Origin of the sequence: Streptomyces sp. NPDC058274 (genome assembly GCF_042881375.1) — a bacterium.
In the GTDB taxonomy this organism is placed as follows: domain Bacteria; phylum Actinomycetota; class Actinomycetes; order Streptomycetales; family Streptomycetaceae; genus Streptomyces.
The window spans coordinates 112606-276535 of record NZ_JBHVXW010000001.1; the positions used below are offsets into that span (position 1 = coordinate 112606).

Annotated in this window: 150 protein-coding genes and 4 pseudogenes (1 of these 154 cut by a window edge); 62 read left to right on the plus strand and 92 right to left on the minus strand. The window is 70.7% G+C overall.

Annotation, left to right across the window (positions count from 1 at the left end; genetic code table 11):
* The 5 genes from ACFVYF_RS00535 to ACFVYF_RS00555 all read left to right on the plus strand — a co-directional run.
* Positions 1-107: the end of a hypothetical protein gene (locus tag ACFVYF_RS00535; protein ID WP_389448575.1), read on the plus strand. The gene continues 274 nt to the left of window position 1, outside the view; 107 of the gene's 381 nt are visible here — the last part of the coding sequence; its start codon lies beyond the left edge, outside the window; the stop codon is at positions 105-107.
* Entirely contained in the window at positions 91-4392 is a 4302-nt protein-coding gene (locus ACFVYF_RS00540) for an RHS repeat-associated core domain-containing protein (RefSeq protein ID WP_389448577.1), read from the plus strand. The genes ACFVYF_RS00535 and ACFVYF_RS00540 overlap by 17 nt, the downstream gene beginning before the upstream one ends.
* Before the next feature lie 10 nt (positions 4393-4402).
* Positions 4403-5224, plus strand: a complete 822-nt coding sequence (locus ACFVYF_RS00545; protein ID WP_389448580.1) for a colicin immunity domain-containing protein — start codon at positions 4403-4405, stop codon at positions 5222-5224.
* A 104-nt stretch (positions 5225-5328) separates the two neighbouring features.
* Positions 5329-5631, plus strand: coding sequence for a hypothetical protein (locus ACFVYF_RS00550; protein WP_389448582.1), 303 nt, complete (start codon positions 5329-5331; stop codon positions 5629-5631).
* A gap of 242 nt (positions 5632-5873) precedes the next feature.
* A complete protein-coding gene (locus tag ACFVYF_RS00555) occupies positions 5874-6674 on the plus strand; it encodes a hypothetical protein (RefSeq protein WP_389448585.1) in 801 nt (266 codons plus the stop codon).
* Between the two features lie 141 nt (positions 6675-6815).
* On the opposite strand, the gene araD is transcribed toward ACFVYF_RS00555, so the two are convergent.
* The 4 genes and pseudogenes from araD to ACFVYF_RS00575 form a co-directional block, all read right to left on the minus strand.
* Complete coding sequence (gene araD / locus ACFVYF_RS00560; RefSeq protein ID WP_389448587.1) at positions 6816-8537, minus strand: L-arabinonate dehydratase; 1722 nt, start codon at positions 8535-8537, stop codon at positions 6816-6818.
* The gene (locus ACFVYF_RS00565) at positions 8534-9442 is read right to left on the minus strand and encodes a dihydrodipicolinate synthase family protein (protein ID WP_389448590.1); all 909 of its coding nucleotides are present in this window, start codon (positions 9440-9442) and stop codon (positions 8534-8536) included. Before ACFVYF_RS00565 ends, araD begins: the two co-directional genes overlap by 4 nt.
* A 188-nt stretch (positions 9443-9630) precedes the next feature.
* Positions 9631-10284 (minus strand): annotated as a pseudogene (locus ACFVYF_RS00570) (GntR family transcriptional regulator); the annotation flags it as partial.
* Positions 10285-10441: 157 nt separating this feature from the next.
* Entirely contained in the window at positions 10442-11029 is a 588-nt protein-coding gene (locus tag ACFVYF_RS00575) for a TIGR03086 family metal-binding protein (protein ID WP_389448593.1), read from the minus strand.
* A 232-nt stretch (positions 11030-11261) separates the two neighbouring features.
* On the opposite strand from ACFVYF_RS00575, the gene ACFVYF_RS00580 reads away from it, so the two are divergent.
* A complete protein-coding gene (locus ACFVYF_RS00580; protein WP_389448596.1) occupies positions 11262-12539 on the plus strand; it encodes an MFS transporter in 1278 nt (425 codons plus the stop codon).
* Here the strand turns inward: ACFVYF_RS00580 and ACFVYF_RS00585 are convergent.
* The gene (locus ACFVYF_RS00585) at positions 12473-13642 is read right to left on the minus strand and encodes a hypothetical protein (RefSeq protein ID WP_389448599.1); all 1170 of its coding nucleotides are present in this window, start codon (positions 13640-13642) and stop codon (positions 12473-12475) included. The genes ACFVYF_RS00580 and ACFVYF_RS00585 overlap by 67 nt on opposite strands.
* A gap of 191 nt (positions 13643-13833) precedes the next feature.
* Entirely contained in the window at positions 13834-14775 is a 942-nt protein-coding gene (locus tag ACFVYF_RS00590; protein WP_389448602.1) for a 5-dehydro-4-deoxyglucarate dehydratase, read from the minus strand.
* A 287-nt stretch (positions 14776-15062) separates the two neighbouring features.
* On the opposite strand from ACFVYF_RS00590, the gene ACFVYF_RS00595 reads away from it, so the two are divergent.
* The 8 genes from ACFVYF_RS00595 to ACFVYF_RS00630 all read left to right on the plus strand — a co-directional run bounded on the left by ACFVYF_RS00595 (position 15063) and on the right by ACFVYF_RS00630 (position 22704).
* Entirely contained in the window at positions 15063-15887 is an 825-nt protein-coding gene (locus ACFVYF_RS00595) for an NAD-dependent epimerase/dehydratase family protein (RefSeq protein WP_389448605.1), read from the plus strand.
* Between the two features lie 271 nt (positions 15888-16158).
* The gene (locus tag ACFVYF_RS00600; RefSeq protein WP_383280723.1) at positions 16159-16920 is read left to right on the plus strand and encodes a DeoR/GlpR family DNA-binding transcription regulator; all 762 of its coding nucleotides are present in this window, start codon (positions 16159-16161) and stop codon (positions 16918-16920) included.
* Positions 16921-17030: 110 nt separating this feature from the next.
* Positions 17031-18398, plus strand: a complete 1368-nt coding sequence (locus ACFVYF_RS00605; protein ID WP_389448608.1) for an ABC transporter substrate-binding protein — start codon at positions 17031-17033, stop codon at positions 18396-18398.
* Complete coding sequence (locus ACFVYF_RS00610; protein ID WP_389448611.1) at positions 18395-19333, plus strand: carbohydrate ABC transporter permease; 939 nt, start codon at positions 18395-18397, stop codon at positions 19331-19333. Before ACFVYF_RS00605 ends, ACFVYF_RS00610 begins: the two co-directional genes overlap by 4 nt.
* Positions 19330-20181, plus strand: a complete 852-nt coding sequence (locus ACFVYF_RS00615) for a carbohydrate ABC transporter permease (protein WP_389448614.1) — start codon at positions 19330-19332, stop codon at positions 20179-20181. The genes ACFVYF_RS00610 and ACFVYF_RS00615 overlap by 4 nt, the downstream gene beginning before the upstream one ends.
* Positions 20178-21167, plus strand: coding sequence for a zinc-dependent alcohol dehydrogenase family protein (locus ACFVYF_RS00620; RefSeq protein WP_389448617.1), 990 nt, complete (start codon positions 20178-20180; stop codon positions 21165-21167). Before ACFVYF_RS00615 ends, ACFVYF_RS00620 begins: the two co-directional genes overlap by 4 nt.
* A 42-nt stretch (positions 21168-21209) precedes the next feature.
* The gene (locus ACFVYF_RS00625; protein ID WP_389448620.1) at positions 21210-21431 is read left to right on the plus strand and encodes a hypothetical protein; all 222 of its coding nucleotides are present in this window, start codon (positions 21210-21212) and stop codon (positions 21429-21431) included.
* A gap of 64 nt (positions 21432-21495) precedes the next feature.
* Positions 21496-22704, plus strand: a complete 1209-nt coding sequence (locus ACFVYF_RS00630) for a TerD family protein (protein WP_389448622.1) — start codon at positions 21496-21498, stop codon at positions 22702-22704.
* Between the two features lie 950 nt (positions 22705-23654).
* On the opposite strand, the gene ACFVYF_RS00635 is transcribed toward ACFVYF_RS00630, so the two are convergent.
* Positions 23655-24260 carry a TetR/AcrR family transcriptional regulator gene (locus tag ACFVYF_RS00635; RefSeq protein WP_389448625.1) on the minus strand — a complete coding sequence of 202 codons (606 nt, stop codon included), beginning with the start codon at positions 24258-24260 and terminating at the stop codon, positions 23655-23657.
* Positions 24261-24600: 340 nt separating this feature from the next.
* Between ACFVYF_RS00635 and ACFVYF_RS00640 the strand changes: the two genes are divergently transcribed.
* A complete protein-coding gene (locus tag ACFVYF_RS00640; RefSeq protein ID WP_389448628.1) occupies positions 24601-25935 on the plus strand; it encodes an MFS transporter in 1335 nt (444 codons plus the stop codon).
* A 234-nt stretch (positions 25936-26169) separates the two neighbouring features.
* Here the strand turns inward: ACFVYF_RS00640 and ACFVYF_RS00645 are convergent, their stop codons facing one another.
* Positions 26170-27753 carry a TROVE domain-containing protein gene (locus tag ACFVYF_RS00645; protein WP_389448631.1) on the minus strand — a complete coding sequence of 528 codons (1584 nt, stop codon included), beginning with the start codon at positions 27751-27753 and terminating at the stop codon, positions 26170-26172.
* Here ACFVYF_RS00645 and ACFVYF_RS00650 point away from each other — a divergent pair.
* On the plus strand, positions 27752-27910 hold the full coding sequence (locus tag ACFVYF_RS00650) for a hypothetical protein (protein ID WP_389448634.1): 159 nt from the start codon (positions 27752-27754) through the stop codon (positions 27908-27910). The genes ACFVYF_RS00645 and ACFVYF_RS00650 overlap by 2 nt on opposite strands.
* A gap of 362 nt (positions 27911-28272) precedes the next feature.
* On the opposite strand, the gene ACFVYF_RS00655 is transcribed toward ACFVYF_RS00650, so the two are convergent.
* The gene (locus ACFVYF_RS00655; RefSeq protein ID WP_389448637.1) at positions 28273-29718 is read right to left on the minus strand and encodes an alkaline phosphatase PhoX; all 1446 of its coding nucleotides are present in this window, start codon (positions 29716-29718) and stop codon (positions 28273-28275) included.
* 258 nt (positions 29719-29976) lie between these two features.
* Complete coding sequence (locus ACFVYF_RS00660; RefSeq protein WP_389448638.1) at positions 29977-31407, minus strand: hypothetical protein; 1431 nt, start codon at positions 31405-31407, stop codon at positions 29977-29979.
* A 330-nt stretch (positions 31408-31737) separates the two neighbouring features.
* Here ACFVYF_RS00660 and ACFVYF_RS00665 point away from each other — a divergent pair, with 330 nt between their 5' ends.
* Positions 31738-33564 carry an endonuclease/exonuclease/phosphatase family protein gene (locus ACFVYF_RS00665; protein WP_389448641.1) on the plus strand — a complete coding sequence of 609 codons (1827 nt, stop codon included), beginning with the start codon at positions 31738-31740 and terminating at the stop codon, positions 33562-33564.
* Positions 33565-33624: 60 nt separating this feature from the next.
* On the opposite strand, the gene ACFVYF_RS00670 is transcribed toward ACFVYF_RS00665, so the two are convergent.
* Complete coding sequence (locus tag ACFVYF_RS00670) at positions 33625-34362, minus strand: SRPBCC domain-containing protein (RefSeq protein ID WP_389448644.1); 738 nt, start codon at positions 34360-34362, stop codon at positions 33625-33627.
* Positions 34363-34367: 5 nt separating this feature from the next.
* The gene (locus tag ACFVYF_RS00675; RefSeq protein WP_389448647.1) at positions 34368-34991 is read right to left on the minus strand and encodes an ArsR/SmtB family transcription factor; all 624 of its coding nucleotides are present in this window, start codon (positions 34989-34991) and stop codon (positions 34368-34370) included.
* Between the two features lie 185 nt (positions 34992-35176).
* On the opposite strand from ACFVYF_RS00675, the gene ACFVYF_RS00680 reads away from it, so the two are divergent.
* Positions 35177-36208, plus strand: coding sequence for a YihY/virulence factor BrkB family protein (locus ACFVYF_RS00680; protein ID WP_389448650.1), 1032 nt, complete (start codon positions 35177-35179; stop codon positions 36206-36208).
* A 285-nt stretch (positions 36209-36493) separates the two neighbouring features.
* Here the strand turns inward: ACFVYF_RS00680 and ACFVYF_RS00685 are convergent, their stop codons facing one another.
* From ACFVYF_RS00685 to ACFVYF_RS00700, 4 genes are read right to left on the minus strand one after another with little or no spacing between them, the layout of a single operon-like run.
* On the minus strand, positions 36494-36910 hold the full coding sequence (locus tag ACFVYF_RS00685; protein WP_389448653.1) for a DUF3618 domain-containing protein: 417 nt from the start codon (positions 36908-36910) through the stop codon (positions 36494-36496).
* A complete protein-coding gene (locus tag ACFVYF_RS00690; RefSeq protein WP_383280665.1) occupies positions 36907-37332 on the minus strand; it encodes a phage holin family protein in 426 nt (141 codons plus the stop codon). Before ACFVYF_RS00690 ends, ACFVYF_RS00685 begins: the two co-directional genes overlap by 4 nt.
* Before the next feature lie 53 nt (positions 37333-37385).
* Positions 37386-38048: a hypothetical protein gene (locus tag ACFVYF_RS00695; RefSeq protein ID WP_389448656.1), complete on the minus strand. Its 663-nt coding sequence runs from the start codon at positions 38046-38048 to the stop codon at positions 37386-37388.
* Entirely contained in the window at positions 38045-38185 is a 141-nt protein-coding gene (locus ACFVYF_RS00700; protein ID WP_389448659.1) for a hypothetical protein, read from the minus strand. Before ACFVYF_RS00700 ends, ACFVYF_RS00695 begins: the two co-directional genes overlap by 4 nt.
* Before the next feature lie 128 nt (positions 38186-38313).
* On the opposite strand from ACFVYF_RS00700, the gene dapA reads away from it, so the two are divergent.
* The gene (dapA, locus tag ACFVYF_RS00705; RefSeq protein ID WP_389448662.1) at positions 38314-39315 is read left to right on the plus strand and encodes a 4-hydroxy-tetrahydrodipicolinate synthase; all 1002 of its coding nucleotides are present in this window, start codon (positions 38314-38316) and stop codon (positions 39313-39315) included.
* 55 nt (positions 39316-39370) lie between these two features.
* On the opposite strand, the gene ACFVYF_RS00710 is transcribed toward dapA, so the two are convergent.
* A complete protein-coding gene (locus ACFVYF_RS00710; protein WP_389448665.1) occupies positions 39371-40585 on the minus strand; it encodes a YncE family protein in 1215 nt (404 codons plus the stop codon).
* Positions 40582-41139 carry a SigE family RNA polymerase sigma factor gene (locus ACFVYF_RS00715; protein WP_389448668.1) on the minus strand — a complete coding sequence of 186 codons (558 nt, stop codon included), beginning with the start codon at positions 41137-41139 and terminating at the stop codon, positions 40582-40584. Before ACFVYF_RS00715 ends, ACFVYF_RS00710 begins: the two co-directional genes overlap by 4 nt.
* 135 nt (positions 41140-41274) lie before the next feature.
* Here ACFVYF_RS00715 and ACFVYF_RS00720 point away from each other — a divergent pair, with 135 nt between their 5' ends.
* On the plus strand, positions 41275-41784 hold the full coding sequence (locus tag ACFVYF_RS00720) for a hypothetical protein (RefSeq protein ID WP_389448671.1): 510 nt from the start codon (positions 41275-41277) through the stop codon (positions 41782-41784).
* 60 nt (positions 41785-41844) lie between these two features.
* Here ACFVYF_RS00720 and dapD read toward each other — a convergent pair whose 3' ends face one another.
* The 11 genes from dapD to ACFVYF_RS00775 form a co-directional block, all read right to left on the minus strand.
* Positions 41845-42834 (minus strand): 2,3,4,5-tetrahydropyridine-2,6-dicarboxylate N-succinyltransferase, encoded by a 990-nt coding sequence (dapD, locus tag ACFVYF_RS00725; protein WP_389448674.1) that lies wholly within the window; start codon positions 42832-42834, stop codon positions 41845-41847.
* Positions 42835-42915: 81 nt separating this feature from the next.
* The gene (locus tag ACFVYF_RS00730; protein WP_389448677.1) at positions 42916-43452 is read right to left on the minus strand and encodes a TetR/AcrR family transcriptional regulator; all 537 of its coding nucleotides are present in this window, start codon (positions 43450-43452) and stop codon (positions 42916-42918) included.
* A gap of 31 nt (positions 43453-43483) precedes the next feature.
* Positions 43484-43804, minus strand: a complete 321-nt coding sequence (locus ACFVYF_RS00735) for a DMT family transporter (protein WP_383280641.1) — start codon at positions 43802-43804, stop codon at positions 43484-43486.
* Positions 43805-43915: 111 nt separating this feature from the next.
* Complete coding sequence (locus ACFVYF_RS00740) at positions 43916-44254, minus strand: metal-sulfur cluster assembly factor (protein WP_362030635.1); 339 nt, start codon at positions 44252-44254, stop codon at positions 43916-43918.
* On the minus strand, positions 44251-44724 hold the full coding sequence (sufU, locus tag ACFVYF_RS00745; RefSeq protein ID WP_389448680.1) for a Fe-S cluster assembly sulfur transfer protein SufU: 474 nt from the start codon (positions 44722-44724) through the stop codon (positions 44251-44253). Before sufU ends, ACFVYF_RS00740 begins: the two co-directional genes overlap by 4 nt.
* A 10-nt stretch (positions 44725-44734) precedes the next feature.
* Positions 44735-45991: a cysteine desulfurase gene (locus ACFVYF_RS00750; protein ID WP_389448683.1), complete on the minus strand. Its 1257-nt coding sequence runs from the start codon at positions 45989-45991 to the stop codon at positions 44735-44737.
* Complete coding sequence (gene sufC, locus ACFVYF_RS00755; protein ID WP_389448685.1) at positions 45988-46773, minus strand: Fe-S cluster assembly ATPase SufC; 786 nt, start codon at positions 46771-46773, stop codon at positions 45988-45990. The genes ACFVYF_RS00750 and sufC overlap by 4 nt, the downstream gene beginning before the upstream one ends.
* A gap of 7 nt (positions 46774-46780) precedes the next feature.
* A complete protein-coding gene (locus tag ACFVYF_RS00760) occupies positions 46781-47110 on the minus strand; it encodes a non-heme iron oxygenase ferredoxin subunit (protein ID WP_389448688.1) in 330 nt (109 codons plus the stop codon).
* Complete coding sequence (sufD, locus tag ACFVYF_RS00765; protein ID WP_389448691.1) at positions 47110-48291, minus strand: Fe-S cluster assembly protein SufD; 1182 nt, start codon at positions 48289-48291, stop codon at positions 47110-47112. Before sufD ends, ACFVYF_RS00760 begins: the two co-directional genes overlap by 1 nt.
* 60 nt (positions 48292-48351) lie before the next feature.
* Positions 48352-49773 carry a Fe-S cluster assembly protein SufB gene (sufB, locus tag ACFVYF_RS00770; protein ID WP_389448694.1) on the minus strand — a complete coding sequence of 474 codons (1422 nt, stop codon included), beginning with the start codon at positions 49771-49773 and terminating at the stop codon, positions 48352-48354.
* The gene (locus ACFVYF_RS00775) at positions 49770-50501 is read right to left on the minus strand and encodes a helix-turn-helix transcriptional regulator (RefSeq protein WP_389448697.1); all 732 of its coding nucleotides are present in this window, start codon (positions 50499-50501) and stop codon (positions 49770-49772) included. Before ACFVYF_RS00775 ends, sufB begins: the two co-directional genes overlap by 4 nt.
* A 160-nt stretch (positions 50502-50661) precedes the next feature.
* Here ACFVYF_RS00775 and ACFVYF_RS00780 point away from each other — a divergent pair, with 160 nt between their 5' ends.
* The 4 genes from ACFVYF_RS00780 to ACFVYF_RS00795 are packed head-to-tail and all read left to right on the plus strand — an operon-like array spanning position 50662 to position 54274.
* Entirely contained in the window at positions 50662-51522 is an 861-nt protein-coding gene (locus ACFVYF_RS00780; protein WP_389448700.1) for an aminoglycoside N(3)-acetyltransferase, read from the plus strand.
* A gap of 11 nt (positions 51523-51533) precedes the next feature.
* Positions 51534-52457, plus strand: a complete 924-nt coding sequence (locus tag ACFVYF_RS00785; protein WP_389448703.1) for an ABC transporter ATP-binding protein — start codon at positions 51534-51536, stop codon at positions 52455-52457.
* A gap of 50 nt (positions 52458-52507) precedes the next feature.
* Positions 52508-53224, plus strand: coding sequence for an ABC transporter permease (locus tag ACFVYF_RS00790; RefSeq protein WP_389450553.1), 717 nt, complete (start codon positions 52508-52510; stop codon positions 53222-53224).
* Between the two features lie 42 nt (positions 53225-53266).
* A complete protein-coding gene (locus ACFVYF_RS00795) occupies positions 53267-54274 on the plus strand; it encodes a heme A synthase (protein ID WP_389448706.1) in 1008 nt (335 codons plus the stop codon).
* 10 nt (positions 54275-54284) lie between these two features.
* Here ACFVYF_RS00795 and ACFVYF_RS00800 read toward each other — a convergent pair whose 3' ends face one another.
* From ACFVYF_RS00800 to ACFVYF_RS00815, 4 genes are all read right to left on the minus strand, one after another.
* Complete coding sequence (locus ACFVYF_RS00800) at positions 54285-55037, minus strand: nucleotidyltransferase (RefSeq protein WP_389448709.1); 753 nt, start codon at positions 55035-55037, stop codon at positions 54285-54287.
* 18 nt (positions 55038-55055) lie between these two features.
* The gene (locus ACFVYF_RS00805) at positions 55056-56162 is read right to left on the minus strand and encodes an amidohydrolase family protein (protein WP_389448712.1); all 1107 of its coding nucleotides are present in this window, start codon (positions 56160-56162) and stop codon (positions 55056-55058) included.
* A gap of 78 nt (positions 56163-56240) precedes the next feature.
* Positions 56241-56597, minus strand: a complete 357-nt coding sequence (locus tag ACFVYF_RS00810; protein ID WP_389448714.1) for a hypothetical protein — start codon at positions 56595-56597, stop codon at positions 56241-56243.
* Positions 56598-56701: 104 nt separating this feature from the next.
* Complete coding sequence (locus ACFVYF_RS00815) at positions 56702-57688, minus strand: heme o synthase (RefSeq protein ID WP_389450556.1); 987 nt, start codon at positions 57686-57688, stop codon at positions 56702-56704.
* Between the two features lie 356 nt (positions 57689-58044).
* Here ACFVYF_RS00815 and tkt point away from each other — a divergent pair, with 356 nt between their 5' ends.
* From tkt to pgl, 5 genes are read left to right on the plus strand one after another with little or no spacing between them, the layout of a single operon-like run.
* On the plus strand, positions 58045-60132 hold the full coding sequence (tkt, locus tag ACFVYF_RS00820) for a transketolase (RefSeq protein ID WP_389448717.1): 2088 nt from the start codon (positions 58045-58047) through the stop codon (positions 60130-60132).
* Positions 60133-60166: 34 nt separating this feature from the next.
* On the plus strand, positions 60167-61285 hold the full coding sequence (gene tal, locus ACFVYF_RS00825; RefSeq protein WP_389448720.1) for a transaldolase: 1119 nt from the start codon (positions 60167-60169) through the stop codon (positions 61283-61285).
* A gap of 1 nt (position 61286) precedes the next feature.
* On the plus strand, positions 61287-62813 hold the full coding sequence (gene zwf / locus ACFVYF_RS00830) for a glucose-6-phosphate dehydrogenase (protein WP_389450559.1): 1527 nt from the start codon (positions 61287-61289) through the stop codon (positions 62811-62813).
* Positions 62810-63853 carry a glucose-6-phosphate dehydrogenase assembly protein OpcA gene (gene opcA, locus ACFVYF_RS00835; protein ID WP_389448722.1) on the plus strand — a complete coding sequence of 348 codons (1044 nt, stop codon included), beginning with the start codon at positions 62810-62812 and terminating at the stop codon, positions 63851-63853. The genes zwf and opcA overlap by 4 nt, the downstream gene beginning before the upstream one ends.
* Positions 63850-64632: a 6-phosphogluconolactonase gene (gene pgl, locus ACFVYF_RS00840; RefSeq protein ID WP_389448724.1), complete on the plus strand. Its 783-nt coding sequence runs from the start codon at positions 63850-63852 to the stop codon at positions 64630-64632. The genes opcA and pgl overlap by 4 nt, the downstream gene beginning before the upstream one ends.
* A gap of 90 nt (positions 64633-64722) precedes the next feature.
* Here pgl and ACFVYF_RS00845 read toward each other — a convergent pair whose 3' ends face one another.
* The 5 genes from ACFVYF_RS00845 to ACFVYF_RS00865 form a co-directional block, all read right to left on the minus strand.
* Complete coding sequence (locus tag ACFVYF_RS00845) at positions 64723-65562, minus strand: carbohydrate ABC transporter permease (protein ID WP_389448726.1); 840 nt, start codon at positions 65560-65562, stop codon at positions 64723-64725.
* The gene (locus ACFVYF_RS00850; RefSeq protein ID WP_389448728.1) at positions 65559-66917 is read right to left on the minus strand and encodes a carbohydrate ABC transporter permease; all 1359 of its coding nucleotides are present in this window, start codon (positions 66915-66917) and stop codon (positions 65559-65561) included. Before ACFVYF_RS00850 ends, ACFVYF_RS00845 begins: the two co-directional genes overlap by 4 nt.
* A gap of 5 nt (positions 66918-66922) precedes the next feature.
* Positions 66923-68248, minus strand: a complete 1326-nt coding sequence (locus ACFVYF_RS00855) for an ABC transporter substrate-binding protein (protein ID WP_389448731.1) — start codon at positions 68246-68248, stop codon at positions 66923-66925.
* Positions 68249-68302: 54 nt separating this feature from the next.
* Positions 68303-69976: a glycoside hydrolase family 13 protein gene (locus ACFVYF_RS00860; RefSeq protein WP_389448734.1), complete on the minus strand. Its 1674-nt coding sequence runs from the start codon at positions 69974-69976 to the stop codon at positions 68303-68305.
* A gap of 137 nt (positions 69977-70113) precedes the next feature.
* Positions 70114-71385, minus strand: a complete 1272-nt coding sequence (locus tag ACFVYF_RS00865) for an ABC transporter substrate-binding protein (protein WP_389448737.1) — start codon at positions 71383-71385, stop codon at positions 70114-70116.
* Positions 71386-71558: 173 nt separating this feature from the next.
* Between ACFVYF_RS00865 and ACFVYF_RS00870 the strand changes: the two genes are divergently transcribed.
* The 3 genes from ACFVYF_RS00870 (at position 71559) to ACFVYF_RS00880 (ending at position 75327) form a co-directional block, all read left to right on the plus strand.
* Positions 71559-72074: a PadR family transcriptional regulator gene (locus tag ACFVYF_RS00870; protein ID WP_389448740.1), complete on the plus strand. Its 516-nt coding sequence runs from the start codon at positions 71559-71561 to the stop codon at positions 72072-72074.
* Positions 72071-72817: an ABC transporter ATP-binding protein gene (locus ACFVYF_RS00875; protein WP_389448743.1), complete on the plus strand. Its 747-nt coding sequence runs from the start codon at positions 72071-72073 to the stop codon at positions 72815-72817. Before ACFVYF_RS00870 ends, ACFVYF_RS00875 begins: the two co-directional genes overlap by 4 nt.
* Positions 72818-73035: 218 nt before the next feature.
* Positions 73036-75327, plus strand: a complete 2292-nt coding sequence (locus tag ACFVYF_RS00880) for an FtsX-like permease family protein (RefSeq protein ID WP_389448746.1) — start codon at positions 73036-73038, stop codon at positions 75325-75327.
* A 76-nt stretch (positions 75328-75403) separates the two neighbouring features.
* On the opposite strand, the gene ACFVYF_RS00885 is transcribed toward ACFVYF_RS00880, so the two are convergent.
* The 14 genes and pseudogenes from ACFVYF_RS00885 to ACFVYF_RS00950 form a co-directional block, all read right to left on the minus strand.
* A complete protein-coding gene (locus ACFVYF_RS00885) occupies positions 75404-76321 on the minus strand; it encodes a hypothetical protein (protein WP_389448748.1) in 918 nt (305 codons plus the stop codon).
* 191 nt (positions 76322-76512) lie between these two features.
* Positions 76513-78168: a glucose-6-phosphate isomerase gene (gene pgi / locus ACFVYF_RS00890; protein ID WP_389448751.1), complete on the minus strand. Its 1656-nt coding sequence runs from the start codon at positions 78166-78168 to the stop codon at positions 76513-76515.
* A gap of 72 nt (positions 78169-78240) precedes the next feature.
* Positions 78241-78781, minus strand: a pseudogene (locus tag ACFVYF_RS00895) (hypothetical protein).
* Positions 78782-78916: 135 nt separating this feature from the next.
* Positions 78917-79252 (minus strand): RNA polymerase-binding protein RbpA, encoded by a 336-nt coding sequence (locus tag ACFVYF_RS00900; protein WP_003957010.1) that lies wholly within the window; start codon positions 79250-79252, stop codon positions 78917-78919.
* A 236-nt stretch (positions 79253-79488) separates the two neighbouring features.
* Complete coding sequence (secG, locus tag ACFVYF_RS00905) at positions 79489-79725, minus strand: preprotein translocase subunit SecG (RefSeq protein WP_383280551.1); 237 nt, start codon at positions 79723-79725, stop codon at positions 79489-79491.
* Between the two features lie 126 nt (positions 79726-79851).
* A complete protein-coding gene (gene tpiA, locus ACFVYF_RS00910) occupies positions 79852-80607 on the minus strand; it encodes a triose-phosphate isomerase (RefSeq protein WP_389450562.1) in 756 nt (251 codons plus the stop codon).
* A 41-nt stretch (positions 80608-80648) separates the two neighbouring features.
* Positions 80649-81860, minus strand: a complete 1212-nt coding sequence (locus ACFVYF_RS00915) for a phosphoglycerate kinase (protein ID WP_389448754.1) — start codon at positions 81858-81860, stop codon at positions 80649-80651.
* A gap of 128 nt (positions 81861-81988) precedes the next feature.
* Entirely contained in the window at positions 81989-82999 is a 1011-nt protein-coding gene (gap, locus tag ACFVYF_RS00920) for a type I glyceraldehyde-3-phosphate dehydrogenase (protein WP_389448757.1), read from the minus strand.
* A 226-nt stretch (positions 83000-83225) separates the two neighbouring features.
* Positions 83226-86180 carry a M14 family zinc carboxypeptidase gene (locus tag ACFVYF_RS00925; RefSeq protein WP_389448760.1) on the minus strand — a complete coding sequence of 985 codons (2955 nt, stop codon included), beginning with the start codon at positions 86178-86180 and terminating at the stop codon, positions 83226-83228.
* Between the two features lie 176 nt (positions 86181-86356).
* On the minus strand, positions 86357-87346 hold the full coding sequence (whiA, locus tag ACFVYF_RS00930; protein WP_345655399.1) for a DNA-binding protein WhiA: 990 nt from the start codon (positions 87344-87346) through the stop codon (positions 86357-86359).
* On the minus strand, positions 87337-88401 hold the full coding sequence (gene yvcK, locus ACFVYF_RS00935) for a uridine diphosphate-N-acetylglucosamine-binding protein YvcK (RefSeq protein ID WP_389448763.1): 1065 nt from the start codon (positions 88399-88401) through the stop codon (positions 87337-87339). The genes whiA and yvcK overlap by 10 nt, the downstream gene beginning before the upstream one ends.
* Positions 88398-89435 carry an RNase adapter RapZ gene (gene rapZ, locus ACFVYF_RS00940; RefSeq protein WP_389448766.1) on the minus strand — a complete coding sequence of 346 codons (1038 nt, stop codon included), beginning with the start codon at positions 89433-89435 and terminating at the stop codon, positions 88398-88400. The genes yvcK and rapZ overlap by 4 nt, the downstream gene beginning before the upstream one ends.
* Positions 89432-91477 (minus strand): excinuclease ABC subunit UvrC, encoded by a 2046-nt coding sequence (gene uvrC, locus ACFVYF_RS00945; protein ID WP_389448769.1) that lies wholly within the window; start codon positions 91475-91477, stop codon positions 89432-89434. Before uvrC ends, rapZ begins: the two co-directional genes overlap by 4 nt.
* Before the next feature lie 112 nt (positions 91478-91589).
* Positions 91590-92261, minus strand: a complete 672-nt coding sequence (locus ACFVYF_RS00950; protein ID WP_389448772.1) for a response regulator — start codon at positions 92259-92261, stop codon at positions 91590-91592.
* Positions 92262-92493: 232 nt separating this feature from the next.
* On the opposite strand from ACFVYF_RS00950, the gene ACFVYF_RS00955 reads away from it, so the two are divergent.
* Positions 92494-92727, plus strand: coding sequence for a hypothetical protein (locus tag ACFVYF_RS00955; protein WP_389448775.1), 234 nt, complete (start codon positions 92494-92496; stop codon positions 92725-92727).
* A 130-nt stretch (positions 92728-92857) separates the two neighbouring features.
* Positions 92858-93229: a response regulator gene (locus tag ACFVYF_RS00960; RefSeq protein ID WP_389448778.1), complete on the plus strand. Its 372-nt coding sequence runs from the start codon at positions 92858-92860 to the stop codon at positions 93227-93229.
* A gap of 84 nt (positions 93230-93313) precedes the next feature.
* On the opposite strand, the gene ACFVYF_RS00965 is transcribed toward ACFVYF_RS00960, so the two are convergent.
* A complete protein-coding gene (locus ACFVYF_RS00965) occupies positions 93314-94210 on the minus strand; it encodes a hypothetical protein (RefSeq protein ID WP_389448781.1) in 897 nt (298 codons plus the stop codon).
* Between the two features lie 5 nt (positions 94211-94215).
* Complete coding sequence (locus tag ACFVYF_RS00970) at positions 94216-94815, minus strand: papain-like cysteine protease family protein (protein ID WP_389448784.1); 600 nt, start codon at positions 94813-94815, stop codon at positions 94216-94218.
* 228 nt (positions 94816-95043) lie between these two features.
* On the opposite strand from ACFVYF_RS00970, the gene ACFVYF_RS00975 reads away from it, so the two are divergent.
* From ACFVYF_RS00975 to ACFVYF_RS00985, 3 genes are all read left to right on the plus strand, one after another.
* Entirely contained in the window at positions 95044-95991 is a 948-nt protein-coding gene (locus ACFVYF_RS00975; RefSeq protein ID WP_389448787.1) for a hypothetical protein, read from the plus strand.
* 347 nt (positions 95992-96338) lie between these two features.
* A complete protein-coding gene (locus ACFVYF_RS00980) occupies positions 96339-97418 on the plus strand; it encodes a LacI family DNA-binding transcriptional regulator (RefSeq protein WP_389448789.1) in 1080 nt (359 codons plus the stop codon).
* A 40-nt stretch (positions 97419-97458) separates the two neighbouring features.
* Positions 97459-98367 (plus strand): carbohydrate kinase, encoded by a 909-nt coding sequence (locus tag ACFVYF_RS00985; protein WP_389448792.1) that lies wholly within the window; start codon positions 97459-97461, stop codon positions 98365-98367.
* Positions 98368-98548: 181 nt separating this feature from the next.
* On the opposite strand, the gene uvrA is transcribed toward ACFVYF_RS00985, so the two are convergent.
* Complete coding sequence (gene uvrA / locus ACFVYF_RS00990) at positions 98549-101602, minus strand: excinuclease ABC subunit UvrA (RefSeq protein ID WP_389448795.1); 3054 nt, start codon at positions 101600-101602, stop codon at positions 98549-98551.
* Positions 101603-101824: 222 nt separating this feature from the next.
* Between uvrA and ACFVYF_RS00995 the strand changes: the two genes are divergently transcribed.
* The 5 genes from ACFVYF_RS00995 to ACFVYF_RS01015 all read left to right on the plus strand — a co-directional run bounded on the left by ACFVYF_RS00995 (position 101825) and on the right by ACFVYF_RS01015 (position 106222).
* Entirely contained in the window at positions 101825-102514 is a 690-nt protein-coding gene (locus ACFVYF_RS00995) for a maleylpyruvate isomerase family mycothiol-dependent enzyme (protein ID WP_389448798.1), read from the plus strand.
* 9 nt (positions 102515-102523) lie between these two features.
* Complete coding sequence (locus ACFVYF_RS01000) at positions 102524-103180, plus strand: MBL fold metallo-hydrolase (protein ID WP_389448801.1); 657 nt, start codon at positions 102524-102526, stop codon at positions 103178-103180.
* A gap of 512 nt (positions 103181-103692) precedes the next feature.
* Positions 103693-104574, plus strand: a complete 882-nt coding sequence (locus ACFVYF_RS01005) for an ABC transporter substrate-binding protein (protein WP_389448803.1) — start codon at positions 103693-103695, stop codon at positions 104572-104574.
* Entirely contained in the window at positions 104571-105473 is a 903-nt protein-coding gene (locus ACFVYF_RS01010) for an amino acid ABC transporter permease (RefSeq protein ID WP_389448806.1), read from the plus strand. The genes ACFVYF_RS01005 and ACFVYF_RS01010 overlap by 4 nt, the downstream gene beginning before the upstream one ends.
* Complete coding sequence (locus ACFVYF_RS01015; protein WP_389448809.1) at positions 105470-106222, plus strand: amino acid ABC transporter ATP-binding protein; 753 nt, start codon at positions 105470-105472, stop codon at positions 106220-106222. Before ACFVYF_RS01010 ends, ACFVYF_RS01015 begins: the two co-directional genes overlap by 4 nt.
* 72 nt (positions 106223-106294) lie before the next feature.
* On the opposite strand, the gene aroQ is transcribed toward ACFVYF_RS01015, so the two are convergent.
* Entirely contained in the window at positions 106295-106768 is a 474-nt protein-coding gene (gene aroQ / locus ACFVYF_RS01020; protein ID WP_389448811.1) for a type II 3-dehydroquinate dehydratase, read from the minus strand.
* 102 nt (positions 106769-106870) lie between these two features.
* Here aroQ and ACFVYF_RS01025 point away from each other — a divergent pair, with 102 nt between their 5' ends.
* Together ACFVYF_RS01025 and ACFVYF_RS01030 are read left to right on the plus strand one after the other, a co-directional pair.
* Positions 106871-107917, plus strand: a complete 1047-nt coding sequence (locus ACFVYF_RS01025) for a S66 peptidase family protein (RefSeq protein ID WP_389448814.1) — start codon at positions 106871-106873, stop codon at positions 107915-107917.
* A 60-nt stretch (positions 107918-107977) separates the two neighbouring features.
* Positions 107978-109282, plus strand: coding sequence for an MFS transporter (locus ACFVYF_RS01030; RefSeq protein WP_389448817.1), 1305 nt, complete (start codon positions 107978-107980; stop codon positions 109280-109282).
* 98 nt (positions 109283-109380) lie between these two features.
* Here ACFVYF_RS01030 and ACFVYF_RS01035 read toward each other — a convergent pair whose 3' ends face one another.
* From ACFVYF_RS01035 to ACFVYF_RS01060, 6 genes are all read right to left on the minus strand, one after another.
* Entirely contained in the window at positions 109381-110481 is a 1101-nt protein-coding gene (locus tag ACFVYF_RS01035; protein ID WP_389448820.1) for a calcium:proton antiporter, read from the minus strand.
* Between the two features lie 226 nt (positions 110482-110707).
* Positions 110708-111703 (minus strand): TerC/Alx family metal homeostasis membrane protein, encoded by a 996-nt coding sequence (locus tag ACFVYF_RS01040; protein WP_389448823.1) that lies wholly within the window; start codon positions 111701-111703, stop codon positions 110708-110710.
* A 284-nt stretch (positions 111704-111987) separates the two neighbouring features.
* On the minus strand, positions 111988-114030 hold the full coding sequence (locus ACFVYF_RS01045; protein WP_389448826.1) for a TerD family protein: 2043 nt from the start codon (positions 114028-114030) through the stop codon (positions 111988-111990).
* 45 nt (positions 114031-114075) lie between these two features.
* Positions 114076-114654: a TerD family protein gene (locus ACFVYF_RS01050; protein ID WP_383280478.1), complete on the minus strand. Its 579-nt coding sequence runs from the start codon at positions 114652-114654 to the stop codon at positions 114076-114078.
* A gap of 173 nt (positions 114655-114827) precedes the next feature.
* Positions 114828-116963 (minus strand): excinuclease ABC subunit UvrB, encoded by a 2136-nt coding sequence (gene uvrB / locus ACFVYF_RS01055; RefSeq protein WP_389448829.1) that lies wholly within the window; start codon positions 116961-116963, stop codon positions 114828-114830.
* Between the two features lie 40 nt (positions 116964-117003).
* Positions 117004-117867 (minus strand): MHYT domain-containing protein, encoded by an 864-nt coding sequence (locus ACFVYF_RS01060; RefSeq protein ID WP_389448832.1) that lies wholly within the window; start codon positions 117865-117867, stop codon positions 117004-117006.
* Positions 117868-118146: 279 nt separating this feature from the next.
* On the opposite strand from ACFVYF_RS01060, the gene ACFVYF_RS01065 reads away from it, so the two are divergent.
* Both ACFVYF_RS01065 and ACFVYF_RS01070 read left to right on the plus strand, forming a co-directional pair.
* Positions 118147-119022, plus strand: a complete 876-nt coding sequence (locus ACFVYF_RS01065) for a glycerophosphodiester phosphodiesterase (protein ID WP_389448835.1) — start codon at positions 118147-118149, stop codon at positions 119020-119022.
* Between the two features lie 92 nt (positions 119023-119114).
* Positions 119115-119669 carry a methylated-DNA--[protein]-cysteine S-methyltransferase gene (locus ACFVYF_RS01070; protein WP_389448838.1) on the plus strand — a complete coding sequence of 185 codons (555 nt, stop codon included), beginning with the start codon at positions 119115-119117 and terminating at the stop codon, positions 119667-119669.
* A 145-nt stretch (positions 119670-119814) separates the two neighbouring features.
* On the opposite strand, the gene ACFVYF_RS01075 is transcribed toward ACFVYF_RS01070, so the two are convergent.
* The gene (locus tag ACFVYF_RS01075; RefSeq protein WP_389448841.1) at positions 119815-120177 is read right to left on the minus strand and encodes a cupin domain-containing protein; all 363 of its coding nucleotides are present in this window, start codon (positions 120175-120177) and stop codon (positions 119815-119817) included.
* Positions 120178-120276: 99 nt separating this feature from the next.
* A pseudogene (locus tag ACFVYF_RS01080) lies at positions 120277-120375 on the minus strand (VOC family protein); the annotation flags it as partial.
* Positions 120376-120440: 65 nt separating this feature from the next.
* Here ACFVYF_RS01080 and ACFVYF_RS01085 point away from each other — a divergent pair.
* Together ACFVYF_RS01085 and ACFVYF_RS01090 are read left to right on the plus strand one after the other, a co-directional pair.
* Entirely contained in the window at positions 120441-121379 is a 939-nt protein-coding gene (locus ACFVYF_RS01085; protein WP_389448844.1) for a pseudouridine-5'-phosphate glycosidase, read from the plus strand.
* A 92-nt stretch (positions 121380-121471) separates the two neighbouring features.
* Positions 121472-122374: a carbohydrate kinase family protein gene (locus tag ACFVYF_RS01090; RefSeq protein WP_389448847.1), complete on the plus strand. Its 903-nt coding sequence runs from the start codon at positions 121472-121474 to the stop codon at positions 122372-122374.
* 229 nt (positions 122375-122603) lie between these two features.
* Here ACFVYF_RS01090 and ACFVYF_RS01095 read toward each other — a convergent pair whose 3' ends face one another.
* Positions 122604-123398: a methyltransferase domain-containing protein gene (locus ACFVYF_RS01095; RefSeq protein WP_389448850.1), complete on the minus strand. Its 795-nt coding sequence runs from the start codon at positions 123396-123398 to the stop codon at positions 122604-122606.
* A gap of 385 nt (positions 123399-123783) precedes the next feature.
* Between ACFVYF_RS01095 and ACFVYF_RS01100 the strand changes: the two genes are divergently transcribed.
* A complete protein-coding gene (locus ACFVYF_RS01100; protein WP_389448852.1) occupies positions 123784-124911 on the plus strand; it encodes a magnesium and cobalt transport protein CorA in 1128 nt (375 codons plus the stop codon).
* A 70-nt stretch (positions 124912-124981) separates the two neighbouring features.
* Here ACFVYF_RS01100 and ACFVYF_RS01105 read toward each other — a convergent pair whose 3' ends face one another.
* The 4 genes from ACFVYF_RS01105 to ACFVYF_RS01120 all read right to left on the minus strand — a co-directional run bounded on the left by ACFVYF_RS01105 (position 124982) and on the right by ACFVYF_RS01120 (position 127136).
* The gene (locus ACFVYF_RS01105; protein ID WP_389448855.1) at positions 124982-125410 is read right to left on the minus strand and encodes a CBS domain-containing protein; all 429 of its coding nucleotides are present in this window, start codon (positions 125408-125410) and stop codon (positions 124982-124984) included.
* A gap of 277 nt (positions 125411-125687) precedes the next feature.
* Positions 125688-126101 (minus strand): PPOX class F420-dependent oxidoreductase, encoded by a 414-nt coding sequence (locus ACFVYF_RS01110; protein ID WP_389448858.1) that lies wholly within the window; start codon positions 126099-126101, stop codon positions 125688-125690.
* A gap of 59 nt (positions 126102-126160) precedes the next feature.
* Entirely contained in the window at positions 126161-126802 is a 642-nt protein-coding gene (locus tag ACFVYF_RS01115) for a uridine kinase (protein WP_389448861.1), read from the minus strand.
* Between the two features lie 10 nt (positions 126803-126812).
* Positions 126813-127136, minus strand: a complete 324-nt coding sequence (locus tag ACFVYF_RS01120) for a hypothetical protein (RefSeq protein WP_389448863.1) — start codon at positions 127134-127136, stop codon at positions 126813-126815.
* Positions 127137-127272: 136 nt separating this feature from the next.
* Between ACFVYF_RS01120 and ACFVYF_RS01125 the strand changes: the two genes are divergently transcribed.
* From ACFVYF_RS01125 to ACFVYF_RS01135, 3 genes are all read left to right on the plus strand, one after another.
* The gene (locus ACFVYF_RS01125) at positions 127273-127965 is read left to right on the plus strand and encodes a DUF2293 domain-containing protein (protein WP_389448866.1); all 693 of its coding nucleotides are present in this window, start codon (positions 127273-127275) and stop codon (positions 127963-127965) included.
* Between the two features lie 253 nt (positions 127966-128218).
* On the plus strand, positions 128219-128698 hold the full coding sequence (locus ACFVYF_RS01130) for a DUF1772 domain-containing protein (RefSeq protein WP_389448868.1): 480 nt from the start codon (positions 128219-128221) through the stop codon (positions 128696-128698).
* 397 nt (positions 128699-129095) lie between these two features.
* Positions 129096-130583, plus strand: coding sequence for a glutamate synthase subunit beta (locus tag ACFVYF_RS01135; protein ID WP_389448871.1), 1488 nt, complete (start codon positions 129096-129098; stop codon positions 130581-130583).
* A 242-nt stretch (positions 130584-130825) separates the two neighbouring features.
* On the opposite strand, the gene ACFVYF_RS01140 is transcribed toward ACFVYF_RS01135, so the two are convergent.
* On the minus strand, positions 130826-131395 hold the full coding sequence (locus tag ACFVYF_RS01140) for a carboxymuconolactone decarboxylase family protein (RefSeq protein WP_389450565.1): 570 nt from the start codon (positions 131393-131395) through the stop codon (positions 130826-130828).
* 140 nt (positions 131396-131535) lie between these two features.
* Here ACFVYF_RS01140 and ACFVYF_RS01145 point away from each other — a divergent pair, with 140 nt between their 5' ends.
* Positions 131536-132954, plus strand: a complete 1419-nt coding sequence (locus ACFVYF_RS01145) for a PLP-dependent aminotransferase family protein (RefSeq protein ID WP_389448874.1) — start codon at positions 131536-131538, stop codon at positions 132952-132954.
* 104 nt (positions 132955-133058) lie between these two features.
* Here the strand turns inward: ACFVYF_RS01145 and ACFVYF_RS01150 are convergent, their stop codons facing one another.
* The 3 genes from ACFVYF_RS01150 to ACFVYF_RS01160 form a co-directional block, all read right to left on the minus strand.
* The gene (locus ACFVYF_RS01150; RefSeq protein ID WP_389448877.1) at positions 133059-133862 is read right to left on the minus strand and encodes an SAM-dependent methyltransferase; all 804 of its coding nucleotides are present in this window, start codon (positions 133860-133862) and stop codon (positions 133059-133061) included.
* Between the two features lie 197 nt (positions 133863-134059).
* Complete coding sequence (locus tag ACFVYF_RS01155; RefSeq protein ID WP_389448879.1) at positions 134060-134323, minus strand: DUF397 domain-containing protein; 264 nt, start codon at positions 134321-134323, stop codon at positions 134060-134062.
* On the minus strand, positions 134324-135184 hold the full coding sequence (locus ACFVYF_RS01160; protein ID WP_389448882.1) for a helix-turn-helix transcriptional regulator: 861 nt from the start codon (positions 135182-135184) through the stop codon (positions 134324-134326). It lies immediately after the preceding gene.
* 179 nt (positions 135185-135363) lie between these two features.
* Here ACFVYF_RS01160 and ACFVYF_RS01165 point away from each other — a divergent pair, with 179 nt between their 5' ends.
* The 3 genes from ACFVYF_RS01165 (at position 135364) to ACFVYF_RS01175 (ending at position 138653) form a co-directional block, all read left to right on the plus strand.
* Positions 135364-136071, plus strand: a complete 708-nt coding sequence (locus ACFVYF_RS01165) for an ATP-binding protein (protein WP_389448884.1) — start codon at positions 135364-135366, stop codon at positions 136069-136071.
* 5 nt (positions 136072-136076) lie between these two features.
* Entirely contained in the window at positions 136077-136508 is a 432-nt protein-coding gene (locus ACFVYF_RS01170; protein ID WP_389448887.1) for a hypothetical protein, read from the plus strand.
* A gap of 333 nt (positions 136509-136841) precedes the next feature.
* Complete coding sequence (locus tag ACFVYF_RS01175) at positions 136842-138653, plus strand: ABC transporter ATP-binding protein (RefSeq protein ID WP_389450569.1); 1812 nt, start codon at positions 136842-136844, stop codon at positions 138651-138653.
* 22 nt (positions 138654-138675) lie between these two features.
* Here ACFVYF_RS01175 and ACFVYF_RS01180 read toward each other — a convergent pair whose 3' ends face one another.
* The 3 genes from ACFVYF_RS01180 to ACFVYF_RS01190 form a co-directional block, all read right to left on the minus strand.
* The gene (locus ACFVYF_RS01180; protein ID WP_383280407.1) at positions 138676-138849 is read right to left on the minus strand and encodes a hypothetical protein; all 174 of its coding nucleotides are present in this window, start codon (positions 138847-138849) and stop codon (positions 138676-138678) included.
* 281 nt (positions 138850-139130) lie between these two features.
* On the minus strand, positions 139131-139826 hold the full coding sequence (locus ACFVYF_RS01185; protein WP_389448891.1) for a DUF899 domain-containing protein: 696 nt from the start codon (positions 139824-139826) through the stop codon (positions 139131-139133).
* A gap of 314 nt (positions 139827-140140) precedes the next feature.
* Positions 140141-141499 carry an amidohydrolase gene (locus ACFVYF_RS01190; RefSeq protein ID WP_389448894.1) on the minus strand — a complete coding sequence of 453 codons (1359 nt, stop codon included), beginning with the start codon at positions 141497-141499 and terminating at the stop codon, positions 140141-140143.
* A gap of 128 nt (positions 141500-141627) precedes the next feature.
* Between ACFVYF_RS01190 and ACFVYF_RS01195 the strand changes: the two genes are divergently transcribed.
* Positions 141628-142584 (plus strand): endonuclease/exonuclease/phosphatase family protein, encoded by a 957-nt coding sequence (locus ACFVYF_RS01195; protein WP_389448897.1) that lies wholly within the window; start codon positions 141628-141630, stop codon positions 142582-142584.
* A gap of 126 nt (positions 142585-142710) precedes the next feature.
* Here ACFVYF_RS01195 and ACFVYF_RS01200 read toward each other — a convergent pair whose 3' ends face one another.
* The 4 genes from ACFVYF_RS01200 to ACFVYF_RS01215 form a co-directional block, all read right to left on the minus strand.
* Positions 142711-144609: an FUSC family protein gene (locus ACFVYF_RS01200; protein WP_389448900.1), complete on the minus strand. Its 1899-nt coding sequence runs from the start codon at positions 144607-144609 to the stop codon at positions 142711-142713.
* A gap of 661 nt (positions 144610-145270) precedes the next feature.
* Positions 145271-146002, minus strand: coding sequence for a hypothetical protein (locus ACFVYF_RS01205; RefSeq protein WP_389448902.1), 732 nt, complete (start codon positions 146000-146002; stop codon positions 145271-145273).
* 162 nt (positions 146003-146164) lie between these two features.
* Positions 146165-146368, minus strand: a complete 204-nt coding sequence (locus ACFVYF_RS01210; RefSeq protein ID WP_389448905.1) for a DUF397 domain-containing protein — start codon at positions 146366-146368, stop codon at positions 146165-146167.
* A complete protein-coding gene (locus ACFVYF_RS01215; protein ID WP_389448908.1) occupies positions 146365-147195 on the minus strand; it encodes a helix-turn-helix domain-containing protein in 831 nt (276 codons plus the stop codon). The genes ACFVYF_RS01210 and ACFVYF_RS01215 overlap by 4 nt, the downstream gene beginning before the upstream one ends.
* 228 nt (positions 147196-147423) lie before the next feature.
* Here ACFVYF_RS01215 and ACFVYF_RS01220 point away from each other — a divergent pair, with 228 nt between their 5' ends.
* On the plus strand, positions 147424-147861 hold the full coding sequence (locus tag ACFVYF_RS01220) for an ATP-binding protein (RefSeq protein ID WP_389448911.1): 438 nt from the start codon (positions 147424-147426) through the stop codon (positions 147859-147861).
* Between the two features lie 149 nt (positions 147862-148010).
* Here the strand turns inward: ACFVYF_RS01220 and ACFVYF_RS01225 are convergent, their stop codons facing one another.
* The gene (locus ACFVYF_RS01225) at positions 148011-148853 is read right to left on the minus strand and encodes a nucleotidyltransferase family protein (protein ID WP_389448914.1); all 843 of its coding nucleotides are present in this window, start codon (positions 148851-148853) and stop codon (positions 148011-148013) included.
* A 407-nt stretch (positions 148854-149260) separates the two neighbouring features.
* Here ACFVYF_RS01225 and ACFVYF_RS01230 point away from each other — a divergent pair, with 407 nt between their 5' ends.
* On the plus strand, positions 149261-149683 hold the full coding sequence (locus ACFVYF_RS01230; protein WP_389448917.1) for a RidA family protein: 423 nt from the start codon (positions 149261-149263) through the stop codon (positions 149681-149683).
* Positions 149684-149758: 75 nt separating this feature from the next.
* Here the strand turns inward: ACFVYF_RS01230 and ACFVYF_RS01235 are convergent, their stop codons facing one another.
* The 5 genes and pseudogenes from ACFVYF_RS01235 to ACFVYF_RS01255 form a co-directional block, all read right to left on the minus strand.
* Positions 149759-150781 (minus strand): glycoside hydrolase family 6 protein, encoded by a 1023-nt coding sequence (locus tag ACFVYF_RS01235; RefSeq protein WP_389450572.1) that lies wholly within the window; start codon positions 150779-150781, stop codon positions 149759-149761.
* A 484-nt stretch (positions 150782-151265) separates the two neighbouring features.
* A pseudogene (gene pip / locus ACFVYF_RS01240) lies at positions 151266-152229 on the minus strand (prolyl aminopeptidase).
* 9 nt (positions 152230-152238) lie between these two features.
* Complete coding sequence (locus tag ACFVYF_RS01245) at positions 152239-152958, minus strand: uracil-DNA glycosylase (protein WP_389448920.1); 720 nt, start codon at positions 152956-152958, stop codon at positions 152239-152241.
* 15 nt (positions 152959-152973) lie between these two features.
* Positions 152974-154503, minus strand: coding sequence for a YfcC family protein (locus tag ACFVYF_RS01250; RefSeq protein ID WP_389450575.1), 1530 nt, complete (start codon positions 154501-154503; stop codon positions 152974-152976).
* 188 nt (positions 154504-154691) lie between these two features.
* A complete protein-coding gene (locus ACFVYF_RS01255; RefSeq protein WP_389448923.1) occupies positions 154692-156044 on the minus strand; it encodes a M20/M25/M40 family metallo-hydrolase in 1353 nt (450 codons plus the stop codon).
* 516 nt (positions 156045-156560) lie between these two features.
* On the opposite strand from ACFVYF_RS01255, the gene ACFVYF_RS01260 reads away from it, so the two are divergent.
* On the plus strand, positions 156561-157010 hold the full coding sequence (locus ACFVYF_RS01260) for an RNA-binding S4 domain-containing protein (RefSeq protein WP_389450578.1): 450 nt from the start codon (positions 156561-156563) through the stop codon (positions 157008-157010).
* A 333-nt stretch (positions 157011-157343) separates the two neighbouring features.
* Here ACFVYF_RS01260 and ACFVYF_RS01265 read toward each other — a convergent pair whose 3' ends face one another.
* The 3 genes from ACFVYF_RS01265 to ACFVYF_RS01275 form a co-directional block, all read right to left on the minus strand.
* Positions 157344-157793 (minus strand): DoxX family protein, encoded by a 450-nt coding sequence (locus tag ACFVYF_RS01265; protein ID WP_389448925.1) that lies wholly within the window; start codon positions 157791-157793, stop codon positions 157344-157346.
* A gap of 172 nt (positions 157794-157965) precedes the next feature.
* Positions 157966-158673 (minus strand): class I SAM-dependent methyltransferase, encoded by a 708-nt coding sequence (locus tag ACFVYF_RS01270; protein ID WP_389448928.1) that lies wholly within the window; start codon positions 158671-158673, stop codon positions 157966-157968.
* A gap of 83 nt (positions 158674-158756) precedes the next feature.
* Entirely contained in the window at positions 158757-159752 is a 996-nt protein-coding gene (locus tag ACFVYF_RS01275; RefSeq protein WP_389448931.1) for an acyltransferase domain-containing protein, read from the minus strand.
* Positions 159753-159847: 95 nt separating this feature from the next.
* Between ACFVYF_RS01275 and ACFVYF_RS01280 the strand changes: the two genes are divergently transcribed.
* Positions 159848-160123 carry a DUF6343 family protein gene (locus ACFVYF_RS01280; RefSeq protein ID WP_389448934.1) on the plus strand — a complete coding sequence of 92 codons (276 nt, stop codon included), beginning with the start codon at positions 159848-159850 and terminating at the stop codon, positions 160121-160123.
* Positions 160124-160325: 202 nt separating this feature from the next.
* Here the strand turns inward: ACFVYF_RS01280 and ACFVYF_RS01285 are convergent, their stop codons facing one another.
* From ACFVYF_RS01285 to ACFVYF_RS01295, 3 genes are all read right to left on the minus strand, one after another.
* Entirely contained in the window at positions 160326-160706 is a 381-nt protein-coding gene (locus ACFVYF_RS01285; protein ID WP_389448936.1) for a tetratricopeptide repeat protein, read from the minus strand.
* Between the two features lie 50 nt (positions 160707-160756).
* Complete coding sequence (gene coaE / locus ACFVYF_RS01290; RefSeq protein ID WP_389448939.1) at positions 160757-161365, minus strand: dephospho-CoA kinase; 609 nt, start codon at positions 161363-161365, stop codon at positions 160757-160759.
* Between the two features lie 232 nt (positions 161366-161597).
* Positions 161598-162536 (minus strand): PAC2 family protein, encoded by a 939-nt coding sequence (locus tag ACFVYF_RS01295; RefSeq protein ID WP_389448941.1) that lies wholly within the window; start codon positions 162534-162536, stop codon positions 161598-161600.
* A gap of 247 nt (positions 162537-162783) precedes the next feature.
* On the opposite strand from ACFVYF_RS01295, the gene ACFVYF_RS01300 reads away from it, so the two are divergent.
* A complete protein-coding gene (locus ACFVYF_RS01300; protein WP_389448944.1) occupies positions 162784-163746 on the plus strand; it encodes a right-handed parallel beta-helix repeat-containing protein in 963 nt (320 codons plus the stop codon).
* Positions 163747-163930 lie beyond the last annotated feature (184 nt).

A 163930-nucleotide genomic window follows, 5' to 3' on the forward strand; every position in this document is an offset into this window, starting at 1 on the left:
CGGACGGGCACGTGGACAACGACCAGTTGATCGCCGGGATGTTCACCGAGGTGAAGGTCGACGGCAAGAGCGGCGACAAGCAGAGCGACGGTGCCGGTGAGCGTTGAGGACGAGGCCAAGAAGATCCTGCTGAAGCTGGGTCTGTGGTGGCCGGACGCCGACGCCGACAAACTGCGGGAAGCGGCGACAGCATGGCGGACCTTCGCCGGATCGGTCGATGACGTACGGGCTCCCGTGCACCGCACCGCCTCCTCCATCATTCACCACAACTCCGGTGAATCGATCGAGGCGTTCGAGAAATTCTGGAACCGCTACGCCAAGGGCAAGGACAGTGGCTGGCTGAGCGACCTCGCCGACTCGGCCCGCGAAATGGCCAAGGCGCTGGAGAAGTTCGCCGACGCGATCGACGACGCCGTTCACAAGCTCTGGACGCAGATAGCCATCGACGCCGCGGTGATCGCGGGCGGAGTGGCACTTGCCTTCTTCACGGCAGGCCTCGCCTCCGGCGCCGCCGTCGCGGCCGCCGACGTCATCATCGAACTCGGAGCCGGCCTGGGCGTCGCCGTCTCCACCACCGTCGCCGAGATAGCGGCCGGCACCCTCGTCGCCGCGGCCTTCGGCGGGGTCGAGTCGGTCACCGTCGACCTCGCGGTGGCCCAGCCTCTGAAGATGGTCACCGGCCTTCAGCAGGGCCTCAGCCTGGACGAGATCAACCAGGCGGCCAAGGACGGCATGATCTTCGGCGGCGCCCTCGGCGCAGGCAGCGGAGTGGTCAAGGCAGGCGTGGAAGGCGCCTTCAGCGACACGGTCCCGCTCATGCTGCGGCCGCCGTCGCTCCGCCCCGACCTGGTGGAAGTGGGCCCGGCGGCCCGCAATGCCGAGCGCACCCCGTGCGTGGGCGAGCCGATCGACGTGGCGACCGGCGCCATGCTGATGACGCAGACGGACCTGACCCTGCCGGCCTCCCTCCCGCTCCTCTTCCAGCGCACCCACCTGTCCTCGTACCGGGGCGGTGTCTGCTTCGGTCCCACCTGGATCTCGACGCTCGACGAGTGCGTGCAGATCGACGGCGAAGGCGTCGTGTTCGCCGCGGCGGACGGAATGCGACTGGTCTATCCGGTGCCGGAGCCGGACGTGGCCACTCTCCCCGTGAAGGGTGCGCGCTGGCCCCTGTACTGGGACGGCAAGCCCGACGGCGTCATGACGATCACCGACCCCGAGTCGGGTGTCGTACGCACTTTCAGCACACCCTTCTCCTCGGGCTCGTTCGGTGTCGTCCACCTCCCACTGGACTCCTGGAGCGACCGCAACGGCGTGCGAATCGACGTCGAACGCGACGACGAGGGCGTCCCGTTCGGGATCCGGCACTCGGGCGGCTACTACGTGGCCGTCGACACGCAAGGCCCGCGCATCACGGCCCTGCGCCTGCTCGACGAGGCTCCCTCCCGCTACGGCCCGCAGGGCCCGCTCGGAGAGGGCACGATCGTCATGCGCTACGCCTACGACACCTCCGGCAACCTCACCGAGGTCATCAACTCCTCTGACGAGCCACTGCGTTTCACGTACGACGGCCAGGGCCGGATGACCCGCTGGACGGACCGGAACGGGACGTGGTTCTCGTACGTCTACGACGAGCGCGGCCGGGTCGTACGCACCGAGGGCGTCGACGGCATCCTGTCGGGGACGCTGACGTACGACGACGCGGCGTCCACGACGACGTACACGGATTCACTCGGCCACGTCTCCAGCCACCGCTACAACTCCGAGGGCCTGGTCGTCGAGGAGACGGACCCGCTGGGACACACCACGAGCACCGAGTGGGACGAGTACGGGGCCAAACCCCTCGCCATCACCGATCCGCTGGACCGCACCACTCGTTACGCCTATGACGACGCCGGGAACCTGACGGAAGTCACTTTGCCGGACGGGTCGGTGGCGCGGGCGACGTACAACGGACTCGGGCTGCCGACCGAGGTGGCCGAGCCGGGGGGCGCCGTCTGGCGGCACTCCTATGACGAGCGCGGCAATCTGCTCACGACAGTCGACCCGACCGGCGCCGAAACCCGGTACGCCTATGACGAGTTGGGCCGTCCGACGTCTGTCACGGACGCGCTCGGCCACATCCGCACGACGGCGTTCGATGCGGCCGGGCTGCCCGTCGCCCTGACCGACGAACTGGGGCACACGACATCGGTACGCCGAGATGCATTCGGCCGCGTCGTAAAGGCCACCGACCCACTGGGCCACACGACCAGGATGGGCTGGACGACCGAGGGCAAGCCCGCCTGGCGCGAGCAGGCCGACGGCACGCGCGAGTCCTGGACCTGGGACGCCGAGGGCAACCTCCTCGCCCACACCGACCCGGCGGGCAACACCACGCACCACACCGCCGCCCCCTTCGATGTCACCGCCACCCGCACCGACCCGGACGGCTCGACCTACGCCTTCGCCTACGACACCGAGCTGCGCCTGACAGGCGTCACCAACCCACTGGGCCTGACCTGGTCGTATGACTATGACGAGGCCGGGCGGCTGGTCGCGGAGACGGACTTCAACGGCCGCACTCTGTCGTATACGCATGACGCGGCCGGGGGGTTGGTATCCCGGACCAACGGCGCGGGCGAGACGCTGCACTTCACGCGGGACACGCTGGGGCGGGTTGTGGAGCAGCGGAGTGACGCGGAAGAGGTGACCACCTACGCATACGACGCCGGCGGACGCCTGGCACGTGCCGTCTGTGCGCAAGCCGACCTGGTCCTCGAGCGGGACGTGCTGGGACGTATCCTCGCGGAGAGTCTCAACGGGCGCACCACCACCTACACGTACGACTCGCTCGGCCAGTGCACGCGGCGGACGACGCCCTCCGGGCTGACCTCACGTACGACGTACGACGCGCGGGGTCGAGCGACCGAACTCCGTTCCGACGCGGGATCGTTGGCCTTCTCCTACGACGCGGTGGGGCGCGAGATCCGGCGCCGTGTGAGTGACGGGGTCACCCTCGCCCAGAGCTGGGACGCGACCGACCGCCTCATCGTGCAGTCCCTGACCTCGACGTCCGCCGGAGCGGAAGGCGACCGCCTCCTCCAGCACCGCAGCTATGCCCATCGCGCCGACGGCTACGTCACCGAGATCCGCGAACTCACCTCGGGCACCCGGCGCTTCGACCTGGACGGCACGGGCCGCGTCACCGGCGTACGTGCCCACGGCTGGACCGAAACCTACGCCTACGACGCGTCGGGCAACCTCACGAACGCCTCCGCTCCGGCCCTTCGGACACCCGGTGATCGCGAGTTCGAGGGGACGCTCCTGCGCCGGGCCGGCCATACAACGTACGAGCACGACGCCGAGGGGCGCCTCGTCCGCCGGGCTCGCAAACTCCTCAACGGGAAGCGGCAGACGTGGACGTATGCCTGGAACGCCGATGACCGGCTGACGGAGGTTGTCACGCCGGACGGCCACCGCTGGCAATACACGTACGACCCCCTCGGCCGCCGCATGTCCAAGTACCGGCTGGCCGAGGACGGTTCGGCCGCTGACCGGACCGACTTCACCTGGGACGACACCCGCCTGGCCGAACAGGCCGGACCGGACGGCCGGGTCACCACCTGGGAGTACGCTCCCGGCAGCCACCGCCCCCTCACACAGACGGACCACAGGCCAGCGGTCCGCGCTGCGCGTACCTCCTTCCTCGCCCAACTGGCCGCGGAAACGGCCACGGAGTCCGATTCCCGCTTCCACGCGATCATCACCGATGCCGTGGGTACACCAGCCGAACTGGTTGACGCTGACGGGGATGTGGCCTGGCAGCGCCGGACCAGCCTCTGGGGCAACGACACCCCGGGCCCCGCGCACGACACGGAGTCCGTGTCCTGCCCACTCCGTTTTCCAGGCCAGTACGCCGACCACGAAACCGGGCTGCATTACAACTACTTCCGCTACTACGACCCGGAGACGGGCCGGTACCTGACCTCCGATCCCCTCGGCTTGGAGCCGGCACCCAATCCCGACTCGTATGTTGGCAACCCCCTGTCCTGGACGGACCCGCTGGGGCTCGCGCCCTGTGCCAAGGCGCAGTGGGAGCAGAAGGCCGACTTCAGCAGCCAGAAAGTGATGAGTAAGAAGTACGACAGCCACGCGGGTGACTTCGGCGTCACCGGAAACCGGAACAAACAGACGATGGGGCAGTTCCAGCAGAACATGCGAAACCACATACTCGCGCCTGACACCAAGGTCTACCGGTTCGACTACCGAGGTCAGGGGCCGGCTGTCGGGTTCATCGATCCTGCGACGAAGAAGATGGTCATGCTTCACAGCGACGGTAAGTTCTGGTCGGCCTGGAAACTGGGCGACAAACAGTTCCAGAGCATCATCGACAAGGGCTTCCTGACGTAAGGGTGCAATGGTGAGCAAGAAGAACCGTGATGTGACCGACGCGGTCCTGTCCCACTCCGGCGATTTCAGGAGTGACTGGCTGAGGTCGACCGGCGCGACGCACATGGCCCCCCTCCCCTCCCATACGGGGCTTAGTCGCACCATCGCCCAGCGTGCGGTAGCAGGCGCCCGGGAGTCCGGTGCGGAGGGTGTCCTCGTGGTCCCGATCGACCCGGGGCTCGGCGATACGACCGCTTCCGAGTCCCCCCTCAGTACGGAGGCGCTTCTCGATCTCGGCAGCCGGCAGGAGGACCGTTCCGGACTGCTGTTGGTCGCCGACAACTTTCGCGGGGCGTTGCTTCTCCGGCCCGGATACGCGCTGGTGGCAGGGACGCAGGAGTTTGTCAGGGGCGCCGTACCCGAAGGGACGGACCAGGCGAAAACAGAATTCCAGAGGTATGCGCGCAAAGCACGGTCCGGGGCAGGGACTACGGTCCTCACCGCCGTGGCCGGCGAGTTCCGTCCCCTCACCAAGACGTGGAAGACCCCGCGGGATGTTCCCGCCACCAGCCATCACGGTCACCAACTGGAGCTCATGCGACAACTGGCTGCCGGCGCGGTCGAAGGTCCCTCGTTCGCCAGACAGTGGCTGGACGAGCGACGGCGCGCGATGAACGCAGGTGAGCGGCTGGGAGACGCGCTCACCACGGCGCTGGACGAGGTCTTCTACGCACTGGAGGACTACAGCATCGACCCCTCGCTCCGGGACGAGGACGACCTGACGGACGAGGAGCTGCGGGATCAGGTGGCCCATGTCATGACGCGGCTGGACGACGCGGAACGGCGACCATGACGCCCACGAGGGACTACTGGTCGAGAACTTCGAAAGCGTCGACTGGTTCCGGACAACGGAAGCTGCGTCATCACCTTCTTCCCGATGGGAAGGAGCAGCGCCCCGTGATCACTGTGCAATTCGCCGTCCACCCCGGCCAAGGCGCCCCCAGCGGCTTCGACCTGGGAGACATATTCGTCACCGGGGATCTCGACACGGCCGATTCCTCCGGCCATGCTCCTGACCAAGGCATGATGATCTACCTCTCGGTGACGCAGCTGCTGGACGGTCTCGTGCATTTCTCCGCGGCAATGCCGAATCGCTCGCCTTCACTGGTGTCGACACCTCCTTCAACCTCGTCTTTCGACGCACCAAGGACGGAGTCATCGCCCGCACGGCACCTCAAGAACTCGCATCAGCGGTTCTGAGCGCGGCCGAATCCCTGCCCCACAGGCTCCCCTCCGAAGACCCGGCCGCATCCGACTACGAGGCCCTCCTTGGGGCTCGACATCCCGGAGAACCGCGAATCCGAGGCCGGGGCCCTCACTCTCGCGAAGGAGATCGCGACCTCGTGGCGCCGCAGCCTCAGCGAATCGTTCCCGGACCGTGCCTTCCGCGCCGCGGCACATGAGTCGGAGGACGGCCCCGTCGTGAGTTTCGTGACAGTCCGATGATCAGCAGAGCAGAACTAAGCTTGGCGGGTGCCCACCCCGTCGCCATCTCGGATGTCCCGCTGGATGCTATTCCGCGCTACTCCCTGGCGGGCCTATTCGTCACCGTCTCTCCCCACACAGACCGACAGACCCATGAGGAACTCCTGGCCGAAACCTTCGGAAGTGTCGACTGGTTATGGTCCGGTGACGACGAATTCCGGTTCGGAACTGACGACCAGGAATTGAAGGGATTCACACTGGCCGTGCCCGAGGTCGGCTCTCCGGAATCCTGGGATCCCTCGTCCTGGCTCACTACGGAGCCGATCCGAGGGAGTCTGCGTTCTCTGACGTCCGGCACCTTCGACGCCAAGCCCACCGACATGCGATGGGTGAGCGGAACCGGTGAGCAACTCATCTGCGCATCGAGTGATGCATCCCCCGAGCCACGCGATCTTCTGCGCCTTCGAGTGGCGCCCGACATGGACTTCGTGTTCACCGGCGGAACTTATGCGGGCTGGATTCTGAACCACCCCGCCGCCTATCTGGTACATGAGTGGGAGCCCGCACCCCCGTATGAGGAACCGGTAAATCTGCAGCATGCCCTGCGTGCCTATCTGAGTATGTTCGTCGAACCCAAGATCGGCATGATGCAAGACGGTGACGCGGGCCTCCTCAGCGAGTTGGACTCCCTCCTGGCTCAGCTCGAGACCCTCCCCAGTGACCCACGCGTCACCGTCATCAAGAACCAACTGACCGACTTCCGCCAGGACTGGTACGGCGTCGGAGACGGCGGAAGCGGAACCGGAGAAAGCACCTGATGCAGAAAATGGTGGTCGCCGGGCTCATCCTGCTCACCGCGACTTACGTCCTGTGGCATCTGGGCTGAAACCCCGTGGGCGGTGCAGTGTGCCCTCGTCTCTGGGGAGTTCGGGGAGCCGGAGGTCGTGCGGGGGGCGCCCTCAGCCCGCGTAAGGGTCCGGCACCCCGCCCGGTCGGGACAGGAACGCGAAGTCGCAGCCCGTGTCCGCCTGGGTGATCTGCTCGCTGTAGAGCGCCCCGTATCCGCGCTCGTACCGGGCGGGCGGGGGTGTCCACTCCCCTCTGCGGCGCGCCAACTCGGCGTCGTCCACGTTGAGTTGGAGCGAGCGTGCCTCGACGTCGAGGGTGATGGTGTCGCCGGTGCGCACCAGGGCGAGGGGGCCGCCGACGTACGACTCCGGCGCCACGTGCAGCACGCAGGTGCCGTAACTCGTGCCGCTCATCCGGGAGTCGGAGATCCGCACCATGTCCCGTACGCCCTGCTTGAGGAGATGATCGGGCAGGGGCAGCATCCCGTATTCGGGCATACCCGGCCCGCCCTTGGGGCCGGCGTTGCGCAGCACCAGCACGGTGTCGGCGGTGATGCCCAGGCCGGGGTCGTTGATGGTCCGTTGCAGGGTGCGGTAGTCGTCGAAGACGACCGCGGGACCGGTGTGCTTGAGCAGCCGCGGGTCGGCGGCGATGTGCTTGATGACCGCGCCGTCGGGGCAGAGGTTGCCCCGCAGGACGGCGACGCCGCCCTCGTCCGCGACCGGGTTCCCGCGGGGGCGGATGACGTCGTCGTCGTGCACCCGGGCGGTCGCCAGTTGCTCGCGCATGCTGTCGTACGAGGCCGTCGGCCGGTCCAGATGCAGCAGTTCGGGGATCCGCGACAGGAACCCGGGCAGCCCGCCGGCGAAGTGGAAGTCCTCCATCAGGTAGGTGCCGCCGCCGGGCCGGACGTTGGCGAGCACCGGCACGGTCCGCGCGATCCGGTCGAAGTCGTCGAGCGTGAGGGTGACGCCGGCGCGGCCGGCCATGGCGATCAGATGGATCACGGCATTGGTCGAGCCGCCCAGGCCGAGGACGGTCGTGACGGCGTCCTCGAAGGCCTCCGCGGTGAGGATGTCGGACAACTTCCGGTCCCTGCGGACGAGTTCGACGATCCGCAGGCCGGAGGCCGCGGCCATCCGGTCGTGTCCGGAGTCGACGGCGGGGATGCTGGACGCACCGGGCACGGTGACGCCGAGCGCCTCGGCGGCGGCGGTGAGCGTGGACGCCGTACCCATGGTCATACAGTGTCCGGGCGACCGGGCGAGCCCGCTCTCCAGCTCGGACATCTCGCAGTCCCCGATGAGGCCGGCCCGCTTGTCGTCCCAGTACTTCCACATGTCGGTGCCGGAGCCGAGGACCTCGTTGCGCCAGTGGCCCGGCAGCATGGGGCCGGCGGGCACGAAGACGGCCGGCAGGTCGACGGAGGCCGCCCCCATCAGCAGGGCGGGCGTGGACTTGTCGCAGCCGCCCAGCAGCACCGCGCCGTCCACGGGGTACGAGCGCAGCAGCTCCTCGGTCTCCATCGCGAGCAGGTTGCGGTAGAGCATCGGGGTCGGCTTCTGGAAGGTCTCGCTCAGCGTGGAGACCGGGAACTCGAGCGGGAAGCCCCCCGCCTGCCAGACGCCCCGCTTCACGGCCTGCGCGCGCTCCCGCAGGTGCACATGGCAGGGGTTGATGTCGCTCCAGGTGTTGAGGATCGCGATGACGGGCTTGCCGAGGTGCTCCTCGGGCAGATAGCCCAGTTGCCGTGTCCGGGCCCGGTGGCTGAAGGAGCGGAGTCCGTCGGTGCCGTACCACTGGTGGCTTCTGAGGTCCTCCGGGCGCTTCATGTCGGCCACCTCGCCACGATGGCGGCGACATCCGCCCGTGCGGCCTCGGGCAGCGGACTGCTGGGCGGCCGTACGTCACGACGGCACAGCCCGAGGGAGGCGAGGGCCTCCTTGACCACGGTCACGTTGTTCGCGGAACCGTCGGCCGCGCGGAGTTCCTCGAAGCGGCGGATCCGCTCCCAGACCTTCATGGCGGCCGGATAGTCACCGGTTCGCAGCGCCTCGATCATGTGCAGCGAGACGGACGGCGCCACGTTCACCAGCCCCGAGGTGAAACCGGTGGCGCCCGCGGAGAAGTACGAGGGAGCGTACGACTCCGCGAGTCCGGCGACCCACACGAACCGTTCGAGCCCCGCGTCCCGGGCGAAGGCGGCGAACCGCGCGGCGTCCGGCACGGCGTACTTCACGCCGATGACGTTCGGACAGGCGTCGGCCAGCTCCGCGAGCCGAGCGCCCGGGAGCAGCGGATTGCGGACGTAGGGGACGACCCCGAGCTCGGGCACGGACGCCGCGATCTCGCGGTGGTAGTCGACCCAACCGCCGTCCGACACATACGGATGCACGGGCTGATGGACCATCACCATCCGCGCCCCGTGCTGCCGGGCGTGCCGCGCCGCGGCCACGGCGGTCGGCACGTCGTGTCCGACGCCGACCATGACGACCGCCCGGTCGCCCGCCTCTTGCAGCGTCAACTCCGTTACCAGTAGGCGCTCTTCGGGGGTCAGGGTGTAGAACTCGCCGGTGTTGCCGTTCGGCGTGAGGGTGCGGACGCCGGCGTCGAGCAGCCGGCGCAGCAGGACCCGGTGGGCGGCGCGGTCGACCGTGCCGTCCCCGGCGAACGGCGTCACGGGGATCGCGACGACCTCCGCGAGCGCCGCCCGCTGGGTGTCGTGGGTCGCGATCATCGCCGCCCCTCCGCTCGCCGGCCCGCAGGGAAGCCACGCCCCTCCCGGCTCTCGGGGAAGCCCTGCTCCTCCCGACTCTCGGGGAAGCCCTGCCCCTCCCGACTTTCGGGGGAGCCCTGCCCCTCCCGGCTTTCGGGGAAAGCCCGCGCCTCGCGATCCTCGGGGAAAGCCCGTCCCGCCAGGCCCTCGGAGAATCTCCGCTCCTCCCCGCCCTCGGGGAAAGCCCGCTCCACGAACGAGGCGATGTGCGCGTGCAGCGCCGCAGCCGCCCCGTCGGCGTCCCCGTCCAGGGCGAGTCGCAGAATCTCCCGGTGCTCGCCCGCCTCGCGCTCCCAGGACGGGTCGGCGGCCCAGGCGACCGCCGACACCAGGGCGGCCTGGTCGCGGACCTCGTCGAGCATCCGGCCGAGCAGCGGGTTGCCGCAGGACACATACAGGGCGCGGTGGAACTCGCGGTTGGCGAGGGAGCGTTCGGCGTTGTCGGCCGCACGGTCGGAGCGGCCGAGCGCGTCGCGCGCCGCGTCCAGACCGGCCCCCCGGCGCACCGCCCGCCGCAGCGCCTCGGGTTCGAGCAGCAGCCGCACGTCGTACACCTCGCGCGCCATGTCCGCGTCCACCATGCGCACACTGACGCCCTTGTACTGGTTCATCACGACGAGCCCCGTACCGGCCAGGGTCTTCAGCGCCTCCCGGACGGGTGTCTTGGACACCCCGAACTGTGCGGCGAGTTCGGTCTCGATGAGGGCCTGACCCGGCGTCAACTGCCCGGTGAGAATGCGGTGTTTGATCGCTTCCAGCACGAACTGCGTACGGGATGGGATCGGGGTGGGCGCGGAGGTCATGCAGGCCTCTCGGATCTCATATATCGCGTCTCATATATGACGTACGAAGTACGACGCGATGAACCTAGGAGCGCACCCGCGGTTCGTCAACGCTTCTGACAAAAGAGGCCGGCAACTCACCGGCCCAGCCGCCCGCCCCGCCGACCACCCCGTCCCCCTACACCTTCCAGCCCGGGTCACGTCCGCTGAGGCCGATCGCGCGGTCCAGCAGGGGCGCGTCCTGTGGCACGGGGACGACCGGTCCGAAGATGCCGTTGCCACGGTCGGATTCCTCGGCGGCGGCCGCGAGGAACCCGTACGCCGCCTGGAGGGCGGCCGGATCGGGCTCGTACTCCTGACCGGTGGCCCGGGCCAGGTCCCAGCCGTGCACGACCAGTTCGTCGGCCGCGACGGCGGCGGCGACCGCGCCCGGCAGGGACACCCCGCCGGCCCGGGTCATCCCGGTGTAGGCCGCCGGATCGCGCCAGGCCTCGGCGAGTTCGTCCAGCGCCTTCGGCAGGGATTCGCGCCAGCCGGAACCGATGTCCGGCACCGCGGAGTCCGGGCTGGTGTCCGTGGTGGCCCCCAGGTCCTTGCGCCCGGCGTCCCGGAAGGCGGTGGCCAGGCCGATCAGATGCCCCAGCAGGTTGCGCACCGCGAGGTCGGGACAAGGGGTCGCGTGTCCGAGCTGCGTCTCGGTCACCCCCGCCGCGAGACGCGCCACCACCAGGCTCTGCGGGCCGAGGTCGAGAGTCGTGTCAGTCATCCGCTGCTCCCAGGAGTCCAGAGTGTCCAGAATTCTTCGCCACCCAGGTAGACCGGGACCGCGTTCGGAACTCATCGCCCGCCCGGCCGGCTCTTTCGCGGCCGTCGCGGCGAGGGCCGCCGGGAGTGCCCGTCGGCCTCACGGCCCGTGGCCGGGACCGCGCTGCCGGCGCCGACTTCTAGGGCACCTGCCCGATCCCCTGGTCTGCGCCTTAGACCCACGATGACCAGCCATGACGACATGGACGGTGACGCGGGTCCTGCGGGACGGCAACGCGGGGTGGTACCTGGGCGCGGTGGTGGTGTCCGGCTTCGGTACGTCGGCGATGTGGCTGGTGTCCGGGATCTGGGTCAAGGAGCTGACCGGCTCGAACGGTCTGGCCGCGCTCTGCGTCTTCGCGCTCTGGGCGCCGACGCTGGTCGGCCCGCTGCTCGGCACCTTCGCGGACCGGGTCCGCCGCAGACCGCTGCTGGTGTGGACGAACCTGGGGCTGGCCGCCCTGCTGCTGCCGCTGTTCGCCGTCGACTCGCCGGACACCCTGTGGATCCTCTTCGCCGTGCTCCTCGTGTACGGAGCCGCGGGCGTCGTCCACGACGCGGCGGAGTCGGCCCTGGTGGCCTCGGCGGTCGACCCACGGCTGCTCGGCGATTTCAATGGCCTGCGCATGACGGCCAACGAGGGCATGAAACTGGTCGCCCCGCTGGCCGGCGCGGGCCTGTACGCGGCGTACGGGGCCTCGCGCGTCGCCCTGCTGGACGCGGTCACGTTCGTCCTGGCCGGGAGCATGTACGCCCTGCTGCGGGTGCGTGAGACGGAACCCCGCCCGGACCCGGCGGGCCCGCCCCGTGAGACGCCACCCCGCCCGGCCCCCGCGGCCCTGCGCGCGCGGATGGCCGAGGGCACCCGCCGGCTGTGGCGGCACGAGACACTGCGGCCACTGGTCGTCGCGGGCGGTACGACCATGTTCTTCGCGAGCGTCAACGGCGCGGCGATCTACGCGGTGGTGGACGGCCTCGGCCACGCACCCACGTACGTGGGGCTCCTCTACGCGGTCCAGGGAGCCGGTTCGGTGGCCGTCGGCCTGGCCGCGGGACCTCTGCTGCGGCGCCTCGGCGAACGCCGCTTCGCGGCCTACGGGATCGCGCTCACCGCGGTGGCGGTGATCCTGCGCGCGATCCCGTCCGATCCCGTGGCCCTCGTCAGCAGCGCGGCGGGCGGCGTGGGTCTCCCCTGCGTGCTGATCGCCGCCCTGACCGCGGTCCAGCGGGAGACCCCGGACGCCGTGCTGGGCCGGGTCACGGCGACGGCGAACACGCTGATGTTCGCCCCGAACGCCGTGGGACTCGCCCTGGGCGCAGGACTGGTCGAACTGGTCCCGTACCAGGCGCTGGTGGTGGTACTCGGCCTGGCACTACTGGTGACGGCCGGACCGCTGCTGAGGTCTCACCCGAGCCGGGCGAGCGCCTCCGCCACCAGCGACAGGTCCTCGTCCGACGCCAACCCCGCGTGATACAGGCGCAGTTCGGTGGCGCCGAGCCCGGCCGCCCGCGCGGCGTCCGCGCCGAGTGTCGCGGGGCTGCCGCCCATCCCGCTCACCACGGTGAAGTTGGCCGCCAGCACACTGCCCTCGACGCGCCGCTCGGCGAAGGGAGTGAGCAGCCCCGTTCCCCCGGCGCACGGCACGACCACGCCGTCGGCGACCGACAGGATGTGCTCGGGGTCCACGCCCGCGTTGGCGCCGCAGTGGTACGACGCCGGGTCCGCGTGCAGCAGGATCCGGAACCCCTCCGGGGCCGCCGCACGCACCGCGGCGACGGCGTCCGACTGGAGCGAGCGCGCGACGGAGTCCCGCCACGCGCGCGTGGCCGTCGCCGGCTCGCTCCCGAGGAGTTTCTCCACCGCCTCCCAGCCTCCGGCCGGGGCCTCGCCCCGCCACACGGGCTCCAGAGCGCGCCGCACGGCCGACCCCAACTCGTCGGGGTCCAGTCCCAGTTGTGCATACCCGTCGCGGCACGCGGGGCAGAAGCAGAGCGACATCAGGTACTGCCCGGCGTCCCCGAGTCCCACCCCGGCGGTCTTGTCGTGGGCGTGCAGATGGGCGAGCCCGTACCAGCCGAGAGACTCCAGCTCCGTTCCCCCGGCGCCCGGCCGGACCGCTGATTCGACGGCCAGATCGACGAGGTACGCGCGCGTGTCGGGCTGGGCGATGCAGGGGGCCCAGGGATAGCGGTCCCCGTAGGCGTTGACGACGGAGGTGTCCGGAAACTCCTCCCCCATCCGGGAGTTGTGGGCGAGGACGACCCAGGTGTGCACGTCGAGGCCGGCCTCCGCGAGGGCGGTGGCGGCCTCGCCGTAGGCGTCCCCGGGCGCCCAGTCACCGGCGGCGTACGGCCTGAGCCGGCGCCCGGCCCAGCGTTCGGCATCGACCGGGTGCAGCACGGCGGCGTGCGAGGCGGTGACGATCCGGTGGCGGGGATGCCGCGGGGTCAGGGCGCGGGTGGAGTGGTAGGCGGAGGCCAGCGTGGCCTGCCGCACGCCGAGCGCGGCGATCCGGGCCGGGGCCGCGGGGTCGCCGTTGACGTCCCACGGGTAGACGAAGGCGGATGCCGCCATCCCCTCTGCGGCCGACCCGGGCGCCCCGGCCGACCCGGATACCCCGGAAGGCTCGGATACCCCGGAAGGCCCGGACGCCCCGGACGACCCGGATACCCCGGAAGGCCCGGACGCCCCTGCGGCCGCCCCGGCCGGCACCCCGGCCGCCCCGGCCGGCCCCGCTGCCGCCCCGGTCCGCTCCTCCGGCGCCGTCACAGTCCCTCCTCGAGAAGCGCGTAGCCACGCTCGACGAGCTGGGCGAGCTGCTTGATGTGGTCCTCGGTGGGTTCGTGCAGCGGCGGCCGCACCTCACCCACGTCGAGACCCCGCAGCCGTACCCCCGCCTTGACCAGCGAGACGGCGTAGCCGCGTCCCTGGGCGCGCAGGTCGACGAACGGGCGGTAGAAGCCGTCGAGCAGCCGGTTCGCGGTGTCGTCGTCGCCGGAGTTGAGCGCCTGGTGGAAGGCGAGCGCGAGCTCCGGCGCGAAGCAGAAGACGGCGGACGAGTACAGCGTGATCCCGATGCCCCGGTAGGCGAGGCCGGTGAGCTCGGCGGTCGGCAGGCCGTTGAAGTACAGGAAGTCGCCCGGCACCTCGGACCGCACCGCGCTCACGATCCGCTGCATCAGGTCCAGATCGCCCAGCCCGTCCTTGAACCCGATGATCCCCTCGGTGCGCGCCAGCTCGGCCACCGACTCGGGGGTGAACACGGCGTTGTCCCGCTGGTAGACGATGACGTCGAGCGAGGTCGCGCCGGCCAGCTCGGCGTAGTGCCGCAGCAGCCCCTCCTGGCCGGCCACCACGAGATACGGCGGCATGGCGAGCAGCCCGTCGGCCCCCGCGCCCTCGGCGAGCCGCGCGTAGCGCACGGCGAGCGCGGTCCCGTACCCGGCGCCGGCGATCACCGGAACCCGGCCCGCCGTCTCCTCCACGGCCGCGCGCACGCACGCCTCGAACTCCTCGGGCGTGAGCGCGTGGAACTCCCCGGTGCCGCAGCACGCGAAGACCGCCGCGGCCCCGGCCTGCACACCGCGGCGCACATGCTCCCGGTACACGTCGAGATCGACGGAGCCGTCGGGACCGTAGGCGGTGACGGGGAAGAACAACGGCCCGCTGGGGGTACGCAGTCGAGCGGCGAGGGGGGCTGACGTCACGGGCTCTCCCTGAACAGGCACGGCGCCCGGCGCGCCGCGCCGTCACCGGCGCTCGCGCACACAATCGCGGTGCACGTTTCTGATCCACGTCTATATTTCTGAACGCACCCACGCTAAGCCGCGACCTTGGGGCCGGTCAAGCGCGCAAACACGCTACCCAGAGGCGGATTCCCCGCCTCCGCGCGACACTTGACGCGGAGCACCGATGATCCCTAGCGTGTCCATGGATGTGAATGCTGTACACGCATGCGCATGAGCATCGGCTGACGATCCAAGGAGACCCGAAGATGCCCGCTCCCCGTACCGTTCTGCTCACCGGCGCCGCCGGCGGACTCGGCACCCTGATGCGGGGCCTGCTGCCGAAGTACGGCTACGAACTGCGCCTTCTCGACCTGCTCCCCATCGAGGGCGAGCCGGACGCGATCACCGCCGATCTGGCCGACCGGGCCGCGCTGCGCGAGGCGGTGCGCGGTGTCGACGCGATCATCCACCTCGCCGGTATCTCCCTGGAGTCCTCCTTCGAGAAGATCCTCAAGGCGAACATCGAGGGGACCCACCACCTGTACGAGGCGGCGCGCGAAGAGGGCGTGGGCCGGATCGTCTTCGCCTCCTCCAACCACGCGGTGGGCTTCACCCCGCGCCCCCGGGGCGAGGCGCCCTTCGACCGGAGCGCGCTCATCCCCATCGACACCCCGCGCCGGCCGGACACCTTCTACGGGCTCTCCAAGTCGTTCGGTGAGGACCTGGCGCAGTTCTACTGGGACAAGCACGGCCTGGAGACGGTCTCCGTGCGCATCGGCTCCTGCTTCGCGGAGCCCACCAGCGTGCGCATGCTCTCCGTGTGGATGAGCCCCGAGGACGGCGCACGCCTCTTCCACGCCGCGCTGACCGCCGACGACGTCCGGCACACCGTCGTCTACGGCTCGTCCGCCAACACCCGGCTGTGGTGGGACCTCTCGACCGCGCGGGAGCTGGGCTACGAGCCGCAGGACGACTCCGAGCCGTACGCCGAAAAGCTCATCGCCGAGCAGGGCGACCTCGACCCGGGCAATCCGGACCACGCGCATCTGGGCGGCCACTTCACCACGAACCCGCCGATCTGGCCGTACTGACGCGGCGAGGAAACCGGCAGGAAGGGCGGGCGGGCACCGAACGGGCCCGCCCGCCCCGCTGTTCGGGCACGGAGGCTGCCCGATCTCACTCCCCGATGGACTCCGCCCCAGGTCCGGCACGGGCAACCGGAACGGGAAACGGGCGCAGCCGGGCACCATCGGGCATGCAACAGGCCTGGTCAGTGACCGAGACCCGCTGTAGAACTTCCCTCATGGGCCCGAACGGGCAGCGAGGCAGTGACGCAGTGCGTACAGGGAGCAGGTGCCGGCCATGACCGCGGAAGAACGACAGCGCGAGATCGTCCGGGCCGCCCGCCGTACGGGCTCGGTCGACGTCACCGCGCTGGCCGCCGAACTGGGTGTCGCCAAGGAGACCGTCCGGCGCGATCTGCGCACCCTGGAGGACCACGGTCTGGTGCGGCGTACCCACGGCGGCGCCTATCCCGTGGAGAGCGCCGGGTTCGAGACGACGCTCGCCTTCCGCACCACGAGCCAGGTCCCCGAGAAGCGCCGGATCGCGGCCGCCGCGGCCGAGCTGCTCGGGGACGCCGAGACGGTCTTCGTCGACGAGGGGTTCACCCCGCAGCTCATCGCCGAGGCACTGCCCAGGGACCGGCCGCTGACCGTGGTCACCGCTTCCCTGGCCACGGCGGGCGCGCTCGCCGAGGCCGACAACACGAGTGTCCTGCTGCTCGGCGGCCGGGTCCGCCCCGGCACCCTCGCCACCGTGGATCACTGGACGACGAAGATGCTCGCCGGTTTCGTCATCGACCTGGCGTTCATCGGCGCCAACGGCATCTCCCGCGAACACGGCCTCACCACCCCCGACCCGGCGGTCAGCGAGGTCAAGGCCCAGGCGATCCGCGCGTCACGGCGCACGGTCTTCGCGGGCGTGCACACCAAGTTCGGAGCCGTCAGCTTCTGCCGGTTCGCCGACATCAGCGCACTGGAGGCGATCGTCACCAGCACGCTGCTCCCCTCCTCCGAGGCCCACCGGTACTCGCTGCAGGGCCCCCAGGTCATCCGAGTCTGACCACCCAACTGACCCACTCACAGCGCGTCCGAAAACCCAACTGACCCACCCGTAGGGCATCGCCCTACCCACATTCACCCGTTATCTCCCCATACGTCCAGGAGCGATCCATGCGAACCCAGAGCCGACGGAGGCCGCGCGCGCTTGCCGCGGCCGCCGCAGGGACGCTGCTCGCCCCGCTGCTCTCCGGCTGCTGGGCCGGGGCGGGCGGAGCCGGTTCCGGCGGCAATTCCATCAATGTCCTGATGGTCAACAACCCCCAGATGGTCGAGCTGCAGAAGCTCACCGCCGGAAACTTCACCAAGGAGACCGGCATCAAGGTGAACTTCACCGTCCTGCCCGAGAACGACGTCCGCGACAAGATCAGCCAGGACTTCGCCAACCAGGCCGGCCAGTACGACGTCGCCACCCTGAGCAACTACGAGATCCCGATCTACGCCAGGAACGGCTGGCTGCACGAGATGGACTCGTACGTGCGGGACGACCCCGCGTACGACGAACAGGACGTGCTGAAGCCGATGCGGCAGTCCCTCACCGCCGACGACGGCAAGCTCTACGGGCAGCCCTTCTACGGCGAGTCGTCCTTCCTGATGTACCGCAAGGACGTCTTCGCCGAGAAGGGCCTGAAGATGCCCGCACACCCCACCTGGGACCAGGTGGCACAGCTCGCCGCCGAGGTGGACGGCGCCCAGTCCGGCATGCGGGGCATCTGTCTGCGCGGCCTGCCCGGCTGGGGCGAGATCATGGCACCGCTGACGACCGTGGTGAACACCTTCGGTGGCACCTGGTTCGACAAGGACTGGAAGGCCCGGCTGGACTCCCCCGAGTTCGAGAAGGCGACGAAGTTCTACGTCGACCTCGTCCGCAAGCACGGTGAGTCCGGCGCCGCCCAGTCCGGCTTCGCCGAGTGCCTCAACAACCTCACCCAGGGCAAGACCGCCATGTGGTACGACGCCACCTCCGCCGCCGGTTCCCTCGAATCGGCCAAATCCCCGGTCAAGGGCAAGATCGGCTACGTACCGGCGCCGGTGGAGAAGACGGAGAGCTCCGGCTGGCTCTACACCTGGGCCTGGGGCATGCAGAAGGCCTCCCACAACTCGGACAAGGCCTGGAAGTTCATCTCCTGGGCCTCCAGCAAGGAGTACGAGCAGCTGGTCGGCGACAAGATCGGCTGGTCGAACGTCCCGGCCGGCAAGCGCGCCTCGACGTACACGAACGCCGAGTACCGCAAGGAGGCCGCCGCCTTCCAGGACATGACACGGGCCGCCATCGAAGGCGCCCGGCCCCGCGACCCGGGGGTGCAGCCGCGCCCCGCACCCGGCATCCAGTTCGTCGGCATCCCCGAGTTCACCGACCTCGGCACCAAGGTCTCGCAGGAGATCAGCGCGGCCATCGCCGGACGCCAGTCCGTCGAGTCGGCGCTCAAGAAGTCCCAGCGGCTCGCCGAGCAGATCTCGAAGGAGTACGAGGGACGATGACCGCCACCACGACAGCCCCCGTAGCGACCGCTCCCGCCCGCGCCGCCCGCCCGCCCTCCGGCCGGCTGCGCGCCTGGGCCACCCGGGCACCGCTGCTGCCCGCCCTGATCTTCATGATCGCCGTGACGCAGCTGCCCTTCGTGGCCACGCTGGTGATCTCCTTCTTCGACTGGAACGCCCTCTACCCGAAGGCCCGTCACTTCACCGGCTTCGCCAACTACTCGCAGGTCCTCACCGACCCCGACCTGCGCAAGTCGGTCTTCACGACGGTGCTGCTGACGGCCGCCGTGGTGATCGCCAGCCTGGTCATCGGTCTGGGTCTCGCCCTGCTCATGGACCGCAAGTTCCGCGGCCGGGGCCTGGTCCGCACCCTGCTGATCGCGCCCTTCCTGGTGGTCCCGGTGGCCGCGGCCCTGCTCTGGAAACATGTGCTCTACAACCCGGAGTACGGCCTCTTCAACGGGCTGCTGCACTATGTGGGCGGCCCACAGCCGGACTGGATCTCCAACACCCCGCTGCTGGCGGTCGAGGCCTCCCTCATCTGGCAGTGGACGCCCTTCATGATGCTGATCCTGCTGGCCGGCCTGCAGAGCCGCTCCCACGAACAGGTCGAGGCGGCCCGGGTGGACGGGGCGACCGACTGGCAGGTCTTCCGCCACCTGACCCTCCCCCACCTGCGCCGCTATCTCGAACTCGGCGCCCTGCTGGGCTCGATCTACATCGTGCAGAACTTCGACGCGGTCTTCACGATCACCTCGGGCGGCCTCGGCACGGCGAACCTGCCGTACACCGTCTACCAGAGCTTCTACCAGGCCCACGAGAACGGTCTCGCCTCGGCCGCGGGCGTCCTGGTCGTCATCGGCTCGATCATCATCGCGACCTTCGCCCTGCGCGTCGTGTCGTCCCTGTTCAGCGAGGAGGCGAACCGCGCATGAGTGCCACCGCCGTACCCGTACGCACCCGCCGGACCCGGGGCGCGGGCCTGGGCCTGATCGCCTGGCTGGCCGGAATCGTCTTCTTCCTGCCCATCGCGTGGATGGCGCTGACGTCCTTCCACTCCGAGTCGGACGCGGCGACCAACCCGCCGTCCTTCGCGGCCTCCCTCACGCTCGACGGCTATCGCGAGTTCTTCGGCACGGGAGGCGGCGCGAGCCCCTGGCCCGCGCTGATCAACTCGGCCGTGGCGTCCGTGGTCTCGACGCTCTTCGTCCTGCTCCTCGCCTTCCCGGCGGCCTACGCGCTCTCCATCCGGCCGGTGAAGAAGTGGACGGACGTCCTGTTCTTCTTCCTCTCCACGAAGATGCTGCCGGTGGTGGCCGGGCTGCTGCCGATCTACCTGTTCGCGAAGAACACCGGGATGCTGGACAACATCTGGCTGCTCGTCATCCTCTACACCTCGATGAACCTGCCGATCGCCGTGTGGATGATGCAGTCCTTCCTCGCCGAGGTTCCGGTGGCGGTCATCGAGGCCGCGCAGATCGACGGCGCCAGGCTGCCCACGATCCTCAGCCGCATCGTGGCCCCCATCTCCGCCCCGGGGATCGCGGCCACGGCCCTGATCTGCTTCATCTTCAGCTGGAACGAGCTGCTCTTCGCCCGGGTCCTCACCGGAGTGGTCGCCGAGACCGCCCCCGTCTTCCTGACCGGCTTCATCACCAGCCAGGGCCTGTTCCTGGCGAAGGTGTGCGCCGCGTCGCTCGTGATCTCCCTGCCGGTGCTCGCCGCGGGGTTCGCCGCCCAGGACAAACTGGTCCAGGGCCTGTCGTTGGGAGCCGTGAAATGAAGGCCGCCGTCATCGAGTCCGTGGGCAAGGCCGTCGTCATGGAGGTCCCGGACCCGACCCCAGGACCCCGGGAGGTCGTCGTCGAGGTGGCGGCCTGCGGACTGTGCGGCACCGATCTGCACATCCTCCAGGGCGAGTTCGCGCCCAAGCTGCCGATCGTGCCGGGCCACGAGTTCGCGGGCGAGGTGGTCGGTGTCGGCACCCAGGTCACGGAGGTCTCGGTCGGCGACCGGGTGGCCGTGGACCCCTCCCTGTACTGCTACGAGTGCCGCTACTGCCGTACCGGCCACAACAACCTCTGCGAGCGCTGGGCCGCGATCGGCGTCACCACGGCGGGCGGCGCGGCCCAGTACGCCGTCGCCCCGGTGGCCAACTGCGTCAAGCTCCCCGAGCACGTACGCACCCAGGACGCCGCCCTCGTCGAACCGCTCTCCTGCGCGGTCCGCGGCTACGACGTCCTCAACGCCCGTCTCGGCGCCCACGTCCTCATCTACGGCTCGGGCACGATGGGCCTGATGATGCTGGAGCTGGCCAAGCGCACGGGCGCGGCGAGCGTGGACATGGTCGACCTCAACCAGCAGCGGCTGGCCACGGCCCAGTTGCTCGGTGTCTCCGCGTCGGCGGTGAACGCCGACGAGCTGGACCGCCCGCAGGGCTGGGACGTGGTCGTCGACGCGACGGGCAACGCGGCCGCGATCCAGGACGGCCTGGGCCGGGTCGCGAAGGCCGGCACCTTCCTCCAGTTCGGCGTCGCCGACTACGCGACCCGGGTCAGCATCGACCCGTACCGCATCTACAACCAGGAGATCACCATCACCGGCTCGATGGCGGTCCTGCACAGTTTCGAGCGGGCGGCGGAACTCTTCGCGAACGGCGTTCTCGATCCGGAGATCTTCATCAGCGACCGGCTGCCGCTCTCGAACTATCCGCAGGCACTGGAGCAATTCGCGGCCGGAGTGGGCCGAAAGATCATCGTGACGCCGTAATTCGCTGTTCCCGGGCATGGCCGGACGCCTAGCATCCCGGCCATGCCACAACCTCATGGATTCCGATACGAGGAGCTCGCGGACGGCGCGGTCGCCATCACGCATCTCGACCGCTCCGCCGGGACGCTGCGCGGTGCGCGGGCCCAGCAGTTCCTGGCCGAAGTGATGGCCGGAGCCCCCCAGCTCGTCATGGCCCGCTGGACCGGAAACTACAAGCGGGGCAACGAACGCACGGCCCGGAATCACCCACGAAATCGCCACTGACCCAAATGGCCGTCGGGTAAGGGAACGGTAAAGCGGCCTCGGTCGTTCACCCGGCATGACAGCTATGACCCCAGGCTCGAACATCCCTCTCCCCGTCGCGCGCGTGACGGTGGACGTCGCCGCTCCGGTGCGGCTCGACGTGTCGGGCCTGCTGCTCACCGCCGACGGCAAGGTGCGCTCCGACGACGACTTCATCTTCTACAACCAGCCTGCGGGCCCGGGCGTGACCTACCGCTCCGGCGGGGGTACGGCCCCGGACGCGATCACGGTCGACACGACCGCGGTCCCCCCGGGCATCGAGAAGATCGTCGTCACCGCGAGCCCGGACGCGGCGGGCCAGACCTTCCAGGGCATCGAACCCACGGCCACGATCCGCAACGCGGACGACAACTCCGTGCTGGCCTCCTTCACCCCGCCGCAGCTGGGCAGTGAGACCGCCCTGGTGATCGTGGAGGTCTACCTCCGCAACGGCGCGTGGAAGGCCCGCGCGGTCGGCCAGGGCTATGCGAACGGCCTGGCGGGCATCGCCACGGACTTCGGTGTCACGGTGGAGGAGCCGGCGCCCGCGGCGGCCCCGGCCGCGCCCGTGGTGCAGCCCCCGGTGACTCCGCCGGCTCCGCCGCTCGACCCGCGCATGTCCGCGCCGCCGGCTCCGGCCGCGCCGCCCGCTCCCGCGGCCGCCGCCCCCGGCTCCGGGAAGATCAACCTCGACAAGGGCCGGGTGAGCCTCCAGAAGAACCAGACCGTCTCCCTGGTCAAGGACGGCCGTCCGCTCCTCTCGCAGGTCAAGATGGGCCTCGGCTGGGAGCCCGCGTTCCGCGGCAAGGACATCGACCTGGACGCGTCGGTCATCGCCTACGGCCCGCAGCGCAATCACATCGACAGCTGCTACTTCGGCAAGCTCTCCATCGTGAACGGCGCGATCAAGCACTCCGGCGACAATCTCACGGGTGAGGGCGGCGGTGACGACGAGGTGATCGTCGTCGACCTCGGCCGGCTCCCCCAGGAGGTCACCGGCCTGGTCTTCACGGTCAACTCCTTCTCCGGCCAGAAGTTCACGGAGGTCGCCAAGGCGTACTGCCGTCTCGTCGACGCTGCGACCGACGAGGAGCTGGTCCGCTTCGACCTCACCAACGCGGAGCCGCAGACCGGAGTCATGATGGCCAAGCTGATCAAGCAGTTCTCCGGCGAGTGGGAGATGACGGCCATCGGAGACTTCGTCAAGTCCCGCACGGTCCGCGGCATGGTCAAGCCGGCCGCGAGCGCGCTCTAGCCTTTCCGCCGGGCGGCCTCCGCACCGCCGGGTGCCTCTGCACCGCCGGTGGGCCATCTCCCCTACCCCGTCGGCACCCGGCACGGGGTGTCGGCGAGCCCGGCGCTACGGGGTGCCGCCCGGGTGGGCCCGGTCCCGCACCTCCATTGGCACCCGGCGTAGGTGCTGGCGCGGGGTGGGTCGGCGAGCCCGGCGCCACGGGGGTGCTGCCCGGGTGGGCAAACTCCCCTACCGGCATGGGCACCCCGCGCTGGTGCCGGCGCGGGGTGGGTCGGCGAGCCCGGCGCCTAGCGGGTGCCGCTGCACCCACCCTCCCCCACTCTCGACTCCGCTCGACCGGGGGGACCCCCATCGCCCCGAGCGGCACGCATGCCCGCAGCTATGACCGTACGGCCGGCCCCACCGCGTGCCCGCTGCCCCGCAGCTATAGCGGCTCCGCCGCCCCCCGGGGTGCCCGCTGCCCGCAGCCATGCGGCTTCGCCGCCACCCCGTGCCCGCTGCCCGCAGCGAAGACAGTTGCCGCGGCCGGCAGCGCAAGACAGCGACGGCGGTAGGGCCGCCGCAGCCCGCTGCCCGCAGCGCAAGGCGGCAACGGCGGGCCGCAGAGGGCCCGCAACCCCCACGCACCTGCGGTCGCGAGCCGGCCGAAGGGGCCGTGCCGGTACATCAAATGCCCGTCGCCATGCGTCAGGACGGGCAACCGAGCGCCCCCAGAAGAGAGCACAGCCGGTAGGGCGACGGGCGGATGTACCGGCACGGACCCGACCCACCCCCCGGCGCTAGGCGAACCACCCACCCCCCGGCGCTAGGCGACCCACCCACCCACCGGACGGCGAACCACCCACCGCCAGACCGCGAACCGCCCACCGCCGGACGCCGAATCACCCACCGCCAGACAGCGAACCGTCTACCCACCGGCACGAGGCGACCGACACCCACCCAGCGACGGCTCAGCCGCCCGCCCCCGGCCGCAACCCCTCCGTCAGGAGGGACAGGTACCGCCGGATGTACTTCCCCTCGCCGTTCGCCAGCTCCGAGGCCGTAGCGACACCGTGCGCCAGCCGCAGAAGCTCGATCGGCTCCACATCCGCCCGCAGCGTCCCCTCCCGCTGAGCCGCCCCCACCAGTCGCGCCGCCGCCCCCTTCACCGAGTCCCCGCACGCGGTCAGCACGGCCGAACTCCCGTCCGCGACAGCCGACCCGAGCAGCCCCTTCAGCCCGCGGACCTGGATCATTCCCTCGCTCAGCTCGTTCAGCCACTCCACCAGCGCCTCGCCGGGCGGCAGTTCGGCGGCGATCTCATCCGCCCGCGCAGCGATCGCGTCGATGCTGTCGACGTACACAGCTTCCAACAGCGCCTGCCGCGTGGGGAAATGCCGGTACAGGGTGCCGGACCCGACCCCGGCCCGCTTGGCGATGTCGTCCAGCGACGCACCTTCCCCGTGCTCGGCGAACGCGATCGCCGCTTCCTTGAGCAACCGCTCGTAGTTCCGCCGCGCATCCGCCCGCATCGGCTTGGCCGAACGCGTCGAGCCGCCCGCTCCCACCTGCGTCATTCAGCTACTCCTTGCGAACCGGGGACCTTCTCCGTATCTTAGCGAGCATTAAACGGAGACAGTCCCCGCTTACCGCCGCGGGCCATCCGCGCTGTCCACGGGGGCGATCCGTGCTGCCCTCCGCAGGCACCACGCGCCGCCCGCGGACACCTCACCGGGACACCAGACAGGGAGCATCCCATGTCCACCCCGTCCACCTCACCAGCACAGCCCACCGGCCCGACTCCAACCGGAACCGCACCCGGTACCGCGCCCGCACCCGCACCCCGCACCGGACATCACACCCCCGCACCCGCCCAGCCTCCGCACCGCCCTCTTCGTCATCGTCACCGCCTACTTGATGGTCGGCGTCGACTCCACGGTGGTCAACGTCGCGCTCCCGGACATCCAGCGAGACCTCAACTTCACGCCGACCGGCCTGTCATGGGTGCTCAATGCCTACACCCTCGCCTTCGGCGGACTGCTCCTGCTCGGCGGTCGCGTGGGCGACATCGCGGGCCGCCGCCGTACCCTCACCGCCGGCGTCCTCCTCTTCGCGCTCGCGTCGCTGCTCGGCGGCCTCGCCACCGCGGACGGCTGGCTGCTGGCGGCCCGGGCCCTCCAGGGCGTCGGCGCCGCTCTCACCGCCCCCAGCACCCTCGCCCTGATCACCACCAATTTCCCCGAGGGCCCGCGCCGCCATCACGCCCTGGGCATCTACACCTCGATGGCCAGCATCGGCGCCTCCATCGGCCTGGTGCTCGGCGGCATGCTCACCTCGTGGGCGTCCTGGCGCTGGGCCCTGCTGATCAACGTGCCGATCGGCATCGGGGTGGCCCTGGCCCTCCCCCGCTTCGTCGCCGAGACCCGGCGCCACGCGGGCCGTTTCGACGCGGCGGGCGCACTGACCGGCACCACCGGCATGACGTCCCTCGTCTACGCCTTCATCCGGGTCTCGGAACACGGCTGGACCGACACCCAGTCGCTGCTGGGCTTCAGTACGGCCGCCGCACTCCTCACGGGCTTCGCGCTGATCGAGTCCCGTGCCGACCAGCCGATCATGCCGCTGCGCCTCTTCCGCAGCCGCAACCGCGCGGGCGGCTACGCGGGAGTGCTGCTGCTCCCCGCGGGCATGTTCGGCGCGTTCTACTTCCTCACGCTCCTCACCCAACAGGCGCTGGGGTACGGCCCGTTGCGCGCCGGCTTCGCCTTCCTGCCGATGACGCTGGCGATCTTCGCGACCCTGCGCTTCGTGCCACGGCTCCTTCAACGCCACGGCGCCAAGCCGCTGTTGCTCACCGGCATGACTCTGATCGTGGCCGCGGGCGGCTGGCTCTGGCGGCTCGAACCGGGCGACGGCTATGTCACCGGCCTGCTCGGGCCGATGATCCTGATGGGCCTGGGCGTCGGCATGAGCTTCATGCCGCTCAACGCGACGATCCTCGCGGCTGTCGCGCCGCGCGACGCGGGTGCCGCCTCCGGCCTGCTGCAGACCCTCCAGTGGCTCGGCGGCACGCTGGGACTGTCCGTGCTGGTCACGGTCTTCGGGACGGCGACCCGGCACGCGACCGGTTCCCCGGCCGCGATCCTCACCCAGGGCGCGGCCCGGGCGTTCGGGGTCGGCTCACTGATCGCGACGGCGGCCCTCCTGGTCGCCGCCCTGGCCATCACCGGACGCCCCCGCCCACCGCGGTAACCCCGCCGGAGCCCGAACCCGAAGCCTGCGGCGCCTCCCCCACCCGGCTCGGGCTCAGCCGGAGAACAGCGCACTGTACGCATTCAGCGCAGGCTGCCCGCCCAGATGGGCAGTCGGCACGCACAAGAGTGCGGCCCGCACCGAAGTACGGGCCGCACTCATGCGACTCCCCCGTCAACCGGCCTCGGCCGGTCGGCGTACCCGTCAACCGGCCTCGGCCGGCCTGCGTACCCGTCAACCGGCCCACGGCCAGTCGGCGTCTCGCCCCTGCTCGAGCAGGGGCACCATGCGGAAGGCCGCGTCCGTGAGGCCTCCGAAGGTGTGCCGGTTGGCCGTCCCGGTCGGGCCGTGGCCCGGCCGGTATCCCGCCAGGTTCCAGGTGTAGACCGGGATGTGCTCCGGGACCTGCTCGGTCGGGTCGCCGTGGTGGCTGTACATGGCCTGCTCGTCGGTGACGATCAGCACCCGGTCGTGCCCCTTGTAGTGCCGGCGCACTGCCTCGCTGGTGTCGGTGCCGCCGAGGTCGCCGAAGCGCTCCAGGACCTTGAGCACCGACTCGCCGCCACGGAACTTCACCCGGTTGCTGGTCGTACCGAACTCGACCAGATCCGCGTCGGCCGCCCGCAGCGCGAGCGCCGCGCCGAAGATCGCCGCCGCGTCGGCCCGGTTGAGCTCCGAGCGGTCCGACAGCCGCGAGTAGAACATCGAACCGGAGCGGTCCACGAGCACCAGCGTCCGCCCGCGCAGGACCGGCACATTGGCCAGCGAGTGGCCGAGCGCCTGCTCCAGCGGGTACGACCAGCGCAGCGAGGGCGCGTGCTGGTACGCGGCGAGGTAGCGGAAGGGGAACTGCCGCGAACGTGCCACCTCCGCCGGGTCGCTGATCTTGGCGGCGACCTGGGCCGCCACCTCGTCCGAGACCCCCGCCTCGTCGAAGTTCCGCAGGTTGCGGACGAGGGCCATCGCGCCCATGGACGGGATCACGGCCTCCCAGGCCGCCTTGTCCATCGGGCCCTGCAGCCAGCCGGCCAGCGCCTCCCAGGTCATGCCCGCATCCGCCAGGCGCTGCGCGCCCTGCGCTCCGGTCACGACCTTGCGACGCTTGGCGGGCCGCAGCGCCATCAGGTCGCGATGGGCCGCGAGTACGGGCAGCGACTTGGGCACCACGGCCGTGTCCGGGTTGTGGCGCCGGTCCAGCGCGTACTGGAACAGGTCGCCCTGCCACGGCTTGCCGGGGTCCGGGGCCGCGTGCACCAGGTTCAGGATGTCGCCGAAGCGGTAGCCCTTGGACGCGGTGTCGTACTTCAGCAGCGACTTGCCGTCGTAGAGGCGGCGTACGGCGTCGGCGACGCCGCGCTTGACGGGCTTGGGCACGTTGCGGCCGTACTGGGAGGTCCAGTACGCGAGCAGCTCGCCGGGCTCGTCCGGGCGGCGCAGCACGGAGGCGATGACCTGCCGGTTGGCGGGGCCGTCGGTGGCGCCCGCGTCGAGACGCGCCTTCACGTACTCGGCGGCGCCCACGATCGAGGCCGTACGGAGGTTGCCCTCGCCGCGCAGCCAGCCGAGCAGGCCGGCCGTCCACGCGGGGTCGGTGACGGCGAGCTCGCGCACCAGCTTGGCGAAGCGGTCGTCGCGGGCCGCGCCGGACTCGTAGAAGGTCTGCTGCGCAACGAAGTTCGCGATCGACAGCAGGTAGAGCTCGGAGCGTGCGTCACGCTCCTGACCGCGGCCGCCCTGGTGCGTCCGCAGGACGCGGCCGGTCGAGGTGACGCGCGAAGCGGGCTGCGCCTTGGCCGTCTTGGTGTTGAATCGCGCCATGATGAATTCCCCCGAATTCGTCTACGACCGCGAGGTCGTGTTTCGGAGGGAGGCGCAGCAAATGGAGCGTGCCCGAGATCAGGAGTCGGCGACGGACTTTGCCAGATGCTCTTCCGAATTGAGCTACATCGATCCTGCGATCGACGACGGGATTTGAACCCGCAACCCTCTGATCCGAATGAAGTAACCGTTGCCTGCGCACCGGGCACACACCAGCTGCTGCGCCTCCCGAGATCAAATCGGCGGCGGCGTGGATTCTTTGGGAGAGAAGTAGCCGCAGCCTGCGCACCGGGAGGTGCGATGAAGTTGTGAGTGTCCAGAGTTCAGGTCGGCGGAACCGACGTAGGTGCTCTGACCCCTGAGCTACACCGGCGCGTTGTACCGGTGGCGGGACTCGAACCCGCGGCCGCCCCATTATCAGTGGAAGTAGGTCCTGCCTTCGCACCTGGACGTTCTTCACTCTAGGAGGCGTGCCGCGGGTCGGCGAGCGAATTAAATACGGGCCGGGCGCTGCGGAGTTCAGCCGCGCTTCTGCCGCTTCCAGGGTCCCTTGATGGCCAGCATGATGCCCGGCTCCTGAATGTTGGCGAAGAGCGTCCTGCCGTCGGGCGAGAAGGTGACGCCGGTGAACTCGCTGTAGGCCGGCTCCGCTTCGGTGCCGATGTTGAGTTCGTTGCGGGCGATCGGGTACGTACGGCCGCTGTCGGTGGCGCCGAAAAGGTGCTGGACGCCCTCGCCGTCCTCGGCGATGACGAGGCCGCCGTACGGGGAGACGGTGATGTTGTCGGGGCCGTCGAAGGCGCCGTCCTCGGCCGGGTCGGGGTTCACGCCGAGCAGGACCTTCAGGGTGAGGGTGCGGCGCTTGGGGTCGTAGAACCAGACCTGGCCGTCGTGCGGGACGGGGCTCTCGGCACGGGCGTACGAGGCGACGATGTAGGCGCCGCCGTCGCTCCACCACATGCCTTCGAGCTTGCGGGCGCGGGTGACCTGGCCGGTGGTGAACTGCTTGCGCACGGACACGGTCTTCGCGTCGCGGTCCGGGACGTCCACCCAGTCGACGCCGTACACCGTGCCGATCCTGGTGGCGCGGGAGAGGTCGTCGACGAACTGGCCGCCGGAGTCGAAGCACTTGAAGGCCTGGAGGGCGCCGGCGTCGTCGGCGAGGGTGGCGAGCTGTCCGTGGCCGTGCTCGAAGCCCTGCGGCGGGGTCCAGCGGTACAGCAGGCCGTTGGGGCCCGAGGCGTCCTCGGTGAGGTAGAGACGGCCGCGCTTGGGGTCCACGACGACGGCTTCGTGGGCGTAGCGGCCGAGCGCCTTGACCGGCTTGGGGTTGCGGTTGCGGCGGCGGTCCTCGGGGTCGACCTCGAAGACGTAGCCGTGGTCCTTGGTCATGCCGTTCTGGCCGGCCTTGTCCTCGGTCTCCTCGCAGGTGAGCCAGGTGCCCCAAGGAGTGTTGCCACCGGCGCAGTTGGTGGAGGTGCCCGCGATGCCGACCCACTCGGCGACCTTGTCCCCGCGTACCTCGACGACCGTGCAGCCGCCGGACGCGGCCGGGTCGTACACCAGGCCCGGGGTGAGCGGCACGGGGTACTTCCAGTCGGCGCGCGGGCCCTTCAGCTCGTGGTTGTTGACCAGGAGCGTGGTGCCGCGAGGGCCTTCGAAGGTGGAGGTGCCGTCGTGGTTGGACGGGGTGAACTCGCCGGACTCCAGCTTGGTCTTTCCGCTGTAGGTGATCACGCGGTACGAGAACCCGGCGGGCAGCGCGAGGACGCCCTTGGGGTCGGGAATCAGCGGCCCGTAGCCGACGCCCCCGTGCCGGTCCGCCGACTCGTCGTCCGCGCTCTCGGTGTCCGTGGACGCGAGGGCGTTCGGCGCGGTGGCGAGCGCGCCGACGCTGCCGGCCAGGGCGACACCGGCCCCGGTGAGCGCGGATCGTCTGGCGAAGTCCCTGCGGGTGAGCGACATGCTGTCTCCTGCTGACGGTGGAGTGGGACGTCGTGGGGGGTGGGTGGCGGACCTCGTTGCGGCGACACGGTCCCGCTCGCGCCTGAACGGGGGTTGAACAGGGGCCGACTTCAGGGGCCCTGCTTGCGTGAATCCACCCGAAAGCAAGAAAGAGCCTTGCCCCCCGCCCATGCGGGGAACAAGGCTCTTTCGCGCTCAGCAGCTCACCCCACCGGGGCGGGCAGCGGCGGCGCGCGTCGGGCCGCCGGGGCCCGCCGACTACCCCGCTTGCTGCGACCGCGCCTTGAACGCGGCCTTACGGGCCTCCTTGGCGACCTTCTTGTCGGGGTGCAGCCGGCCCATCGCCTCCAGGACGTCCGGCGTGGCCGGGTGGTCCACCCGCCAGGCCGTCGCGAAGAATCCGCCGTGCTGCTGGGCGAGCCCCTCCACGAGGCCCTGCAGCTCGTCGGAGTTGCCCTCGGCCGCCAGCTGCGCGGCAAGCGTGTCGATGGTCAGCCAGAAGACCATCGACTCCGACGGCGCGGGCACCTCCGTCGCGCCGCGCTCCGCGAGCCAGACCCGGGCGAGCCCACCGAGCTGCGGGTCGTCGAGCACCTCGCGCAGCGCCGGCTCCGCCTCGGCGCCGACGAGCGACAGCGCCTGCTGGCACCGCAGTCGACGCAGCGGGGCACCCTCGTCCGTACCGCGCGCCGCGGCCAGCAACTCCCGTGCCGCGGCGAGGGGTTCACGCCGGGTGAGCCACTGCTCGGTCTCGGCCTGCGCGGCGGCCGGCGGAAACGCGGAGGTGCCGTCGAGCAGCGCGTCCGCCCCCTTGTCCGAGAGGTCCCCGACCGCGGGCGCCTCGATGCCGGCCTCCAGCAGCCGTGCCCGCAGCCCGTACAGGCCGAGGGGCGTCAGCCGGACCATCCCGTAGCGCGAGACGTCGGTCTCGTCGATGACCGCCGGTGCATCGGGGTCGTCGGCGTCCGCCATCAGCGCCTCGTCCACCGGCTGGAAGTCCACGAGTCCGACGGGCTCCAGGAGGCGGAACTGGTCGTCGAGCCGCATCATCGCGTCCGACACCTGTTCCAGTACGTCGTTGGTGGGCTCGCCCATGTCGTCCGGCACGAGCATCGACGCGGCCAGGGCGGGCAGCGGCACCGGGCTGTCGCCGGGCCCCTCCTCGCTGACGGTCAGCAGATAGAGGTTGCCGAGCACCCCGTCGAGGAACTCGGCCTCCGCCTCCGGATCCCAGTCCAGGGAGGAGAAGTCGATCTCGCCGCCGTCGTCCATCGCCTCGACGAGGTCGTCGAGGTCCGGCACGCTCGCGTCGGCCAGGACCGTCTCCAGTGCGGCGAGCCATACCCCGAGCACGTCCTGCGGCGCTCCCGAGGTGAGCAGCGCGAGGTCCGCACCGGCGGCGACCGTGCCCTCCTCCTCGTCCACGATCTCGACGAGGCCGGCGTCGACGGCCACCCGCCAGGCCTCACTGGCGTAGGCGGCCGCTTCGTCCCCGGTGAGTCCGAGTTCCGCGGCCGCCGCCGGAAGCTGCTCCTCGACGAGTTCGCCGCCCGCGCCCACGCGTGTGTCCGCTCCGGCCCAGCGGGCGAGCCGCGCTGCGCGGGAGAGCAGCGGGGCGGCGAGCGCGTCCCGCGCCAGCTCCGCTTCGGACGTCAACCGCACGGGCGGCAGGGGGGAGCTGTCTGACATCGGCTGGTTCTCCTCCGGACAAGCAGGACGGGCGGGGCAGGCAGAACGGGCTTCGAGGGCCGCCGACCCCCGTCGCCCGCACCGCACTGCCGTGGCGGCTCAGCCTAGACGGATTTGGACCCATGCCGCCCGGTTCATGTCCCTGTCAGGTCTCGGTCACCGCCGAAACCTTGACAACTCCCCCGGCCACGCACGAGATTGACGCGCGTAGAAGTCGGACGGGCACCCGCTCACCTGCTTCTACGCGCGTCACCGGCCCGCACGCAGGTCGCGCTCCCCCACTGCTCCACCCTCGTCCCGGCGCTCACGTACGTCCCCGGAGGGATTCCCTTGCCGAGCAAGAGAACCGCGCGCATCGCCGCGCTGACCGTTGCCGCGGTCTGTTCCACCGTCTCCGCCGTGGTGCTCACCGCACCCGCACACGCGGACACCGTCCACATCCACGACATCCAGGGCACCACCCGGATATCCCCGCTCGCGGGCCAGAAGGTGACGGACGTGACCGGCGTCGTCACGGGCGTGCGGACCTACGGCTCGTCCAAGGGCTTCTGGTTCCAGGACCCGGACGCGGACGCGGACCCGGCCACCAGTGAGGGCGTCTTCGTCTTCACCAGCTCCGCGCCGAAGGTCGCTGTCGGGGACTCGGTCACGGTCACGGCCACCGTCTCGGAGTACGTCCCTGGCGGCACCTCGTCCGGCAACCAGTCGGTGACGGAGCTCACCAAGCCGACGGTGACCGTGCTCTCCAGCGGCAACGCGGTCCCCGCGGCCACGGTCGTGGGCGCCCGGTCGGTTCCGGACGTGTACACCGCCGATGGTGACACCGCGGCGGCCGGCTCGGTCAACGGTCTCCCCCTGCTGCCGAAGAAGTACGCCCTGGACTACTACGAGTCCCTGGAGGGCATGAACGTCCGGGTCGCCGACGCCCGCGTGGTCACCGCGACCGACCCGTACTCCGAGCTGTGGGTGACGGTGAAGCCGGGCGAGCACGACAACCGCCGCGGCGGCACGGTGTACGGCGCGTACACCTCGCAGAACACCGGCCGGCTGCAGATCCAGTCCCTCGGCGCGACCGCGGACTTCCCCACCGCGAACGTGGGTGACGAGCTGTCGGGCACCACCGCCGGTCCGCTCGACTACAACCAGTTCGGCGGCTACACCCTCGTCGCGAACGAGCTGGGCACCCTGGAGAAGGGCGGCCTGGAGCGCGAGACGACCCAGAAGCAGTCCCGCGACGAGCTGGCCGTGGCGACGTACAACGTCGAGAACCTCGACCCGGGCGACGGCACCTTCGCGGCCCACGCGTCCGCGATCGTGAACAACCTGCGGTCGCCCGACGTCGTGTCCCTGGAGGAGATCCAGGACAACAACGGCGCGAAGGACGACGGCACGGTCGCCGCCGACCAGACCGTGACCAAGCTGATCGACGCCATCGTCGCGGCGGGCGGCCCGAAGTACGACTGGCGTTCCATCGACCCGGTCAACGACCAGGACGGCGGAGAGCCCGGCGGCAACATCCGCCAGGTGTTCCTGTTCAACCCGCAGCGGGTCTCCTTCACCGACCGCGCGGGCGGCGACTCGACGACCGCCGTCGGTGTCACCAAGGTGCACGGCAAGGCGGCCCTGACGGTCTCCCCCGGCCGGATCGACCCGGCGAACGTCGCCTGGAAGAGCAGCCGCAAGCCGCTCGCGGGCGAGTTCGTCTTCCGCGGCAGGACCGTCTTCGTGATCGCCAACCACTTCGCCTCGAAGGGCGGCGACCAGGGGCTGACCTCCCAGTTCCAGCCGCCGGCGCGCAGCTCGGAGACCCAGCGGCACCTTCAGGCGACCGCGGTGAACTCCTTCGTCGAGGACGTGCTGAAGACCCAGAAGAACGCCGACGTCATCGCCCTCGGTGACATCAACGACTTCGAGTTCTCCGGCACGGCGAAGCTCCTGGAGGGCGACGGCGCCCTCTGGTCGGCCATCAAGTCCCTGCCGAAGAGCGAGCGTTACACGTACGACTACCAGGGCAACAGCCAGGTCCTGGACCAGATCCTGGTCAGCCCGTCGATCCGCAGGGACTGCGACGTGGAGTACGACAGCGTGCACATCAACGCGGAGTTCTCCGACCAGATCAGCGACCACGACCCGCAGGTGCTGCGGTTCCGGCCGTAGTCCCCGCACGGCGACGAGCCCGGCCCCCTCATCCGGGGCCGGGCTCGTCCCATGCCGGGATCACCCGGCGAAGACGCCGTTCAACCAGCTCTGCCAGGCGGCCTCGTTGTGCTTGCCGTCGGCGTCGGGCGCGAAATCGTGGATGCTGATGCCCACCGGCGCGCCCCAGTGGTTGCGCCCGAAGAAGCGGATGAGGGCGTTGTCCGTGCGCAGCCCGATGAAGTACGGGTCCCGGTAGTCGAGTACGGCATCCAGGGGCTCCCCCTCGGACCCACGGGCCTGCACGCGCGCGCCCTCGGCGGTGTCGTCCGCGAGACCGAGCGCATGTCCTACGGCGGTGAAGGCGTCGGGCGCCTTGGACGCCTCGGGTCCGTCGAACATGGCGAACGTGAGCGGGCGGCCGTTGAAGTGCGTCACGTACTCGCGCAGGGTGCGCAGGTAGAAGGCGTTGTGCTTGTTCGCGCCGTCGTACTGGTTGTCCCAGTCGTCGACGAAGATGCCGCTGTGCACATACCGCACCCAGGCCCGGCGGCCGCCCTCGCGCGGCTCGATGGTGTAGTCGAGCTGGTTGAGGGTCTGTTCGGAGATGCCGTCGACGTCCTCGACGCGGTTGGTGTAGCGGTGCGGCGGGTCCCAGGTCGTGATCGTGGACCCGAAGGGGCCGGTGCCACCCTCGCGCGGCTCGGGCGCCTCCATCGGCCACAGCCAGCCGCCGGTGCCTTCGGTGATCGCCTCCCACACCTGCTCGGGCGTGGCGTCGATCTCGATCTCGTGGGCGCTCTCGAATTGCTTGGACATGGTGGTCACTCCTCGGTACTGACGGGCAGTTCGGCCGCCGGGGTCTCGGTTTTGAGCGTGGGGTGCAGGGCGACGACGATCCGGTGGCTCCGGCCCCCTGCCGCGTCGGGGGCGTCGTACTTGCGGATCAGCCCGCCGACACCCGCCGTCAGCTCCTCGATGAACGCGGCACGGTCCGCCGCGGACGCGAAGGTCACCTCGCCGTCGAGGGCATAGGTGGCCAGCCGCTTGCGGGCCTTCGCCGCGCCGGTGATCAGCGATCCCACGTCCCGTACGAGCCGGGCGCCGAGCGCGAGCAGCCAGCGGGCGGAGAGCTGGTCCCGGAAGCGGTCCGGGTCGGGCTGCACGGCGGCGAGCGCGAGCGGCGAGATGACGTACGACGCGGCGGTCGCGCGCATCAGCCGCTCGGTGACGTTTCCCTTGCGGCGCTCGCCCGCCAGCTCCACCAGGCCGTGCCGCTCCAGCGCCTTCAGGTGGTAGTTCACCTTCTGCCGGGGCAGTCCGACCCGGCCGGCCAGCATGGCGGCCGACGCGGGCCCGGCCGCCAGCTCGGCCAGCAGCCGGGCCCGCACGGGGTCCAGCGAGACGGCGGCTGCCTCTGCGTCTTCAATCACGGTCACGTCCAGCATGGCTCCAGCGTCTCACCGAACACTTTTTTTGTCCAGATGGTTCAAGTTGTCGGTGAGTCGGAGCGCGTCGGTGCCGAGCTCAGGCCCGGGTTCCCGGCCGGGTCGTCGGCCAGGGCGGCCGGCACCGGGTCGACCGGAGGTCAGGCGCGGGCTTCATCGCCCTGTTCCGGGACATACGCCAGGTCATGGACGAGAAGCGACCGGAATCGGAGACGGCGGGACTGACCGAGAAGGACAGCCCCACCGAGTTGCCCGCGCGTTCCTGGTGGGCGGTGGTGCGGCGCACGGCCAAGGAGTTCCAGGACGACGAACTCTCCGACCGCGCGGCCGCGTTGACGTACTACGGCGTGCTGTCACTGTTCCCCGCGCTGCTGGTACTGGTGTCCCTGCTGGGCGTCGCAGGGCCGGGCGTCACCGACAAAGTCCTGCAGAACGTAAGGGACTTGGCTCCCGGACCGGCCCGGGAGATCCTGCACGACGCGGTGGTGCAGCTCGGCGACAGCGGCGGCACCGGGAGCGTGCTCGCGATCGTCGGACTGCTCGCCGCGCTCTGGTCCGCGTCGGGCTATGTCGCCGCGTTCATCCGCACCTCGAACGCCGTGTACGACCTGCCGGAGGGCCGCCCCGTCTGGAAGCTCACGCCGCTGCGGCTGGTGCTGACCGTCGCGCTGATGCTGCTGCTCGCCGCGAGCGCCCTGATCGTGGTGTTCACCGGACCGCTGGCCCATCGCGCGGGCACGGCCGTCGGGCTCGGTGACGCGGCGATCGCCGCCTGGTCGATCGCGAAGTGGCCGGTCCTGCTGGTCCTGGTCGTCCTGATGATCGCCCTGCTGTACTGGGCCGCCCCCAACGTCCGTGGCCGCGGCTTCCGTTGGGTGAGTCCCGGCAGCGTCCTCGCCACCCTCATCTGGCTGGTCGCCTCCGCCGGCTTCGCCCTGTACGTCGCCAACTTCGGTTCGTACAACAAGACTTACGGCGCTCTCGCGGGCGCCGTCATCTTCCTGGTGTGGCTCTGGCTGACCAATCTGGCGATCCTGCTCGGCCTGGAGTTCGACGCGGAGCTGGCGCGTCAGCGGGCGATCAGCGGAGGCCGGCCGCCGGCCGAGGAGCCGTACGTCGAGCCGCGTGACACCCGCAAGTGGCCGCCGCGGCTGCGGGCACTGCGCGAGGCACGGGCCCGGGCGTCCCAGGGCAGTGTGACCCGGGCCGGAGAGTGAGCCGTCTCCCTCGCGGGAGCGGCGGTGGCAGTGGCAGTGGCGGTGACGGTGGCGGTAGCGGTGGCCGAGTAGTCGAGTACTCGGCTCCACCGCCACCGTCGGTCCGACTCTGACGCGCTGCGCCGAGGGCGCGGATGTTTGTGGTCGCCTGGCGCCTGAGGTGCGCCCTGTGCGTGGTTGCCCTGTGCGTGGTTGCCCTGCGTATGGGCGCCCTGCGTGCGGGCGCCCTACGTGCGGGCGCCCTGCGTGCGGGCGCCCTGCGAGTGGCGCGCCCGGCGCGTGCCGTCAGTGGTGCCCGTTGTGCCGGCGCCGCAGCAGCCCGGCCGCGACCACTGCGCCGGCCCCGGCGATGAGGACCGGCCGGGGGTGCCGCAGTCCGGCCCGGACGACATTGGTGGCCGCGGTCCGCACGGGACCCGGCACCGTGTCCTGCACGGCATGCCCGGCCTGCGACGCCTTGTCCTGCACGGTGTGACCGGCCAGCGCGGCCGTGCTCTTCACCTGAACGGTCATGGCGCCGGCCTTGTCCTTGAGGTCGGCGGCGCGGGCCCGCGCACGGGCCTTCACATCCGCCTTGGCGGCCAACTCCTCGACGGTGTCACCGAGTTGACTCCTGGTCTCCTCGATCTGCCGCCGCAGCTCCTCCGGGCCCTTGGCCCCGACCGCCTTCGCGGCGTCAGCGCCGGTGCTGTCGTTCGTCATCGGTGCGCCCTTTCCTTGATCTCGTCGACATCGGCCTTGACGCTGTCGAGCGTCCGCTCGGGCGTGGGCGGGGCGGCGCGGCGCAGCTGTGCGCGTCCGGCGGCCGCCAGCACGCCGGCGATCACGAAGAGCACCGCCGTGACGATCAGTGCCGCGGCCCACACGGGCAGCACCAGGGAGAGCGCGGCGACGCCCGTGCCGGACAGTGCCATCAGTCCGACGTATCCGACGGCGCCCGCTCCTCCGAGCAGCCCGCCGCCGCGTCCCGCGCGCTTCCCCTTCTCGGTCAGCTCCTCCTTGGCGAGGCTGATTTCCTGCCGTACGAGCTGGGAGAGCTGTTCGGTGGCCTGCCCGACGAGCTCGCCCACCGACTGCTGCCCGTGTTCGTCCCGCACGGGCCTGGTGTTCATGGTCCCGGTCACGGTGTCCCGCCTCCTCTCGCTTGAGGAGGTCCGGGTACCCTTGCCGGCCCGCGCTATCCCTTCGGTCCCCGTTCGTCCAGGCGGGCCAACTGACTCTGGAACCAGTCGAGCCGGGCCTGCAGCAGCGCGGCCTCGGCGGCGAGCTCGGAGACCCCCAGCCCTGCCTGCGGTTCGGCCGTGCCGGGGGCGGCCCGGACCCTGAGCCCTTCACCGGCCAGCCGGGCGAACGCGGAGAGCGACAGCGACGTACGACCGCGTACGCATCCCGCGCAGGCCGCCGTCAGCGCGCGGTGGCCCGGGCGGCCCCAGCCGGCGTCGGCCAGGGCCGAGGCGGCCGCTCCGCAGCCGCACGGGCCGACGGTCGCCGTGCGTACCCGCTGGCGCGCGGAGCGGAAGCCGCGTTCGAAGCGGATGTAGGTGCCGAGGACGGAGACTTCGAGCAGGACGGCCGCCCGGTGCTCGGCGGTGCACAGCAGTGCCTCCGCGGTGGCGCGGTCGTGCACGCAGTGGAAACCGCAGTCGCAGCGGCGGTGCGGCGCGCGGTGGCGCCGCCCGTAGACACAGCGCGCCTCGTCCAGCACTCCGTACGGCAGTGCGCCGCCCAGCGATACGCCGGTGAACCCGGCCCGGGTGCCGTCCTGGGACAGCACCGGGTGGGCGATCTTGAATCCGGTCGGCGGCTCCGTCGGGCGTTCCTCGGGGAGCCGCAGCCTCATCGGACGGCCGGGACCTCTTCGGGGATGGACGCCTCCCACTCCTCGACGGCCTCGGCGACCTGGAGGTCCGCCTGCTCCTCGGGAGCCCGGTCCTGCTCCTGTGCGACTCCGGTGGCGAGTGCCTTGCCCAGCCTCATGGTGCCTCCCGTGATCTGCCGTCGACGTCCGTCCCCGCCATGGTGACGCATCAGGTGTGCTGTTGGCACTAGGGCCTCCCTTCTCGGATCGCGTAGCGATACTGCCCGATATCCCTTAGGAGAATTAAGTGGAGCTTCACGGTTCGGTTGCCGACACTGTCGACATGACCCCACCAGGCACCGCAGCCCCAGGCAACGAAATCGCCGGCACCGAAGCCGCACGCACCGCACGAGTGACCGCCGCCGCCCCCTTCGGCCGCGCGCTCTGCGCGATGATCACGCCCTTCACCGCGGCGGGCACCCTCGACCTGGACGGCGCGCAGCGGCTCGCCGACCGGCTGGTCTCCGCGGGGTGCGACGGGCTGGTGCTGTCCGGGACCACGGGCGAGTCACCGACGACGACGGACGCGGAGAAGTCCGCGCTCGTCCGCGCGGTGCGCTCCGCGGTCGGTCCGCACGTGCCGATCGTCGCGGGTGTCGGCACCGCGGACACCCGGCACACCGTGGAACTGGCCCTGCAGGCCGAAAAGGCGGGCGCGGACGGCCTGTTGGTGGTCGCGCCCTACTACAGCAGGCCGCCGCAGGACGCGCTCGAGGCACACTTCCGGGAGATCGCGGACGCCTGCGGACTGCCGCTCGTGCTGTACGACATCCCCGGCCGCACCGGCACCCGGATCGAGCCGGACACGATGACGCGGCTCGCCGGGCACCCGCGGATCGTGGCCGTCAAGGACTGCGCGTACGACCTCCTGGGCACCCAGAAGGTGCTGGCCCGCACGGAGTTGGCGTACTACGCGGGCTGCGACGAGTACGTCCTCCCGCTGTACGCGATCGGAGCCGCGGGATACGTCAGCACGGTGGCGAACGCGGTGCCCGGCCAGTTCCGTTCGGTCCTCGACGCGTTCGACGCGGGTGACACCGCCGAGGCTGCGCGCCGGCAGCGCCGGACCATCGAGCTCACCGAGCTGATGATGGCCGCCGGTCTGCCCGGCACGGTCACCGCGAAGGCGCTGCTCGGCCGGCTCGGACTGCCCGCCGGGCCGGTCCGGGCACCCCTGCGGCCCGCCGGCCGGGAGACGGCCGACGGGCTGCTGGGTGCGTATGAGCGTCTGGTGTCCGAGGCCGCCTGACGGGTGCGGGCCGACCCCCGTCCGCCCCCCGCCCGTCAGTGCGGCGCTCAGTGCGTCAGCGCTCCGCGAAGACCGGTGTCCACCTCCCGCCCGCGCCGTCGTTGCCCTTGCGGAAACCGCTGAGCGGAACGACCTTGTCGCTGCCGATGGTGACGAGCACGAGCCGGTTGTGGAACTCGTTCGTGCCCGGCGCGATGTCCCAGGCGATCAGCCGCTTGTCGTCGGCCCAGGCGAGCAGCTGCTGCCCGTGCACCTTGTAGAGACGCTTTCCGGTGTCCGGATCGTTGATCGCGGAGGCCGTCGTCTTCGCCCCGCCCGCGAAGTCGCCCGCGGCGAGCTTGCCGTTCGGGGACAGCCGCGCCTCGACGAACCAGTGCAGGTACTTCTCCTTCGCGGGCTTGTCGACCTTGTGGCCCTCGAAGTCGTAGTACTGGTCGGTGGGTTCCGTGGTGAGGCCCGAGTAGACGAGCTTGCCGTCGGCGCCGAAGGCGAAGTCCTGGCGGACGTTGACGTCCTTCGTCTCCGCGACCTTGGCCCAGGATGCCTTCCCGGACGCCACGTCGATGACGTAGAAGCCGGTCCGGTCCGACTCGCCGAACCGCGGCATCCAGTCGTTCTTCTTGCCGTCGCCGTCGCTGTCGTAGTCCGCCTTGTAGATCAGGTCCGGGTTCTTGGCGTACGTCGTCGCGACGAGCCTGCTGCCGTCAGGCGAGAACTCGATCCCCGCGACACCGCGGTCGACCGGGATCCAGCGCTCGACCTTGCCGGTGAGCAGGTCGAGCACCCCGATCCGCCGGGTGGGCAGCTCGTTCTCCAGGACGGCGGCGGTCCGCATGCCGGGGGCGACGGCGAGGACGGACCACTTGGTCGTCTTCACGTACTTGCCGGTCTTCTGGTCCAGGAGGTGGTAGGTGCGGGTGGCGACCGCGCGGGTGGCGGTCTGCTTGACGTTGTGCTGGGTGTAGTAGGCGGCCAGCGCGGTGTCCCCGGCCGCGATCAGGTCGCGCGGCGGTGTCTGCCCGGGGTGGGCGATGATGTCGCTCAGGTTCATCTCGCTGGCGAGCCGCGCCCGGTCCTCGCCGGAGTGCAGCAGCGGCACGGCGACCGCGACGGCCACCACGGCGGCGGTGGCCGCGGCGACGGACGCGAAGGTACGGGTCCGGCGGCGCCTGCGCGTGGCCAGCACCCGGTCGGCGAAGCCGGGTCCCGGTGCGGGCTGTTCGACTGCCTGTTCGCGGAGCGACTCGCGCACCAATTCTTCGACGTTCACGAGCGCACCTCCACGGGCGAGAAGTCACGGGACGGCTGCTGCTCGACGTCGGCCGGGCCGAGCACGGCCAGCTCGGGGGCGAGGGCGCGCAGCCGGGCGAGCGAGCGGTGTGTCGTGGACCGTACGGTCCCGACGGAGCAGCTCAGGAGCCGTGCCACATCGGCCTCGGGCAGATCCTCGAAGTACCGCAGCACCAGCACGGTGCGCTGCCGGGCGGTGAGCCGGGCGAGTGCCCCGCGCATCACCACACGCAGTTCGGCCGCGGCCGAGGCGTCCGCCGCTGCCGACGCCTCCGGCGGTTCGGCGACGCTCAGTTCCCTGCGCGGCCACTTCAGCCGCCAGCGGCTCACCTGCTGGCGGTAGAGGATCTGGCGTACGTACGCCTCGGGTTCGTCGATGCGATGCCACCGGCCCGCCGCCTTGATCAGGGCGTTCTGCAGCAGGTCCTCGGCGGCGTGCCGGTCACCGCCGCTGAGCAGCACGGCTGTCTTCAGCAGCGCGGACGACCGGTTCGCCACGAACTCCCGGAAGCTCTCCTGCGCTTCGGCATCCATCGTCACCTTCTCTTCCCCGGCGGACTCTGTGTCCGGCCCCTGTGCTCCTTGTGACGCGTGCGCCCACCCGCCGCTATGCCTCGGGCGCGAAAAATATTCCACGGGATCCGTCACCGGTTCCCGTACGTTGGCCGCGTGAGCCGGCCACTGCTGTTCCTCGACGTCGACGGTCCGCTGAATCCGTACGCGGCCCAGCCGGAACGGCGCCCCGAGGGTTACACGACGATGCGGGTGGCCCTGAAGCCCGGCCGTCCGCTGCGGGTGTGGCTCCACCCGGACCACGGGCGGATGCTGCTCGGTCTCGGCTTCGACCTGTGCTGGGCCACCACGTGGATGGACGCCGCGAACCGGTGGATCGCCCCGGTGATCGGCCTGCCCGAGCTCCCCTACGTCGACTTCACCGGCGGCCTGTTCGCCGAGCGGCCCGACGGGGTGCACTGGAAGACGGAGGCGATCGTGGCGTACGCGCGGGGCCGCCCGTTCGCGTGGGTGGACGACGAGCAGACCCCGGCCGACGAGACGTACGTGACCGCGCACCACGCCGCTCCCGCGCTGCTGCACCACGTCAGTCCCCGACTCGGGCTGCGCGCGGGCGACTTCGCGGCGCTGGCGGACTTCGCCGCGGCCGCGGGCGCCGCGACATAGCCGAGCGCCCCGCCGCGATCGATCCGCGGCAGGGCGCTGGGTTGCGGTGGCGCGAAGGGTCTAGTTGTGGCTGTGCAGTACGTCGTTCAGGCCGCCCCAGGCCGCGTTGTTCGGGCGGGCCTCGACGGTGCCGGTGACCGAGTTGCGGCGGAAGAGGATGTTCGAGGCGCCGGAGAGCTCGCGGGCCTTGACGATCTGGCCGTCGGGCATCGTGACGCGGGTGCCCGCGGTGACGTACAGACCGGCCTCGACCACGCACTCGTCGCCGAGCGCGATACCGACGCCCGCCTCGGCACCGACCAGGCAGCGCTCGCCGATGGTGATACGGACGTTGCCGCCACCGGAGAGGGTGCCCATGGTGGAGGCGCCGCCGCCGATGTCCGAGCCGTCGCCGACCACGACACCGGCCGAGATGCGGCCCTCGACCATCGAGGTGCCGAGCGTGCCCGCGTTGAAGTTCACGAAGCCCTCGTGCATCACGGTCGTGCCCTCGGCGAGGTGCGCGCCGAGCCTGACCCGGTCGGCGTCGGCGATACGGACACCCTTCGGGGCCACGTAGTCCGTCATGCGCGGGAACTTGTCGATGGACGTCACCTGGAGGTGCAGGCCCTCGGCACGCGCGTTCAGCCGGACCTTCTCGACGTCGTCGACGGCGACCGGGCCGAGCGAGGTCCAGGCGACGTTGGCGAGGTGGCCGAAGATGCCGTCCAGGCTCTGGCCGTGCGGCTTGACCAGGCGGTGCGAGAGCAGGTGCAGCCGCAGGTAGGTGTCGTGCGCGTCGAGCGGCTTGTCGTCGAGGGACGCGATGACCGTACGGACCGCGACCACTTCGACGCCACGGCGGGCGTCCGGGCCGATCGCCTTGGCGGCGCCCTCGCCGAGCAGCTCCACGGCACGAGCGGCGGACAGCCGCTCGGTGCCGGCGGGGCCGGGCTCGGCCGAGAGCTCGGGGGCGGGGAACCAGGTGTCGAGGACAGTGCCGTCGGCCGTGAGGGTGGCGAGGCCGGCGGCGACGGCGCCGGTGGTGCGAGTAGCAGTCGTGTCGGTCATGAGGGCAACCTAACCGGCCGGGGCCCGTCTGGGCGAACTGGTCCGCAGACCGTCTCAGAGGCCGGGCCGGACGGCGGCCGCTCAGCCGATCACCCGGGCCAGCACCTCGCGCGCGTACCCCTCGTCGTAGGCCGCTCCGGTCAGCAGCGTCTGAAGGCAGATGCCGTCCATCAGGGCGACGAGGGCCCGCGCGGTGACGGGGTCGGTGCGGCGGGCGAGCCGGTCGGCGAGTTCCTGGACCCACTCGGCGGCGACGGGACGCAACGCGGGGCGGCGCAGCGCGGCGAGATAGAGCTCGTACTCCAGCTCCACGCCCGTACGGTCGCCGGCGAGCCAATCGCCGATCAGCCCGGCGAGTTCGCCGGGCAGGTCGCCCCCGGTGTCCTCCAGCGCGCCGCGCGCGGCGACCACCTTGGCGAAGCCCTCGTTCGCCTGGCGCAGCGCGGCGACCATCAGCTCGTCGAGGGTCCTGAAGTGGTACGTGGTGGAGCCGAGCGGCACATCGGCCTCGGCGGCGACGGAGCGGTGGCTCAGACCGCCGATGCCCTTGGCGCCGACGACACGGATCGCCGCGTCGATGATCCGCTGCCGGCGCTCGGGGTCGTAGCGGCGGGTCATCGGCTCCCACCGTCCTTCTCACGCCGGGCCATCAGTGGGCTCCGCCCAGGTTGAGGAGCACGACGCCGCCGATGATCAGCGCGATCCCGGCGAGCTTCGCGGCGGTGAGGCCCTCGCCGAGGAACACCATCCCGATCGCGGCGATGGCGGCGGTGCCCACCCCGGCCCAGATCGCGTAGGCCGTGCCGACCGACACCGTCTTCAGGGTCTGGGCGAGCAGCGCGAACGCCACGACGTAGCCGAGGAGGGTCACCAGGGAGGGCCACAGCCTGCTGAAGCCCTCGCTGTACTTCATGGCGGTGGTGGCGGCCACCTCGGCGGCGATCGCCCCGGCAAGGAGTACGTATCCCATGCGTACGAGTGTACATATCGATGCGTACACCCGTACACAAAGGTGGCCGTGGAGAACACAGCAAAGAACGGCGGTACCAAGAGGTATCGCCGTTCCTGCTGTGACGAGGGATCAGACGTTGAACCCGAGCGCCCGGAGCTGCTCGCGGCCGTCGTCCGTGATCTTGTCCGGACCCCACGGCGGCATCCAGACCCAGTTGATGCGCAGTTCGTTGACGAGGCCGTCCGTGGCGGACTTGGCCTGGTCCTCGATGACGTCGGTGAGCGGACAGGCCGCGGACGTCAGGGTCATGTCGATCGTCGCGATGTTCGCGTCGTCGATGTGGATGCCGTAGATGAGGCCCAGGTTGACGACGTCGATGCCCAGCTCGGGGTCGACGACGTCGTAGAGCGCCTCACGCACTTCTTCCTCGGAGGCGGGCTTCGTCGTCAGGGTCTCGTTCTCGCTCATGCCGTCTTCCTCGCAGCCTTGTCGGACTCTTCGCCCAGCGCCTGGGCCGTCGCGTCCTTCCACGCCATCCAGCTCAGGAGGGCGCACTTGACCCGGGCCGGGTACTTGGAGACACCGGCGAACGCGACCGCGTCCTCCAGCACCTCCTCCATCGCGTCGTCCGGCTCGATCCGGCCCTTGGACTGCATCAGCTCCAGGAAGGTCTCCTGGATCTTCTGCGCTTCGGGCAGGCCCTTGCCGACGAGGAGTTCGTTCAGCACGGAGGCCGAGGCCTGGCTGATCGAGCAGCCCTGACCCTCGTACGAGATGTCGGCGATCCGCTCGCCGTCGTACTTCACACGCAGCGTGATCTCGTCGCCGCATGTCGGGTTGACGTGGTGCACCTCGGCATCGCCGTCCCGCAAGCCCCGGCCGTGCGGGTGCTTGTAGTGGTCCAGGATGACTTCCTGGTACATCGAATCAAGCTTCACGACCAGCCCTTCAGCCGAAGAAGTTCCGTACGTGCTCCAGACCGTCGACCAGAGCATCGATCTCGGCCGGCGTGGAGTACAGATAGAACGACGCTCGCGTGGTCGCAGGAATTCCGTAGCGCAGGCAGACGGGGCGGGCGCAGTGGTGGCCGACCCGGACCGCGATGCCCTGCTCGTCCAGGACCTGGCCCACGTCGTGCGGGTGGATGTCACCCAGCGTGAACGAGATCGCCGCGCCGCGGTCCTCGGCCGTCGTCGGGCCGATGATCCGCAGGCCCGGGACCTCCGCGAACCTCTTCACCGCGTACTCGGTGAGCGCGTGCTCGTGGGCGAGGACCTTGTCCATGCCGATCGAGCTCAGATAGTCGATCGCCGCGCCCAGACCGACCGCCTGCGCGATCGGAGGCGTGCCCGCCTCGAACTTGTGGGGGGCGGGAGCGTATGTCGACGAGTGCATCGACACCGTCTCGATCATCTCGCCGCCGCCGAGGAACGGGGGCAGGTCCTCCAGGAGCTCCTGGCGGCCCCAGAGCACGCCGATGCCCGTCGGACCGCACATCTTGTGGCCGGTGAAGGCCACGAAGTCGGCCTGGAGGGCCTGTACGTCCAGCGGCATGTGCGGCGCGGCCTGGGAGGCGTCGATCAGGACCAGGGCCCCGACCTCCTGCGCACGGCGCACTATCTTCTCGACCGGGTTGACCGTGCCCAGGATGTTGGAGACCAGCACGAAGGAGACGATCTTCGTCTTCTCGGTGATGATCTCGTCGATGTTGGACAGGTCGAGGCGGCCGTCGTCGGTGAGGCCGAACCACTTCAGCTTCGCGCCCGTGCGCTGCGACAGCAGCTGCCACGGGACGATGTTGGAGTGGTGCTCCATCTCCGTGATGACGATCTCGGTCTCGTGGTCCACGCGGTAGGGCTCGTCCGCCCAGCCCAGCATGTTCGCCACGAGGTTGAGCGACTCGGAGGCGTTCTTGGTGAAGATCACCTCGTCGCGGCTCGGCGCGTTGATGAACGCGGCGACCTTGTCGCGCGCGCCCTCGTACAGCGCCGTGGCCTCCTCGGCGAGCACATGCACACCGCGGTGGACGTTGGCGTTGTAGCGCTCGTAGTACTCGTTCAGGGCGTCGAGCACCTGGCGCGGCTTCTGCGAGGTCGCCGCGTTGTCCAGGTACACGAGCTTCCGGCCGTCGTGGACCGTGCGGTCCAGGATGGGGAAGTCCTTGCGGATCGCCTCGGTGTCGAGGAGGCCCGGCAACTGTGTCACGCGGATACGCCACCCTTCGTGTCGGCCGTGTCGTGGAGCGCGTAAGCCTCGTAGCCCTCGTTCTCCAGCTTGTCGGCGAGTTCGGCGCCGCCGGATTCGACGATCCGGCCCGCGGAGAAGACGTGGACGAAGTCGGGCTTGATGTAGCGCAGGATGCGCGTGTAGTGGGTGATGAGCAGGGTGCCCACCTCGCCGCTCTCACGGACCCGGTTGACGCCCTCGGAGACGACGCGCAGGGCGTCGACGTCCAGGCCGGAGTCGGTCTCGTCGAGGATCGCGATCTTCGGCTTGAGGAGCTCCAGCTGAAGGATCTCGTGGCGCTTCTTCTCACCGCCGGAGAAGCCCTCGTTCACGTTGCGCTCGGCGAAGGCCGGGTCCATGTGGAGACGCTCCATGGTCTCCTTGACCTCCTTCACCCACGTCCGCAGCTTGGGGGCCTCACCGCGGATGGCGGTGGCGGAGGTGCGCAGGAAGTTGGAGACGGAGACGCCGGGGATCTCGACCGGGTACTGCATCGCCAGGAACAGGCCCGCGCGGGCGCGCTCGTCGACGGACATCTCCAGGACGTCCTCGCCGTCGAGCGTGACGGTGCCGCCGGTGATCGTGTACTTCGGGTGACCCGCGAGCGAGTAGGCGAGGGTCGACTTGCCGGAGCCGTTCGGGCCCATGATGGCGTGCGTCTCGCCCTGCTTCACGGTGAGGTCGACGCCCTTGAGGATCTCCTTCGTGGCGTTGTCGGCCTCGACGGTGACGTGCAGGTCTCGGATTTCAAGCGTTGCCATGGGTGCCTCAGGACTCCTGGGAAAGGGAGACGAGCACGTCGTCCCCTTCGATCTTTACGGGGTATACGGGGACGGGGCGCGTCGCGGGAAGGCCGGACGGCTTGCCGGTGCGGAGGTCGAACGCGGAGCCGTGCAGCCAGCACTCGATCTGACAGTCCTCCACCTCGCCCTCGGAGAGCGAGACGTTCGCGTGCGAGCAGATGTCGTTGATCGCGAACACCTCCCCCTCGGTCTTCACGACCGAGACCGGCGTGCCGTCGAGCTCCACCCGCTTCGGGGTGTCGTCCTCCAGCTCGCTCAGGCCGCAGGCGCGCAGGAACGTCGAAGGGGCAGTCATCAGACCGACGCCTCCAGCTCCTCGTCGATCTTCACCAGCAGACGCTCTTCGATGTCGTCGACGCCGATCTGCTGGACCAGCTCGGCGAAGAAGCCGCGGACCACCAGACGGCGGGCCTCCTCGGCCGGGATGCCGCGGGCCATCAGATAGAAGAGCTGCTCGTCGTCGAAGCGGCCGGTCGCCGAGGCGTGGCCGGCACCGACGATCTCACCGGTCTCGATCTCCAGGTTCGGTACGGAGTCGACCCGGGCGCCGTCGGTCAGCACGAGGTTGCGGTTCATCTCGTACGTGTCCGTGCCCTCGGCGGTGGCCTCGATGAGGACGTCACCGATCCACACGGCGTGCGCGCCGTCGCCCTGGAGCGCGCCCTTGTAGGCGACGTTCGACTTGCAGTGCGGGGTGTTGTGGTCGACCAGGAGGCGGTGCTCCTGGTGCTGGCCGGCGTCCGTGAAGTAGAGGCCGAAGAGCTCGGCCTCGCCGCCGGTGCCGGCGTAGGCGACCCGCGGGTGCAGACGTACGAGGTCGCCGCCGAAGGTGACCACGAACGACTTGAACGTGGCGTCCCGGCCGATCAGCGCGTTGTGCTGGCCCACGTGCACGGCCTTGTCGTCCCAGTCCTGGACGGAGACGACGGTCAGCTTGGCGCCGTCGCCCAGGAGGTAGTCGACGTTGGCAGCTAGGACGGCGTCACCGGTGTGGTCGATGACGACGACGGCCTCGGCGAAGGCGCCCAGTTCGATGACCTGGTGGCCGTAGGCGACCCCGCCCTGGCCGTGCACGGCGATGCGGATCGGCTCCGTGAGCACCGTGTCCTTGGGGACGGTGACCACGCCGGCCTTCTCGAACGCCGAGTACGCCTGGGCGGCGATGCGGTCCACCGGGGTGCCGGCCCTGCCGATCCGGGCGTCGTCACGGGCGACGGTCTCGACCGTGACGCCCTCGGGCGCCTCGATGTCGACCTTCACGCCGTCGCCGGTGGCGACCGCGGTGCCGTCGTGCAGCCCGCGCAGGCGCTCCAGCGGCGTGAACCGCCACTCCTCCTCACGGCCGTGGGGGACGGGGAAGTCCGCCACGTCGAAGGACGGGGGCGCGCTCATGCGCGTGGCGACGGTCGACTCGGCGGCCACCGCGATCTGGCCCGCGGTGGTGGAGCCCACGGGGATAATCTGAGCCTCAGCCATGGCTGTCGGTCTGCTCTCTTCCTACGTCAGAAATTCGCTGCTGCCTGGGGACCGCGGGTCTTAACCGACCGCGCCTTCCATCTGCAGCTCGATCAGCCGGTTGAGTTCAAGGGCGTACTCCATGGGCAGCTCCTTGGCGATCGGCTCGACGAAGCCGCGCACGATCATCGCCATCGCCTCGAACTCGGAGAGGCCGCGGCTCATCAGGTAGAAGAGCTGGTCGTCGGAGACCTTGGAGACGGTCGCCTCGTGGCCCATGGACACGTCGTCCTCGCGGACGTCCACGTAGGGGTACGTGTCGGAGCGGGAGATCGTGTCGACGAGCAGCGCGTCGCACAGCACGTTCGACTTGGAGCCGTGGGCGCCCTCGCCGATCTCGACGAGACCGCGGTAGGACGTACGACCGCCACCGCGCGCCACCGACTTGGAGACGATGTTGGAGGAGGTGTTCGGCGCCATGTGGACCATCTTGGAGCCGGCGTCCTGGTGCTGGCCCTCGCCCGCGAAGGCGATGGACAGGGTCTCGCCCTTGGCGTGCTCGCCCATCAGGTAGACGGCCGGGTACTTCATGGTGACCTTGGAGCCGATGTTGCCGTCGATCCACTCCATGGTCGCGCCCTCGTACGCCACGGCGCGCTTGGTGACCAGGTTGTAGACGTTGTTCGACCAGTTCTGAATGGTCGTGTAGCGGCAGCGGGCGCCCTTCTTCACGATGATCTCGACCACCGCGGAGTGCAGGGAGTCCGACTTGTAGATCGGCGCCGTACAGCCCTCGACATAGTGGACGTAGGCGTCCTCGTCGACGATGATCAGCGTCCGCTCGAACTGGCCCATGTTCTCCGTGTTGATACGGAAGTAGGCCTGGAGCGGGATCTCGACGTGCACGCCCTTCGGCACGTAGATGAACGAGCCACCGGACCACACGGCGGTGTTCAGCGAGGCGAACTTGTTGTCACCGACGGGGATGACGGTGCCGAAGTACTCCTTGAAGAGCTCCGGGTGCTGCTTCAGGGCCGTGTCGGTGTCCAGGAAGATGACGCCCTGCTCCTCCAGGTCCTCGCGGATCTGGTGGTAGACCACCTCGGACTCGTACTGGGCCGCGACACCGGCGACGAGGCGCTGCTTCTCCGCCTCGGGGATGCCGAGCTTGTCGTACGTGTTCTTGATGTCCTCGGGCAGGTCCTCCCAGGACTCCGCCTGCTTCTCCGTGGAGCGCACGAAGTACTTGATGTTGTCGAAGTCGATGCCCGAGAGGTCCGAGCCCCAGTTCGGCATGGGCTTCTTCTCGAACAGGCGCAGGCCCTTGAGGCGAAGCTTGGTCATCCACTCCGGCTCGGACTTCTTCGCCGAGATGTCCCGGACGACGTCGTCGTTGATGCCGCGCTTGGCAGAGGCACCGGCCGCGTCGGAGTCGGCCCAGCCGTATTCGTAGTTGCCCAGGCCATCAAGCTCAGGATGGGCAGTCTCCGTGGGCAGAGTCATGCGGGGTTCCTCCCGGCCGTGCTTGCAGATGCGGTGTGGTCGTGCTGGTCGATCTTGGAAATCTTTGGGATGAACGTCGTGCAGACGCCGTCGCCGTGGGCGATGGTGGCCAGTCGCTGGACGTGCGTACCGAGCAGCTCGGAGAAGATCTCCGTCTCCGCCTCGCACAGCTGCGGGAACTGCTCGGCGACATGGGCGACCGGGCAGTGGTGCTGGCAGAGCTGCTCGCCGACCGGTGCGCTACGCGCCGTAGCAGCGTACCCGTCCACGCTCAGGGCCTTGGCTAGTGCTTCGGTGCGGCCCTCGGGGGTCGCGGCCTCGATGGCCTCGCGATACGCCCCGGCCTGGGCGGCCATCCTGGCGCGGGCGAAGGCGACGAGCGCCTCGTCCCCGCCGTCACGCTCCGCGATCCAGCGCAGCGCGTCCGCGGCCAGCTTGTCGTAGGACTGGTCGAATGCGTCCCGGCCGCAGTCCGTCAGGGCGAACACCTTGGCGGGCCGGCCGCGCGTACGCGCGCCGTAGACGCGCTGCTCGCGGGCTTCCACGACGTCGTCGCCGACGAGCGTGTCGAGATGCCGGCGTACGGCCGCGTGGGTGAGGCCCAGCCGGCCTGCGAGGTCGGCGACGGTCGACGGGCCGTGGTCCAGGATGGAGCGCGCGACGCGGTTGCGGGTGGACCGCTCACCGGTCGCGAGTTCCTCCTGCGGAGCCTCGCCAACGTTTTTCACAACGCCATTGTTGCGTAATTCCTCAGAGCCTGACAACCCGCGTCCCGAGCGGTGGACGGTGTCACGCATCACTTAGGTATACCTAAGCTGACCTGCGGAAACGATCTTTGATCGATCAATACGGTGGCGTTCCCCGGAGCGTTCCAGCAGACTGCCGGACGTGCCCATACCCCCTCCCACCGGCCCACTCGTCACCCGAGCCACCCTCGCCGCACAGCTGCGGGAGCTCGGGATCCGGCCCGGCGAGACCGTCCTCGCGCACTCCTCGCTCAGCGCGCTGGGATGGGTCTGCGGCGGCGCGATATCCGTGGTCCAGGGACTGCTCGACGCCCTTGGCCCGGCCGGGACCCTGGTGGTTCCCACCCAGTCCGGCGACCTCTCCGACCCGGCGCTGTGGGCCAGTCCTCCGGTTCCCGAGGAGTGGTGGTCGGCCATCCGGGCGACGATGCCCGCCTACGACCCGCTGATCACGCCCACCCGGGGCGTCGGTGTGGTCCCGGAGGCGGTCCGCACCTGGCCCGGTGCCCTGCGCAGCGCACACCCCCAGACCTCCTTCGCGGCGATCGGCCCGGGCGCGGCGCGGGTCGTCGAAGGGCACGCGCCCGACTGCCGGCTCGGCGAGCGCAGCCCGCTGGCCCGTCTGGAGGCGATGGGCGCCCGGGTCCTGCTGCTCGGCGCGGGCTACGACGCGTGCACCGCCTTCCACCTGGCCGAGTACCGGATCCCTTCGCCGCTGGCCGAGGTGGGCCGCCCGGTCCTGGGACCCGATGGAACGCCCCGCTGGGAGGTGGTGACGGAGGTGTCGATCACCTCCGACCGCTTCGAGGAACTCGGCGCCGACTTCGAACGGGACCGGCCCGTCGTACGCGGCCGGGTGGGCGCCGCCGACGTGCGCCTGTTCCCGGTGGCCGACGCCGTGGCGTACGCGCAGCGGTGGCTGGCACTGCACCGGCCGCGCGAGGAATGGGCCGCCGACCAGGTGAGGGGCCCCGCCCGCCCGGATCCCCGGCCGCGTCCCTAGACTTGCGCCTCATGCGAAGCGAGCCCGTGGTCCAGGTCCAGGCCCTGGTGAAGCGGTACGGCACGAAGACCGCCGTGGACGGCCTCGACCTGGTGGCCCGAGCGGGCATCACCGCTGTACTCGGGCCCAACGGCGCGGGCAAGACGACGACGGTCGAGACCTGCGAGGGGTACCGGAAGCCGGACTCCGGCACGGTGCGCGTCCTGGGCCTCGACCCGGTGCGGGAGTCGGCACGGCTGCGTCCGCGGATCGGGGTCATGCTCCAGTCCGGCGGCGTCTACTCGGGCGCGCGTGCCGACGAGATGCTCCGCCACGTGGCGAGGCTGCACGCCCATCCGCTGGACGTGGACGGGCTGATCGAGCGGCTGGGCCTGGACGGCTGCGGGCGTACGACGTACCGGCGGCTGTCCGGCGGTCAGCAGCAGCGGCTCGCACTCGCGATGGCCGTGGTGGGCCGCCCGGAGCTGGTCTTCCTCGACGAGCCGACGGCGGGGCTCGACCCGCAGGCCCGCCGGGCGACCTGGGACCTGGTCCGCGACCTGCGCACCGACGGTGTCTCCGTCATCCTGACCACGCATCACATGGACGAGGCCGAGCAGCTCGCGGACGATGTAGCGATCATCGACGCCGGCCGGGTCGTCGCGCAGGGCTCCCCCGAGGACCTGTGCCGCGGCGGCGCCGAGAACACCCTGCGCTTCACCGGCCGCCCGGGGCTCGACGTGGGCTCACTGCTGAAGGCCCTGCCTGCGGACAGCACGGCGGCCGAGCTGACGCCGGGCGCCTACCGGGTGGGCGGGAAGGTCGATCCCCAGCTCCTGGCGACGGTCACCTCCTGGTGCGCCCAGCACGGCGTGATGCCGGAGAAGATCTCCGTCGAGCGCCACACCCTCGAAGACGTCTTTCTCGAGCTCACCGGCAAGGAGCTGCGTTCGTGACCACCGCCGGCACCTACACCCCGAAGCCGGGTGCGGCTCCGCTGCCGCGCATGATCGGCGCCCAGGCCGTCCTCGAGACGAAGATGCTGCTGCGCAACGGGGAGCAGCTCCTGCTCACGGTCGTCATCCCGACGCTGCTGCTGGTGCTGTTCAGCACGGTGGACATCGTCGACACGGGCGGGGGCGACGCCGTCGACTTCCTGGCCCCCGGCATCCTCGCGCTCGCCGTGATGTCGACTGCGTTCACGGGCCAGGCCATCGCGACGGGCTTCGAGCGCCGGTACGGCGTCCTCAAGCGGCTCGCCTCCTCGCCGCTGCCGCGCTGGGGTCTGATGACCGCCAAGACGGCGTCGGTGCTGGTCACGGAGATCCTCCAGGTGATCCTGCTGACCGCGATCGCCTTCGCGCTGGGCTGGTCACCGCACGGCAACCCGCTGACGGTGCTGCTCCTGCTGGTGCTGGGGACCGCCGCGTTCTCGGGGCTCGGCCTGCTGATGGCCGGCACCCTGAAGGCGGAGGCGACGCTGGCCGCCGCCAACCTGGTCTTCCTGCTGCTCCTGGTCGGCGGCGGCGTGATCGTCCCACTCGACAAGTTCCCCTCCGGCGCCCAGGACGTCCTCGGCCTGCTGCCCGTCTCGGCGCTCTCCGACGGCCTGCGGGACGTGCTCCAGCACGGCGCCGGGATGCCCTGGGCGGACCTCGGGATCCTCGCGGTGTGGGCGGTGCTCGGGCTCGGGGCCGCCGCCCGATTCTTCCGGTGGGAGTAGAGACCTCCCCCTCGTGAAGGCGTGCACAAGCGGCCCCCTACGATGGGGCGCGTGCCCAACGTGACCCGAGCCGACGCCCTCCGCGCGGTACGCAGCCCGCTCGCCTTCATCGCCGAACGCTGGACCCCCGCGCCGCGGACGGTGCGGCGCGCGGCCCTCGCCGCGCTCGCCATGGCGGTGGTCATCGTGGTCACCGGCGGCGCCGTGCGGCTGACCGGTTCCGGGCTCGGCTGCCCGACCTGGCCCAAGTGCACCGACGACTCGCTGACCACGACCAGTGCGATGGGCTTCCACGGCGTCATCGAGTTCGGCAACCGCATGCTGACGTATGTGCTGTGTGCCGCGGTCGGCTGGGCGATCATCGCCGCGCGCTCGCAGAAGCCGTGGCGGCGCGGTCTCACGCGGCTGGGCTGGGCGCAGTTCTGGATCGTCATGAGCAACGCGGTCCTCGGCGGGATCGTGGTCCTGGTGGGCCTCAACCCGTACACGGTCGCCGCCCACTTCCTGCTCTCCACGGCACTGATCACCGTCGCGACGGTGATGTGGCAGCGCACCCGCGAGGGCGACGCCGAGCCGCGTCCGCTGGTCGGCAGGGCCGTGCAGCAACTGGTCTGGTTCCTGGTCGTCGCGGCCGTTCTGCTGATCGCGGTCGGTACGGTCGTCACCGGAGCCGGACCGCACGCGGGCGACTCCAGCAAGGTCAACCGGATTCCCCTCGACTGGGAGACGGTCGCCAAGCTGCATTCCGTACTGGCCTGGATCGTGGTGACGCTGACCTTCGCCCTGTGGTTCGTCCTCAAGGCGGTCGACGCCCCCAAGGGCCCGCTGGACCGCACGCGCGATCTCTTCCTGATCCTCCTCGGACAGGGCGTCATCGGCTACGTCCAGTACTTCACGGACCTCCCCGAGGCCCTGGTCGGCCTCCACATGTTCGGCTCCTGCCTGGTGTGGATCGGTGTCGTGCGCGTCCTGCTGGCGCTGCGCGAACGCCCGCTGACCGTGGCGGACCTGCCGGGCCCGGCGGCGGAAGCGACGCTCACGCGCGCGTGAGGCCCGTGCGTCAGCGCTCCGCGTACGCCGCCACCAGGCCATCCATCGCGGGACCCAGATAGTTCCTGGTCAGCTCGCGCCGGCGGACCGTCCACCCGTCGGTGGACGGCGCCGGATCGCCGTACCGCCGGCGCCGGATGTCCTCGACGACGTCGATGGGCGCGCCAAGTTCCGGGAGGAGGTCAAGGGCCTCCCGTTTGGAGATCAGCCGGCCGTCCCGCAGCGTGACGGTCGCGCGGGCGAACGTGACCATCCCCAGGTCCACCCAGACGTCCTGCTTCCACAGTCGCGCCTTGCGCACCGCCGGCCGCCAGAACTCCTTCTGGTCGCGGACGACGAAGGCGTGGAGCTCGTCGTCCGGCAGGGGCGGGAGCAGATCCCCGGGGGAATCACCGTGCCGGACGAGCCCGAAGGCGTGCAGTTCACGGCGGGTGACCGGGGTGACCGGGCGTCTCATCAGCCCGTTGTGGGCCCAGGTGAGATGGGACCGTTCCGCGCCGGCCAGGGTGTCGGGGGTCAGATAGCTGCAGTGCAGCTTCCGGGCGAGCGGTTCGTCGCGCAGCCCGCGGTGCAGCCGGGCCAGCCGGCGGACGGTAGCGAGCGAGATCGGCCCCTCCAGGACCGCGATCATGTCCAGGTCGCTGCGTCCCTCCTGGTAGTCGCCCCCGGCCAGGGATCCGTGCGCCCATACGGCGACGGGGGCGAGGGCGCGCAGCCCGGCGAGGAAGCGGTCGAGGAGCCGGGCCGTGGCGTCGTCGGTCATGGGGCCAGTCTGAGGTGCTCACGCCAGCCCGTACACCCGGCGGGCGTTTCCCGCGGCGATGAGCCCGGCCACCCGCTGGGCGTCCGCCAGTGACCAGGCGCCCTCGGCGACCCAGGTGCCGAGCACCCGGGCGAGGGACTCACGGAAGAGGCGGGCGCCCACCACGTGCAGTTCCGGCAGCCCGTGGGCGCCGCTGGAGAAGAGCAGCTTGCCGAAGGGGGCCAGTTCCAGGATCTCCGCGAGTACGGCGGCCGCGCGGGCCCCCGTACGCACCATGGAGGCGCCCAGGTCGGCGTACACGTGGGAGAAGACGCCGGCGAGGTGGGCCGCGTGCCGGTGGTAGGGGTAGCCGTGCAGCAGGACGAGATCGGTGCCGAGGCCGGCGGTGGCACGGGCGAAGTCGGTGAGCAGGACCGGGTCGGTGCGGTCGATCCGCAGCCCGGGTTCGCCGAGACCGGCGTGGAGTTGGAGGGGCAGCCCCGAGGCCACGGCGATCCACAGCAGATGGCGCAGCAGCACCGGGTCGCTCAGCTCCCCGCCGACCCGCCGCCCGGCGAGCCAGCGCCCCGCCGCGCCGCGCACCTCTCCCGGTCCCGGCGGCTCGGGCGCGAGCGCCAGTCCGTGCCGGACCCCGGCCACGGAGGTGAAGGCGACGGCGTTCGCGGAGGCGCCGTGCACGGACTCGGCGAGGTTGGCGAGGAACGACTCGACGGTGCCGGAGGTATCGGCGACCTGTTCGGCGAGCAGCTCCAGCCGGATGACCTCATGGGCGTCGGCCGCTCCGGTGTTGGCCATCTCGCCGGGTCCGGTGAGGTCGCCGGGCAGCCCGGTGTCGACGAGGTAGGTCGTGATGCCGCTGCCCCGCAGCAGCCGGCGGCCCGCCTCCAGGACGCCCAGCTCACGGCGCCGGGCGAGATAGTGGGCGGGCGCGCAGTGCGGCTCCAGGCCCAGCAGGGGCGGGCACCAGCGGCGTACGGCGAACCCGGTCTGGGTGTCGAAGAACGTGGTGCCGGAGGCGGCCGGGCCCTCGGTCCGGGCGAGGTGGGCCTCGAAGGTGCCGAGGCCCAGCTCCGTGCGCAGCACGCCGTGGCAGTACTGGTCCACGAGGGACGGCGTTTCGATCATCCGGACTCCCGTGGCTGGACCCTGCTTCTCAGGTCCCTAACGGGTGAACCGGGTGTCAGGTGTTGCTCGCGGCCCGGTTCAGCTGTTGCGCGGGCCGCCCAGCTGGATCCCCGCCATCCGCTGCCACTCGTACGGGCCGGTCTTCACCTTGGCCGCGAACTCGCCGTCGAACGCCTCGTGAACGGTGACCCCGGCCTTCTTCACGGCCGCCTCGGCGATCTCGTACGTGGGCGCCACGAGGTCGCCCCAGCCGCCGTCCTCGCCGACGAGCACGATCCGGGCGCCCTTCTGGCCGAGGTACGCGACCTGGGCGTCGGCCCCGCCGTGCGCCCGGGCGAAGGCGGCGATCTCCTTGGCGAGCCGGGCGGTCCTGCGCTCGGCCTTGGTGTCGTGCGCGGCGCCGGTGTTCTCGTCAGCCTGCTGGATGTCTGCCATGGCCAGGATGCTACCGACGGGTAGATCAAACGGCGATGGGCGGGGTGCGTGGCTTTGACCACGCACCCCGCCCGTCACACGGAACGTCGGGAAGAAAGAGGGGCCTATCGCAGGAAGGGGTCCACCGCGACCGCCACGAACAGCAGCGAGACATAGGTGATGGACCAGTGGAAGAGGCGCATCTCCTTGAGCTTGCCGCCCCCGGCCTCGGACTTGGCGCGGTTCTGCAGCGCGTGCGCCTCCCACAGCCACCAGCCGCCGGCCACCAGGGCGACCGTCGTGTAGAACCATCCGGTGTAACCGAGCGGGGTGAGCAGCAGCGAGACGGCGACCATCACCCAGCTGTAGAGAACGATCTGCCGGGCGACCACCTTGTTCGAGGCGATGACGGGCAGCATCGGCACGCCCACGCGCGCGTAGTCGTCCTTCACCTTCATGGACAGCGGCCAGTAGTGCGGCGGCGTCCAGAAGAACATGACAAGGAAGAGGACGACCGGCGCCCACGACAGCGAGTTCGTCACCGAGGACCAGCCGATGAGGACCGGCATACAGCCCGCGATACCGCCCCAGACGATGTTCTGCGAGGTGCGGCGCTTGAGGATCATCGTGTAGACGACGACGTAGAAGAGGAGTGCGCCGAGGGAGAGCCAGGCCGAGAGCCAGTTGACCGTCAGGCCGAACAGCAGGGTGGACACCGCGGCGAGCGAGAGGCCGAAGGCCAGGCACTCGCGCGGGCTGACCATGCCGGTGACCAGCGGCCGCTGGTTGGTCCGCTCCATCAGGGCGTCGATGTCACGGTCGATGTACATGTTGAGGGCGTTGGCACCGCCGGCCGAGAGATAGCCGCCGAGGCAGGTGAGGAGCACCAGCTTCAGATCGGGCACACCCTGCTCGGCCAGGAACATCACCGGAACGGTCGTGATCAGCAGCAGCTCGATGATCCGCGGCTTGGTCAGCGCCACGAACGCCTTGAGACGGGCCCCGAACGGCCGCCGGCCCCGGCTGCTGCTTGCCTCGAGCTCCCCCACAGCCGGACAGGCGGGGGAGGTGGCCCCACCCAATGGACGGGATTCGACGGCCGTCACGCACACCCCTGACAGAGACATCCCAGCAAGCCCCCAGGTGTGAACTCCCAGTAAAGGCTCGCGCGTACCACGCCACTGTAGACGTTGCCCATACCCCGACATTCGCGGGGGTGGGGTCGTGTTGGGCGGTACGGCGAGAAGAGCTGGGGGCCACTCGATTGAGCAGTCGGACGAACGGCTCCGTATTCACTTGCCGAACAGGGAACACGCCGGTCGGGAGGCGGATCTCCGTCAGTCCCGGCAGTCTGGAATGAGTCGAAAAAACGCACGTACTTACGGGGGTAGGCTCGACAACGGCCGGTGGGCGCCGAGCGCACCGGCATTCGACATGTGGAACATGTGGAGAGGAGCCCTGACCCAGGGTGAGCACCAAGCCGACCACCACAGACCTCGAGTGGACCGAGTTGGACCAGCGGGCCGTCGACACCGCCCGCGTCCTGGCCGCCGATGCCGTACAGAAGGTCGGTAACGGCCATCCGGGTACGGCGATGAGCCTCGCGCCTGCCGCGTACACCCTCTTCCAGAAGGTGATGCGGCACGACCCGGCCGACCCCGACTGGACCGGACGTGACCGCTTCGTGCTGTCCGCGGGCCACTCGTCCCTGACCCTCTACACCCAGCTCTACCTGGCCGGCTTCGGCCTGGAGCTGGCGGACCTCGAGTCGTTCCGTACGTGGGGCAGCAGGACCCCCGGTCACCCCGAGTACGGGCACACCCCCGGGGTGGAAACGACGACAGGACCGCTCGGCCAGGGTGTCGCCAACGCCGTGGGCATGGCGATGGCCTCCCGTTACGAGCGTGGTCTGTTCGACCCGGACGCGCCGCAGGGCGAGTCCCCGTTCGACCACTTCATCTACGCGATCGCCGGTGACGGCTGCCTCCAGGAGGGCATCTCCGCGGAGGCGTCCTCCATGGCCGGGCACCAGAAGCTCGGCAATCTGATCCTGCTGTGGGACGACAACCACATCTCGATCGAGGGCGACACCGAGACCGCGGTCTCCGAGGACACGGTCAAGCGGTACGAGGCGTACGGCTGGCATGTGCAGCGGGTGGCGCCGAAGCCGGACGGCGACCTCGACCCCGAGGCGATCTACAACGCCATCCAGGCCGCCAAGACCGTGACCGACCGGCCGTCGTTCATCGCGATGCGCTCGATCATCGCCTGGCCCGCCCCGCACGCGCAGAACACCGAGGCCGCGCACGGCTCGGCGCTCGGCGAGGACGAGGTCGCGGCCACCAAGCGCGTCCTGGGCTTCGACCCGGAGAAGTCCTTCGACGTCTCCGACGAGGTGCTGGCCCACACCCGTGCCGCCCTCGACCGCGGCCGTGAGGCCAAGGCCGAGTGGGAGAAGGGCTTCGCCGCCTGGCGCACCGCCAACCCGGAGCGCGCCGCCGAGTTCGACCGCGTCGCCGCGACCGAGCTGCCGGCCGGCTGGGAGGAGAAGGTCCCGGCCTTCGAGGCGGGCAAGGCCGTCGCCACGCGTGCCGCGTCCGGCAAGGTCCTGCAGGCGCTCGGCGCGGTCATCCCCGAGCTGTGGGGCGGCTCGGCCGACCTGGCCGGCTCGAACAACACCACGATCGACAAGAACTCCTCGTTCCTGCCGGCCGGCAACCCGCTGCCGGGCGCCGACAAGTACGGCCGCACGATCCACTTCGGCATCCGCGAGCACTCGATGGCCGCCGAGATGAACGGCATCGCGCTGCACGGCAACACCCGTATCTACGGCGGCACCTTCCTGGTGTTCTCCGACTACATGCGCAACGCCGTACGCCTGTCCGCGCTGATGCACCTGCCGGTGACGTACGTGTGGACGCACGACTCGATCGGTCTCGGCGAGGATGGCCCAACCCACCAGCCGGTCGAGCACCTGGCCTCGCTGCGCGCCATCCCCGGCCTCAACGTCGTCCGCCCTGCCGACGCCAACGAGACCGCGATCGCCTGGCGCGAGATCCTCAAGCGCTACACCAAGGTGTACGGCAAGGGCGCTCCGCACGGTCTCGCGCTGACCCGTCAGGGCGTGCCGACGTACGAGGCCAACGAGGACGCGGTCAAGGGCGGTTACGTCCTGTTCGAGGCCGAGGGCGGTACTCCCGAGGTCGTCCTCATCGGCACCGGCTCCGAGGTGCACGTCGCCGTGGAGGCGCGTGAGCAGCTCCAGGCCGCGGGCATTCCCACCCGAGTGGTGTCGATGCCGTGTGTGGAGTGGTTCGAGGAGCAGGACCAGGGGTACCGGGACAGCGTCCTGCCGCCGTCCGTGAAGGCGCGGGTCGCGGTGGAGGCCGGGATCGGTCTGACCTGGCACCGGTTCGTCGGGGATGCGGGCCGCATCGTTTCCCTGGAGCACTTCGGTGCTTCGGCCGACGGCAAGGTGCTCTTCCAGGAGTTCGGATTCACTGCCGAGAACGTCGCCGACGCCGCCCGGGAATCGATCGCCGCAGCCACGCGCTGACGCTGACATACGACACGTAGGAGATGCAATTTCGATGACAGACGCACTCAAGCGCCTCTCCGAAGAAGGCGTCGCGATCTGGCTGGACGACCTCTCGCGGAAGCGGATCACGTCCGGCAACCTCGCCGAACTGCTCGACCAGCAGCACGTCGTGGGTGTCACCACCAACCCCTCGATCTTCCAGAAGGCCATCTCGCAGGGCGACGGTTACGACCAGCAGGTCTCCGACCTCGCCGCCCGCAAGGTGACCGTCGAGGAGGCCATCCGGATGATCACGACGGCGGACGTCCGTGACGCCGCCGACATCCTGCGCCCGGTCTTCGACGCGAGCGGCGGGCAGGACGGCCGGGTCTCGATCGAGGTCGACCCGCGCCTGGCCCACAACACCAAGGCCACCGTCGCCGAGGCCCGGCAGCTGGCCTGGCTGGTGGACCGCCCGAACACGCTGATCAAGATCCCGGCGACCAAGGCGGGCCTGCCCGCGATCACCGAGACGATCGGCCGGGGCATCAGCGTGAACGTCACGCTGATCTTCTCGCTCGAGCGCTATCGCGAGGTCATGGACGCCTACCTCTCGGGTCTGGAGAAGGCCAAGGCCGCGGGCCTCGACCTCTCGAAGATCCACTCGGTGGCGTCCTTCTTCGTGTCCCGGGTGGACACGGAGATCGACAAGCGGATCGACGCCCTGGGCACGGACGAGGCCAAGGCCGCGCGCGGCAAGGCGGGCCTCGCCAACGCCCGGCTCGCCTACCAGGCGTACGAGGAGGTGTTCAGCGGCGACCGCTGGAACGCCCTCGACAAGGCGCGGGCCAACAAGCAGCGTCCGCTGTGGGCCTCGACCGGCGTCAAGGACCCGGCGTACAAGGACACCATGTACGTCGAGGAACTGGTCGCGCCGAACACGGTGAACACCATGCCGGAGGCCACTCTGGAGGCCACCGAGGACCACGGCGAGATCACCGGCAACACCATCTCCGGCACGTACGAGCAGGCCCGCGCCGATCTCGACGCGGTCGAGAAGCTCGGGATCGCGTACGACGACGTGGTCCAGCTGCTGGAGGACGAAGGCGTCGAGAAGTTCGAGGCGTCCTGGAACGACCTGCTCAAGTCGACCGAGGCGGAGCTCCAGCGCCTCGCCCCTTCGGAGGGCTGAAATCTTGTCGAGCAGCAATCCGCTGCGTGACCCCGCAGACCGACGGCTCCCGCGTATCGCGGGGCCGTCGGGCCTGGTCATCTTCGGCGTCACGGGCGATTTGTCACGTAAAAAGCTGATGCCCGCGGTGTACGACCTCGCCAATCGCGGACTGCTGCCACCGGGCTTCTCGCTCGTCGGCTTCGCCCGGCGCGAATGGCAGGACGAGGACTTCGCGCAGGAAGTCCACGACGCCGTCAAGGAGCACGCGCGCACCGAGTTCCGGGAGGAGGTCTGGCAGCAGCTCATCCAGGGGATGCGCTTCGTCCAGGGCACCTTCGACGACGACGACGCCTTCGAGAACCTGAAGGCGACGATCGAGGACCTCGACAAGGCGCAGGGCACCGGCGGCAACTTCGCCTTCTACCTCTCCGTACCGCCCAAGTTCTTCCCCAAGGTCGTGCAGCAGCTGAAGAAGCACGGCCTGGCCGACCAGGAGCGCGGCTCCTGGCGGCGCGCGGTCATCGAGAAGCCGTTCGGCCACGACCTCAAGTCGGCCGAGGAGCTCAACGCGATCGTGCACGAGGTCTTCGCCCCGGACCAGGTCTTCCGTATCGACCACTACCTGGGCAAGGAGACCGTCCAGAACATCCTGGCGCTCCGCTTCGCCAACCAGATGTTCGAGCCGATCTGGAACCGGTCGTACGTCGACCACATCCAGATCACCATGGCCGAGGACATCGGCATCGGCGGCCGCGCCGGCTACTACGACGGCATCGGCGCCGCCCGTGACGTCATCCAGAACCACCTCCTCCAGCTGATGGCGCTGACCGCGATGGAGGAGCCCGCCTCCTTCGACGCCGACGCGCTGGCCGCCGAGAAGACCAAGGTGCTCGGCGCCGCGAGGCTGCCGAAGGACCTGGGCAAGAACACGGTCCGCGGGCAGTACGCGGCCGGGTGGCAGGGCGGCGAGAAGGTCGTCGGCTACCTCCAGGAAGACGGCATCGACCCCAAGTCGAAGACCGACACCTACGCGGCCGTGAAGCTGGAGATCGACAACCGCCGCTGGGCGGGCGTCCCCTTCTATCTGCGCACGGGCAAGCGTCTGGGCCGCCGCGTCACCGAGATCGCGGTCGTCTTCCAGCGGGCCCCGCACTCCCCCTTCGACCACACGGCGACGGAGGAGCTCGGCCAGAACGCGATCGTCATCCGGGTCCAGCCGGACGAGGGCATCACGGTCCGCTTCGGCTCCAAGGTGCCCGGCACCTCCATGGAGATCCGGGACGTGTCCATGGACTTCGCGTACGGCGAGTCGTTCACGGAGTCGAGCCCCGAGGCGTACGAGCGCCTGATCCTGGACGTCCTCCTGGGCGACTCGAACCTCTTCCCGCGCACCGAGGAGGTCGAGCTGTCCTGGAAGATCCTCGACCCGATCGAGGAGTACTGGGACAAGCACGGCAAGGCCGCGCAGTACCCCGCGGGCACCTGGGGCCCCGTCGAGGCGGACCAGATGCTCGAGCGAGACGGACGGAGCTGGCGCCGGCCATGAAGACAGATCTCACGGACACCACGGCCAGCAAGATCAACAAGGCGCTCGTCCAGGGCCGCCGGGCCATCGGCACGCCCGCCGTCGGCATGGTGCTCACCCTCGTCATCGTCACGGACGAGGAGAACGCCTACGACGCCCTGAAGGCCGCCAACGACGCCTCGCGCGAGCACCCCTCGCGCACGCTCGTCGTCATCCGGCGCGTCTCGCGCTCGCCCCGCGACCGCACGAAGTCGCGCCTCGACGCCGAGGTGCGGCTGGGTGTGGAGGCGGGCACCGGTGAGACGGTCGTCCTGCGGCTCTACGGCGAGGTCGTGGACCACGCCCAGTCCGTGGTCCTGCCGCTGCTCCTGCCGGACGCCCCCGTTGTCGTCTGGTGGCCGGTGAACGCGCCGAGCGATCCGGCCAACGACCCGCTGGGCGCGCTCGCCCAGCGCCGGGTCACCGACACCTACGCCTCCGAGCAGCCGGTACGGGAACTGGGCGCCCGTGCCGACGCCTACACCCCCGGTGACACGGACCTGTCGTGGACCCGCATCACGCCCTGGCGCTCGATGCTGGCCGCGGCCCTCGACCAGGTCACCTGCGCGGTGGACGCGGTCGAGGTGGAGGGCGAGGAGTTCAACCCGAGCTGCGAGCTGCTCGCCATGTGGCTCGCGGACCGGCTGGACGTCCCGGTGAAGCGCTCGGTGTCGTCCGGGCCCGGCCTCACCGCCGTACGGATGGCCACGGACTGCGGTCCGATCGTGCTGGACCGTGCCGACGGCTCGCTGGCGACGCTGTCCATCGAGGGCCAGCCCGACCGTGCCGTGGCGCTCAAGCGCCGGGAGACGGCCGAGCTGATCGCGGAGGAGCTGCGGCGGCTCGACCCGGACGACACGTATGCGTCGGCGCTGCGGTACGGGGTGGACCGGCTGAGCGCCGCCTCCGCGGAGGACCCGGCGGAGGACTCCGGCGCGGTCAAGGCTCCGGTCAAACGGACGGCGAAGGCGCCCGCGAAGAAGGCCGCCAAGGCACCGGCCAAGAAGGCGGCCGCCAAGTGAGTACTCCGCAGCTCGTCGTCCACCGCGACAAGGAGCTGATGGCGAAGGCGGCAGCGGCCCGGCTGGTCACGAAGATCGTGGACGCGCAGGCCTCGCGTGGCTACGCCTCGGTCGTGCTCACCGGCGGGCGCAACGGCAACGGCCTCCTCGCCGCGCTGGCCGAGGAGCCCGCCCGGGACGCGATCGACTGGACCCGGCTCGACCTGTGGTGGGGCGACGAGCGGTTCCTGCCCGAGGGCGACCCGGAGCGCAATGTCACCCAGGCCCGTCAGGCGCTGCTGGACTCGGTGCCGCTGGATCCCGGGCGGGTGCACGCGATGCCCGCGTCCGACGGCCCGTACGGCGCCGACGCGGACGCCGCGGCCGAGGCGTACGCCGCGGAGCTGGCCAAGGCCGCGGTGCCCGAGAACCACGGTTCGGTGCCGGCCTTCGACGTCCTGATGCTGGGCGTCGGGCCGGACACCCACGTGGCCTCGTTGTTCCCGGAGCTGCCCGCGGTGCGGGAGACGGAGCGGACGGTGGTCGGCGTGCACGGTGCGCCGAAGCCGCCGCCGACCCGGATCACGCTCACGCTGCCCGCGATCCGCTCCGCCCGGGAGGTGTGGCTGCTCGCGGCCGGCGAGGACAAGGCGGAGGCCGCTGCCATCGCCCTGTCGGGCGCGGGTGAGGTGCAGGCACCGGCCGCCGGTGCCTACGGCCGCTCGCGCACCCTGTGGCTGCTGGACTCCGCGGCGGCCTCGCAGTTGCCGCGGTCGCTGTATCCGCCGGCGTCACCCTGAGGCCACGGGCGCTCCCCCACCCCGCTCCTCAATCGCCGGAGGGGCTGAACCTCAGTCTCTCCGGCTCCGGAGGGGCGGGGTGGGGGAACCTCACTTCACCGACCCCGCCATCACCCCCTGCACGAAGTGCCGCTGGAACGCGAAGAACACCGCCACCGGCACGATCAGCGACAGAAACGCCCCCGGCGCCAGCACATCGATGTTGCTCCCGAACTGCCGTATCTGCGACTGGAGTTCCACGGTCAGCGGCTGCGAGGAACTGTCGGCGAACAGCAGGGCGACCAGCATGTCGTTCCACACCCACAGGAACTGGAAGATCGCGAGACTGGCGATGGCCGGCCGCCCCACCGGCAGCACGAGCCGCGTGAAGATACGCCACTCACCGCCCCCGTCCATCCGCGCCGCCTCCAGCATCTCCCGCGGCATCTCCGCGAAGTAGTTGCGCAGCAGGAAGATGGCGAACGGCAGCCCGTAGGAGACGTGGAAGAGGACGACGCCCGGGATCGTCCCGAACAGCCCCAGCTGGCCGAAGAGTTTGGCGACGGGCAGCAGACCGATCTGGACGGGCACCACCAGCAGCGCCACCACGATCAGGAACACGGTGTCCCGGAAGGGGAACTCCAGCCAGGCGAAGGCGTATCCGGCGAGCGCCGCGATCACCACCACCAGGACCGTCGTCGGCACCGAGATCAGCACGGTGTTCCAGAACGCCTGGGTCATGCCCGCATTGCCCAGCAGGGCCGAGTAGTTGTCGAAGGACAGCTGGGCCGGGCTGGTGACACTGGTCCACCAGCCGCCGCTCGCGGTGTCCTCGGCGGACCGCAGCGAGGACAGGAACAGCCCGGCGAGCGGGGTGACCCAGATCAGGCCGACGATCACGAGGAACGCCTGGACCAGGCTGCCGGCCAGCCACTTGCGCACCGCGCTCATCGTGAACTCCTTCGGAACCGGCGGACGTTGAAGACCATGGCCGGGATGACCAGCAGCAGGAGCAGCACACCGAGGGCGCTGCCGAGGCCCTGGTTGTTGCCGCCGCCGAAGGACACCAGCCACATCTGGGTGGCGAGCACGGTGGCGTCCTCCTGCACCGGCCCGGGCGCGATGATGTAGACGAGGTCGAAGACCTTCATCACGTTGATCACCAGCGTCACGAAGACCACGGTGAGCACCGGCGCCAGCAGCGGCACGGTGATCCGGCGGAAGATCTGCCACTCGTTGGCGCCGTCCATCCGGGCCGCCTCCAGGGCGTCGCGCGGCAGTGCGGCGAGCCCGGCGCCGATGAGGACCATGGCGAAGCCGGTCCAGATCCACAGATAGGCGCCGATGATGGCGGGTGTGACGAGCGCGGGACCGAGCCAGGAGACACCCTCGTACGGCGGGGCGAAGTTCGAGGCCGGCAGCCGCAGCGTGTACGCGCCCGAGCCCAGGCCGCCGAAGCGGAAGGACCCGTCGGCCGCGGTGGTGGTGCTCGCGGCCGTCCTCCCGTCGCGCACCGCCTCGACCTTCATCTTCGGCAGACCGCTCTCGCGCCGGTCGACCTTTCCCTGCTCCCCTCCGCCGCCGGGCGTGAAGTCCAGGTAGACGACCCCGCGCAGCTCGTCCCCGGCCGCCGCCCGCCCGGCCGCCGGGTACGCGGGCCGGGCGTCCTTCGGCAGGTCCCCGGGGAGCACGCCGACCAGGCCGAGCCCGACGGTGTGGCCGGGGGTCGCGGCAGCGGTCGTACGGTACGAGCCGTCGGCACTGTGGGTGAGGCCCTGGCCGTCACGGGCGCGTGCGGTCGGGTAGGAGGAGGTGGCCTTGAAGGTGTCGTGGACGCCGACCACGGCGGCGTTCAGGACGCCCTTGTCGGGGTCCTCGTCGTAGGCGAGCCGGAAGATGATGCCGGCGGCGAGGAACGAGACCGCCATCGGCATGAAGAGCAACAGCTTGAACGCGGTGGCCCAGCGGATCTTCTCGACGAGCACGGCGAGGACGAGGCCGAGCGCGGTGAGCAGCGTCGGCGCGACGACGACCCAGATGGTGCTGTTGCGGATGGCCTTGATGGTGGCCGGGTCGCGGAACATCTCGGTGTAGTTGTCGCCGCCCACGAACCGGGTGCCGGAGGCGTCGAAGAAGCTGCGCCCCACGGAGAAGAGCACGGGGTAGACGACGAGTGCGCCGAGCAGGAGCAGGGCCGGGAGGACGAAGGCGAGGGCGATGATCCGGCCGCGGCGCCGGGCGCGACGCCTGCGGTCGGGCACGAGGACGGGCGGCGGGCCTGTCTCCTTCACGAGGGTGGCGGTCATGGCGATCAGTCCTGGAACGCCTTGGCCGCCGCGTTCTCCAGCGCGGCCGCGGTGCCCTTCGGGTCCGAGGGGTCGCGCAGGAAGTCCTGGAGGAGCTTCCACTCGCCCGCTCCCTTGGTCCCGCCGAAGGCGGCCGGGGCCTGGTCGGACATGTCGAAGCGGACCGAATCCCCGGCGGCTGTCAGGGACTTGGCGGTCTCACGGGCTATGTCGTCGCTGTAGGAGGCGAGGTCGACCTTCTTGTTCGGGGACAGGAAGCCGCCGGCCTCGGCCCACACGGCGGAGGCCTCCGGGGTGGCGAGGTACTCCAGGAACCGCATGGCGGCCTTCTGGTCCTTGCCGTCCTTGAGGACCACGGCCGCGTCACCGCCGCTGACCACGGGTGCGGTGCCGCCGCCGACCGCCGGGAAGGGGAAGAAGTCCGCGTCCTGACCTATCTTCCTGCCGAACTGGTCCTTGGCGACACCGGCCACGAAGTCGCCCTCGTAGACCATGCCCGCCTCGGGCTTCGGTCCGAACACCTTCTCGACGGAGCCCGGGAAGTCGGTGTTCAGGGCGCCCTTCTGGCCGCCCGCCAGCAGCTGCTTGTCCTCGAAGAGCTTGCCGAGGGTGGTGAGGGCCCGCACGACGGTCGGGTCGGTCCACTTGAGCTTGTGCGCGGCCAGCGCGTCGTACTTCTCGGGTCCCGCCTGGGAGAGGTAGACGTTCTCGAACCAGTCGGTGAGGGTCCAGCCGTCCTGGCCGGCCACGGAGAAGGCGGCGAGACCGGAGTCGGAGACGGTGTGCCCGGCCTTCAGCATCGCGTCGTAGGTGGTGGGCGGCTTGACGCCGGCCTGCTCCAGGGCGGCGGGGCTGTACCAGACGGTCGACTTGTGGGCGGCCTTGAAGTAGAGGCCGTAGAAGGTGTCGTCGACGCTGCCGTACTTCTTCCAGACACTGGCGTAGTTGGTGTCGACGGACTTCTCGGTGGTCTTGGAGAGGGGCTTGAGCCAGCCCTTCTTCGCGAACTGCTGGAGGACGCCGACCTGCGGGACCATCACCACGTCGGGGGCGTTGCCCCCCTCGATCTTGCTGCCGACGACGGTGGAGACGTTGTCGCCGGTGGAGACGAACCGGGTCTTGGCGCCGATCTTCTCGGTGAAGGCGTCCAGCACCTTCTGGAAGTTCTTCTGCTCGCTGCCGGACCACACACCGGCCACGGTGATCGTCCGGCCGCTGAGCTCCTTGCCACCGCCTCCGGCGGCGACCGGGCCGCCGCCGCAGGCGGTCGCGCCGAGGGCCAGGGCGAGGGCGGTGCAGCTCGCGAGCAGGGTCGTACGTCGTCGCATCATCGTTGATGTCCCTTCAAGGGGCGGGTACTTGACGTCGGATCAGGCGGGGGTGTCTCAGGGGTTGGTGCAGTCGCTGATCCACCAGGCGGCCGTCGAGCCGGGCAGGACGCCGGCCGGACAGGGACCGCTGGACAGCAGGGGGGTGCCGGAGACCGGCGCGGGAGTCGGCGCCGTACCGAAGTTCACGGCGCAGACCAGGCCGTCACCGCGGACGAAGGCGAGGATGCCGGGCGGAGCGTCCAGCCAGCGCAGTGCGCCCTCGCCCAACTGGGGCAGCCCGGCGCGCAGTTGGAGTCCGTCGCGGTACAGGTGCCAGAACGAGCGGGTGTCGGCGAGCGCCCGGTCGGTGGCGTACTCGGCGAAGTAGGCGGGCTGCGGCAGCCACGGCTTGGCGCTCTCGGCACCCGAGGTGAAGCCGAACGGCGAGGCGTGCCCCGACCACGGCAGCGGCACCCGGCAGCCGTCGCGGATCCGGGCGCGGCTGCCCGTGCGCCGGAAGATCGGGTCGGTCAGCACGTCGTCGGGCAGGTCGACGACCTCGGGCAGTCCGAGCTCCTCGCCCTGGTAGATGTACGCGGCTCCGGGGAGCGCCAGCAACAGCAGGGCGGCGGCGCGGGCGCGGGCGGCGCCGAGTCCGCTGCCCTCGGTGCCGGACTCGCCGTAGCGGGTGACGGTACGGACCTGGTCGTGGTTGTTGAGCACCCAGGTGACGGTGGAGCCGGTGCCCGCGATGTCCTGCATGGCCTCGGAGATGACCTTGCGGAAGGCGTCGGCCGCCCAGGGGGCGCCGAGCAGGTCGAAGAAGAAGGCCTGGTGCAGCTCGTCGGGGCGGACATAGTCGGCGTGTTCGCGGGCCGTCGGCACCGAGACCTCGCCGACCAGCAGCCGCTCGCGGCCGTCGCGCGCCGCGTACTCCTCGCAGACGGACCGCCAGTGGCGCCAGACGTCGTGCACCTCGGGCCGGTTCCAGGCGAGCGGGTTGACCGAGTCGCGGGTCCGGGCGTCGGCCTCGGGGTCCGGGGAGTCCGGCAGGCCGGGGTGCTTGAAGAGGCCCGCGGCCACGTCGATGCGGAAGCCGTCGACGCCACGGTCGAGCCAGAACCGCAGCACGTGGTCGAAGTGGGCACCGACCTCGGGGTTGCGCCAGTTCAGGTCGGGCTGGTCGGAGGTGAACATGTGCAGGTACCACTGGCCGGGCCGGCCGTCCGCCTCGGTGACGCGCGTCCAGGCGGGTCCGCCGAACATGGCGTGCCAGTTGTTCGGCGGCTCGGCGCCGTCCGGGCCGCGTCCGTCGGCGAAGTGGAAGCGGGCGCGGGCCGGGCTGCCGGGCGCCGCGGCCAGTGCCTCGCGGAACCACGGGTGCTCGCTGGAGCAGTGGTTGGGGACGATGTCCAGGAGCACCTTGACGCCGAGGCGGCGGGCGTCCGTCATCAGCAGGTCGAACTCGGCGAGGTCGCCGAAGAGCGGGTCGACGTCGCAGTAGTCGGCGACGTCGTAGCCGTGGTCGTGCTGCGGCGAGGGATAGAAGGGGCTCAGCCAGATGCCGTCGACCCCGAGCTTCTTGAGGTACGGCATGCCCGCCCGGACCCCGGCGAGATCACCGATGCCGTCCCCGGTGCTGTCCAGGAAGCTGCGGACGTACACCTGGTAGATCACTGCGTCGCGCCACCAGCGGTGCGTGTTGAGGCTCACCCGTTGACCTGTCTGTGCGTGCCTTCGGTTATGCATGCATGTTAAGTAGGCATGTCGGATAGGTGTCAACGAGTAGGCAGCGCCAGTTGAGAAGTTGGGTAGGCAAATACCGACTTATCGGTCGCGAAATCGCGAGATGGGATGCTCCCGTTACCTAACAGGTAACTATGGATCTAGCGGTTGGAGACGGCCGCCAGCTCGCGGGCCAGCCGGCGCACCGCGGCCGCGGGCGTCTCGTGCCCGGTCATGGCGTCGCGCACCACGGCCTGCACGACCAGGCTGACCTGGTCGTAGTGCGGGCTCTTGGGACGCGGGGCCGCCGCGAGGACGCTCTCGCGCAGGGTGGGCAGATAGGGGAACCGCCGGATCAGCTCCGGGTCCTCGTAGAGCGAGGCCCGCACGGGCGGCAGCGCGCCCTTGGTGAGGACCTGGCGCTGGGCCCGTTCGCCGGTCAGATACGCCAGCAGACGCGCGGCCGAATCGGGGTGGCGCGCATGGGAGTTGACCGCGAGGTTGGAGCCCCCGAGCACGCTCGCGCCCGGTCCGTCGGGACCGGGCAGCGGTACGGCTCCGACCTTGCCGGCGACCGCGGACCCCTTGCCGGAGGCGCTGACGTAGGCGTAGGGCCAGTTGCGCAGGAAGAGGAGGTGGCCGTCCTGGAAGGCCTGCTTGGACTCCTCCTCCTTGTACGACAGCGCCTTCTTGGGGATCCATCCCTCGCGCACGCCCCGGGCGAGGAAGCCGATGCCCTCGCGGGCCGCCCCGGAGTTGACGGTGACGCGTTCGCCCTCGTCACCGAGGATCGTGCCGCCCGCCGAGTAGACCGCCTCCGCCGCGTTCACGGTGAGCCCCTCGTAGGGCAGGAACTGGCCGGCGTACCCGTCGAGCCCGTACTTCGGGGCGAGGGTCTTCGCCAGCCGCTCCAGTTCGGCCCAGGTGCGCGGCGGCGGTACGCCCTCCTTGGCGAGGACGTCCTTGCGGTACAGGAGGAGGCCGGCGTTGGTGACGTAGGGAACCGCGTAGAGCTGTCCGTCGTACGTCGCCGTGTCCACGACCGGCGGCAGGAAGCTGTCGAGCGGGAAGCGGGTGCGGGGCAGCGGGGATATCCAGCCCGCCGCGGCGAACTCCGAGGTCCAGGCGACGTCGATGTTGAGCACGTCGAAACGGCCGCGATCGCCGTCGCGCAGATCGGTGGTCATCTGCGCGTGCGTCTCGTCGGCGGAGTCCGGCAGCTCCACGAGCGTGACCTTCTCGCCGGGATGCGTGCGGTTCCAGCCGTCCAGCAGCGGACCCAGATAGCCGGTGAGGTCACCCGCGGTCGCCAGGGTGAGCGGGCCGCGGCCGGTGCCGTGGGCTCCGCCGGCGGGTGCGCCCGAGGCGACGTAACCGGTCAGGACCACCGCGAGGACGAGGAGACCCCTACCGGCGGCATGGATCCACCGCATAGGTTCCTCCCTGTACACCGGCGCCGGGCACCCTTGCCCGCCGTCAGACGCCATGTATACCCGTTAGGTATGGGCGATACTAGGGCCTGCGACACATTGGCATCCGGGCATACCGGGTGACAACACCCGGCACCTGTCGGGGCGGACACAAGGATGCGAGGAGGAGAGCGCGGGTGCGGCTGCCCCTCCTGGCCCTGCTGGCGCGTGGCCCGGCCCACGGGTACGAGCTCAAGCAGGACCTTGAGCAACTGCTGGGCTCCGCGTACCCTCAGCCGAACGTCGGCCAGATCTACGTCACGCTCGGCCGCCTCGAGAAGTCGGGACTGATCGAGGGCGAGGAAGTCGAGCAGTCGAGCCGGCCCAACAAGAAGATCTACCACCTCACCGATGCCGGGCGCGAGGCGCTGCACGCCTGGTACGAGGAGACGGCGGACGAGCCGCGGGTACGGGACGAGTTCTTCATGAAGCTCGCGCTCGCCCCGACGACCGGCCTCGCCGACCGGGTCGCCCTCATCAACAGACAGCGGCGCCAGTATCTGAACACCATGCGCAATCTGTCGAAACTCGCCACGGCCGAGAACCGGGACAACCGCATCTCCCACTTGCTGATCGAGGGCGCCATGCTGCATCTGCAGGCCGACCTCGACTGGCTGGAGCGCTGCCAGGAGGAACTGGAGGAGCTGGAATGAGCCACACCGCTCCTTTGCTGCGTGCCGAGGGCCTGGTCAAGACCCATCACGGCGAGGGCGCCCCGGCGCATGCCGTGCGCGGGGTGGATCTCGCCGTACGGCAGGGCGAGTTCGTGGCCGTGACGGGGCCGTCCGGCGCCGGGAAGTCGACGCTGCTGCATCTGCTCGGCGGTCTTGAGCGGCCGGACAGCGGCAGCATCTGGCTGGACGGCGAGTGCACGGACGCGTACAGCGAGGCGCGCTGGGCGGTGGAACGCAGGCGCCGGATCGGCATCGTCTTCCAGTTCTTCAACCTGGTGTCCAACCTGTCCGTCGCCGACAACGTCGAGCTGCCCGCCCTGCTCGCCGGCCTCTCCCCCAAGCAGGCCCGCGCCGAGCGCGAGCGGCTGCTGTCCGAGCTGGGCCTGCAGGGCAAGGAACGCAGCATGCCGGGTGAGCTGTCCGGCGGTGAGCAGCAGCGCGTCGCCCTGGCCCGGGCGCTGGTCAACCAGCCGCCCCTGCTGCTGGCCGACGAACCCGCGGGCAGCCTGGACAGCAAGGGCACGCGCGAGGTGATGCGCCTGCTGTCCCGCTTCCACCAGGGCGGCCAGACCATCGTGCTGGTCACCCATGACGCGCGGCTCGCGAGCGCCGCGGACCGGGTGATCAGCTTCTTCGACGGCCGCATCGCCGACGACGCCACCCTCGACGGCACCCCGTCGCGCGGCGCCGGCCTCTCCGGCGTACTGGAACTGAGGGACTGATCGGCGTGCACGACCAGCTGGGGAACGGTGCGCGGCTGTCCCGCGCCACCACTCACGAGCGGGCGCGCCACCTCGGCCTCCGCGAACCGGTTTGCGACCGTCCCGCCCGACCCGAACGCGGGCGCTGCCTCCGCTTCCGCGAGCCCGTCTGCAACCGTCCCGCCCAGCCCGGCCGTGCGCACCGCCTCCGCTCCCGCCGGCCGAGGGGCTGACGCGGCGTGCGGGCCACTCTGCGCTGGGCGCATGCCGATCTGCGCACGCATCGGGGCGAGGCGCTGTTCATCGTGCTGGCGACGGCGGGCATCGTCGCCTCCCTGCTGCTGGCCGCGGCGCTCTTCGGTTACGCGACGAACCCCTGGCAGCGCGTCTTCACGCAGTCGCACGGCGCCCACGTCTGGATCCACACCGGCCCCACCGCCGACGCGGGGCGCCTCGCGAAGCTGGACGGCGTCGAGTCCGTCGCGGGCCCGTACCGTACGGCGTCCGCCACCGTCGAGTCGCGTGGCACCCGTGCCTCCGTCGAACTGCGCGGCGCCGTCGACCGGCCCGCCACCGGCCGCCCCCTGCTCGCCTCCGGCCGCTGGCTCGACCCGGCCCGCCCCGACGGCGTGGTGCTGGAGGACAGCCTCGCCCACGCGCTGTGGGCCGAACCCGGGGATATCCTCACCGTGCCCGGCAGCCACCGGACGCTGACCGTCCTGGGCGTCGCCGACAGCGCCGAACCCCGCTACAGCTCCGGCGAGCACCCCGGCCTCGTCTGGGCGCTCCCGTCGGCGGTGCAACGCGCCGGCCGGCACGCGGGCCAGGTCGTCGGCCTGCGTCTGACCGATGCCGGTGACACGGACTACGCGGTCCAGCGCGCCGTCACGACGCTCGGAGCCGGCGCGGTCACCCAGGTCTCGAACTGGCAGCAGGCCCGCGCCGAGGCCCAGGGCGACAACCGGCTGCTGGGGCAGGTGCTCGGACTGTTCGGCCTCGGCGCGCTGGTCGCCGCCGCACTCGCGGTGTACGGCGCCATCGGCACCCGTATCCGCGGCCATCTGCGCGACATCTCCGTACTGAAGGCGATCGGGTTCACCCCGGGCCAGGTGGTGCGCGTCTTCCTGCTCCAGCACGTGGCGTACGCGTCACTGGGCGCCCTGGCCGCCGGCACGCTCGCACAGGCGCTGGGCAGCCGGGTCCCGGGCCGCCTCGGGGACGCGGTGGGCGTGTGGCAGGGGCTGCCCAGTCACACCGCTGCGCTGGTCGCGGTGCCGGCCGGCGCGGTGCTGTTCATCGGCGCGACGACCGGGATCGCGGCCTGGCGGGCCGGCCGCGTCCCCCCGGTGCCGGTGCTGCGAGCCGCGGCCCCGCCGGGCGGACGCCTGTCGGGCGTGGCACGCCGGGCCCTCGGACTGCGGCTGCCTCCGGCTCTCGTACTCGGCTGGCACAAGGCGTTCCCACGCCGGCCGCGTTCCCTCGCCACGGTCGGCAGGCTCACCCTGCCGCTGCTGCTGATCGTGGTCGCGCTGAGCGCGTGGACCACCATCGACCGCTTCCAGACCAGGCCCGAGCAGATGGGTCTCGCGGCCGCGCTCACGGCGCACGCGGACCCGAGTCTGAACGAGAGCGCGGCACAGGCGCTGCTCGCCCGGAACCCGGGGGTCTCCGCCGTGCACCCGGGCGCCGAGGTGGCCGCTCTGGTCCCGGGGCAGACGGCCACGATCGCGCTGCGCGGACTGGGCACCCGCGAGGACCCGTACCCGTTCACCCTCGCCGAGGGCCGTCCGGCCCGCGGGCCCGACGAGGCGGTGGCCGGTCAGGGACTGCTCGATCTGCTGGACGTGCGCGTCGGGGACTGGGTGCGGATGACCGTGGGCGCGCAGCCGCAGATCCTGCACATCGTCGGCCGCAGCATCGAACCGGAGAACGGCGGCCGGGTCATCTCGACCTCGCTCGACACCCTGCGGGAGAACGACCCGGCGCTCCGCCCCACCCTCTACCAGCTCCAGCTGCGGGCAGGCACCGATCCGGACCGGGTCGGCGCCCAGCTGACCGCGGCCGGCCACGGCCACCTGGACGTGCACACCGTGACGAACCCCGCCGAGGGTCTCTCACCGCTGCGCGGAGTCGTCGTGGGACTGATCGCCGTCCTGGCCCTCATCGGTCTCATCGAACTGCTCACCGTGATCGGCGGCACCGTGCGCGAGGGCGAGCGGGACCTGCTGGCGCTCAAGGCCATCGGGCTCTCCCCACGGCAGATCACGGCCGTCACGGTCACGGCCACCGCCTGCACGACCCTGGCCGCCGTCCTCGCCGGCACGGCACTGGGGCTGCCCCTCGCGCACTGGCTGATCGACGCCCAGGGCGATTCGAGCGGCATCGGCGCCGGCATCGCCCGGGGGCCGTCCCTCCCCCTACTGCTGCTGTTCGGTACGGCGGCGGTGGTGGGCGCCGCCGCACTCGCCGCGCTCCCCGCCGCCCGCTCGGCGCGCCGCCGTCCCGCGGACACATTGACCGCGGTGGCCTGACCTCCGGGCTCCGTGTCAGCAGCAGACCAGGGCCCGCTCGGTCGCCGGCTGGGCCACGAGAGCCGCGGCTGAGACGTCAGGACCCGTACGGATTCCGCTGGTTGTACGGGTACGGCGCGGGCCCCGGATGCGGCGGCCCGTACGGCTGCGGCGGGCCATAGGGGTTGCCGGGTCCGTACGGCGCCGGAGGGACCCCCTGCCCATAGGGACCCGGAGCGTACGGAGGGCCCTGCGGCGGTACGAAACCGGGTGGCTGCGTGTACACGGGACCCGGCTGCGGCAGTGACGCCGGGTGCGTCCGCAGCCGTATCCCGTAGTGGCGCCGCAGCCGGTTCATCTCGAGGGCGGCGATGCCCGTGACCGTCACCGGCGCCCCCAGGATGAAGACGATCCCCATCGTGAGGCTCAGCCCGTGCAGATCACCGGTGACCAGGTCCGGGATGGCCATCAGCCAGGTGGTCACCGTGGCGAGCAGCGGCGGCAGACAGCGGTGCACGGCGGCGGAACCGAAGAAGTTCCCGGACAGCGTCACGGCCCCGTACGCCGCGAAGCCGGTCAGCCACATCGCCGTCAGGCCCAGCACCGCCAGCAGAATGCCGCCGAGCGCCATCGACAGCTTCCACAACAGCACCGTCCCGGCGACCGTGGCCACGAAGAGCAGCAGCAGCTTGAAGGAGTTGAAGAGGGGCGGCCGCAGCTGGCGGATCCGACCGGTGCGCCGCCAGACGAAGAGCATGACGACCACCGTCAGAGGCGTGATGAACAGCAGGACGACGGCGGCCGTCAGGATGTTCTCCAGGACCTCGGTGAAGTCGAACTTGCCCTGGACGAAGGTGTACACGCCGAACGCCGCGACCGCTCCGGCGATCACGCGCACCCGCTTGAGCCGCTCCACCGAGGGGTCCACCGACGGCGGAATCCACGCCGGATGGAACACCGCCTGCGCCACGGCCTTGGGCTGCAGAACCGACCCCGCCGACAGCGGACCGCTCAACCATCTCCTGCGCGAACCAGCCAACTTCCGCTCCCCCGAGCCCTGGACCCAATGATCGCCTGAAATTTTACGGGAAGCGGACAGGCTCCCGCCGCCCGCTTCCCGTACCGAGCCGTACTCCGTACCAACTGCCGCTTCCCGCACCGACCAGTACTTTTCGTACCGACGGCCGCTTCCGGCAGCCCGGTTCACTACTTCCGGCCGCGCAACTCCCGATAGGTGGCGACCAACGCCTTGGTGGACTCGTCGAGTCCCGGCACGTCGGTGCCTTCGGTGAGCGCGGGTTCGATGCGCTTGGCGAGGACCTTGCCGAGTTCGACGCCCCACTGGTCGAAGGAGTCGATGTTCCAGATCGCGCCCTGGACGAACACCTTGTGCTCGTACAGCGCGATCAGCTGGCCGAGGACCGATGGGGTCAGTTCGCGCGCGAGGATGGTCGTGGTGGGGTGGTTGCCCTTGAACGTCTTGTGCGGGACCAGGTCCTCGGGCACTCCTTCGGCACGCACCTCGTCGGGTGTCTTGCCGAAGGCGAGGGCCTGCGTCTGCGCGAAGAAGTTCGCCATCAGCAGGTCGTGCTGAGCCGTGAGTTCGTCACTCAGCCCGGCGACCGGCTCGGCGAAGCCGATGAAGTCGGCCGGGATCAACTTCGTACCCTGGTGGATGAGTTGGTAGTACGCGTGCTGGCCGTTGGTACCGGGCGTGCCCCACACCACCGGACCGGTCTCCCACTCCACCCGCTCGCCGTCCCGGTCCACCGACTTGCCGTTGGACTCCATGTCCAGCTGCTGCAAGTAGGCGGTGAACTTCGACAGGTAGTGCGAGTACGGCAGCACCGCATGCGACTGCGCATCATGGAAGTTGCCGTACCAGACACCCAGCAACCCCAGCAGCAACGGCACATTGGACTCGGCCGGGGCGCTACGGAAGTGCTCGTCGACGAGATGGAACCCGTCGAGCATCTCCCGGAACCGGTCCGGACCAATCGCGATCATCAACGACAGGCCGATCGCCGAGTCGTAGGAGTACCGCCCGCCGACCCAGTCCCAGAACTCGAACATGTTCGCCGTGTCGATACCGAAGTCCGACACCTTCTCGGCGTTCGTCGACAACGCCACGAAGTGCTTCGCGACCGCCTTGTCCTCGCCGCCGAGCCCGGCCAGCAGCCAGGTCCGCGCCGAGGTGGCGTTGGTGATGGTCTCGATCGTGGTGAACGTCTTGGACGCGATGATGAACAGCGTCTCGGCCGGATCCAGGCCGCCGAGGGCCTCGTGGAGATCGGCGCCGTCCACGTTCGACACGAAACGCAGCGTCAGCGAACGGTCCGTGAACGCCTTCAACGCCTCGTACGCCATCGCCGGCCCGAGATCCGACCCACCGATACCGATGTTGACCACGTTCTTGATGCGCTTGCCCGTGTGACCGGTCCACTCACCCGAACGGACCCGCTGTGCGAAACCGGCCATCTTGTCCAGCACCGCGTGCACCGCCGGCACCACGTTCTCGCCGTCCACCTCGACCACCGCGCCACGCGGCGCCCGCAACGCCGTGTGCAGCACCGCCCGGCCCTCGGTCACATTGATCTTCTCGCCCCGGAACATCGCGTCCCGCAACCCGAACACACCGGTGGCCGCGGCGAGGTCACGCAGCAGCCGCAGCGTCTCGTCGGTGACCAGGTGCTTGGAGTAGTCGACGTGCAGATCGCCGACCTGGAGGCTGTACCCGCCGCCCCGGCCCGGATCGGCCGCGAACAGGTCCCGCAGATGCGTCTCCCCGAGCTCTTCGCGGTGCTTGGCGAGAGCGGTCCATTCGGGTGTCTGGTTGAGCCTGGTACGGCTGTCTGCGTTCATCTCGGACTTCCGCCTTCTTTCCTGCGTGTGCTGCCGCGTACCTTGCCCCGCTGCCGGTCCCAACCTAATTGATCAGGGCTTGACGTGAGCTGTCGTAGCACCGTCGTCCGGCTCAACAACAGATACGTCCGGCTTGAGCGCAGGTATCAGCGCGATGACGGAGAGGACGAAGAACGCGGCCGCCAGCAGCGCCGGAGTGTTCAGACCCCAGGTGGTGGCCACGGCGCCGCCGAGCAGCGCGCCGAGCGGAGCCCCCGCGACCGCCAGGGTCCGGAACGCCGAGCTGACGCGGCCGAGCATGCCGGCGGGGCTGCGCTGCTGCATCAGGGTCGTCGTGTTGACGTTCCACACCATTCCCATGAGCCCGAAGACGGCGAGGCTGCCGATCACCGCGGTCAGGCTGCGGATCGAGCAGCCCGAAGACGATCCAGGGGAGATAGCCGCAGGCGGTGACGGACGCGATGAGCATCGGCTCGTCCGTCAGGGTCGCGGCCAGCAGCGGCAACGCGGCCGTCCGCAGGGAGTCCCCGAAACTGGAGAGGACGGCCGCGCTCCACAACCGCCCGAATCCCCCGCGCCACGCAGGCACCCGCATGTCCCGCACGTCGACCATCGCCACGTCACCCCCCGGTTCCACTGCTGCGAGAACCGTAGAGGGCACCACTGACAATCGGCCTCGGCACATCGGCCGAGCCGTGCGAAACACGTCCGGCCAGACACCCTTGGGTGCCCGGCCGGCTGTCAACTCCTAGATCTCGCCCCGCAGTTTGGCGAGCGCCTCGGCGAGGATCGCCTCGCCGTCCGCATCGCTGCGCCGCTCCCGTACATACGCGAGGTGCGTCTTGTACGGCTCGGTGCGCGGCGGGTCCGGCGGGTTGTCCCGGTCCTGTCCGGCCGGAAAGCCACAGCGCGGGCAGTCCCAGGTGTCGGGAACCTGCGCGTCGCTGGCGAAGCTGGGCTGCGTCTCGTGCCCGTTGGAGCACCAGAAGGAGATGCGCAGCCGCGGCGCGGACTCGCCGCGCTCGGCCTCGCCCATCGGCCCCGCCCCGACCCGGCTTCCTCGGATCGCGTTGCCACTTGCCACGGTCGTAACTCCCTGCGTAATGGTGCCGCGAAACGAGTCGGCGTGACGCTTCGCTGCGAGCGCCTCAGTCTACGTAAGGCCCAACGCGCGTCCAGTGATTGGAGTTACACCCCCGCCCCTAGACGCAAGCCCCATGATAGGCCGCGCTGGGAGGCGCGTACCGGACATGGGGCCTTACGTGCGGAATGTACGTGCGTAATGTGCTCTTGTGATGCCGTACCGATGTCAGCCGGTGTTCAGTTGTTGGCCTTCATCAGGATGCCGAGCACGATGATGCACGCGAACCAGCCCACACCGAGCACCACGGTGATGCGGTCGAGGTTGCGCTCGGCGACCGAAGAGCCACCGACGGACGACTGCATACCGCCACCGAACATGTCGGAGAGGCCGCCGCCCTTCCCCTTGTGCATCAGCACGAGCAGCATCAGCAGCAGGCTGAAGACGATCAGGGCGATCGAGAACCCCAAAACCACGGCTGGACCAACTTCCTCGGAACTGGATGGACGACGGGGGCCGAAGCTCTCTCGGTGAGGTCGAAACGCTCACTCCCAGAGCCCACGGCCCCCGCAAGGGTACGACGGATCGCCGCTAGCGCCTACTCACTGGTCGCGGAAGCGGACGATCTTGACGAACTCGTCGGCGTCGAGCGACGCACCGCCGATCAGCGCGCCGTCGATGTCGGGCTTCGCCATGATCTCGGCGACGTTCCCGGACTTCACCGAGCCGCCGTACTGGATGCGGACCTGGTCGGCCAGCTCCTGCGAGTACAGCTCGGCCAGCTTGGCGCGGATCGCGGCGCAGACCTCCTGGGCGTCGTCGGCGCCGCAGACCTTGCCGGTGCCGATGGCCCAGACGGGCTCGTACGCGATCACGACGGACTCGGCCTGCTCGGCCGGGAGGTCCTTGAGACCGCCCTCGACCTGGGTGAGCGTGTGGGCGACGTGGTTGCCCGCCTCGCGGACGTCCAGCTCCTCGCCGACGCACAGGATCGGGGTCAGACCGTGCTTGTAGGCGGCCTTGACCTTGGCGTTCACGATCTCGTCGGTCTCGGCGTGGTACTGCCGGCGCTCGGAGTGGCCGATGGCCACGTACGTGCACTTCAGCTTGGCCAGCATCGAGCCGGAGATCTCACCGGTGTACGCACCGGAGTCGTGCGCCGAGAGATCCTGGGCGCCGTACTTGATCTTGAGCTTGTCGCCGTCGACCAGGGTCTGCACGGAGCGCAGGTCGGTGAAGGGCGGCAGGACGGCGACCTCGCAGGCCTCGTAGTCCTTGTCCGCGAGGGCGAAGGCGAGCTTCTGGACGTGCGCGATGGCCTCGAGGTGGTTGAGGTTCATCTTCCAGTTGCCCGCCATCAGCGGCGTGCGCCCAGCAGAAAAAGATGCAGCCATGTAGGTCAGTCCTCCAGTGCGGCGAGGCCGGGGAGCGTCTTGCCCTCGAGGTATTCGAGGGAGGCGCCGCCACCGGTCGAGATGTGGCCGAATGCCGTCTCGTCGAAGCCCAGGGTGCGGACGGCGGCGGCGGAGTCGCCACCGCCGACGACCGTGAAGGCCGGGGAATCGAGAAGGGCCTGGGCGACCGCCTTGGTGCCCTCGGCGTAGTCGGGGTGCTCGAAGACGCCCATCGGGCCGTTCCAGAAGACGGTGGCCGCGTCGGCGAGCTTCGAGGCGTACAGCTTGCGGGTCTCAGGACCGATGTCGAGACCCATCCCGTCGGCCGGGATGGCGTCCGCGGCGACGGTAGTGGGGTGGGAGGGGGCCTTCGTCTTCAGGTCGGGGAACTCGGCCGCGACCACGACGTCGACAGGCACGATCAGCTCGACGCCGTTCTTCTCGGCGCGCTGGACGTACTCGACGACGGCCGGAATCTGGTCCTCCTGGACGAGGGAGGCACCGATCTCGTACCCCTTCGCCTTGAGGAAGGTGAACGCCATCCCGCCGCCGATGAGCAGCCGGTCGGCCTTGCCGAGCAACTCGTCGATGACGGCGAGCTTGTCGGAGACCTTGGAGCCGCCGAGCGCGACCACGTAGGGCCGCTTGACGTCCTCGGTGAGCTTCTTCAGGACACCGACCTCGGTGGCGATGAGGTAGCCCGCGTAGTGCGGCAGACGCGCCGGAAGGTCGTACACGGAGGCGTGCTTGCGGTGCACCGCGCCGAAACCGTCGCCTACGTAGACGTCGGCCAGGGCGGCGAGCTGGTCGGCGAACTCGCCGCGCTCGGTGTCGTCCTTGGACGTCTCACCCGCGTTGAAGCGCAGGTTCTCGATGACCGCGACCTGGCCGGGCTGCAAGCCGTTGACCGCGTCGTGGGCGGCCGGGCCGACGGTGTCCTGCGCGAACGCGACGGGGGCGCCGAGCAGTTCGGCGAGTCGCTCGGCGGGCTGGAGGAGGGAGAACGCCGGGTCCGGGGCGCCCTTGGGGCGGCCCAGGTGCGAGGCGACGATCACCTTGGCGCCCGCGTCGGCGAGGGCCTTGACGGTGGGCAGGACGGCGCGGATGCGGCCGTCGTCGGTGATGAGGCCGTCGGCCAGTGGCACGTTCAGGTCGGCGCGGACGAAGACCCGCTTGCCGTCCACACCGTCGGTGAGAAGTTCGTCGATCGTCTTCATGAAGGGACTCCTAGGAAGGCTCTTTGATCCGAGAGGGCTGATCGATCACTACGTGCGACAGGGCCCGGACAGCGCGGCCTTGCGCTGCCCGGGCCCTGTGCTCACATCGAGATGTCCGGCTCTGGGACTTAGAGCTGGCCGCCGACGAAGACCGTGAGGTCGACGAGGCGGTTGGAGTAGCCCCACTCGTTGTCGTACCAGCCGAGGATCTTCACCGAGTTGCCGTCCTGGACCATGGTCAGGAGGGAGTCGAAGGTGCAGGAGGCCGGGTCGCCCACGATGTCCGAGGAGACGATCGGGTCCTCGGTGTACGACAGGTAGCCCTTGAGGTCGCCGTCGTCGGAGGCCTTCTTGAACGCGGCGTTGACCTCGTCCTTGGTGACCTCGCGCTGCAGCGTCACGACCAGGTCGGTCGCCGAGCCGGTCGGGACCGGGACGCGCATGGCGATGCCGTCCAGCTTGCCCTTGAGCTGCGGGAGGACCAGGGCGGTGGCCTTGGCGGCACCGGTCGTGGTCGGGATGATGTTCTCGGCGGCGGCACGCGCGCGGCGCAGGTCCGAGTGCGGGAAGTCAAGGATGCGCTGGTCGTTCGTGTACGCGTGGACCGTCGTCATCAGGCCCTTGACGATGCCGAAGTTCTCGTCGAGAACCTTGGCCATCGGCGCCACACAGTTGGTGGTACAGGAGGCGTTGGAGATGACGTGGTGGTTCGCCGCGTCGTACTTGTCCTGGTTGACGCCCATCACGATGGTGATGTCCTCGTCCTTGGCCGGAGCCGAGATGAGGACCTTCTTGGCGCCACCGGCGATGTGCTTCTCGGCGTCGGCCTTCTTGGTGAAGATGCCGGTCGACTCGATGACGATGTCGACGCCCAGGTCGCCCCACGGGATGTCGGCGGGGTTGCGCTCGGAGAGCACCTTGATGGCGTGGCCGTCGACGGTGATCGTGTCGGCGGTGTGCGTCACGTCGGCCTTGAGACGGCCCAGAATGGTGTCGTACTTCAGAAGGTGAGCAGTGGTCGCGGTGTCACCCAGGTCGTTGACAGCCACGATCTCGATGTCCGCACCCTGCTCCAGCAGCGCGCGGAAGTAGTTACGACCGATGCGGCCAAAGCCGTTGATGCCTACGCGGATCGTCACGAAACCGATCTCCTCGTTGGTACGCCGGGTTCGACACCGGCTAGCTGTATGGGATGTCCCCGACCGCCTACGACCCTACCTCCCTGACGCGACCGTGGTGACATCGAGAGGGGCCATACACGGCAGGGCGGTCCGTACCCACCAGTAGGGGGACGGACCGCCCGGGTCCGAAGACCCTGTCACTCGTCGTGACTACCCGCGGTCATATGCTGTTGACGGCGTGGAGTCAGCTGTCCAGCGCCTTCAGTGCCTTTCCGATCAGGGCCGTACGGCCGGCCGCCGTGGTGACGTGCTCCAGGCCGAAGCCCAGCAGCACGGTGTCGTCCGTGGTGACCGCTCCGTAGGTCTTGAAGAGCTCCCCCACACGCGCCCAGTCATTGAGGACGGCCGGGCTGCCCGCGGGCGGGCCGGGGACGTTCCAGGCACCGAGGGAGGTCTCGAAGCCCTCGCTCTGGGTGGCCGTGCCGCCGATGACGAGGGACGCGTCGTCGGCCAGGAGCCCGTGACCGCCTCCGCTCGGGTCGGTGACGTAGCTGAGCGACACCTCGACCGACTTGCCGGCGTAGGCACTGAGGTCGAAGGAGACCGGCTGCCAGCCGCTGGAGGCACCGGTGAAGCTGTTCCAGGAGCCGCTGGTGCCGGTGTTGGTGCACGCGCCGGAGCCCAGGGTCAGATAGCGCTTGAGAGCGGGGTGCTCCCGGAGCAGATAGCCGGCCTCGCACTCCGCCGGGACGGCGTTGCTGGTGGCGCCGCCGGCATCCGGCAGCGTGGTCCAGTCCTCGGCCCCGGTCGTGTGGGCCTCCAGCAGCGCGTGGTCGTATCCGGGCTCGGTGTCCCACAGCAGCTGGGTGCGCAGCGTGGGCTTGTCGGCCGCGCTGACACCGGTGAGGTCGATGGTCCGGGTGAGGCGCTTGTAGGCGTCGTTGGTGTGGACGGCAGCCGCCATGTACGAGCCCGCGTACGGGCCGTACGGGTTGACGGTCCCGGCGAACTGGCCGCCGCCCGCGCTCGCGAACTGCGGGTACTTCGCGACGGACAGCGAGTCCGAGGTGACGCTGTACGTGCCCGCCGCGTTCAGCGGGTTGCCGGGCGCGTCGCCGAGCGCCCCCGTGAAGCCGGCGAGCTTTCCGGAGCCGTTGAAGCCGTTGGCCCCGGGCGTCGTCGTCCGCGAGTAGGCGCCCAGGTAGTACTGGCTGAAGTCGTTCGACAGGGTGCCGCCGCCGAGGTCGACGCTGCCGCCCGCCTGTTCGCCCGCCTCGATCAGCTTGCCGCCCTCGTTGAGGTAGGCGCGCAGCTGGAGCTGGGTGGCGTTGCCGGGCCGGGGTGCGCCCGTGTAGTGGACGACCGTCGGGAAGTGGCCGAGCACGCCGAGCGCGTCGGGGGCTCCCTGTGCGGCGACGTCCCAGACGAGGGGCTTGCGGCCGTTGGCCTTCAGCGCGTCGACGTAACCCTGCGCCTGTGTCGCGGTCGCGCCCTCCTCGGCGACGACCAGTGTGTCGGCGCGCGGCCGTTCGGCCACGGTGTACGTGAAGTGCGTGCTGGAGGTGGGCTTTCCGCTCTTCGTCTCGCCGGTGAACCAGACCTCGACCTTGTCACCGGGGTCGCCGTCCTGGACCTTGGCGCGGTACTCGTCGAAGTAGAGGTTGTCGCCGCCGCCGAACGTCTCGCCCCCCTGCCAGGCCTTGAGCGCCATGTCCTCCGTACGGCCGCCGTTGACGCGGTACTTGAGCTCCTTGTCGCGCACGGACTTCCGTACGACGACGGAGACCTCCTGGTCGGCGCCGCGCGAGTACGACGTCGGGAAGGCGGCCGGAGTGAAGTCGGGTGCGTCGATGCCGACGGAGGAGACCGGCCGGTCGGCGTGGCCGGCGGTCTCGGCGACGGAGAGCGCGAACGGGATGTTCTTGCGGAACTCCTGCTCGATCAGCTTCTCGTCGTCCGGGAAGGTGAAGACCGAGGCGCAGTCGGCCGCGTTCCAGGCGTCGTTCGGGTCGATGTCCGAGGCGGTCTGGCAGGTCGACATCTCGGGGGTGAACATCGCCATGTCGTTGACGTTGCCCGCGTGGCCGTCCGCCTCGCCGTTGGTGGTGTAGAGCTCCGAGGAGACCTGCGGGCGGTAGCCCGGGATCGCCGAGTTCTCGGGGGTGCCGGCAAGCGCCTTGTAGAGGACGTCGTCCGGGCTGGGCGTTGCCACCTGCCAGCCCACTCCGTAGAGGAGCAGTTCGGCGGCGGAGTGGTAGTTGATGCCGTACGTGAAGCCGATGCGCTTCTCGAAGGCGTCGAGGGCCTTGGTCTCGGGCTCGGAGGCGGGACTCGCGCCGCGGTAGGTCTCGCTGGTGGGGCTGGGCGACGAACCCTCGTCGTCGTAGCCCCACTTGTAGGCGAAGTTGCGGTTGAGGTCGACGCCGTCGCCGGTGGTGATGGTGCCGTCGCCGTTGATGTCCCGCAGGTTCTTGCGCCACTGGCGGTCGCCGTCGGCGTCGAACGTGTAGTCGTAGCCGTCGGGGTTGGCCGAGAGGACGAACCACAGTTCGGTCGAGTCGACGATCTTCTTGACGCGCTTGTCCGTGGCGTAGTTGTCCAGGTAGTAGTGCATCAGACGCCGCGTCATCTCCGGCGTGATCCACTCGCGCGCGTGCTGGTTGGACACGTACAGCACCGACGGCTTGGCGCCGTCCTTGGTCTTCTTGGCGCCCTTGGTCAGTTTGAGCGCCAGGATGTCCTGGCCGCCCACGGTCTTGCCGATGGAGACGACCTTGGTGAGGTCGGGGTGGGCCTGCCCGGTCTTGACGATCTCCTCCTGGAGATTGCCCTTTCCGCTGTACGGGCGGAACACGCCCTCGGCCGCGTCCGCCACCCGGGCCTCGGCCTTGGTCGAAAGGGTGTGCTCCTTGAGCTCGACGCCCTGCTTCTCCAGCTTGTCGGCCTGTTTGTCGGTGAGGTAGACCTCGACCGTGGCCTTGCCCTTCTCCGGCGCCTGTTCGCCGAGTTCGTGGCCGTCCTGTCCGGCCGCGAGGAGCAGGGGTACCTGCTGCTTCGTGACCTCGGCGCGGAACACCTTCACGGCATTCGCGTCCGGCTCGGGTGAACCGCCGCCCTGCGCGTGGGCGACGGGTGCCATACCCGCACCGCCCAGCAGGAGCGCGCCCGCAGCGAGGATCGCTCTCGCTCTTCGTCTCATGAGCCCCCCTTGCACTGGTCCGCCACACTGGCGAACAGGTGCCAGGCTCATGACACTCCAGCGTGAAGTCAAGGGCGCATCAAGGGCGGACAAACCCCGGTGCCGGCTTCCCAAGTGGGAGCCGGCACCGGCGGGTTGAGCTCAGCGGGGCGTGGGCCCGCGGCGGGCTCGGCCAGTCAGCCGACGAGGTTGTCCGCCATCTCCTCGGTGAGGTTGGACTCCGTACCCGGAATGCCCAGGTCCTGGGCCCGCTTGTCGGCCATCGCGAGCAGCCGGCGGATCCGGCCGGCGACGGCGTCCTTGGTCAGCGGCGGGTCGGCGAGCGCTCCCAGCTCCTCCAGCGAGGCCTGCTTGTGCTCCATGCGCAGCCGGCCGGCGGCCGCAAGGTGCTCCGGCACCTCGTCGGCGAGGATCTCCAAGGCGCGCTGGACGCGGGCCCCGGCGGCGACGGCGGCGCGTGCCGAGCGGCGCAGATTGGCGTCGTCGAAGTTGGCGAGCCGGTTCGCGGTGGCGCGGACCTCGCGGCGCATCCGCCGCTCCTCCCAGGCCAGCACCGACTCATGGGCGCCGAGCCGGGTGAGCAGGGCCCCGATCGCGTCGCCGTCCCGGACGACGACGCGATCGACGCCGCGCACCTCGCGGGCCTTCGCGGCGATCGACAGCCGGCGGGCCGCGCCGACCAGCGCGAGCGCGGCCTCCGGGCCCGGGCAGGTCACCTCCAGGGAGGAGGAGCGGCCCGGCTCGGTCAGCGAGCCGTGCGCCAGGAAGGCGCCGCGCCAGGCCGCCTCCGCGTCGCAGGTGGCCCCCGAGACCACCTGCGGGGGCAGCCCGCGGATCGGCCGGCCGCGGCCGTCGACCAGCCCGGTCTGGCGGGCCAGCTGGTCGCCGCCCGCGACGACGCGTACCACATAGCGGGAGCCGCGGCGCAGTCCGCCGGGCGCCATCACGATCAGTTCGGAGCTGTGGCCGAAGATCTCCAGGATGTCCCGCTTCAGCCGGCGCGCCGCCATCGCCGTGTCCAGCTCCGCCTCGATCACGATCCGGCCGCTCACCAGGTGAAGGCCGCCCGCGAACCGCAGAATGGCGGAGACCTCCGCCTTTCTGCAGCAGGTCCGGGTGACGGGTAGCCGGGAGATTTCGTCCTTCACCGCTGCCGTCATCGCCATGGGCCGATCCTTCCATGCATCCGAAAAATACGGTCGTACGCGGCGGCCAACAGCTCCGGGTCGTGCCGCGGAGTCCCGTCGGTCCTGGCCACCGGCGCCAGCTCGACGGCGGCGCCGAACCGCTTGGCGGCATCGGTCAGCAAGGCGCTGTCGGGCACGGCGGCCTCGTCGGCCAGCACCACGTCCAGGGCGAGTTTAGGGGCGTGTCGTCCCAAAACCTCCAAATGACGCTGCGGGGAGAAGCCTTCGGTTTCTCCGGGTTGCGGGACGAGGTTCAAGGAGAGCACCCGGCGCGCCTTCGTCTCCGTGAGCGCGTCGAGCAGTTCGGGCACCAGGAGATGCGGGATCACCGAGGAGAACCAGGAGCCGGGGCCGAGCACCACCCAGTCCGCGTCGAGGACCGCGGCGACGGCCTCGGGGACGGCGGGCGGGTCGTGCGGCACGACGTGCACGGACTGCACCTCGCCGGGGGTGAGCGCCACGGTGGCCTGGCCGCGGACGGTGTCGACGTCGTCCGGCCGGTCCGGGTCGTGGCCCTTGACCAGGGCCTGGAGCTCCAGGGGTACGGCGGACATGGGCAGCACCCGGCCGTGCGCGCCCAGCAGCCTGCCCACCAGGTCCAGGGCCTGGACGTGGTCGCCGAGCTGCTCCCAGAGGGCGACGATCAGCAGATTGCCGACCGCGTGTTCGTGCAGAGCGCCCTGGGACTGGAAGCGGTGCTGGATGACCCGGGCCCAGGTCTGCCCCCAGTCGTCGTCGCCGCACAGGGCGGCCAGCGCCTTGCGCAGGTCGCCGGGCGGGAGCACGCCCAGCTCGTCGCGGAGCCGGCCGCTGGAGCCGCCGTCGTCGGCCACGGTGACGACGGCGGTGAGGTCGCCGGTGATCCGGCGCAGGGCGGCGAGCGAAGCGGACAGGCCCATGCCGCCGCCGAGGGCGACGACCTTGGGCTGGGTGCCGCGGCGGCGCGGCTTGCCGCCACGGGCTTCGGCGGGCCTGCCGCGCCCTTCCGCGGTCGCTCCGCGCAGCCTGCCCAGCCGTAGTGCACGTCCGGTCATTCGCGGCCCATGTCCCGGTGGACGACGACCGTCTCCACTCCCTCGGACACCAGGCGTGCGGCGAGCTTCTCCGACATGGCGACGGAGCGGTGCTTGCCGCCGGTGCAGCCGACCGCGATGGTCACATAACGCTTGCCCTCGCGGCGGTAGCCGGCCTGGATGAGGTGCAGCAGCTCGGCGTAGCGGTCGAGGAACTCCTTGGCGCCGGGCTGGTTGAAGACGTACGCCGCGACCTCCTCGTTGAGACCGGTGTACTGGCGCAGCTCCGGGACCCAGTGCGGGTTGGGCAGGAAGCGCATGTCCACGACCAGGTCCGCGTCGACCGGAAGGCCGTACTTGAAGCCGAAGGACATCACCGTGGCCCGCAGCTCGGGCTCCTCCTCGCCGGCGAACTGGGCGTCCATCTTGGCGCGCAGCTCGTGCACGTTCAGGCTGGAGGTGTCGATCACCAGGTCGGCGTCGCCGCGCAGCTCGCGCAGCAGCTCCCGCTCGGCGGCGATGCCGTCGACGATGCGGCCGTCACCCTGGAGGGGGTGCGGACGGCGCACGGACTCGAAGCGGCGCACCAGGGCGTCGTCGGAGGACTCCAGGAAGACGATCCGCCGGGTGACGTGCTTGGCCTCCAGGTCGGCGAGGGACTCACGGAGGTTGTCGAAGAAGCGGCGGCCGCGTACGTCGACGACGACCGCGATTCTCGCGACGTTGCCCTGGGAACGGGCGCCGAGCTCCACCATGGTGGGGATCAGCGCGGGCGGCAGGTTGTCGACCACGAACCAGCCGAGGTCCTCCAGACACTTGGCCGCTGTCGAACGGCCGGCTCCGGACATCCCGGAGATGATCACCAGCTCGGGGATGGCCGCCTCGGGCACCCCGGCTGTTTCGATACCCGTACCCACCTGTGCTCCGTCTTCCTTGCCTGCTGTCTGCTCCGCGTGATCCTCGCCTGTTTCCTTGTGTGTCTCCTGGCCTTGCGCCAGGCCTTCCGCCTGCCGCACTGCCTCTTGCTCTGCTTGCTGCTCTTCGCGCTCGGTCATCTCTCCTGCCCCCGTCGCTCGTCCGGGGCGCCCGCGGACACGGGCTCCCCCGCGGAGCCCGCCGTCGTCTCGGGCGCCGCGTCTTCGTCGTCTTCCATGATCTCTCCAGTAGCCGTGTTCACGGCGGGTGCGGCCGGGGCCGCCTGGGCAAAGGCCACGGCGATCGCCTCGGCCGTCTTGCGGCCTATGCCGGGAACCTCGCAGATCTGGTCGATGGTCGCGGATCGCAGCTTCTTCACCGAACCGAAGTGCTTGATCAGCACCTGCTTGCGGGTCTCGCCGAGGCCCGGCACGTCGTCCAGCGGGCTCGCCCTGAAGCGCTTGGCCCGCTTGGCCCGCTGATAGGTGATCGCGAAGCGGTGGGCCTCGTCACGGACCCGCTGGAGCAGATAGAGGCCTTCGCTGGTGCGCGGCAGGACCACGGGGTCGTCCTCGTCGGGCACCCAGACCTCCTCCAGGCGCTTGGCGAGGCCGCACACGGCGATGTCGTCGATGCCCAGCTCGTCGAGGGCTCTCTTGGCGGCCGCGACCTGCGGCCGGCCACCGTCGACGACGACCAGCTGCGGCGGATAGGCGAAGCGCTTGGGTCGGCCGTCCTCCTCGGTGAGCCCGGTCTCGCCGTCGGCCCACTCCCCCGTCCGCTCCTTCTCCGCGAGGTAGCGCTTGAAGCGGCGGGTGATCACCTCGTGCATGGACCGGACGTCGTCCTGGCCCTCGAAGCCCTTGATCTGGAAGCGGCGGTACTCGCCCTTGCGCTGGAGCCCGTCCTCGAAGACGACCATCGACGCCACCACGTCGTCGCCCTGGAGATGCGAGATGTCGTAGCACTCGATCCGCAGCGGGGCGCTGGGCAGGTCGAGGGCCTCCTCGATCTCCTCCAGGGCGCGCGAGCGGGTGGTCAGGTCGGAGGCGCGCTTGGTCTTGTGCAGCACGAGCGCCTGTTGCGCGTTGCGCTGCACGGTCTCCATGAGCGCCTTCTTGTCGCCGCGCTGCGGGATGCGCAGCGACACGTTCGACCCGCGACGCGCGGCCAGCCACTCCTGTACGGGCTCCACCGGCTCGGGCAGCGCCGGGACGAGGACTTCCTTGGGCACCGAGTCGCCGGTCTCCTCGCCGTAGAGCTGCTGGAGGGCGTGCTCGACGAGATCGGCGGTGGTGACGGCCTCCACCTTGTCGGTGACCCAGCCGCGCTGACCGCGGACGCGTCCGCCGCGGACGTGGAAGATCTGCACGGCGGCTTCCAGCTCGTCCTCGGCGACGGCCATCAGGTCGGCGTCGGTCGCGTCGGCGAGCACGACCGCGTTCTTCTCCATGGCCTTCTTCAGGGCCTCGATGTCGTCGCGCAGCCGGGCCGCCCGCTCGTACTCCATCTCCTCGGCCGCGTCGGTCATCTGCTTCTCGAGGCGGCGGATGTACGTCCCCGTACGGCCGGCCATGAAGTCGCAGAACTCCTCGGCCAGTTCATAGTGCTCCTCGGCGGAGATCCGGCCCACGCAGGGCGCCGAGCACTTGCCGATGTAGCCGAGCAGACAGGGGCGGCCGGTGCGCGCGGCGTTCTTGAAGACGCCCGCGGAGCACGTGCGCACGGGGAAGACGCGCAGCAGGAGGTCGACCGTGTCGCGGATGGCCCACGCGTGTCCGTACGGCCCGAAGTAGCGCACGCCTTTGCGCTTCTGGCCGCGCATCACCTGCACGCGGGGGAATTCCTCGTTCATCGTGACCGCGAGATAGGGGTAGCTCTTGTCGTCGCGGTACTTGACGTTGAACCGGGGGTCGAACTCCTTGATCCAGGAGTACTCCAGCTGCAGCGCCTCGACCTCCGTGGACACCACGGTCCACTCCACGGACGCGGCCGTGGTCACCATCGTGCGGGTGCGCGGGTGGAGACCGGCCAGGTCCTGGAAGTAACTGGCCAGGCGCTGGCGCAGGCTTTTCGCCTTTCCGACGTAGATCACCCGGCGGTGCTCGTCGCGGAATTTGTAGACCCCGGGTGAGTCCGGGATCTCTCCCGGCCTGGGGCGGTAGCTGGAGGGATCGGCCATGTCTCACACCCTACTGGCGAGGGGTGACACCGCGGCGGGCTCCCGGCCGCGCCTGTGGACAGACCCCCGCGGTCGCGCCCTCCCGGGCGGCCGGCGGGACTCCGGAGAGCCGCTAGCGGGACTCCAGAAACGTCAGGACGGCAAGGACGCGTCGGTGGTCGTCGGGCTCCTCCTGGAGGCGCAGCTTGCCCAGGATGCTGCGGACGTGCTTCTCGACCGTTCCCTCGGTCACCCACAGCCGGCGGCCGATGCCGGCGTTGGAGCGCCCCTCGGCCATCAGGGCCAGCACCTCGCGCTCCCGGGAGCTGAGGAAGGCCAGCGGGTCGTCACGGTGCTGGGCGGAGACGAGCTCCTGCACCAGCGAGGGGTCGACCACCGAGCCGCCCTTGCCGATCCGGTCGAGCGTCTCGATGAACTCGTCCACCACGGTGATCCGGCTCTTGAGGAGGTAGCCGACCCTGCGCCCGCTCGCCAGCAACGCCAGGGCGTCCTCGACCTCGACATACGCGGACAGGACGAGGATCCCGAGCGCGGGGTGGCGCTCGCGGATGGTGCGGGCCGCCTTGAGCCCCTCCGTGGAGTGCGTCGGCGGCATCCTGATGTCGACGATCGCCAGGTCGGGCCGGCGCTCGGCGACCAGCTCCAGGAGCCCGACCGCGTCACCGGCCTGGCCCACCACCTCGTACCCCAGGCGTTCGCAGAGGCTGGCCAGTCCCTCCCTCAGGAGGACGTCGTCGTCGGCGAGAACCACCCGTCCGCGCGCGGCCTGCTGTGTCGCGTGCATGATCCGGCCCCCGTCCCCTGTGCCCAGCCCGGTGCGCCGTCAACAGCCTGCCGGAACAGGCGGCTTACGGCTAGCGGGAGTGCGCGATGGCGGTGGACGGGAAGTCCGGCTGGGTGCTGGCCGTGACGACACGCGGCCGTTTCGGGTCCATGCTCGAAGGAGTGCAGCACAGACAAGGAGCCCGCCACCCCGGGCGAGGGGCGGCGGAACGGCTACGGAAGGGCTGCGGGAGATGCGACGGACACGGATCGGGAGACGACGGCGGTCGGTCCGTGTCCGCCGCTACGACGGCTACGACGGCTACGACGGCTACGACGGCTACGACGGCTACGACGGCTACGACGGCAGCTTCGGAGACGTCGGAGACATCACCGGCATCGGTGGGCTCCTCGATCCGCGCGACCCCGATGTCGTGCGCGCCAAGCGCCTGCACCGGGCGCGACGGGACGGGACCGGCGACCGCTAGAGCCTGCGGCGTACCCCCTGTGACGTGTCGCTGCGCTGCGTGAACACCGGTACGTCCGGTCGGCGCGGGACGCCAGCACTTTCCGGCTAGCTGGAAGGCGCACATGTCGACCGCTTGGGAAGCTGTGCGCATGTCCCTGCGCTGTCTTCTCGTGGATGACAGCGCCCGCTTCATGGAGGCGGCGCGCGCCCTGCTGGAGCGTGGTGGGCTGGAGGTGGTCGGGGTCGCCTCGACGGGCGCGGAGGCCGTCGCACGAGCTGCGGAACTCACCCCGGACGTCGCCCTGGTCGATCTCGACCTCAACGGCGAGAACGGCTTCGACGTGGCACGCAGGCTCGTCACAGGCGTACCCGCGGTGATCCTGATCTCGGCCCACGCCCTGGAGGACGTCCAGGAGCTCGTGGCGGCCAGCCCTGCACGCGGTTTCCTGCCCAAGTCGGGCCTGTCGGTGCGGGCGATACGGGAGCTGCTGGACTCCGGGGACCCGTCACCCGGCGGCTGACCGCCTCCCCGAGGAACCGCGCCGACGCTCCAGGGGCGTCCGGTACGGGGCTCAAGGGGAGGCGCCCAGCCGCGGGTGAGCCGGTCAGCAGTCGGTCGTCCCGCGTCGTCGGCGCAGGGCCCACACGGCGCTCAGGGCGAGGGCCACGAGGGCACCGGCACCGGCCAGCGCCGAGACGACGGCGACAGCGGGGTCGGTGCTACCGGTCCGGTCTTCGTGCGATCCCCCTTGCGAGGTCGTGACCGCGGCACGGCCCGGCTCCAGGCGGCCACTGGTGAAGGCGGCCTCGGGACCGTAGCCGCCCGCCTCGCCGGACGTCGCGTACGGGGAGCCGGGGAGTTTGTCCGCGTAGGCCTGGTGGACCCGCGCCCGGTAGGCGTCCAGGGTGGTGCCCCGGGCACCGATCGCGCGACGGGCGTCCTCGTCGAGCGGAAGCACGCGCGCGTGCGACGCGACGTACCACGCGTCGATCTGCGGCTCGCGGAAAACCGTGCCTCCGGGCAGCGAACGCGCCCCCAGGGCGGCGTACTTGGTCTCGTCGTCCCCGGAGGCGATGTTCACCACCTGCCAGGTGCCGCCCCGCGGGGCCGTCCACACGGAGGCCTCACGTCCGTCGGCGGCGACAGCTCCGGTGGCCATGAAGACGAGCCGGGCCACCGGCGCGCCCTTCTTGCCGGCCACGAAATCCGGGGACAGGTAGCGGACGGGGACGGTGTCGTCGTCCACGCGTGCGTGGACGACGGTTCGTGAACCGGCGGCGTCGTGCGTTTCACCGGTGCCGGCGTCATGGGCGAAGAAGCGGGTGAGGGTGTCGAGGGTCGCGGGCGTGGTGGCGGCCCGGTGCGCCGCGGCCAGTGACGCAGGCGACGGGTCGACGGACGGACCGGTGCCGGCCCGCACGGAGGGGGCCCCGAGCCCGAGCAGGACCGCGGCGGAACAGCCGGCGAGTGCGGCCCTCGTGAGGCGGGTACGTCGGGTCATCGCCCTCACGCCCCGATCCGGTAGAGGGAGTGGGTCCAGGAGAACGACCCGTTGTCCACGTACCACGCGTGCGAGGCCCAGTTGTAGCGGTCGTTGGAGGGCCAGGGATCACCCCAGTAGACCCAGCCGTCGGCGTCGTCGTACCCGTAGACGACATGCATGTGGCCGCCGCCGCTCGACCACTGGATACGGGTCTCGACGGGTCTGTTCGCGTCGATCTCCGTACGCACGGTGGGATAGCGCAGCCAGCCGGTGACGTAGGAGCCGGGATTGATGCCCATCCGGTCCAGGCCGTCCTGGACGTTGCCCAGAGTGGCCTGGCTGTTGGGGCAGTCGCTGCCTGGCGCACGGCCGAAAGCGGCGTTGCAGAACTGGTTCTGCGAGGAGCTTCGGCCGAACCAGGTGGCGACCGTGTTCCCGCTCGCCGCCCAGCACCAGTTGCTCTTCTGCTGGGCCTGCATGGTGATGTCCAGCCGCTTGTACGCGGAGGGGGCCGCGTGGAGCGTGGACGTGCCGTCGGTGTGGGCGGCGGAGGCGGTGGCGGTCGGGCCGGCGCAGAGGGCCGCCAGCGCGGCCGCGAGAACGAAGAGCCTTCTGTGGCGCATCGCGTTCCTCCCGAGTGGGGTTCGAGGAGTGGAGGAGCGCGTCCGGACGCTGCGGTTGAGCATCAAGTGTTGTCGGGGCTTGGTCAACACGCTTCAATGCGGTGGAACTCGGGGCCGTGAACAGCGCCGTACGGATGTGAACACCCCGCGCACGCCCACCAGGCGGCCCCCAGGACTCGCGCGAACGGCCTGACCAGCCGTTGTGAACATTCACAGAAAGGCCCCAGCATGCGGCACGGCACACAGCACGCGGAACTCGCCCCGGCTGAGCTGGAGACGGCCCTGCGGGGCGGCCCCTTCCACATCGCGCTGCGCGCCGCGATAGCCGCCCGCGGACTGCCGCTGCAACGGGTACAGCACCATCTGTCGCGCTACGGCGTCAAGGTCGGGGTGACCAGCCTGAGTTACTGGCAGCAGGGCGCCCGGCGCCCGCAGCGCCCCGAGTCCCTGCGGGCCGTCCGCGCGCTGGAGGAGATCCTCCAGCTGCCGGAGGAGTCGCTGATCAGACTCCTCGCGAAAGCCGACGAGAACCCGGGCCGGGAACGTCCGGCGAGCCGTTCGTACCGCTCCTTGGTGGAGGCCTCCGGAGTACTGGAAGAGCTCCTCGGCGAACTGGAGTCACCGCTCGACGGCGGGCTGCACACGATCGGCCACCACGAGCGGGTCCACATCGGCGCGCACCGCGAACTGCAGGGCCGCGAGTCGCAGCACATAGTGCGCGCCCACAAGGACGGCGTGGACCGCTATGTGGCAATCCACCACGGCGACCCGGGGTGTACTCCGGAACGGATGGCGGTGCGCGCCCTGGAGAACTGCCGTACCGGACGCGTGCGGTGGCACCACGAGACCGGCGTGCTCGTGGCCGAGCTGCTCTTCGACACCCGGCTGCGCGCGGGCGACACGTACCTCTTCCGCTACGGCTTCGACGACGGAACTGCCGGCACGTCCTGCGAGTACCTCCGCGGATTCAGCTTCGCGGGCGGGCAGTACGCGCTCCAGGTGCGGTTCGACGAGCGGGCGCTGCCGGTGCGGTGCCACCGCTTCACCCAGCACTCGGCGGCGGCGCCGCGCAGTGGCCGCCAGGAGCTGACCCTGAGCGGGCAGCACCGCTCGGTGCATCTGGTCGAACCGCGCGTACGGTCCGGGATCGTCGGCATCGCGTGGGACTGGGAGTGAATCGCGCGGGACTGGGAGTGAGAGGACGCCGGGCCGGCCTGCACGCGGAGCTGCCGGCCCGGGACCAGGGCTGAGGTCCTTCGGGGGCTTTGGCGGTGAGGGCGTCGGTGGGGTGTCCGTGAGCCATCGGGACTCCGCGACGCCGGGACCCCGCGACGCCGGGACCCCGCGACCCGGGACCCCGCCCCGCGACCCCAGGGTGACGTAAGCGTTTACGTAGACGCTTACGCAAGCGTTTACGTCTGCCGCCGGATGCGATAGCTTCCCTTCCGCCCGGGCAAGTTCCGGGGGCAGCCGAACCCCACGACAGTGGGCCTGGGCTGCCGGGCTGCCGGGAAGGGAACACGATGGCGACGATGACCGATGTGGCACGGCACGCAGGGGTGTCCGTAGCGACCGTCTCGCACGTCCTGAACGAGACCCGCCCGGTGCGCCCGCACACCCGTCAGGCCGTCCTCGACGCGATCGACGAGCTGGGCTACACGCCCAACACGCTGGCCCGTTCGCTGGTCACCGCGCGCACGCGGTCCATTGGGCTCGCGGTGTCGGCGATCAGCAACCCGTACTTCACGGAGATCGTCCAGGGCGTGGAGGCCGGCGCGCTGGAGCACGGGTACAGCCTGCTCATCGCGGATCCGCACGACGACCCGGAGCATGAGCGCAGGGTGGTCCAACTCCTGCACGAGCGACGGGTGGACGGCATGATCGTCGCGCCCTCGGCGGACCCGCACGAGCTGCTCGGTTACCTGGCGCGGCACAACGTTCCGACGGTGTTCCTCGACCGGCTGGTCGACGCCCCGGCGGACTCCCCGTACCGCTTCGACCAGGTCGGAGCCGAGAACGTCGACCCCGTGGCGCAGCTGATGTCGCATCTCACCGGACTGGGCCACCGCCGTATCGGAATGGTCGCGGGTCTGTCCGGCCTCAGCACCACGACCGAGCGGATCGCCGGCTACCGCCTGGGTCTGGCGAGCGCCGGACTCCCGTATGACGAACGGCTCCTGGTGCACGGGGCGTCGGAGTCGGGGGCCGCCGAGCGGGCCACCGGTGCCCTGCTGTCCCTGGCGACATGGCCCACGGCGCTGGTCACGGGGAACAACGCGATGACCATCGGCACGCTGCGGGCCCTGCGCGACCGCGGCCTGTCGGTGCCGGACGACCTGGCCCTGTGCTGCTTCGACGACTTCGCGTGGGCGGACCTCTTCGCGCCCCGCCTCACCGCAGTCTCCCAGCCCAGCAAGGAGATCGGGGCACAGGCGGTCCGGCTGCTGCTCGACCGGCTGGCGTCCCCGGACCGCCCCGCCCGGACCGTCCGGCTGCCCTGCGCGTTCGTCCACCGCACCTCGTGCGGTTGCCCCACGGACTCCGCATCCGCCGACAGCGCCCCCAGAACCCCGGGAACCACCGAAACCCCCAAAACCCCCTGACCTCCGACAGCCCCAACAGCCCCGAGAAAGGATCCGTGTCGTGATCGTCGTCGCCGGTGAGGCACTGATCGACCTGGTACCGCAGGGCGCGGGTGCGCTCGTGGGCCTGTTGCCGCGGCTCGGCGGCGGCCCCTACAACACGGCGGTGGCGCTGGGCCGGCTCGGCTCCCCCACGGCCTTCTGCTCCCGCGTCTCGTCCGACGCCTTCGGGGAGGCTCTCCTGGCGGGGCTGCGCGACGCGGGCGTCGATGTGACGTCGGTACAGCGCGGCGGGGAACCCACGACCCTGGCCGTCGCCTCGATCGGCGCCGACGGCTCGGCCGCCTACTCCTTCTACGTGGAGGGCACGGCGGACCGGCTGTTCGCGGCACCCGCCCAACTCCCGGACGCCACCCGGGCGGTGTCCTTCGGCACCTGCTCGCTGGTCCTGGAACCGGGAGCGAGCGCGTACGAGGAGCTGATGCGGACCGCTGCCGCGCGCGGTGTCTTCACGGCGCTCGACCCGAACATCAGGGCCGGTCTGATCCCCGACGCGGACGCCTACCGGGCGCGGTTCAAGAGCTGGCTGCCTTCGGTGTCGCTGCTCAAGCTGTCCGCGGAGGACGCGGAGTGGCTCGGCGGTACTCCGCGCGAGTGGCTGGCGTCGGGACCCGCGGCGGTGGTGGTCACCCGGGGCGGGGAGGGCCTGACCGTCCACACCCCCGACGGTTCGGTGCACGTGGCCGGTGAACCGGTCGAGGTCGTCGACACGATCGGCGCCGGGGACACGGTGAACGCGGCACTGCTGCACGGCCTCGCCGCCCGGGACGCGCTCTCCCCCGCGGCGCTGGCCGGTCTGAGCGCGGACGGCTGGACCGAGCTGCTGCGGTTCGCCGCCCGCGCGGCCGCGATCACCTGCTCACGCGCGGGCGCGGAACCGCCGTACGCCTCCGAACTGGCCGGCCTCTGAGCCCGGCCGGCCGGATACCCGGCTGCCGACGACCCGCGGCGCCCCCGACTGCCGTGCATTGAGCCGGTCCGGCGCGGCGGTTGCGGCATCGTCACCGAGCGGCTGGAGGAACCGCAACGGGCAACGCCCCACGGGGAGTTCCCGTGGGGCGCCGCACTCTTCGGGGCCGGTCACTCCCGGATCAGGCCTTGCGAGCCCGCGTGGTGGTCTTCTTCGCGGGGGCCGCCTTCGCCGTCTTCCTGGTCGTCGCCGCCTTCTTGGTCGTCGCCGCCTTCTTGGTGGCGGTGTTGTTGACGGTCTTGGTGGCCGACTTCTTGGCCGTCGCCCCGGCCGCCACCGTCTTCTTGGCGGCGGTCTTGCGCGCCGCCTTCACGGGGGCGGCGTCGCTGATCCGGTCGGCGCCGAGGACATCGCGCAGGAACTTGCCGGTGTGGCTGGTGGCCACCCCGGCGACCTGCTCGGGGGTGCCCTCGGCGATGACGAGGCCACCGCCGTTGCCACCCTCGGGACCCATGTCGACGACCCAGTCGGCGGTCTTGATGACATCCAGGTTGTGCTCGATCACGATGACCGTGTTGCCCTTGTCGACCAGGCCGGACAGCACCTTGATGAGCTTGCTGATGTCCTCGAAGTGCAGACCGGTGGTCGGCTCGTCGAGCACGTACACCGTGCGTCCGGTGGAGCGCTTCTGGAGCTCGCTGGCGAGCTTGACGCGCTGCGCCTCACCACCGGAGAGCGTCGGCGCGGACTGGCCGAGCCGGACATAGCCGAGACCGACGTCGTTGAGCGTCCTGAGGTGGCGGGAGATCGCGGGCACGGCCTCGAAGAAGTCCAGGGCCTCCTCGATCGGCATGTCCAGGACCTCGGCGATGGACTTGCCCTTGTAGTGGACGTCCAGGGTCTCCCGGTTGTAGCGCGCCCCGTGGCAGACCTCGCACGGGACGTACACGTCCGGCAGGAAGTTCATCTCGATCTTGATCGTGCCGTCGCCGGAGCAGTTCTCGCAGCGGCCGCCCTTGACGTTGAAGGAGAAGCGGCCGGGCTGGTAGCCCCGCACCTTCGCCTCGGTGGTCTCCGCGAACAGCCTGCGGACGTGGTCGAAGACTCCGGTGTACGTCGCCGGGTTCGACCGGGGCGTACGGCCGATGGGCGACTGGTCGACGTGCACCACCTTGTCGACGAGGTCGTCGCCCTCCACGCGTGTGTGCCGCCCCGGAACGTTCCTCGCGCCGTTCAGCTCGCGGGCCAGGTGCGTGTACAGGATGTCGTTGACCAGCGTCGACTTGCCGGAGCCCGAGACGCCGGTGACGGCGGTGAGCACGCCCAGCGGGAAGGACACGTCGATGTCCTGGAGGTTGTTCTCCCTGGCGCCGTGCACCGTGAGCCTGCGGCTCGGGTCGGCGGGCCGGCGGATGTCCGGAAGGGCGATCTCCTTCTTGCCCGAGAGGTACTGCCCCGTCATCGACTCGGGGTTCGCGAGCAAGTCCTTCAAGGAGCCGCTGTGCACGACCTTGCCGCCGTGCTCTCCGGCGCCGGGGCCGATGTCGACGACCCAGTCGGCGACCTTGATGGTGTCCTCGTCGTGCTCGACGACGATGAGCGTGTTGCCCATGTCGCGCAGCCGGACCAGGGTCTCGATCAGACGGTGGTTGTCCCGCTGGTGCAGGCCGATGGACGGTTCGTCGAGGACGTACAGGACGCCCACGAGGCCGGAGCCGATCTGCGTCGCCAGGCGGATGCGCTGGGCCTCGCCTCCGGAGAGGGTGCCGGCCGCGCGGTTCAGCGACAGATAGTCGAGGCCCACGTCGACCAGGAAGCGCAGCCGTTCGTTGACCTCCTTCAGGACGCGCTCGGCGATCTTCTTGTCGCGCGCGTTGAGCTTCAGTTCACCGAGGAAGTCCGCGCAGTCGCTGATGGACATCGCGGCGACTTCGGCGATCGACTTTTCCATGACCGTGACCGCCAGGACGAGCGGCTTCAGGCGCGTGCCGTGACACGTGGGGCAGGGCACCTCGCGCATGTAGCCCTCGAAGCGCTCGCGGCTCGCGTCGCTCTCCGCCTCGCTGTGCCGCCGCTTCACGAAGGGGAGGGCACCCTCGAAGGGGGTCGTGTAGACCCGCTCGCGGCCGTACCTGTTGCGGTAGCGGACCTCGATCTGGGTCTTGTGGCCGTAGAGCAGGGCCTTCCTGGCGCGCTGCGGAAGACCCGCGAAGGGGATGTCGGTCCGGAATCCCAACGCGTCCGCGAGGGCTCCGACGAGCCGCCCGAAGTACTCCTTCGTGTGCCCGTGCGACCAGGGGTGGATGGCGCCCTCGTCGAGGGACTTCTCCTCGTCCGGGACGAGGAGCTCGGGGTCGACCTCCATGCGCGTACCGATACCGGAGCAGTCGGGGCAGGCACCGAAGGGCGAGTTGAAGGAGAAGGAGCGGGGCTCCAGCTCCTCGAAGGACAGGTCGTCGTACGTGCAGTACAGGTGCTCCGAGTACATCCGCTCGCGCTCGGGGTCGTCGGCCGGGAGGTCGACGAAGTCGAGCACGACCATGCCGCCGGACAGGCCGAGGGCGGTCTCCACGGAGTCGGTGAGGCGGCGCTTGGCGCCCTCCTTCACCGTGAGGCGGTCGACGACCACCTCGATGGTGTGCTTTTCCTGCTTCTTCAGCGTGGGCGGCTCGGTGAGCTGGATCGTCTCGCCGTCGACCCGGGCCCGGCTGTAGCCCTTCGTCTGCAGATCGGAGAAGAGGTCGACGAACTCCCCCTTGCGCTCGCGCACCAGCGGGGAGAGGACCTGGAAGCGGCTCCCCTCCGGCAGCTCCAGGACCTTGTCGACGATGGCCTGCGGCGACTGGCGCGTGATGGAGCGGCCGCACTCGGGGCAGTGCGGCTTGCCGATGCGCGCGAAGAGGAGCCGCAGATAGTCGTAGACCTCGGTGATGGTGCCGACGGTCGAGCGCGGGTTGCGCGAGGTCGACTTCTGGTCGATGGAGACGGCCGGCGAGAGGCCCTCGATGAAGTCGACGTCCGGCTTGTCCATCTGACCGAGGAACTGGCGGGCGTACGACGAGAGCGACTCGACATAGCGGCGCTGCCCCTCGGCGAAGATCGTGTCGAAGGCGAGGGAGGACTTGCCCGACCCCGACAGGCCCGTGAAGACGATGAGCGAGTCGCGCGGGAGGTCGAGCGAGACATTCTTGAGATTGTGCTCGCGCGCTCCACGGATGATGAGACGGTCGGCCACGCCGGTCCGCACCTTTCTAGAGAGAAGTGACAGGGGCGGGGCCCCCGTCCTTTTCAGACTAGGGGGAGCCACTGACAGCGCCGGGAAGTTTCCTCGGTTGCTAACAAACCCGGGTCTTCAAGCATGCCCGACGCCTCGACCGAGGTTATAGCACGCGCATTCGATTTGCGGACCACGTCCACCGGCTTCACCCGAATGTGTGGTGGAGCTATCGTCTGCCCCATGAACGATCATGTGCGCGACCTGGCGTCTGTACGTGACGCGACCGAGCGGCTGCTCAGCGCAGCCGCCGCACTGGACAACGCCGCTGTGACCCAGCAGTCACGGCTTCCCGGCTGGAGCCGCGGCCATGTCCTCGCCCATGTCGCCCTCAACGCGGACGCCCTCATCAACGTCCTCGCGGGCCGCCCGATGTACGCCTCGGCGGAAACCCGTGACGCGGACATCGAACGGGACGCCCCGCGCCCCCTGGACACCCAGCTCGCGGACATCCGCGCGAGCGCCGCCCGCTTCCAGGAGGCCGGCGCCCGGCCCGCGGACTGGTCCCGCACGGTGACGCTGCGCAACGGGGTCACGGACTCCGCCTCCCGCGTACCGTTCCGGCGGTGGATCGAGGTGGAACTGCACCACGTGGACCTGGGGATCGGGTACGAGCTCGAAGACCTTCCGCAGGAGTTCACGGAGCGCGAGATCGGGTTCCTGGCCGAACGGTTCGCGGGCCACCCCGACGTGCCGCCCACCCGCCTCACGGACGGCACGCACGCGTGGCGCACGGGACGCGGCACGGAGGGCACCCCGGAGGTCACCGTGACCGGCCCCGCGCCCGCGCTCCTCGGCTGGCTCGCGGGGCGCCGGGAGGGCACCGGCCTGACCGTCGACGGCGACCTGCTCCCCGCCCTCCCGCCGCTATAGGCTGCCGCCATGACGTACAGCGGAGCGGTGAAGGTCGGCGGCCCTGCCGATGTGCACGAGCTGCAGGACCTGATGATCTCCAAGGTCGCAGTCGGCCCGATGGACAACAACGCCTATCTGCTGCGCTGTCGGGCCACCGACGAGCAGCTGCTGATCGACGCGGCGAACGACGCCTCGACGCTGCTCACCCTGATCGGTGACGACGGCATCGCGTCCGTGGTCACCACCCATCAGCACGGCGACCACTGGCAGGCACTCGCGGAGGTCGTGGCGGCGACGGGCGCGCGCACCTACGCGGGCCGGGACGACGCGGACGGCATCCCGGTGCCGACCGACGTCCCGGTGGGCGACGGCGACACGATCCGGGTGGGGCGCGTGGAACTCACCGCGCGCCATCTGGTGGGGCACACGCCGGGCTCGATCGCTCTCGTCTACGACGACCCGCACGGGCATCCCCATGTGTTCACCGGGGACTGTCTCTTCCCGGGTGGTGTGGGCAACACACGTAAGGATCCGGAGGCCTTCGCCAGCCTGATCCATGACGTGGAGACGAAGATCTTCGCGGCGCTGCCGGACGAGACCTGGGTCTACCCGGGACACGGCAACGACACGACGCTGGGCGCGGAGCGCCCGCACCTTCCGGAGTGGCGCGCACGGGGCTGGTGACGCGCCCGCCCGAACCGTTCCGTACGGCGCCCGCGGCGACCGCCCGCCGGCCGCCGGCCAGGGGCGGGCGGCCCCGAGTCCCCGCTCCGCGCGGTCCTCGTCGGCGCGCAGACCGGAGCCGGGCTTGCGGACCGTGGCCCGGTCCCGGCGCTGCCGTCCGGGGCGCGTGAACCGTCCGACGACTGCTGCGCCGGGAGCGCGGCCCACCGCCCGGTGGGACCGAACGCGCCCCGTGTGAAACGAACACACGCGCCGGTGCCGCACACGCGCTCCCGGCGCGTGCACTGGTGCAGTCCACTGGAAGCAGCCCCGCTCAGGATGACGGCTCCTGCGCGGAACGGGCCGCCGGCCTCTCGATCCCCGCCCTCGGCCGGCGGCCCCGGCGAAGCCCCGACCGGGCGGCCGGCGGGCTCCCGGCGAGCGTTCACAAGAACGCAACACACGTTCCCACTATGCGGACAATTGTCCCTGTGACCTCGACAAACGGGACGTCGCACTGTCACTCTCCCGCCATGCATCTCGCCCAACGCGCCCTGCGCCGCGCCGCGTCCACCGCCACAGTCGCCCTGCTCGCCGTCGCCGTGGGCTGTGCTCCGCAGCCGGACGAGGCGAGCGACAAGGCCTCCGGGACACCCGGGAAGACCTGCGCGAAGGGCAAGTTGACCACCGAGGCGGCCGGGAAGCTGACCATCGCGACCGACGAGCCCGCCTACGAGCCCTGGTTCAAGGACGGCAAGCCGGCCAACGGCAAGGGCTTCGAGTCAGCGGTCGCCTACGCCGTGGCACAGCAGCTCGGCTACGACAAGGGTGACGTCGTCTGGCAGAGCGTCCCCTTCAACAAGGCCTTCGCGCCCGGCGAGAAGACCTTCGACTTCGACATCAACCAGGTGTCCATCAGCACCGAGCGCAAGAAGGCCGTGGACTTCTCGTCCGGCTACTACGACGTCCGCCAGGCCGTCATCGCGCTGAAGGGTTCCAAGGCCGCGAAGGCGACGAGCATCGCGGACCTCAAGGACGTGAAGCTGGGCGCCCAGGTGGGCACCACCAGCCTCAACTACATCGACGACGTGGTGAAGCCGAAGCAGCAGCCGGCCGCGTACGCGAAGAACGACCAGGCCAAGTCCGCGCTGAAGAACGGCCAGGTCGACGCCATCGTCACCGACCTGCCGACCGCCTTCTACATCACGGCGGCCGAGGTGACGGACGCGAAGATCGTCGGGCAGTTCGAGAACCAGGGCGGCACGCCCGAGCAGTTCGGGCTCGTCCTCGACAAGGGCAGCGCGCTGACCTCCTGCGTGACCGGTGCCGTGGACGCCCTGCGCAAGGACGGCACGCTCGCGAGGATCGAGAAGCAGTGGCTGTCCGACGCCGTCGACGCCCCGGTGCTCAAGTGACGCTCCTGAAGGAGGAGTCCGGTGAGGACTCCGGCGAAGGAGACATGCGCGAGGCGTACGTCCCCTCGCAGCGGCGGATCGAGCGGGAGCGCTTCAAGCGCACCCGCGCCCGCCGCGCGACGGCGATCGCCGCACTCTCGACACTCGTCACCGGCGTCTTCCTCTATCTCGTCGTCGTCAGCGCGCCGGGCTGGCCGCGCACCAAGGAGACGTTCTTCAACGCGCGGTACGCGCGCGAGGCGCTCCCCAAGGTGCTCGAAGGGCTCTGGCTCAACGTCCGGCTGCTCCTCGTCTGCGGTGCCGCGGTCCTCGTGCTCGGCATGCTCATCGCCGTCGCCCGCACCCTGCGCGGGCCGGTCTTCTTCCCGCTGCGGGCACTGGCGGCCGCGTACACCGACTTCTTCCGCGGCCTCCCGCTGATCATCAACCTGATGATCGTGGTCCTGGGTGTACCGGCGCTGCGGCTGCAGGGCGTGACGGTGGACCCCGTGCTCCTGGGCGGTACGGCACTCACCCTGACGTATTCGGCCTACGTCGCCGAGGTGTTCCGCGCCGGCATCGAGTCCGTCCATCCCTCACAGCGGGCGGCCGCCCGCTCGCTGGGCCTCACCAATCGGCAGGCCCTGCGCTACGTGGTGCTGCCCCAGGCCGTACGACGCCAGGTACCGCCGCTCCTGAACGACCTGGTGTCCCTCCAGAAGGACACCGGACTCGTGTCGATCGGCGGCGCGGTCGACGCCGTGCGTGCCGCCGACATCATCGTGGGCCGCAGCCTCAACTACACGCCGTACATCGTCGCGGGACTCGTCTTCGTCGCGCTGACCATCCCGATGACCCGCTTCACGGACTGGGTCACGGCCCGGATGGACCGCCGGCGGGCCCAGGGAGGGACCATATGAGCAACTCCCCCGTGCTCCGCATGGAGTCCGTCCGCAAGACCTTCGGCGACTCGGTCGTGCTGCGGGACGTCGACCTGGAGGTCGCCCCGCACACGGTGACCGCGCTGATCGGCGCCTCCGGCTCCGGCAAGTCGACCCTGCTGCGCTGCGCGAACCTCCTCGAAGAGATCGACGACGGAGCGATCTGGCTGGACGACGAGGAGATCACCGACCCCCGGGCCGACCAGGACGCCGTACGCCGCCGCATCGGCGTGGTCTTCCAGGCGTACAACCTCTTTCCGCACATGACCGTCCTGGAGAACATCACGCTCGCCCCGCGCCGCGTGCACGGCGTGGACCGCGCGAAGGCCGAGGAGCACGCCCGTGAGCTGCTCGACCGGCTCGGGCTCGGCGCCAAGGCGGGCGAGTACCCGGACCGGCTGAGCGGCGGCCAGCAGCAACGGGCCGCGATCGTCCGCGCCTTGGCCGTACGTCCCCGGCTGCTGCTCCTCGACGAGGTCACCGCCGCCCTCGACCCGGAGCTCGTGGGCGAAGTCCTCAGCGTCGTCCGGGACTTGAAGGACGACGGGATGACCATGGTGCTGGCCACGCACGAGATGGGATTCGCCCGAGAGGTCGCGGACCAGGTCTGCTTCCTGGACGGAGGTGTGGTCCTCGAACGGGGCACGGCCGAGGAGGTCTTCGGGGACCCGCGCCAGGAGCGGACCCAGCGCTTTCTGCGGCGGATCGTGGAGGCGGGCCGGCTCTGAGCGAGCCCCGGCCCTCCCCTCACCGGGTCCGCGGGCACGCTCCGCCGGGCGGATACGCGCCGCCGACGGCCGTCAGGCCTCCGCCTTACCCGTCCCCGCCAGCGCGGCGACCCGCTCCACCGCGAAGGCGTACCCCTGCACGCCGCAGCCGGCGATCACTCCGTCGGCGCGGAGCGAGACGTACGAGTGGTGCCGGAACGCCTCGCGCTGATGGATGTTGGAGATGTGGACCTCCACCACGGGCAGGCCGTCGCAGGTGTTGAGCGCATCCAGGATCGCGACGGAGGTGTGCGAGTAGGCGGCCGGGTTGATCACGATCCCCGCGTGGTTCAGCCGGGCCTCGTGGATCCATTCCACCAGTTCGCCCTCGTGGTTGGACTGGCGGAAGTCGACCGTGCCGCCGTGCGCGGCCGCCGCCTTGGCGCACAGCGCCTCGACGTCGGCGAGGGTGTCGGAACCGTAGATCTCCGGCTGACGCTGCCCGAGGAGATTCAGATTGGGCCCGTTGAGGATCATGATCGGGGCGTTGGCGAGGGTGCGGGGCACGGTTCCTCCGGTCCTTCCAGGTCGGCCGGCCCGTTCAGGACCGCTGCTCGGACCCGGTTTATCACGGTGCAGTTCACGGCTGACGCCCCGTACCCTCGCGCCATGGCAACGCCTTCCTACCCTCCGAAGCCCGCGCCCGGGGACCGGGTAGCGGTGCTCTCGCCGTCCGCCGCACTGCCCGGGCTCTTCCCGCTCCCTTACGAGCTGGGCCTGGAGCGGCTGCGCAAGCAGTTCGGTCTCGAACCGGTCGAGTACCCGGCGACCCGGAAGACCGGTTCGACCCCGCAGGAGCGCGCCGACGACATCCACGCGGCGTTCGCCGATCCGGCCGTCAAGGCGGTCTTCGCGTCGATCGGCGGCGACGACCAGATCACCGTGCTGCCGCTGCTGGACCGGGAGTTGCTGCGCGCCCACCCGAAGCCGTTCTTCGGCACGAGCGACAACACCAATCTGCTGGCGTATCTGTGGAACACGGGAATCGTCGGCTGTCACGGCGCGAGCGTGATGTGCGAACTCGGCCGGCCGGGCGCCATGGACCCGCTGACCGCCGAGTCGCTGCGCGCCGCCCTCTTCACCTCGGGACCCTACGAACTGCGTGCCGCCGAGCGCTTCCGCGACGTCGACAGCCCCTGGGACGACCCGGCGACCTTCGACCGGGAACCTCCGATGGAACCGGGCAGCGGCTGGACCTGGCACCGCCCGGACCGCGTGGTCGAGGCCCGCTCCTGGGGCGGCAACATCGAGATCCTGTCCTGGCTGCTGATGGCCGACCGCGAGGTGTCCCGTGACCTCTCCGTGTACGACGGCCACGTGCTGTTCCTGGACACCTCGGAGGACATGCCGAAGGCCGACGACGTCTTCTGGATCCTGCGCAGCATGGGAGAACGCGGGCTGCTGGGGCGGTTCCCCGCGCTGCTGATGGGGCGCCCGAAGGCATGGTCCTTCACGCAGCCCAACGACGCCGCCGCGAAGGCCCGTTACACGCGGGACCAGCGGCAAGCGGTACTCAAGGCCGTCGACATATATGCGCCGGACATGATGGTCGTCTTCGATGTGGACCTCGGTCACACCGATCCGCAAATCGTCATCCCCTATGGAGGCACGATTCGCGTCGACGGCCCCGCGCGGCGCATCACGGTCACCTACTGACGCTCCACGCGCCTCCGCACGCCCCCGTAACCGCTGGTCACTGTGGGTAGTTGACGCGGCATGCACGACGTACGCTCCGTAAAGGGGCCCTCCATGCTCCGGCTCGCGGCCGCCTCCCTCGCCGGGACGGCCATCGAGTTCTACGACTTCTTCGTCTACGGGACCGCGGCAGCGCTGGTCCTGGGCCCGCTGTTCTTCCCGACGTTCTCGCCGTTGGCGGGGACTCTGGCGGCGTTCGGGACGTTCGCGGCCGGCTTCGTCGCACGGCCGCTCGGCTCGGTGCTCTTCGGGCACATCGGGGACCGGCGCGGGCGCCGGCCGGTCCTTGTCGCCTCGCTGTTGCTGACCGGCGCGGCGACGGTCGCCGTCGGGTGCGTGCCGACGTACGAGTCGATCGGCGTCGCCGCTCCGGTGCTCCTGCTGGTGCTGCGTTTTCTGCAGGGGCTCGGGCTCGGCGGCGAGTGGGGCGGGGCGGTGCTGCTGACCGCGGAACACGCGCCCGCGGCGCGGCGGGGGCTCTGGTCGAGCTTCCCGCAGATCGGCCCGGCGCTGGGGTTCCTACTGGCCAACGGCGTGATGCTGGCGCTGTCGGCAGCCCTGTCCGAGGCGCAGTTCGCGGCCTGGGGCTGGCGGGTGCCCTTCTGGGCGGCGGGCGTGCTCGCGCTGGCTGGACTGTGGCTGCGCGGCTCGCTCCCGGAGAGCCCGGGCTTTCTCGAACTGCGGGAGCACGCACGCGTGCCGCTCGCCGAGGTGGTGCGCGGCCACTGGCGGCTCGTCCTGCTGACGGCCGGCGGGCTCGCGGTCGGATACGCGGTGTTCTACGCGGTGACCACCTGGGCGCTCGCCTATGGCGTCGAACGGCTCGGGGTGAGCCGTACGGTCATGCTGTCCTGCATCATGGCCGCGGTCGTCGTGAAGGGCGCCGTGACCCCGCTGATGGCGCTCCTCGGTGACCGCTACGGACGGCGCCCGCTGTGCCTGGTGGGCTGTGCCGCTGCCGCGGTGTGGATGTTCCCGATGGTCGCCCTGCTGTCGACGGGCGAACCGCTGCTGATGTTCCTCGGCTTCCTGGTCGCGCTCCTCGCGTTCATCACGATGTTCGCCGTGATCGCCGCGTATCTGCCGGAGTTGTACGAGCCTCGCGTGCGCTGCACCGGCGCGGCGGTCGGCTACAACCTCGGCGGGGTGCTCGGGGGCGCCCTCACCCCCATCGTGGCGACGGCTGTGGCCCGGGGAGAGGGCGTCCCCTGGGGCGTGGCCGCGTATCTGACCGCCATCGCCCTGCTGAGCCTGGGGTGCTTCGCGCTGTTGCCGGAGACGCGGCCGGTGCCCCGGCTGGCCGTCGTGCAGGCGGCCGCCGACTGACCGCCGGGTCCCGGCCCAGGGTCTGTCCGGTGGATCTTGCGGTTCCGTCCCCACGGTGCCTGGGGACAGGGGCGACCTACCGCACGATCCGCCGGACCCTAGGGGTTGACCGCCAGTTCCAGATAGGCCGCGAAGAGCACCAGGTGCACGCCTCCCTGGAGCGGGGTGGCACGGCCGGGCACGACGGTCAGAGAGCTCACCACGACGGTCAGTGCCAACAGCACCATGTGGAGCGGGTCGAGGCCGAGTACGAGCGGTCCGGAGAGCCACACCGTGGCCAGGGCGACGGCGGGGATCGTCAGGCCGATGCTGGCCATCGCCGAACCGAGAGCGAGGTTCAGACTGGTCTGCACCCGGTCGCGGCGGGCCGAGCGCACCGCGGCGATGGTCTCGGGGAGCAGGACGAGCAGCGCGATGATCACGCCGACCACGGCCTGCGGCATCCCGGCCGCCTCCACTCCCGACTCGATCGTGGGCGACACGCCCTTGGCGAGGCCGACCACACCGACGAGGGCCAGGCCGAGCAGGCCCAGGCTGATGGCGGCCGTACGGGCGGAAGGGGCGTCGGCGTGGTCGTCCGCGTCGATGACCTCGCCCTGCCGGGTGATCGGGAGGAAGTAGTCGCGATGGCGCACGGTCTGGGTCGTGACGAACAGGCCGTACAGGACCAGCGAAGCCAGCGCGGCGAACGTCAGCTGCGCCGAGGAGAACTCCGGCCCCGGCCTGCTGGTGGTGAACGTGGGCAGCACCAGGCTGAGCGTGGCCAGCGTCGCGACCGTCGCGAGCGCGGCACCGGTGCCCTCCGCGTTGAAGACCGCGAGGCCGTGGCGCAACGAGGCGACGAGCAGGCACAGGCCGACAATGCCGTTGCACGTGATCATCACGGCTGCGAACACCGTGTCGCGGGCAAGGGTCGAGCTCTTGTCGCCGCCGTCCACCATCAGGGTGACGATCAGCGCGACTTCGATGATCGTGACCGCGACGGCGAGGACCAGGGATCCGAAGGGCTCGCCTACGCGGTGCGCGATCACCTCGGCGTGGTGGACCGCGGCCAGGACCGACCCGGCGAGGACCACCGTCACGAGCGCCACGACGGCGCCCGGCAGATCGCGCCCCCAGGTGAAGGCCAGCAGAACGATCGCGAGCGCCGGCACCACGGTCGTCCACTGCGTCGCGAGTGACCGGAGCCGAACGATCATGCAGCGATCGTCGCAGACGCGCCCGGACGCCGCACTCGGTGACGTGGGATCCCCCGTGAGGCCTCCGCGACGGACCCGACCGGGCACACGCCCCGAGAGGCCCCCGGCTCGCGCTCCCTGGGAGCACCCTCACAGCGCGAGTCGCCGCCGGGGGCGGTGGCCGGCAGTTCGCCCGGTCACCGCCCCCGGGGGGTGGGCGTGCTGACGGCTTCCGTTGCCGGCGCCGTCAAACGTCGATGCTGTCCTTCGGCAGCTCCGGCGCCTTCCGGGCCTCTTCCGCCGCCTGCTTCCTGGAGGCGATCAGGCTGGTGATCGTGGTGATGACCAGGACCCCGCAGATCACACCGAGCGAGACCGGGATGGATATCTCGGGAACATGGACCCCGGACTCGTGCAGCGCGTGCAGGACCAGCTTGATGCCGATGAAGCCGAGGATGACGGACAGGCCGTAGCTGAGGTGGACCAGCTTCCGCAGCAGGCCCCCGATCAGGAAGTACAGCTGGCGCAGACCCATCAGCGCGAACGCGTTGGCCGTGAAGACGATGTACGGGTCCTGCGTCAGGCCGAAGATCGCGGGGATCGAGTCGAGTGCGAAGAGGACGTCGGTGGTGCCGATCGCGAGCATCACGACCAGCATCGGCGTCATGACGCGCTTGCCGTTCTGCCGGATCCACAGCTTGGTGCCGTGGTAGCGGTCGGCCACGCCGAAGCGTCGCTCAGCCGCCTTGAGCAGCCGGTTCTCCTCGAACTCCTCATCGTCCTCGTCGGCCCGGGCCTCCTGGATCAGCTTCCAGGCGGTGTAGATGAGGAACGCGCCGAAGATGTAGAAGACCCACGCGAAGCTCGCGATGATCGCGGCTCCAGCGGCGATGAATATCGCGCGCAGGACGAGGGCGATGAGCACACCGACCAGCAGCACCCGCTGCTGGTACTGCGAGGGCACCGCGAACTTCGCCATGATCAGAACGAAGACGAAGAGGTTGTCGACGCTCAGTGACTTCTCGGTGATGAAGCCGGCGAAGAACTCTCCGGAGGGCTCGCCGCCGGAGAAGACGAGCAGCCCGAGGCCGAACAGTCCGGCCAGGGCGATCCAGACGACCGTCCAGATTCCGGCTTCCTTGATCGATACGTCGTGGGGCTTGCGCCCGATGAAGAAGTCGACCGCGATCAGTGCGGCAAGACCCACGATGGTCAGGACCCACAGGGTCAGGGAAACATTCACTGCGCCTCCGGCAGTACGTAACGGCAGATTTCAGCGTCGTCGCTACCGGAGGTCTCTTCCACCCGAGGCGAGGAGACGCGTGCCGCGTCCGACGCCTGCGGGCCGGCGCCCCGGGATCTGGCCTGATCCGTATTGACGGGTACGCCGCAGTTGGTAGGGAGTACTCCCCTCCGTACGGAAAACAGTACCCGAATCACCAAGGAAAGGTAAAGAGATTGGTAAAAGAAAAGCCAAGTCAGCAGGTCGGGGGGCTTTACGAATGCTTGGTGATGGCTCCGCCGGGCTCAGCGGTTCCAGGAGCGGCGGGCCGCTGCCACCTGGGCGAGCACCTGCTGGAGCACCTGGCTGCCGGGCGGCACGAGCGAGGGCTCGTAGGTCCAGGCGTGACCGACCCACGGGTCGGCGAGGTGGTCGTCGGGCACTGGCGTGAGCCGCAGGAGCGAGCGCCAGAGGGGATCCAGCAGCGGCCCGTACGCCGCCGCCTCCTCCCGGTCCGCGACCATCATCAGATGGACACCGACGGAGGGGCCCTCGTCTGCGAGATAGCGCAGCTGGGTCACGGCACGGTCGTCGAACCCGTGCGGGAAATCGTGGACGATCAACAGCTGCTGCGCCGTATCGAGGTCGGGCGGCAGGGCGTCGGCCGCGCCACCGCGCACCGCCATCTGCACCAGGTCCACGCGCTGCGTGAGGCGGGTCAGGACGTCGGCCACGCCCGCGGCGCCCACGGCGGGCGGACCGGCCAGCACATCTGACTGCACCAGCGGTGCGAGCGAAGCAGCGGCCGCACCGGCCGCGTCGATGACATGCACCGTGAAGTCGCCCGCCGGATGGGCCGCGAGCAGCCGCGCGGCATGCGCCGCCGCCGCGTCCATGGCCAGCCGCCGCAACGCGTCGGGGTCGGAAAGTGAGTCGTCGAGGGAGGAGCGGCCGCTGTCGATCCACAGACCGCGCTCCAGCGGCAGCCGGACCAGCATCGGGATGCTCAGTCCCTCGCTCTCGGGGAGATGGAGATCGCCCAGGCGCAGGGCCATCGGGACCTCCATGGGCACCCGGTAGCCCTGCCAGACCGGGCTGTCCCAGCGCGCGTACGCGGGCGGCAGCGCCGGCTCGACCACCTCGGCCTCCGCGGTGAGCTGCGCGAGGTCCCGGTCGAGCACGGCCCTGGCCTGGTCGACCAGCTGGGCGTGCTTGGCCTGGGCGGCCTCGCGTGCGGCGTCGCCCTGACCGCCGATCCGGCTGCGCGGGTCGGAGAGGACCTTGTCGAGCTCCTGCTCCATCCGCGAGTCGGCGAAGTCGACGGCACTGCGATACGCGGCCATCGTGCGTGCCAGGTCCTCGAACATGCCCCAGACCTGGTTGTACAGGCGCTCCTCCATGGACCAGCCGGTCGCGTCGCCCGCGACGGGCTGTGCCGGCTGACCGGGCGGAGTGGGAGGGGCGACCGGCGGAGGCGGCGGCGGTGCGGCGCTCTGGCGGCGCGGATGGCTGTAGTCGACCGGTCCGCCGGCGGCGGGTGCGGCGGGCTGGGTGACAGTGGCGGGATCCGGCTGGCCGAGCCCTCCGGACTGACCCCCCTGGGCCGCGGCGGCGCCCGACGCGTCGTACGGGGACGAGGGCTGCGGCACGCCGGGGCGGGTCTGCTGCGGGGATACGTCGCCGGAAGCCCCCGGGGGCCCGGCGTACGGCTGGTCCGGTCCCGGACCAGAGGCGGCCGCCTGCCGTGAGCGGTCCGCGTCGGACGGGCGGGGCGGGGGTGCGGCCACCGAGCGGGCCAGGCCCGTGGCCACCGCCTCGTTGATGCTTCCCGCGAGCTGTCGGGCCTCGGGCAGGCCCTGGTCGGTGAGCAGGTCGGCGAGGCCGCCCGCGTATCCCTGGCCGACCGCGCGCACCTTCCAGGCGCCCTGTCTGCGGTAGAGCTCCAGAGCGACGACCGCGGACTCGGCGTCCAGGCCGGTGAGGGTGTAGCTGGCCACCTCGGAACCGTCGAGTCCGGTGACCGCGACGAAGGGGGCGGCGACAGCGCCGAACCGGACCGGGCCGCCGACCCCGGTCGGCAGGGCCAGCAGCACACTGACCCGGTGCACGGAATCCGGCAGGGCCTCCAGGTCGAACGCGAGGCGGTGGTTGGCCGCCGCCTGCTTGGAGACCTCGAGTCCGGGCAGGGTGGGCGAGCCCGGATGGGCCACCCACTCGACACCGCGGACCTTGCCCTGCTCGTCGCTGAGCGTGGCCCCGGCCACGATCGGCTTGCCTGCCGAAACGCGGACCTCAAGACGGACCTGGGAGAGCGGATGGTTCTGCCCCCGGGTCAGCTCGGCCGTCATCGCCTTGTCCCCCTACGTCGCTTCGTGTGCTGCGCGCCCGGCTGCCTACAGGTGCGGCAGGATCGCCGGCATCAGGTCCTGGAAGGTACGGCCGTTGGCCGGCGTACCGAGGGCGGTCATCTGCCAGCCCGTGCCCGCGCGGTGCACCTTCGCCATGATCTGGGCCGTGTACTGTCCGCCGCCCGCCAGCGTGTAACGGGCGAGCTCCTGGCCGTTGGTCTCGTCGACCAGACGGCAGAAGGCGTCCTGCACCTCCTGGAACGTCTGTCCGGTGAACGAGTTCACGGTGAAGACGATCTGGTCGATGTGGACCGGGACGCGCTGCAGGTCGACGACGATCGACTCGTCGTCGCCGCCCTGGCCCACACCACCGACCAGGTTGTCACCGGTGTGCCGCACGGAACCGTCGTCACTGACGAGGTGACGGAAGAACACGACGTCGACGGGCTGCTTGTCCGCGAACAGCACGGCGGAGGCGTCGAGGTCGATCTCCCGGGTGCGCGAGCCGAACAGCCCACGCCGGGGGGCGGCCTGCCAGCCGAGCCCCATACGCACCGCGGTCAGGGTGCCTCCGTCGTTCTTCTGCAGACTGATGGCCTGACCCTTGGTCATGTTGACCGTCACGCGCTGATCCCCTCTCGAACTGTCCCCTGTTGCCGCGGAGTCCGCGGATGACCAGAACCCTACGCAGCGGCACTGACAGCGCCGAACCCTGGGGCGCACTTTGTGTCGGTCTTGCAACACAGCGCGTGTACCCGGGGCCCGCCGCGGCGGGCCCCCGGACGGACGGCCGGCCGTCAGGCCAGACCCCCCTCCCTCATCTGCCGGAGCTCCTTCTTCATCTCGGACACCTCGTCGCGCAGCCGTGCAGCGATCTCGAACTGCAGATCGGCTGCGGCGGCCCGCATCCGCTCCGTCATCTCCTCGATCTGCCCGGCCAGTTCGGCAGCGGGACGGTCAGTGGGGACGGTCTCGCCGGCCTTGCCCTTGGCGGACCTGGCCGCCTTGCCGGCCTTGCCGAGCGCGGGCACCGGAGCCTTGGCGCCCTTGCCGTCCTTCGACTTGCGGTAGCCCGAGCCGAGCAGCTGTTCGGTGTCGACGTCCTCGCGGGCGATCTGCGCCACGATGTCATTGATCTTCTTGCGCAGGGGCTGGGGGTCGATGCCCCGCTCCTCGTTGTACGCGACCTGCTTCTCCCGGCGGCGGTTGGTCTCCTCGATGGCCTTCTCCATCGCCGGGGTGATCCTGTCGGCGTACATGTGGACCTGACCGGACACGTTGCGCGCGGCGCGGCCGATGGTCTGGATGAGCGACGTACCCGACCGCAGGAACCCTTCCTTGTCGGCATCGAGGATCGCCACCAGGGAGACCTCGGGCAGGTCGAGGCCCTCGCGGAGGAGGTTGATGCCGACGAGGACGTCGAACTCTCCCGCGCGCAGTTCGCGCAGCAGCTCGACGCGGCGCAGGGTGTCGACGTCACTGTGCAGATAGCGCACCTGGATGCCGAGCTCCAGGAAGTAGTCCGTGAGGTCCTCGGCCATCTTCTTGGTGAGCGTGGTGACGAGGACGCGCTCGTCCTTCTCGGTGCGCTTGCGGATCTCGTGCACCAGGTCGTCGATCTGGCCCTCGGTGGGCTTGACCACGACCTCGGGGTCGATCAGGCCGGTGGGACGGATGATCTGCTCGACATAGCCGTCGCCCCGGGAGAGCTCGTACTTGCCCGGGGTGGCCGACAGATAGACCGTCTGGCCGACGCGCTCCTGGAACTCCTCCCACTTCAGCGGGCGGTTGTCCAGCGCGGAGGGCAGCCGGAAGCCGTGGTCGACGAGGGTGCGCTTGCGCGAGGCGTCGCCCTCGTACATGGCGCCGATCTGCGGCACGGTGTTGTGCGACTCGTCGATGACCAGCAGGAAGTCGTCCGGGAAGTAGTCGAGCAGCGTGTTCGGCGGGGAGCCTGGTTCACGGCCGTCGAAGTGCATCGAGTAGTTCTCCACGCCGGAGCAGGAGCCGATCTGACGGAGCATCTCGAGGTCGTACGTCGTGCGCATCCGCAGGCGCTGGGCCTCCAGGAGCTTGTTCTGCTTCTCCATCTCGGCGAGGCGGGTCTCGAGCTCCTTCTCGATGTCATTGACGGCGCGCTCCATGCGTTCGGGGCCCGCCACGTAGTGGGACGCCGGGAACACGTAGAGCTGGTCGTCGTCGCTGATGACCTCGCCGGTGAGCGGGTGCAGGGTGGAGAGGGCCTCGATCTCGTCGCCGAACATCTCGATGCGGACGGCCAGCTCTTCGTAGACCGGGAAGATCTCGATGGTGTCGCCGCGGACGCGGAAGGTGCCGCGGGAGAAGGCGACGTCGTTGCGCGTGTACTGGATGTCCACGAAGCGGCGCAGCAGGTCGTCGCGGTCGATCTCGTTGCCGACCTTGAGGGTGACCATCCGGTCCACGTATTCCTGCGGCGTACCGAGGCCGTAGATGCAGGAGACCGAGGCGACCACGATGACGTCGCGGCGGGTGAGCAGCGAGTTGGTCGCGGAGTGGCGCAGGCGCTCGACCTCCTCGTTGATCGAGGAGTCCTTCTCGATGTAGGTGTCCGACTGCGGGACGTACGCCTCGGGCTGGTAGTAGTCGTAGTACGAGACGAAGTATTCGACCGCGTTGTTCGGCAGCAGCTCGCGGAACTCGTTGGCCAGCTGGGCGGCCAGGGTCTTGTTCGGCGCCATCACGAGCGTGGGGCGCTGGAGCTTCTCGATCATCCACGCGGTGGTGGCGGACTTGCCGGTGCCGGTCGCGCCCAGCAGGACGACATCCTTCTCACCTGCGCGGATGCGCTTTTCGAGCTCGGCGATGGCCGTCGGCTGGTCACCGCTCGGCTGGTAGGAGCTGACGACCTCGAAGGGCGCCACCGAACGTTCGATCTTGGAAACGGGCCGCATGGAATCAACCGTACGACCCGGCACTGACAACCGGGCCCGATCACCTGTTCTGCGGGGTGCGGGAGCCTCGGTGTCCGGGGCGCCGGGCGGGGCGCCGGGACGGGTGGCGGGGGTGCGGGACAGCGGCGCGGGCCGGCACTCCGGGGCGGGTCTCGGCCGGTGACCAGTCCGGCCTGCCCATCACCATCAGGGGGTCGAACATCACAACGACGCCCGCGAGGCACAGGAAGACCAGCGGGCCGATCATCATGGGCGCGAGCACGGCCGCGGGTGAGTCGCCGGAGGGGGCGCTCGTCGCGCCGTGCAGATGGACGCGGAGGGCGGCCATCCCGGTGTAGTGCATGCCGCTGACGGCGAGTCCCATGATCAGGCTGGCGCCCACGCTCCACAGGAAGCCGCGCACCTGTCCGGCGGCCCACAGGGCGGCGATGGCGGCGACGACCGCGATGACGACCGAGGCGGACACGGTGAAGGTGTTGTACTCGAGCTTCCCGTTGAGGCGCATGCCCGCCATCCCGAGGTAGTGCATCGAGGCGACCCCGAGGCCGGTGAGGGTCCCTCCGGTGAAGAGGGCCGTTCCGGTCGCGCCCCGGTAGCCGACGATGAAGATCCCGACGCCGACCATGACGATGGCGACCCCGAGGCTCGCGAACGTCATCACCTTGTCGTAGTGGAGCGGAGTCTCCTCGACGGTGAACCCCATCATCGCGACGAAGTGCATGGTCCAGATGCCGGAGCCGATCGCCGCCGAGCCGAGCGCGAGCCAGCCCGCGCGCCAGGAGCGGGCCACCAGCATCGATCTGGTGGTGCAGCGCAGACCCAGCGCACCACCCAGGCAGGCCATGAGGTACGCCGCGAGTGGGGTGATGAGGCCGTAGCTGAAGCCGTCGACGGTGCCCTGCATGCGCGACTGCCCTTCCCACCCTGATGTGGCCCGGAATCTCCCTGAACTGCCCCCGCCCCGGGGCCGTGGAACGGCCAGGGTCGAGGCAGAGAGTATGACTGCCACCGGAATGGTCGAACGATTTTCCGGCAAAGAAACACGCCCTTGCCCCAGTTGTGGGGCCCGTGTGCACGGATTTGGACAACTCCATTCAATCGGTGGCCATCCTGTACCCCTCTGCTGTTGACCCTCTGCTGTCACTCTTGTGCTGTCCGTGATCGCTCGACGCGAGGAGTACGTATGCACGCGCGCGTTGCCGCCGCCTCGACCGCCGCGCTTCTCGGGGGCGCCGTCCTGATACTCCCCACCTCCCCGGCCCACTCCGTGACCGGCAGCGGCGGCCCGGTGGTCGTCTCCCACCGCGGCGCCTCCGCGTACGCGCCGGAGAACACCCTGGCCGCCATCGACAAGGCGGACGACATGGGCTTCCGCTGGGTCGAGAACGATGTACAGCGCACCAGGGACGGCGTACTCGTCGTCATCCACGACGACACGCTGACGCGTACGACCAATGTCGAGGAGGTCTATCCCCGCCGGTCCCCCTGGAAGGTCAAGGACTTCACCGCGAAGGAGATCGCCCGCCTGGACGCGGGCAGCTGGTTCGGCCGGCGCTACGCGGGCGCGCACGTGCCGACGCTGGAGCAGTACATGAACCGCGTGTCGCGCAACCACCAGAAGCTCGTCATGGAGATCAAGAACCCCGAGCTGTATCCGGGGATCGAACGCCAGACCCTCAAGCTCCTGAACAACGCGGGCTGGCTGGACGCCGACCACCTCAGGAACCGGCTGATCGTCCAGAGCTTCAGCCCGGCCAGCGTGCGCACGGTCCACAACCTGCGTCCCGGAGTGAAGACCGCTCTCCTGGGCACACCGTCGGTCGCCGACCTGCCGGCGTACGCGGAGTTCACCGACCAGATCAACTCGTCGTACACCTCGATCTCCACCGGTTACGTCGCCGCGATCCATGCCTTCGACGGTCCGCACGGCAAGCCGTTGGAGATCCTCACCTGGACCGTCAACGACACGGCAGCCGCCCGGCGCGTCGCCGGCTACGACGTGGACGGCGTCATCACCAACCGGCCCGACGTGGTGCGAAGGGCCCTCAGCGCGTACTGAGGCCCTCGTCCGGCTCGGCCGGCCCGTGGCGTGGACACCCGAGGATGTCCACGCCACGGGCGTTGTCAGTGCTCCGCCGTACGGTGGATCGCATGGACAGCCACGGGCAGTACGAGGAGCAGGTCGTGTGGACCGTCGTCGGCACGGACATCGGTCCGCTGCTGCTGGCCGCGACACGCGACGGCCTGGTGAACGTCGTGTTCCACGCCACGGACGCGGTGCGTGACAAGGCGCTGGAGCGGCTCGCGTCGCGGCTCGGCGCCGAGCCCGTCGAGGCACCCGGCTCCCCGCTGCTGGCGGAGGCGATACGCCAGGTGACGGCGTACTTCGCGGGTGAACGCCGGGACTTCGAACTGCCGCTGGACTGGTCTCTGATCTCCGGGTTCAACCGTCAGGTGCTGCGCCTGCTCGCCTCCGGTGTCCCGTTCGGGGCGGTCGTCGGCTACGGCGATCTGGCCGGCCGGGTCGGTCAGCCGGGCGCTGCCCAGGCCGTGGGTGTGGCCATGGGGTCGAACCCGCTGCCGGTGGTGGTGCCCTGCCATCGCGTCGTCGAGAGCGACGGCGGCCTCGGAGGGTTCGGGGGCGGCCTGGAGACCAAGCGGAAGCTGCTGGCTCTGGAAGGGGTGCTGCCGGAGCCGCTGTTCTGAGGCGGTGCGTGCGGTGTCCCGGTCGAGCCGGTCAGGTGCCCGCGAAGCCTGGTTGATCCGGGGGTCGGAGGCTCATGCGGTGACCCGGGGTCAGAGGCTTATGTGGTGCCCCCGGGGGTCAGGGGCTCATGTGATGACCCGGGGGTCAGAGGCTGATGTGGTACGCCTTGCGGAGTGTCTCGTGGACCGTCCAGGTCGTGCGGTCGCCCCCGCGCAGGATCGCCGCGTCGCCGGGTCCCACGTCGAGGACGTCGCCGCCCTCGACCTCGACGGTGGCTCGGCCACTGACCACCACGAAGAGTTCGTTGGCCTCCGTGTCGGTCACCACGCCCGGCGTGATCTGCCAGATGCCGCGCAGCTGCTTGCCGTCGGCCGACTCCCACAGCACCTTGCCCGTCACGACCGGCGTGCCGGAGACGATCTGGGCCGGGTCGAGCGGCTCCGGCTCCAGCTCGGCGTCGGGGATGTGCACGGCGAAGGACGGAGTGGCCTGGTTCTTCGTGGTCATGGGCGGCACCCTAGCCGCAGCCCGTACGGCGGGGTTCAGCCGGTCCGCCTGCTCGTCCTCATGCCTGATGCACTACTCGTAGTGCCGCGCTTCGAACGGGGGTTCCAGGCCGACCGCCTTCTCGTAGGAGTCGGCGGCGGAGAGCGGGTCCCGGACCCAGAGGACGACATGGTCGAGACGTGGCGCGTTGTCCGTCATGTGCCCAGGCTGGTGACGTATCGCGGAGCCCGCAAGGGTTTGACCGGACGCGCCGGCCGCCAGGGATGAGGGAAGACCGACAGACAGGAGACAGGCACGTGTTTGTGGTGTCCGAAGAGGTGCGGGAGGCGCTCGGCGCACGCCGGCCGGTGGTGGCCCTGGAGTCGACGATCATCGCGCACGGGCTGCCACGCCCCCGCAATCTGCAGGTGGCGCTGGAGCTCGAGGACGTCGTACGGCAGGAGGGTGCCGTACCCGCGACGATCGCCGTGCTGGACGGGCAGCCCCATGTCGGTCTGGACAAGGAGCAGCTGGAGCGGGTCGCGAACGAGGACGGGATCCGCAAGCTCGGGCACCGTGACCTGCCGCTCGCGGTGGCGGCGGGCGCGAGTGGGGCGACGACCGTGTCGGCCACGGCGCTGCTCGCGGCCCGCGCGGGCGTGCGCGTGTTCGCCACGGGTGGGCTCGGCGGGGTGCACCGCGAGTGGACGCTGACGCAGGACGAGTCGGCCGACCTGGGTCTGCTGGCGCGCACCCGGATCACCATGGTGTGCGCGGGCGTGAAGTCGATCCTTGATGTACCCGCGACCCTGCAACGCCTGGAGACTCTGGGGGTCGCAGTCGCCGGGTACGGCACCGGGCGTTTCCCCGGCTTCTATCTGTCCGACTCGGGCCATCCGGTGGACTGGACGCTGGAGTCGCCGGACCAGGTTGCGGACGTCATGCGCGCACAGGACGCCCTCGACGGCCCGGAGTCGGCACTCATCGTCGCCCACCCCGTTCCCGAGGCGGAGCAGCTCGATCCCGCGCTTCACGCGCGCGTGCTCGCCGACGCGCTGTACGCGGCCGAGGCGGAAGGGGTGACCGGGCAGGCGGTGACGCCGTTCCTGCTCGACTATCTGGTGCGGCACACCGACGGTGCCTCGCTGAGCGCCAATCTGGCCGCGGTACGGGGCAATGTCCGGCTCGCGGGACGGATCGCGGCGGCCTGGGCGGGGGCGTGACGTCGCCCGACCGCGCGGATGCCGATCGGGCACGCCACGAGGCGGACGCGCGCGGGACCGTTTCCGAAGGTGCCGGGGCTCGTACAGCCTCGGTGTCCGGGGCGCTGCTGGTAGTCGGTGACATCGTGACGGACGTCGTCGCCCGGCACCGCGGTCCCCTCGCGTCGGGCACCGACACGGCCGCCGCCGTCCGGACCCTGCCGGGCGGCGCGGGCGCCAATGTGGCTTGCTGGGCGGCCCACTGGGGCTGCGAGGACGTACGGCTGCTCGGGCGCGTGGGCGCGGACGCGGCCGCGTGGCACGAGCGGGAGCTGATCGCCTCCGGTGTACGGCCGCGTCTCGTCGTCGATCAGGAGGCGCCCACGGGGACCGTGATCTGCCTGGTGGACACGGGTGCCGCGGCCGAGCGCACGTTCCTCACGGACAGCGGCGCGTCGCTGCGGCTCGCGCCGGACGACTGGTCGCCCTCACTGCTGGACGGGGTCGCCCGGGTGCACCTGTCCGGCTATCTGCTCTTCTCCGCACCGAGCCGTGCGCTGGTGGCGGTCGTCCTGGAATCGGCACGCGCGCGTGGCGTGCCGGTGAGCCTGGATCCGGCGTCGGCGGGGTTCCTCACGGAGCTGGGCGTGGACCGCTTTCTCGCGCTCGCCGAGGGGGTCGACGTACTGCTGCCCAGTCGCGACGAGGCGTGCCTGCTGACCGGGCTGCCCGATCCGGTGGACGCGGCAGCCAAGTTGAGCCGCCACGTCCCCTTGGTGGTCGCCAAGCAGGGCGGCGACGGAGCCCTCGTCGCACGGGCCGGCGAGGTCCAGGCCCGTGTCCCCGCGGTGCCCGCCACACCGAGGGACACGACCGGCGCCGGTGACGCCTTCACTGGAGCGTTCCTCGCCGCCGTGCTCGCGGGCGCGGAGCCGGAGGACGCGGCTGTGCAGGGGTGCCGGGCGGGAGCGCGGGCGGTGGAACGGGTGGGCGGGCGGCCGCCGACGGCGTCCTGACAGAGGCGGCCGGACGGCAGGACGGCCTCTACGGAGCGCGGTGCGACGGGTTCTGTTCCGGGACGGAGTCAGTCCGGGGCCGCGGGAACGGCGGAAGGGTGCGGGGCTTCTTCGGACGGCGGGCAGGTGCGGAGCCGCTCTTCTGGCGGCCGGCGGCACCCTTCGGGCAGTGGTGGGCGTGCGGGGCCTCTCCGGACATCAGCCGGCGCGAGGCCCCGCCCGGTCTCCACTACGCCTTGCGCCCCCAGGCCGAGACCATCGGAGCCGTGGCCAGGTCCATGGTGCCGGCGGCCACGTTGGCCAGGTGGCGGTCGATGTCCTGGTCCGTGGCGCGGCCCGCGGCGACGAGCTCATCGCGGATCTGACGGGCCGTCGCCGTCTCCAGTGCGGCACACGCGGCCGAGGAGACGGGGAAGTAGGCGTCGGCCTCCACGCGGCGCAGGCCCGCCTCGCGGAGCAGGCGCGGGAGCGTGCGGCCGTACGACAGATCCGCGCCGCGCTCGGTGAGCAGGTGGCGGTAGCCCTTGCGCAGGCGGTTCGCCAGTTGCTGCTCGGGGCCGTGCTCGTCGGGGCACAGGTGCGGCTGGAGCGAGAGGTCGGCGTCCTCGACGAGGAGCCGGCCGCCGGGCCGCAGGGCCCTGACCATCGAGCGCAACGCCCGTTCCCGGTCCGGGACTTGAGCCAGCACGAGCCGCGCGTGCACCAGGTCGAAGCCGTCCCCCGGCGGCTCCTCCGCAGCCACGTCGTGGACCCGGACCTCGACCGGCGGACGCGCGACCGAGGCCACCCACGAGGTGTCGATGTCGGTGGCGAGGACCCGCCCGGTCGGGCCGACCTTCTTGGCCAGCCACGACACCACCGAGGTGCCGCCGGCACCGACCTCCCAGCAGCGCCAGCCGGACCCGATGCCGAAACGCTCGATGTGCCGGAAGGTCGTGGGGTCGAAGAGAGGGGCGAAGGCGTCGAAGCGCTGCCTCGCCTCGGCCTGCCGGTTGTCGAGTAGATACCCGTCGGTTCGCGTCATGGGGGAATCATCCCAGTTGTCTGGCTTGTCGGGCTTGGTTGACGCACCAGATCCGAGGTGCGCCCCCGCACCGGATCCGAGGCGTGCTCCCGCAACGCATCCGAGGCGCACCCTTCCGCATCGGACCGACCGGGCGCCGATGGCGTCAGGCCCCCTCCGCCGCTCTCCGCCGCTCTCCGCCGCTCTCCGCCGCTCTCCGGCATGGCACGAGCCGGCCGTACGACTCGGGTGCGCCAGCCGGACGTACGACTCGGTCCCGCCAGCCGGTTGCGCGGAGCGGAGGATTCCGTTCCCCCAGGCTTTCCCGACGTCCGATTCATGCTGGCAGACTGGCCGCGGCAAGGCGCAATGCGCGGCGCGAAGGGATCCACGCGAGGAGATCCGGATGTCCATGGCAGGGAATCTGCGGAAGGTCACAGGCCTCGGCAAAGTCGGCGGCCTCCGCACTGTGGCGCGGCTGACCCGACGGCGCCCCCGCGTCGACCTGAGTCACCCCGCCCGGTCCCCGCTGGGTTCGGCGGTGGTCAACTGCGTGACCTACAAGGACGGCGCCAGAGTTCCCGGCGGCAGTGATCTGGTCGACGCCGTGGAGCAAGTGCGCAAGCGCGACGACGGCTTCGTCTGGCTGGGACTGCACGAGCCGACGGACCAGGAGTTCGCCGGCATCGCCGAGCTCTTCGACCTGCACCCGCTGGCGGTCGAGGACGCGGTGCACGCCCACCAGCGCCCGAAGCTGGAGCGCTACGGCGAAACGCTGTTCGCGGTGTTCAAGACGGTCTGCTACGTCGAGCACCAGGAACTCACGGCGACCAGCGAGGTGGTGGACACCGGCGAGGTCATGGTGTTCGTCGGCCGCGACTTCGTGATCACGGTGCGGCACGGACGGCATGGGTCGCTGGGTCCGCTACGGGAGGAACTCGAGGCCGACCCCAGGCAGCTGGCCAAGGGACCGGCCGCGGTGCTGCACGCGCTCGCGGACCACGTGGTCGACGACTACCTCAGCGTCACCGACGCCGTGCAGGAGGACATCGACCAGGTCGAGACCGACGTCTTCGCGGAGAACGGCGCGCGTGCCGATCCGGGGCGCATCTATCAGCTCAAGCGTGAACTCCTGGAGCTGAAGCGGGCCGTGGTCCCGCTCGCCCGACCGCTGCTGGATCTGGCCACCCGGCCGATCCGGGTGGTCGACCCGGAGATACAGGCCTACTTCCGGGACGTCTCCGACCACCTGCTGAGGGTCACGGAGCAGATAGCCGCGTTCGACGAACTGCTGAACTCGATTCTGCAGGCGCACCTCGCGCAGGTGACAGTCGCGCAGAACGAGGACATGCGGAAGATCACGGCCTGGGCGGCGGTCATCGCGGTGCCGACGATGGTCTGCGGGGTGTACGGGATGAACTTCGACCACATGCCGGAGCTGCACTGGCGTTACGGGTACGGCCTGGTCGCAGGCCTGACCAGCGTGGCGTGTCTGATCCTCTACCGGGGCTTCCGGCGCCACGGCTGGCTGTGAGACGCGCGGACACCCACGTCCCAAGGAGAGAAGGCCGTGGGCGCGGGTGTTCGCGGGTCCGTCGCCGACGTCAGCGCGTCGCGCTCTTCGCGTAGACGCTCTCGACCCAGGCGGCGAGCTGGTCGTCCGTCAGATGCTGGGCCAGGTCGGCCTCGCTGATCATGCCGACCAGCCGCTTGTTCTCGATCACGGGGAGCCGGCGGATCTGGTGCCCCTGCATCTCGTGGAGCACCTCGCTGACATCGGCGTCGGCCTCGATCCAGCGCGGTGTGCCCTGGGCCATGTCACCGGCCGTGATCCGTGCCGGGTCGTGTCCCATGGCCACACAGCCGATGACGATGTCGCGGTCCGTGAGGATGCCGCAGAGCCGTTCGTTCTCGTCGCTGATGGGCAGCGCGCCGACATTGAGTTCGCGCATCAGCTGGGCCGCACGGTCCAGGGTCTCGTGGGCGGGGATCCACTGGGCGCCACGATGCATGATGTCTCCGGCGGTGGTCATGAAATACCTCCCGGTGCCGGACGGCCGGCGCGACGCAGGAAGGCACCGCTAGTCCCGGCGCCCTTCATTCTCGCCGCGCCCCCGGCGATGCGCACCCTGAAGTCCAGAGGCACGGGTTGTGACCCCCGTGCCGCAGGGGCTCGGACCGAGAACCCGCAGGGGCTCAGGCCACGAACCGTTAGGGGCTCGGACCGAGAACCCGCAGGGGCTCAGGCCACGAACCGTTAGGGGCTCAGGCCAAGGGCCCGCAGGAGCGCAAGCCAAGAAGCCGCAGGGCTCAGGCCGAAAAGCCGACGATCTTCTGCGGGACGACACGGATGATCACGCGGACCTCCTCGTCCTTCTCCGCCGGCGGGTCGATGCCGAGGTACTTGTGCGAGAGCTCGTGCGGGAGGCGCTTTTTCTCGTCGGGGAGGATCTCGGCAGTGCCTCGGATCTCCACCGAGGTGTAGGGGTTGGCGAGTTCGAACACCGAGAGGCTGACTCGGGGATCGCGTTGAAGGTTGCGCACCTTCTGGCGGCCCGCGGTCGAGGAGAACAGCACCGAGTCACCCTCGCGTTTGATCCAGACCACCGAGTTGTGAGGAGTACCGCCGGGGCCGAGGGTGGCGACGCTGGCGAAGTTCTTGCCGTCGAGGAGGGCGCGGACCGAGTCGCTGAAGGAGACCGGATTACCGGAAGGAAGCGTCATGAGCTCAGACTAACTCCATGCACGTGCATAGAAAGCTCTTTTGGGTTCGCTGCTCGCGATCAGCCGTTCCACGCCGGGTGACGCGGATCGTCGGCGCGCACCAGCACGTCGGCAGTGGCGCCCGGTTCCACCTCGGCCTCGTAGCGCTCGAAGGCGGGGAGGTTCCAGTGGTCGCCCTCGGGGGTGCGGCGGCGAAGGGCGCCCGGGGAGAGGAGGACGTGCACCGTCAGATCGAAGGGGAACCAATGACGCAACAGGAGGGGGCCGTGCAGCAACAGCAGTCCGCCGGGCGGGAGTTGGACGTAGGGGCTGCGGGTGGCGCGGTCGGTGGCCGGGTCCCAGAGGTCGGGCAGGACGCGGCCATTGCCGCCGGGTTCGAGTGGACCGAAGACCTCGCGCCACAGGGCTCCGGTGTCGAACCAGCCGTCGTAGTACGCCTCCACGTCCTCGTGCCCGTACTCGAACCGGAGCGAGGCGGGACGCAGGAATCCCTCCGTGCCGACGACCAGCGAGGACCGGCCGCGGACGCGCAACGCCTCGGACACGCGGTGCGCGAGGTCGCCGGGGCGGGCGGCCGGCGCCCCGTCGAAGGCGACGCGCGGCCAGGGACTCCCGTCGTCCGGCTTCAGGTCGAGCAGCCGCTCGGCGAGCAGGTCGCCGAGTCGTTCCCAGGTGATCGCTTCGAGTCGCACAGAGCCCATGATGCCGCGCTCACGACGCGAGCTCGTGGGCACGGCGAGCGGCGAGGAGGCGCGGCAGATGCTCGGCGCCGTTCGCGCTGGCGCACGCGGCGGGGCTGCGGCGATTGCGGGAGGCGACGGAGCAAGGGGGCGAGGTCGGGGCGGGGGTGGACTGGGTGATGCTCACGCCGCCCGCCCGGCTGGAGGTCGACTCCCCGCGTACCGGGCGGTACCGGCTCGGCGGGGAGCGTGCGCCCGGCGCGGGTGCGTGGCTGTCGTACGCGGACCGTGCGGTGGCGGTGCTCGACGAGATCGAGACGCCGACGCTGCACCGTACGCGGGTGTCGGTGTTCAATTCCGCCGCCCCCGGAGGCTTTTGCAGTGGTTCACGGAGGAGGCCCGGTCCCGGGGCAGGTGAACTACTCACGCACGGCAACGACACGCGTCGGTGACGTGCTTCCGGGGGCGGTCGGTCGGGGAATGAACCGCGCATGGCACGGATCGCAGCTCCCCCGCCCCGCACCGGGCTTCTCGTCATTCAGCCGCTCAAGAAGCGGCACTGTGCCGCGTGCCGGAGCGGGCCGCTCGCGCTGTTGGTGCTGGAGGAGGGGACACAGCGGTGTCTGGACTGTGCCGACCTCGGGCACCTGGTGTTCCTGCCGCGAGGGGACACCGCGCTGACGCGGAGGGCGCGGGAGGCTAGCGCGCTGTCGGCGGTGGTGGTGCGGTTCAACCGGAGACGGGCGCGGTACGAGCGGCAGGGCGTCCTCGTCGAGGAGTCGGCGCTGGCTCTGGCCGAGGGGCGGTGCCTGGCGGACGCGGAGGCCCGGCGGCGGCGCCGGACGCGGGACGCGCGGCGGCGGGCGGCGGAGGATGTGCGCTTCACGGAGGTGTTCGCCGAGGAGATCCGGCGGCTGTTTCCCGGCTGCCCGGCGGGGCGGGCCGGCGCGATCGCCGCGCATGCCTCGGTCCGCGGGAGCGGGCGGGTCGGGCGCAGCGCGGCGGGCCGTGCCCTGTCCGAGTCCGCGGTGACCTCGGCGGTCCGTGCATCCGTACGGCATACGGAGACGCCGTACGACCAGCTGCTGATGAGTGGCGTGCCGCGGCAGGAGGCCCGGCGCCGGATCGCGGCCGCGGTGGAGGCCACGCTGAGCGGATGGCGCGCCGGTCAGGCGACTGGGTGAGACGGAATAAGAAGGGGCGGGACGGGGTGGGACGGAATGAGAAGGGGCGGGCGGGGTGAGAAGGGGTGGGGCGGGGTGACCGGGGCCGTCGAGGGTGCGTCGGGCCGGCGGTCGGGTGAGGGCGCGGGGCAAGACGCTCGCGTATGCGTCCGCGCAGTTCGGCCATGGTCGCGGAGATCGCATGGGTATTGAGTTGAGGTGACGGTCGGGGGCCGTGCAGGATCTTGGATTTCGGGCGGACGCGGGAGTGGACATGATTGATGGGCCGTACTTCGTGCTGACGGTGCTGGGCGTGCTCGGTACCGGGCTGGTGGCCGGTGTCTTCTGCGGCTTCTCGACGTTCGTCATGAAGGGGATCGCCGCGCTGCCGCCGGCGCAGGGCGTGGCGGCGATGCAAGCGATCAATGTGGCCGCGCTGACCCCGGCCTTCATGGCGGTGTTCGTCGGTACGGCCGTGCTGTGCGCGGTGCTGGCGGTGGTGACGTTCGTGTTGTGGCCGGACGACGGCACGGTGGAACTGCTGCTGGGCAGCGCGCTGTATCTCTTCGGCACGTTCGGGGTGACGGCCGCCGCGAATGTCCCGCGCAACGAGAAGCTCGCCGGGATGGAGCCCGGCGCCCCGGAGGCCACCGCGTACTGGAGCAGATACGTGGGCGAGTGGTCGATGTGGAACCACGTCCGCACGGTCGCGTCGGCCGCAGCGACGGTGTCGTACGTGCTCGCCCTCACCTGAGCCCGGGCCGGCCCCGGTACGCGTCGGAGGAGTCGGAGGAGTGAGCCGAGCCCCGGAACGGGGGCGGACCGGACGGACCGGAACCGGGCGCGGGAACACACCACAGGACACGGCCCCACCCACCGGGAACCGGAAGACCAGAACCCGGCGCGGAAACACACCACAGGACACGGCCCCACCCACCGGGAACCGGGAACCGGAAGACCGGAACCCGGCGCTGGACGCATCGGAGGACCAACCCCCCGGCACCAGAAACGCACCGCCGCGACCAGTGTCGCGAGCACCCGGGCCGGGCGGGGCAACCGGGCGGCGGAAGCCGAGCGGCGCGCGGAAGGGCGAGGCCGTATCGTGGCCGAAAGAGCATTCGACCCCGTACGCGTACGCAAGGGAGACGGCCATGGCCGATCCCAAGGGTTTCCTCACCACTCCGCGCGAAGAATGGCCCCGCAGGCCCGTCGAGGAACGGGTGCGGGACTGGGACGAGGTGTACGTCCCCGGGGCCCTGCTGCCGATCATCAGCAGGCAGGCCGACCGCTGCATGGACTGCGGGGTCCCCTTCTGCCACGAGGCCTGCCCGCTGGGCAATCTGATCCCGGAGTGGAACGACCTCGTCTCACGGGACGACTGGCGGGCGGCGAGCGACCGGCTGCACGCGACGAACAACTTCCCCGAGTTCACCGGGCGGTTGTGTCCGGCGCCGTGCGAGGCGGGATGCGTGCTCGCCATCAACCAGCCCGCGGTCACCATCAAGAACGTCGAGGTGGCCATCGCCGACCGGGCCTGGGAGGACGGTTTCACGCCACCGCGTCCGCCGGACCGGCTCTCCGGGCGGACGGTCGCCGTGATCGGCTCCGGGCCCACCGGGCTCGCCGCGGCCCAGCAGTTGACGCGGGCCGGGCACACCGTCGCCGTGTACGAGCGGGCCGACCGGATCGGCGGCCTGCTGCGGTACGGCATCCCGGCCTTCAAGATGGAGAAGCGGCACCTGGACCGGCGGCTCGGACAGATGCGGGCGGAGGGCACCAAGTTCCGTACGTCGGTGGCGGTCGGGCGGGACGTCGGTGCCGCGGAGCTGCGGGCGCGCTACGACGCGGTCATCCTCGCCGTAGGCGCCACGGCCTGGCGAGAACTTCCCGTACCAGGACGGGAGTTGGACGGAATCCATCAGGCGATGGAGTATCTCCCGCTGGCCGACCGGGTCTGCGAAGGGGATCTCGAGGTCTCTCCGCTGTCCGCCGCCGGCAGGCATGTCGTGATCATCGGCGGCGGCGACACGGGCGCGGACTGCCTGGGCACGGCCGTGCGCGAGGGCGCCGCGTCCGTGACGCAGCTGGACATCTACGCGCAGCCGGGGGCGGATCGCGACGAGGATCTCGAGCCCTGGCCGACGTACCCGAAGATCTACCGCCTCTCGGCCGCGCACCAGGAGGCCGGGGAACTGGAGACGGCGCCCGCCGCGCACGCGGACGCCCGGCTGTTCGCGGCGTCCACGCTCCGCTTCACCGGGGACGGGGAGGGACATGTGCGCGCGTTGCACCTGGTCGACGTGGACGCGGGGCGCCGCCCGGTCCCCGGTTCCGGGCGGGACCTCCCCGCCGACCTCGTGCTGCTCGCCCTCGGCTTCTCGGGCCCCGACCGGCACGACGGTCTGCTCGACCAGCTCGGGGTCACCCTCGACTCGCGCGGCACGATCACCCGTAACGCGGACTTCGCCACCAGCGCCCCCGGAGTCTTCGTCGCCGGCGACGCCGCGCGCGGCCAGTCCCTCATCGTCTGGGCCATCGCCGAGGGCCGGGCGGTGGCGTCGGCGGTCGACCGCCATCTGACCGGCGCCTCGCAACTGCCCGCCCCGATCGGGCCGTACGACCGCCCGATGAAGGCGTAGCGCGGTGACGGCGCAGCGCGGTGACGGCGCAGCGCGGTGACGGCGCAGCGCGGTGACGGCGCAGCGCGGTGAAGACGTAGCGCGGTGAAGACGTAGCGCGGTGACGGCGCAGCGCGGTGACGGCGCAGCGCGGTGAAGACGTAGCGCGGTGAAGACGTTGGCGGTCGCGGAGTAGGCGGTGACGGACTGGGCGGGCACGGACACGCGCAGCCGCCCGAGCCCCGGGCTTCCGCCGGCGGCCGTCAGACGCGCGTGTCCGTGCCCGCCACCTTGGCCGTCGACAGAGCGACCCGGTTCCAGGTGTTGATCGTGAAGATCAGGGCGAGGACGTGGGCCAGTTCCTGGTCGCCGAAGTGGGCGGCGGCCTCCGCGTAGACGTCGTCCGGGACGCCACCGCCGGCGACCAGGGTGACGGCTTCCGTGAGGGCGAGCGCTGCCTGCTCCTTCGGCGCGAAGAAGTGCCGGGCCTCGCGCCACACGGCGACCATGTGCAGCCGGTCCTCGCTCTCGCCGGCCTTGCGCGCGTCGTTGGTGTGCATGTGCAGGCAGTAGGCGCAGTGGTTGAGGTGCGAGGCACGGATCTGGATCAGTTCGACGAGGGCCGGGTCCAGCCCCTCGCGGGCCGCCGCGTCGAAGCCGATGAGCGCGCGGAAGGCCTTGGGCGCGGCCTTGGCGAAGTCGAGCCGGGGAGTCCCCGGCGCGCCCGCGCCCCCGCCCGCGCCCCCGCCCGCGATCACGGCCCCTGCCGTGTGGGCCGCCGCGTTCGCCGTGTTCATCGCGTCCGCCGTGTTCATCGCGTCCGCCGTGTTCATCGCGTCCGCCGTGTTCATCGCGTCCGCCGTGTTCATCGCGTCCGCCGTGTTCATCGCGTCCGTCCCCTTCATCGTGTTCGTGTTCGTCGTCATGACCATGAATCTACGGCCCGGAAAGACCCCCTGTAGGGTGCATTTCCATGGCGGAATCGTGGGTCAATTCGGCGGAGCGGATCGGTGCCGATCTGCACTTGGAGATGGCCGGGGCGGGTCCTCGCCGGGCGGAGCTGATCCGCGCGCTGCGGGAGGCCGTACGCTCGGGGCGGCTCGCGCCGGGAACACGGCTGCCGCCGTACCGCTCGCTCGCCGCCGACCTCGGGGTCGCCCGCAACACGGTCGCCGACGCGTACGCCGAACTCGTCGCCGAGGGCTGGCTCACCGCCCGCCAGGGCTCGGGCACCCGGGTCGCCGAGCGTGCCGAGCCGTTGGGCGCCCGGGCGCGCGTACCGAAGAAGGCACCGCCACGCGCGCGTGGACCGCGGCACGATCTGCGGCAGGGGACTCCGGACGCGTCGTCGTTCCCGCGCGCCGCCTGGCTGGCCTCGTACCGGCGGGCGCTCCAGCAGGCCCCCAACGAGGCCTTCGGGCCGGGCGATCCGGCCGGCCGGATCGAGCTGCGCCGCGCACTCACCGAATACCTGGCACGCGCGCGGGGCGTACGCACCGAGCCGGAACGGATCGTGGTCTGCTCGGGCTTCGCGCACGCGCTGCGGCTGCTGTTCGCGGGGACCGGCGGGGTGCTGCGCGGGCCGCTGGCCGTCGAGTCGTACGGCCTCGGCTTCCATCGCGAGCTGCTGGCCGCCGCGTCCGTACGGACCGTGCCGCTGCCCCTCGACGGAGACGGCGCCCTGGTCGGCGAGTTGGGCAGGGAACGGGCCGTCCTGCTCACGCCCGCGCACCAGTTCCCCACCGGCGGTCCGCTGCACCCCTCGCGGCGCGCGGCCGCGGTCGACTGGGCACGCGCGCGAGGCGGGGTGATTCTGGAGGACGACTACGACGGGGAGTTCCGTTACGACCGCAAGCCCGTCGGCGCCGTACAGGGGCTCGACCCGGAGCGGGTCATCCACATCGGTTCCGTCAGCAAGAGCCTGTCACCGGCGCTGCGGCTGGGGTGGATGGTCCTTCCGGAGCGGTATGTCGACGGGGTCCTCGCGGTCAAGGGCGAGCGGGAGGCGTGGGCGAGCGTGCTGGACCAGCTGACGCTCGCGGACTTCATCGTCTCCGGGTCGTACGACCGCCATGTGCGGCGTATGCGGCAGCGGTACCGGGTGCGGCGCGACCGGCTCGTCGCCGCGCTCGCCACGCACGCGCCGCATGTCGAGGTCACCGGGATCGCCGCCGGGCTGCACGCGGTACTGCGCCTGCCGCCGGGCACCGAACAGTCCGTGGTCAAGGCGGCCGTCTGGCAGGGGGTCGCCCTGGACGGACTCGCCGAGTTCCGCCATCCGGCGGCGACGATGTCCGCGCCGGACGGCATCGTCGTGGGGTACGCGACACCCGCGGAGCACGCGTACGGGGCGGCGCTGGACGCGCTGTGCGGGGCGCTGCCGCCGAGGTGAGCACGACGTCCCCGGACAACTCCCGCCAGGGTGAGTGCGACGCCCTCAGACACCTGCCACCGCGGTGAACACGACGCCCTCAGACAACCCCTACCCCTTACCCCTTACCCCTTGCGCCCCACCCCCGCGTACCCCGGCACCGGCTCATCGCCCTCGAGCTGGATGACCTCGCCGAGCTCCGGTTTCCAGTCGGCGACCAACGCGACGCCGGGCTCGACGAGTTCGAGTCCGTCGAAGAACCGCGCGATCTCCGCACGGCCGCGCAGCGCCATGGTCAGCCCGCGCCTGCGGTACATCTCGGTGGCCGTCGCCGCCTTCTCCGTGTCGAAGTCGTCCGAGGCGTGGGACAGCATCAGGTAGCTGCCGGAGGGCAGTTCGGCGAGAAAGCGCTCCACGAGTTCGTACGCGCCGTCCTCGTCGGCGACGAAGTGCAGCAGCGCGACGAGGGAAAGGGCCACGGGCTTGCCGAAGTCCAGGATCTTCGCGGCCTGTTCGAGGATCCTGGCCGGGTCCCGCACATCGGCTTGGAGATACTCGGTGACCCCGTCGGGCGTGCTGCGCAGCAGTGCCTCGGCGTGGGCCAGCACGATGGGGTCGTTGTCGCAGTAGACAACGCGTGCGTCGGGTGCGACCCGCTGGGCGACCTGGTGCAGATTGGGCTCGGTCGGTATGCCGGTGCCGATGTCGAGGAACTGCCGTACGCCGTTGATCGCCAGCCAGCGGGTGGCGCGGTGCATGAAGGCGCGGTTGACCTGCGCCATCACCGGCACCCGCGGCTCCAGCGCGAGGAGTTGCCGGCCCATCTCCTCGTCGACCGGGTAGTTGTCCTTGCCGCCGAGGAACCAGTCGTACATCCGCGCGGGATGCGGTCTGCTCGTATCGATCTCGCTGGGGGGCTGCCCGGTCATGGCGATCTCCGTAGGTCCGCGCGTCGGCAGATGATCAGTCGGCACCCAGGCTAGGAAGTCGAGAGGGAAAAGAAGAGAGCCCCGCGCCCGTGACCGACTGGTTCAAGACACCCGGCGGCTCCTCAGAACAGCGGCCCTCAGGACGGCAGTCCCTGAGGCCGGCGCCCCTCAAGACGAGGCCTTCAAGACGCGCCCCCTCAAGACAGCAGGAAGTCCGCCTCCCCCGCCTTCGCACCCTGAATGAACGCGGTGATCTCACCGGCGGTGTAGATCAGGGCCGGGCCATCGGGATCCGCCGACTGCCGGACAGCGATCCGCCCGTCGTCGAGCTTCATCGCCTCCAGGCAGTTGCCGCCGTTGCCGCCGCTCCACGGTTTGCGCCAGCCCTCACTGCCGAGTTCCCGGGCGGGCATGCCGTTGTAGATGCGCGCGTTGCGTATCCGCGGCCCGATGCGTTCCATTCACAGCTCCTTGCGGAGATCCCGGAGGATCTCCTTCGTGCGATGTGCCGTAGCGGCCTGGGCCGCCATGCGGTCCATGACCTCGAGATGGGTGGCCACCTCGGCACGCGCGTCCAGGTAGACGGCCCCGGTCAGGTACTCGCTGTAGACCATGTCCGGCAGTTCCGGCATGGCGAACCGGAACAGTACGAAGGGCCCGTACGTGCCGGGATGCGGCCCCGCGGCGAACGGGGCGACCTGCAGCGTCACGTTGGGCAGCTTCGTGGCCTGAAGCAACCTGTCGATCTGGGCGCGCATGACGTCGGGGCTGCCGACGGGACGGCGCAGGGCCGTCTCGTCCATCACGGCCCACAGCCGGGGCGCGTCCTCGCGGGTGAGCAGATCCTGGCGCTGCATGCGCAGCGCGACATGGCGCTCGATGTCGTCGGGTCTGGTCTGGCCGATGGCGCCCGATCTCAGGACGCCACGCGCGTAATCCTCCGTCTGCAACAGGCCGGGCACGAAGTGGGGTTCGTACGAGCGGATCAGGCTGGCCGCGCCCTCCAGGCTCACGTACATCGAGAACCAGCCGGGCAGGATGTCGTGGAACCGCTGCCACCAGCCGGGCTTGTTGGCCTCCTCGGCCAGTTGCACGAAGGCCTCGGCCTCTTCGTCGGAGACGCCGTACGACTTCAGGAGGAGCTGGAGGTACGGGATTTTGAGGGAGACCTCGGCCATCTCCATACGACGGACGGTGGCGGGAGCGACCCGCAGGACCCGTGCGGCCTCCTCCCGCTTGAGACCCGCACGTTCCCGCAGGTCCAGCAGGCGCCGGCCGAGGACGACCTGGCCGACCGTCGGCGCGGACCGCGGTTCGCTCACGTCCCACCTCCACTGAGTCCTGGCAGCCCGGGCGGCGCCGTTGGGTGTCCTTTTCCCGGATTCCAACTGGCGCCGCTCGGCGTGCTGTTGCGAGCAGTGTGCCACGGCCCCTCTCGAAGGCACACGGCACTCTGCAATTTTCAGAGTGACACTTGCCAAGTGTTCACGCCGGGGCGATAGTGGCAAGCGTGACTCCGTCCGCGCCGTTAGGAACAGACGCCGCCGCAGACCGGTTCGGTCTCCGTGCCGCCACAGGGGTGCGCCCCGAGGCAGCCGCAGAGCGCCGGTTCCGCTTCGAGCTGGCCGCCCACCCGGGCTCCGTGAGACAGGCCCGCCGCCTGACCCGCGCCCGGCTGTCGCGCTGGGCGGTCTGCGGGGACACCTGTGACACAGCGGCCCTGGTCGTCTCCGAACTGGTGACCAACGCGATCATGCACACCGCAAGCCGGAGCGTCACCTGCGAGCTCCACGACGGGGATGAACTGGTGCGGATAGCAGTGCGTGACGAAGGATGCGCTCCGGGTGAGCCGCACGCTTCACCGCAGCGGCCCGACGAGGAGCACGGGAGGGGATTGCTCCTCGTCGCGGCCGTCAGCCGGGCCTGGGGCTCCCAGGAGACCGGACCGGGACTGCTGGTCTGGGCGGAGCTGCCCCGCACGACGGACGAACCACAGGCCGACACCGGCCTGCCACACACGTACACGCCCGAGCTGTACCCGCCGGAGCTGGGGATCCGGCAGCACACCGGTGCCCCGGCCCGCTCGGGGGGCCGGGGCCCGGACACCGAACCGCGGTCCGATCTGGGGTGGAGCGCGAAGAAGCCGCCGGCCGACGGCCGGGGCTCCGGGGCGCAGGCTTTCCTGGGGACGGGGGCCGAATGGGTGTGAGGACGATGTCGACCGGGCCGGCCCCGGTGCTGTCCTTGGACACGCTGGTCCGCGTGCGGCGCGGGCAGCGCCCGTCCGAGGCACCGAGACGTCTCCCCATACCCGAGGGCATGTCGGTGCCGCTCGGCTGCGACGCGGTGGCGGTGCCGGCCCGTTTCGGCCCGCTGCTGCTGCCCCGGCTGCCGCGCGTGGGCTGTGTGTACGCCGACGCGGCGTACTGGTGGTGGATCGTCCCCTCCGATTCGGATGTCGCCCTCGAATGGCCGGCGCCCGCCCACTACGCCATTGGGGCCGTCCTCCCGGAGACACCGTGCGTTCCCGGGCTCATCCACAAACCGGACGGCACGATTCCGTACACCCCGCCGATCCCTCTGTACCTGGCCGTCTGCCGGATCATGGGCATACCACCGGCCTGGTCCCGCCACATCAGCGCCTGAGACCCGGCGGCCCGCAGCCGGGGGCGCGTCCACGGGCGCCGGACGGACGATGACCCCACCGGCGCGAAGCCGGGCGCCCGGAGTGCGCCGGCCGAACCCGAACTCCCTTGCCCCTACGGGTGGAAGACGGCATTTCTGGGGAGGGCACCGGGCGTGCACTCATCGGACGAGGGCACCGTGCGTGCACTCCCCGGGAGGCCAACGGTGAGAAAGAAACGCGGCACCGACCCGGCGCCGTCCGACTCGGAACTCCTGCTCTTCGGCGGCCCGTTGCGCTACGACACGGGGTGGTCGCAGCACTCCGAGGCGTTCCTGGAGCTCAACTTCCGTGCCATGGTGACCAGGTTGCCGTCCCTGCTCGCGGCCAGTTTCCGGCTGGCCTGGCAGGCGGACCGGGGCGCGGCCCGGACCGTACTGGCCGCCGAGGTCGGCCGCGGCGCGGCGCAGGCGGTGAGCCTGCTGGCCGTCAACAGCGTGCTGGGGCGGGTGATGGCGAGCGGCCCGGTGGAGGACCGGCTGCGCGGAGCCGTCCCGGCGCTGGCCACGGTCGCCGCCGTAACGCTGCTCGCCACGCTGCTGCGGGCCACGTCGACGTACGCCATCGGCCGCCTGGAGCCCAAGGTGGAGCGGGTGGCGACGGAGCTGTATCTGGAGCGGGCGGCGGGCGTGGAGCTGGCCGCGATCGAGGACGACGCCTTCCACAAGCTGCTGGACACCGCGCAGTACGGCGCCACCTCGGCCCGGCGGATGCTCTCGGTCGCCACCCGGGTCGTGAACGCGATGATCTCGCTGGTCGCGGCGGCGGGCGTCCTGACGGTGCTGCATCCCGCGCTGCTGCCGCTCCTGGTGACGATGACGCTGCCCAGTGCCTGGAGCGCCCTGACCAACGCCCGGCGCCGGTACGAGTCGTTCCACGCCTGGGTGCAGCACGCCCGGGCGGCCCGGCTGATCAGCGGTCTGCTCACCGAGCCCGCCGCGGCACCGGAGATCCGGGTGCACGGCGTGGGGCCGTTCCTGCTGCGCCACTTCCGTTCGATGTCGAAGACGGCGGAGGTGGAACAGGCACGGCTGGCCAGGCTGACCGCGCGGACGGGACTGATCGCGGCGGCCTGGACGGGGCTCGCCACCGTGGCGACGTACGCGACACTCGGCGGGCTGCTGCTCGGCGGCGCGATGGCGCTCTCCGTGGCCGGTACGGCGGTGATCGCGATCCGCACGGGCTCCGCGAGCCTCGACACCCTCGTCCTGGCGGTCAACGCCCTGCACGAGGAAGCCCTGTTCGTGGGCGACCTGCAACGCCTGTTCGACGAGGCGGAGCGCCGCACGATCCCCGAGGGCGGCGATCCGCTCCCGGAGGAGCCCCGTGAAATCCGCTTCGAGAACGTCACGTTCACCTATCCGGGTACCTCGGCCCGGCCCGCGCTGGACGACGTGACGCTCAGTCTGCCGCTGGGCCGGATCGTGGCGCTCGTCGGCGAGAACGGTTCGGGGAAGACGACCCTGGTCAAACTGCTGGCCGGGCTGTACGCGCCCGACGGGGGCCGCATCCTGTGGGACGACGTGGACGCGGGGCACGCGGACCGGCGTCAACTCGCCGAGCGGATCGCCATGGTGGCGCAGGACTTCAAACGGTGGCCGTTCACGGCCCGGGTCAATGTCGCGGTGGGACGGGCCTCGGCGCCGCTCACCGATGAGCGTCTCGCCTCGTCGGTCGCCGAGGCAGGGGCGGAGGATGTCGTGGAGGATCTGCCACGCGGCCTCGACACGCTCCTTGGCCGCGGCTTCAGCGGCGGTCACGAGCTGTCGGGCGGCCAGTGGCAGCGGCTCGGGATCGCGCGGGCGGCCTACCGGCGCGGGCGGATCCTGATCGTGGACGAGCCGACGGCGGCGCTCGACGCCCGGGCGGAGCTGGAGGTCTTCGAGAAGATCCGGGCCCTGGCCGGCACCGGCCAGACGGTCATCCTCATCACGCACCGGCTGGCATCGGTGCGCCACGCCGATCTCGTGCACGTACTGGAACAGGGCCGCCTTGTGGAGTCCGGCACCCCGGACGAGCTGCTGGCCACCGGCGGGGTCTACGCGGAGCTGTACTCGCTGCAGGCGGAGCAGTTCACGAAGAAGGTGCCCGCCCCGAAGGCGGGCTGACCCGACGCGGCCCCGCGGTTCCCTACTCGACGAGCTCCCCGCCACGCACGATCACCAGAAATGCGTCCGTCGCGAGGTCCATGACGACCTCGGCGGCCTGGCCCTGCAGGCGGCACGCCTGCGCGAACTCCTCCGCGGGCCACGATCCGCGCGGCCCACCGGCGGGAAAGCGCTCCAGCACCATTCGCCCGTTCACCCTGCACCTCCATGTCGCGCTGTACTCGTAGAGTTAAACGCCCTACAGGGGGTGAACGGCTCGCGACGTGACGGTACTGAGACGTAGTCGACACTTGTTGCCCGCGTTCGGGTGAGGGATCTCTCACTCTCCGTACCCGCTGTGTCGGCGCGAGTACACCCCGCGATCATGCCGTGACCGGCCATGTCCCCGAGACCGGCGGGACCGGTTGCGTCAGGGGCAGGACGCGACGCCGGCCGCCTCAGTTGCCGTATGCGTCGAGATACGCCGGACCGGTCGCGTCAGTCGTCGTACTCGTCGTGGTACCGGAGCCGCTCGCTGCCCGCGGGTGCGCCCAGCGCGGAGGCGCGTCCCTTGGGCTCCTCCCACTCCTCCTGGCGTCCCAGGGCGGTGAGGTCCAGCAGCGTGGTCGTCGAGCCGAGCCCGTCCAGACCGCGCTCGTACGTCGAGTACGTGTGGAAGATCCGGTCGCGGTCGCGCAGGAAGCAGCTCACGCCCGGACGCTCGAAGGGCTCTTCTTCGCCCTCCCCCTCGAAGGACACCTGGAAGTCGTAGTTGAAGCCGGTGCCGTACGAGGAGTACCAGGGCAGGGTCCAGCCCATGCGGGCCTTGAAGGGCAGGATCTTGGTGAACGGCGCACGCGACACCGCGGCGAAGGCGGCGCCCCGGGCCCGCAGATGGGCGAGATGACCGATCTGGTCGAGGAACGCCGAGCAGCTGCGGCACCCCGCGTCCCACTCGGGCGCGAACATGAAGTGGTAGACGACGAGTTGGTGGCGCCCCTCGAAGAGGTCGAGGAGAGTCGCCTTGCCGTCGCCGCCCTCGAACACGTACTCCGTGTCGATCTCGACCATCGGCAGCTCGCGCCGCTCGGCGTTGAGCGCGTCACGCGCGCGCGTGACGGCCTTCTCCTTGGCCAGCAACTGTTCGCGCGCGATGCGCCACTGCTCGCGCGAGACGATCTGCGGAAGCGTCATGGGCCCCTCCTCCGGAACGCGACGGGACGCCGGGGAGCGGTCCCTCTCGGGGGGTGGACCGGCGCGGCGAGCGGAACTCATCGGTGCGTCGGAAAATTTCCTCTCTCCGTACGTCACGGGCGCATCGGGGACCCTCTTCTGCCCGTGGGTCACCGGCACATCAGGGTCTCTCTTCTCCCCCCATACGTCACCGGCACATCAGGGTCTCTCTTCTCCCCCCATACGTCACCGGCACATCGGGGTCTTTCTCCTCCGCGTGCGTCACCGGCAGCGCGGCCGGGCCGCGGGCGCGCAGGACGGCGACGCCGGGCGCCTCAGGTGTCGTACTGCTGGATCCGCCGGCCGTGGCTCCGGTCGATCAGCGCGGGCAGCCGCTCCCCCAACTCCCTTATGGCCGACGGCAGATCGATGGTGAGCAGCCAGCGGTCCCGCATCAGTACGCGTCCGTCGACGACGGTCGTGCGGACGTCGGCGGAGCGGGCGCTGTGCACGAGGGTGGCGGCGAGGTCGTGCACCGGCTGGGTGTGCGGCCCGGTGAGGTCCACCAGGACGATGTCGGCCCGCCGGCCGGGGGCGAGGCTGCCGATGTTCTCGCCGAGACCGACCGCCCGGGCACTCTGCAGCGTTGCGTGGTGCAGCGCTTGACGGGACGTCAGCCAGCGCGGGTCGCCCTCGGCGGACTTCTGCACCAGTGCGGTGAGCGCCATGGACTCCCAGACGTCGAGGGAGTTGTTCGACGCGGCTCCGTCCGTGGCGAGGCCGACCGGGACGCCGACACCGCGCAACGCCCGTACCGGCGTGGGGTCCCAGGCGAACTTCAGATAGCCGCGGGGTGCGGTCGCGACGGCGACACGGCCCGCGGCGCGTTCCAGCAGGGGCAGATCGCGTTCGATGATGCCGGTGCCGTGCGCCACGAGGAGACCTGCCTCCAGGTCGAGGAGCCCGGCGCGCTCCAGGATCTCGATCGGCGTACGGCCGTACCGGGCCAGGCTGGTGTCGGTCTGGCCGCGGCTCTCGGCGGCGTGGAGGTGCACGGGCAGGCCGTGTTCGCGGGCGAGGGCGGCCGTCGCGGCGAGGTCGTCGTCGGTCACGGTGTACGGCGCGTGCGGGGCCAGGGTGGTGGTGATGCGGCCGCCCGCGGTGCCCCGGTGCCGGAGGGCGAACTCCAGGGATTTCTCCCGGCCTTCGGGACCCTGGGTGGAGAAGAAGGCCTCTCCCAGGTGGGCGCGCAGCCCGGTCTCCGCCACGACCGCGGCGACCGTGTCCATGGAGAAGTAGTGGTCGGCGAAGCAGGTGACTCCGCCGCGGATCATCTCGGCGCAGGCGAGCCGCGCGCCCAACTCGACGTCTTTTTCGGTGAGGTTGGACTCGATGGGCCAGACGAAGTCGTTGAACCACTCCTCGGCCGGGAGGTCCTCGGCGATTCCGCGCAGGGCGACCATCGGCGCGTGCGTGTGGCAGTTGATCAGCCCGGGCATCGCGACCTGACCGCGTCCGTCGATGTGCTCGACGGCGTCCGGGGCGTGCGCCTCGCCGGTCTCCGGCCGGATGCTCTCGACGACCCCGTCCCGTACGACGATCGAGGCGTTCTCGACGAATCCGATGTCCTCGTGCTCGTCGTGCACGAGGGCGGTGCATCCGGTGATCACGAGGTCGGCGGGAGAAGGAGTCACCACGCCAACGTACGACGGCATCGTGCCGCCGGGCGACGTGAATCGTGCATCCGGTCGCCGCTCTGTCGCCGCGACCGTTTCGCGCGCACCCTGGCGTCACCACCGCCTGCGCCCAGAAAGGGGCCGGCATGCTCCTCGCCACCTGGAACCTGGAGAACCTGTACCGGCCCGGCGGCCCGTTCGGCCCCAAGGACAAGGCCGCGTACGACACGAAGCTGGCCGCCCTGGCGTCCGTCATCACGGAACTCGACCCGACGCTGCTCGGTGTCCAGGAGGTCGGCGACCCGGGCGCGCTGGAGGACCTGGCCGGCCTGCTGGACGGCGACTGGCACATCGCGCTCTCGGAGCACGCCGACAGCCGCGGCATCCGGGTCGGTTTCCTCAGCCACCGTCTCGTACCGACGGTGCTCGCCGACACGAACTCCTTCCCGGAGCCGTTGTGGCCGGTGCAGGGCGACGACACCGGTACGCCCGTGACGCAGGCGGGCCGCGGGTTCCTGGCGGTCGAGATCGCCACCCGGGCCGTGGTGCTGAAGGTGGCGGTGTGTCATCTGAAGTCGAAGCTGCTGTCGTATCCCGGTGGCCGTTTCCAGCCGCGCGACGAGGGCGAACGGGCCCGCTACGGCGCGTACGCGCTGTACCGGCGGGCGGCCGAGGCAACGGCGCTGCGCGCACTGGCCGACGACCTGCTGGCCGGTGAGGGCCGCACCCGTGACGTGGCGGTGCTGGGCGATCTCAACGACGAGGTGCAGGCGGCCACCACGCAGATCCTGCTCGGCCCTCCCGGCTCCGAGATCGGCACCGCCGGCTACGAACACCCCGACAAGGGCGACGAGATGCGCCTGTGGGACGTGGCACCCCTCATCCCGGCCGATCAGCGGTACTCGCGCGTCAACTCGGGTCGCCGCGAGCTGATCGACCACCTCCTGGTCAGCCACCGCCTGGTCCACCGGATCACCGCGGCGGGCACGGGCCTGCCCGACGACGGGGTGCCGCGACTGCCCTCGGTGGGCCCGGACCCCGAACAGCGGCGTGGTGCGCCCGGGTCGGACCACGCGCCGGTGTGGGTGCGGGTGGGCCCGTAGGCGTCGGCCTGGAAGGCGTCGGCCTGGACGAATCCGCGGCCCGCGCGACTGGGCGCCATCCTTGTCTCGGAGACGTAGAGGTAGGCGTAGGCCTTGTCCCGGAGACGTAGGCGTAGGCGGTAGGCGTCAGCCTTGTCCCGGAGACGTAGGCGTCAGCTGCACCGCCACCTCGCTGAGCCCCGCCCGCTCCCGGCGCTCGGCGAGTTCGTCGAGGAGTTCGCGGAGGCGCTCGGTGTGGCGCGGGGCGATCCGTCCGGTGTCGTCGAGGTGCACGGCGCACGCGGTGGTGGTGTCCACGAGCCGTTCCAGGGTGGCCGCCACGCCGTCCGTACCCTCCAAATGCCGGGCGAGGGCGGGGAGTTCGGCGGCGGCGAGGTCGATCGCGGCGCGGGCTTCCGCGAGGGCGCGGTAGGCCTCGCGGCGCAGCGTCCACCGGCCGGTCCGGTCGTCCGCGGTGCCGTCGCCCAGGACGTGCGCGAGGTAGGCGTCGGTCGCTTGCGCGGCACGGGTGAGCCGTTCCCGTACCGTCCCTCCGCGGTGCCCGAGCGCCGGCAGATGTCCCACGAGCAGCACGATCGCGCAGGCCAGCAGCGTCTCGCCGATCCGGCTCCAGGAGGCCCCCGGCTCCCCGCCCACCATGACGAGGGCGAGGACCAGGACGGTGACTACGGCGGTCTGCGCGGCGAAGTGCCGGGTGGCGACGGGAATCAGCGCACCGCAGAGGGCGACCAGCGCCACCAGCCCGGCGGGCCGGGGCAGCAGCAGCGCGAGTCCGGCGAAGGCGACCGCGCCGAGCACCGTGCCCGCCGCCCGGCACAGGACGCGCGAGGCGAGCGGCCCGAGATCGGGCTTGACCAGGAAGACGGCGGTCGCGGGCAGCCAGTACCAGTGCGCGTGGAGCCCGTACCAGCGGGTGTGGTGCAGTGCCTGCGCGACGGCCGCGGCGGCGCCGAACGAGAGGGCCACCCGGAGGCCGTACTCACGTCCGCCCGCGCCGAGGGCGGTGCGCAGCACGGACCCGGCGGTACGGCGTCGGGTGTGCGTCCCGCGGTGCGGCGTGCCCGCCCCGCGGTCGAAGGCGTCGGCGGCGTGCAACAGGGCGTCGTCGAGCGCGCGCAGGGCGGGCGCGGAGCGGGCGGGCGCCGGCAGCGGCCCGGGGTGACGGCCGCCGCGGACCGCCGCGGCGAGCCGCCGGGGCCCTTCCACGGTTCGCGGGGGCAGCGGGTCCTCGGCCCACGCGAGCGCGGTCGCGGCCTCGGCGAGCGGCAGTGCGGCGACGTACTGCGCGTGCAGCCGCCGTTCGGTCCCGGAGACGGCGTAGCGCCGCAGCCGGGGCCCGGACAGTGCGTCCTGCGCATGATCGAGGGCGGCGGTGAGGGCGGCCCGGCGGGTGGTCGCGTCCGGTCCCCCGGCGGCGCCGAGCAGCGCGGCGACCGCGTCGTACACGCCGGCGACGGCGGCCCGCTCCCCGTCGAACCGGTAGTCGCCGGAGGGGGCGCCCGGCGTCGGCAGGACGAGCCGCAGCGCGAGCAGCCAGCCGGCGCCCGCGAGGAAGAGGAGCGCGCGCTGCCATCCGGGCTCGGGCAGCGGCATCCCCGCTCCGACCGCCGCGCCGACGAGAAGCTGGGTGCCGGCTCCGCTCGCCACCGGGCCGACGGCGCTGACGGCTCCGGCGATCAGCCCGAGCCCGGTCAGTACGCCGGTCAGCGCCAGGGGCCCCACATGCTCCCCGGTGTACGACCCGACGAGCAGCCCGCAGGCGCCGGCCAGCGCGGGCAGACCCAGTCGTCTGACGGCGGTCCGCCTGCTGCCGGGCCGGTCGTTGATCCCGGCGAGCATGGCGCCGAGGGCGGCGACGACACCCGCGGAGGGCCGCCCGGCGAGGACCGCGACGAGCAGCAGGGGCCCGGCGGCCAGCCCGCCCCGGACGACGGCGCTCCAGGGCACCGGCCCGCGCTGCGCGCGCAGGGCATGGGCGAGCCACGGCGGTACGGCGACGGCCGGGGTGCGAGCGGCGAGGGGCACGGAACTCCAGTCGGGCGAGGGCGGGGGCCTTCGGGCGACGTCGGCCGAGCGGTGGTTCCACCGTAGAGCGCGTTGCTGGAGGGAAGAGGACGTACGTATTTCCACGAGATGACACTTGGCGGGATCGCCGCGTTCTTTATGAACGCAATCGCGAGACCGCTGTCACGACGACCGCAGTCGCGATGCGCCGAGCCGGCTGGGCCCTCTGGCGCGGTGAACGCAATCGCGATGAACTCGATCGTGGAGCGGGCCCGAGGGCGTAGCCGGCCCCCGGGCCCTGAGATGCCGCCCATGTCACACGCCGGCACGCTTGAGGACCCAGATCAGTCATCATGTCGCCGCGTCCTGCCTTTGGACCACCGCACATCGAGCTGTGCGGGCCGGACTTGAACCGGCATTTCGACGTCCGGGGTCTGGGCCCGGTCGATCCGGCGATCGGCAGCGAATGCTGAGTCTGGAGCAAGAGTCTGAGATTGATCGCGGTCTGCCTCTGCCAATTGGGCTACCGCGGCAAGAACGTGTGTGCCGCGGGGAGGATTCGAACCTCCACTGGAACCGCGCAGTCACGACAAGCTTCAGTTTCAGCTTGCGCTCCTCGCGCACCCCGGCCGCGATGATGTGGCCGGGGAGTTCATGAGGCTACCCCAAGGGGCAGCGGTTGTTATCCGAAGAGATAGCCGAACACGGCGTCACCGACGCGCTGGTCGACGACATCCACGCCGTTGGCCTCCTCGCGGGCGAACTTGACTGCCTGCTGCAACTTCTCGACCCGGCCGAGCAGTTCGTTCACGCGCCGCGCGGGCAGGGCCCCGGAGAACTTCACGGTCGTCCAGTACCCGACCGGTATGTCCTCGTAGTACACCTCGACCTGGGCGGGGTGCTTCTCGGTGGCCTCGGCCTTCACATGGTTCCGGGGCACCTTCTTCGTACGGAGGGTTCGCACGGGCTCGGTCTTCCACGCGTCCGTGGACGGGTCCTGGACCCAGGACTCGGAGGCGTCTAGGACGGGCAGCTTCCGCACGAAGGTGTTGAGGTCGGTGAGCTGCTTCTCCAGGAAGAGCAGATACGACACGGGCACCTCGGCGACGAGCACCCGCCCGTCGACCTTCACGTCCGCGCGGGCCGTGCAGTTGGCCCAGTCCTTCGTGGCGGTCACGTCGAACAGCCGCGTAAGGGTCGCCGCGGTCTCCCGCAACACCTCCTCGGCCTGCACCTGCACCCGCGTCGACTCGGGGGGCAGCTGCTCCCCCTCCTCGTCCTTCGGCTGGTACGTCCGCGAGATTCCGGCCAGCAACGCGGGCTTCTGCAGCCCATGATGAGCCGACGTCAGGTCCTGATGAGACTTGGACTTGATGCCCTTCTCGACTGCGATGATCTGATTGAGTTTCGCCACGTCATGAACGCTATCAGCGTCAACTGGACGTTTTCGACGGGTTATTCGCCGGGTCGTCGGCTCCCGGCTTCACCGTCCCGTTCCGCACAGTGGACCGCGAAACGGAGATGCGAGCGCGACCCAGCCCCCTTCGGTACTGAGCCGAAGGGGGCTCTGACGGTGTCAGAGAGTCGCGAACTCGATGAACGCGGTCCAAGTTCCGGTCTGCACGCTCAGCGGAGGCCTGGCCGTGTCCTTCGAGTCGCGCACATGGACCGTGTCAGGGCTGGCTGCGACCTCGACACACTGGCCGCCCTCGGCACCGCTGTAGCTGCTCTTGACCCAGACGACTTCATCCCTGGGGCCGTGAATGTCTTTGAGGCTCATCTCTCTCCCAGCAACTTCTCAATGAAGGCCAGTGACTCACTTGGGGTGAGGGCCTGGGCTCGGATGATCCCATAGCGCGCCGACAGTGCGCGGACCCCTGCGCGATCGGTGACCAGCGTGCCTCGGCCCTGCGCCTCCAAGTAACCCACCTGATCGCCATCTTGCCGCGTCATGACAGTGAACGCACCGTCCACACCCGCGTTGTCCTCTCGGTCGAGCGGCATCACCTGAAGCTCGACGTTCCGCTTGTGCCCGAGGAGCAGAATCTTCTCAAGCTGCCCCTGCTGCACTGCACTCCCGCCAAGAGGCTTCCTCAGTACCGACTCCTCCATGACGAAGCTCAGCAATGGGGCCGGCCACTTACTGAAGATGTCCTGGCGCGCCAACCGACCCGCTACGCGCTGCTCGATCGTCTCCTCGTCGAGAAGGGGGCGCCGCATGCCCAGCAGGGCTCGCGTGTACTCCTCGGTCTGCAAGAGGCCGTTGACCACATGCGTGTCGTACACGTGGAGTTCGCTCGCTTCGGCCTCCAACTTCGCCGCATCCCGAAAGAACGCCGGATACTGCGCCCGAGCCACCTCCTCCTTCCCCACCCTCAACACCCCGCCCGCATCGAGCACTTCATCGGCGCCGTCGATGAACTTGGGTGGCGGAATCCGCCTCCCCTGCTCGAAGGAGGCGATCGTCGATGCCGAGTACCCCGTCCGCGCCCCCAGTTCCGCCCGGTCGAGTCCCGCCCGTTCCCGGCACAGCTTCAGCTGGCGCCCGAAGACGTGCAGGATCCCGGTCCCGGACTCGTACTCCCCCTCCGCCCGCTGCTGCTCCACGCCAAGCACCCCTCCCGTACGTACCGCCACCGACCATCCCGCCAGGGCCCACCACAACCGCTCCCGCGACCAACGTGCCGCACGGGAGGCCGGTCACGACTCACCGCGCGTACAAGCGCGCGCCGACCGCGTACAACCGACGCCGGTCGGCGCGTCACGCCTGTTCAAAGCTACGCACGGGCCGCGACCGTTCTCCCCATGAAGCCGGTAATTCCCCCACACAGGCATATGCCGCAACGCACCCTGGTCGTACACGAGTTCGCGATGCGGTTCACATCGACCCCACGGGGCGCACGACTCGCCCGCCGTCTCATCTCGCACCGCCTGAACGAATGGGGCCACCCGTACACGTCACCCGCCAACGAGACTGTCACCCTGATCGCGGCGGAGCTCACCGCGAACGCCGTCCGGCACGGCCATGTCCCGGGCCGCGACTTCCACCTCCGACTCGCCGCGGCCGAGGGCTTCTTACGGGTCGAGGTCACCGACACACGGGCCGAGAGACTCCCCGTACCGGGAGCGCCGTACCCGGACGGCGAGTCCGGGCGCGGCCTCCTCCTCGTCGACGCCCTCGCCGACGACTGGGGTGTCACCCCGCGCCCGGCCGCCCCCGGCAAGACCGTATGGGCCGAACTGCGCCTTCCCGCACCGGCGGACACCCCCTGAACACCACGGCCCGGTCGCTTCCGTGGCGTCAGGAAGCGGACTTGCCGGCCGAGGAGGACTCCTTGCCCTTCCCGGTCGGCTGATGGGTGAGGACGGCCGGGTGCCACCCACCCTTTGCCCGTGTCACGGTGAAGGCGTCACGCAAGGACTTACCGGCCCTGTCCTTCGCGAGGAAGTCGCCCGCCCGCCTCGGCCCGCGCCGCCCCCATTGCCGCGTCGAACAGTGCCTCGGCGTCGGAGAGCGCTGAGGCGAGTGATTCCGGATCCTGCTCCAGACCCGCAACGAGGTCGTCCACACCCCTCAGTCCCGCCCGCTCCAGCAGCCGCTTCTCGTTCGTCACCCACTCCCCGCGGGCCGCCACTACGGCGTGGCCGGCCTGCATGGCCGCGGTGGCGAGGGCGCCCGCCACCTCGGTGAGACGGGCGGCGGGCGCGTGGTTGGCCTGTGCGTAGGTGAGGGTGATGCGGGCTGTGCCGCGCCAGCGCTCGAAGGCGTAGGTCCGCAGCTTTTCCGGGTAGCCGGCCGGACGGGACAGCTCGCCGCGCAGGACGCGGTTGACGGCCAGCTCGGCGACGACCAAGTAGCTGGGGATTCCGGCGAGATGGAAGAGAAGGGGCTCCACACGGAAGCGCCCCGCCTCCGCTTCCGCCCACTCGTGCTCGACGACGTCGAGGTCGCGGTAGTGGACGTCGACGCGGCGCCCCTCGACGGTCAGCCAGGCACCGCCGTTGAAGACGCCCCCGCCCCAGCCGCCGAGCTCGGACACCTCGCCCTCCCAGCCGACGGCACGCAGGTCGTCCGGGTCGAAGTCCCCTCGGTAGTAGACGGCCACATCCCAGTCACTGTCCGGCGTGTGAGTCCCCTGCGCCCGCGAGCCCCCGAGGGCCACGGCGCGGACCCCGGGAAGCGCGGCGAGGCGGTCGGCGAGATGGTCGAGAAACGCCTCGTCGTTCATGTCCGCCCGGGTCCCCTTACTCTTGGGCTCGCTCATGAGGCGAGGATGCGGCGGGACGCCGGTGATGTCGACTCGTTTTCGCCGGGCTCCGCGCCCGGAACGGGCAGTGGATCGTCAGTGGGGCGCGCTCCGACTGAGCCCGGGCACGCGAGTACGCAGGGACGCGAGCCTGGGTGCGAGTACACGGTCACGCGAGCCTGAGCGCGGGCACGCGAGTACACGGTCACCCGAGCCGAGTGCGGCCACGCAGGCCCGCGAGCTCGCAGGCAGCAGGCAGCAGGCAGCAGGCAGCAGGGCACCGGTACCCAGGGCCCCGACTCCGGGCAAAACCAGATGCGTCCACCGCCACGGCCCCGCATCATCGGCGAGTTGCCCCGCCCACGGGGGCGCGCGGCGCGCACCTCGGAACCCCAAGCAACCCCAAGTAACCCCAAGGAACCCCCATGATCCAGCGCATCAACGTCCCCACCCTCTTCCCTCCGCCCACCTACTCGCACGCCTCTGTCGTCGAGGCCGGGACCAAGCTGGCGTTTCTCGCCGGCTCCGTCCCGCTCGACGCCGGCGGGGCACTTGTCGGCGCGGGGGACCCCGTACGGCAGGCGGAGCAGGTGCTGGCCAACCTGGATGAGCAGCTGCGCGCGGTCGGCAGCGGCCTGGCGCACGTCGTGGCGACCGATGTGTACGTCGTCGGCAGCGAGCCCGGCGTGCTCTCCGCCGTATGGGAGGTCGTCGAGGCCTCCGGGCTCAGCGTCGGCCCGCACTCGTCGACCCTGATCGGCGTGGCCTGCCTCGGGTACACCGGACAATTGGTGGAAATCACGGCGACAGCTGTCGTCCCCGAGCCGAGCCGAGCTCGGGAGCAGTAGCGGCCCGGAGAAGTAGCGGCACCCTGGAAATGGACCCGGGCACGGCCCGGACGCCGGGTGTGGTCAACGCGTGGTTCAACCGGCGGCGTTGCGCGCGAGCTCCAGCGCGTACGACGGCCACCACTCCCCCGCGGCCGGGCCGCCCCGGCAGGTTCCGTCGGACTCGCCCGGCCGCTTGATCCACAGGTGGGCGTCGATCAGCGGGTCGCCCGTCCGCACCGTGGGCGGCGTGCCCAGTGCCCTGCCCGGCGGGTTGCACCAGGAATCGGTGCCGGTGTAGGGCCCGTTGCCGTTCCTGCTGGTGTCGACGACGAAGTGCTTGCCGCCGAGATCCTTCGACAGCCCCTTCCCGTACGCCGAACTGGCCGCGTCGGTCTCGAAGTTGGAGACATTGAGCGCCACGCCGTCGGCGCGGGACGCTCCCGAGTCCTTGAGGGCGTCGACCAAGCGCCAGGCCTCCGGGATCCAGGAGTTGTTGCCCGCGTCGAGATAGACCCGGGTGCCGGGCTGTCGCTTGAAACGGTCCACGGCGTAGGCGAGCAGCGCGTACCGCTCCTTCGCCACGACCCGGGTGCAGCCGGCCACCACCTGGGCGACCGCGTCCGGCTCGACGATGACGTAGACGCTGCGGTCGCCGAGGCCCGCCGCGAACTCATCCACCCAGGTGCGATAGGCCTCGGCGGTGGGCGCTCCCCCGCCGGAGTAGGCCCCGCAGTCGCGGTTCGGAATGTAGTACGCGACCAGGACGGCCGTACGTCCTTGCCGCGCGGCCGCGGTCGTACGGTCCCGGACGAGCGCTTCGGGACCGGAGCCGGCGATCCAGTCGGCCTGGGCGCGTCCCGCGATGCGGTCCATCAGCGCGGCGTCCGCGGTCCGGCCGAGGGCGCGGTACTCGGCGGCCTGCCGGGCGGCGCGGGAGTCCGGGTCCACCCAGAAGGTGACGTCCACCTCGGTCCCGGGTCCGGGGGCGCCGCCTGCGTCCGTACCCCCGGCTCGCACTCCCGCACCCGTGCCGACGGCCCTCACCCCCGCATCCACGGTTCCCGCTCCGGCTCCCGCCCCCACGACTCCGGCTCCGGGGCCGGAAGCGCTGACCACACCGGTGCAGCAGACCCCCACGAGCAGAGCGACAAGCAACGTTCTCGGCAACGGCGTGAGCGCGGGCGCGGGCACGGGCGGCTCCGTTCACTGGTTCGGCGTCCGGTCCTTCCGGGGAGTGTGCGGTCATCCGCCTCCACCGCCCCGTCCCACCTCAACGGCTCGCGACAAGATCACCCCGACGGAGCCGAACCCACCCCTCCGACCCGAGCCTGACCCGCCCCCCATCCGAGCCGGACCCGGACGCAGACCCGACCCCGAACGCAAACCCGACCCCGAACGCAAACCCGACCCCGGGCCCGAGCCCCACCCGACCTCGGGCCCGAGCCCCACCCGACCTCGGGCCCGAGCCCCACCCGACCTCGGGCCCGAGCCCGACCCGACCCCGGGCCCGACTCAGACCCGGATGCCGGGCCCGAGCCAGACCAGGATGCCGAGCCGGTGAACGGAGCCGCCCGCCCCCGACACACGTCCGCCGGATCCCTCAGCGGGCAGCGTACGAGTCCGTGGCCGCCACCAGCGCGTCCAGGACACCCGCCGCGCCCGCGTTGTGACCCACGTCGTCGACGGTGATCAACTCGCTGCCGGGCCAGGCCCGGTGGAGGCGCCAGACAGTGCCGAGGAGGTTGCCGAAATCGAGGCTGCCCTGGACCAGGGTGCCGGGGATCCCGGTGAGCAGGGGCGCGTCCCGCAGGACGACACCCTCGTCGTTGCCCTCGCCGAGGAAGTGGTCGCCGCCGAAGTAGTGCGTCACCGTGCGGGCGAAGCCCAGCCGGAAGACCGGGTCCTCGTAGCGCCGGACCGACCGCGGTGGCGCGGGGACGGTCGCCGTCTCCCAGTCAGTCCAGGCCCGCGCCGCCCGCGCCCGCACCTCGGGGTCAGGTGACTCGATCAGCCGGTTGTACGCGGACGCGAGATTTCCGTCGCGCTCCCCCGCCGGCAGCTCTGCCAGGAAGCGCTCGAAGGCCTCGGGGAAGATCCGGCCAAGTCCCTTGGTCAGCAAGGCCACTTCGGGGTCGGAGCCGGTGGCAATTCCGGTGAGCACGAGCTCCGAGACGACAACCGGGATGCGTCTGCGCGTACCGCATTCCGAGCGCCGACCCCCACGACACGCCCCACACCAGCCACCGCCCGATCCCCAGATGCCGGCGGAGCAGCTCCAGGTCGGCGATCAGGTGAGCGGTCGTGTTCACGCTCATGTCCGTCTCGTACGCGCTCGCGTGCGGTGTGGAGCGGCCGGCTCCGCGCTGGTCGAGCAGCACGATCCGGTACGCGGCCGGGTCGAAGTAGCGCCGGAAGCCGGGGGTGCAGCCGGACCCCGGACCGCCGTGCAGCATGACCGCGGGCTTCCCCTCGGGGTTCCCGCAGGCCTCCCAGTACACGCGGTTGCCGTCACCCACGTCGAGCATGCCGTGCTCGTACGGTTCGATCTCCGGATACAGGCCCATCACGCGACCCTAGGACCCTTCCGCCACCGTTGGCAGGCCCGCCGCCCGGGCTGCCGTGCGCAGCACGTCGCGCAGCATGGCCGGGGTCAGCCGGCCGGTGAAGGTGTTGCGCTGGCTGACGTGGAAGCACCCGAAGAGTTCCAGCGGCGCGTCCGGGCCGCGCAGGGTGACGTGCGTCCCGTGACCGAAGACGGGCCGCGGGCGGGGTACCTCCCATCCCGCCTCCGCGAAGGCGGGCAGCGCGGCCTGCCAGCCGAAGCCGCCGAGCACCACCACGGCCCGCAGCGTGGGTCGCAGCAGCTTCAGTTCGCCCACCAGCCAGGGCCGGCAGGTGTTCCGTTCCTCGGGAGTCGGCTGGTTGGCCGGCGGCGCGCAGTGCACGGGCGAGGTGACGCGGGTGCCGTGGAGGCGCAGGCCGTCGTCCGCGCTCACCGAGGTGGCCTGTGACGCCAGCCCCACGTCGTGCATCGCCGCGAACAGCACATCGCCGGACCGGTCCCCGGTGAACATCCGCCCCGTCCGGTTCCCGCCGTGTGCCGCGGGCGCCAGTCCGACGACGAGCAGTGCGGCGTCGGGCGGCCCGAAGCCGGGGACGGGACGGCCCCAGTACGTCCAGTCGGCGAAGGCGGCGCGCTTGGTGCGGGCGACCTCCTCGCGCCAGTCCACCAACCGCGGACAGGCGGTGCACCCCGTCAGACGGGCGTCCAGATCGGCCAGGCTGCTGTCCATCCCACCACCGTACGACTACGTGATCGCCGCACCCACCGCGACGAAACCGCAGATCAGCAGGAAGAGAAGGGCGAGCAGGGGCCAGACGAAGCGGAGGTACTTGTCGTAGCCGACCTTCGCGAGCGCGACACCGCCGATGGTGACGGCGGTGGTGGGGACCCAGAGGTTCATCCAGCCGCTGGCGGACTGCCAGGCGGTGACGACGACCGCGCGGGAGACGCCCGCGAAGTCGGCGAGCGGCGCCAGGATGGGCATCGCCAGCGTGGCATGGCCCGAGGTGGAGGGGATGAGGAAGGCCAGCGGCAGGTTCACGATGAAGACGATGATCGCGAACACACTGGAGGACGTGCCCTTCACGACCCCCTCGATGGAGTGCAGCACGGTGTCGGTGATCTTCGAGTTGTTCATGATCACGGTAACGCCGCGGGCCAGCACGATCACGAGCGCCGGCGAGATGAAGTCCGCGGCGCCCTGGATGATCGTAGAACTCAGCTTCTGCTCGCCCATCCGCGCCACCAGGCCGACCAGCACGGCCGCGCACAGGAACAGTGCCGCCAACTGCGGGAAGGACCAGCCGAGTTCGAAGCCGTACGGCGTCGCGTCGGCCTTGCCGGTGAGCGCGCTCGACCAGGGCACGACCGAGAAGATCATGAAGGCGAAGACCAGCGCGGTGGTGATCAGGACCGCCTTGTGGAGGCCGGTCAGCTGGGGAATCTCGTCCGCCGGCTCGTCCGCCAGGTCTCGGTCGCCGGGCAGGAAGCCCGTCAGCGAACGGTCCGGGTCCCTCTGTACGCGCTTCGCGTACCGGATGACGTACGCGACCGTCACCGCCGTCAGTACCACCCACATCACGAACCGGAGCACGATGCCGTCACCGAGCGAGATGTCGGCGGCGGACGACGCCACGCCCGTCGCGAAGGGGTTCACCGTCGAGCAGAGCACACCGATGCCGGCGCCGAGGATGATCGTGCCGACGGCCACCATCCGGTCGTAGCCGAGCGCCAGCATCAGCGGGACGATCAGCCCGTAGAACCCCAGGGTCTCCTCGGCGAAGCCCTCCACGGTGCCGAGGACCGAGAACACCACCATCACCCCCGCGATCAGCAGCGCCCCGCGCTCCCGCAGCCGGTGCGCCAGCCGGCCGATCCCCCGGTCGAGCGCGCCCGTCGCGAACACCACCGTGATGAATGCCCCGATGGCCAGCACGAACAGGAACACACCCGCGCTGCCGTACAGTTCGCCGGCCAGGTCAGGCCCGACCTGTCCGCTCTTCTCGTCCTGGATCCCGTACAGGCCGTTGACGGGAGACAGGAACAGGTCGTTGAGCCGGTCGACGAAGCTCTGGCCCGAGTCCACCCGGTGGTACGTGCCCTGGACCGGCGCGCCCGCGTCATTGCGGTCGTACTGGCCCGCCGGGATGAGGAACGCCAGCGCCCAGACCGCGACCGTGACGATCGCGAGGACGGTGAGCGCGCTCGGGAAGGTGAACCTCGGCTTGCGCGGCGGCTCTTCGTGCTGCGGCTCTTCGGTCCGGGTCGTGGTCATCAGACGGCCCCGGTCCTGGTACGGGAGACGGTGGCCCGTGGCCTTGACGGCCGTGGCGGTGGCGATGGCGGTGGCGGTGGCGGTGGCGATGGCGGTGGCGGTGGCGGTGGCGGTGGCGGTGGCGGTGGCGGTGGCGGTCATGGTGCGCCCAGCAGGGGTAACGGCAGTGCGGGTGACGGCGGTACGGGTCACGAGGCTCCCTCGGCTCGGAAGCCGGCCGCGTACTCGCGGACGAACGCGCACATCGCCACGACCGTGTTGCGCAGCTCCGAGAAGAGCACCCGTTCGTTGGGGGCGTGCAGATTGCACATGCTGTCCTGCGCGCCGAAGAGCAGCACTTCGGCGCGGGGCGCGGCCTGGGCGAGCCCGTTGACCAGCGGGATCGAACCGCCCGTCGCGACGTACGACGCCTCCTCGCCCCACGCCTCGCGCAACGCGGTGCGTGCGGCACGGTAGGCGGACCCGCCCGTGGTGGCCTCGTAGCCTGGGCCCGTGTCCCCGGGCGTGACGGTGAGCGGGATGCCGAAGGGCCGCAGCGAACGCAGGTGCTCGACCAGCCTGTCCTGCGCCTCCCTGGCGTCCTGCCGCGGATGGAAGCGGAGATTGAGCTTCGCACGCGCGTACGGCACGACGGCCGAGGCCGCGTGCTCGACACTCGGCGCGTCCAGTCCGATCACCGTGATCGCCGGGCCGCTCCACAGCCGTTCGCCGAGGCTCCCGCTGCCGATCAGCGGCACGCCCTCGCGGACACCCGCGAGCTCCCGGAACTCCTCCTCGGTGTACGTCGTCCCGGTCCACTCCTCGCGTCGGAGCCCGGCCACGGCCACATCACCGTGCACATCGTGCAGGGTGGACAGCGCCTTCAGCAGGACGAGCAGTGCGTCGGGAGCCGCGCCTCCGAACTCCCCGCTGTGGCGCGGCTCTTCGAGCGTACGGACCTCGACGACCACCTCGCACGCGCCGCGCAGCCCGGTGGTCAGCGTGGGGGTGCCCGGCCGGAGATTGCCCAGGTCGGCGATGACCATCGCATCGCACGCGAACCGCTCCGGGTCGGTGCGCGGATAGTCGTCGAAGGGGCTGCCGTACTCCTCCTGCCCCTCGAAGACGATCTTCACCCCGACCGGCGGCCGCCCCTCGTAGGCCCGCAGCATCCCCAGGTGCGCGATCACATTGGACTTGTCGTCCGCGATACCGCGCGCCCGGAGACCGCCCTCGACGGGCGTCGGCACGAAAGGCGGCGACAGCCAGAGCTTTTCGTCGCCGGGCGGCTGGACGTCGTAGTGCGAGTAGAGCAGGACGGTCGGCGCGTCCGGGCTCGGCGGCGGGATCTCCCCGAAGATCACGGGGGCGGTGCCGGGCAGGTCGATCCGCTCGATGTGCTCGACGCCGGCCTCCCCCAGCAGTCGTACGAGGAGGTCGTACGCCTCCCCCACGGGTTCGGCCGGGAAGCCGGGGAACGCGACGGAGGGAATCGCGGCGAGCCGCTCCAGGTCGTCGCGGAGGCCGTCCATCAACGCGTCGACCTTGGCTGCCAGCTCCACGTGAGCGCCCCTCACTGTTCCCTGTTCCGCGTTCCCTGCTGCCCGGGCGGCTTCACGCCATAGCCTCCGGGGTGCCGGGGGCGGTCGCATCCGGGGTGAGCCGGGCGGGTTCCGCGGTCGTCGTCGCCCGGGCAGGCGGCGAGCCGGCGGGCGGGCGGAAATTCCGTCCGGGGCTCCTGGGGCGGGGACTAAGGTCGAGACATGGCTTCCAAGGCTGCGGACGAGCACACGAAGGGCACGGGGGCCCACGCCGGCGCCGGCTCCTCTGCCGAACGGGACACCGGGGGCGGCGGGGACGCCGGGGGCGCCGGGGGCGGCGCGGGTTCGGGTGCGCGCTCGGGCTCGGGTGCACGTACGGGATCGGGTGCACGTTCGGGCTCGGGCTCGGGTGCACGTACGGGATCGGGTGCACGCTCCGGCTCCGGCTCCGGCTCCGGCTCCGGCTCCGGCTCCGGCTCGAACAACGGCTCGGGGTCGGGTGTGCGTACGGATGTCGGTACCGACGTCGGTACCGACGTGGGTGCGGGATCCGGCGACCCCGCCGCGGTCGCCGAGGCCGCCCGGCCCGCCAACGGTGAGAGCGTGCGCGTCGACAGCTGGATCTGGTCCGTACGTCTCGTCAAGACCCGTTCCATGGGCGCCACCGCCTGCCGTGGCGGACATGTCCGGGTGAACGGCGAACGCGTCAAGCCCGCCTATGCCGTGCGCGTCGGCGACGAGGTCCGGCTGCGGCACGCCGGCCGGGAGCGGATCGTGATCGTGAAGCGCGTCATCCGCAAACGGGTCGGCCCGCCCGTCGCCGCCGAGTGCTTCGTGGACAACAGTCCGCCGCCCCCGCCGCGCGAGGCCGTCGCCCCTGCCGGTGTCCGCGACCGCGGCGCGGGCCGCCCGACCAAGCGGGACCGCCGCGAGATGGAACGCCTACGGGGGCTCGGCGGCCCCGAGTCCGGCACCGACGGCCCCTGAACTTCCCGATGCCAGGGACATCCGCCTACGGCCACTGAACTCCGGCGCCGGTGGCATCACGCCGACGACCACTGACCTCCCGACGCCAGTGACAGCACACCGACAGCCACTCAGCTTCCGACGCCGGTGACAGCACACCGACGGCCACTCAGCTTCCGACGCCAGTGACATCACGCCGACAGCCACTGAACCCCCGACGCCGAGGTCATCACACCGACGGCCCCGCCGACTGTCGACGTCAGTGACCTCACGCCGGCTGTCCCTCGGCGAACGCCGGTGAGGGCTCCCCCGCCACGCCGGGGAGCCCTCGACCTCTGTACGGCCGTACGACGGTCACGGCCGCCGCCGCACCAGCCGGACCAGCTCGGCGTTGTGACTCCGGCGTGCCCAGGCGATCAGGGCGAGCGGCAGGATCAGGATGAGCGGGGTCGCCACGTACGGTCCGTGCAGGACGGTGACGTTCACGATGAAGGCGCCGACCATCAGCGCGCTCAGGGCCACCGCCGCCACCGAGGACAGCAGGGGGATCAACAGCGCGATGCCACCGGCCAGTTCGAGCGCGCCGATGATGTACATCCCCGTGCTGCCCCAGCCGAGCTTGTCGAAGCCCTCCGTGGCCGACGGGTCCGCGATCAGCTTGGGCAGCGCGCTCGCGATCGCGTAGAAGAGGCCGAGCACGATCTGCAGGGCGCCCAGCGAGATCCGGACGCGCCGTGAGCGGACGCTCGCGGTGGCCGGGGCGGAGGCGGTGACGGGGGTGACGGGAGCGGTGGTCTCGGACATCGGGGTCTCCTGTGCGAAGCGGTAGCCGGTGCTTTCAGGAGGTAGACCGGGCGTACGTCCGGAACTCATCGCCGTGGGCGGAAGTTTTCCTCGCCCTACGGCCAACCCGGGGGTCGGCACGCCGCATTGGGGGCTCCGCCCCCGGGCCCGCGTCCGCCCGAAGGGCTCGTCCTCAGACGCCGGACGGGCCGAAAGCCTCCCCCGGCGCTGGAAGGGCCCTCACCCACACCCCGTCCTCCGTCAGATAGCGGTCCACCCGCAGCCCTGCCGCCGCCAACGCGTCCTCGAACTGGTCCCTGGTCAGCGGGCGGGCGAGGAACCGCTGGGTCCAGGTGGCGTCCGGGAACACGTACTCCGCGAGGACCGAGTTGACCCCGTCTCCGACGGGCTCCGCCGAGAGCATGCGTACCGTGAAGCCGGAGGGGTCGACCCGCTCGCGGGGCAGGTTCTTGTGGTAGTCCTCGCCCTCGCGCTGGATCAACACGCAGCCGTCCTCGGCGACATGGCGTACGCAGGTCCGCAGGAGACCGCGGCGCACTTCGATGTCCCCGCTGTGCACCAGGAAGGACGCGAGCATCACCACGTCGAAGGTCTCACCCAGATCGAGGTCCTCGATCGGGCTGCGTATCGTGCGGGCCCCGCTGATCCGCTCGAGCATCTCGGCGGACTCGTCCACCGCGGTCACCGTGAATCCGCGCTCCAGGAGCGGGTGGGTGATGCGTCCGACTCCGCTGCCCAGCTCCAGGATGCGCGCGCCCGCGGGCACCGCCGCCGTGATGATGTCCGGCTCGTCACCGACGGGCAGCCGCGTATAGAGCTCGACCGCGCAGCCGTCCGGCGTGATCGCGCCCGGTCCCGTCCCCTCGTACCCCTCACGCATTTCAAGGCTCATACCCGTCCAACGGGCCGCTCCCGTCGGCTCGTTCCCGCCTGCCGACCACTCGATCGGGTGACATTCGCCGATCAGCCGGACGGCATCGCGAACCAGCCGTGTCCGCCGTACCAGTGGCCTCCCGCGCGCAGATGGTCGCCCACCGCCCGTTCGACGCTGTTGCGCCGGGGCAGGGACTCGACGGGCAGTTCGGGATCGCCGAAGACGAAGCCGACCGGCACGCTGTCGTCCGGGGTGTTCTCCTCGTGCGTCAGCTGGAAGCGGTCCTGGAAGCGGATGATGTTGGAGTCGGCCCGCAGATGGCGCTTGAGCTGGGGATCGAGCAGCCAGGAGCGGCAGACGGCGATCTCAAGGCGTTCGTCGGGGTAGTGGCAGGCGAAGAAATCCCGGGCCAGCGCGAGCGAGCGGTCGCAGGCGGAGGGGGACAGCGGGCCGCGGAAGTCGGTGATGTGCAGGCTCAGGCAGGGGTCGCCGTGGCGGAGACCGAAGCCCGCCTCCGCGACGGCCCGTCCCGTCTGCCGGCCGAGCCGGGCCCGCTGGAACTGCAGCCGTCCCAGTTGATACAGCTCACCGTGGAAGTGCAGCGAGATCCACCACGGGAACAGCAGCCCGGGCGTACCGAACCGTCTGTGGTGGACGGCGACATGCCGTCCCAGGTCGGCGAGCGTGCGCCGGGACACGTCGTCCCGGATGCCGCGCTCCCGGTGGTACGCGCGCACGTAGGGAAGCGCCGCGATGAAGACGTACAGGGGAAAGCAGCGGCCCAGGGCGCCTGCCGACGCGGGGAACACCGGCGGCTCCCATGCCTTTCCGATCTCCCCCATGTCCCGTACGAGGCGGTCGACGCAGCGCGCGAGGAGCGTCATCGCTTCCGCGTCCGCCGCCAACTCGGCCCCCAGCGCGACGAGTTCGTTGATGTGCTCGTGGGGGACGCTCAGGTCGAGCAGCACGTCCGGCAACTCGTCCGGGTCCGGAAGCGTCGCCTCCGCCCGGGGAGCGCCCTCGGTCTCCAGATCCCTCAGCCACTCGGCGACTCTCGTGTCCGCCCGCAGCGCTGTCAGCAGCACCGTCGCCTCCCCGTCGCGTTCCCGGGCCGCCGCCCTTCGCGACCGCCGTCCCTTGGTGAACCTGCCCCACCAGAGGTACTTTTTCAGAAGGAGCGATGATTCCGATGCGTACGGGCAGTGAACCGACGACAGCACGCAGTGCTCTGCGGCTGCGCTTCTGGCTGAGCGTCTGGGGTCTGATCTGGACGGTCGCCGGGACGGTGGGGTTCGCGCTCGCCGGGCGGCCCGGGTGGGCGGCCGCCTGCGGTGCCCTGTGGCTGATCGTCACCGTCGACATGGTCATGATCCTGCGGCACATCCGTCAGGGGCCGCACTACCAGCCGGGACGCGACATCCCGCCGTACCTGCCCCCGGAGCACCGCCACCCATAGAGCCTGTCCCTGTCCGGCGGATCATGCCGACGGTGCGGTGTCTGCCACGCCCGTCGGCGCCCACCGGTGCCGTCGCCCGGAGCCGGCCTCATCCGCCGGATACCCCCTCTCTGACAGAGCGCCGCAGCTTCCCTCCACCATGATCGACCGCACAGGTCCTGGCCGTTGAGCGCTCCGCGTAGCTTTGGGTACTCCGCGTACCTCAGGAGTCGAAGCCCGCCGCTTCCAGATACTGGGGTTTCGGGTCGAGCGCCGCCGCCAGCCGGAAGTGGCGCTTGGCCTGGTCGGGGCGGAGCTGGCGCTCGTAGGTGCGGGCGAGTGCGAAATGCGCGTACGCGTTGTCCGGCTCGCGCTCCAGGACGATGGTGAACTCCAGCTCGGCCGGACGCAGTTGAGCGGCCGCGAAGAAGGCACGGGCGCGCAGCAGACGCGCCGCGGTGTTCTCGGGGTGCGCGGCGATCACCGGGTCGAGCAGCTTCACCGCGCCCCGCGGATCGCGCGCGGCGAGCAACTGCTCGGCGGCACGGAAGTCGATGACATGCGTCTCCGGAGTTCGTCCGGTCCAACCGCTGGTCTCGGGCACGGCAGAGTCCTTCCCTTGCTGCACGGGTTCAACGCCCCCGGGAGGCCCCGCTATTCCTTGGCCGAGCGCGCCCGTCGTCCGAGGTCGGCCCATACCTCTTGCACGCGCTGCTCCAGCTCATCGAGCGGTACGTCGTTGTCGATGACGATGTCCGCGATCTCCAGGCGCTTCTCACGGGTGGCCTGGGCGGCCATGCGGGCGCGGGCGTCCTGCTCGCTCATGCCGCGCAGCCGCACGAGCCGGTCGAGCTGGGTCTCCGGGGCTGTGTCGACGACGACCACCAGGTCGTACAGCGGCGCGAGGCCGTTCTCGGCGAGGAGGGGGACATCGTGGATCACGACCGCGTCGGCGGAGGCTGCGTCCTCCAGCTCCCGGGAGCGGGCGCCCACCAGGGGGTGCACGATCGAGTTCAGTACGGCGAGCCTGTCCGGGTCGGCGAAGACGATCGAGCCCAGCTTGGGCCGGTCCAGGCTCCCGTCGGCGGCGAGCACGTCCTCGCCGAACGCCTCAACTACCGCGGCGAGCCCCGGCGTTCCGGGCGCGACGACCTCGCGCGCGATCCTGTCGGCGTCGATCAGTACGGCGCCGTGCTCGACGAACAGCCGCGACACCTCGCTCTTGCCAGCGCCGATACCGCCGGTCAGGCCCACCTTCAGCATGACGCGAAGCTTAGGGCCTGCCACTGACAGACCCCCTCACGACCCGGGGAACGGGCCCCTCCGGGAGGCTCGGGAGCCGGCCCCTCCGGGAGGCTCGGGAGCCGCCCCGCGCCGTGGCTCGGGAGCCGCCCCGCGCCGTGGCCCGGGAGCCGTCCCGCTCCGTCGCAGGTCGACCAGACTCGGGTCGCCGGGTGGTCGGGTGGTCGGGTGGTCGGGTCGCCGGGTGACCGGCTCAGGAATCGCCCTCGCGCTCCGCCAGGAAGCGTTCGAATTCGAGCCCGATCTCGTCCGCGGACGGGATGTCGACGGGTTCCGCGAGCATGTTCCCCCGCGTCTCGGCGCCCGCGGCGGCGTCGTACTGGTGCTCAAGTCCCTGGACGAGCGCGACGAGTTCCTCGTCGCCCTCCTGGATCTGCCGGTCGATCTCGTTCTGCGTGCGGTGCGCCTCGGTGCGCAGGGAGTGCGCGATGGCGGGAAGCACCAGGCCGGTCGCGGCGGTGATCGACTCCAGGACGGTCAACGCGGCGTCCGGGTACGGAGATCGGGCGATGTAGTGCGGCACGTGCGCGGCGATGCCCACCACGTCGTGCCCCGCCTCCATGAGGCGGTACTCGACGAGGGACTCGGCACTGCCGGGGACCTGCGCCTCGTCGAAGGGGCTGCGGTGGCCCGGCACCAGGTCGGTGCGGTTGCCGTGCGGGGTGAGGCCCACGGGGCGCGTATGCGGGACGCCCATGGGGATGCCGTGGAAGTTCACCGACAGGCGGACGCCGAGCCGCTCCACGATCTGCTGGACGGCCGCCGCGAAGCGCTCCCACTCGACGTCCGGCTCGGGGCCGGAGAGGAGCAGGAAGGGGGCCCCGGTGGCGTCCTGCACGAGCCGCACTTCAAGGGTGGGCTCTTCGTAGTCGGTCCAGCGGTCGCGCTGGAACGTCAGCAGCGGACGTCTGGCGCGGTAGTCCACGAGCCGGTCGTGGTCGAAACGCGCCACGACCTGGTGGGGCAGCGAATCGAGCAGCCGGTCGACGATCTGGTCGCCGGTCTCGCCCGCGTCGATGTACCCGTCGAAGTGGTAGAGCATGACAAGGCCGGCCGACTCCTGGGCGAGCGCCACGTCGACGACTGCCAGGCCCTTCGGCTCCCATGCGTACAAACCCTGCGGATCAAGCACTGTGACCGCTCCTCCTCGTGTTCGTACTCCACAACGTGGCGCGCAGGGCGGGCATTCCCCGCCCGTGATCCGAACCGGCCCCTCTTACCGACTTTTCAGGGAAGACGAGACGTGCCCACGGTGGCCGCCCTCCGGAACTGGTCCAGACCTTGACGCGAGCCCGCGACCCCCCTACGTTCATGTTCGCGCCCAGCGTTCACGTACTGGAACGCTCTTCTCTGTATCCGACGGGAAGGTCTCCCCCCACATGCGCATCCGACGCACACTCCTCATCCCGCTGTTCGCCGTGACGACGGCCACGGCCGGCTTCCTGCTGACCGCCCCCACCGCGGAAGCCGCGCAGGTCATCGAGGTCTCCACCGCCGCCCAGCTGAAGACGGCCCTCACCTCGGCCTCCGCCGGCGACACCATCCATCTCGCCGACGGCACCTACACGGGCAACTTCAAGACGACGACAGCCGCGAGTTCAGGCTCCCGGATCACCCTCACCGGTTCCTCGAAAGCGGTCCTCACCGCGAGCGGCGGCTACGGCCTCCACCTCAACGGCGCCTCGTACTGGACGGTCCAGGGCATCACCGTCACCGGCGGCCAGAAGGGCATCATGATCGACGCCGCCCAGGGCGTCGTCGTCGACACGGTCACCGTGCACGGCCTGGACATGGAGGGCGTCCACTTCCGCAACTCCAGCACGGACGGCGTGATCAAGAACTCGAGGATCTACGACACCGGCAACGACGGACGCGGCATGGGCGAGGGCGTGTACGTCGGTACGGCCGGCGGCACCTCCGACAAGAGTGACCGCATCCAGATCACCGGCAACACGATCGGCCCGGACGTCGGCGGCGAGAACGTCGACATCAAGGAGGGCACCACGGGCGCGACGATCACCGGAAACACCTTCGACGGCAGCGGTCTCACCGGCGCCAACTACGACGACTCATGGGTTGACGTGAAGGGCAACGACGTCGTCGTGGAGAACAACAAGGGCACGCTGACGACGAACAACGGCTACGAGACGCACACCCAGCAGTCCGGCTGGGGCTGCGGCACGGTGTTCCGGGGCAACACATCGACTCTGACGGGGTCCGCGGGCGACAAGCAGCTCGCCGTCAACGTGACGAACTACAGCGCGAGTTGCCCGACGACGGTGTACGCCTCGAACACGGTGACCGGCGGCAAGGGCCTCACCAATATCGCGGTGACACCCTGAGGCGAGTGACCGTCCCACGCACACCTGACAGAGAAGACTGACCGTCTCTCACGCACTCCGGACAGAGAAGAGCGACCGTCCGACGCACTCCGGACAGAGAAGTGGGGGGGGGGGGGCCGGGCGGGGGCGGCATGCCCGGCATATACAGGAGCCGCGATGGCGGAGACGGGAGCCCACCGACCCC

Bases quoted from the DNA above. Each gene is read 5' to 3' on its own strand.
- ACFVYF_RS00555 (WP_389448585.1), top strand. From the start codon at position 5,874: ATGATCAGCAGAGCAGAACTAAGCTTGGCGGGTGCCCACCCCGTCGCC.
- araD (WP_389448587.1), bottom strand. From the start codon at position 8,537: ATGAAGCGCCCGGAGGACCTCAGAAGCCACCAGTGGTACGGCACCGAC.
- ACFVYF_RS00565 (WP_389448590.1), bottom strand. From the start codon at position 9,442: ATGATCGCGACCCACGACACCCAGCGGGCGGCGCTCGCGGAGGTCGTC.
- ACFVYF_RS00575 (WP_389448593.1), bottom strand. From the start codon at position 11,029: ATGACTGACACGACTCTCGACCTCGGCCCGCAGAGCCTGGTGGTGGCG.
- ACFVYF_RS00580 (WP_389448596.1), top strand. From the start codon at position 11,262: ATGACGACATGGACGGTGACGCGGGTCCTGCGGGACGGCAACGCGGGG.
- ACFVYF_RS00585 (WP_389448599.1), bottom strand. From the start codon at position 13,642: ATGGCGGCATCCGCCTTCGTCTACCCGTGGGACGTCAACGGCGACCCC.
- ACFVYF_RS00595 (WP_389448605.1), top strand. From the start codon at position 15,063: ATGCCCGCTCCCCGTACCGTTCTGCTCACCGGCGCCGCCGGCGGACTC.
- ACFVYF_RS00600 (WP_383280723.1), top strand. From the start codon at position 16,159: ATGACCGCGGAAGAACGACAGCGCGAGATCGTCCGGGCCGCCCGCCGT.
- ACFVYF_RS00605 (WP_389448608.1), top strand. From the start codon at position 17,031: ATGCGAACCCAGAGCCGACGGAGGCCGCGCGCGCTTGCCGCGGCCGCC.
- ACFVYF_RS00610 (WP_389448611.1), top strand. From the start codon at position 18,395: ATGACCGCCACCACGACAGCCCCCGTAGCGACCGCTCCCGCCCGCGCC.
- ACFVYF_RS00615 (WP_389448614.1), top strand. From the start codon at position 19,330: ATGAGTGCCACCGCCGTACCCGTACGCACCCGCCGGACCCGGGGCGCG.
- ACFVYF_RS00620 (WP_389448617.1), top strand. From the start codon at position 20,178: ATGAAGGCCGCCGTCATCGAGTCCGTGGGCAAGGCCGTCGTCATGGAG.
- ACFVYF_RS00625 (WP_389448620.1), top strand. From the start codon at position 21,210: ATGCCACAACCTCATGGATTCCGATACGAGGAGCTCGCGGACGGCGCG.
- ACFVYF_RS00630 (WP_389448622.1), top strand. From the start codon at position 21,496: ATGACCCCAGGCTCGAACATCCCTCTCCCCGTCGCGCGCGTGACGGTG.
- ACFVYF_RS00635 (WP_389448625.1), bottom strand. From the start codon at position 24,260: ATGACGCAGGTGGGAGCGGGCGGCTCGACGCGTTCGGCCAAGCCGATG.
- ACFVYF_RS00640 (WP_389448628.1), top strand. From the start codon at position 24,601: ATGGTCGGCGTCGACTCCACGGTGGTCAACGTCGCGCTCCCGGACATC.
- ACFVYF_RS00650 (WP_389448634.1), top strand. From the start codon at position 27,752: ATGATGAATTCCCCCGAATTCGTCTACGACCGCGAGGTCGTGTTTCGG.
- ACFVYF_RS00645 (WP_389448631.1), bottom strand. From the start codon at position 27,753: ATGGCGCGATTCAACACCAAGACGGCCAAGGCGCAGCCCGCTTCGCGC.
- ACFVYF_RS00655 (WP_389448637.1), bottom strand. From the start codon at position 29,718: ATGTCGCTCACCCGCAGGGACTTCGCCAGACGATCCGCGCTCACCGGG.
- ACFVYF_RS00660 (WP_389448638.1), bottom strand. From the start codon at position 31,407: ATGTCAGACAGCTCCCCCCTGCCGCCCGTGCGGTTGACGTCCGAAGCG.
- ACFVYF_RS00670 (WP_389448644.1), bottom strand. From the start codon at position 34,362: ATGTCCAAGCAATTCGAGAGCGCCCACGAGATCGAGATCGACGCCACG.
- ACFVYF_RS00675 (WP_389448647.1), bottom strand. From the start codon at position 34,991: ATGCTGGACGTGACCGTGATTGAAGACGCAGAGGCAGCCGCCGTCTCG.
- ACFVYF_RS00680 (WP_389448650.1), top strand. From the start codon at position 35,177: ATGGACGAGAAGCGACCGGAATCGGAGACGGCGGGACTGACCGAGAAG.
- ACFVYF_RS00685 (WP_389448653.1), bottom strand. From the start codon at position 36,910: ATGACGAACGACAGCACCGGCGCTGACGCCGCGAAGGCGGTCGGGGCC.
- ACFVYF_RS00695 (WP_389448656.1), bottom strand. From the start codon at position 38,048: ATGAGGCTGCGGCTCCCCGAGGAACGCCCGACGGAGCCGCCGACCGGA.
- ACFVYF_RS00700 (WP_389448659.1), bottom strand. From the start codon at position 38,185: ATGAGGCTGGGCAAGGCACTCGCCACCGGAGTCGCACAGGAGCAGGAC.
- ACFVYF_RS00715 (WP_389448668.1), bottom strand. From the start codon at position 41,139: ATGGATGCCGAAGCGCAGGAGAGCTTCCGGGAGTTCGTGGCGAACCGG.
- dapD (WP_389448674.1), bottom strand. From the start codon at position 42,834: ATGACCGACACGACTGCTACTCGCACCACCGGCGCCGTCGCCGCCGGC.
- ACFVYF_RS00730 (WP_389448677.1), bottom strand. From the start codon at position 43,452: ATGACCCGCCGCTACGACCCCGAGCGCCGGCAGCGGATCATCGACGCG.
- ACFVYF_RS00735 (WP_383280641.1), bottom strand. From the start codon at position 43,804: ATGGGATACGTACTCCTTGCCGGGGCGATCGCCGCCGAGGTGGCCGCC.
- ACFVYF_RS00740 (WP_362030635.1), bottom strand. From the start codon at position 44,254: ATGAGCGAGAACGAGACCCTGACGACGAAGCCCGCCTCCGAGGAAGAA.
- sufC (WP_389448685.1), bottom strand. From the start codon at position 46,773: ATGGCAACGCTTGAAATCCGAGACCTGCACGTCACCGTCGAGGCCGAC.
- ACFVYF_RS00760 (WP_389448688.1), bottom strand. From the start codon at position 47,110: ATGACTGCCCCTTCGACGTTCCTGCGCGCCTGCGGCCTGAGCGAGCTG.
- sufD (WP_389448691.1), bottom strand. From the start codon at position 48,291: ATGGCTGAGGCTCAGATTATCCCCGTGGGCTCCACCACCGCGGGCCAG.
- sufB (WP_389448694.1), bottom strand. From the start codon at position 49,773: ATGACTCTGCCCACGGAGACTGCCCATCCTGAGCTTGATGGCCTGGGC.
- ACFVYF_RS00785 (WP_389448703.1), top strand. From the start codon at position 51,534: ATGCGAAGCGAGCCCGTGGTCCAGGTCCAGGCCCTGGTGAAGCGGTAC.
- ACFVYF_RS00790 (WP_389450553.1), top strand. From the start codon at position 52,508: ATGATCGGCGCCCAGGCCGTCCTCGAGACGAAGATGCTGCTGCGCAAC.
- ACFVYF_RS00795 (WP_389448706.1), top strand. From the start codon at position 53,267: ATGGGGCGCGTGCCCAACGTGACCCGAGCCGACGCCCTCCGCGCGGTA.
- ACFVYF_RS00800 (WP_389448709.1), bottom strand. From the start codon at position 55,037: ATGACCGACGACGCCACGGCCCGGCTCCTCGACCGCTTCCTCGCCGGG.
- ACFVYF_RS00805 (WP_389448712.1), bottom strand. From the start codon at position 56,162: ATGATCGAAACGCCGTCCCTCGTGGACCAGTACTGCCACGGCGTGCTG.
- ACFVYF_RS00810 (WP_389448714.1), bottom strand. From the start codon at position 56,597: ATGGCAGACATCCAGCAGGCTGACGAGAACACCGGCGCCGCGCACGAC.
- tal (WP_389448720.1), top strand. From the start codon at position 60,167: ATGACAGACGCACTCAAGCGCCTCTCCGAAGAAGGCGTCGCGATCTGG.
- opcA (WP_389448722.1), top strand. From the start codon at position 62,810: ATGAAGACAGATCTCACGGACACCACGGCCAGCAAGATCAACAAGGCG.
- ACFVYF_RS00845 (WP_389448726.1), bottom strand. From the start codon at position 65,562: ATGAGCGCGGTGCGCAAGTGGCTGGCCGGCAGCCTGGTCCAGGCGTTC.
- ACFVYF_RS00850 (WP_389448728.1), bottom strand. From the start codon at position 66,917: ATGACCGCCACCCTCGTGAAGGAGACAGGCCCGCCGCCCGTCCTCGTG.
- ACFVYF_RS00855 (WP_389448731.1), bottom strand. From the start codon at position 68,248: ATGATGCGACGACGTACGACCCTGCTCGCGAGCTGCACCGCCCTCGCC.
- ACFVYF_RS00860 (WP_389448734.1), bottom strand. From the start codon at position 69,976: ATGCATAACCGAAGGCACGCACAGACAGGTCAACGGGTGAGCCTCAAC.
- ACFVYF_RS00865 (WP_389448737.1), bottom strand. From the start codon at position 71,385: ATGCGGTGGATCCATGCCGCCGGTAGGGGTCTCCTCGTCCTCGCGGTG.
- ACFVYF_RS00875 (WP_389448743.1), top strand. From the start codon at position 72,071: ATGAGCCACACCGCTCCTTTGCTGCGTGCCGAGGGCCTGGTCAAGACC.
- pgi (WP_389448751.1), bottom strand. From the start codon at position 78,168: ATGAACGCAGACAGCCGTACCAGGCTCAACCAGACACCCGAATGGACC.
- tpiA (WP_389450562.1), bottom strand. From the start codon at position 80,607: ATGGCGGGCAACTGGAAGATGAACCTCAACCACCTCGAGGCCATCGCG.
- ACFVYF_RS00915 (WP_389448754.1), bottom strand. From the start codon at position 81,860: ATGAAGACGATCGACGAACTTCTCACCGACGGTGTGGACGGCAAGCGG.
- ACFVYF_RS00925 (WP_389448760.1), bottom strand. From the start codon at position 86,180: ATGAGACGAAGAGCGAGAGCGATCCTCGCTGCGGGCGCGCTCCTGCTG.
- whiA (WP_345655399.1), bottom strand. From the start codon at position 87,346: ATGGCGATGACGGCAGCGGTGAAGGACGAAATCTCCCGGCTACCCGTC.
- yvcK (WP_389448763.1), bottom strand. From the start codon at position 88,401: ATGACCGGACGTGCACTACGGCTGGGCAGGCTGCGCGGAGCGACCGCG.
- rapZ (WP_389448766.1), bottom strand. From the start codon at position 89,435: ATGACCGAGCGCGAAGAGCAGCAAGCAGAGCAAGAGGCAGTGCGGCAG.
- uvrC (WP_389448769.1), bottom strand. From the start codon at position 91,477: ATGGCCGATCCCTCCAGCTACCGCCCCAGGCCGGGAGAGATCCCGGAC.
- ACFVYF_RS00950 (WP_389448772.1), bottom strand. From the start codon at position 92,261: ATGCACGCGACACAGCAGGCCGCGCGCGGACGGGTGGTTCTCGCCGAC.
- ACFVYF_RS00955 (WP_389448775.1), top strand. From the start codon at position 92,494: ATGCGACGGACACGGATCGGGAGACGACGGCGGTCGGTCCGTGTCCGC.
- ACFVYF_RS00960 (WP_389448778.1), top strand. From the start codon at position 92,858: ATGTCCCTGCGCTGTCTTCTCGTGGATGACAGCGCCCGCTTCATGGAG.
- ACFVYF_RS00965 (WP_389448781.1), bottom strand. From the start codon at position 94,210: ATGACCCGACGTACCCGCCTCACGAGGGCCGCACTCGCCGGCTGTTCC.
- ACFVYF_RS00970 (WP_389448784.1), bottom strand. From the start codon at position 94,815: ATGCGCCACAGAAGGCTCTTCGTTCTCGCGGCCGCGCTGGCGGCCCTC.
- ACFVYF_RS00975 (WP_389448787.1), top strand. From the start codon at position 95,044: ATGCGGCACGGCACACAGCACGCGGAACTCGCCCCGGCTGAGCTGGAG.
- ACFVYF_RS00980 (WP_389448789.1), top strand. From the start codon at position 96,339: ATGGCGACGATGACCGATGTGGCACGGCACGCAGGGGTGTCCGTAGCG.
- ACFVYF_RS00995 (WP_389448798.1), top strand. From the start codon at position 101,825: ATGAACGATCATGTGCGCGACCTGGCGTCTGTACGTGACGCGACCGAG.
- ACFVYF_RS01000 (WP_389448801.1), top strand. From the start codon at position 102,524: ATGACGTACAGCGGAGCGGTGAAGGTCGGCGGCCCTGCCGATGTGCAC.
- ACFVYF_RS01005 (WP_389448803.1), top strand. From the start codon at position 103,693: ATGCATCTCGCCCAACGCGCCCTGCGCCGCGCCGCGTCCACCGCCACA.
- ACFVYF_RS01015 (WP_389448809.1), top strand. From the start codon at position 105,470: ATGAGCAACTCCCCCGTGCTCCGCATGGAGTCCGTCCGCAAGACCTTC.
- ACFVYF_RS01025 (WP_389448814.1), top strand. From the start codon at position 106,871: ATGGCAACGCCTTCCTACCCTCCGAAGCCCGCGCCCGGGGACCGGGTA.
- ACFVYF_RS01030 (WP_389448817.1), top strand. From the start codon at position 107,978: ATGCACGACGTACGCTCCGTAAAGGGGCCCTCCATGCTCCGGCTCGCG.
- ACFVYF_RS01035 (WP_389448820.1), bottom strand. From the start codon at position 110,481: ATGATCGTTCGGCTCCGGTCACTCGCGACGCAGTGGACGACCGTGGTG.
- ACFVYF_RS01045 (WP_389448826.1), bottom strand. From the start codon at position 114,030: ATGACGGCCGAGCTGACCCGGGGGCAGAACCATCCGCTCTCCCAGGTC.
- uvrB (WP_389448829.1), bottom strand. From the start codon at position 116,963: ATGCGGCCCGTTTCCAAGATCGAACGTTCGGTGGCGCCCTTCGAGGTC.
- ACFVYF_RS01060 (WP_389448832.1), bottom strand. From the start codon at position 117,867: ATGCAGGGCACCGTCGACGGCTTCAGCTACGGCCTCATCACCCCACTC.
- ACFVYF_RS01065 (WP_389448835.1), top strand. From the start codon at position 118,147: ATGCACGCGCGCGTTGCCGCCGCCTCGACCGCCGCGCTTCTCGGGGGC.
- ACFVYF_RS01070 (WP_389448838.1), top strand. From the start codon at position 119,115: ATGGACAGCCACGGGCAGTACGAGGAGCAGGTCGTGTGGACCGTCGTC.
- ACFVYF_RS01075 (WP_389448841.1), bottom strand. From the start codon at position 120,177: ATGACCACGAAGAACCAGGCCACTCCGTCCTTCGCCGTGCACATCCCC.
- ACFVYF_RS01085 (WP_389448844.1), top strand. From the start codon at position 120,441: ATGAGGGAAGACCGACAGACAGGAGACAGGCACGTGTTTGTGGTGTCC.
- ACFVYF_RS01095 (WP_389448850.1), bottom strand. From the start codon at position 123,398: ATGACGCGAACCGACGGGTATCTACTCGACAACCGGCAGGCCGAGGCG.
- ACFVYF_RS01100 (WP_389448852.1), top strand. From the start codon at position 123,784: ATGTCCATGGCAGGGAATCTGCGGAAGGTCACAGGCCTCGGCAAAGTC.
- ACFVYF_RS01105 (WP_389448855.1), bottom strand. From the start codon at position 125,410: ATGACCACCGCCGGAGACATCATGCATCGTGGCGCCCAGTGGATCCCC.
- ACFVYF_RS01110 (WP_389448858.1), bottom strand. From the start codon at position 126,101: ATGACGCTTCCTTCCGGTAATCCGGTCTCCTTCAGCGACTCGGTCCGC.
- ACFVYF_RS01115 (WP_389448861.1), bottom strand. From the start codon at position 126,802: ATGGGCTCTGTGCGACTCGAAGCGATCACCTGGGAACGACTCGGCGAC.
- ACFVYF_RS01125 (WP_389448866.1), top strand. From the start codon at position 127,273: ATGGCACGGATCGCAGCTCCCCCGCCCCGCACCGGGCTTCTCGTCATT.
- ACFVYF_RS01130 (WP_389448868.1), top strand. From the start codon at position 128,219: ATGATTGATGGGCCGTACTTCGTGCTGACGGTGCTGGGCGTGCTCGGT.
- ACFVYF_RS01135 (WP_389448871.1), top strand. From the start codon at position 129,096: ATGGCCGATCCCAAGGGTTTCCTCACCACTCCGCGCGAAGAATGGCCC.
- ACFVYF_RS01140 (WP_389450565.1), bottom strand. From the start codon at position 131,395: ATGAACACGGCGGACGCGATGAACACGGCGGACGCGATGAACACGGCG.
- ACFVYF_RS01145 (WP_389448874.1), top strand. From the start codon at position 131,536: ATGGCGGAATCGTGGGTCAATTCGGCGGAGCGGATCGGTGCCGATCTG.
- ACFVYF_RS01150 (WP_389448877.1), bottom strand. From the start codon at position 133,862: ATGACCGGGCAGCCCCCCAGCGAGATCGATACGAGCAGACCGCATCCC.
- ACFVYF_RS01155 (WP_389448879.1), bottom strand. From the start codon at position 134,323: ATGGAACGCATCGGGCCGCGGATACGCAACGCGCGCATCTACAACGGC.
- ACFVYF_RS01170 (WP_389448887.1), top strand. From the start codon at position 136,077: ATGTCGACCGGGCCGGCCCCGGTGCTGTCCTTGGACACGCTGGTCCGC.
- ACFVYF_RS01175 (WP_389450569.1), top strand. From the start codon at position 136,842: ATGGTGACCAGGTTGCCGTCCCTGCTCGCGGCCAGTTTCCGGCTGGCC.
- ACFVYF_RS01185 (WP_389448891.1), bottom strand. From the start codon at position 139,826: ATGACGCTTCCGCAGATCGTCTCGCGCGAGCAGTGGCGCATCGCGCGC.
- ACFVYF_RS01195 (WP_389448897.1), top strand. From the start codon at position 141,628: ATGCTCCTCGCCACCTGGAACCTGGAGAACCTGTACCGGCCCGGCGGC.
- ACFVYF_RS01210 (WP_389448905.1), bottom strand. From the start codon at position 146,368: ATGAGCCTCAAAGACATTCACGGCCCCAGGGATGAAGTCGTCTGGGTC.
- ACFVYF_RS01220 (WP_389448911.1), top strand. From the start codon at position 147,424: ATGCCGCAACGCACCCTGGTCGTACACGAGTTCGCGATGCGGTTCACA.
- ACFVYF_RS01225 (WP_389448914.1), bottom strand. From the start codon at position 148,853: ATGAGCGAGCCCAAGAGTAAGGGGACCCGGGCGGACATGAACGACGAG.
- ACFVYF_RS01230 (WP_389448917.1), top strand. From the start codon at position 149,261: ATGATCCAGCGCATCAACGTCCCCACCCTCTTCCCTCCGCCCACCTAC.
- ACFVYF_RS01245 (WP_389448920.1), bottom strand. From the start codon at position 152,958: ATGGACAGCAGCCTGGCCGATCTGGACGCCCGTCTGACGGGGTGCACC.
- ACFVYF_RS01250 (WP_389450575.1), bottom strand. From the start codon at position 154,503: ATGACCACGACCCGGACCGAAGAGCCGCAGCACGAAGAGCCGCCGCGC.
- ACFVYF_RS01265 (WP_389448925.1), bottom strand. From the start codon at position 157,793: ATGTCCGAGACCACCGCTCCCGTCACCCCCGTCACCGCCTCCGCCCCG.
- ACFVYF_RS01270 (WP_389448928.1), bottom strand. From the start codon at position 158,673: ATGCGTGAGGGGTACGAGGGGACGGGACCGGGCGCGATCACGCCGGAC.
- ACFVYF_RS01280 (WP_389448934.1), top strand. From the start codon at position 159,848: ATGATTCCGATGCGTACGGGCAGTGAACCGACGACAGCACGCAGTGCT.
- coaE (WP_389448939.1), bottom strand. From the start codon at position 161,365: ATGCTGAAGGTGGGCCTGACCGGCGGTATCGGCGCTGGCAAGAGCGAG.
- ACFVYF_RS01300 (WP_389448944.1), top strand. From the start codon at position 162,784: ATGCGCATCCGACGCACACTCCTCATCCCGCTGTTCGCCGTGACGACG.